The following is a 163,390-nucleotide window of genomic DNA, read 5'->3' on the forward strand; positions in this document are numbered from 1 at the left end:
AGGGCGACTTCATCTCAAGGCCCTATGTTGACATGACAGTTGATGTGATGGAGAGGTTCTCTGTTCCTGTTGATTACTCAGAAGGTATATTCAGGGTTGAACCAGCAGTTTACAGGGGATTGGACTACACGGTTGAGGGTGACTACTCATCAGCATCCTACCTTGCAGGGGCGGTGGCTGCTGCAGGTGGGGATGTCCTCATCGAAAACCTCTTCAGGGATTCGAGGCAGGGAGACCGCATCATACTGGAAATAATCAGTGATATGGGGGCCGAGGTAAGGAGGGGGGAGGACCACGTCAGGATAGCCTCCACCGGTGAGCTCTCCGGGGTCTCAGTCAACCTCCACGACGCCCCCGACCTCCTGCCAACGGTGGCTGTCCTCGGGGCCCTTGCAACTGGCCGGACCGAGATAGGGGGTGTTGAACATGCAAGGTACAAGGAAACAGACAGGATAAGCACATGCGCAGCTGAGCTCAGAAGACTTGGAGTGGATGTCACCGAACTTCCCGATGGGATGATCATAGAGGGAGGTGCCTCCGGGGGGACTGTCTGGTCCCATGGTGACCACAGACTTGCAATGGCCTTCACACTCATAGGCCTCAGGGAGGGTATAACTATAAGGGATGCAGAGGTTTTCAGCGTATCATTCCCTGATTTCCCAGAGAGGATGATGCAGATTGGTTGCAGAATGAATTTATCCTAAAATATATAAAATAGGGTTAACCCATATTCAAATGTTAGACTAACTGAATGACTGTGAGTTGATTATATGAAGAAAGCCAAGGAGACAAAGGTTGTAATCTTTGGAGATTATGATACCGGTAAAACAACAACCCTTGAACAGCTCTGTGATAAGATAACCAAGGTTGAATACAAGGGCACAACACTTGCACTTGATTATGGTAACTGCATTGTTAATGGTGAGAAGATACACCTCTTTGCAACACCCGGCCATGAGAGATTCAAGTTCATGCTTGAGATAATATCAAACGGCCTTGACGCTGCAATAATAGTTGTTGATAACTCAAGGGGCGTCACCCTGGCGGAGAAGGAGATAATGGCTGAACTTGATGAGAAAAACATACCCTACGTTGTATTCTCAAATAAACAGGACCTCGATGATTCTGAACTGGAGATAGACTCCGAAGTGGAGGTATTCCCTACAGTTGCAACGGAAGGCAGTGGGCTCATGGAGGGCCTTGAAGTTCTACTTGAAAAGCTCAACTGATTTCATCTTTTTTCTCAGGATAAGTTTTTTCTGGTGATCTCATCAAGGATATTGATGCCATAATTGGGGGTCTGAGGAGTGTATACTCCATGAGGGTCTTTGAGGACCGTGACCCCTACCGCGTACTTATAAGGACCATCCTGTCACAGAGGACAAGGGATGAGAACACCGATGAGGCCACAGCCAGTCTCTTTGAGAGGTACCCCTCCATTGAGGATGTGGCCTATGCACCCCTCGAGGAAATCGAAGCCCTCATCAGGAAGGCGGGCTTCTATCATGTGAAGGCCGGGAGGGTAAGGGAGGTTTCCAGGATAATCCTCGAGGAATATGATGGTAAGGTGCCGGATGACATCAACGAGCTTCTGAAACTCCCCGGGGTGGGCAGAAAGACAGCCAACTGTGTCCTGGTCTATGCCTTTGGCAGGCCAGCCATACCGGTGGATACCCATGTCCATAGGATATCCAACAGGATAGGACTTGTGGATACCAGGACCCCCGAGGAGACCGAGAGGGCACTGATGAAGGTGATTCCCAGAGAATACTGGATAGAGCTCAATGACCTCATGGTACAGTTCGGTCAGGACATATGCAGGCCTCTGGGTCCACGTCATGAGGAGTGCCCCATAGCAGATCACTGCGACTATTACTTCAGGATTAAGGAGGAGGGCAAAAAGAAAGTTTAGGTCATGCTCCAGAAAATTTAACGCCACTCATGGCTCCATGCCCTGTTTGCAATCTTAGTGGTCAGAGGGATCACCCTTTAAGGGCTGCAACCTTCTCTGCAAAGGCTGATAGCACCTTCTTTGAGAGTCCCTCAATATACTTGAGTGAACCGGCACATTCATGGCCACCACCATCTATCACTGCCTCGGGGATCTCCTCTGCGAGTTCCCAGACTATCTCGTTGAGGTTGAATCCAAATTTCTCATTGACAGCATCAGTGGCCCTTATAACACCGAAGTCAGGTCCGTAGGCCAGGGTGATTATGGGTGTGTCCTCACCATGCTTCTGGACCATGTAATCATGGACGAATCCACAGGTCTTCCCCGGGGCCGGGAATGTGAAGCGGTGTGAGTACTTCTCAACATCCAGGACATTGAAGAGTATCCCGTTGGGCAGCCTTGTGGATTTGAGGTTGGGTATGGCTGCCCTGAGCTGGGTGTCAACCTTCCTCTCGTATTCCCTGTAGAGCGCATCAACCAGTTTCTTGTGTTTATCAAGACTTCCAAGCCCAAGTATGGTGTCGATGATGCCCCTGCCATTCATGAACCTGAGGTAGAAGGCCTCGAAGTCTATACATGCGGCGATCTTTTCAAGGTCCTCCCTTTCATAGCCGCGCTCGGCTGCAAGTTCAATGTAGGCCTCGGCCTCAGGGGAGTTCGCATGGTCACCAACCGCAGCGATACCAGGGAGATGGAGAATCCTCTCTGCAATTTCAGGGTTTATCATCTTGGCTATCTCCACTGAAAGCGCCCCCGCAGTTATCTGGGAGTCGCCACCGACCAGATATGGATTCACGTGGGTGTCAACATATTCATCAACCTCAACACGTCCATCCCGGACCTCGCCAGGGTAGTGGTGGTCCACAACCACGATTTCAATGTCATATATCTTGGCCTTCATGAGGGCAAGTATATCCTCTTCTGTCGACCCGTTATCAAGCAGGACAAGGAGCGGCAGTTTTTGCCCGTGCCTCTCGAGGTCCTCCAGGGCATATGAGAGGTCCTTCACAACGTCCTCGAGTTCATAGAAGGGTGCCTTGCTGGGGGCCCTCTTGAAGTAGTGCCACTCAGCATCCGTGCTGGGGTTGAGATCACGGAGGAGGGGTAAAACAGCCTTTTCAATGGCAACACCGGCACAGATACCATCAGCGTCTGCATGGTGTCTCACAAGGATGGATCTTCCATCATAGACGGCCCTCCTTATTGCCTTGGCCGCCTCCACAAGTTTTGGTCTTAATTTTTCCAGGGTTTCGCTTTCAATTAACAGGTCCTTTCTTTCTGGTTCAGCCCTCCTGTCTATGGCCTCATCGATGAGGCGCCTGGCTTCAGCAGCTTCCTTACCTATAAGGCGTTCAATTGACTCGGATTCTATCTGAATCTTTCCTGTGTGCTGGTTAACCTCTCCTATAACCTCAACTATGTGGCCGATCTGTATGTGGGGGTAGACCCTTATACCTGGCTCATCGAAGGCCGCAGCCCATGTGGTCCCGGTTTCATCGGATACCGTGAATATGGTTGGACCGGATGTCTGCTGGATCTGAATGACCTCCCCCACTATCCGCACGGTTTTACCAAGGCTCTTTGTATCTATGTCTGCTATCCTCGTCCTTGGCAGGTCCTTCTTTAATTTGATAACCTCGTAGGGACCCTTTATACTGGCCGGGATCATGTCCACCTCGCCCTTGTAGGGTTTCACCTGGGATACCCTCACGAACAGTTCATCCCCTACCTTGTAGTCAGGGAACAATCCCCTCATAAGTCCCCAGACGTGGCTGTTGAGGCTCACAAAGACCCCATATTTTTCCACCCGGGTTATCTTCCCACGGTATATGCTTCCAACCTCAAGGTCGTCCATTGTGCATGCAGGGTGGAGGATGTAGACCTTCTCCTTCTTCTGACATTCCGGGCAGTACTCATCCCTACCCTTTATCATCCTTCCACATGATGGGCAGATGTTAACCTCACCCTTACCGCCACAGGTGGGGCAGGTTTCCCTCACCTCCACCTCACCCTTACCCCTGCATACCTCACAGGGGACCTCATGGGAGTCCTCGAGGTCGAACCTCTGCCTTGCACTGTTTGAAACACCCTTGAAATGATCCTTTATATCCTCTGTTGATCTGAAACCTGTTCCATGGCATGCGCTGCATATCTTGTAACTCTTAACACGGTAACCTTTACCCTTACATTCACTACATGACTGAATCATGGTATTCCTCATAGAAACGATTTATTTAAATGATAAATGTTAGGTTTATTATATTAAACTGGAATCCATATATATTTGTGTGCCCTGAGAGGGAGGTTATGAATGTTTGATCCCCCACCACTGAAAAATTCGGTCATAAGTTTTCTCAATAAAAGGAGACATTCCAGCGGCGGTTACACACTCTATGAGGGACTGCCAGATTCAAAGAACACCTACTATGCCATCAGGTCCTTCGAGGTCCTTGACCATGAGCCTCCCCGGCTTGAGGAGACCCTGGACTGGCTCGAGGATGTCCACAGGGGAGGTACCTTCGCTGCCCAGGGACTCTTCTACAGGTGCAGTATTCTCAGGGATTATGGCAGGGACTTTGAAATACCTGAGAAATTCACTGAGATGCTGAGGACATCATACAGGAAATCAAGCCTTGAGATAACCTTCTACATGGACTCCGTCCTCAGGATGCATGGGGAATACCTTGATGAAATACCAGAATGGGTCCTCTCAATTCAGAATGAGGATGGGGGATTCGGTGCCTATGGTTCAGATATAATCAACACCCGCTTTGCCCTTGAGATACTCAATGGCCATGGCATGAAAATTCCGGGCGATGATGTCCTTCAGTTCACAGACTCCTGCTTCTCGGATGGTGCCTGGAACTTCACACCCATATCATATCCACCATACATTGAAACCGTCCATTCGGGGTTCCGCATCAATGAGATCCTGAGGGGTAAGGTGAGTGATGTCACAGGGTTTATAATGAAAATAAGGAATCCCGATGGCGGGTTCAGGAGGTCCGTTTATATGGGGATATCTGAACCGGAGTACACCTACAGGGCAATTTACATGCTGGCCAGTATTCATGGATGGTGAAACACTGCTCGCATGCTGAGGAAATCATGTTCAAGGGGGTACCATCATGAGGAAATCAACGGTATTCATTGTAATCCTTGGAATCGTGAGCCTCTTCGCTGATATGACCTATGAGGGTGGTAGGGGTATAACGGGTCCATTTCTGGCTTTTCTGGGTGCAAGCGCATTCATGGTTGGATTTGCAGCCGGTTTCGGGGAGCTATCTGGATACCTTGTGAGGTTTCTCTCTGGCTACATCTCTGATAGAACCGGGAGGTACTGGCTCATAACCTTTGCCGGGTACCTCATAAACCTGCTTGCAGTTCCCCTCCTTGCATTTGCAGGTAACTGGCAGGTTGCGGTTTTGCTGATCATACTTGAGAGGCTCGGTAAGGGCCTCAGGACACCACCAAGGGATGCAATGCTATCATACGCCTCCTCTGATATGGGTCATGGAGCCGGATTTGGGTTGCATGAGGCCCTGGATCAGATAGGTGCAGTTGCAGGTCCCTTAATAGTCTTTATTGTTCTCGCATCCGGTGGAGGCTACAGGGAGGGCTTCCTGGTTCTCCTGGCACCTGCCATTATTGCCATTGCAGTACTTGTCACCGGTTACCTCCTGTTCCCGAGGCCCTCTGAACTTGAAGCATCAGGAGAAATTGATTACAGAGATTTCAGGGGGGCTTACTGGCTTTACCTTGCTTCGGTATGCTTCGTTGCCCTGGGGTATGCTGATTTCCCACTGATCGGATATCACCTTGGAGTCAGGAGTGTTCTGGATCCCTCAAACATCCCCCTTATATATGCACTCGCAATGCTCACCGATGCCCTTTCAGCCCTGGTATCTGGCAGATACTTCGACAGGTACGGTTTCAGGGTGATGGCCCTCGCGGTTCTCGTTTCAATGTTCTATGCACCCCTCTCCTTCCTTGGAGGTTCATGGGCTGCAGTTATGGGTGCTGTACTCTGGGGTGTGGGCATGGGGGCCCAGGAGTCTGTTATGAGGGCGGCTGTTTCTGTATTCTCATCTCCGGAGAGGAGGGGCTCTGCCTACGGTACATTTAACACCATCTTCGGTGTGGCATGGTTTTCAGGAAGCCTCATCATGGGTTACCTCTATGGACTCTCTGTACCGGGACTTGTGGCATTCTCGATCATCACACAGTCCGCAGCTCTGGTCATTCTTCTTGGACTTGAAGGATTCAGGTCTGCTGGTTAAATGCCTTCTCCTGGAACATGAATTCCCTGGTCCCGGAGATTTTCCACTTTCTTATACTAACTCAAAGGAACATGTTCAGTACTATCATCATAAAGTATATAATGGATAAATATGGAGATAAATTACATCCTGCAGGTGATGGAGTCCACCTTTAACCGCTTTTTCTGGCTGATGACTCCTGCATAAGAATGTGGGAGAAACTTTCCTCAAAGTGGAGGTATGAATTTGGAGTACGTTGCATTTAGCGTAGCTGTTATCATACTACTTGGTCTTCTATTCAACAGGGTTTTCACCAGGGCAAGGCTTCCGGGAATCCTTGGGATGCTGATACTGGGTATCCTTATAGGCCCCCACGGATTGAACCTCATATCAAAGAGCATAATGGATATATCCCCCGACCTCAGGGTTATAGCCCTCATAATAATCCTTCTGAGGGCAGGGTTTGGTATAAACTTCGAGAGCCTCAGGAAGGTGGGAATGACTGCAGTCAAGATGAGCTTCATCCCGGACGTCTTTGAGGGCCTTGCGGTGATGGTGGCCTCACACTACATACTTGAACTTCCCATCATTGAGGCGGGTATACTGGGTTTTGTTATAGCCGCAGTCTCACCGGCAGTCATAGTTCCCCAGATGCTCTCATTCATTGAGAGGAGGATGGGAACAGCCAAGGGCATACCCACGATTATACTGACGGGGGCATCAGTTGATGATGTTGTTTCAATAACGCTGTTCTCTGTATTCCTCGGAATATATCAGGGACAGCAGGTTAACCTCCTTGTCGAGGCCATTGGAGTTCCACTATCAATCCTGACGGGGATAACTGGAGGCCTTGCACTTGGTCTTGCCCTGGTATATCTCTTCAGGAGGTTTGAGATAAGGAACACCGAGAAAACCCTCATAATCCTGGGTGCAGCCATCCTCCTCAAGAACATGGGGGACCTTATTAGCACATATCTCCCGATAGCCGCCCTTGTGGGTGTCATGGTGGTGGGACTTGTCATCCTCGAGAGGATGCCCGAGACTGGACTCAAATTATCTGAGAAGTTCAACAAGGTCTGGATATTCGCGGAGATACTCCTCTTCGTCCTTGTAGGTGCACAGGTGGATGTGAGGCTCATATTCCATGTTGGCCTTCTGGGACTTACAGTGATCACCGTTGGACTGATGGTGAGGAGCCTCGGTGTCCTGCTCTCCCTCAGGGGAACGGATCTTAACCTGAAGGAGAAGGTGTTCTGCATAGCAGCATACATACCAAAGGCCACAGTCCAGGCAGCTATAGGAGCAATACCCCTTGCTGCTGGAGTGGATGCCGGTGAAACAATACTCGCAATGGCTGTACTTGCCATCCTCTTCACAGCACCCCTCGGATCCCTGGCTGTGAAATGGACAGGTGAGAGGTTCCTGGAGGTTGAAAGGGGGGATTAAAAATGACCTGGATGAGTCTGATCGTTTAGCTGAATTTTTCCGGATTTTTTTTCACAATTTCCATCCTTTCACTTTCAAGCTCCTTTGCTGTCCTCATGTAGCTGTTTGCCATTTCAATGTTGGAGTTACCGTTTTCCGTTTCATTGATACTGAGCATCTGGATGGCATTTTTAAGTTCAATGGTTGCATTTATCTTGGCCTCAAGTTCAGATACAAGGATTTCGAGGTAATTAACAATTACCGGGTCTGCACTGTTCCTGGCATAGCCCAGGGCCTCCGATGCAAGGTCCCTGGCGGACCTGTACTCTGAAGCTGCGACTTCACACTTTGATAGTGCCTCATCGAGTTTGAAGCTGTTGGCTGCAATGGCGGATTCATTGAAATAGGAGTCACCCTTCTTTATATGGTCGTTTATCTCGGGCACCAGCTGGTTTATGCTGCCGTTTCCCGAGTTTATACAACCACTCACAGCCACAACGAGAATTAAAAGGCTAATAAAATGGATACGCTTCATGTTGGATTTCTTTATATTCTGGAAAATAAAAGTTTTGGGGTTCAGGATGTTTCAGTGTGACGATTTATTTATTGATCAACGGTGCTCAATCAGGGCTATACGGACTCCATTCGGGTCCTCTATGAATGCCAGGAGCCCCACCGTTATTGGTGTCGGTTCCATAAGGACCCTTGCTCCCCGCGATCTCAGATCATTCAGGGTGGTTTCGAGGTCATCGACCTCCATTCCTATTGAAAAAAATCCGGGTTTATCGGTGGGGTTTTTGATCAGCTCCACCATGGCTTCTCCTTCACCCCTCAGGATTGTTATCTCTCCGCTGGCTCCAAGATCGTAATGGCTGTCTACAGTGAACCCCATCACATCCCTGTAGAACTTAACAGACTCCTCCATCTCGTCAACTATTATGGTGGCATACTTAATCTTCACACCGGGACCTCCTGGCTAAAAAGGGTAATCTGTGTCTCAGTACCAGAGACCATGTATATTGCAGTAGATCCTCACCATGAAGTCTGAAGCCATCTCAACAGGGAACTCTGCCTCTGGACTGTCTCCAGGGTTCAGGTCCTTCCTGTAGACCATGTCTCCGGCAATAAACTCTATCCACTGGATGTGGTGGTTCTCCTCCATGGGGTGTGGAACCTCACCCACCTTAACCCTGATGCCAGTACCGGTTTCTTCGACCACCGGGACATGCTTCTCTGGTCCAACATCGGTTCTTCTTGCAACCAGTAGTTCCATGGGCTGATTACAGCATACAAGCTGTCCAGCTCCGGGGTTAAGGACTTCAACGATATTTCCGCAGACGTTGCATCTGAATATCTGGTTGGTTTCTGTCATTGGTGACCCTTCAGTAGTCCTCACATTTCACCTGGAAGTACCTGGACGGATGGTCACATGATGGACACTTCTCAGGTGGTTCTGTTCCCTCATGGACGTAGCCGCATTTTCTGCAGACCCAGGTCACGGGTTCATCCTTCCTGTAAACCTTACCTGTCTCAACCAGCTTGAGGAGCTTTCTGTAGCGTTCCTCGTGGTGTTTCTCTGCCTCGGCTATTGCTCTGAGCCTCTTTGCAATTTCAGGGTATCCCTCCTCCTCTGCCACATCAGCAAATTCAGGGTACATCTCGCTGTTCTCATAGTGCTCACCCTCAATGGCTGCTATGAGGTTCTCATCTGTGGTTCCAAGTGTGAGGGGAGCCTCCGCATCTACCACGATTGAGCTGAGGTCCTCAGCGGCCTCCTTTTTGAGGTCATTTATCAGGCGGAAGAGCCACTTGGCATGCTCCCTCTCATTATCCGCCGTGGTCAGGAATATCTCGGATATCTGCTCAAATCCTTCCTTCTTGGCGATTTTGGCATAGAAGGTGTACCTGTTCCTTGCCTGGCTCTCACCAATAAAGGCCTTTGTAAGGTTTTCAAGGGTTCTTTTCATTTTCTTCACCCATCCTTTTTTACATAGGATACTATGTAGAACATCATATTAAATCCTTTCATTTTATGTCTGGCAGCTGCTGAGGCATGGATTTTGATGGTACGTGGTTGAGTGAATGAAATTTCTAAGCCCATTTTTGTTGCTGAGGCATGATTTAACGGCCGCTCTGCCCACTGAAGCTGAAGGTCCTTGCGTTCAGGGCGACTATGACGGTGCTCAGTGACATCAGGATGGCTCCCATGGCGGGACTGAGGATGATACCCTGCCCGTAGAGGACTCCTGCCGCCAGAGGGAGGGCTATGACATTGTATCCTGTGGCCCAGATGAGGTTCTCCTTCATCTTGCTGTAGGTGGCTGCTGCAAGATCCATCAGGTCCACAACGTCAAGGGGGTTGCTCCTCACAAGGACAACATCGGCACTCTCGATTGCAACATCCGTTCCGGCCCCTATTGCAACACCAATGTCTGCCTGTACAAGGGCCGGGGCATCGTTGACACCATCACCGACCATTACAACCCTCAGCCCATCCTCCTGAAGCTTCCTTATTTCATCATACTTCTCAATGGGTATGAGCTCAGCCATGTAATCGTCTATACCAACCTCTGAGGCCACCCACCCAGCCACTGCACTGCTGTCACCTGTTAACATGAGGCACCTGACACCCCTTGATCTGAGGATCCCCACAGCCTCCCGGGCCTCGGGCCTTATCATGTCTGCAAGGGCGATGCAGCCCCTTAGTTCATCATCCACAATCACAAATACGGTGGTCTTGGCCTGACCTATCAGTTCATCAACCCGGGGGTCACTGATGCTGAAACCAAGCTCCTCTGTGTAGCCGTAACTGAGTACCTTCACCACTGAGCCGTTAACATGCCCCATCACACCCCTGCCCTCAATTGAGTTGAAGTTCTCCACCGGGAGGACCTCAGCAACGGCTTCAACTATCCCCCTTGCTATGGGGTGGCTTGATCCTGATTCAACGGCCGCGGCGTAGGATAATATTTCTCCCTCATCCATTTCAGGGTCAAAGGATATAACATCGGTTATTCCAAGCTCACCCATGGTGAGTGTCCCTGTCTTGTCAAATACAACCACATCGGGGTCCCGGGCATTCTCAAAGGATTCACGGTTCCTTATGAGTATACCCCGCCCTGCGGAGATGGCTGTTGAGACGGCTATAACGAGGGGTATTGCAAGTCCCAGTGCATGGGGGCAGGCGGTGACCATGAGGGTGACGGCCCTTTCAAGGGAGAAGAATACGTCCATCCCCAGCCAGGACCAGGCGATGAAGGTTAGAAGCCCACCGAGGAGGGCGATGGAGGTTAACCAGAAGGCGGCTCTGTCCGCAAGGACCTGTGTCCTTGTCCTGCCCTCCTGGGCTCTGCCAACGAGTTCAATGATCTGGGAGATGAAGGACTCCTCACCCACACGTTCAACCTCCACCGTGAGGGACCCCCCAGTGTTTATGGAGCCCCCGATGACACCATCCCCCGGCACCTTCTTTATGGGTCTTGATTCCCCTGTCAGCAGTGATTCATTGACATGGGACTCCCCCCTGATGACGGTCCCATCTGAGGGTACCCTCTCACCGGACCTCACAACCACAATGTCACCTGGTTTGAGGGTGCTCACATCAACGTCCTCAACCTTGCCGTCAACCACCAGGTGGGCCCTCCTGGGCAGCAGTCCTGCAAGCCTCTCAACAGCCCCTGATGCACTCCTTATGGATCTCATCTCGATCCAGTGACCCAGGAGCATAACATCTATCAGTGTGACGAGTTCAACAAAGAATACCATTCCCTCGAGGCCCAGAATCACCCCGAGGCTGTAGGTGTATGCAACTGTTATTGCAACTGCAATGAGTGTCATCATACCGGGGGTGCGTGATGATAGCTCACGAAGGGACCCCCTGAGGAAGGGGTATCCCCCATACAGGAATATTGCTGATGATAGAATGAGCACCAGAAATTCGCTGCCCTCAAAACTTAACAGGACGTTGCCAGTTGGAAGCTCCCCTAAAAGGATCACGGGTATGGTCATGAGGAGGCATATGATGAACCTCCTCCGGTACTCCTCCTCGTGGTGCCTGTGGCTGTCCATCATCTTACCCTTATTCTCATGGTGCCTGTGGCTCTCCATAATTTCACCGGGACCCTTCTCATGGTCTTTCTGTCTGCCCATCTATTTCACCCCCAGGTACTCCATGACCCTTTCAGGGTCCTCTGCTGGCGGGTGGCATTTGCTGCCATCACAGAGGTAGTAGGTGCAGCCATCACCCAGGGCCACCTTCTCATTGAGGTGTGCCGGGGCAAAGGACCAGTCACCTGATCCCCCCATAACTGTGAGGGTGAAATCAGGGATCAGGGTTTTCCTGAGAACCGCAGGTATTTCTGGTTCTCCACTGCAGACAACCACCAGGGACCTTCCACCATAAACTGCCCACTCTGCAGAGGACAGGAGGAATGTGTGAGCCCCTGGAGACGATTCAACCCTCCTGGAGAAGGCTTTCAGTATCCCCCTGGCTTCCTCTATCAGTTCTTCATCCTCGAGGAGACCACCGAGCCTCAGAAGGTTCTGCATGTGAACAGAGTTACCTGATGGAATCGCCCCATCCATTGATTCCTTTGGCCTCACAATAACATCCGGATCATCTGTGAGATAAAAACCACCATCAGAGTCCCTGAAGTTATCCCTGAGGGTCTCTGTGAGTTCAAGGGCTTTTCTGATGTACCCCTCCCGGAGGGTCGCATCATACATTTCAAGGAGACCCCATATCAGGAATGCGTAGTCATCCAGTTTCCCGTTTATGGCTGCCTCGCCATCCCTGTACCTGTGAAGTAGCCTTCCATCGGACATTAACCTGTCCTCAATGAATTCAAGGCACCCTTCAGCTGCCCTGAGGGGTTCATCATGGTCAAGAACCCTGCTGCAGCGTGCAAGGGCACCGATCATCAGGCCATTCCAGTCTGTGAGCACCTTATCATCCACAGAGGGGGCCTCACGTTCAAGTCTTCTTTCAAGAAGGACCCTCCTTGCCTCCTCTATCCTCTCATTAAGTTCATCGAGGGTCAGATTGAACTCCTCTGCCACCTTCTCCGGGGAATCCACATGGAGTATGTTCTCACCCCTCACCTCGCCCCTGAAGTTGCCATCCTCAAGAACATTGAAGTAGCGCATTACAAGGTCTGCATCATCACCGAGGGCCTCCAGTATCTCTGATGCCCTCCAGAGGTAGTAACCACCCTCAACACCACCGCTTTCAGCATCCACGGCCGAGTAGAATCCACCCTCCGGGGACTTGAGGTCCCTGAGGACATACTCTGAAATCTCAAGGGCGGTCCTCTGGTGGAGCTCATCACCCGTCACCTGGAAGGCCTCAAGGTAGGCCGTCATTGTGAGGGCCTGGTCATAGAGCATCTTCTCAAAGTGGGGTATCGTCCATGTTGGTTCAACAGCGTATCTATGGAAACCGTAACCCAGCTGGTCATATATTCCACCGTACCTCATCTTCTCCAGGGTGAGTCTAACCATCTCAAGGGCCTCCCCCTCACCCCTCCGGAGGTGGTAGGTGAGCAGGAAGTGGATGTTGTGGGGAGTGGGAAATTTTTGCTGAGACCCGAAACCACCATTTTTCCTGTCAAAATTCCTCCTGAGGTACTCGTAGGCCATATCCACGGTTTCAGGTTTAATCTGGTATGAAGCAGGCTTTTCCTTCAGGGCCTCCACGACCTTCCGCGCGGTCTCAACTATCCCCTTCGGGTCATTCTTCCAGAGCATAACAACCCTCTCAAGGATCGTCTTAAGGCCCGGGACTCCACCCCTATCCTCTGGAGGGAAATAGGTCCCTGCAAAGAAGGGTTCACCCTCGGGCGTCATGATGATAGTCAGGGGCCATCCCCCGCCACCTGTCATCATCTGGCAGACCCTCATGTAGATGGCATCAATATCCGGGCGCTCCTCCCGGTCCACCTTAACAGAAACAAAGTCTCGATTGAGTATATCTGCGATTTCAGGGTCCTCAAAGGATTCCCTTGCCATCACATGGCACCAGTGACATGTGGAGTATCCTATCGATAAAAATATGGGTTTCCTCTCTGCCAGGGCCTTTCTGAAGGCATCATCACCCCATGGATACCAGTTCACAGGGTTGTGTGCATGCTGCAGTAAATAGGGACTCTTCTCCTTTATGAGAGAATTGGTGTACTCATCTTTCATTGGTTCCCCCTCGTCATTATTTATGTTGATGGCGCTTTATTAATTGAGGGGTTGACTGTACCTCATTTCTTCAGTCACATTCTGCTTCATCCCCTGTTTGATACTTCCTCTGGATTCAGCACTAAGAAGACGGCAACCACGAGCTGGCTCATCTCTGCACCTCATTCATCTGAGGATGCATGCCAGTTTTTCATGAATGGGTCCCTGCTAATAGGGGACGCGATCATAAAATTCGAATCCTTTAATTAACTGTCCCATCAAATTCATGTGTATAGATGATCGGGTGATCCACAATGAGTCTCATCATAACCTACATAAGTAGCAAGGGATGCGTCATAGCTGGAGATAAACGGAGAATAGCCTATTTTGGTGATAAATCAAGTAGAGAGGTACTTGAGGAGGAGCTGTACACAGGCAAGATAAAAAGTGATGAGGAACTCCAGAGGAGGGCGTCGGAGCTTGGCGTAAATATAAAGGTCACAGATGACACATGCAAGGTCAGAAGCCTTGGCGACGTTGTTGTGGGTGAAATAAGCCAGAAAACACCCTTTGAGACAAGAAGAAGAAGGATATATGCAACAACAGGGGCCTATCAGATAATTGAACTCACAGGTTCAAGGATAACCAGCATGGAAAAGGGTGATACTGCAATAATAGTCTTCGGGAATAAGATAGCCAAGGAGATCACAAACAGGTTCCTTAAAAAGAGGTGGAAGACAAAGACAAGCCTCAAGGATGTTGCTGACCTCTTCAGGGAACTCATGGACCATGTATCCTCACAGACACCATCTGTTGGTAGCGAATATGATCTGTTCATAAAGAGCCCCTCACTGGATAAGAAGAGCGCCCACAGGCTTCTGAGTGATACCATCGTGAGGGATGTCCGCCTCCTCCAGAAATGGAGGGCCAAACTCAAACAGGAGATGCTAGACCGGCGGGAGGAGATAAAACTGGCCTCAAGGATCCTCACAGAGGGTGAGGTCGGCAGGGTTATGAGGCAGGATGGGAGACACGTGGAGGTTAAACTTGCCGGTGACGTTGAGGCCTATGACACCCGCTGGAAGAAGGTTGCAGGTCCAGGGGACATGGTACTCATGAGGATATCAGATGGCGGCACCCTTTCACCCGGCGAGAAAATAGCTGTAAGGGATGAGAACCTCTGCGTGGAGGGGAGAGATATAAAGGTCGACTGTGACGTCATAATCTGTCGCAGGGAGGAATAAATTTTTATTGGCGGCGGAGAAAGATAGGATGGGTGATTGAATGAGGTTAACGTTTCTAGGGAGTGGTGGCGGACGATTTCGCCACCATAACACAGAAAAGGATGACCGGCGGGCTGAGGATTGATGGAATCGCCGGCATGAACATCCACATCGACCCGGGTCCAGGGGCGCTTGTGAGGTCCTATCAGTTTGACTCTGACCCCAGGAAGCTGGATGCTGTGATGGTCTCCCACTCACACACTGACCACTACACTGATGCAGAGGTACTCATAGAGGCAATGACCAGGGGCATGACGCGCCAGAGGGGCACCATCCTGGGAAGTTTAAGTGTAATGGAGGGTTACAGGGACTGGGGGCCATGCATATCAGAGTACCACATGAGAAGATCACGATGCATAACACTATCAGCCGGTGAGACAGTGGATATAGGGGATCTTGAGGTTACAGGTACAGGCACCGTCCATGGGGACCCGACAGGTGTGGGGTTCAGGTTAAGGGCTGATGATCTTTCAGTGTCCTATACCTCGGATACAGAGTACTTCGATGGACTTGCAGATTACCACCGGGGGGCGGATGTCCTCATATCAAGCGTCATAAGACCCGGGGATGAGCATATAAGGGGCCACATGTGTACGGATGATTTCATAAAACTTGTGGAGGATGTGAAACCGGGTATTGCAGTGATGACCCACCTTGGAATGAAGATGATACTCAACGACCCTGAGATGGAGGCATTCAGGGTCCAGGAGGCAACGGGTATCAGGACACTGGCAGCGAGGGATGGCATGAAACTTGACCTGGATGGAGACAGCCCGACCATTTCCTGAAGGCTCTCTTCATCCACACACAGGTTCCTTCAAAAAACCTTCAGGTTTTGAATTATACAAAAAACTCATATATACTACGGATCTGCAAAGTATTTACCTGATGGAAAGAGTGGAAAGCCAGGACAGAAATTTAAAGGGACTCCTCAAAAACAGACCAGAACTTAGAAAAAAGCCATGAAAACGTTAACGATGATGATTACCTGGTCAGAGATGAACATCCTCCGAAATTCCCATTTAGGATAGGGTTCGATCATGATAGGGCTTCATAACACATATAAACCTTAGAACAGGGACCAGATGGGAGTTTTCAAACATCAAGGCAGGGTTCAGGATCATACATGCGGACCATTAATTATTTAAGGCTTCAGTTTCAATAAGTCATAAAAAATTACTTCAGGCCTCGGTAGCTTAGGTGGGAGAGCGCGGGATTCGTAATCCCGAGGTCGCGGGTTCAATCCCCGCCCGGGGCTCTTATTTTATCACTGAATGGTTCCGTGAGCAGTGCGCCAACAAGCAGTCCAAGGGCTATTGCAACCACAGTCATTGCGAAGAGTGTTATCTCAGCCACGGATGTCAGATAGTTCCTCCCCAGGAGATTTGCGAGTCCTATGAAACCCAGGGACCCGGGAGCAAGGAACCAGAAGGCCGGGTAGAGGGTGACGAAGTGCGGAGTCTTACCTGCAAGCTCAATGCCCCTGGCAACCAGTGTCATTGACAGGGCCCCCAGAAATGCCCCGAGGAGTCCTCCTCCAGCTACATTTCCCAGCTGCTGTCCCATGAGTGCACTGTAGAGCACAAGAAGTATCCATGGAAAATCACTCCGGTAGACAGAGAGGAAGAGATATATACCAACGGCAAATATGAATGCCCCCAGATACGGGCTGTAGCTCATGGCTGATATTTTTATGGCTGCAAATTCCTCCTGCGGAAACCTGTTAAGCTGCATACCCATCAGGACACCAAACAGGAGGAGGAGAAGAACCATGCAGCCGTATATCACCCTGCTTGACCCTGAAACCAGTTCACCACTTGCAAGTTCATAGATTCCTGTGGTTAGGGTTACACCGGGGATAAAGTATATCAGCGGCGGTACAAGGAGTGTGAGGTTCCCGCTCACGGCACCCGTATTGATCAGGAAGAAGGCAACACCAGAAACCGTGAAGGATGCCAGTACAGGCATGATGAGGGAGAGCCTCCTGTTACCGTAACCCACCACTATCAGGGAGCCTGCTATAAGGCTGAGAAATGATGAGTAAACTACAAGATCAGGGTCTGGCTGTATAAGCAGTGCTATACCTATTGAGAGAATAAGATAACCCAGAAGGATCCCGTAGCGGCCGAACCTGTGGGATCCCCTCAATATCCCCCTGAGCTCACCCAGGGCCTCACCCACCTCCATCCTCCCGGCTGTCACATCATCGGTGAGTCTGTATATTTCTGTGACCTGGTGAAGGGGCATCATCCCGGGGGACTGGGCTGCAAGGCCCATCCTTGAAACCTCTCCCTCCGCCTTTATTATGATCATGGTTGGGAGGACCGAGACCTCAACCTCCACGCCCTGGGACTCGGCGACACTCCGCAGGATCCTCTCGGTATCTGTAACAGAATTCCCTGAGGCTATGAGGGCGCGGCTCAGCTCCTCAAGGAATTCGAGCAGCTCTGCTGTCATCTCTCTGGTCAGATAGGGATTCTTTCATTCTTTTCCAATGTATGTGGGGTGGATGAAGCCGGCCCTTATCATATGGTCGGCAAGGACGATTGCAACCGCAGCCTCTGCAACAGGCACAACCCTGGGGCAGATGCAGGGATCATGTCTTCCACGAACCTCAATGGTTGTTTCCTCCATCCTTTCAAGGTCAACTGTCTTCTGGGGGACTGATATGGATGGTGTGGGCTTTACTGCTATCCTTGCAGTTATTGGCATGCCGCTTGATATCCCTCCAAGTATGCCTCCAGAGGTGTTTGTTGTTGTCCTCACCTTACCATCATCATCCAGGTAGAACTCATCGTTTATCTCACTTGCACGGTGTTCTGCAACCTCGAATCCCATCCCGATCTCAACACCCTTCACAGACCCGATACCCATGAGGGCCCTGGCCATATCTGCATCGAGTTTACTGAATACCGGATCGCCGAGTCCAGCGGGCGCACCCAGGACAACAACCTCAACAACCCCACCAACGGAGTCTCCCCTGCTGCGGGCATCGAGTATAACCTCCTCCATCTGTCTGGCCGCCCTGGGATCTGCACAGCGAACAGGATTGCTCTCAGCATACTCGCCTATCCTTTTAAGGCTTACAGTGTCTGCCTTAACATCACCCACCTGCACAACGTGGCCTGTTACGGTCAAACCATATTTACCGATGAGTTTCTTTGCAACGGCCCCACCGATTACGTGCCCAATGGTAACCCTTCCACTTCCACGGCCACCGCCACGGTAGTCGTAGTTCCTGAACCTCGCCCTCCAGGTGTAGTCACCGTGCCCCGGCCTTGGTGTATTCTTAATGTTACTGTAACTTTTTGAGTCGGCGTCCAGGTTTCTGACGATTCCAGCTATTGGAGTGCCATCTGTTCTTCCCCTGAATATACCTGAGAGTATCTCGACCCTGTCGGATTCAGCCCGTGGAGTGGTCAGGGCGCCGGTTCCAGGCCTCCTCCTGTTAAGTTCCTGCTGTATGTCATCCTCACTCAGCTCGAGACCTGCGGGGCAGCCGTCGATAACGGCACCCAGTGCAGGACCATGGCTGGATCCGAAGGTCGTTACTCTGAACATTTCACCGGTACTGTTCCCGGCCACCGAATCACCACACAGTATCAATCTAACTCCTTGAGGGGAGCATGGGTGTTAACCATCCAACGAAGCTATCAATGCTCCGGCTCTGCATGTATACGGTTCCTGTACCTTCAAATTCTGCAACCAGGCCTTCGCCACTCAGAAAAGTACTTTTAAGTCCACCAACCTTTCTCACACTGAAATCAAGACCCTCTGTGAAGGCTACAATGTGGCCTGTGTCCACTATGAACCTCTCATTTACAAGTTCCCTGCTGTAAATTGCCCCGAAACTTGAAAGGAACACCGGTCCTGAGGACTGGATTTTAAGAAGGAATAATCCCTCCCTCGCAAAGAAGGTCTTGAAACCTCCCAGTTTCGTTTCTATCTCCACATCCTCCGGTCCGGCCATGAATGCGCCACTCTGGGCATAGATGGCCTCCGTGGTCTCAAGGACCTCAACATCACCAGGGTAGGCCGGTGCGAGCTGCACATCCCCCCTACCCTGTGCCCTGAAGGTGTTAAGGAAAAGGCTTTCCCCTCCAATGGATCTCTTAAAAGCCCCAAGAAGACCCCCTGTCTCCGTCTGAAGTTCTATGTTTGAGCTCATGCTCACCATTGCACCTGTCTCAGCCTTTATTGCTTCACCGCTTTCAAGCTCGATGTGAGCCATACTAAAACTTGGTCTGTGTAAAATTTCATATCTCATGGATTTACTGTGTAACTTTTAATTAATATATCATCGGGGTATTGCTGGTTTACTGATTGTGCTGCTTTTTATGTTCTGTGATCATGAGGATGGCGGTTGATGCGGATTCCTCACAATCAGGGTTTTCACGCCGGACCTAAATGTTTAACCGTGGTGTTTATTTACCTATTAAACATGAAGGTGCTCAGGCATATCTACCGTTTCCTCATGGAACTCTATGGGCCCCAGGGATGGTGGCCACTCCTTGATAGGGATACAATGACACTCAGGTACCACCCCGGCGATTACACCCCACCATCAGATGATGGGGAGGTCTTTGAGGTCATCACAGGTTCCATACTCACACAGAACACGTCCTGGGACTCTGCTGCATCTGCACTCAGAAACCTTGCGGCAATGGACGCCCTTAAACCCCAGAGGATACTCTCCCTGGACGACGCTGAACTTGAGGCGGCCATAAGGTGTGCTGGTTTCTACAGACAGAAGGCATCATACCTCCGCGAAATGGCAGGGTTCTTCATATCCCTTGAGGGCTCAACACCATCCCGGAAGGAGCTCCTGAAGGTAAGGGGTGTCGGTCCTGAAACCGCGGATTCAGTGCTGCTATATGCCTACAGAAAACCGGAGTTCGTGGTTGATGCATACACAAGGAGGATCCTGACCCATCTGGGACTCATAGCCGGTGATGAGAGCTACCACAGAATAAAGGAACTCTTCGAAAGGTCCATTGAACCCGATTTCAGGGTCTTCCAGGAGTACCATGCCCTTATAGTCAGGCACGGCAAGTCCTACTACAGAGGAAGGGTCCATGGGGAGGGCGATCCCCTCACCGAAAAACTGGGTGGTTCATGTGATTGACTTCACAGATATAAGTGTTGAGATAATAAGGAGGACATTCAGGTCCCGATTTAAACTCGCATCCCTCACAGAAAGGTCTGTGATATTCAGGAACCTCGTAAGGAGACTCTTTTTTGAGGGGGACGATATACAGGTCATACCAAGGAACTCATCCATCGAGATAAACCAGCGCATCCAGTTGCCTGAGAATGTTGCCCTCCCCTCGGAGGTCCTGAGGAGGATGATACTCCGGTCCAGGTACATCTTCCGGATGGACTTCTGCATATGCAGGGCCTCATCGGGCTGCAGCAGCTACCCCCATGACCTTGGCTGTCTCTTCCTGGGCCCCGGAGCCCTGAGGATCTCAGAGAAGGTCGGAAGACTCATATCTGCTGAGGAGGCACTTGAACACATTGAAAGATGCCAGGAGGCAGGACTGGTCCATATAATAGGGAGGAACAGGATAGACTCTGTCTGGCTTAACTCCGGGCCCCATGATGAACTCCTCTCGGTCTGTAGCTGCTGTGAATGCTGCTGTCTCTGGAAGATGACGCCACTCCTCTCTGAGGACATAGCATCCTCCATAACACCAATGGAAGGCGTGGAACTGAAAAGGGAGGAGTCCAGCTGTGTTCTATGCGGTCGCTGTGAGGAGGCCTGCTTCACTGGTGCCATAGGTGTGGGGAAGGAACTGGTGCATGACGCCAGAAAATGCCTCATATGCGGCAGGTGCGCTGAGAGGTGTCCTGAAGGTGCCATAAAGATAATTATGGACCCTGATGCTGTTGACGAGGCCATAAAACGTGTTGAGGTCCTTGTGGATGTTGAGTCATGATCTCCATACATCAACCGCGGTGTTCATGAAGGGTCCGGAATTTATCTTCTGCGCGGGACATGGTTATGTTTTTTACCCTTGAGGATGTAATAAGAAATATCACAATGAATCCAACAGTTACCTGTGAGTGATAATATGGAGTTTCCCACAAAAAGGATGCGAAGGTTACGTAAGAGTCCACAGATAAGGAATATCCTTAGAGAGACACGGCTGCACCCATCGGATCTCATATACCCCATGTTTGTGAGTGAAAAACTTGAGAGGGGTGATGTGGAGGCCATAGATACAATGCCCGGCCAGTTCAGGTACTCTGTGGATGATGCGGTTTCCGAGGCATCCAGACTTGAGGATGAGGGACTATCATCCGTACTCATATTCGGAATGCCATCAGCCAAGGATGAGCTCGCCTCAGCAGCCCATGACCCCCACGGTGTTGTGCAGAGGACTGTGAGGAGGCTCAAGGAGGAAACAGACCTTGTGGTCATGACTGATGTCTGCCTATGCCAGTACACCAGCCATGGGCACTGCGGTATCGTCGTGGATGGCGAAATCGTCAACGATGAGACCCTGGAGGTCCTTTCAAGGATAGCCCTATCCCATGCCGAGGCCGGGGCAGACGTGGTGGCCCCATCGGATATGATGGATGGTAGGGTGGCAGCCATAAGGAGGAGCCTTGATGATGCAGGCTTCCAGGACACCCTGATAATGTCCTACGCGGTTAAATATGCTTCAGCATTCTATGCACCATTCCGGGACGCCGTATCATCGGCCCCTGCCTTCGGTGACAGGAGATCCTATCAGATGGACCCTGCCAACATTGACGAGGCCCTCATTGAGGCTGAACTGGACCTCAGGGAGGGTGCTGATATACTCATGGTGAAACCGGCCCTGGCATACCTTGATGTTATAGGTAAGGTCAGGGAGAGGTTCAGGGTGCCACTTGCAGCATACAACGTCAGCGGCGAGTACTCAATGCTGAAGGCGGCCATAAAGAGCGGATACCTCACTGATGAAGCCATATATGAATCCATATTATCAATAAAACGTGCAGGTGCAGATCTTATAATATCACACTTCGCACCTGATCTCCTGGGGGTGATCTAGATGGATCCCCTCCATGTTTCAAGGATAGCAGAGCTGGCCTCTGTCCTTGAGGTTAGCGGATACCCGAAACCAGGCAATGTCCACAGGACCCGTGACTTCGATGATATGGTCTACGAGGACTTCCTTGTGAGCGGGATAGTCACAGGTGATACCATGAGACTGGCCGCAGAGAGGGGGGAGAAACTGAGGGATACTCTTGACCTTTCGACCCTCGGGCTGGGAGAGCTCATACTCAGGGCGGTTGAGGACACCAGGAGGTGGGTTTCAACCAATACGAACCTTGGTATCATAATGCTGCTCACACCCCTCTCAGCAGCCGCAGGGATGGTTGACAGCGGGGATCTCCAGGGACTCAGGGAGCAGGTAAACCGTCTTATACTTCAGACAACATCAGAGGACGCTGTTAACCTCTACAGGGCCATTTCAACTGCGGAGGCCGGTGGAATGGGTGAACATGACACCCTAGACGTTAATGACCCTGCTTCACAGCAGAGGATAATCAATGAGAACATCACCCTCTTTGACACCCTCAAGATGTCAGCTGACTGGGACCTCATTGCAAGGGAGTTAACGTCCAGCATGCCTGTCACATTCAACGTCGGCTTCCCGGTATTTAAGGGAACCGTGGAGGAGCATGGCATGAACCGGGCCGTGGTCCAGACATTCCTGACCATACTTTCAAGATTCCCCGACACACTGATATCCAGGAAGTATGGCGAGGAGATCGCCGTGGAGGTTTCAGAGGAAGCCTCAGACATCGTTGATAGGGGAGGTGTGCTCACTGCAGCGGGTCTCAGGAGGGTTGAGAAATTTGACAGGAAGCTCTACCGGATGGGATGGAACCCCGGGACAACCGCGGATCTCACAGCTTCCTCTGTCATGGTTGGATTACTTGATTACTACTCAGAACTGGCTTGAAACGCTTATTTGAGTAAACTGGAGGAGAATTATTATGATGGATCTTGACAGGATCATTGACCAGCTTCACATTTACGAGAAGAAGGTTCTGAAAGCATTCGAAGGCTCAGATAAACCATTAAAGCCTGAAGAAATAGCAGAATCCCAGAAAATTGATATAAAATCTGTCATGAGTGCGTCAGGCGCACTTGAATCAAGGGGATTTGTGAGGGTTATGAAGGACGCGGATGAGGTTGTATCCCTCACAGAGGATGGAGAGTCCTGTGCCAGGGAGGGACTTCCTGAGCGCAGACTCATTGAGGCCCTTAAAGGTGAAGAAGAGCTTGAAATGTCAGAACTTTCCAGGAGAGCGGGTCTTGATAAGAAAGAGGCAGGTATTGGTATTGGCTGGCTCATGAGGAAGGGATGGGGTAGGATAAGCCAGGGGATGGTCTCAGCGGTGAGCGATGAAGCACCTGAAAGGGGTGCGGATGAGAGGCTGCTGGAACTCTTACTTGAAAGGGGATCCGTGAGGATCAGAGAACTCCCTGATGAACTCAGGGGTGCACTGAAGGATCTTAAGGGACGAAAGGGAATAGTTGATATAAGGAAAATTAAGAGGCATACCATTGAACTCACCACAGAGGGCAGGAAACTCCTTGAAAGGGGAATCGAGATAGTTGAGGAGGCAACACAGGTCACCCATGAACACCTCAAGAGCGGGGCCTGGAGAAAACTCCACTACAGGGGATACAACATTGATGCAGAGTACCCTCTGGTCTACCCGGGAAAGATGCACCCTCTGAGGCGCATAATCGATGAGATAAGGTCAATATTCCTTAAACTTGGATTCACAGAGTCAAGGGGCCCCATCGTCGAGTCTGCCTTCTGGAACTTTGACTGCCTCTTCCAGCCCCAGGACCACGCTGCAAGGGAGATGCAGGACACCTTCTATGTTAAAAACCCCGCCGTCACGGATCTCCCCTGTGAGGACCTTGTAAGGGCTGTGCAGGACGCACATGAAACCGGCGGTTCAACAGGATCAGAGGGCTGGCAGTACGAATGGGACAGAGATGTTGCAAGACAGAGCGTGCTCAGGACCCATACGACCTGCGTCTCTGCAAGGTTCCTCAGTGAGAACAAACCGCCCCTCAAGATGTTTTCTGTTGGACGTGTTTTCAGGAGGGAGACCATCACCTACAAGCACCTCCCTGAGTTTCATCAGGTTGAGGGGATCGTTGCAGGGGATGAGGTTAACTTCAGGAATCTTCTGGGTATACTGAGGGAGTTCTACAGGAAACTTGGATTTGAGGTCAGGTTCAGACCGGCCTACTTCCCATACACATACCTATCAACCGAATGTGAAATCTATCTCCCTGAGAAAAAAAGCTGGATAGAGCTTGGTGGGGCCGGCATGTTCAGGCCCGAGGTCCTGGAACCTCTGGGAGTTGAAACACCTGTAGCCGCCTTTGGTCTCGGTATAGAGAGGCTTGCCATGATAAGATTTGATATAAAGGATATAAGGATGCTCTACCAGAGCGACCTCGGATGGCTCAGAGGTCTCCCTGTAACCGGGGACCTGGAGCTCTAGTCCCTGTTTTTACCTGGCAGGGACTTTAAATCCCTGGATCAATTTTCTGTCTTCTCCATGATTGGACGGTAGTACTCACCATCCTCAAGGAGGACCCTTTCAATGAGTCCCCTGTTTTCAAGGGAGAGGATGATGTTGTACATCCTTCTGGTCCCAAGTTTAAGAGGACCGTAGAGGAGGTGGCCCTCAAGGAGGTAGCGTGGGATTGGAGCTCCACTCCCGATTTCCCTGAGGATCCTGAGGGCCTCCTCTTCGATCTGGTTGAGTTCAGCGACCCTGACATCTTCCTGGGTCTCCATCACCCTGACCTCTTCATCGAGGTTTTCGGCCACTATACGGCCATTTTCCCGTGAAATAAGTCCCTTATTCTCAAGAGCTGTGATGGTGTCATGGTATTCGTGTTCTGGCAGGTCAAGGTTCCTTTTGAGCATATCCTCAGATACGGGGGCGTTAAGGTCAAGCTGCATGTACCTGATTTCCCTGTAGACCATGTTTTCCTTTCTGGTTATAATCTTCAATGGGGACCTCCAGTTACTTGTGGTCACTCACTCCTGGACATCAGGAGGGAACCAGTATCTCAGCTGCAACCAGCCGGCATATGTCAGTTTTTGTTATGACTCCCACTGGTCTTTCATCATCCATTACAAGGAGTCCTGATATATCAGCCCTCAGCATGAGGTTGGCGGCGTCCTCTATGTTGTCATCTGCGGAGATGGTTATCACCTCATCCACCATTATGTCCCTCACCTTAAGGTCCCTCTCAGGGTGTTCACTGTCGGGTTTTATGGTTCCAAGAACTCCTATTAGGTCAGTGTAGGATACCACACCCACAGGTTTACCATCATCTTCGAGTACGAAGAGCCTCCGGACTCCATGTTTGTACATCTTCTCGAAGGCCTCGAGGGGCCTTGTTTCGGGGCTTACAGTTATTATCTCAGGGTTCATGGCTTCTTTAACCTTCATTGAAATCCCTCAAAGTCATACTTCTAATTAATATATCACTGTATCTTTTTATGCTTTGTTATCCTGAGGGCATTGTTATTCAATTCTGCCGGTGCCGATATCACTGTATCTTTTATCCTCGGGGACAGCCATGGTGTCTGCGATGCATTTAAATAGTCGTGTTAATTATTCATGTAATAACTTGTTGTTTTCTGCAGACAATACTGCAAGGTAAAAAAAGTTTAAATATGACTTTAGAATAATAATATAATAAATTCATATCAAACCACTTGTGGGGTAATAGTTATGATGAGAATAAGCATGTCTCTGCCAAAAAAGCTCTTAAATGAATTTGATGAAGTTCTAAGGGATCGTGGCTACCAGTCAAGATCAAAGGGCATAAGAGACGCCCTTAAGGACTACATTGTAAGGTACCAGTGGATGAATGAAATGGAAGGTGAGCGAATCGGTATTATTGCTGTGATCTATGACCACCACTACACAGGGGTCATGGAGGACCTTGCAGACATACAGCACGACTACCGTGAATACATCAACGCTGTTATGCACGTACACATGACCGAAAGACACTGCCTTGAGGTCATAGTGGTTAAGGGAGATGTTGCAAAGATAAGGGAACTCACCGAGAAGATGATGAGGCTCAAGGGCGTTGAACACGTGAGGCTCACCAGCACATCAACCGAACAGAAAATAGAACATGAACACTGATCCAGCAAGGCCTTCAGTAACTAAATGAGATTCAGGGTCACACCGTATCACGGAAACCTTCTGGGGGATCATGAACGCCTCGCAGCCTTCCGTGAGGCCATATCATCCAGGGCCAGGGGCCTTACCTATGACCTCGGGGCAGGCAGTGGGATCCTCTCATTCTTTGCGTCAGAGCATGCTGATCGTGTCATTGCAATTGAAAGGGACCCAAAGATAGCTGCATGTGCAAGGGAGAACCTATCAGGTCTGGATAACGTCAGTGTTGTCAACGAGGACGCCCTGCACTATGAATTCACTCTGGCTGACACGATCATATGTGAGATGCTTGACACAGCACTCATAGATGAGGAGCAGGTCCCGGTTCTAAGGAGGGCCCTAAAGTTCCTGAGGGATGATGGGACTGTAATACCACAGGCAGTCTTCAATGCAGCAGAACCCGTCACCGTGAACTTTGAAAACATCATGTATGATGAAAATCTTTCACAACCCTCCTCAGGTCCGATGAGGGTTTATGACCGGGTCGAGTTCAGGGGGAACCTCCCTGAGATTTTCAGGGGTTCATTGAAGCTGCAGGCATCGAGTCCCTTCAACGCCATCAGAATAATATCCTTTACCCTGACGGCTCCTGGAATCATATGCGGCCCCACACCCATGATGAACCCCCCGCTCATCATACCCCTCGGGGAGACCGGAGATAAAGGTGAGGTCGAGATAAAACTTTCATACAGGATGGGTGGCGGCCTTGATTCGGTCGAAGCATCCATCATATGATTTATCTAAAATCTGATTATTTCTGGTGGTTTCTATCACGTTGAAGCGGCTTCTGAGTGATTTTCTCACTGACTGCAGAAGGCTCCTCGTCCTCACAGTCGGGAATGAATTGAGGTCCGATGATGGCCTTGGCCCATACCTGGCGTCCCTCATCCAGGAGGCAATGGAGGAGAGGGGACATCTACTTATCAATGCAGGCACGGTGCCTGAAAACTTCACAGGAAAAATACGCTCCGAAAGACCGAGCCACATACTGATTGTGGACGCTGTTGAGATGAGAGAGGAGCCGGGAACCGTAAGGCTCATTGAGAGGGATAATATATCAGAGTACAGCATATCCACCCATGCCATGCCCCTATCCTTCCTTGTGAGGTACCTTGAGGATCAGGGTGATTACAGGATTGCCCTCATGGGTGTACAGCCAGAAAACCTTGAATTTGGGACTGGACTCTCACCCCCGGTTGAAGACGCTGTACATGACCTCGCAGGGATGATAATCTCTGCCCTTGATGACTTTGGAAGCTGCGGATGATTTTTAGGGTTGAATTCAATCAGCCCTGTATTTTGGGGGTATTGAGAATTCTGGATGAATTTTACCTGAACTCAACAGGTCAAGATTAAGTTTTTATAAGATCCCACCAAAGAGTAAACCAGTCCTTGATTTTTTTGAGTGATCATCATGAGGATTCTGTTCATAGGTTCAAGACTCTTCAATGACGTTGCAGAGTACGCCTCAGCGATGGGCGTGACCACCATCCTCTCCGAGTCAAATCCGGACGCCCCAAACCTTGAACTAGCCGATTCATACCACATAGTACCCAGGGGCATGGAGGGCCCTCTGGAAATAGCGCTCAGGGAGGACGTTGATGCGGTGGTACCCCTGATAGGTGTCGACGGACCCCTCAGGGATGTGGCCTGGCTCAAGGAGAAACTTGAGGCTGACTACGGAGTGCCGGTGGTTGCATCAGGGCCGGAGGCTGCTGAGATATCCACAGATAAATTTAAAACCAAGGAGTTCTTCTCCAGAAACAGGATAAGAACGCCGGAATACGGTTTAATCGATTCACCGGAGGATGTAACTGAAATGCCGGTGGTTCTCAAGCAGAGGGAGGGACAGGGCGGTTCAGGTGTGATGGTCGCAGCCACCCCTTCTGATGTCAGGGAGTATCTCCACGCCCATGACCATGCCCTCATGGAGGAATACATACAGGGCCGTGAAATATCCGTTGAGGTACTCCGATGGAATGATGAAACCCTCCCCCTGGTGGCCGTTGATAAGGGAGACACAAGGATGGACGGACTGCACCCCCTGAAGAAGGTGAAGAGGGCCCCCGCTATTATCAGGGGATTCGATGGAATGGAGGCCCTTGCAATGGCTTCAGAAGTCACCGAACTCCTTGGTGCGGAGGGTAACACCGATGTTGACATGATAGTCTCAGAGGATGGAAAACTCTATGCCATAGAGGTCAACACACGCCCAAGCGGGACCAGGTACATCTCAGAGGCGGCAACAGGGATAAATCCCATGCACTGCCTTGTGGACATGGCAGCAGGAAACTGGAAACCGGCCGAAATCAGGAGGAAGAACCATTATGCTGTTGAGATACCCATAGGTAACCCTGTGGACCTGGAGTCCGTCATGCCAGATGGGACAAGATGGGTGCTTCACGGCCCGAGGAACCATATGAGGGTAACTGTGGGGGCCAATGATCCTGAACTGCTTGAACTGGTCATTAAAAAACTTGGTGATCTTGATGTACACAGAAGGCAGGTGATATGATGGAGTTTTTGATGGTTTTCATTATAAGCGCTGTTTCAGCTGCAGTATTCACGCTCTTTATAAGGAACATTCTGAGGAGTGCGGATATCGGTGATAAACCAATAGTCACTGAGCACAGCCACAAGGCAGGAACACCTACAATGGGGGGGCTTGGGATGCTACTGGCTCTCCTCCTTGTAACGGTACTCTATCGAAACAACCCCTACCTCGTCCTGACATCACTCATAGTCCTCACAGCAGCAATTGTAGGCCTTCTGGATGACCTTCTGGGCCTCAAGGTGAAGGAGGTCCAGAGGATAATAAGGAACGTATCTGAAGGGCCCCTGGAGGTTGGCCAGCTTGTACTGAAGCCCGGAGAGGAGGCAAGGGCGGCAACAGACAAGGCAAAGAGGGATGTTGAGGCTCTGCTCTCTGAGGGACTTGTTGAGGTGGTTGGTGAGGCTCCAATAAAGAATGAGGTGAGTGAGGGTGAGAAGATACTGGCCCAGCTACTGATAGGTGTCTTCCTTGTACTCTCAGGAGCTGTTGGTAAGCTCGGAGGGTTCTACCTGGGTCTTGCAGCCGCACCCATCGTCATAGCAGGTATGGTAGGGGCCATAAACGCAGTTAACCTCATAGATGGAATGGATGGGATGGCAGCCGGGATAATGCTCATAGCATCCTTATCCTGCGCAATTTTCCTTGGCCTAGCGGGTCAGGCCCTGCCCTTCCTGGCACTGGCCGGGATGTGTGCCGGGTTCCTCGTATTCAACAGACACCCCGCGAGCATATTCATGGGTGATACCGGTTCATTTGCCCTGGGGGCAGGCTATGCAACTGCAGTGATGCTCACAGACACGGTTTACTTCGGTGTCCTTGCAATAGCAGTGCCTGTGGTCTCGGTTATCGTGAGTCTCCTCCACCGTGCAGGGGTTATAAGACTCCCGGTTGAACCGCTGCACCACACACTCCACTACCGTGGGATGTCCGAGAGGAGGATAGTGCTCCTCTACTGGCTCATAACACTGATTGTCTGTGCACTGGGACTCTACATGACAGGGAGTATCCTCTGATGGGTGAAGGTCATGTATCTCCATGAAATCGCAGATAAGATTTCAGGAAGACTCAAAGGTCCAGATAGAGCATTTCGGGGGATATTCACGACCCTTGGAGCTGCTGAAGCAGGTGACATTGTTATAAGACACTGGATCGATGAGAAGGGCATTGAAATCGCCTCAGAAAGGGGTGTATCCGCCATCATAACCCAGGATCTCCGGGGAAAGTCTTCCAGGCTAGCCGAAGAGCACGGGCTCCCGGTTATCCTCGTTGACAGGATTGAGAATGCAAATGCCCTTGCACTCTCCTGGGCAATAGAGCGATTCGCCCCCTCCTCCAGAAGGGTTGTGGTCACGGGTACCAATGGGAAGTCCACCACAACCCACATGATCCATCATATAATAGAGACCACCGGTGCTTCATCCTACACAAACACAGATTCAAGGTCAGAGTTCAACACCCTCATAGACCCGGTGGTGTCACAGCAGATAGCCGAGGCCTCATCTGATGGGGCACCTGAATTCATGGTTATAGAGGTCTCAGAGGTGCAGGGGTGGCTTGGAAGGGTCATGAGGGACCACGCCCGCATGATGACCGCGGCCATAGGGCCTGAGGTGGTCGTCATAACAAACGTTGCAATGGACCATATAGGGCTCGTTGAATCTGTGGAAGATGTCTTCAGGGAGGTAGCAGGGGCCCTGAGGGCCATCGAATCTGGGGTGGCTGTACTCAATGCCGACGATGAACGTGTGAGGGCAATGGCCCATGTGAACCCGGGTCTCAGTGTGGTCTTTTACGGCTCGGACTCCCCTGTGAGGTATGATGGGGAGGGCATCCACATTGGAGGGGACCTCATAATCCCTGCAGAGGAACTCCCCTTCAGGAGTGAGCACTTCATACAGAACACCCTGGCTGCCGCTGCAGCATGTCTGGAACTGGGCTTCTCCCCCGAGGACATAAGGATGGGTGTTAAAACATACAGGCCCCTCAAGAGGAGGTTTTCGGTCCTCATGGCTGAGCCCCTTGTCATAGACGACTTCGCCCACAACCCCTCAGGTATCAGGTCCACCGTGAGGAGCGCTGCAGCGAATCTCAGGGGGAGGCTGTGGGTGGTGAATGCCATCAGGGGCTCCCGTGGAGAGGATATAAATGTGATGAACGCAGCCGCCCTTGCAGATTCCCTCAGGGGCCTCAATGCAGAACTCATAGTAACCTCAAGCAGTGACGTTGTTGATGAACAGAACAGGGTACTTGAAAATGAGAGAAGAGCATTCCTTGGGGTCCTTGATGAGAGGGGTGCATCCTACATCCACGTGGAGAAACTCAGGGACGCCCTGAGGATGGTGCTGGATGCCGCGAAACCCCATGATACCATCCTCCTCCTCGGAGCCCAGGGAATGGACCCGGCTGCAGGGATAATAGATGAGATCAGGATGTGACTACTGTATCGCAGCTTGTAACGGTTCCTGGTCTCAGCCGTGATCGGGAGTCCATCTCTGCGGTGGATTCAGGGGGTCCGGTTTCAGCTCTGCATTGGATGGATGTTCATTTCTGTGGTCAATCTTTATAAAGATGGAGTCAGAGAACTAACTATTCAGTAACTGTGATGAAACGCAGTTAAAGGTGAACTGTTATGCTCATAAAGATCAGAAGGGATACCCTCGTGATACTCCTGCTGGCATTCATCCTGATCCTCTCAGGTCGTGCTATGACCTATCTTGCCTACGCATCATCAATGGAGGATACAGGTGGAGTTCCAATAGCAGGTGTCATAGTTAAGGGTAACGATATAGTTCCACTGTCCTCCATAAAAGCAAATGTATATGCTGCGGGTTTCCGGCCCGGAAGCTACATAAAGGGAGAGGTGCTTGTAACCTCCAAGAGAAAGGTTCCCCTTTCAGAGGCGATGGAGAATGCCGAGAAGTTTGTTAAGATGACAACAATTCCCGGCACCCGTGTAACGCCCATAGCAGCCGCTGATGTGAAGGTGGACACCAGAACAGGCATAGTCACTGTTAATGTTATCGAGGACTTCGCCACGGTTAAAGTTACCAACAGAACAGGGGGAGTGGGCTGATGAACAGGCTCGGTAGACTGTTAGCTCTCATATTCATCTTCAACCTGCTTATAGGTCCGGTATCCGCCACAATGAACGTTATTGTAATCACAGACCCCACAGGAGCGGATCCTAATGGTGCTGCAGCCGGGAGTATGTCCTTCGCCCAGAACATGTTCCAGTCAACCTTCCTCATGTCCAAGGAGAAGAGGTTCGCTGTCCTCTCAGGTGGTGAAGGTGCATCAACACCGAGGCTCATGGCAATAATGGACGTTATAAACCGCCTGGAGAATGGTGCAACAGCGGCTGAGGCGGCATCAGCAGCCAACAGTTACCAGGGAATCAGGGTCATGTGCGGAGGTCCCAGCATAGGTGCAGCTGTGGGTGGTTCCTTCGATGCCTACGTGGTTATCGTGGAGGATGACGGTACCATAACAGTTACACCCTACTCTGGGGGTCTTGCGGTTCTTCCTCCAGGTAAGAGGGGAGCCATAATACACCTGAGGAACACGCATGGAAACCCCAAGTATGGTACAGCAACCCGTGTACGTCAGGAGACAGCCGTTAACATAGGTAAGATGATAAGGGACGGCTACTCTGCCACTTACATCGTGGGAAAGGTCTTTGAGGAGGTTTCAAAGGACGCCGGTGAAAAGTATGGTGGTGGTGCAGTTAACCTTGTCTCAGGGGTATCCACAGGGGACATGTTCACACCAGCGGACCTCAATGAGACCGGTTACCCCATGGATGAACCCTACGTCAAGGTATGCGATGAGTGTGGCTGGAGCATAGGGTACCCTGCTGCAGAGAACTACCAGACCTGTCCGGTGGATGGCAGTAAGTTAAAGGTTATCTATGCATATGAGGCTCTCAAGGACGCCATAACCGTGACCAACGGCTCTGTATCTGTCTCGGTCTACGGGACAGAGGAGGCCGGTGTTGTTCAGACAACCCAGGAGATTGTGAGGGCATCGGTGAAGAAGAACGGTTACAGTGCAGAGGCAATAGCCAGATCTATAAACAGGGCCATAAAGAACGGGTTCCTTGTGGGAGTCAACTATGTGGAGCCAAAGGACATAAATGTGAAGCCAAGTTCAAGGGCTGTAGGTGTCTACTACACACCCCTACCAGATGATAGGACAGCCCCTCCGATGGAACTGCCCGTTAGTTCAGGGCTCCTTGAGATACTTGGTAACATCCAGACGGCACTGGGATTCATCATGGTGCTCCTCGTCCTCTTCAGGAGCAGCCTTATAAGTTCATTCAGAAGGGGTTAAAACGTGTCTCTAATAATTCTGAGGGCAGATAGCAGGAAGAAGATTCTGAACGCCATAGCGGACCTTGAAAGGCATGCCGGCCTTAAGGTCCGTGGAAAACCCAGGATTCTGAGGAATGATATTGCAGACAGGATGGCATCATCCATACTCGGGGAACTCCGCATGAAGTCCTCTGTGGCGGCAGCCGTTGAGGTGGAAGATGATGACACCAGAAGCATAATGGCCATCAGAAGGATACACCCCCCAGCACATGTGATAGTGGTTAGCAGTGAATACGATGAATACAATGACCTCAGGGAGATGTTCGGCGGTCTGAGGGTCCTCAGGGGATACTACTCCCATAAGGGTAGTTGAAGAGAAAATTCGGATGAAATGGGATTCTAAAATAATTTTTAGAAATGGACTTTAATCCATTTTTATTCCTGCAATATCCTCCGTGGGTGTCTAAAATAATTTTTAGAAATAATTTTTTGGGACTTTAACCCCTCTTTATTCTTGCAATGTCACCTATCGTGGCTCCGCGGAACCCGCCACCCTCTGATTTCTCCAGATCATCGGCCTCAAATTTTTCAAGGAGTTTTATTTTGAGGAGCCTTTCAAGCTTCCTTGCGAGCTTAATATCGGGTTCCATCCTCTCGGATTCAATCCTGTTTATGACGGATACCTTCTCGTTGATCCTCTCAGCGAGATCCTCCCTTGACCAGTCCCTCTTCTCCCTTTCACTTCTTATGATCCTTCCGTAGTCCTCAACGACCTCGTACACGGTATCCATAGGTCTCCTGGACCTTTTCTGGGGCTTCCTGAAACTTTTTTTACGGGGTGTTGTGGGTTCTCTGATGATTTTACCGAACTTTGAGCATTCCCTGCATACTTCCATGACTGAACTGTCGATTTTTGTCTTTAAAGGTTTTCCAACAATCTTTTTACCGCAAATCTCGCATCTCATGAAGATCCCTTTTTATTTTATACTAGATTTATCCCACCCCAATATTTAAATATTACTAGAAACAAGATAGTATACAACAAAATTTAAATAGGAGTGTTCTAAAATCATGGAAAATAACTCCCAGAATGTATTAAAAAAGATTGAGGACCTCAAAAAAGAAGTTAGAATGCTTAAAGAGGAAAACTCCAAGACAAAAAGAAATCTGATGTGGAAAATCAGAAAACTTGAGAAGGACAAACTTTTAATTGAAAATGAGAAGACAAGGCTTGACAGGGAAGTTAAATCCCTTCGTGGTGAAATCGAAAGGTTCAGAACCCCTCCACTGGTCATAGCCACAGTAACAGAGGTTCTTGATGATCACAGGGTCGCAGTTAAGAGTACAACCGGACCCCACTTCGTAATAAATTATTCAAGATTCATAGATAGAAAGCAGCTGGAGCCCGGTGCAAGGGTTGCACTGAACCAGCAGACCTTCAGCATAGTGGATGTACTTCCATCTGAGAAGGACCCCGTTGTGACGGGCATGGAAGTCGAGGAAAAACCAGATGTCTCCTATGAGCAGATAGGTGGCCTTGAGGAACAGGTACGCGAGGTCAAGGAGACAGTTGAATTACCGCTCAAAAAACCGGAACTCTTTGAAAAGATAGGTATAGAGCCACCCAAGGGCGTACTCCTCTATGGACCACCTGGTACAGGTAAAACACTCCTGGCAAAGGCCGTCGCCCATGAGACCAATGCAACATTCATAAAGATAGTTGCATCCGAGTTCGTCAGGAAATACATAGGTGAGGGCGCAAGGCTCGTGAGGGGAGTCTTTGAGCTGGCCAAGGAGAAATCCCCGAGCATAATATTCATAGACGAAATTGACGCCGTGGCAGCCAAGAGGCTTAAGAGTTCAACAAGCGGTGACAGGGAGGTTCAGAGGACACTCATGCAGCTCCTTGCAGAGCTTGATGGATTCGAATCAAGGGGTAACGTCGGTATAGTTGCAGCAACCAACAGACCGGACATACTTGACCCGGCACTCCTCCGTCCAGGAAGATTTGACAGGTTCATTGAGGTACCTCTACCAAATGAGGATGGTAGAAGGGAGATACTCAAGATACACACCTCAGGAATGGCCCTTGCAGAGGAGGTCGATATTGAACTCCTTGCAAGGATAACCGATGGGGCATCAGGCGCAGACCTAAAGGCAATATGTACCGAGGCAGGTATGTTTGCAATCAGGGAGGAGCGTGATGAGGTCACAATGGCTGACTTCATGGATGCCGTTGATAAGATAATGGGTGTTGAGAAGGAGGAGGAATACAAACAGGAAACCGGCGTGATGTTCGGTTAATACTGATTATGGCCTGTGATGAACCCTATGAGCTCTGAGAAGTGATGACTGATGGGCGATCTGAGGCTGTAATCCTATAACCCCACTTCTTTTTAAAGTGGTTAACTAGATCGCATTAAATTCTGTCTTAGAATCAGGTGCTCTTCTAATTTTGCAGTGTTAGGGATTACTTATTTACTTATTCTGTCTGGTGTCATTGTATCTGGTTAAAGCCCTTTCAGTTATTCCTATACCTCATCCCAGAGGTCACCAAGAACAGCCTTTCTATCAGTCATTACAAGTCGAGGTATTCTGCCGACGGTACCTGCATGTTCACCCACCACAACCATAACACCCCGGAAATGCTCCCTGAAGTCATCAGCCCTTTCAAGGGCATTCTCAACGGCTGATATGTCATCAGGGCCATCAGCACTGTTTGCTATTGAGGTTGCAAGGGCGTCTGCTGTGCTGGCCTCAGATGCAAAAACTGTCACAGAATCTGCCCTCCCGAAGCTTATGGAGTGCCCCACAGTCCCCGAGGATGTGCATACACCCCTGGGACCGCCTGGCTTCAGAAGGAAGCCCACAGTCCCTGAGAGTGATGAAGATCCAGCATAGAGACCCACAGTGATTTTGCGGTTGTTAACAAGGGCGATGTCACCGCCGTTGTCGATTATGCTGCACCGCGAACCCTTACCCATGAGGTGCATGAGTGAGAGCTGGGATATTGTCCCTGCAACCGCTGCCATGGGTCCAACCTCAGCCTTCCGTGAGGCCCGGGACATCATCCTGACGATGAGAGGGCCCTCAGACACCACTATGGGTTCAAGGGATGTTAAAAACTCGGGATTTCTCCGGATATAATCCATGAGCTTCATCCTCTCTCCCAGAACGAATCCAGAGAGTCCATGGTTCCTTATTTCTGTCCTGAGATTTATGCGGGTCTCACCGATAACTATCCTTTCCATGGTTCCACACCAGCTATCTAACATACATTAAATGAGACATCAGAGGGGATCAATCTCCGACCATTACATATAAAAACATATACAACAAATTAATCCTCATTGTAGTTAACTTCTTTTAACAACTATATGTCAGTTCTGTGATAACATGTTTGGCAGGGACAGGTTACATCCAGGTGAGAGAATTTTATATGAGACAAGGCCGCGGTTCATCCTCAACTCAAAATCAACCATAATAAAGGCCCTGTCAGCCGTGATAATACTATACCTCTTCCAGGGGATAGTTGAGGGAGCCGGGGCACTTGACAATGTCCTGATTGCAAATTATGGTGTCACAGTAGCTGAGAAGGTCGCATGGCTTCTTACGGGTATAATAATCATAATCCTCCTCTCCATCCTCTGGGATGTGATCTCCTGGAGGAACAGGCGCTACATAATCACCGACCAGAGGGTCATGGTTGAGGAGGGGGTCCTCTGGAAGAGGAGGTACTACATAAACCACAGGAAGATAGTGGACGTATCCTTCTCACAGAGCATAACAGAGAGGCTCCTTGACTCTGCGGATCTGGAGATCCATGGGGGCCACGAGGGCACCAACATAATACTCAGGGATGCACCATCCCCCTCAAAGATCGAGTACCATATCAGCAGGTTCACAGAGAGGGGATATGATGATGCAGAGGAGATCCTCAGGGAACTATCATCCAGTAGAAGGAGAGAGCCAGGATTTGCAGACCCGGAATTCTGGGAGACCCCTGAGGATGAGAAGGAATCTGACGGTAAGTTTGCGGTGGATAGGTGCGGTGATGAATCCATAATGGAGAGACACTCAAGGAAATTTAAGAGATACAGAAGGGAGGGCAGGGATGACTGATTACGATGTTCTCATAATGGGGGCCGGGCCTGCCGGTTCAACACTTGCAAGGCTCACAGCCAGTAAAGGATTCAGGGTTGGTCTCTTTGAGAGGAAGAAGATAATCGGTCTGCCACTTCAGTGTGCAGGACTCGTATCACACAGAATAATGGAGGTTAACGTGCTCCCTGATGAATTTATACTGAACAGTGTGAGGGGCGCTGTTCTCCATTCACCATCAGGCATAAAACTCAGGGTTTCTAAGGACAGACCAGAGGCCCATGTAATTGACAGGACAGCCTATGACCAGCACCTGGCAGAACTCGCGAGGGAAGCAGGCGCAGAGTTGAAGAAGGGAACTGCGGTGAGGGATTTCAATGAGAAAACAGGTCATGTCAGGGTAAATGGCGATGAACTCAGTGCGGATGTTCTTGTGGATGCAAGGGGGCAGTCCGCTGCACCCAGCAGGTACCCTGCGAGACAGTACCTTGTGAGGTTCAGGGACAGTGAGATGGACACTGACTTCGTGGACCTCAAGGTTGACTCCCGCCTCTCTCCGGGCTTTATGTGGAGGATACCCATAGATGAACAGACGGCGAGGGTGGGTGTCTTCGGACCCCAGCAGAACCTGAAGGAATTCCTTAAAGGCTTCCTCTCAGACCTCAGCAGCGACTTTGAGATCCTTGAGTCCCACCATGGGTTCATCCCCAGACCAGACCTGGATTTGAGACTCGTAAGGGGGAGATGCATTCTTCTTGGAGATGCTGCCGGGCAGGTTAAACCCACAACTGGTGGGGGCATAGTCCTGGCTTCCCGTGCTGCAGGGGTGGCGGCAGAGGTCATCCAGGGGGTCCTTGAGGGAGATGCAGACGTCGAAAAATATGAGGATGCCTGCAGGAAGCTCCACATGTCAGAGATGAAGAACCAGATGAGGGTTCAGAAGACATTCAGACTACTCTCAGACAAGGACCTTGACCACATATTCCTTAAGATGAAGGAGTACGGTGCAGAGGATATAATATCAGAATACGGGGACATGGACAGACAGACACCCCTCATCAGGGAGTTCCTGAAGAGGGGAATCATGTTCAGGATAATACCATCCATCCTCACGTCTAAGGTGGCAAGAATATGGAAATGATGGTGTTACTCTCACAGGAGCACCCGGAACTCCCATCGGCGGAACTAAGATCTGTTTTGAGGTCGGAAGGGATAGATTTCAATGTTATTGAATCCGGAAGTGGATATGAGGTCATAGATGCTCCCAGGAGCACATGGAAGATCCTTAAAAAAAGGTTAGCCTATGCCCATGAGATCTCTGAGGTCATAGGATATGCGGCTGCCGATGATCTGGATGATGCTGCAGCGGAAATTGACTGGAGTAAATACGTCAGGGAAAGCTTCGCGGTGAGGATAAAAAAACTGTGCGGCGATGTGGATTCCAGGACACTCGAGAGGACCATCGGAGCGATCATAAAGGAGGATACGGGACTGAAGGTTGACCTTGAGAAGCCCTGGACCCTGATAAGACCGGTACTCATTGATGACAGGTTCATCCTCACAAGGAGGCTCGCAGTCATAAGCAAGGAACACTTCAACCAGGCCAGACCCCACAAGAGACCCTTCTTCTACCCTGGTTCAATGAGCCCCAAACTCGCAAGGTGCATGGTCAACCTCTCAGGGGTGAAGGCAGGTGACAGGCTCCTTGACCCCTTCTGCGGTACAGGCGGGATACCCATAGAGGCGGGCCTCATGGGTGTGAGGGTTGTGGGGGCCGATATAGACTGGAGGATGGTTGAGGGCACCCGTGAAAACCTTCAGCATTACGGTATAACCGACTTCGAGGTTATAAGGTCTGATGCAAGGGATCTGAGGCTCGACGAGAAGGTCGACGCCATAGTGACCGATCCCCCCTACGGTATATCAGCTTCAACTGCAGGTGAGAAGAGTGAGAAGCTTTACAGGGAATTCCTGGACTCTGCACACTCAAACCTTGCAGAGGAGGGCATGATCTGCATGGCAGCACCCCACTACCTCGACCTGGAGAGCCTCATTGATGAAAGATTCAGCATCAGGGAGAGGTACTCAATGAGGATGCACAGGAGCCTCACAAGGGTTATAAGGGTCATTGAGAGGGTTTAGTACGTCAGGTGGAGCTTGTATCTGACACCGGTACCCACAGACGATGAAATCACCAGTATCCACTGCACATAAATGGGCACTTAACCATATATACCATTTAAAACCAAACTCTACATGACTATTTTCCGAACACCTTAAAGGGGATTAAATTGCAGGTTAGAGTACTTGATACCACACTGAGGGATGGAGAACAGACACCAGGGGTTTCACTCACCCCTGAGGAAAAACTGAGAATAGCACTCAAAATCGATGCACTGGGCGCAGACATCATTGAGGCAGGCTCAGCAATCACATCAGAGGGTGAAAGGGAAGGTATCAGGAAAATCACATCCGAGGGTTTGAGGGCAGAGATCTGCAGCTTCGCAAGGGCTGTGCGGGAGGACATAGACGCTGCAATCTCATGTGACGTTGACAGTGTGCACCTGGTGGTCCCAACATCTGACCTGCACCTTGAACACAAACTCCGAAAGACAAGGGAGGAGGTCCTCGAGCAGGCGGTGGACTGCACAGAGTATGCAGTGGACCATGGTATTCTGGTCGAACTCTCAGCAGAGGACTCAACAAGAAGTGACATGGACTTCCTCCGGACCATCTTCAGGGAGGGTATAGAGGCCGGTGCAGAGAGGATATGCGCCTGTGACACTGTCGGCATACTCACACCAGAACGTTCCTATGAGTTCTACAGGGGACTCTCAGAACTCGGGGCACCACTGAGTGTGCACTGCCACAACGACTTCGGCCTGGCAGTCGCAAACTCCCTTGCAGGTCTAAGGGCGGGGGCATCGGAGGTCCATGCAACAATAAACGGTATAGGTGAAAGGGCAGGTAATGCAGCCCTTGAGGAGGTTGTCGTGGCCCTTAAATCCCTCTATGATGTGGACACCAGTATCAACATAGAGATGCTCTATGAGACATCGAGGATGGTTGCAAGGATGACCGGTGTATACCTCCAGCCAAACAAGGCCATAGTGGGAGAAAATGCCTTCGCCCATGAATCAGGGATACACGCCGACGGTGTCCTCAAGAAGGCTGAAACCTATGAGCCAATAACACCGGAGATGGTTGGTCACAGGAGAAGGTTCGTGATGGGCAAACATATAGGCACCCATGCCCTCAGGAAGCGACTTGATGAACTCGGAATGAAGGTCGCCGATGATAAACTCATGGAGATATTCAGGAGGGTCAAGACACTGGGGGATATGGGTAAATGCGTTACCGATGTGGATCTCCAGGCAATAGCCGAGGATGTCCTCGGGGTCATGGAGGACAAGGTGGTTGACCTCCAGGAGGTCACCATCGTCTCAGGTAACCGGGTGACGCCCACAGCATCCGTCAAGCTCCGGGTCGATGACAGGGAGGTACTTGAGGCAGGTACCGGTGTTGGTCCCGTGGACGCAGCCATAGTTGCCATAAAGAAGAGCCTCGAGGACTTTGCAGACATAACACTTGAGGAGTACCACGTGGATGCCATCACGGGGGGTACAGATGCCCTCATAGACGTTGTCATAAAACTCAGACACGGGGACAGGATAATAAGTGCAAGGAGCACACAGCCAGACATCATAATGGCCAGTGTCGAGGCCTTCCTCAGCGGTGTTAACAGGCTCCTGGCAAATGAAAAATCTGAAGGGACTCATTGAGGGTGCTAATATGAATTTAGACGTTAGAGGCTACCGTGGAGTTGTCAGAGACCTCACGGGGCTCCTTGATGAGATGAAAGGTTTTCCATGCACGGTTCAGCTTATGGATGCCAGGGCAGTTGCAGGCAGGGAACATGCCATCCATGGGGCAATCCATGCACTGAAGGCCTTTGAGAGGAGCCAGAACATCTCCAGTGACATGGGGATAGAGATATGCCTCCGCGTTGCAGGTATGAGGCAGATAAGCAGGGCCATTGAGCTCCTGGGCATCAAAGAGGGTGAGATGGAGATCTGTGCCGTCCTTGTTGACTGTGGGGATGAAGTGATTAAATTTCTGGATTCAATTTTTGAAAGGGATGATGGGGTCCTCGAACCTGATGAGGAATATCTGAGGAGGATCTACGACCTTGGAGGGGAGGCTGAGACAGTCGGTGTTGGAGAGGCCCTCATGGAGAGGACCACGATGCTCACCGTGGCCTAGTTGCCCATGGTTGAAGAGATTAACTCGGCCATCGCCTCAAGGTTTTCAGGGGTCAGAGAACCCACATCAAGGTTTTTAACCTCAACTGCAACTGCATTCTCAAGGACCCGGTCATAGGAGGGACAGGGAGTGAATATGCTTCTACCGTCGGCGTTTATAACCTTTCTGAGGCGCTTCACATCACCACGGGGATCACTGGATGGTATTATGACGTTTATACCCCTCTCATCGGGGTGCAGGACCCCTTCAAGGTTCTCCTTGAGGTAGCTACAGGCTCTGAGGGTCTCTGTAAGGTTCCTCTCCGCAGCTTCCAGCTCAAGGGCCACAGCCGCCCTCACGTATGGGTCAGCTTTGAGGGCGGAGAGGAGCATGTCCTGCTGCACGATTTGCGGGACTGATGTTGATATGAATCCCCCACCACCTGCGTTCACGGTCTTCGGGGCACCTGTGGATGCTATTATGATGTCACTGATTTTGCCATTGCAGAGTCTCTCAAGGGGGTCTGATACGCTCCCTGAGGCGTCCTCAACCAGAAGAGCCCCGTGGGATCTGCAGACATCTGCAAGTTCCCTGATGGGCTGTTCTGCCGTGTAACCTGCAAAGCTCGTTACAAGGAGTGCACTGGCACCTGTCTCAGTCAGTCTCGCATCGAGGACCTCCGGGTCCAGGAGCCCAAGGTCTGTCTTCACGGTCAGGACCTCCCTTCCGGTTATTTCAGGGATCCTCATGAATCCTCTCCAGCCGCCCTGGTCTGGTACAAGGAGGGGCCCCTCAAGGCGGTGGGCCAGGAGAAGTATGGCTGCATTTCCGCTGTTGAGTAATCTGGCGTATCTGTGTCCGGTCACCTTCCTGATCAGGGCCTCAGGGTCATGTTTCTCACCGTAGAGTGCAGAGCGGCACACGGCCCTCCTCGCCCCTGCAGAGGGTTCTCTGAATTTCAGCTTCATACTATCACCTGAAGAACGAGTCAAGGGTTGTCTGTCTGGATATTTCAAGTTCCTTCAGGAGGTTGCTCCTCACCCTGAAGGCCTCAAGTCCAAGTTTAAGCTTACTGTCAATGAATTCAAGTGCACCCCTCAGGTCATTGAACATGGTGGGTTCTGTATCCATGGCATTTTTCACGTTCTCCCTCACATTGAATACTCCGAGGGGCACGTAGCCAGGGTAGGCCTCCCTCAGGATGATTGCCCCGGCCTGTTTTTCCTCCCGGTCCAGGGCATCGAGGACAGCCATCTTGGCGCTGTAGTAGCAGCCACCCACCCTTGAATATTCCCTCTTACCCTTACCGGTCTCATGGTCTGAGAATATCATTGCACGGCCGTCCCTCTTCATGAAGGCCTCCATCCATTCATACTGCCACTCTGAGGGTGTCAGGAGTATCAGGTAGTGGTTTTTGAGGCTCTCAAACTCATGGACCCTGAAGGTGTCTATGGGCTCATATTCAAGGACCCTTTCGAGGAAGTGGTCGGCGAGGGTGCTGTCACAGGCTGTTATTGACCACCTTGTCGGTACAAGTTTTCTCCTTTTCCCTTCGCCGAGGGCACCGACTGAAAGTGCCTTCTGTACGGCTGAGAAGGGTGTACCCCTCCTGTGGAGCTCGACTATGGCCTCCCGTGCCCTGAGGTCAGTGTCGTGGTAGGCCCTCTCAAGTTCACGGTCCCATTTCACGTTTTCTATCTCAAAGTTCTCAAGAACTGCACTGGGACCGTGGGGTGTCTGTTCTTCGCTGAAAAAGAGTCCTCGCGGTTTCCTTCTGAACTGGGCCTCGCTTTCAATGGCCCCTGATGAGAGGGATATCTCCTGGAGTTTTTCCACGAGGTGATTGTCCAGGTCGCGGACGCCCACCAGCTGTTTTCCCCTTACAAGATTGAGACGGTAGTCTATGATCTCTTCCTGTGTCTTTCTCTCTGGTATCCATCGCTCGGGGGAGTCAAATATTTCCACTTCCTCCTGTACAGGGGCTATCATGGGGCCCGCATAAACCTTAGGGTAATTCCAGCTACCTATGAATACCGATGGGGGTGTTGCTCCCTCCAGTTCCTCTCCTATGCTTATTGATTTCATTTTGAGGTCCCTTGTGAGCCTCTGGAGGAAGGCGTACTTTGACCTTATCATCATATAAGAATTTCATCCAGGGGTTATATCTTTTTTATGAAGCAGTTCTTCTAATTGTCCCACTTCAAATCTTTTTATATGTTTTTATTCGCCGCTAAGATGATGCTATTTTTTGGTTTAGGTAATGTTAAATAATGATTTAATAATATAATTAGGTGGTGAAAATAATGTCGAGGATCTCATTTCTAGTGCTAGTTTTAGCAGTGGCGTTCCTGCTTGTAAATGGGGTATCAGCAACCGTAGTTAACTTAAATACAACTGAAGAATTCAGCACAATCCAGGCAGCCATAGATAACAGTACAGATGGACATCATTTAATCGTCAATTCAGGAACCTACAATGAAAATGTGCTCGTTAACAAAGCTTTGACATTAGAGGCTAACGGAACAGTAACTGTATCCGCAGGCAATACTACCATGCCAGTATTCAATGTCACAGCCAACAACACACAGGTCAAAGGATTCACAATAACAGGTGGCAAACCCGGAATCTACCTATCCGGATCCAACAACACCATCTGTAACAATATCATCACCAGCAACGGCGAGGAGGGAATCTTCCTAGATAGTGGATCAGGTAATAATACCATCTGTAACAATATCATCACCAGCAACGGCGAGGAGGGAATCTTCCTAGATAGTGGATCAGGTAATAATACCATCTGTAACAATACCATCACCAACAACAGCTATGGAATCGGCCTATATGGTGGATCAGATAATATTATTTGTAACAATACCATCGCCAGCAACAGCTACGAGGGAATCTACCTACTTGGATCAGATAATAATACTATTTGTAACAATACCGTCACCAACAACCAATGGGGAATCTACCTATATGAATCAAGTAATAATACTATCTGTAACAACACAATCATCAACAACAGCAATGGAATCTACCTATATGGATCCAACAACACCATCTGTAACAATACCATTACCAACAGCAGCTATGGAATCTTACTATATGGATCAGGTAATACTATTGTTGGGAATTATTTCATTAACAACACAAACCAGACAGCAGGAGATTTAAGTGGCAATTATTGGAATGGGACAGAAGTGGGTAATTACTGGTCAGATTATGCTGGAGACGATCTCGATGGTGATGGTATAGGTGACACACCATACAATTTGGATCAGAAACCATTAATCGTTGACTTAATGATTGAAAATATCAGCACAAGAGGCGGTATACAGGTAAGGGTTAAAAATAATGGGAAAGCAGATATAACAAGGATAGATCCGAACGCACAAGTCCCGATCACAATACAATATAACAGCCAGGAATTCACACGAGACATAGATCCACTACCAGGCGGAGGAACACAGACAATCACACTGAATATCGTCCCAGCAGGAAACTATCAAATCATAACAACAATACTATACAACGAAACAACACACTACCTGGAAACTACAACCATAAGAGACGCTAACACCAGCAACAACATCAAAAACATCAACATAACAGCAGGGAACCTTAAGGTGACTCCAAGGAGTGGAGTGGCGCCACTGAACATTAAAGTGTCTGCTGATTTGACAAATACTGGCGACTTGCCAGGAAATTATACAGCTGGACTTATAGTGAATGGTCGGAGAGTAGCTACAAAGACGGTGGAGGTTCCTGCTGGTGGTGTGGTGGTTGTGAGCTTCAATTACACCTTGACTTCAGCGGGTAATTATACCCTGGCAATAAATAATCTGACAGCCTTTGTGAGTGTTAAAATTAGTGTTAGACAGCTCACTGACGCTGCTTCTTGGGTTAGAGCTTATTATGGGCGTTATGGTAGATTGCCAGGTAAAGTGACAATCAGTGGGCAGGGGTATAGTATGGCGCAGTTCCTTTACCTGCTTTGCAGGGCAACGGTTAATATAAATGCTGGTAACGTGGCTCCGATTTCTGTGAAGAGTGTTGCAAGTCCGACAGCTCCTGGTGGATGGTATAGGCATGGCAGACTTTACAGGTCAAGTTATGTGGGGGTTGCAAAGAATATCCTTTCATTCATTGACAGGTATGCTCGAGCACCAAATTACACCATCACTGGCCTTGGAAGAATACCATTCCAACGTCTGGTTTACGTGTACAGTGAAATCATAAAATTTTATGGAACCAATAAGCGGCTACCAAACTACGTCACAATCTAAACCTTTTTTTAATATTTTTTTGGTTATATAGCTCCTCAGCAGAGTGTTCAGGGACATATCAGGTGAAATCCAAGGTCCGGGTTTTTTGCTGATCTTCACAATTTTGATAGTTAGAGTCGCCGGGACTACCTTGAGATCATAGGGTATTTCCTGTGATTCTATGATGATCACTTCGTTCACTCTGGGCTCATGATAAACGAGGCCAACGAGTTAATGAACCAGGCTGCTGCAATGTTTAACGGCCTCTGATCAGCCCTCACCACTGATGAAGTGGATGTAGACGAGCTCCACGAGGCGTCCGTAGATCCATGGGACCAGTATGAACATTGCAATACCGGCGATCCCTGTAAGGAGACCGAGGATCCATTCAGGATAAAAATTGGGTCTCCATGTTCCGATGATGTATGTCAGGGTGTTGATGAACCCTGTTGCAACTGCCATTATGAGTCCAGCCACCCAGTACCTTCCAAAGTCCTCAGCCATTCCAGCACCTTCCTGCATTTCACCCTATCTGATCCCTCGGGATGAACTTCAGTGCCGCTGAGTTCATGCAGTACCTCTTCCCTGTGGGCCTAGGACCATCATCGAATACATGGCCAAGGTGGGCGTCGCACCTGGCACAGAGGACCTCACAGCGTACCATCCCGAGACTGCGGTCCTCCCTCAGTTTAATGTTGTGTTCTGATACCACATCATAGAAGCTCGGCCACCCTGTCCCTGAATCGAATTTGGTTTCTGAGTCAAAGAGGTCTGTACCACAGCATATGCAGCGGTATATGCCGTCATCGTGGAGGTCATGATATTTACCTGTGAATGGTGGCTCTGTGCCGGCTTTCCTTGCAACACGAAAGGCCTCAGGGTCAAGTATCTCCCGCCACTCATCATCTGAGAGTTCAATCCTCTCAACCATTTCAACACGGTTTTTTGCAACAGAGAATATCGGGATTCTGTCTTTCATACGTCAAATTATGTGACTCATAACTTATTTAGTTAATGAGGGATTCACTTTCATAATCTCCATCTCTTGAAGGGGAACTGCTGGTGTTTTTTCAAGCATCTTAAGAAAAAAAGGGTTTTGTTTTTTTTCTGTGGTCTGATATTCAGAAAAGAGAATTTGTGGCTTTTCACTATTTTTCAGGCAAATTCAATGGTGCTTGGTGGCTTATCACTTACAGAAAGAGCCACGTGGGTTACCTCAGGTATCTCGGCGGTTATGCGCTTTGATATCCTCTTTATGAGATCCCATGGAAGTTCAGGGACACTTGCTGTCATTGCGTCAAGGGATTCAACCATCCTTATAACCACGAGGTATCCGAAGTCCCTCACGTCCCCCTTGACCCCGGTGACCATGGTGTCAGTAAGTACAGCGAAGTACTGCCAGAGACTCTCATGGAGGCCGCTTTCAACGACCTCCTCCTCGACGATGGCGTTGGCCCTTCGGCATATCTCAATCTTCTCCCGGGTTATCTCCCCGACTATCCTCACTGCAAGTCCTGGACCCGGGAAGGGCTGCCTCTGGATCATCTCACGTGGAAGGCCAAGTTCAAGGCCAATTTCACGTACCTCATCCTTGTAGAGCTCCCTTATGGGTTCAACTATCTCGAGTACAAGTCCGTGTGGGAGTGCGACGTTGTGGTGGGACTTTATCTGACCCTCACTCTCAATCCAGTCAGGGGCTATTGTGCCCTGCACCAGGTACCTGGCACCTATCTCCTCGGCTACCCTTTCAAAGACCTCAATGAACACCCTTCCGATTATCTTACGCTTCTCCTCAGGGTCTGTGACACCCTCAAGTTCCTTCAGGAACTCCTCTGAGGCGTCAATGTAGCGGAAGTTCAGGCGTTCACTGAATGTTTTTCTCACGTACTCTGCTTCCCCCTCCCTGAGGAGTCCATGGTCAACAAATACCGCTGTGAGGTTATCTCCGATGGCCCTACCGGCAAGAACAGATGCCACGGAACTGTCAACTCCTCCTGATAGTGCTATTATGGCCTTTTCGTCACCAACGGTACTTCTTATCTCTTCAACTGCTTCTTCAATAAAATCAGATGGATTCAGCATAAGCATCACCGAATAAAAATGATTGATTTATTATCTTGCGGGACATCTATTTAATGTTAAGGATGGATGGTGTTCTGACCCGTGTTAGGGTGGGTACCTTCGGGTCCCAGTTCATGACCTGCAGACATCATAGAAGTTCTCGAATACCCTGTGGCCATCCCTCGTATGGTGGACCTCTGGGTGGAACTGTATACCATACACAGGTTTATCATGGTGTTTCATGGCCTCCACTTCACATATGCTTGATGTTGCGAGGACGTCAAACTCGTCAGGTAGCTTCTTAACCTCGTCCTTGTGGGAGGCCCATACACTCATCCTTGGCCCGAGTCCCCTGAATATGTCGTCCTCGTCGAGTATCTCGAGTTCGATCTGGGCGTAGCTCTCCGCCTCTGCCGTTGCAACTTCTCCACCGTAGGCCTTTGCTATCAGCTGGTGGCCCAGGCATATGCCGAGGATGGGTATTTCAAGCTTCTGTATGTACTCCACACAGTTACCGGACCTCTCAAGTGATGGTCCACCACCGAGTATGAGGCCCTCGGGGTCCCTTGAGATGAGATCATCAAGTGGTGTGGTGTTGGGTACAAGCTCGGAGGGTATCTGAAGGTACCTGAGTGTCCTGTGTATCCTGTGATTGTACTGCCCGTGATTGTTGATGATGAGTATCATAAACATTCTCCTCTTCTGATTCTGAAAAGCTATTTATATTTCACCGGATAATTAAATATTATGGAGGCCGTGGATATAATTTACATTCTGGTTGCACTCGTCCTTGCAGTTGTCGCTTTCTATGTTCTGGTATGGCTGCTACCCGTGGTAGTGGTCCTTATAATTGCATACATCATATACATCTTCCTCCGGGGAAGGAGTGTTTGATACTCAAGCTGATGCTATTCTGAATAATCATATCTGGAGAGTAGCAGATGCGCAACCTGATTTAAACTCATTTAATAAAAAGAATTAGTAGGTAAGTGACTTTCAGTAGCTCTGTATTTCACGGTAGGCGTAGGTTGCTGCGATGGCACCCTCTGCACATGCGGTTACCCACTGGTTCAGACCCCCTGTTATATCCCCTGCGGCATAAACGAGGGGCACGTTTGTCCGCTGGGATTTGTCTGTTATGATGTAGCCTCCGTTATCCACCTCAACACCGAGGTCAACTGCAAGCTGGTTGAGGGGCTCTTCGCCGATTGATATGAACACACCGTCAACCTTGAGGGTCTCGTCCCTACCGGTTACACGGTTGTGGATGATGACCTCCTCAACCCTCTCATCACCCCCTATCTCCTTAACCACAGAGTTCCAGATCACGGGGATCTCCATCTCACGAAGCTTGTCCTGGAGGTACTTATCAGCCCTCAGCTCATCCCTCCGATGGACTATACTCACATCACAGCCTATGTTCTTTAGGAAAACGGCCTCCTGGGCTGCGCTGTTACCACCCCCAACCATCAGGACCTTTCGACCCTTGTATAGGGGGCCATCGCAGGTTGCACAGTAGCAGACACCCCGTCCCAGAAGGTCGTTCTCACCTGGGACTCCAAGCTGCCTGTGTTTGCTCCCGGTTGCAAAGATGATTGCCGAGGCGGTGTAGGTGTCCCTTGATGTCTTGACCGTGAACACATCACCTTTCACTATCTCCTTAACCTCCTCCATTTCCCTCAGCTCTGCAACAGCGGTGGCCTGTTTCTTCATCTTTGTAACGAGGCTCATTCCCGCGATCATCTCGAATCCAGGGTAGTTCTCCATCATGGGCACCTCGAGGCCCAGTCCACCGGCCGGGCCCTTATCCAGCATCAGGACGCTGCTTCCCTGCCTTCCACCATAGATACCGGCTGTGAGCCCTGCAGGGCCAGCCCCTATAACTATCATGTCATAATCAGTCATCATACCACCTTAATCATTATCTTGGTCACCGGTGGAGATAAAGATTTCACATTCAGTTAACCGGTTCATATTAAAAAGGGTGTGGAGCTTTTCAGGGTCTGCTGAGCACCCTCAATAATAAAAGGGGGCTGGTTTTTTCAGAGCCTCTCCTGGATCTTCTCCCGGAGAATTCTGTTTACAACCTTACCATCTGCCCTTCCACGGAGCCTGCCCATGGCCTGCCCCATCAGAGGACCCATGGCACCCATACCCCTCTCAGAGATCATATCAAGGTTACCCTCAACGATCTCCCGGATTATGGACTCGATCTCATCCTCAGCGAGGAGCAGTAGGTTGAGCTTACCAGCAGCATCCTCCGCTGCAAGGCTCTCATCAGCCATGCAGGCCACTATGTCCCTGAGAGCATCCTTTGATATCTTACCGGCCTCAAGGAGTTTAATGGCATCTCTCAGTTCATCAAGGCCCAGCCCGTCCACATCATGGCCCTCCCTCCTGAGCTCCCTCAGGGTGTAGGCCAGGAGTGATGCTATGACAGTGGTATCGACCCTGAATTCTGTAAGGGCCTCAAATTCATCAACAAGGTTACGCTTAACGAGCTGTGATGCCAGGTCCTCACTCAGACCGTAGTCCCTCATTATCCTCTCCTTCTTCTCTGAGGGGAGTTCAGGGAGGTTCCTCCTGATGCCCTCCAGGAGGTCATCCTCTATCCGGAATAAGGGTATGTCTGTTTCAAGGTACATCCTGCTTGAGGTTGGCAGCGGCCTGAGGTACTGTGTGTTACCGTCAGGCAGCGCCTTCCTTGTCTCCTCAGGCACACCCTGGATTGCCATCTCCGCACGCCTTATAACCTCCCTGAGGGCATTCTCGGCGGTGACCCTTTCATGGGCAACCATGACAACCGCATCACCCTGGGAGGCACCCACGGCCTCCCTGAGGCCCCGAACCTCTTCCTCTGTTATACCGTAGGCAGGGAGTTCATCGGTGTGGAATATGCCACTCACACCCCGCTTTTTAGCATAATCAGCCATCTCGGTGCCGAGACGCCTTCCTGGCTGGATTTCAACCCCTATGAGACCATCAAAGCCACTCAGTTTAACTGCGAGTACAGACTCCGCCGAGGAGATTATCCTGGATTCTGTATCTGCGAAGACCTCTGACACATCGAATATCTTATCCTCAACCACAGCACCCCTCTCCTGGAGGGTGTCCCTTATCTCAACCAGACTGAGCTGCCTCTTAACCTCCCTCTCAACTATCTCGGGTATGAGGTCAAGGTCCTGGACCCCCTTAACCTCCACCCGGGCACCATCACGTATGGATATGTTGAGGTCCTGCCTTATGGTTCCAAGGCCCCTCTTGACCCTGGTGCTCCTCAGGATCTGCCCTATCTGGTAGGCAACCTCCCTCAGCTGCTGTGGGTCGCTCATTGATGGGTCGGTGGTTATCTCAACGAGGGGTATGCCCAGGCGGTCCAGTCTGAAGACCACGCCGTCCCCTGTCTCCCTGATCCTCCTGGCGGCGTCCTCCTCAAGGCAGAGGTTCTCTATTTTAACTGTTCCCTGGGGGGTTTCGAGGTGTCCGTCGGTTGCAACAAGACCTGTCCTCTGGAATCCTCCGGTGTTACTTCCATCGATCACCTGCTTCCTCATGGTGTGGAACTCATCAACAACCTTCATATTGAGGAGGAGTGCGATTGTAACTGCGATTTCAAGTGCCTCAGGGTTCAGGGGGTGCGGTGGCTCCTCATCAGCCTCAACGAGGCATGTTTCCTCGTGGTAGTTCTCGTAGTGGAAGTGGAGCTTCCTCATGGCCTCCTCGAAGGCTGCTCTGTCGAATTTTCCGAGCTCGCTCTGGGTTGGCCTGAGGTTCCTCACAATATCATGGTCGGGTTCAGAGTCAGTGAGTTCTGTTCTGCAGGGACAGAAGAGTTTGCTCTCTGTATCAAGCTGCTGGTGTATTTCAAGGCCCATTTTGAGTCCTACTTTTTCCCAGTCCATTGTATCATCCCCTGAAGTATGCTATCGATGTCCTCTCATTGATCTCACCTGCAATGTTCTCCCTCATCATCTCACAGGCCATTTCAGGGTCATCTGTCTGTCCCAGGACCCAGCACATCTTCACGTAGGCAACCTCCGGGAGCATGTCATCGCAGGGTATGACACCTGCCTGCAGCAGTCTTCGCCCTGTACTGTAGACGTTCATGTTCACCCTTCCGTTGAGGCACTGGGACGTCATTGCCACAGGGACTCCCATATCATGGGCCTCCCTTATGACCGGTATCAGGGTGTCAGGGCAGTGACCGAGGCCTGTGCCCTCAATGACGATACCCCTGTAGCCCTCATCGAGGTGCCATTTTATGATATCAGGGGATATTCCAGGGTAGCTCTTTATGAAGGCAACCCTCTCCTCCACGCGGTCGCTGAGTTCCAGTTCATCTGAGCCCCTTTTTCTGTAGTTTTCCTCGAGGATTTTAATGCCATCGGGTGTCACCTCTGCAAGGGGAAGGGCGTTCATGCTTCTGAAGGTGTCCCTCCTGGATGTGTGCATCTTCCTCACCTTCACGCCCCGGTGGAGGTGGCAGCTGAGGTCGTCCATGGTCGCGTGCATGCAGACTGTGACCTCTGCGATTTCTGAGGTCGCTGCCCTGACAGAGCACTGTATGTTGAGGCTTGCATCTGAGGAGGGTCTGTCTGAGCTCCTCTGGGCGCCGGTGAATACCACAGGTACCGGGGTCCTGAGCATGAAACTGAGGGCGGCTGAGGTGTAGTGCATGGTGTCTGTTCCATGGGCCACCACCACCCCATCTGCACCATCCTTTATCTCACCGTAAACTGCCCTGGCTGTTTCGACCCAGTATTCTGGTTTCATGTTCTCGCTGAGTATGTTGAAAACTGCACGCCCCCTTATATTTGCAATGTCCAGGAGTTCGGGGTTTGCACGGAGAAGGTCATCTGCTGTGAATGCAGGGTGAACAGCCCCTGTGCGGTAATCTATTATGGATGCAACGGTACCACCTGTGGATATTATTGATACATCAGGTAATTCTGGATCTTCAGCGGCTTCAACTGGTGGGAGTTTTATCCTTGGCTCGGATCCCTTCTCAAGGAGCTCTATCATCGCATCGCTGATTTCAACTCCGATATTGTAACCGTTTTCAAGTTTCAGGACTATGTGTCTGTCATCTGCATCGTCTGCACGGTCAAGGACCATGCCCTCATAGGTGACGTCTGGTTTCTCAACCCTCACCATGTCCCCCACATCTATGGAGGCTGATTCCAGGAATTTCCTTGCTCTTCCCCGGTAGGACATTATAATTCCCCCTCAATGTTTTCTCTTGCCCACTCTGCACCTGCCTCAAGGATCCTCAGGTTCATATCTATGATCTTTTCCTTACCTGCGAAGGTGAATTTTATGGCCTCCCTGAATGATTCCTCATCAAGGCCTGTGAGTCCGAGGGCCATCATAACCCCCAGCATGACCGTGTTGGCGGCCCTTGCTGTTCCATGCTTCCTTGCGATCTCAAGGGCGGGCACACCCACGGCCCTCACGGCACCACCACTGAAGCTGGCTGTTGTGGAGTCATAGAGTATGATTCCCCCATCGGCCACGTCATCTGCGAATTCATCGAGTGATGGCTGGTTGAGGGCCACCAGGACGTCGGGTGTGTCAACTGCAGGTGAACCCACCCTTTCACCGGATATAACAACGCCGCAGCTTGAGGTGCCCCCCCTCTGTTCGGGGCCATAGGCAGGGTACCAGGATGTGTGTCTGCCCTCGCTGCAGGCTGCCTGGGCGAGTGTCAGTCCCATGCTCAGGACACCCTGACCTCCGAAACCTGCAATCTTCACCCTCACCTCAGGGAATTCAGGGTCATCCACAGGGTCCGGGACGGAGTCCTCCCTGATCTGGAATATCCTGTCAAGACTCTCCCCTGAGAAGTCACTCTCTGACCTTATCAGCGGCTCTGTTTCGGCTGAGCGGTCCCTGAAGTTCTTTACAGGGAATTCCTTCTCCATCTCCTCCTTGATGAACCTTTCTGCACCTTCAGCGTCCTGTCTGAGATTTGTGGGGCAGGGGGACAGTACCTCAACGAATGCGTATCCTTTACCATCTCTCTGAATCTCCAGTGCCCTCTTAATGGCCCTTCTGGCCCTTCTTATCCGCTTGGGGTCTGCCAGTGACACCCTTTCTATGAATACAGGGGCCTGAAGGTTGTCCAGAAGTTCGCACATGTGGAGGGGGTAACCTGCGTACCTGGGATCCCTGCCGGTGGGGCAGGTGACAGTCACCTCACCTACAAGGGTTGTTGGTGCCATCTGGCCTCCGGTCATACCGTAGACGGTGTTGTTTACGAAGAACACCGCCAGTTTCTCCCCACGGTTGGCTGCCTGTATGGTCTCGTTGAGGCCGATTGATGCAAGGTCCCCGTCGCCCTGGTAGAGTATGACAACCGCGTCGTCCTCTGCACGGGATATCCCTGTTCCAACGGCAGGGGCGCGGCCATGGGCCACCTGGACGTTTCCACAGTCAAAGTAGTAGTAGGCGAATACCGCGCAGCCCACCGGACTTATCATGACAGCCCTTTCCTGTATCCCGAGTTCATCCATGGCTTCCCCTATCAGCTTGTGCAGTATACCGTGCCCGCATCCTGCACAGTAGTGTGTTGCTGTGGGTGCGCTTCCACCCTTCCTCTCAAATACATCGTGGAGTGAATCCGGCTTTCTGATCACCTTCTTAGTCACTGGAATCCCCCGCAACTTCTCTGATCTTCTCAAGAACATCCCTGAGTTCTATAAGGTTTCCACCCATCCTGTTAACGAGTTCAACGTCCCTGCAGCCTGAGGCCATCCTTATATCCTCCCTCATCTGTCCGCTGCTCATCTCAACTGATATTAACCTGCAGCCACCATCTGCAAGTTCTCTGATTCTGTCTGATGGGAACGGGAAGAGTGTTATGGGTCTGAGGAGGCCCACATTTATACCCTCTGCCCTTGCAGTTTCAACGGCGCTCCTGGCCACCCTGCTGCTTATACCATAGGCCACAAGGACGATCTCTGCATCATCCACCAGATACTCCTCGTATCTCACCTCGTTCTCCTCTATCCTGGCATACTTCTCCTGGAGGTAGAAGTTGAACTCCTCAAGCTCATCAAAGTCAAGGAATATTGAGGTTACAAGGTTTTTCATTGTCTCCCTGTTACCGCAGACAGCCCATGAGGTGTCTGGTCTGTGCTCAACTGCCTCCTCGGGGAAGCGCAGTGGTTCAGCCATCTGACCGAGCACGGCATCTGTGAGGACAACCACAGGGTTCCTGTACTTATCTGCCAGTTCAAAGGCCTCCATTGTGAGGTCGCACATCTCCTGGACGCTGCTGGGTGCCAGCACTATGTTACGGTAGTTTCCGTGCCCTCCACCCCTCACAATCTGGTTGTAGTCTCCCTGCTCCGGTCCGATATTTCCGAGGCCCGGACCGGCCCTCATCACATCCACTATGACTGCAGGGAGCTCTGCACCGGCAAGGAAGGATATACCCTCCTGTTTCAGACTTATGCCGGGCCCGGATGATGCTGTCATTACCCTGTGCCCTGCTGCGGCTGCACCGTATACCATGTTTATGGCTGCCTCCTCTGATTCTGCCTGCACGAATTTCCTTCCCACCATCGGGAAGTACCTTGAGGCCTCATGGAGTATCTCGCTTGCTGGTGTTATGGGGTAGCCGAAGTAGCAGTCGCAGCCAGCATACATTGCCCCTATTATCACTGCAGTGTTTCCCTTAACCATCTGTGTTGCCATCTTCACACCTCTCTATGTGGACCTCAATGGCGTTTATCTCGGGGCAGGTGTAGTAGCAGTTTCCACATCCATTGCACCCCTCCCCCTGGTACTCAACGTAGTGGTAGCCCCTCTCATTGATTTTGCTGCTCATGTGGAGGACCTTCCTGGGGCATGCGATTATGCAGCGTTCACATGCCTTGCACTCCACACTGTTTATTACAGGATAGGCCTTCTTCATGGGTTTTCACCGTCTCCTTCGAGGTCATGTTCACGGATCTCGACACGCCTTATCTTACCGCTTATGGTCTTGGGCAGCTCATCAACGAATTCAACTATCCTCGGGTACTTGTAGGGCGCGGTCACACGCTTAACATGGTCCTGGATCTCCTTTTTCAGCTCCTCTGAGGGTTCATAGCCCCTGGCAAGGACGATGGTGGCCTTCACAACCTGTCCCCTTATGGGGTCAGGGTATCCTGTTACTGCACACTCCAGGACCGATGGGTGGGATATGATGGCACTTTCAACCTCGAAGGGCCCTATACGGTAACCGGAACTCTTTATGATGTCATCTGTTCTCCCAACGAACCACATGTAGCCGTCTTCATCCATCCAGGCGGTGTCCCCTGTGTGGTAGTATCCGTCGTGCCATACCTCTGAGGTCTTGTCAGGGTTCCTGTAGTATCCGTTGAAGAGACCGAGGGGTTTGCCCTCAGCGGTTCTTATGACTATCTCACCCTCCTCACCGACGTCCACAGGGTCGCCGTTCCTGTCCACCAGTTCAACAGGGTAGCAGGGGGATGGCTTGCCCATTGAACCAGGTTTTGGCTCCATCCACGGGAAGTTTGCTATGCACACAACGCATTCTGTCTGCCCGAATCCCTCCATTAGCTGGAGGCCGGTGTGTTCCCGGAACCTCTCAAATACCTCAGGGTTCAGGGGCTCCCCAGCTGTAACAGCATATTCGATTCCTGAGAGGTCATATCTTGACAGGTCCTCCTTTATGAGGAACCTGTATATCGTTGGAGGGGCGCAGAATGTGGTTATCTCGTATTTTTCAAGTTTCTCCAGCATCTTCTCAGGGTCAAAGCGGTCATAGTCATAGACGAAGACAGCGCTTCCAGCTATCCACTGACCGTAGATCTGGCCCCACATGGCCTTTGCCCAGCCGGTGTCTGCAACCGTGTAGTGGAGGCCGTCCTCCCTGACGTTCTGCCAGTACTTCGCTGTTATTATATGGCCCAGGGGATAGGTGTGGTCGTGTTCTATCATCTTGGGCATCCCTGTTGTGCCCGATGAGAAGTAGACGATGAGGGTGTCATCCCCACCGGCACAGTCCTCTGGCCTTTCGAAGTCGGCTGGAAGTTTCATGATTTCTTTCCTGAGATTTATCCAGCCGTCCCTATCAGTGTCACCAACCAGGACCCTCCGGGTATCTGAGCCCAGTTCAGCGATGGCTCCCTCAAATACTTCAGGGACACCGTCCTCTGCTATGCAGACAACCATCTTTATGTCCGCCTCCCTTATACGGTAGACGATGTCCTTCTCCTTGAGCATGTGTGTGGCCGGGATTGCTATGGCCCCTATCCTGTGGAGCCCCAGGAGGGCGTACCAGAAGTCATACCTTGCCTTGAGGGTCAGCATGACTGTGTCACCCTTCTGTATACCCTCCCGGGTGAAGAAATTCGCGGCCCTGCTGGATAGGTCCCGGAGTTCACCGAAGGTTATCCTTTTCTCCTCGCCATGGTCGTTGCACCAGACCAGGGCCACCTTATCAGGTTCAATTTCAGCGTATCTGTCAACCACATCGTATGCGAAGTTGAAGTTTTCGGGGACATTTATTCTGAAGTTGTCACGGAAATCCTCGTATGAATCAAATTCAACACGGTTCACGAATTCGTTGATGAGAGCAGTCATAGGTACACCTCTACATTATTATTGCCAGGAACCTTGCCTCTTTGCCGTCAAGGGCCTCCATGGCGTGTTCATAGGATGAGTCAAAGAATATGGAGTCCCCCTCGTTGAGTATTATCTCATTGTCGTGTATGTAGAACTTTATGCGCCCCTCAAGGACGTAGTTGAATTCCTGGCCAGGGTGGCTGTTGGTTTTTGGTTTCTCCTCCCGGGGTTCGACTGTGACTATGAAGGGTTCAGCCTTCTTGTGTATGAACTTCTCTGCAAGGTTCTCATAGCGGTACTGTTTTCTTCTTTCAACCTCCACACCCTTGCCCTTCCTGGTTACGGTGAAGATGTGCATGCGGGTCTCCTCTCCTGTGAGGAGCAGTCCCATGTCCACACCCAGCCTGTGGGCTATCTCGAAGAGTATGCTTGCAGGGATATCATCCTCTCCTGTCTCATAGCGGCGGTACGTTTCAACGTCGATTTTCAGGTAATCGGCCATTTCTTCTTCCGTGATTTCTGAGAGTTCCCTGAGTTCCCTTACACGGGAACCTATCTCCTTGCTTTTCTCTTTCATGATTACACCTCATCAGTGTCAGGAAAAATTAATAATGATTATTAATGATAAATGTCTCTTCCCTTAATAAAGTTTCTCATCTTAAATGTTTAAGTTCCACATAATTAAATATGTATCTAGGGAGGGTCTTTCCAATGGAGTTAAAGAAGGTTAAGATAGAGTCCCGGGAGGATATCAACCTCATACTGGGACAGAGCCACTTCATAAAGACGGTCGAGGACATCTATGAGGCAATTGTGAACACGGTTCCCCAGGCGAAATTTGGGATCGCATTTGCTGAGGCATCAGGGGACTGCCTGGTGAGGCGCGCGGGAAATGATGAGGAGCTCGAGGAACTGGCTGCAGAGACCATGCTTGAGATTGCAGCAGGACACTCCTTCATAGTGTTCCTGAAGGATGCATTCCCGATAAACGTCCTACAGCGCATAAAGGACGTCCCTGAGGTTGTCAACATCTACTGTGCAACAGCGAATCCAGTTGAGGTTATCATAGCGGAGACGGATCAGGGCAGGGGTATTCTGGGCGTCATTGATGGTAACAGTCCCGGGGAGATAGAGGGTGATGAGGATATAGCTGCAAGGAAGAAATTCCTCCGTGTTATAGGTTACAAGTTTTAGAGGGATCTTCACATTCTTTTGAAGCTGAGGGTTCGTCCTTCAGTCTCTCTTTTCAGGTGACATCACTGGCTGGGCCCTGAAGGTTCTATGTTCAGTGGGCACCGTGGACATGTGTCCTATGTTCATTGTTCTTCAGCTGTTTTTTTATCCCTGAGATACGCTGGGGTCCGGTGGACATATGTCCTATTTTCATGGGGTATTGGGTCTTCATGCCCATGACTGTCCTCCAGACACCGCAGAGTTATGTTTTATGTTCACTGAACACCACATATATTAAACAGAACAGCCAATATTATTATGGTGGTTGTATAATGTCCGACAAAGTTGTTTTTGTTAAGGAGAGCGGGAACAGGAACAGAGGGGAGAATGTTTTTGAAATAAATCAGACCCGGGTGAGGATGAAGGAGAAACAGAAGGGCACACTGTCAATAACATTTGAAAGTCCGGATAAGGGGGACATAGACGCTGCCATGGCCTTCTTTGAGTCAATGACGGATATGGAACCACTCACAATGGACATTGCAGATACTGGTGAGATAAGGGCCTACTTCAAGGGCACAGCACCCTTCAGTCAGATGGAAGAGGAAGGTATGACGGTCTACACCTACGGTGTGACCATCCAGGAACTGCAGGAATAATCCCTCATTTTTATTTTTTTGGGTGAGGGTCTCTAAATTCAGGAACCTACTGATCCTTGGGGTATGTCCACTCCTCAAATATCTTGTATATCTTCTGTGGGTCACTGAAGACCTCTGTCCTATCCATCTTTGATATCTTCTTCACGTGCTCAACATCCTCCTTTGTTATCCGCAGTTCCAGTTTTTTACCGTTGGGGAGTGTTGTTACTACCTTCCCCTCACTGTAGTCAGATGGCATGATGTAGACAGGTACTGAGGCCTTCTGTGCCATTATAACGGCGTTGGTCACGAGTGTATCCCCTATCCTCAGGGATATCTTGGCGGTGCTGTTGGATGTGCACGGCGCAACAAGTATGAAGTCATACTTTCCCAGCTGGACCTGACCTGCAAGGAATGGCGAATTTGCGTTTATTTCAACCCATTTCCTGTCAAAGCTTGTCTCCAGGTCCCTGTAGAGTCCATAGTACTTCACAACCTGGTCCCCTGCCTTCGATATGAAGACGTCTATTTTAACACGGTCCCCGTATATCTTCTTAACATCCTTCATTATGGCGTAGGTTTCCGTCAGTTTCTCCCCGGCCCCGGTTATGCACCAGGCCACGCTGAGTTTTTCTGTCATGTACAGTACTATGTTGGAAGTTATTAATCAAAATTTGGGTGTTGGTGTGATCAGCTACTGCATGAGGCCTGTTATTACAGGTGATGGGGCTTCAGAAGAAAGAGGTATCTGCCCCCTCAACAGAGGTCCAGGGCAGGTATTCAATACCCGTCGTCCACAATAACGCCATCCAGTATCCTGATGGTCCTTGAGGCCATGGCAGCCACGTCTGGTTCATGGGTCACAACAACCAGGGTCACCCCCTCGTCCTCCTGGAGCTCCCTCAGCTTTCTGAGGACTCTCTGGCTGGTCCTTGAATCAAGGGACCCTGTTGGCTCATCTGCAAGTATTATGGATGGATCATTGGCGAGGGCACGTGCAATGGCAACCCTCTGGCGTTCACCACCAGATAGTTCCGTGGGCTTCCTGTGGGCCTTATCAGCGAGATCAACATATTCAAGGAGCTCCATGGCACGTTCCTCCATGTTCTCATGTTTAACCGCAAACATGGGTATCTCCACGTTCTCAAGGGCCGTAAGGTTGGGTATGAGGTTGTGCAGCTGGAACACGAAACCTATCTCCTCGGCCCTCAGCCGGCTAAGATCCCTTTCCCTTGAGAGGTCCCTGCCGGCTACACAGATCGTGCCGGAGTCAGGAACGTCAAGGGCGCCTATCATGTTAAGGAGGGTTGATTTACCGGAACCTGATGGTCCCATTATTGATATGAACTCTCCACCATCGACCTCAAGGTTGACCCCGTTAAGGGCCCTTATCCTCCCGCTATCAAAACTCTTTCTGAGGTCCCTGACTTCTATGGCCTTCATGCTATCACCTACTCGTACCTGAGGGCCTCGGTGGGGGCAAGCCTTGAGGCCCGGTAGGCAGGGTAGAGCCCTCCTAGTATACCCACTGTGAATGCCACCGCAAAGGCCCTCATGAAGATTTCAGGACTGTAGACTGGCTCTATGAATCCCTTCATCCCGAGGGCGAGGAGGACCTGTATCGCTGCGACTCCGAGCACTGAACCAGCAGCACCCGCAATGGCGGTGAGGACCACAGATTCTCCAAGGATCATGGCGAGTATCCTCCTGTCCCTCCAGCCAACAGCCTTGAGAACTCCGATCTCCCTTGTCCTCTCAAAAACGGACATTATCATGGTATTTATTACTCCTATACCTCCTATTATTATGGCGAGGAGTGAAATGGCCCATGTAGCAGTGTCGATGGTCTGAAGTCCCTGGTCGACGCTCTGGAGGTCCTCCAGGGAGGCTATGGTTGTGAGGTCACTGTACCTCTTCTCGATTCTATCGGTGACATCCTCCACAGCTGAATTTCGGGTCATTTTCACATATATCATGGTGAGCTTGCCCTCCTTATCCTCTATCCTCTGGAGTTTCTTAAGTGAGATGAACGCACCTGAGTCCTGCTGCATATCACCTGACTCGAATATGCCCACGACCCTGTACTCACGGTTCTTTATCTTTATGGTGTCACCGACTTTCTTTCCATGGTTCTCAGATGCAACCTTGCCCATTATGACCTCATCTGCATCAGGGTCCTGGAGTGTTCTCCCCTCTGTTATCTTTATCTGGCTCATATTGATCTTCGCAGGGTCTATACCTATTAAAACGAAGTAGGGGTTGTCATCCAGCGGCTGGACCGCCATGAGGATCCCCACAGCGTCCTCCACCCCGCTCACATTCCTGACCCTATCAACGTATTCCTCATCTATCTTGCTAAAGAACATGTCCGAGACATTGGACTCCACTATGGTGAAGTCAGCGCCTCCGGCCTTCAGTGTGTCCTCTGTGGACGTCTTCAGACCCTCTGTTATAACGCCAAGGGTTACTATGGTTGCAATCCCTATTGCAATACCTGTAATTGCAAGGAGACTCCTTGCACGGCTTCTGAATGGATTCTTCAGAACGAGTGTTATGAACCTCATGGATGATTATATGATGGAGGTTCCTATTATAACTTAAGCCCTGTGGAAATCACATCTGATGGTAGCGGTTGACTTTTATGGATCTTTAACGGAATGGAGCATAAAGAGCAGAGATTGTCATTTTAACCAGCTTTTCATAGCCACTTAGAAAGGGAAGCTGAAGGACTGGAAAAGGAGAACACTTAGATTCTAATGAAGGACCTGAGAGTCATCTGGAGCTTAAAAATAATTTAATGAAAAAGGGAGTTTCAGGACATTTTACCTGCTTTGAGGACCTCAAACGCGTCAAGGTCAACTGAACCAATGGTGCTGTAGCATTCAGATTCAGGCATCTTCTCAAGGTCCTTCTGGCTTATGTACTTCATCCTGTCAAGGCCCCTGACAAAGTACCTGAACTGTGATCCGAGCCTCTCCCTGAGCCTGTAGCCCTTCCCGGTGTTTATGAACTGCCTGCGGTTCACCTCATATTCACCGGTGAGTTCATTTATTTTCCTCATCAGCTTCCTTGTGGGGTGCCTGTAGGTCCCTTCCTCCATGGCTATTACGATGTCCAGGGGGACACCGAGTTCGTCTGCAAGTTCCCTCTGGGTCTTACCGGTGTACACCCTGTAACCCAGAACCAGAAATTTGAGTTCATCTTCGATCATATGATCTCCACCTCCTTGAGGTAGAATATGGACACCACCCCTATAAATATCTTTCCAGAAAAAATTATTACAATAACTACAACAAACAGAATATAAATATTAATAAATTTATAAATTATATTACAAATTACTATATCCATGGTATCGACACATATATGATAATAACTGAGGGGAGCCATAGAAAATAATATAAACACTCAGTGAATTATGAAATGTGGTGGGTTTAATGGGACCGGAGTCATGGATAATAATAGCGGCCATATGCCTCATAGGTGAGATGCTCACAACGGGCTTCTTCCTCCTATGGTTTGCCTTTGGAGCACTGGCAGCAGCGGCCCTCGGATACCTTGGATTCGACACTACAGCGCAGTTCATAACATTCGCCGCTGTTTCAGTTGTCCTCCTTGGAGTTTCAAGGCCATTCGCAGCACGCATAACCGGCGAACCATCAAAAAAGGCAGTATCCGATAGACTGATAGGGAGAAAGGGAGTTGTGATGGAGGCAATCAGCCCCCAGAACTCTGGCCTCGTGAAGGTTGATGGTGAAACATGGAGGGCCACATCAGGCACAGTGCTTGATGTGGGTGAAGAGGTAAGTGTGAAGGCCATTGAGGGCGTTAAACTCGTTGTTGAAAAACTGGAGGAACAGAAATGATACTTGAGCTGATAATAGTACTGGTACTGCTTGTACTGGCATTCAAGAGCCTTAAGATACTCAGACCCTATGAGAAGGGTGTTGTCGAGAGGCTGGGTAAATACCAGAGGACCGTGGAGAGCGGACTCGTGGTCATAATACCATTCATAGAGGCCATAAAGAAGGTCGACATGAGGGAACAGGTGGTTGATGTCCCCCCACAGGAGGTCATAACCAAGGACAACACAGTTGTTGTGGTGGACTGCGTGATATTCTATGAGGTGGTTGACCCCTTCAACGCTGTCTACAACGTCGTTGACTTCTACCAGGCCATAACCAAACTTGCCCAGACCAACCTCAGGAACATAATAGGGGACCTTGAACTCGACCAGACCCTAACATCAAGGGAGATGATAAACACACAGCTACGTGAGGTGCTTGACGAGGCCACAGACAAGTGGGGGACCCGGGTCGTCCGTGTTGAGATACAGCGCATAGAGCCTCCGGGTGACATCGTTGAGGCCATGTCAAAGCAGATGAAGGCCGAACGTATGAAGAGGGCGGCTATCCTCGAGGCTGAGGGCTACAAGCAGTCAGAAATAAAGAGGGCTGAGGGTGATAAGCAGGCAGCCATCCTGGAGGCAGAGGGTAAGGCAGAGGCCATAAAGAAGGTCGCAGATGCCAACAAGTACAGGGAAATAGCCATAGCAGAGGGACAGGCCAAGGCCATACTGTCAGTTTTCAGGGCCATGCACGAGGGTGACCCGACAAATGATATAATAGCACTGAAGTACCTTGAGGCCCTTGAAAAGGTTGCAGATGGAAGGGCAACAAAGATTCTGCTACCCGTGGAGGCCACAGGCATACTTGGATCCATTGCAGGAATCTCAGAGATGCTCTCAGATCCCGAAGATAAAGGGGTTTCAGAGGTCGAGACAGAATCACAGCCGGCTGAAAAACCTGAAAAGCATTGATTCATTTTTAATTACATTTTTTTGCCGTTTATTCTCCTTACCTTTTCTGTAAAAAGGCGCTATATTTATCATCCTTTAATGTGTTTATTCTCTGTAAAGCACCAGATCAGGGCTCATGTTACTTATAAATATCGCCTTGAACATAATTAGAATGGAGGTGCTAAATATGAAAGAGGATGTTTTCTATGGGAAGGGCATGGTGCACGTGAAGGAGGACTACCCTGACATATATGAGGCAGTTGTTAAACTGAATGAGGCCGCCTACACAGGTAAGGTCCTTGATTACAGGACACAGAAACTCATAGCCCTCGGGATAACAGCAGCAAACTCCGATGACCGTGCAGTTAAAAAACAGATACAGAGTGCCATAAACGAGTTCGGAGTCACAAGGGATGAGATAGTTGATGTCCTGCGTGTTGTTCTCCTCACCTCAGGCAATCCACCCTTTGTCAAGGCTATGAGAATACTCTACGAGGTCCTCGAGGACTGAAACAACACCTTTGATTTTTCCATTAAACGGACCTTCACTGACATTTCATTGATGTGACTGACAGTAAACTTTTTAAGTGATCACACCAGATGTAGTAGCACCTAAACCGCTATTTTTCAGGGATACGTTCCCATGGATGTGGCGTAAAGCCGAACAGAATAGAGGTGTAAATGATGTACAGATACGTTAAAGATGCATGGAAGAATCCAAAGGACTCCTATGTAAGGGAGCTAATGTGGGAGAGGGCTCCAAAGTGGAGAAGGGATCCCGTAATCAAGAGGATAGAAAGACCAACCAGAATAGACCGTGCAAGGGCACTGGGTTACAGGGCAAAACCTGGATACATAGTTGTAAGGACACGTGTAAGACGCGGAAGCCAGAGGAAAACCAGGTTCAAGGCAGGTAGAAGGCCCAAGAGGATGGGTGTGAAGAAGATAACCACCGCAAAGAGTATCAAGAGGATCGCAGAGGAGAGGGTTGCAAGAAAATACCCGAACATGGAGGTCCTCAACTCCTACTGGGTATGGGAAGATGGAAAATACAAGTTCTATGAGGTCATCCTCGTGGATCCAAACCACCCAGCAATCAAGAACGACCCCAAGATAAACTGGATCTGTGAAAAACAGCACAGGGGACGCGTCTTCAGGGGCCTCACAAGTGAAGGTAAAAAGAACAGGGGCCTCCGAAACAGGGGTAAAGGGGCTGAGAAGGTAAGGTAAAGCCCCCCGTTAACTTTTTTTAGAGGGAAATGATACACAACATCTCCTACCGCCTCATGGTATACGGTACAGAGGACGAGGAAAAGGTCATTGAGGCCCTAAGAAACGTAATCCCGGGGGCCACACCTGAAAGGGAGAGCGCCGAGGGCTACCATGGAAACCCCATAACGGTCCTCAGGGGAAGGCTGGACCGCAGAAGGTCACTCAGGGAATTCATGGAGAAATTCACAGAGGTCTTCAGGGGCCGCATGGACGAACTTGAGGACAGATTCGATGAGAACGGCAACCTTTTCCTTCGACTGGACAAGCAGAAGGCCCTTGAGGGGGTCTGGGAACCCGTGAGGCACGGTGATGCAATCCACCTGAAGATCAAGGTGGAGGCCTACCCCGCAAAGAGGGAAGTTGCGGTAGAGAACATCAGGAAGATACTTGAATGATTGATTCTCCAAAGGATTCTGATGAAATTCTTTGACTTCCACATACAGGGCAGGGACCATGATTCCAGCCTGAGACTCCTCCTTGAGGCATCACGTCTCGGCTATCAGGGCGGAGTTCTGGTATACCCCTCTGATAGATACCCTGCCCTCAAATCAGACCTTGAATCCCTCAGGGAGAACCCTGAACTCCGGGACTTTGAGATAGCCAGGGGTGTAATGATAAATGCATCTGACCCCCGTGATATGAGGAGATCCGTGAATAAATTCAGGAAAAAGGCTGACGTGATCTATGTCTCAGGGGGCAACCTCAAGGTTAACAGGGCCGCATGTGAGAGCAGGCGGGTTGATGTCCTCTCAGCACCCTACACTTCAAGGAGGGACCCTGGCATCAACCATGTCCTCGCAAGGGAGGCTGCAAGAAACAATGTGGCTGTTGAACTCCCCCTGGCGGACGTCATCGGGTCCTGGCTCAAGGTACGGGCAAGGGTCCTTGAACAGTTCAGGGAGATCCTGAAACTCCACAGAAAGTTCGGTTTTCCACTGCTCCTCACCAGCAGGGCCTCCTCCATATATGACCTGAGGACTCCCGGCGATATCATGAACCTCGCAGAATGCTTCGGTATGGAGTCCAGTGAGGCAGAGGAATCCCTCACATCAACCCCCGCATCGATACTTGAGGACTCAGGGAACCGTCACCTCCTGATTGCAGAGGGTGTGAGGCTCCTCCCTGAGAGTTAAAGGTGAGTCCATGAGGATGAAGATACTGCCACCAACACTGAGGGTCCCCAGGAGGTACATAGCCTTTGAGGTGATCAGTGAGAGGGAGCTCTCAAGGGAGGAACTTGTCTCCCTCATATGGGATAGCTGCCTCAAGCTGCATGGGGAGTGTGAAACATCAAATTTCCGTTTATGGCTCATGAAGCTCTGGAGGTTCGATTTTCCAGACGCCGTCAGGGTGAGGGGCATACTCCAGTGCCAGAGGGGCTATGAGAGGAGGGTCATGATGGCCCTCACATGCGCCCACCACCACAGCGGGGTGAGGGTCGCCATCCACATCCTCGGCCTTTCAGGGACGATACGCTCGGCAACACAAAAGTTTATTAAACCTTCCAAGAAAGATAAATACTGATTAAAATCTTCATCACATGACTCATGATTACATAAATTATCCATCAATAAAGAGAGGTTAGAAAAATGCAACCACTTCAGAGTGCAGGATATGATAGGGCCATCACAGTATTCAGCCCGGATGGCAGACTATTCCAGGTGGAATATGCAAGGGAAGCTGTTAAAAGAGGAACCACTTCTCTTGGAGTAAAATCAAAGGAAGGAATAGTTCTTGTTGTGGACAAGAGGCCCACAAGCAAGCTGGTTGAACCGAAATCCATAGAGAAGATCTTCCAGATAGATGAACACATCGGGGCTGCAACATCCGGACTGGTGGCGGATGCACGTGCAATAATTGAGAAGGCAAGGCTTGAGGCCCAGATAAACAGGATAACCTACAACGAACCAATAAGGGTTGAAAGCCTGGCCAAGAAGATATGTGACATGAAACAGATGTACACCCAGCATGGAGGTGTCAGACCCTTTGGAACGGCCCTCATAATTGGTGGTGTCAATGGCAGGGGTTGCAGACTCTTTGAAACCGACCCGAGCGGTGCCCTCATAGAGTACAAGGCCACGGCCATAGGGGCTGGAAGGCCGGCGGCGATGGAGGAATTTGAGAAGAAGTACAGCGACGACATGAACCTCAACCAGGCCATAGAACTGGCACTTGACGCGGTTTATGAGGCCACTGAGGGTAAAACAACACCTGAAAGTGTTGAGATAGCTGTTATAGAAGCCGCAGATAAGAAATACAGAAGGCTTCCTGATGATGAGATCAGGGACCATGTTGAGGAGCTCCTGATCAGGAAGGAAAAGGAGGAAGAGGAGTAAAAAATGGTCAGCCTTGAAGATGCAGTTATCGCCCGGCTTGAATCCCATGGCGAGAGATTCGAGGTCCTTGTGGACCCTGACCTGGCAGCTGAATTCCGCAGGGAAGACTCAGATGTAAGTGTGGAGGATGTCCTCGCGGTTCAGGAGGTCTTCAGGGACGCCAGGAAGGGTGATAAGGCATCTGAGGAGGCCATGAGGAAGGTCTTTGAAACAGCGGACCCACTTGAGGTAACACCAGTAATACTAAGAAGGGGGACAATACAGCTCACCGCAGAGCAGAGAAGGCAGATGATAGAGGATAAACGCCTGAAGATCATCAATAAAATTGCACGCGAGGCCATAAACCCCCAGAACGGACTTCCTCACCCTCCAAAGAGGATTGAAAAGGCCATGGAGGAAGCCAGGGTTCATGTTGATCCATTCAAGACCGTTGATGAGCAGGTCAACATCGTCCTGAAAGCCATCAGAACCAAGATTCCCATTAAATTTGAGAAGGTCAGGGTGGCCATCAAGATACCCGGTGAAAGGGCGGGGTCAGCCTACGGTGTAATATCAAATTTCGGGAAAATAACCAACGAGGAATGGCAGAACGACGGATCATGGATAGCAGTGGTTGAAATACCCGGAGGCCTTCAGGACAGCTTCTATCAGAAGCTCAGTGAACTCACAGGCGGTAACGTTGAAACCAGGCTAATAAAATAATCCTCCTCTCCTTTTAGCCTTCAAAAAACAGGGAGGCATAACGTGCTACTTGTAAATGAAAAGGACCTGGTTGTTCCAGGTCAGGTTCTGGCAGAGAACGAATATTTCCCTGGAAGGGGAACCTTCAAAGAGGATAACAGGATATGTTCATCCTTTGTGGGACTCGTTTCTGTTAGAAACAAGAAGATAAATGTGATACCACTTCAGAGCAAGTACATCCCCAAGAGGGGGGATGTGGTGATCGGGGAGATAACTGACATCAGATTCTCAATGTGGGGACTTGACATAAACTCGCCCTACACAGGTCTCTTACCGGCCTCTGAGGTCTTTGGCAAGGATAAAAGGGAACTTGAAAGTGTCTTCGATATAGGGGACGTTCTGCTTTTGAGGGTTGTGGATGTTGATGAGGTTAAGAAGGTGAAGCTTGGCCTCAAGGGTCGTGGCCTTGGAAAGTTCAGGGACGGCATCCTGGTTTACATAACACCCACAAAGGTGCCAAGGCTGATAGGCAAAAGGGGATCAATGATAAACATGGTCAAGGAGAAGACCCACTGCGATATCGTGGTTGGCCAGAACGGTGTTGTCTGGATCAAGGGTGAACCCGACATGGAGAGGATAGCCGAGAAGGTGGTCCTCATGATAGACCGTGAGGCCCACACCTCAGGACTCACCGACCGTGTGAGGGAACTCCTCGACAGGCTTACAGGAGTGGAACCTGAGATTCAGGTTGAGGAGTCTGAAGGGACAGAAAAACCTGAAACCCCGGAGTCTGAGGATTTTGAGGAAGCATCTGATTATTCTGAGGATGTGGAGGTGTCTCCGGAGTCTGAGGACATTGAGGAAGTATCTGATGAGTCTGAAGACCTTGAAGTGGAATCTGAAGATGTGGAAGAAGGAACAGACACCCCTGCTGCTGAAGAGGATGATGGGGAAGCCGGGGATGCAGAAGTTAAGGATGAGAATAATTCCGAGAGGTGATTACTATCATCACACAGGATCAATTGAAGACCTCCCCCAGCGTCAGGGAGGATGGAAGGGCGTTTGATGAACTCAGGCCCTTAAAAATCGAGGCAGGGATACTTGAAAGGGCAGATGGTTCATCTTACCTTGAATTTGGCGGTAACAAGATACTGGTGGCTGTATACGGTCCAAGGGAGGCTCAGATAAGAAAGCTGCAGAGACCTGACAGGGCCGTCATAAGGTGCAGGTACAATATGGCACCATTCTCAGTTGAGGAGCGAAAGAGACCGGGCCCTGACAGGCGTTCCGTTGAGATCTCCAAGATAACTGCAGAGGCCCTCAGACCGGCACTGATACTTGAAAAATTCCCCAGATCAGTCATCGATGTATTCATAGAGGTGCTTGAGGCTGAGGGAGGTACGAGGTGTGCTGGCATAACAGCGGCTTCAGTCGCCCTTGCAGATGCAGGAATACCCATGAGGGACATGGTTGTTGCCTGTGCAGCAGGTAAGGTCGGTGATCAGGTGGTCCTTGACCTCTCTGAGGAGGAGGACAAGGAGGGCCAGGCAGACGTACCGGTGGCGATACTCCCGAGGACACGTGAAATCACACTGCTCCAGAGTGATGGAAACCTCACACCCGAGGAATTTGAAAGGGCACTTGACCTTGCAGTGGAGGGATGCCTCCGGATACATGAGGTGCAGAAGGAGGCCCTCAGAAAGAGGTATGGTGAATAAAATGGATATAATACCTGAAATTACAAGAAAGAGTATAACGGACCTTATAAATAATAAGGAACGCATTGATGGAAGGTCACTTCATGAGTTCAGGGACATATCCATCGAAACAGGGGTGATATCCAAGGCTGAGGGTTCCTCAAGGGTGAAACTTGGAAACACCCAGATAATTGTGGGTGTGAAGCCCCAGATAGGCGAACCCTTCCCTGACACACCTGAGATGGGTGTAATACTCACCAACTCCGAGCTCCTTCCAATGGCATCACCGACCTTTGAGCCTGGACCCCCTGATGAGAGGTCAGTGGAGCTGTCAAGGGTTGTGGACAGATGCATAAGGGAGAGCCGGATGATAGACCTTGAGAAGCTCTGCATCATAGAGGGCAGCAAGGTCTGGATGCTGTTCCTGGACCTGCACATCATAGACTATGATGGCAACCTCTTTGACGCAGCGGTCCTTGCAACCGTGGCAGCCCTGCTGGATACAAGGATACCTGCAGCCGAGGTTGAGGATGGTGAGGTCGTTATCAACAGGGAGAAGATGCAGCCACTCCCTGTCAACAGGAAGGCCCTCATGTGCACCTTCGCCAAGATAGGAAACGAGATCGTGCTCGACCCCTCCCTCGAGGAGGAGGACATACTCACAGCAAGGATATCCATAGGTGTTACTGAGGAGGGCTCCATATGCGCCATGCAGAAGGGTGGTGAGGGGCCACTCACAAGGGATGATGTCCTTAAGGCAGTCTCAATTGCAGTGGAGAAGGTGCCCCAGCTCATTGAGTACCTTGACAAGTCAATGACTCCCTAAATCTTAAATACTGACCAGACAATATCTATAACATCATATTTACTGGAGTGATAATATGGCAAGAACAAAGAAAGTAGGTATCACAGGACGTTTCGGTCCACGTTACGGTCGTAAAGCTAAAAGAGCTGTTAAAAAGATTGAAGAAGAGATGAAGAGGAAGCACGTATGCCCGAGCTGTGACCGTCCCGGTGTTAAGAGGGAGAGCAGGGGCATATGGAAGTGCAGAAAATGCGGTGCTGTGTTCACAGGTGGAGCATACCTCCCGGTGACCCCAATGGGTAAGACAGCAGCCCGTAACATCAAGAGGATAGTTGGAGGTAAGTAGATTGTACCGCTGCGCCCAGTGCGGGACACTCATAGACCCCAAGAAGTACATGGAGAACAAGTGCCCAAGGTGCAGGTACAGGATCCTCTTCAAGGAGGTGCCTCCGGTTAAGAGGACCCTGAGGGCACGGTAGGATGCTCCTCACAACATCCAGAAAGCCATCCCAGCGCACAAGGTCCTTTTCCCAGAGGCTCTCCAGGATCATGGGCTGGAGGTACATTAACAGGGGAAAGATGAGCCTGCGGGATGTGCTCATCGAGGCCAGGGGCCCGGTGGCTGTGGTCTCTGAGAGGCACGGTAACCCTGCAAGGATAACCTTCCTCGATGAAAGGGGAGGGGAGAGGGGTTACATCCTCTTCAACCCGTCCTTTGAAATGAAAAAACCTGAACTGGCAGATAAAGCGGTAAGGGTCAGTAGCTGCCCTCCCGGATCTGAGGGCCTCTGCAATCTAATGGGCCTTGAGGTGGATGAATCCTCATCCAGGGATGCCTGGAGTATAAGGACTGATGAAGAGTACGCCTGGGTGATGGAGCTCATGGATGCCAGGGGGACGCCCGCTGGTTTTAAGCTCCTGATACGTGATTTCAGGGTCGGTGAGTGAGTTGGGTCTCAGGAGAATTCAGGGCGTAATAGATATCAGGACGGACCCTGAATCAGCATCTGTGATCTACAGGGCCATCAAACCTGAGGTCATGGATTCGCCCTCCCAGAGGTCTTCCATGTCCATGGAACTTGATGATGGCAGGATAACCATTGTCATAAGCGCAGGGGATTCAGCATCCTTCAGGGCGGCTCTCAATTCGTCACTGCGCTGGGTGAAGCTTTCCATGGAGATTCTTGAATTGATGGGATCAACATAATTGGATATTTTGAAGGTGATAATATGGAACTTCCACAGAATGTACAGCACCAGTTAGCTCAGTTCCAGCAGCTGCAGCAGCAGGCACAGGCAATATCTGTGCAGAAACAGACGGTTGAAATGCAGATTAATGAGACACAGAAGGCCCTTGAAGAACTCTCAAGGGCTGCCGATGACGCTGAAGTATATAAGAGCTCAGGTAACATTCTCATCAGGGTTGCCAAGGATGAACTTACAGAGGAACTTCAGGAAAAACTTGAAACACTCCAGCTCAGGGAGAAGACAATTGAGAGACAGGAAGAACGCGTCATGAAGAAACTGCAGGAGATGCAGGTCAACATCCAGGAAGCAATGAAGGGCGCGGGTATCAATCCTGGGATGGGTAACTAATTGAGTCTCAGAAAACTCACTGAAGGGGATCTGGATGAGATATCCAGTTTCCTCCACAATACCATTTCTGATTTTATACTGAAGAGGGTGTCTGCCAAGGAAATAGTTGATATTGACATAACTGTGCTGGTGGAGTACACCGATGAACTGAAGGTTGATATCAGCGCTGAACTGTACCTTGATGAGCTTTCAGATGCAGATCCCGGGATTGTTGATGAGGCAGTGGATGCAGCCTACAGGAGCCTTGAATCCTTCCTTGATGGATTCAGGGAATAATCACTGCCGCCTCTGGATTAAAACAGATATTATGTAATTATCATCATGTATTAATACTTAACCAGTTTTCATTTAAAAGCATGTAATAACTTTTTTTCAAAAAGTATTTATATGTCGTGTGACAACCACTTTAGTGAGCATGAATTCCTCCTAGCTTAAAACGGAAGCCAGCTCAACAGGGCATCCAGCAACAATCCTTTCGCTCAAAAAAAATGTCATCTGATGCCCTGTTCCTCCTCTTTTTAATGATTCAGTTCAAATGCCATCTGATTCCTTTTTAACCAACATGGAATTAAACCTTCTGGGTCCTGGGGAGTGAATGTGAGAGTTCAGAGGTTTTCTCAGGGATCCTGGTAATTGCATTTGAATTGCATGAGAGGGTCTTCTCCATGTGGACCGTCCCGAGTTCATTCCCTGTGTCCACCGTTACACGGTATCCCCTTGAAAGCCAGAATTCGAGGGCACCACCGACGTATTTATGTGTGTGCAGGTAGATCCTCTGGTAGCCCAGTGATGCTGCTTCCTTCTCGGCGATTTCAACAAGTCTGGATGCAACACCCATCCTCCGGTGATCCTCATCTACAAAAACCCTCCACAGGCTGGCCGTTGTCTCTGGATCATAGTTCAGGCCCTCAAATTCACGGTCATAGGCACGGAGTCCCAGTGTCCCTATTACCCTACCACCCTGGGAGGCGAAGAGGAAGATGTTCCTTGGGGGTTTGAGGTAGTACTCCTCAAGGTTGATTATGTCCCTGTGGTACTCGGGTATGTATCCGAATCCAAACTCCCTCCTGATTATCCTGAAGAGGAAGTTTCTTATGGATTCAAGTTCAGATTCACTCATGGGTTCAGCCACAGTGATAATTTCCATCACCTTTTGTTTTTCAGTGTTTTTTGCCCCCTCATTCAACCAGCGATAACATCCATCACCAGTAAGTAATAATTATTCTGTGTTAAATCCAGATAAAGTAATACATGATTGTCTTCATATATGACATATGTGCTCAAGTCTTATAAAGTGTGCTGTTCAATAACATTACCATGACCTAAGGAGAACCGCTATGAGCTGCTACATCTACTGGGATAAGATAAAGAGGATAGCCTCAAGACTCGAGGGAATGAATTATCACTTCGATGAGATGGACACCAGCGGGGTCATGCCACTTCTTGATGAAATCGAGGAGATAGCCCATGACTCAACCATTGACTTTGAATCAGCAAAGCACATCCTCGATGATGCTGAAATGAATCATGCACTCAGCCTGATAAGGAAGTTCTACGTGAATCTCGGGATGAAGCTTGAAATGGAAAAGGCACAGGAGGTCATAGAGTCAGACTCACCCTGGGAGACCCTCAGGTCATTCTACTTCTACCCAAGGTACCTTGAACTACTTAAGAATGAGGCTGCCCTTGGAAGATTCAGGAGAGGGGAGAGAGCAGTTTTTATTGGAGGTGGTCCCCTACCCCTTACAGGTATTCTTCTCTCACACGTCTATGGTATGAGAGTTAATGTTGTTGAAATCGAACCAGACATCGCTGAGCTCTCAAGAAAGGTCATCGAAGGCCTTGGAGTTGATGGTGTGAATGTCATAACTGGAGATGAAACCGTCATTGATGGTCTTGAATTTGATGTGTTAATGGTGGCGGCCCTTGCAGAGCCAAAGAGAAGGGTTTTCAGGAACATACACAGATATGTTGATACAGAAACGCGGATTATCTACAGGACATACACAGGTATGAGGGCTATCCTCTACGCACCTGTCAGTGATGATGATATCACCGGATTCAGGAGGGCAGGAGTTGTCCTGCCATCAGGGAAGGTTAACAACACTTCGGTACTTGTTTTTAAATGTCCTGATTGACTTCCCATGATAAAGGAATTCACTCGCTTATACTTATTACCATCAGGGAGAATGACAGCAGATGGTTATTATTAATTTTAAAATAGAAATTGTTAAATAGTAGGGACATTCAAGAGTAACATGTAACACCAGAATGGTGTTTGATATTAAATTTTCCCTCCAGCAATCAGTTCATGGGGTTTCCCCATGAATTCCCTCTTTCTGAAAAAATTGAGTATTACATTTTTTCCAGTTTAAGGCCTTAAAGTATTAACAAAAGCATTATATATCTTATTACTCCAAGGAAGATCCGTACATTATTAACCATTAAAGAACTTAAAAGGAGGTGAAAAGGTATGGGAAGACAGTATTTCATGGTTTTCATGGTTCTTCTCGTTGCTGTGGCACTTACGGGTTCTGTGAGTGCAGCTGATACAAACTGTGAGGTGGGGGTTGACGTCAAATATGAATACGCCGACGATAACTCCCGTATAAACCCTGACATAAACTACATCACTGACAGTAACGGGACAAAGATAAACTTCACAAAGACCTTTGATCCGGCGGCAAACATAACAAAGCTCATATTCAACTACCAGAACATCACGAACACCACAAAATTCAAGATCAAGGTCACAGCACCCGGCTACAGGGATCTTCTACATGAATTCACCATCTCAACCAACCCGCTAAATCCACTGGACACAAAATACTACGCAAAACTTCAGCTCCGAATGAACGCCACAGACGCCTACAAACTGGGAAGGGAAATAACAAAGAAGGCAGACCAGATCCTCAACTTCTCAAGCGGCAACGTGCTTGTTATAACAACGGCAGGAATAGTCAAATACAGAAACGACACATCAGAGGATGTCATTGAGGGCATACTCAACCAGGCTGGTGGAAGGGTGACCTATGGTAAGGGCAACCTTCTTGTCATAAGGAAAAGCCCTGTGGATCCACTGGACACATTTTTCATAATCCAGAGAGGAGCAACGCTCCTTGGAGTCTACTTCAAGAATGCAAGCACATCACCGGTCGTCATTAAAACAGTTAACGGTAAAGCGGTATACACCATCGACCTCACAAAGAACATGACAGAGGCAAACTGGAACCTTCTGGTAAGCAAATATGGGAACCATGCTTTCCCTGTTGCAAGCCTTGCCAATGCCTGGGTCCAGGGAGCTCCATCAGACCTTCTCAGGGCAGCTGCATTCCATGGGCACATGTGCCTGGGTACCATCAGCGGATATGCAATGAGTCTGACACTCCTCAAGTACTATCCACCAGTCATGGACTTTACAAATCCAGGATCACCCGGTGAGATAACAAGCTACGTGACAGTGGGTGTACCGGGCGACTCAGATGATGATTCACTCCTAATGTTCCTCGACACAACACCGGGTAAGGGCGGATCCTACAGTGGATTCAACACAACAGCCACCGGTGCAGACACCAACCTTGTTGGCTTCATAAGATGGAACCCCAACACCCTCAAGGGTGACCTCATAGTGATGAAGTTTGACAAGGAGGCACTCAGGAGGCAGTTCCAGCAGCAGACCGGAAAGAACACAGAGCTTGAATTCAATGCATGGCTCATAGCTAAACTGAAACAGGACCCAACATCACTTATTACAATCGTCAGGGAACTTAAGGACCTCAATGTTACACACTACTACTATCTGCTGGGTACAGAAAACCCTGTGAACGCCACAGATAAGGTAAACAACATCACATACCAGATACCTGCCCAGATTGCCCATGGCCTTGACATGGCATACATAGACAGTCTTGGACTCTCCAATGCAACCCGTGAAAACAACACATTATCATGGGGTAACCTCACATACAACCAGATAAAACAGATAGGAATTGACGCTGCAAACCTCGCAAAACAGTTATTCCTCACAGAGAAGGGTATAAACCTTGAGAAGGATGACAGGGACCTTGTGGTGTTAACATCTGCTGGTTACTCAAGGGTGAATGGACAGGATATGAGCGCAGCCTGGGACGGAGTATTCGATGTCCTGGGATCAAGGCTCAGCAGGGCAACCCTCCTGCCGGTACACAGGCCACTCTGGAAGCCACTATGGTTCACATTTGCCCTCAGAGGCTACGATGGCATGACAATGGATGCAGTCTACATCTACTATGACCCGACAACAGGTCAGCTTGTTGCAAGCAATGCCTCAGACGGTAAATTCGTGAATGACATAGGCCCAAGGACCCTGAACAGCACACAGCTGAGCAACAAGATATCAAAGGTCTTTGCAAAGGATGGATGGTTCAACATACAGAGCATAGCAAATGCATGGAGGAACGACCCACCCTACGATCAGGTGCTGACATTCCTCTTCCATGACCATGCATGTCCAGGTGTATCACCAGGCTACCTGATAACAGAGTACATATTCAACAACTATCCCCTCAAGGAGGATGAGAACTACATCTACCTCGGTAACACCATCTACTGCAAGGACGACGCCATAGTCTACCGACTGGGGGTATCCCCCGGGCAGGGAACCTACTTCAACCTTCGAGTACCCGGAACAGAGAACGACCCTGAAAATGAATACGCCTATGGCGGAAACATTGAGGATATCCTTGTTATCTGGGACAACAAGAACAAGGTTGGAAGGGCTGTTGTCATTGACTTCAAATGGCCACAATTCGATACCAGTGACTGTGCGACCAATGATGCTAAAAGGGAGAAGCAGATAGCTGGCTTCATAAGCCTCTACAAGGGTGAGATACCAAGTTACATGACAGCTCCACCGGTTGTGACCTACGATGCTGAGAGGCTCATCACAGAGAGTGAACTTCAGATGATCCTCTCCGGTGCAAACGGTCAGAACCCCATTGCATACGTTAAGGGCATACCTGCAAACAGGACCCTTGCTGACCTCATTCCGGTGAACAACGGAGGATCACAGAACGGAAACCAGGGCGGTGTTCCTGGTGGTGTTCCTGGTGGTGTTCCTGGTGGTGTTCCCTCAGGTTCAGCTGATGGTATCAGCGGCGGACATGCAGGTTATTCACCGGGTGTGGATACGGCTGCTTCACCTGCAGAGGTGGGCGCTGCATCTTCAGTGTCAGAGGAGCCTGCATCAACCCCTTCAAAGGCCTATGAGGTTAAGAATGTGACCTCAGGTTCCAGTGGTGGTGACTCCTCATGGTACGTCTACGGTATCGTGGGTGTCCTTGTTGCCGCTGGTCTCGTGGCCTTCGGATTCCTCAGGGGCGGAGCAGGAAAATAAACCCCAATTTTTTCTCTTTTTATTAACATTTGGTATTACGTTTTCTTGATACACATATAAAATGAGTAATAGTTAACGGTTTATTAATACTCTATTTTTCGATTGCCTCAAAATAGTAATAACAATAATTTATATTGTCTTCACAATAAATGGATATTGAAAAATTCAAAGGAGGTGAAAAGATCATGAGAAAACATCTGATTACAGTAACAGCAGTTCTTCTCATGTTAATGTTCTGCCAGAGCGTGGCAGCAGCAGACAACAGCACGGAGGATAATTCAACTACTGTACTGGTTATAGGGTCATCTACAGCCACAAAGAGTTACAATGAAGTTGCATACACTGTAATGAACCTCACAAACAGGGATGCGAAGAGGGTGAATTTCCAGATAAGATCCACCACACAGATAGGTAACATGACAGGCGATGAGATACTGTCACTCATCAACAGTTCCAGTATTATAATTGCTGAATGGGGCACACAGCTCGCCGGTAACGGTTCCTTTGAAGCTGTTATAAGAGCCCATCCATCAATATTAGAAAACAAACTGTTTTTTGCATTTGAAAGCGGACCAACTCTCGTCAAATTGAGCAGAATAAACAATACAGAGGTCTTCACTGGTGTTAACGACAGTGATATTGGAACATACGATAGACCAGGTACTTTAATAGGCGCATGTCACGACGGAGACCTTACATCTCTTATAGCATATAAACAGAAATACCCTGGAAACACAGCACTGCATCAGTGGATAGATTGCGCCCTGTACTATGCAGCAGCGGGCAAAACAAACCTTGAAAATCAGTTCAAACTCGCACTAAAGATGTACTATAACATGCGCGGAATACCATGGAACAGCAGCTGGGAGCCTGCGACTGTTGAACCAGCTTCTCCATTGTCATCAGAATTCCTCTACCGTGATGGTCAGAGGTTTACAAAGGAGGATTACTTCACAAGATATCCTCTGGATCCAGCTAAACCCACAGTGGCTGTCCTGAGCTATGTTGGATCCACAGGGGAGGTCACCTACGCTGATGCGATGCAGCAGATAATCGATGCACTCGTCTCAAGGGGACTCAACGTCATACCAGTTATAGGTACATGGTCAAATTATGTCATCCTCAACCAGACTGGTATGCAGAACATTATCCAGACGCTATGCATGCCAAACCAGACCTACAACATAACTGCCATCAGGGGAATAGGGAACTACACTGACCTCACATCAATCCTTGGTGTTACCAGCGTCTCAAGTGCGAATGTTTATGAGGTTCAGATACTTGATAATGGTAACCTAATAAGGAGTCTCAAGATCAGCACAGTACAGCCGGTGAACGTATATTCAGCCCTAGTAAAGTTTCTCACAGATGCATCAAACGTTGTTCAGTACGAGGCCAACCCTGAAAAATACCCTGTCAAGGCAAACGTTATCATAGATATGCTGACGTTTATAACCGGGTCAACAACATCCGGTGCCAGTGTTACCAAGTTCTTTGATAGATCAAATATCCCTGTTCTGAGGGCAATGATAACCAGTTCTACATACAGAACAATTGGTCAGTGGATTGTCTCAGAGGAGGGATTCAGCTGGATGTCAGTTTACTGGCAGTGTGCACAGCCAGAGATGCAGGGTCAGATAGAACCACTTGCCATAGGTGTGGGTGAGATAGGTTCAGATCCTGAAACAGGTGCACAGTGGGACATAACAGTGACCATTCCAGAGAGGATAGAGAAACTTGTCAGCAGGGCCTTCAACTGGATCAGACTCCAGACCATGGCAAATAGTGACAAAAAGGTGGCAATTGTATACTACAACTACCCGCCGGGTAAGCAGAACATAGGTGCAAGTTACCTTAATGTCCCCGAAAGTATCATTGAGATACTCAAGCGCATGAAGGCAGAGGGCTACAGTGTTGGTGAAATACCGCAGGACGCTGATGCACTGGTTGAGATGATGATCAAAAACGGTATAAATGTTGCCAACTGGGCCCCCGGTGAACTTGAGAAACTTGCAAACAGTTCAAATGCAATACTGTGGCCATACGAGGACTACCTTGCATGGTTCAATACACTTGATCCTGTTGCCCGCAAGGAGATGGTTGAAGGTCCCGTTGGATACATAGAGGAACTCACAAGGGTTGCGGTGCAGTGTATCAATGAAGGAGACTGCAGGGTCAGGGATGAAATGCTCAAGACACTCAACCGCTGGACCCAGGAGATGATCTCAAATGCGAATACACACCCTCAGATCGCAGGAACAGCAATTGATCTTATAAACAAAATGAGCGCTGCCCTGACAGCAGTCATCTGGAACACATCCAACACAACGGCATGGGATCTCTTCTACATCTACAAAAACCAGTTCATGGCCCTCAATGTTTCAGGGATGACTGGCTGGGGTGAACCACCAGGAAACGTCATGGTTGTAACAAGAAATGGAAGGAAGTACGTAGTGATCCCGGGGCTCATGTTTGGAAATGTCTTCATAGGCCCGGAACCACAGAGGGGATGGGAAGCCGACGCTGCAAACCTCTACCACAGCACAATAGTTCCACCACCTCACTGCTACCTTGCATGGTATGCATGGGTAAACACGGTTTTCGGTGCAAATGCGCAGATACACGTTGGAAGACACGCAACCTACGAGTGGACACCAAGGAAACAGTATGCCCTCTCATCCTTTGATTACCCTGATATATGCATAGGAGATACACCATCACTATACATCTACATAATGGATGGTGTTGGAGAGGGTCTGCAAGCCAAGAGAAGAGGACTTGCAGTGATCATAGATCATTTAACACCACCGCTGACAAGAACAAAGCTCTACGGTGACCTTCAGGAACTTGCAGGGCTCGTGTCAAGTTACGAGGCTACACCAACTGGAAACCCCATGAGAGACGAATATGCAAAGCAGATCAGGGAAACCATAATCAAACTTGACCTTGCAAGGGATCTTGGGATTAACGCAACCAACATGACGGACGATGACATAGACAGGGTGCATGACTACCTTCTGAGCATTACCAGTACACTGATGCCCTATGGACTTGACACATTTGGTCTCAACTGGACTGACAGTGAAGTGGCCCTCATGGTATCAGGGATGCTCTCACCAGACAGCGACGTGGACCCATCACTACAGAGACTCATATCTATGATGAATGGATGGAATTTCAGCAACCTCACCTTTGAACAGGCTGAAGCACTTAACAATGCCACTGTAGAGATGATAATGGAACTTTTAAGGGGAACATCGATCGACACACTACTTGAAAACATCACGGATCCATCTCTCAAGGCAACACTCCACTCAAAGCTTGAGCTGGCACTCCAGTATGCATCACTCCTTAAGGACAGTCCTTCCAGTGAAATGGATGCACTTATGGAGGGTCTATCCGGACACTACATAACTCCTGCAAAGGGAGGAGATCCAGTTAAGGCCCCATACGCCCTTCCAACAGGAAGAAACTTCTATGCCCAGGACGACAACACACTACCAACAAAGGTGGCGTGGGATCTTGGTAAGAGGCTCGCAGATATGGCCCTGGCCCAGCTCGATACAATTCCTGAAAAGATGGCTGCGGTGGTCTGGTGCGTTGAGACGGCAAGAGACGACGGTGCAATGGTTTCATTCGTCCTGAGAATGCTGGGTGTGCAGCCAAAGATGGACGATAAGACCTGGCTCGGAGGCGGAAAACTATCCTACATAGTTCCAACAAATTTAACAGAGCTTCTATCAGACCTCAATAATGTGAGAAGCAGCATGGGCCTTTCAAACCTCACATCAAGGCCAAGGATTGATGTCATAGTAACCACCAGTGGCCTCTTCAGGGATCTATTCCCCAACCTTCTGGCCAAAATGGACGTAGCATACAGGGTTGCACTCGGAGCATCATACTCAAAGATCCTTCAAGCTTACCCCGAACTCAAGACACAGCTTGACCTTGCCCTAGATCCACTGCTCACAGGACAGTTCAAACAGGCTAAGACAATGGCAGATCTTCTTAAAATCATAGACAAAAATGATTCACTTAACGTCAATTACATTGCAAAGCACTGGGTAGAGCTGGTACTCGCAGGTTATGACGGTGATACTGCCATAACACGTATATTCGCTCCACCTGTCGGTGACTATGGCGCAGGGGTTAACCATGGTGTTGAAGAGGCATGGACATGGGATAACAGGTCAGAACTTGCCGATGTATACCTCAGAAGGATGAGTCACGCATACTCAAACACGCGCTGGGGAGCATCAATGGAAGGTCTCTTTGAGAATCTCCTGAAGGGTGTAACAGTGGCATACCACAGCAGGAGCACCAACCTTTATGGTGTAATTGACAACGATGACTACTACGACTACTATGGGGGCCTCTCAATGGCAATTGAGAAGGTCAACGGTGGGGTGGCACCTTCACTCAATGTGCTCTACTACGCCAACCCATCAAGGCCTGAAGTTGTCTCACTGCAGGAGTTCATGAGACGTGAAATGAGGACACGCTACTACAACCCTGAATGGATAAAGTCAATGATGAACGAGGGATATAGCGGTGCAAGGACCATCTCAAACAAGTTCGTCGCATACCTCTGGGGATGGCAGGTTACCGCACCACAGCTTGTTGATGACTATGACTGGAATGAGATCACAGACATATACATTAAAGACAAATACAATCTAGGTGTGAACAGATGGCTCTCCACAGGTAACAGGGCATATTCTATGATCAGTATAACAGGGACGCTATTAACAGCAGCACATAAGGGCTTCTGGAAGGCTGATGAGGCCACTCTGAGGCTGGTTGCAAATACATGGGCAAGCACTGTTGCTGAGTACGGTGTGGCATGCTGTGACTGCAGCTGCGGCAACCTTGCAATGATGGAGTGGGCAATGCAGTATGTTAACCCTGATCTACTTGCCAGGGTTAAGTCAAAGATATACGAAGCCACAGGGGCCGCAGCCTTTGCACCATCTGAGAACCCAAACCAGGGTGGAGAATCAGGTTCAACACCCGGAGGGCAGCCTCATGATGGAAGTAGTGGAACCTCAGGAGGATCTGAAGGTGTTTCAGCGGCAAGTCCAGGTACTCAGAGCTCCTCACAGAATGTGGGAGCAGGCTCTGAATCATCACAGGGTGCAGGAAAATCATATGAGGTTACAGCATCTGGTTCCTCCGGTTCATCAGATACTGGAATGCCTGTGTACGCCATATTGGGTGTCATAGCACTGGTTGCCCTGGTTGGAGTGGGCTACTTCATGGGACCTGGAAGGAAATAACCCCTTCCCCAATTATTTTTTCTTTTGAAAAAACTTAAATATCACATTAACTTTAATTTAAATAAAATTTATTTGAATGAATTATTATCTGGATCCGGATCTCAGTAATAAAAAATGTAGTAATAAAAATTGGCGTTTAATTTAGGGAACTGTAATAATTTAATTTATATACTAATTATCACAAAACTTGAAGGTGGAAGGTGTGGATCATGGACATTGCAAATCTACTGTGGCAGGCAGGAATCCTATCGGTTCTCCTGATATTCGGTGTGAAGATTGGACTGGCAATGGGCTTTGCAGGCCTATCAAGGAAGATGGCGGCCCTAATAACCGCAGGTTACGGTCTAGGGATTTATGCCCTTTCAGCACTGGCAAATGCCTACATGAACTCGGTTCAGGGCTTCTTCAACACCTACAGTTCGCTCATAACAATCATAATGGCAGCCATTCTCATATTCGCAGGTGTCCACACTCTCCGTGAGTGGAAAGAACACAGGCGTGACACAGCAAAGACTGCATGTGTGGCTATGGTTGCACCCTGCCCCTGCTGTTTCGGGGCGGTCATCGTCAGCATAATTCTGGTATCACCGATAATAGGAGTATCTGCGGTTACACTTGGCAAGTACTCAGGAATAATCCTTGCAGCATTCATAGGTTTCTTCTATGTATTTGCCAACGGGATCGCAGCCGCCATCAAGAAACCATACCCGGTTCTACTTGGAAACTTCATGCTCTTCGCTGGTCTATACTTCCTGACAGCTGCCATCGTGCTCCCCAACGTGAACAGCGTCATGAGCATGAAGATGACACCCCTCACGGTGCCGGGGATAGACACAATAATATACGTCGTCCTTGGAACCCTCGCGCTGATGGGGCTTGGAATATACCTTAACAAGAGAAAAAGCACATTCATAGAATAGAAAGAGGTGATATGATATGGTTGCAGTACCCGGCAGTGAGATACTGAGCGGTGCACTACACGTTGTCTCCCAGAGCCTCCTCATACCGGTTATAGCAGGTCTACTGTTATTCATGGTATACGCCATAGTGACCCTCGGAGGGCTCATATCAGAGTACTCTGGAAGGATAAGGACTGATGTTAAGGAACTTGAATCGGCAATAAAATCAATTTCAAACCCAGGAACCCCTGAAAAGATAATTGAGGTCGTCGATTCGATGGACATACCACAGAGCCAGAAGGCCGTGCTCACTGATATCGCAGGGACAGCTGAACTCGGACCAAAATCAAGGGAGGCCCTCGCAAGGAAGTTGATAGAGAATGAGGAACTCAGGGCTGCCAAGAGCCTTGAGAAGACAGACATTGTAACCAGACTCGGCCCAACCCTTGGACTGATGGGGACACTCATACCCATGGGTCCAGGACTCGCAGCCCTCGGGGCAGGTGACATCAATACACTGGCCCAGGCCATCATCATAGCCTTCGATACAACAGTTGTGGGACTTGCATCAGGGGGTATAGCATACATCATCTCCAAGGTCAGGAGAAGATGGTATGAGGAGTACCTCTCAAATCTTGAGACAATGGCCGAGGCAGTGCTGGAGGTGATGGATAATGCCACTCAGACGCCGGCGAAGGCTCCTCTCGGATCAAAATGAAGAGGACCCCATGGCTGGAAGCGCCAACCTGGTTGACGCCATGCTGGTACTCTCAGTCGGTTTCCTGATATTCCTGGTACTCTCATGGAACATGCAGAACGTTGTATTTGCAGATATGACTCCCCAGGAGAGACAGGAGACCATGGAGGCCATGAAAAAGGCTGTTGAGGTCCAGAAGGGTCAGGAACTTAACGACACTCCACAGACCACTTCGGGTTCGGGTCAGGGATACGTTGAGATGGGAACAGTCTACCGTGACCCCAAGACAGGTAAACTCATAATGGTCCAGGGATAATGGACCGCCTTTCACTTATTTCCACAGCAAGTACTGCTCTTTTTATTGTAGACCCCTATTTTTTAGATCCCTGCTATTTACATGAAGCTTTAAGTATTCCATACACATAAAATATTCAGAATTGAGCTAGTCAGGAGTTATACCGATGCTTGAGATCATACCTGTTATTGATTTAATGGATGGTATCGCGGTATCCGGCAAATCCGGTGAACGTGAAAAATACAGGCCCCTGGAGTCAGTATATTCACCGTCACCGGATCCAGTTAACATTGCACTATCCCTCAGGGCAGCAGGTGCAAGGTCAATCTACATAGCGGACCTCGATGCCATCGAGGGCACAGGATCAAACCTTGAGGCAGTGAGGAGGGTGAACCATGTCCTCCCCGTGATCCTTGATGCCGGTGTCAGGGATCTCGAAACCTTCCACTTCATGCTTGAATTCGCATCAAGGGTCGTTGTTGCAACGGAGACCCTTGAGAGCACAGAGGAGCTGGAGGAGATCCTCAGGAACTATCCTCCTGAGAGGACCGTTGTCAGCGTGGACGTTAAGGACATGAGGCTCCACTCAAGAAACCTTGAGATTGGACTTGAGGAATTAAGGGACCTCCTGATGGGATATGAAGTAGACATAATCCTCTTGGATATCGGGTCCGTCGGTACATCCTCTGGTTTCAACAGGGAACTCCTTGAACTCTTCAGACCCCTTATCGAGCGTGTAATACCCGGGGGTGGTGTTCTCCCTGAGGAGATACCTGAACTTGAGGCTATGGGTGTCAGGGCGGCTCTTGTTGGAAGGGCACTCCATGAAGGGATGGTGAGGCCCGGGTGAGCTCAGGGGAAGGTTACCTCCTTATCGGTCCGGTAAGCAGGGACCATATAGTGAGAGGGGACTCCCATGAGGTGAAGGCTGGTGGTGCGGTCTACTACTACTCAAGACTCCTGTCCCACCTTGGAGTCCGTCACACAGCCCTTGTGACCATCTCAGAGGATGACTCCGAACTTCTTGAGGAATTCCCGGATAAAACAAGGATTGTGCCTGTATACCATGACCGTACAGTTGAATTTGAAAATATCTACTCCAACGGGGATACTGCAGGAAGGACTCAGAGGTCAAACTTTGCTGAAAACCCCATAGAGGTGGAGGACCTTGAAGGCCTTGCATCACTGGACTGGACTGCAGTGCTCGCAGGACCCCTCCTCCCATCAGACATACCCCTCAGGACCCTGGAATTCCTGGGTGAAAGGTACAGGCTCTACACAGGACTCCAGGGTTACCTCAGGCACCCTCAGGGAAGGAGTGTAATACTGAAACATGCAGGGCACATATGGAGGGTCATGGAGGCAGGGGATGGTGTATTCCTTGATGTGAATGAACTCGGGACAATCTCAGATAACCCTCTGAGGGCTCTGCGTATGCTGGCTGAGCATACCCCTGAGGCGGTGGTAACATGCGGCAGGAGGGGTTCAGTCATCTGCCATGGCGGCTCCAGAACAAGGATAAGGGCTGTGAGGGCTGTGAGAGAACTTGACCCCACGGGCCTGGGGGATACCTACATGGCAGCCTATGTACATGCCAGAAGAATGGTGGGGCCGGAGGCGGCTGGAAGGTTTGCATCCCTAATGGCCACAAGAAAACTTGAGGGTGAAATCTGACTAGATTCCCAGGATGAAGGGCAGGATGATGAAGGGTAAGAGTCCGGCTGCAAAGAATATGCCCACACCTGCAAGGACCTGGTCCCGGTTATCATCCATAACACCATTACATATCAGAATCATGCTCAGGAATCCCATAAGTGCAGGTATTGCATGGGAGTAGATCACAGATCCGGTGAATGTTCCAGCAACCATTTGAATCACTAACACGCTTTTTTTAACTGTGAATTATATGGTGGGGATTCTTAAATACCTTGTGCATACCGGTGCCATGAACTGCTGCAATAGATATTTAACCCTTTATTTTCAAAGATAATAATGATCATTCTGATGGAGGAGATTTATCATGCTGCATGGTACAGAAGTACTCAAGAAGGGATTTGCAAAGATGACCAAGGGCGGCGTTATAATGGACGTTGTCAACGCTGAACAGGCAGCAATTGCAGAGGATTCAGGAGCAGTCGCTGTCATGGCCCTTGAAAAGGTACCTGCTGATATAAGGGCTTCAGGTGGAGTTGCAAGGATGGCTGATCCAAACAAGGTCCAGGAGATAATGGATGCGGTGTCCATACCGGTCATGGCCAAGGTCAGGATAGGACACTTCGTGGAGGCCCAGGTCCTCGAGGCCCTAGGAGTTGACATGATAGATGAGAGTGAGGTCCTGACACCTGCTGATGAGAGGTTCCACATAGACAAGAAGAAATTCACTGTACCATTTGTCTGCGGTGCAAGGAACCTTGGAGAGGCCCTCAGAAGGATAGATGAGGGGGCCGCCATGATAAGGACCAAGGGGGAACCAGGAACAGGCAACATCGTTGAGGCAGTTAGGCACATGAGGATAATGATGAGTGAGATCAGGGAGATCCAGAACAAGGAGGAAGAGGAGCTCTGGGAGGTTTCAAGAAAGATTGAGGCCCCCCTTGAACTTGTCAGGGAAACAGCGAAACTTGGAAAGCTTCCTGTGGTTAACTTTGCAGCCGGGGGGGTTGCAACACCTGCAGATGCGGCCCTCATGATGCAGCTTGGAGCCGACGGTGTCTTTGTTGGTTCAGGTATATTCAAATCAGACAACCCTGAGGGGTATGCCCGAGCCATAGTTGAGGCCACAGCCCACTATGATGACCCTGAGGTTATAGCAGAGGTTTCAAGGGGACTTGGAACAGCAATGAGGGGGCTGGAAATCAGCGAAATCCCTGAAGAGGGCAGAATGCAGGATAGAGGATGGTAAATCCATCCTTTATTATTTTTAATCTTTAAAGGGCCCTGTAGGTGACAGTTACCCTGTATGTTCCGGGGTCTGTATAGGGCGGCACAGTCAGATAATAATTTACAGGGATTTTTATATTAACTGAGCCTCTGTAGGTCCAGAAAGTGTAGTATCTTGTTGTGAAGCTTCTCTTTGGAACATCTATGGGCCCGTAGGGGCCATCATATTTTATGCTGTATTTGAGGTTTAAGAGTGGTATTCTGTTTGAGCTGTTGTTGATACTTATGAGGTCGCCACTGGCCCTTACAGAGACCCTCAGGATCCCGCCGCTTGTTCTTATAGATACATCTGTTATGGAGTAATATGCTCTCTCAAGACCATCGGGGTCCACGGTGCCAAGGTTGAGGGCTGTGGGTGTTACAGAAATCTGGATACCACTCGCAAGGGGTTCTACTGCAGTTGTATTCAGTGAAGTAGTAGTGTTTGTCGTGTTATTCCCTGTGTCCGCAGATACAACTCCAAGTAAAAAAACAGATGCTATTACTGTAATAAACATAACATGTCCCTTCAAATCCCCACCCCAGATCTGATACTTACTTGGGGTTTCCATGTATTTATATGTAATTAAATAGTTCTTTAATTTAAAACCTGAAAAGAAAAATAGGGTGGGATTAAGTAGTTTTTAAAAAATGAAAGCAATGAATTAAAAAATTAAACAGCTTTTTTTCCACTTTCACCGGTTCTTATTCTCACAACCTCATCTACCCCTGATATGAATATTTTTCCGTCCCCTATGTCTCCGGTCTGGGCGCTTTTAACTATTGTTTCAACCACGGTGTCCACGTCCTCATCATTCACCACTATCTCGATCTTTGTCTTGGGGAGGAGGTCTATCCTGTAGTCCCTCCCACGGTAACTTTCTGTTATACCGAGCTGTCTCCCCCGTCCTCTGACCTCTGTCACAGTCATACCGTGGCACCCTGCAGCTTCAAGGGCGTTTTTAACTTCCTCCAGTTTTTCAGGTCTTATTATGGCCACTATTTCCTTCATGAAAATCACCTCAGATCCTGTAGCCTGTCTCCTCATGCAGGTGGGTGTCAAGGCCCTCCATCTCCTCCTTACCGCTCACCCTCAGACCAACGGTGAAGTCCAGGAGTTTGCCGATGATCAGTGTCACCACGAAGGAGTAGGCAGCCACAACTGCCACGGCTATCACCTGTGCTGTCAGCTGTCCAGGGTTTCCGTATATGAGGCCTGTTCCCAGTTCGTTGATGAATGGCGCTGCAAAGAGGCCTGTTGCCACTGAGCCCCATATACCTGACATGCCGTGTATTCCGAAGACGTCCAGGGCATCGTCGTATCCAAGCCTTGGTTTGAGGTATGATACTGCAAGGTATGATATTACGCTCGTGACAAGGCCTATGATGAGGGCTGCAGGTACAGTTACGAAACCTGCTGCAGGTGTTATGGCGACGAGGCCAGCAACTGCACCGGATATTCCGCCGAGTACTGTGGGTTTACCCACCTTGAGGTAGTCCATTATAACCCATGATACCATACCAGCAGCCGCCGCAGTGTTGGTCACCAGGAAGGCTGATGCTGCAAGTCCACCTGCCGTGAGTGCTGAACCGGCGTTGAATCCAAACCAGCCGAACCAGAGCAGTGAAGCACCTATCACTGAGTATCCCAGGTTGTGTGGCAGAAGTCTCGTGTCCTTTCTCTTACCGAGGAGGTAGACGAGTGCGAGTGCTGCAACACCTGAGTTGATGTGAACCACAGTACCGCCTGCGAAGTCCAGGGCACCGAGCTGCGCCAGGAATCCTCCGCCCCATACCCAGTGGGCCACCGGCACGTAGACCAGGCTCACCCAGAGCACAATGAATGCCAGCCAGGCTGAGAACTTCATCCTTTCAACGACGGCACCGGATATGAGTGCAACCGTTATTGCTGCGAATGTTAACTGGAATGCTATGTAGAGGAAGTCTGGTATTGTTGGTGCCAGTGCAGCAGCAGTGTTAACACCGACCCCGTTCATCAGCAGGTTCACTGGACTTCCTATGAACCCCATTATGTCAGCTCCAAAGGCGAACTGATAGCCGTAGAGTACCCATATTATGCTCGTCACTGCGAAGGCTATCAGGGATAGGAACATGGTGTTCAGCACGTTTTCCTTTTTTGTTAAACCCCCGTAGAATAGTGCCACGCCTGGAACCGTCATCAGCATTACCAGGGCTGTTGATACCAGCATCCAGGCAGTGTCACCGGAGTTTAAGACCGCATCCATCAGAGTCATCTCCATATATTGTTCTTAATTATATTTTTTCTCTCCAACAATTTATATCATAGTCGGAAATAGGAAGGTAACTTCCGACAATGAGAGTAAGATGATGCTGATATATAAATCTTTCGGATATAGTTTCAGATAAATGTATGCTGAGTAAAACAAGTTTAGATAATAACCTCAATTACTGAAATATGTTAAATAAAAATAATTGTTTAATTTCCTAGATGGCATCTCTGCCGTGTTCACCTGTCCTTATCCTAACAACATCAATTACATCGGTTACAAAGATTTTTCCATCACCCACATCCCCGGTCCTGGCATTTTCAGATATCGCCTCAACAGTCCTTTCAAGGTCCTCTGAATCAACCACGATCTCAAGCTGAACCTTTGGGAGGAGATCAACACAGTAGTCCATTCCACGGTAGCTCTCCCGGATACCCATCTGCTGACCCCTTCCCTTCACATCTGAAACCGTCATCCCGTGGATTCCCATAAGCTCCAGAGCATCCTTAACATCCTCAAGTTTCTCCCTTCTGATAATTGCTGTGATTTTCCTCATGGTCTTCACCTTAAATATCCTTAACCGGATTTCTTATAAGTACTTCTGTGAACCATGTTTAAATCTGTGTTCATGTCAGTCTGTAACCTGTTTCCTCATGGAGATTTATGTCAAGTCCCTGAATTTCCTCTTCCCTTTCAACACGGAGCCCCTTAAATTTCATCAGCAGCATCGCAAGGATATATGTAACGACGAAGGTGTAGACAGTGACGGTGACAACACCAATCAGCTGACTGACAAGAAGGGATGTGCTTCCAGTTAAAAGACCTCCTGAGGTCAAAGATGGGTTTAGGGCTGGAACTGCAAATAAACCAACTCCAAGGGTTCCTATGATCCCTGAAACACCGTGAATCCCAAATACATCAAGCGCATCATCATATCCAGCAGCTGGCTTCAGCCATGAAACTGCAAGATAACATATAACAGCTGCCACAAGTCCGGTGACAATGGAGGCACCTATATCCACAAAACCTGCTGCAGGTGTTATTGATGCCAGGCCTGCAACTGCTCCAGAAAGAGCGCCAAGAAGTGTTGGTTTTCCGGTTTTAAGTCTATCCATGAGGATCCATCCTATCATACCCGCCGCTGCAGAGGTGTTTGTCACTATCATGGCGTTAGCTGCAAGGGATCCGGCAGAGAGGGCTGAACCGGCGTTGAATCCAAACCAGCCAAACCAGAGAAGACCGGTACCTATAACAGAATATCCAAGGTGATGTGGCATCAGTTTCTGGTCATATCTTGGACCAGTAACAAGGGCAAGGGCAAGGGCGGCTATGCCACTGGTGATGTGCACCACAATTCCCCCTGCGAAATCATGAACACCAAGGTTCTGCAGGAATCCTCCGCCCCATACCCAGTGGGCCACGGGTACATATACGAGTGCAAACCAGAGGGGGATGAACAGTATCCATGACGAGAATTTGATCCTTTCCACCACAGCGCCAGAAATCAGGGCAACTGTTATTGCAGCAAAGGTCATCTGAAAAATTGCAAAGAGTCCTTCGGGGATTGTTGGAGCATATTTTGAAGCAGACCCTAAATTAATAAGGCTGATGCCCACCTGATGGGATCCTATGATCCCTGAAACATCCCCGCCGAATATTAGACCATATCCAAACAGAAACCAGAGCAGACTCACAATGCCAAGGGAAACAAATGATAGAAAGATGGTGTTCAGAACATTCTCACGTTTTGTTAAACCAGAATAGAACATAGCAACCCCTGGCACCGTCATTAGTATCACGAGTGCAGTTGAGATCAACATCCATGCTGTATCACCTGAATTTAGCATCATATCACTCTCCTTTTGGATGTGCCTAACATATCTGCAATCACCAATATAAGGATGCCGGTAACCTACTTCCGAAAATCTACCAACATTATAAATATCATGAGAATAAAAAAAGTAGAGAGGTGTTACCATTGAACTCAACAAAGAAGGGAAGGCTTTTCGCGATCCTCATGATAGCTTTAATTGCCTACGGGTTTTCATCGACCATGTGTATACTTCTAAAGCCATCCTTTGCAGTTGAGCTACCCACTGACATCCTTCCCTCCGAAGAAAAGATACAGACCATGGGAAACCCTGGCTTTGAACCGGTAACCCTCAGGAAGCATGTGCTGAATAACACAACCAATATAACCAACACCAGCGATGTCACTGTCTACATTGACAATAGAACCAACCGGTCCTCCACGCCATTTAACCGTAACCAGGATTGATACGAATCCATTACCCCCTCAGATATTACATGGAATGGTTGCATCTCTGCAGGGATGTGAACATTGACATATTTTCAGATAACCGGAGATCATTTAGGAGATTACTTAACAGTTCGTCATGCATATGCTGATGCTCTGCACATTTTTAAACAGCAATTTTTTTAAACTGAGATTTTAGATAATAGATACAGCTTACCATAATGTTAAGGTGATCACGTGCCGGAAAACACAGTGGGAGAGAGAATAAAACAGCTCAGAGATAACCAGAACATAACAGTAGATGAGCTCGCAGAAAGAAGCGGGGTTAATGCGGAACTCATAAAGAAAATAGAGGAAGGGGACATTATACCATCACTCACACCCCTCATAAAGATCTCAAGAACCCTTGGTGTGAGGCTCGGCACCCTCCTTGATGACAGGGTCCAGGACGAACCGGTCATAGTGAGGAAGGGTAAAACCCAGAGGGTGATACACTTCTCAGGCTATGAGGAGAAGACAGACACCAGCAACCTCAGCTTCCACTCCCTCGGCGCAGGTAAAGGTGACAGGCACATGGAACCCTTCATAATCGACGTGGAACTCCACACCGATGACTTCAAACTATCATCCCATGAGGGTGAGGAGTTCATATACGTCCTTGAGGGTGAAATAGAGGTTATCTATGGACAGGACCGCTACCTTCTATCAGAGGGTGACAGCATCTACTATGACTCCGTGGTACCCCACCACCTCCATGCAGCCGGCGAGGAAAATGCAAGGATACTTGCAGTCGTCTACACACCATTCTAGTTGATGATAGAATGTTCAAAATCACAGTAACACCCCGCTTCGGGGATATAGACGGTCTCAGGCATGTCAACAACACAGTTCTCGCGGTCTGGTTCGAAAAGGGCAGGAACCCGATATTCAGGATGTTCACGCCCGACCTCGACCTCAGCTATGAGAAGTGGAAGCTCATACTCGTGAGGACGGAGTTCGACTTCCTGGCCCAGATGTACTATGGAAGTGACGTTGAGATAAGGAGTTACATAACCCACATCGGAAACTCCTCCTTCACAATAGGGCATGAGGCATGGCAGGATGGGGAACTCAAGGCACGGGGCAAGGCCGTCCTTGTCCACTATGACTTCATAGAGCAGAGAAAGAAGCCTATACCTCCCGAGATAAGGAAGCAGCTTGAGGAGCACCTCGTGGAGGAAGATTAACTTATAAGGGTGGATTTATGGTTTTCACTGAAGATACAATAGGGGAATTCTTCGAGAAACAGGTTGAAAGGTACGCTGATAAGGAATTCATAGTATACCCCGACAGGGACCTGCGTTTCACCTACAGAGAATTCAATGAAAGGGTCAACCTCCTTGCGAAGGGCCTCCTATCTATTGGCATCGGGAAGGGGGACCACGTTGGTATCTGGGCAACCAATGTACCTGACTGGCTCACCTTCCTGTTCGCAACTGCAAAGATAGGGGCGGTCCTTGTAACGGTCAACACAGCATATAAGAGTCATGAACTGGAATACGTCATGAAACAGTCCGATATGAAGGCCCTAGCCATAATAGACGGCTTCAGGGATGTTGACTATGTACAGACACTCTATGAACTGGTACCTGAACTCAAGACCCATGAGAGGGGCCACCTCAGGAGTGAAAGGTTCCCTGAACTTCGAAGCGTAATATACATCGGTGCTCAGAAGCACAGGGGTATGTACAACACCAATGAACTGATGCTCCTCGGAAAACACGTCCCTGACACCGAGCTAAGGACGGTGATGTCAACCCTCAAAAACACCGATGTTATCAACATGCAGTACACCTCAGGCACCACAGGATTCCCCAAGGGGGTAATGCTCACCCACAGGAACATACTCAACAACGGTTACTACATAGGGGAAAGACAGAGGTTCACAGAGGAGGACAGGCTATGCCTGCCGGTACCCCTCTTTCACTGCTTCGGCATAGTCCTGGGTGTCCTTGCCCTCCTCACCCACGGGGGCACACTGGTGATGATAGAGCTCTTCGACCCCCTCCTCGTCCTTGCAGCTGTTGAAAAGGAGAGGTGCACCGCACTCTACGGAGTTCCAACAATGTTCATAGCAGAGTTCACCCACCCAATGTTTGACATGTTCGACCTCTCCTCACTGCGCACGGGTATCATGGCAGGGTCACCCTGCCCGATAGAGGCCATGAAGCGTGTCATGAATGACATGAACATGAAGGAGGTCACAATAGCCTACGGCCTCACAGAGGCATCACCTGTCTTCACACAGACCAGTGTGGACGACCCCATCGAGAAGCGCGTCGAGACCGTTGGGACACCCCTCCCCCACATTGAGGTCAAGATAGTCGACCCTGAAACAGGAGAGGAACTCGGACCCGGAGAACCCGGTGAGATATGCTGCCGCGGCTACAACGTCATGAAGGGATACTACAAGATGCCTGAGATGACAGCAGAGGCCATCGATGAGGATGGATGGCTCCACAGCGGTGACCTGGCGGTTATGGATGAGGACGGCTACTACTCCATCGTGGGCAGAATAAAGGACATGATCATAAGGGGAGGTGAGAACATCTACCCCAGGGAGATCGAGGAGTTCCTCCACACAATGCCGGGTGTAAAGGACGTGCAGGTGGTGGGTATACCCGACGAGAAGTACGGGGAGATAGTAGGAGCCTTCATCATAAGGGAGGACGGTGCAGATATCCTGGAGGAGGACGTGAGGGACTATGCCATCCAGAGAATAGCAAGATACAAGGTTCCAAAGCACGTCTTCTTTGTGGACGAGTTCCCCCTCACTGCAAGCGGGAAGGTCCAGAAGTTCAAATTGAGGGAGATGGCGGTTGAGCTCCTCAAGAAGAAGGAGCAGCCCTGATTTTTTAATTTTTTTGAGAGATATAATGATAGTTTTAAACAGAAGGAAAAGGTCCGTTGATTTTATACCGGCAGGAAACCCAAAGAAGATCCTCAACACACGCAGAAAACCTGCTTACTGGGGCAGACTAAAAATCAGGAGCACAGAAGCAGGACCGAGGATATCAAGGTTCACGGTTGAGAAGGGTGAACGTGAAACCCTCAGGAAACCATCAGAGGCCCTTAAGATACTGAAGAAGCAGGCTGTTATTTTAACAGGACGTGACCCGGAAATTGAGGATCTACTCTCATCCTACGGCATCAGCTACAGGTATGCAAGGGTATGCCAGCACTGCCTCCATGAGGGCTATCTGACAGTTGTAAGTTCAAGGTCATCGACGGTGCACGCAGGTCAGATCATATGTTCAAGATGCGTTGATGAGCTCATAAAGAGGGAGCTTAAATTTGCAGGCATGGACGGATCAACATTCAGAAACTTCAGGAGACTTATAAGGCGTGGTGTAAGCCTTGATAAGATACTGGAGATGATGTCCCCCCGCTTTGACCCTCTCGAGAACCATGAACTGACCCGCTATGACACCGTGACATCGGAATCAGAGAGGACCCCCCGCGTCCCTCTTGATAAACTTGCAGTACCGGAAAAATTTAAGAGGATGCTTAAAAGGGAGGGTAACACGGTTCTCAGACCTGTACAGGTCCTTGCAGTGGATGCGGGGCTCCTGGAGGGGGAGGACCTCATGGTTGTATCTGCAACTGCTAGCGGAAAGACCCTCATAGCTGAACTTGCAGGCATACCCAGGGCCCTGGGTGGTGAAAAATTCATATACCTCACGCCACTGGTGGCCCTTGCGAACCAGAAGTACCGGGACTTCAGAAGGAGGTACTCACCCCTAAAACTCAAAACAGCCATAAAGGTCGGTATGAGTCGCATAAGGGCAAGAGATGAACTCAGAATTCCGGAGACAGATGTTAGCAAAGCCGATATAGTGGTCGGAACCTATGAGGGGATGGACTACATCCTGAGGGCAGGGAGGTCTGGCATCCTGGGGGATGTTGGTGTGGTTGTCATTGATGAGATCCACACCCTTGAGGATGAGGAGAGGGGTTCAAGGCTCAAGGGAATGATAAAGCGCATAAGAAGACTCTTTCCTGATGCCCAGATAATCGCACTCTCTGCAACCGTGAAGAACAACCTTGAGGTGGCCTCTGAGTTCGGGCTTAGACTGGTTGAGTATGACAGGAGACCTGTCCCCCTTGAGAGGCACCTCGTATTCTCCAGGGGGGAGGAGGATAAGAAGAACCTCATACTCAGGCTTGCTGAGAGGGAGTTCTCCACAGAATCAGAAAAGGGGTTCCGGGGCCAGACGATAGTCTTCACCAATTCCCGTAGAAAGACGAGGCTCATTGCAGATTATCTGACACGGAGGGGTGTGAGGGCGGCGGCCTACCATGCAGGTTTATCCTACAGGGAAAGGCAGCGCATAGAAAGGGCCTTCGCATCACAGGAACTCGCAGCAATAGTTACAACTGCCGCACTTGCCGCTGGAGTGGATTTCCCGGCATCACAGGTAGTCTTTGAAACGCTTCTCATGGGAAACAGGTGGCTCATGCCCAACGAATTTGCACAGATGCTTGGAAGGGCGGGCAGACCCTCCTACCATGACCGTGGCGTTGTATATGTCCTTGCAGAGGTTGGAATGGAGTTTGATGGCGAGTCAGAGGAGGCCATGGCGCTCAAACTCCTTGAAAGCGGACCTGACCCTGTGGATGTAAATTACACAGAGGAGGATGTCCTTGAGAACATCCTGGCAGATATAACCTCAGGTGCTATAAAATCTGAATCTGAAATCTCTCCAGACCCCTCATGGCCCCTGGACCCTGAAGGAGCCCTTGACATCCTTGAATCCCATGGCATGATAGTCAGGGATGGTGGACTCCGCGCCACCGGTTATGGGGTGGCAGTCTCAAAGTCATTCATAGGTGTGACCGATGCCGAGTACATAAGGGGCCACCTTAAGGGGGCTTCAAGGAGACCCCTGGACATAGCACTGGAGCTCGAACCCTTTGAGGGAGCATATCTATCAGGGAGGCTGCACCGTGCCCTCAGCAGGGCAGCTGGAGCAAGGTTCTCAATGAATCTGATGGCGGATTCAACCCTCGACATACTCTCAGATGGGGATAACCTTGTGAAGCTTGACAGTAAACTTCAGGAGGCTGTTCTCAATTTGCAGATGGATTTCCTATCCTGTGAATGCAGGGACAGACCATTCTGTGGATGCATACAGCGCAGATTATCTGAACATATTATAGCAGAGCGTATCAGTGGCAGGGACCCGGTGGAGATAAGCAGGGGACTTCTGTCCAGATACCAGATTCAGGCCTACCCAGGGGATATCTTCAGCTGGCTTGATACCACCGTCAGGGCCCTTGAATCCATAGGGAGGATCGCCAGCGCATTTAAAAGGAGGAGGTACCTGAAGGAATGTTCAGGGATTGTGCGGGCCATTGAAAAAGGTAGGGGGGCATAGAAAATCATATGTTAAGGTATATGTTGTAGATGTATATAATAAATGCACATAAAATGTAGATAACCACGAGCTGATCAAGGATTCCAGTTTCGATTGAGATGAGACAGTATGCCATCACGATTGAGTAGAGCATGATATAAAACGAATCTCGTGTTTTTTGCATTATCCTGTATCCAATTCCCAGGATAAGACCAAGGATGCTCATACCGAATGCCACTCCGATGGTACCAAACTCCACAAGCATCTGACCGAACAGGGTTGGAGTGATTGTAACACCTGTTCTCCAGAGGACCAGCTTCCCTATCAATGCTCGCGGACCACTACCTGCACCTGGAATCATGCTGAGGGTTAAATCACCATGCATAACACCTGTCATCCCTGCAAGTGCGGATAATCTGTTGAGTATGCTCATTGTAAATGATGCCCTCATTTTTAGAACTGTAAGCGGACCCAGGTTGCTTAATGAGTACTCCTCAACGGATCTGAAGTAACCTATGCCCATAATTATCATTAAGGCTACCGCGAAGGATCCCAGGACCTCCCATATTTCGAATAATCCACTGTAATAACCCATGATAAAGGTTATGAGTATTACAGCAACCAGGGGTGTCCGGTATCCCAGGAGGGCCAGCATAACAAGACAGGTCAGTGAAACAGTAATGGCCCGGAACCTTGCAGTTGATCTGTCTATAACGCTTTTTTGCATCTTATCGGTTATGTAAGCTAACATGAAAGCTGTCCCTGGAATCATAAGATAAACCGGGATAGTTAGCTTCGGATTGAGGAGGTATCTGAGGGAAGGTTTCAGGAGGGGGATGCCACCAACGTCTGTTAGTGTTATGGCCAGAAAGGCAGATCCAATAATGAATAAAGTGAAACCCATTGATCTGATGTCATCAATACTGAATCTCAGGTACCTATCACCCCTTAGAATCACCCCTGGCATAATCACTGAAAAAAGAAGAAAACATGAAAAACCGATCAGTATATTGATCTGTAATGTTTTCTGGACTGGAATGGCAGCAAGGGCCATGAACATTGAGAAGAACACGATAAATGAAGGAGGTGAAAAGATATGGTTTTTCAGTACCCTGCTCCTTTTGAGGGAGCTGAGAAAATTATGTCCAGGATACATACTCTTTATAAAGCTATTTAACCATTTCTCTTCAATACCCATGAAGAGGGCCAGGAGTAAATTGAAGATAAATGCTTCCTTAAACTTCCATTCAAAGCTTTTACACAGTCTTCTTGTTGTATCATAAATCTGGCTCATAATAATCGGTACCTTCAAAATTTTATAGGTTGTTGAGATTAACGACCTTTATGACGGAGTACTTACCTTTTATTTTCTCTATTACGTCCTCATTGGCGTTGTATACCCTTATCGTGATGAAATCTGTCTGACCATTTAGATCTCCGAGGACTTCATCAGATACCTTCAAGGCTTCGGGTGTGGCCTGAAATACTTCTATCCTGCTGTTAGGGGAATTTAATGTGATCGGCACGTATCTTTCTCTGCTGTACAGTTCCTTTGTAAGTTCCTGGAATCTGGATGCATCCACATCGCTGATGGGTATATTTGTTGTTAGCTCATATTTTAGCCCGGGAATATCCAGAATTAAATCGGACATTCTGTTAATTTTAAGGGGTTCTATAATGATGTCAGTGGCGTTCTTACTACCTGCAGCTTCCAGTGTGATGGAATCAATGTAATAATCTGCAAATTTATCATCATATCCTCCGGCAAGAATTTTCTTTCCATTAACGTCAAGGAGGACTTCCACCTTTCCGTTAACGGTTCCCACCCATATAACTTCACCATAGATTTCTTCTCTCTTCTGCTTTAAGGAATTAAATCCATGGATTTTGCTGTTTATGATTTTTCCCTTACTGTAAAGATCATTGTACTTTATCTGGACCTTAGTCATTTCAGAGGAATCGAATGTGAATGATTGAATGTTTGAATCGATGTCTGAGGTTTTGAAAAAGCCATATAAAACTAGCGAGGCCAGGAAAAGGATTATCAAAATGTCTATTATTGTTAATCGACCGATTTTCATTTCTATCTCTCCAAGTTCTTTTTCAGAACTTAATTTCAGACATGAGCAGCATCATGTTAACATTTTCTCATTTTTTAAGGAATACCAGTACTCTACATGCTCCTATCATAATGAGGTCATTAACATCATCCTATTTAATCTTATGGAGTATCTTTTATTGTTACCGTGGTAACCACGCTTTGGTTCTGCAGATGTTTTTCTGTGACTAATTTGAATGCAGAAAAAAACTTAAATTCAAGTGGAACATAGCCCTAACAAGGTGTACATGACACGATAGGAGGATGTTCCATGAAAGATCTGTATCAAAAATTTATTTACCTCATACCGTCCATTATAATATTTTTAATAACTCTTTCAGTGACTCTTAAGTATTCTTGGCCCATAGGGTGGGATATATTCTATCATATTCACCTTTCAAAGGTTTACATGGCAAATGGTTTAACATTTTTTGACCCTATATACAACGCTCCGGGAACCATTATTAATTATCCCCCAGTTTTTCACCTAGTAATTCTAGTTTTAGGTTATGTTCTCAGAATGGACCTCTTTGATGTGGCAAGGCTAATGCAACCATTTTTAGCAGCTCTGGTTGCTTTATCAGTTACTGTGGTCGCTTCAAGGTTATATGAAGATAAGTACGTTGGCATCTTTGCTGGTTTAATCCTTTTCTCTGGCTCAATTGCCATGAGGCTTGGTTCATCACTGCCTGAGAACATGGCTCTCATATTCCTTCCTCTGAGCATTTTCTTCTTCTATGAATTTTTTAAGGATGATAAAATTATAGCATCATTCATATCAGGATGTTTAACAGGTTTGGTCGCACTTATACATCCTGCCGCAACATTCTGTCTGGTTTTTGCAATCACATTCATCACCGCGGGTCTGGTGATAACTGAATTCTACTTTGAAAGGGACACTGGAGTTATAAAAAGGGCTTTGAAGGGGTATGCCATCCTTATTGGAACAGCAGGATTAATTGCATCAGTATGGTGGCTACCAGCATTTTACTTTAAGAGTCTTGGACATGGTGGTGTCGCCACATCTCTTTCTGTTTCCAGGAGTCTCAGTATCCTTAAATATCCCGATGCCCTTGGATATTTTGTTCTGGTACTGGCTGTCGCAGGCATCATACCTGCCATCAGAAGATTTGAGTTAAGGGATCGCCTCATACTTTTATGGATAATTTCAATGTTTATTCTCTCAAAGTCCTACTACTTTGGAATTAACGTCATAACCTACAGGGTACTCATATACATAATGATTCCCCTCACAATCCTGGCATCCTCAGGCTTGATATCCGTCGTGGAGGCAATCAAAAATAAAAATAAGGATATTGCAAGAATTCTCCTGATAGCCCTCTTCATATTTGCCGTTTTCCAGGCCTTCAACAACCTTTCAAGCTCAAAGGTAGCCGATTACGGTGCAATGACTGCTTATGGAAGGATAAACATTGCTCCTCCTACTGATTCAGAATTTGAACTTGCAAAATGGTTCAACAGTCAAAATGAAGATGGTAAGATCTCCCTATCAAATTACTTCACTGGGGGATTTGTAATGGCATATACAAACAGACCTGTGGATTCCCTGTTATATGAGAAATCTGAGATCCCTTCAAGGGATGAGCTGACTGAAAGGGAAATCAGTTATCTTGTATTTGATAAAAGACTTAAAGCGAGTGGAGATTTTAAATTCAACGCCTCCAGCAGTTTCCTATTCTACAACCCAAACCGCATCAATATAAGCGATCTGGAGTATCCCTACCTTCAGAAAATCTATGAGAATCAGGACTTCGTTGTATACAGGGTATTGTAGGGGGTGTTGAATATTCCAAAGAGAAGTACAGCATCGATAAGATCGATGTTTCAAGCCAGGGAAAAGATTAGCATGCATGCTGCTCTACAGGAGATTTTGATAAAGCTTTAAATAAGGCGAATGCAAAACATGAAAAATGTGCCCATATTATGATGGGTAACATTTTGAGCTTCATGAGACAACGTACAGCGTCCTTATGAAGCTCCTTAGAAGATTTAAAGGTCTGGTGTCCATTTTATCACCTTTAAATCTTCTATTAATTTAATTAGAAATGCTCTTGAAAAAACTGGTGATCATGAAGGACCTGCTTTAAATCTTCTATTAATTAGGACAGGTCATATCACGGCATGAACCCGCATATTCAGGGAACCTCAGGACCTCATCCACCTTACTGCCATACCTGTAAACAGTAACACCTTTGCAGCCAAGCTCATGGGCGGCCCTGAACACCCTTTCAACGTCAGCAGGTGATGAATCAGCTGGCAGATTCACTGTTTTTGATACAGCATTGTCCACGTACCGCTGGAAGGCGGCCTGCATTTTAACATGGAATACAGGGTCTATTTCATGTGCAGTCACAAAGAGCCTCCTTATCCTCGCAGGCACCCCGGGGACACCCCTCAGACTCCCCCGGGATTCTATGGCCTCAAGGGATCTCTTATCAAGTCTTCCCGCCATCGTCTTAAAGAGGGGGTGCAGCTCATGGAAGCTCCTTCCCAGGATGTTCCTTGTGAAGGACACGGCAAATAGGGGCTCAATTCCACTGCTGGTGCCTGCTATTATACTCAGGGAACCAGTTGGGGCTATGGTGGTTAATGTGGCGTTCCTCATGCACTCAAATCCCTGGATATCCCATATGCTGCCCTTAAATTCAGGGAATGATCCCCTCTCTCTGGCAAGTTCCATGGAGGCCCTCCTGGCCTCAGATGATATGAATGACATTACCCTTCCGGCCACCTCAAGGGCAGCCACTGAATTGTAGGGTATTCCAAGTTTTATCAGCATATCAGCAAAGCCCATGACACCCAGCCCTATCTTACGGGTTCTCAGTGTCATCTCCTCCACGGGACGGAGGGGGTAGCTGTTAACGTCTATCACATTGTCAAGGAAGTGCACTGCCACATGGATGGTCCTCCGGAGCTTCTCCCAGTTAATACCGGAGGGGCCTACCATGAGGCTGAGATTAACTGACCCCAGATTGCATGATTCATGGGGGAGGAGTGGCTGCTCCCCACAGTTGTGGACTATGAATCCATTGGCTGTGAATGCACTGGCACCGTAGACAGTGGCGTCATAGACATCCTGGCGGCCGGCGCCCCTGAGGCCTCTGAAGGTTGCAAGTGCCGGAAACTCCCCTGCAGCATCATCCATCACAAGGCGGTCTCCCCTTTCAAGTTCACCGGCGGCACGCCATTCCAGACCACCATCCATTACAAGGACCCTGTGATCATGGGTCAACCTTAAGCAATGACCCTCCCTGGTTCTAAGATCATATACGTCCCGTTCACAGGTCCTGAAGAAACCTGAGGGGCAGGGGTACCCTGAGCCCCTGATAAGTGCGGTGAAGGGCTTGCCCTCCAGTTCAGCCACTGTCCGCGGACCCCCGGATGTCATTACAATGGTGTCACCGGATACACAGGGGTTGGTTGCCTCTATCCTCCCGAGTTGTGGAGTGGGGTTGTAGCGGTTTATACGGTCCTCAAAGAGGATCCCGGGATCTCCAGACCTCCAGGCTGCCTCCACGATCCTCTTAAGTATCACCCTGGATTCTACCGAGTCAACCACCTCACCGTTCCTGGGGTTTATCAGATCCACCGGGCGGTCATCCATGAACTCATCAGGTACGGCGACTGAGAGGTTGAAGTTCCGCAGGGGACCCTCCCTTGACTTGGCGTCTATGAAGCTGAATATGTCGGGGTGGCTCACATGGAGGACACCCATATTGGCGCCCCTTCTTCGCCCGCCCTGCTTTATAACGTCAACCGCAACATCGAATATCCTCATGAAGGACACCGGCCCCGAGGCAACACCCATTGTGGACGCGACGATGTCCCCTCTGGGTCTTAACCTTGAAAATGAGAAGCCAACACCCCCACCGGATTTGTGGATGATGGCCATATCCCTCAGGGAGCTGAATATACTATCAATTGAGTCCTCAACAGGGAGTACAAAACAGGCGGAGAGCTGGTTGATGGGCGTGCCTGCATTCATGAGGGTCGGGGAATTTGGGAGGAACTCAAGGTTACCCATAACCGAGTAGAAGGCCTCCTCCGCAACTGCAGGGTCATCACCGTAGGCCTCATCTGCAGATGCAACGGCCCGCGCAACCCTCCTGAACATCTCCTCTGGTGTCTCTACAACCTCACCACCCTCACCCCTGAGAAGGTATCTCTCCTCAAGCACCTTCAGGGCTGTTGTGCTTAAACTGATCATCTTTATGCTAAAATTCCTGTATAATCTTCAGGAGCTCTTTCACATCTGATATAACACTTTCAACGGCATCATCAAGTATTCTCTGGCCCAGAACAGGGTCGGGGTTCACACCATCCCTTTCACATATCCTTGCAGCCTTATCTATTTCTCTGTTGGCTTCACGGGCCTCCTTCAGACCTATCATTCCAATTTCAGGGTAGAGTTCAGGTATGCATTCATCAAGGCGCCTCAGATCCGCGATACCGAGTATGAGACCTGCGGATAGTTCACCGCTACCTGCGTGCGGTCCCTCAATCTCAACTATCCGGTTGTTCCAGGCGATTTCAAGGCCCAGTTCCTCTTCGAGGTCGTCCATACAGTCCTCCAGTTTGTTCCCTCCGTGACCGTTTACAATTACAGCGGCCTCAAGGTTTAGAAGCCTTCTGGCCTTCCTCAGGACAGGTTTCAGTTCCCTCTCAACAAGTTCATCCCTGTCCATGTGTATGCCGTGTTTAACGTAGGGAAACTCTGAGGCGGCATAGAGCACCCCCAGGAACCTGGCCCCGGTCCTCAGGGCTGCCTCAAGGGCCACGTAGGATGCTATCTTTGCATCGGTGTCGATGGGGAGTGCCGGGCCATGGTTCTCGAGGTGTGACCCCACTGCCAGTATCCCGATCCTGTGGACATCCTCTGAGATTATGTTCCCGGCGTCGAGGTTCAGCTCAACCAACACTAGACCTCCAGTTCCCAGATGGCATCTCCGATGTGGTGGATGGTCTTAACAGCCTTTCCTGAATCTCTTTCAACCATTTCAGGTCCACTTATGAGGCTTATACCCACTGCAAGGGGTCTGCGGTTTCTCTCATCCACCACAACGACGGTGTCGTTCTCAGATATCTCAGGGTCGGCGTCAACTATACCGGGGCTCATGACATCGGCCCCGTTTGCAAGGAACCTGACGGCCCCCATGTCAACGACCACATATCCCCTATCTATTTCCATCTTCAGGGCGCCCCTCAGGGTCGGGACAACCCTGTCGTCAATGAACATGAGGAGTGGCTCCCCATTAACCAGTATGATGTTGTTATCATCAGTCTCAATGATTTCAACCGTGGCCTTTTCAGGTATCAGGGAGGAGTAGTCTCCAATCTGCCCCCGTATCTCCCTGAGCTTCTTCTTCTTTATATGGTACCTCTTCCTGATCTTCACAGTCACACCCTGTTCATTTTATGAATGGTCTGCAGTCTGTTCCTTAATCTGCTTTACCATCATTGACTCATTTAAACTCTTCTGCAAGTATATCTATAGCTCATTTCTAAACTACTTTACGTGCACCACATGCATCTCTCATGGATGGGGGGATCCCAGGGCGGACCCTGGAATGGATTTGAAGAGGTACTGCAGTGCAAGAAAACTTATATATTAGTAGAATAGAAAAATGAAGTATCTGATTGGAAGATTTTCAGCTCGTTAGTTAGATTTAAATATAATCCGGCTAAATTTTAATCTAGGATAGGTGATAGATGTGAGTTCACAGAGAGTTAACGTACAGAGACCACTCGATGCCCTTGGAAATTCACTGAATTCCCCTGTGATCATAAAACTCAAGGGTGACAGGGAGTTCAGGGGAGTTCTAAAGAGCTTCGATCTCCACATGAACCTCGTGCTGAATGATGCAGAGGAGCTGGAGGATGGAGAGGTCACAAGAAGACTTGGAACCGTCCTTATACGTGGAGATAACATAGTGTACATATCCCCGTAGATTTAATTGTAAGGGGAAGGGTGGATCAACTTTACAGATTAACTGATTTTAAGGAGGATTAGAACATGAAAGGTACTCCATCATTTGGTAAGCGTAACAAGAATCTCCATATAAGATGCAGGAGATGCGGTAAAAACTCGTATCATGTACGTAAAAAGGTCTGCGCTGCATGCGGTTTCGGCAGATCCCGCAGAATAAGGCGCTACAGCTGGCAGAACAAAAAAATTACAGGCCAAAGGTTGAAATAAATGGATAATAAAGGCCCTGTTGATGTGCGGATAATTGTTGAGGGAGCCTCTGATGTTGAAAGCGTCTCGAGGGCGCTTCAGAGGGTGTCCCTCGGCGCCAAATACCACATAACCATATCATCCATAGTCCCAACAACAAGCCTTGAGATCGCCCTCAGGGCCGTTGAGGGTGCTGACATTGTCCTGATAGCAACGGATGTTGACCAGACAGGCAGGGAACTTGCAGATAAGTTCAGGGAAGCACTCAGGGGCCATGTTGGGCACATTGAACGGATGAAACTCCCCTATGGTCATGACGTGGAATACCTTGACCCGGACCTCATAAGGGAGGAAATAGAAAACGCCATCATAAGGGCCGGACTCCAGACACTCACAGGCATAAGGAGCCTCAGTGACATGAAGGAGAGGCTTGAAGAGTGCCGGGAGAAGCTGGATGAGACAGTTGCCGAAAACACTGCACTGAGGGATGAGAATACCCGGCTGCAGGGTGAAGTTGAGGCAGGTAATGAAAGGATAGAATCCCTCAGGGGGGAGCTGAGTCAGCTTGAGGAGAAATTCCGCCTCCTGGAGGGAGAGTACTCCAAACTCGAAACTCGTTTTTCTGAACTTGAAGATAAGGAACTTCTTGAGACCTTCTCAATCACGGACCTCTGGAGGGAAACCTTTGGAGAGGAACCCGATGACCTTGAGAGGATTTATTTTGTAACCGATCACATTAAACCCGAGGGTATAATCCTTGGACAGGGCTCAATAGCGGCGCCTTCACGGGAAGATGCGGTGGAGTGGCTCCGGATAATAAAATCGGCCCTGGTATTCACTGAAAAAGATGAAGAATCGTCCTAACGTGGATAAACCTTCTTGTTGGGAGAATCTGAAGTGAGAGATAAATGCGGTATTGTAGGGATTTACTCACAGGATAAGAAAACCGGTGTGGCCTCCCAGATATATTATGCGCTCTACGCACTGCAGCACAGGGGACAGGAGTCTGCAGGGATCTCAACATTCAATGGGAACGATATACTGACACACAGGGGAATGGGGCTGGTCTGCGACGTCTTCAATCCTGAGAAGCTAGAGGAACTTAAGGGGAACGTCGGGATAGGACACGTGCGCTACTCAACCACAGGCGAATCAAGGATTGAGAATTCTCAGCCATTCTGGAGCGAATTTCAGGGAGGTAAAATTGCAATAGCCCACAATGGAGACATCATAAACTCCATGGAACTCCGGGAGGAACTCGAGGAGGAGGGTCACAACTTTGTCTCAACGACGGACTCAGAGGTCATCTGCCACCTCCTCAGCAGGGAATACGATGAGAAACCGAACATGATATACTCCATAAAGAGGGTTTCAGAGCAGCTGGTGGGATCATATTCCCTGGTGGTGCTTCTGAACCAGGACCTCTATGTCGTCAGGGACCCTGTGGGTATAAAACCACTGGCCTTTGCAAGGAAGGGCAGCACCCAGATCGTGGCCTCGGAGACCGTGGCCTTTGATGTCATAGGTGCCGAGCATGTAAGGGACGTCCAGCCCGGTGAGATACTCCACCTGAACCGGGGCAAATCCTACTGGGTTGCAAACGCCCCCAACACCAGGAGGGCCCACTGCATGTTTGAGTACGTCTACTTCGCAAGGCCGGACAGTGTAATCGACGGGCGCAACGTATACAGGGTCCGCCTCAATATTGGGGAGGCCCTCTACAGGGAGCACCCGGCCAACGCAGACGTGGTTGTACCCGTACCTGACTCATCCATCCCGGCGGCCATAGGATACTCAAGGGCCTCAGGGATACCCTACGGTGAGGGCCTGATAAAGAACAGGTACGTGGGTCGTACATTTATAATGCCGACCCAGGAGGAACGTGAAACAGCGGTTAAACTCAAGATGAACCCCATAAGGTCCGAACTTGAGGGTAAACGCATAGTACTCATCGATGACAGTATAGTGAGGGGGACAACCTCAAGGGCACTCATTGACATCATAAGGGATGCCGGGGCAGAGGAGATACATCTGAGGATAGGCTGCCCACCCATAAAGTCCCCGTGCTACTATGGCATAGCAATGGCAACGAAGAAGGAGCTCATAGCATCCACCAGGAACGTTGAGGAGATAAGGAGGATAATAGGTGTTGATTCCCTGGGCTACCTCAGCATCGAGTCCCTGGTGGAGTGCATAGGTATAAAGAAGGGATTCCTGTGCACGGGATGCCTTGACGGGGACTACCCCACACCCCTACCATCTGACATAAGTGAATATGAGGCCATGAGGTCCTGCTCCAGATGATGGGACCCTGACTGCTGATTTTCATTGTTGTATAAAATTAAGGATTGTTTTTCAGTGATTGAGATGCCTGAACTCCTATCACCGGCCGGAGACTTTTCTTCCCTCATGGCAGCCCTCAGGTCAGGGGCGGATGCAGTCTACATTGGACTCGAGGGCTGCAACATGAGGGCCCGGGCAGATAACTTTAGGGTAAGTGAGGTTGCAGAGGCGGTGGAGAGGGCCCACGACCACGGCTCAAGACTATATGTCTGCACCAACACGGCCCTCAGGGATGATGATGTTGAGAGGCTCAAGAATATCTTTCCAGAACTCCACTCCGCAGGTGTTGATGCTGTCATAGCCTCTGACCTTGCAGCGGTGGACCTTGCAGCTGAATGCGGGCTGGATGTCCATGTAAGTGTACAGGCAAACATTACAAACACCCGTACACTCACCATACTCAGGGACATGGGGGTCTCAAGGGCTATACTCTCAAGGGAACTGTCCCTCAGAGAAATCGCAGGGATTGCGTCGGCTTCACCGGTTGAGGTTGAGGTCTTTGTTCACGGAGCCCTCTGCACCGCCATCTCAGGGAGGTGCTACCTGAGTTCCTACCTCTATGGCAGAAGTGCAAACTGTGGTGACTGCCTGCAGCCCTGCAGGAAGAGCTGGAGACTGGTATCCGAGGACGGTGAATTCGACCTTGAGGTGTCAGCTTCAGAGGCTGTAAGGAGCTACCTCCTGAGTCCCGCGGATCTCTGCATGATCGAGCACATACCTGAACTTATTGATGCGGGGGTCCATGCATTTAAAATTGAGGGTCGAGGGCGCCCCGCTGATTACGTTGCAACGGTGACAGGTGTCTACAGGGAGGCAATGGACAGATACCTCAGTGGTGAGTGGAGATTTGAGGAGCGCTGGCTCAGTGAACTTCGAAAGGTCTTCAACAGGGGCTTCAGCACAGGATTCTATTTCAGTGAACCCGAGAATGGTAGCAGCGGAAACATATCTGAATACATCAAGGAGGACATTGGGGAGGTAGTAAATTACTACAGGAAGGCCGGTGCAGCAAGGATACGACTATGGAGACCCCTCAAGGTGGGTGATGAGGTTATAATCCAGGGAAAAACCACCGGGGCCCTCATACAGCGTGTTAGGTCCCTCCAGATAGATGGATCACCTGTGGAGATGGCCGAAGGTGGGGAGGTCGGGCTCCTTGTTGAGGACAGGGTGCGGCCAGGAGATCTTGTCTACAGGAGGCTTAAGAGGACTGATTCCTGAGAACCCGGTTTCTGAAAACCCACCCTCGATGTTTCAGTTATTCCTTTTTTTCTGGCCTCCTATTACTGGCTGGTATGTGGTGGGGGACTGTTATTTTTAAAAGTGATGGTCCACATATTAAAGATGGGTGAATAGATGATAAGGGTAAAGGATGCTATGCAGAGCGATGTTATAACCGTTAAGAGAAACAGCAGTATACATGACGCGGCAAGGGTACTCAGGGAGAACAGGATAAGCGGTGCCCCGGTTGTGGACGAGGATGGGAACCTTGTGGGTATCATCAGTGAGGGGGATATAATGAGGCTCATAGAGGTCCACTCCCCAAGCCTTAACCTCCTCATGCCATCACCACTGGACCTCCTTGAACTCCCCCTCCGCATGAAACACGAATATGATGAGATAGCCAGGGGTATAAGGAAGGCCGCTGTCATGCTCGTGGAGGAGATAATGACCCGTAAGGTTATAACCGTGCCCCCGGACGCTTCGGTCTCAGATGCAGCTGAGCTCATGGAGAGGCATGACATCAAGAGGCTCCCGGTTGTTGATGAGGATGGCAGGCTGGTCGGGATAATAACAAGGGGCGACATAATAGGGGCCTTTGTTAAGTGAGCGCTCAGTGGTGTCTCAATGAAGAGGATAGCCATCTATGGGAAGGGAGGTATAGGTAAATCCACCATCGTCTCAAACATGGCGGCAGCTTACTCATCGGAACACAGGGTCCTTGTGATAGGCTGTGACCCCAAGGCAGATACCACAAGGACACTCTACGGTGAGAGGCTCCCTGCGGTTCTGGATGTACTGAAGGAGAACAGAAAACCCGATGTTTCTGAGGTAATACACACCGGATTTGGTGGTGTAAGGTGCGTTGAATCAGGTGGCCCTGAACCAGGTGTGGGGTGTGCCGGGAGGGGCGTCATAGTTGCAATGAACCTCCTGGAAAGGCTTGGAGTATTCAGGGAGGATATTGATGTCATAATCTATGATGTCCTTGGTGACGTTGTCTGTGGAGGCTTTGCAGTTCCCCTGAGGGAGGACTTTGCAGATGAGATCTACATAGTTACATCCGGGGAGTACATGTCCCTTTACGCGGCCAACAACATTGCACGGGGCATAAGGAAGCTCAAGGGTAAACTTGGAGGTGTCATATGTAACTGCAGGGGCATCCGGGACGAGGTGGAGATCGTATCTGAATTTGCTTCAAGGATAGGTTCAAGGCTGATTGGAGCTGTTCCAAGAAGCCATCTTGTCCAGGAGAGTGAGCTTGAGGCCAGGACTGTCATAGAACGGTTTCCTGAGTCTGAACAGGCCTCTGTTTACAGGAAACTCGCGGAGGATATCTACAGGAACACAGAATTCACGGTACCAGAGCCAATGGATCAGGAGGAGTTTGAGGAATTCTTCAGAAAATTCAGGGTTGAGGGTAATGATGGTGCCTCCTGAGATTCATCCTTGATCCCAGGTGGTCTTTCATGGGTTTTTGATGGAGGATATGGTTATGGAGAGGTTTGAGCAGCTTGGAGCATTCCATCTTGCAGCTGGATTTCTGATAGTGATTATGGCGGTATGGGCATTCGACCCATCAGGTGCCCTTGGAACTGAGCCCCAATGGCATGCAGCCCTTAAGTTAATCTTCGGGGCTCTGATGATGGGTGCTGGGGTTAAACTACTGAGGGGATAGTCATATCACCCATTCATGGACCTCAGCTCCCAGTTCCATGAAGGCCCTCCTTACAGATTCGGTGGCATCATTTTTATTTTTGAAGTGGTGCAGGTGGGAGGTGCAACTGCAGTCTGAACAGCCGAATTTATCAATGGATCCATCTCCATGGAGCTTCTCTGAAACTTTACATTCGAGTTTTCTTTTGTCTGTTGTGTAGAGGACACATTCAACGTCCGCCTCGTCTAGGAAGTGGTCTATGTGCCACCTCCTCCTTTTCTCGGAGCTGAGATGTCTTTTTATCCTTGCCTCAAGGGAGTTGAATCCTGAACCCACATAGACATAGAATCCCGGAGGGAAACTTACGGTTCCAAGGCTTCCGATCCTCCTCTCAGTCCCTCTGCAGTTTATAATGAGACAGTATGTTCCCTTCATAGCATCATCCCCTGGATTTAACTGGGCGTTTTCATAGGTGCATTCCTTCCGTATATACATTAAGGGGACACCCCTTTATATAATAATCTTAGCTGAACATTTACTAATTTAAGAGGATGTACACTCATTTCAGGTAATAAATTGAATGGTTATTATCACAGCAAGAAACTTTTAGTAAAATTTATATCCATCACAATTTTAATATAATTCTGGTTTCTGCAGGGCACCATTACCAGTGGGGGTGATACCATGGCAGTGGCAAAATGGTTGCTTTACATAAATAGGTATAATACTGGTACTGATGGGTATACTGGGTTACCTTGGGATTCCGTATCCGGCTCTCAAGGACCCGGCATGGCACGCTGCCCTTAAAATAATTATCGGGCTTGTAGCCCTCTGGGGAGGTACGAAGGCAGAGTAGATTTTTTGCCAGTTGAACTCTTTTTTCTGGGCCCTGCAGAAACCCAATTTTTCCATGGTGATCCAATGGGAGTGTTGAGATATACTCTGAGGGCAAGGGGACATCCCAATGTCACAGCAGGCCACAGGACAACCTTTGAGGTCACTGTGGACCCGGAGATAGGTGAAACAGCAGACTGCATAATAGGCGTTTCATCGTCTGATTCCATATCAACACTTCCCGATGAGATGAAGAGGGCCATAGCAGGGGAATCATCACGGGTGAGGGTTATACTGAGGACAGAGAATGGCTATGATGAGATAAGGGGCTACGGGCACCCTGAACTTACCCTTGACCATCCAACTGATATAGTGTGCAGGAAGAGTGATTACATCTGCAGCAGGACGCTGATGATAGGGGCTGATAAGGCTGCCTGTGATCTTGATGAGAATCTTGTGAGGGATCTGAGGGAGGGCAGGGAACTCACGGTTGAGATAATAGTCGAATATTAATTCTGTGCTATATATACTTGGAAGCCATTGAGAACCTGAGATTCAGTACTCTTTCTGGAGTTCTTACTATTAAAAAAATTTTGAAGTCCAGTATTGCCTACTGAAAATTGATGAAATAGAAGTGCAGGGGACGGGATTCGAACCCGCGAAGGGACTCCCCCACTAGGCCCTCAACCTAGCGCCTTTGACCGCTCGACCACCCCTGCATGGGAAAAATCAGTGCTGATCGGGGAGTGAAACAAAGTATCTACATTTTACTATTTAAAGTTTGCGGTGGTTCAGACTTCTGCAATGAAACAGAACATGCTGGTGCCATCATATTTATGCAGATGAAAGGATATACTGATAGGCTGAAAGCTGCATTCTCAGTTATTATTGACTTAATGACCTGACGGGTGATCACTATGGACTGTCTTAGGGAGGTGGGTGATGACCTTCTTGTGAACATTGAGGTATCACCTGCATCAGGAAAATTTAGGATCTCAACCTACAATGAATGGAGGAAGAGGATTGAGGTGAAGATCCGTTCACCCCCACAGAAGGGGAAGGCAAACAGGGAGATAATAAGGGAATTCTCAGAAACCTTTGGAAGGGATGTTGAGATAGTGTCAGGGCAGAAGAGCCGTCAGAAGACAATCAGGATTCAGGGCATGGGAAGGGATCTCTTCCTGAAGCTAGTCTCAGAAAAATTTGGCCTTGAGATTCCATGAATATGTTAAGCTCTGTTATTAAATGTATAGAAAAGTTTATTAGTCATCAAGATTAGAAAAAACAACTGGAGGTTAGAAATGATTTCGACAGTCACAACAACAACTACCACCACGGTGACAACTGCGGATGTCATGACATACAGCATAATAGCAGTGATTGCACTTATTGGTTTCCTGGCGGTGAAGGAGGTGCTCAGCTCTGATGAAACAGGAAACGAAACATTAAAGGCACTGGTATCCGGTTCCAACGTGGCAATTCTACCGCTACTGATAGTGTTTGCAGCGATAGTGATATACAGGGTCCTTACAATTGTCTGAAGGGGGTAAAGGATGAACAGAAATGCTTTAATACTGGCCATAGTGGTTATAATCATCATAGCGGGGGCTCTGGCCCTCATGATGGGGAAACAGACAGTTACACCCCCTGCAGCAGGCACAACACTCCTTGCATTGGACAACCATGCTGCTGACCATCAGGTGCATGCGGTTGCGGTTATAGAGAACGTATCAAAGGCTGATGGCTCACTAACGAACATATACATGGATTCATGGGAACAGCCAAATGGAAGGGTTACAGTGGACCTCTCAAAGGAACTCGGCTACAATGGATCATTACCTGCCGGAACAACCTTTACACTGAAGATGTGGATTGATCCACATGCTAACAAAACAGGAAACGCAACCATCAACATGACTGTACATGGAGGTAACCAGGATAAAATCGATGACGAGGCAAATGCATACATTCTTACAGCCTCACACGCATTTTACCCCGCATCTACCATAACTTCAAACCAGATCAACATTACACAGGACCCCAGTAGGGGAGCTGAGTTCCTCAAGGGTATAAAATCAGTATATGTTGAGCTTCTTATAACCGTGAATGCAGATGGGACGGTTACCATAACACAGCTCGCACCTCCAGTTCTATGTACTCTCGCAGCGGGTGGTTAAACTTTTTTTATTTTTTAAGTTAATGGAGGTTTTTCATGAAGGCAGTTATACCAGCAGCTGGCCTTGGGACCCGTTTCCTGCCTGCAACCAAGGCACAGCCCAAAGAGATGTTACCGGTCTTTGACAAGCCAACAATACAGTACGTTGTTGAGGAGGCAGTGGCCTCGGGCATAGATGATATACTCATAATAACAGGTAAGGGTAAGAGGTCAATTGAGGACCACTTTGACCGTTCCTTTGAACTTGAATACTTCCTGAGGAAGAACAACAAGATGGATTACCTTGACGAGGTTGAGGCCATATCAGACCTTGCCGACATCTACTTCGTGAGGCAGAAGGAACAGAAGGGCCTCGGGGATGCAATATACTGTGCAAGAAAGCACATAGACGGTGAGGACGCCTTCGCTGTTCTCCTGGGGGATACCATAACCTCATCAGAGGTCCCATGCACGCGCCAGTTAATGGATATATATGAGAGGTACGGGGCATCTGCAATTGCAGTGGAGGAGGTCCCCCTGGATAAGGTGGAACGATACGGTATCATAGATGGCGAAGAGGTCTCAGAGGGAATCTACAGCATAAAGGATATGGTTGAGAAGCCACCTGTAACTGAGGCGCCTTCAAACCTTGCCATAATGGGCAGGTACGTCCTTGAGAGTGAAATATTTGACCACATAAGGGAGGTGCCACCTGGATTCGGTGGTGAGATACAGCTCACAGATGCCATGAGGTGCCTTGAGGAGGTCTATGGTTGCGTTTTCAGGGGAAGAACCTATGATATTGGCAACCGGCTTGACTGGCTTAAAACATCCCTTGAATTTGCAATGAATGATGATGAGATAAGGCCCGAATTAATTGAATATCTCAAGAATCTCATCGATAATTACTGATAACCCTCTTGGCATTCAATGGTTCCCTCTGATTAATCTCTATTTTTTTAAATAAATTAGAGGAAGGGCATTACCAGGAAGAGAATGGAATTTGATATCCCGTGGGATATGGTTATACCTGAAATGCTCCTTGTTCTCTGAAACGCCAGACCATAGATCATGGCGACACTGAAAACAAATATAAGGTCGTAACCAGATTTCCAGCCAACGTGAAGGGCTGTAAAGAGGAGTGAAGCATACAGAAGTCCTGGAAGTTTTCCCATAACGTCCTCCGCATTTCTCTGAAGGATCCCCCTGAAGAGGAGCTCCTCTGCCAATCCAGTCCCTACAAGCATGACCAGAAAGCCCACCAGTAGATTTGAAACTGAGGGTGAGGGTATCAGTGCTTCAGGTCGGAGTATCTGGTACTCGATGTAACCCATGGGGAAACCGGTAAGTGCAACAGCCACCTGCCACTTCAGATTTTTAAGGTTCAGTCCAACAGCATCCCATCCAAGTTTCTGGATCCGCATGAGGGCAGCGGATGCAGCAAAGAGGGGCAGGGCTATTATAACATACCAGTAAAGGTGTTTTATAACAGCAAGGGGCATTGAGAGCCCCACGATCCTTATGAGTGGCAGCATCATCATGGCAGCGAGGAGGACCTTCATCTTCTTCTTTGATAGGGCCGAATGGATAAAGAGGGCGAAAAGGAGAGACGCATGAATCACGAGGCCAAGCTTCATGCTTATGAATGTCGTCGAATACTCGGCGATGATGAGAATTGCAAGGTAAAGGAGCAGCACGGAGGCGTTGTACCTTAAAATTTCTTCCCTGAGTTCCGCCTCCAGTTCCTTCATCTTTGAATATGCGACAAGGACCTTGATCTTATCCTGGTTCTTCATGCAGATCTCATTGTACTTTCTGTATGCCTCAAGGGCCTCATCGTGTTTCCCCATCTTCTCAAGGATCCTTGCACTGTAGAGAACGGCATCTGATTCCCTTTTAAGATTCCCTGTTTTACGGAAACCCGATGCCGCAAGGTTGTAGAACCATGCGGCCCTCTTCAGTTTGCCCTTACCCTCATAGGCCCTCCCCATGCAGAGTGATACATCGGCCTCATGGGGGTCATCCACCTCCCTGTAGAGTTCGAGGGCGTTCCTGTAACTCTCAATGGCAAGTTCGGTCCTGTTGATCTTGTGGTACTCTCTTCCGATTCTGAAGAGTGTGTCAGCGGTCTTCTTCAGATCACCTGACTCGGCGTATTCATCAGCAACCCTGTTAAGATATTTAAGTCTGTCAATGTAGTCCTCTGGTCTTAGTATTCTTCTTCTCTCCAATATATCACCTAATCCATTAATGGATGGTTTCGTTGAAGCTGACCAGTGCGGTAGCCTCTCAGCACTCACCTAATCCATTGCCATCCTGTGGAATAGCTCACCATCCACGTGGAGGTCAAGCTGACCTGCAGAGGGAAGTGACGCCTTCTCAAACTTCTTGACGTCCTGCAGGATGCTCATATCAAGTATGGCCTCCATTGACCTCACTCCATGCCTGTATTCAGGTATCATGAGGAAGGCATTGAGCACTCCCTCATCGATTCTGAGGCGTCCGCTGGTATCAAAGAGGTGGGGAGTCTTCCTCTCAAACATGGACCTGAGGAGTATTGCCCTGCGTAGCATGAAAAACTTATCCCGTCTGTGCTGTGGGTCCGGACCTATGATGTTCACGTATCCCCTGAGGCGGCTTATGAAGTCCCTGACCTTGGCCTCCCTCAGAACTTCAGGGTCCTGTGACTCAAACTCCTGGAATGTGCTGCTCGTACCCCCTGCAAATACCAGGATGGATTTGCCCAGGGGATGCATGCTGTCACCTTCCCTGAACTCACCGTCCTGCATCGGTGCAAGGAAGTACTTAACCCAGCCAAGTCTCTTCTCTCCGAGGGGGGAGTCAAATTCATCAAAGAATGCCTGGGGAACCATACCCTCAAGTACAGCGTCTCTTATCTGGTGGAAGGCGTCTATAAGATCATCCTCGCACCTGAACTGGGATATGTTGAAGTTGAGGGGCTTTATTCTCTCAGGGTCAACACTTGCAGCAAGCTGGCTCACTGCAAAGGATTTGCCGGCACCGGGGGGCCCGAACACCCCGATGCACAGGGGCCTCTCAGGATTATCATTTTTCATGTACTCCACCATCAGGTTCCTTATGCTCTGATAACCCTCAATCTCCCTTCGGTCTGCTGTTATGAGTTTACCGAAGTGGGCAACAGGTAGCGGACATTTCCGTCTGCTGTAACCGTTTATCACAATGTACCTTGAAACCGCCTCTATGTCGAATATTGGGGGTGAGTCGGCGATTGTCCAGAGCCCCCGAGGGTGCTTGGGTATTTCAACAGCCCCTATCTCCTCACCGGCACTCTGGAATATCTCATCTACAGGGTAGTCTGGCGCGGATGAGAACCCCCTTTCAAGGAGTCTGGCAGCGGCTGCCATACCCCTTCTTATGCATTCATCCATCCCATGACCCTCTGAAAGGGCCGCAGTGAATCCTGCAGTGAATGCAGAGCCACATCCCTGCATTTTCCCCGGTGCTCTCTCTGTAAGGTTGCCCTCAAAGAGCTTCGGGTGGTAGAACAGCCTGGCATCCCCCCTGTTGTAATGTATGGCGCCCTCGAGGCCTATGCGGACCACCACGTTGAGGTCCCTGAGATCTTCGAGTGATCTGTTGTTCTCCATCTGCCAGATGAAGTCCTCTGCGGTCCTCTCCCATGAAAGCCTCCTTGTTATGCTGGCACCGTGCTCCCTGAGGTCATCTGCGGTTATTATGACTATTAGCTTCTCTGGATGTTCTTCCAGGAGGTGCTCCCAGAGGCTGCCTCTGAATAGTGGTGATGACATCTTAAGCACAATGAGGGGGTCTCCACCCATGAGCTGGGACGGCCACCGATCCTCCATCTCCCTGAACCCGTTCCCAGCGTCATCGATCACTATGATGGGGGATTCATGTTCCTTTAAACTGAATGGCATTGATGGAAGACCGCTGTCCGGGCCGGTGTAACCCATGAACTTCTTGACGTGATAACCATCGCCTGTGGCTTTGAGTTCCGCGAAGGAGTGTATGAACTCTGAGGGGTCAGTGTTACCTGGCTCATCCCCTATTGATGGGTGATTAACCTCCGTAAAGTTCTTCAGCATCCTTGCTGTGAGGAGTGCGCCGCCCTCAAGGGCCTTCCTCTTGAATCCAAGGTGGTTCTTCCAGTTGAACTCTGAGACCTCGGAATCTCCCTTGACAGGCCACTGTATCCAGTCAACGGTTATATCTCCAGTGACGGTTATCATGAAACCCCCCCTTTGATCCTTGAATGCCAGTTCCATGCGGTTTCTATTATATCCTCGAGTTCTGTGAATTCCGGCCTCCAGCCAAGGACCTTCCTGGCCCTACCGGCACTGCCCACGAGTTCCGGCGGATCACCTGGTCTTCTGTCATCCTCAACAGCATTTATACTGGCACCTGTGACCTCCCTGCAGGTCTCTATAACCTCTCTGACTGAGAAGCCGTTCCCGTTTCCAAGGTTGAAAACCCCGCTTTCTCCACCCTCAAGGTATCTGAGCGCCCTCCAGTGGGCATCTGCCAGGTCCATAACGTGGATGTAGTCCCTCACACATGTTCCGTCGGGTGTGGGGTAATCTGTGCCGAATATCCGCACGGCGTCCCGCAGACCCAGGGCAACATCCAGAATGATGGGTATAAGGTGCGTTTCAGGGTTATGAAGCTCTCCCACCTCCCCTTCAGGGTCTGCTCCGGCTGCATTGAAGTAGCGGAGCGAGACATAGTTGAGGCCATAGGCATCCCTGTAGTCCTTCAGTATCTCCTCAACCATGAGCTTGGATCTGCCATAGGGGCTTATGGGGTTGAGGGGGTGTTCCTCGCTTATTGGTATCTCCATGGGGTTCCCGTAGACTGCACAGGTGGATGAAAATATGAATTCCCTGACGCCATGGTCCACCATGGAATCCAGGAGGTTTATGGTGTTCACGACGTTGTTATGGTAGTACCTTCCTGGTTTGAGGACCGATTCACCGACATCTGTGAATGCTGCGAAGTGCATGACCGCATCCACGTCATGGGTTTCAAAGGTCCTGTCAAGGAGTCTCCTATCACCCAGGTTACCCTCTATGAATTCACCCCACTTAACAAAATCCCTGTGGCCCCTTGTGAGGTTATCAAGGATGAGGGTTTCGTATCCCCTCTCTGATAGAAATTTATTGACATGTGACCCGATGTATCCTGCTCCGCCAACGATGAGTATCATTTTATCACACAGATATGATTCTGTCTATATTTCTGTTAACATGTAAATAAGGTTTGGTGGCCTGTTTTTGTGGGTATGTCTTTGTGGTCTGCCTTTGCATAGATTTAATGGTCTGATTTCATATATTAATCTGAGGTGATGTTTTGAACTACTTTGTCTTCGCGCTACTTGCAGCTCTCATGTTCGGTCTTGCCCCGGTCTTCAGCAAGATTGGTCTTGAGGGGCTTAACCCCGGTGTTGCCCTAACCATAAGGAGTTCGGTGATAACCATGATCATGCTCATATGGGTCATGTTCAATGGGGGTGCGGAGGCGCTTTCAGAGGCAGGTCCCAGGGGATGGTTCTTTCTGGCTCTTGATGGGATATCAGCGGCCCTCCTGGGACAGCTATTCTACTACTACGCCCTCAAATCGGGGGATGCCTCTGTGGTTGTCCCGGTGGTTGCAGCCTTCCCCATCTTCACGGTGATGGTTGCGGCACTACTTCTGGATGAGAGCATAACGGCGACAAGGCTTGTCGGCCTTATGATGGTTGTTGCTGGTGTGATCCTTGTTAGAATGTGATCTAACACAGTTTTTTGCGAAATTTAGATAAATTTTTATCACTTGAGGTTGATAAGATTAATGGGGAGGTTTTTATGGAGATAACTGAGAAGATGGTTGAAGGGATTCGTGTGGCCTACATTGAGTGCAGGGGAAGCTATGAACGTATACCGGAGTACATCTCTGAGGTTGCGGGATGGGTGATTAAGAACGGTCTGCAGATGACAGGTCGTGTATATGGGACATACTACAACACTCCAGAGGAGGTTGATGAGGAGGAACTCCTCTACGAGATAGGTGTTTCCATTGCAGGTGAGGCCGAAGCGGATGAAAGGGTTAAGATAAAGAACCTACCATCCCACAGGGTCATTGCAGCGTTACATGAGGGACCATACACTGAGGTGGGACCGGTTATACATGCCCTCATCGAATATGCGATGGAGAATGGCTATGAGATTACAGGGCCCATAACAGAGGTTTACCTCAACAGTCCACTGGAAGTTGACGAATCTGAGCTCCTTACAGAGGTCCAGATCCCTGTTAAAAGGTTAGAATAATAATTTTGAGGGATCTAAAGATCCCCCTCAAACTTTAAAACCATTTTTAGCACAATCAGTGTTTTTTGTCTTAGGTTTTCAGAGGTATTTCCAGGTTATTTGAGTTTGTGCTGTGTTTTCCGGTCATATCCGTGTAGGTTACACCGAAGCCCCCTATAAAGTAGGGGTTTGACAGCGTTGCGTCATCTCCGAATTCCCTCTTGACCTCCTCCTCTGTGGGTATGTAAATCTGGACCTGGAATTCCACCTGTTCACCGGGTCCTATAACAGAGAAGCTCCTTTCGAAGTCCTGTGAAGAAACCTTAACGTTTTTGGCGGGACCCTCACCATCATTTCTCAGTTTACACTTCAGCGTGATATTTGTGCCTGGTTTTGCAGTTTCAGGTCCTGCCTGAGTTGCGACAATCCTGGCTGAGCCTGATTTATGGTTTTCTGTTTTATTGGTTCCCAGAGTTTCCGGGCTGGTGTTACCATCTGCACTGCCATTTCCATTTAGGATGTAGACTCCAGCGGCGCCTGCAATAAGAAGCACCACAATTAAAGAAACCAGTTTTAAATTCATGGTTACCGCCTCCAGATTTAATAGAGGATATGGGTCCTTTCATTATAAATGTTTTTGGATGTTTAATGGGAAAGTGCATATACCTGAACGATCACATAATATCAATGTGGTTTAAATGAAAATTGAAGAGCCGATTAAAACGACCGTTGAGGAGCTTCGCAAACTCCTCGACGTGAAGAACCTTGTAGGTGAGGCCATTGAAAGCGAGGACAAAATACTGATACCCCTGATGAAGATGGGGGTTGGATTCGGGGCCGGTATGGGTGAAGGAAGGGCTTCAACATCGGATACTGGCGCCGGAAGCGGCGCAGCTGCCGGGGCAGGAGTTGAACCCGTGGCGGTCATCGTTCTGCTGAAGGGCGTTGAGGGACCCGGGGGTGTCAGGGTCATAGATTTAACTTCAGGCAGGGGGAGAGTTATAGGGGAACTTGGATCCGCAGTCACCGATATAATAAGGGAGATCTCAGATAAGGGTGATTCTGAGGTAAAGCGGGGAGAATAAAGGTTTCATGAAATTCCTCATCCTGGCGGTTCCAGCGGGGCTGCTGGCTGTGCTGCTCATCTCACCCTACACCCTGGTCATCAGGGGTACTAAGAAGGGGCAGAATATGGATTTCAGGCTTCAGATCCTGCTCTGGAGACTTGGAATATTCAGAAAAAGATTTAAAGGTGCTGATAAAGAAAAGGGTGAGGAATTTGAGTTTAAAAGGCTGATTGAACTGGCACGCAGGGCTATAATTGCCAGAAGGGATATTATGGATCTTGCAGGGAGCGTTCTATCTTCAATTAACCTTCAGAGACTGGAACTGACTGTTGATGTGGGCTCGGATGACGTGGCAGGGACCGCAGAGCTATCAGGTTACCTCTGGACCATTTCAGCATTGACTGCAGGGGTGAGGAATGTTGAAATAATGGTCAGACCTGACTTTTCAGGTGATGAGGTGAATGGGGTCCTTGAACTCAGCTTAAGGGTGACACCCCTCAAGCCACTTCTAACATTTCTCATGCTTCTCAGGAGGAGAACCTTCAGGGAATTCATCTCAGGTCTCCGGAGTTTCTCATGACTCTTATGATGCTGGTGTGTTTTAATGAGGATAATTGAGGGGGCATGTCCCGCTGCAGCTGTGGATGCCGGTGGCAGGCTTTTAATACCCGTCTTCAGGGTCAGCTTCATCCTCACAGAAAAGGGTATAAATGCAGTCTCACTGAAACCTATACTGTGTATCGTGATGGAGGGTGAGATGAGGTACATCGTATCCCTTCAGGGTCCCTGTGACCCTCATACCCTCTAAGTTGCACTGATAGGATTCTGGTGGTTATGATGGAGAATGATCGCATATCAGACTTTTTCATTGTGGCATTCATATTTTCATGGGTACTCTGGATACCTGTAGCAATGGTCTCTGCGGGCTTCAGTTTCCCCCAGCCCCTGCAGGCATTCCTTGAAAGCCCCTACAACCCTGCAGCCTTCGGCCCAACACTTGCAGCTGTTCTCCTGAGCTACAGGTATGGCGGCCGGGATGAACTGCTGGCACTCCTCAGGAAAGGTGTTAATTACGACTTTCACAGGCTCTGGTGGCCTGTAATCCTCTTATTCTTTCCTGTGCTAACTGCAGTGGCACTCTACCTGGGTGTCCTGTGGGGTGACCCCCAGCCGTACCTCTACTGGACCTCCCAGCCCCTCATGGTCATAATGGTGTTCATTTACATATTCTTCCTCGGAGGGCCACTGCAGGAGGAATTCGGGTGGAGGGGCTATGCCCTTCCACGGCTTCAGAGGAGGTACTCGCCAATCTACGCGACTCTGATAATAGGGTTCATATGGGGGCTCTGGCACATACCCCTATTCTTCATTGGGGGTAGTATACAGTCCCAGGTTCCCTTCTGGAGTTTCATGATCCTTATAATCTCTGCCTCGGTGATATATACCTGGGTCTACAACTCCACAGGCAGTATACTGGCCACCATGATAATCCACACAACAGGAAACCTCTCATACTTCCTCTTCCCGGTCCAGGGCACCCTTGCTGGAGGAATATTCCTGATGATTCTGAACGTGGCTGCAGCCCTTGCTGTGATGTTATTTGCGGGATCAGAACTTAAAACAGACTTCGGTGGTCAGGGGCACTGAATTTTCATGGATAAAAAAATAATTTGAGGGTTCATCAGCGTGGGTCAGGACCCGTGACTGTGGGGTTGTCCTCCACCTGGGTCCACTCGGTGAATGATCCCTCATATATCCTGACATCAGGGTACCCAAGGTACCACTTGAAGAGGAGGAACTCGTTCGTCGCCTCCCTGCCGGTGCCGCAGCTGCAGATTATCTTTCTGTCGGGTGTTGCACCCACTGAATTTACGAGTTCAAGTATCTCATCCTCTGGCTTCAGCAGGGTCTTGTTTTCCGGGTCCATGAGGTCAGCCCAGGGGAGGTTAACTGCGCCCGGTATGTGCCCGGGTTTTATCCAGGGGCCCTGCCCCTCATAGACCTCGGCCGGTCTTGCATCGAGGAGCAGAACGTCTTCATCGTCCTTTATCCTTTTGAATTCAGGGTACTCTATATAGAAGTCCTCCTTTGTCACAGCAGAGAAACCGGATTCCTCAACCTCAGGGAATACCTTTGTTAATTCTCCACCGGCCCTCTTCCACTCTGCGAGTCCGCCATTGAGTACGAGGATGTTCTCATGGCCAAACCTTGCAAGGGTGTAGGCCACCATGGTCTGCTCGAGACCATCACCCCAGCCCTTGACTCCGCCGGTACCTGTGTATACAACGGTGGGCCTGTTTTCGATCCCTGCCTGCTGGAATATCAGCTCGACTGCTCCCTCAGGGATGTACATCGCAGGCGCCTTCCCACGGGGCTCCCTGAAGAGGCCCTCGTTGAGGTAAACTGCTCCGGGTATGTGTTCAAGTATGTAGTCGTGGATGTTTGGCTGACAGTCTATTATGGCAACATCCTCCATATTCTCCATCAGCCATGCAGGCGTCACCCACCTGACACGGCCGTCCCCCTTACCATATGGTTCCATGGAATCACTCCTAACATATTATGTAATAAGTATGTCATCGATAGATATACATTTTTCGATGGAAGCATGAAAATAAGAAATAATTAAAGAGATCGGTTGAAAATGTTATAAATTGTTGAACCTGCTATCCCTGAACCTTTCTCTGTAGTGTATGAGGGCATCGGGTTTCTTTCCTGTGATCCTTTCAGGCAGGCTCTGGTTCAGGAACCCCTCCACCACACCCTCAAGTATCTCGAGCCTCTCCCTTGCCTCATCGAGGAGGTCCTTGGTTATCTCTATGCGGTGCTTCAGGCGGTTATTTTCATCCTCCAGTTCCTGGAAGTCCCTTAGCTTGAGGTCAAGTCTCATAACCTGCAGTCTGTTAACCTCCTCCTGCAGCCCGGATTTTTCGGATCTGATCTCATCGACCCGTCCCATGCAATCGGCGAGCTTGAGTTCAAGTTCCCTGATCTTCCTGTCCCTTTCAGCTATCTGGTTCTCAAGTTCCTCAATTTTCTCTTCAGGATCCATGTGTCTGTCTCCTTACATTAAATATGAAATCATGGGTCTTCAAAGGAGTGACGAGGCGACGGTAAGGTATATCAGCGTGGTTGTGAAGTCACTGAGTATGGTTGCCAGGGGTCCGGTTGCAACCGCAGGGTCATAGCCTATCCTCCTGAAGAGGAGGGGTGAGACCGTGGATATTAAAACCGCTGCTATTATGCTGAAGAACATGGATACAAAGACTATCAGTCCAAGTAAAGGGTTCATGCGGGTGACCCCGGCCATCAGCCCGGCGAAGGCAGAGGATAGGGCGCCTATTGCAGCTGCGACCAGGACCTCTCCCTTTATGTACTTGAGGTGATTCATTGATGGATCAACAGCTATCTTCCTTATTATGAGGGCCTCCGACTGGGTCCCCACGGCGTCGCTCATGTAGACCATCACGGGTATGAATGATGCCAGGGCTATGAACCCTGAGAGCAGGTCCTCAAATCTGCCTATCATTGAGGCGGTAACGGTACCACCCACCACCCCTATGATGAGCCAGGGAACCCTTGACTTCACCATGGACCCGGGGCTTCTCTTCTCATCAACCACGCGGTGGAAGACACCACCAAAGTGCAGCATGTTCCTGTCAGCCTCAACCTTCAGTATCCTTATGATTTCATCATAGGGCACAACACCCCTGAATCTGCCCCCACTGTCAACAACCGGAATGGCCTTAATTCCATGTGAAAGTGCCAGGTAGGGTATATCAAATGGCTCATCTTCGGGGGTGAAGCATATTATGTCGCGGTGCATGAAGTCCCCGAGGATTTCATGGTGGGATAGGATCTCACGGATTGATACGACACCGGCCAGAGTATCACTGTCAAGGATGTAAACATAGTCTATGCTGTCATATTCGCCCATCTTCCTTCTTATCATCTCGAGGGCATCCTGGCTGGACATTCCAGGCGATGCAGTCGGTACTCGCTCTGTTATCCGGAACTCCATAACCATCCCCTCAGTACCTTTCTCTGTATCCAAGTTCCCTGAACCTTAAACTTACAGATAGGCCATCCTCTGTTTCTATTTTCAGTTCACCATCAAGCTGGTCTGTCAGGGCCCGTATAAGGTACCAGCCCATGCTTCCGGATTTCTCCAGGACCTTCGGTGATTCAAGGCCTATCCCATCATCCTTCACGGTAAGTTCAAGGGTCCCGTTGAGGGATCTGAGCTCAACGGTTATGTTATCTGCCCCTGAGTGCTTGAGGGAGTTACTCACAAGTTCATTGACCATGAGACCAATGGGGAGACTTGTCTCAAGGTTGAATTCAAGGTCCTCTATGCTGGAGCTGATCCTCACATCCTTCCCATGGGTCTGTCCCTGGCTCAGCTTTGAGAGGATGTTGTTGAGGTAATCCCTGATCCTTATTGTTCTGAGGTCTGTTGATCTGTAGAGGTGCTCATGGACAAGGGCTATGGACCTTATACGCTCACGGCTCTCTCTCAGGACCTCTGAAAGTTCCTCTGACTCCAGCTGACGCTCCTGTATGCTCAGCAAGCTCGATATTATCTGGAGGTTGTTCTTGACCCGGTGGTGTATCTCCCTCAGGAGGAGTTCCTTCTCCTGGAGGGACCTGCGTATCTCTGTCTGGTCCTCGATTATGATTATACGTTCATCCCCAACCTGGGTGACTCCTATATCTGCGTATATGACATCTCCATTTGATCTCAGGAGCCTTCTTTCCCCTTCAAAGTCCTCTCCTGCATCCTCGGGGTGTATGAGGTCCATCAGGTTCCTTCCAATCAGCTCCCCTCTCTGGTAGCCCAGAACGGATTCGGCCCTCCTGTTACAGTCCCTTATGAGCAGGTCATCACCAACCGATATTATCGGGCTAGGGGCGAGTTCAAATATCTCCCTGTACCTCATCTCACTCATTTCGAGGGCCCTTGTGGCTCTCTGGAGTTCTGTGATGTCGTCCCCTGAGATTATGCTGCCCCTGAATTCACCATCCTCCCTGAGGAATACAACGTGCCATGCGACGGTTTTTCTGTTACCATTACATGTTAGTATCTCACCGGTCAGATGATAACCCTTACTCCCGGAGCTGATCTTTTCGGTGTATAACTTTTCCCGCCATCCCCTGTCTTCAGGGGGTACGAAGGTCATGAACCAGTTTTTCCCTGCGACTTCCCCTGCGTCACATTCAAGGATTTCAAGGCCCCTCCTATTTATGAGCTTCACACGGGTTTTCTCATCGAGAACCATTATGAGGGACCCCGCCACCTCCAGGTAATTTTCAGCCCTTCTCCTTTCATTCTCAACATCATTGAGGAGGGCCATGTTTTCCTTCAGGGAAAGTTGCTGCCTCAGGATGAAGAGGACTATTATGAATCCAAGGGACACTAAGAGCACGGCGGATTTTTCAGCACCACCCTTAATCACGCTGTAGGCCGTTAAGAGATAGAACAGTATTATAAAGATATACGGGGTGTATGTGACAGCTGTGACCTTTTTTTCAACATATAAGGGCTTTGACCAGTCCTCCTTAAAGAATTCATTCACTGCAATGAGGAGGAGAATGTAACTGAATGCCCAGAGGAGGTCCTGTGGTGTTCCTTCAGCATAAATTCCGGTAAGGCTCTGGTATGTGAAGGATATATCTGCTGCAAGGAGGATGATTATGCTTGCAAGGAACACGTGGAGGGTCCTTGATCTGAGGTGCCCCAGCTTGTTTATTATGAGGTCCATTATCATGAAGACTATGAGGAGATCGCCCAGCACATACAGTGTTGATACCAGGACCTCTGTGAAATCTCCTCCTGCAAAAACCGTGGGCTCAAAGAGGAAGACCCAGGCGGCAGATGCAGAGGCCACGAGGATTATCAGGAGGTCTGTGATGGATCTAAGATCAGAGTATCTCCTGATGGGTATTGTGAATATGCCGGCCGCGAAGATGGGGTAATAGAGGAGGTAGAACAGGTCAGCAACTGATGGGAAGGGATTCAGGGACAGTATGCTCTCAAGTATGAACCAGGTGAAGTCTCCGAGGAATGAAAAGAACTGGGCAGCGGATAGAAGGAGCAACGTGAGGTAAAGGTGCGGGTAAACCTTCCTGGAGTATATGCAGGCATATGAAAGTCCCATGAAGGCTGCAAGGTTTGTTATGACGTTTATAAGTGAGATAGCATCATTTTTAAAGGGCAGGAACTGGGATATGACTGAAAGAATTAACATCACCGTTATGAATATCTTGAGGTTCCTATCCATCATGACTCCCCATTTAATAATTCATGAAACAATTTGAGTGTATGAACACCTTCATTAATATATTCATGAAGCTGAAACATTTAAGTGTATGTACACCTTGATGCATCCTCTGACAGATATCGGTGTTGTATGGGGCGATGATGGTGTAACTGCCATAATCTTTCTTGAGGGGGTTAAGAAGTATTCAAATGACCCTTATCCTCCAGGGGCCATTAAAAAACTCCTGGATTCAATTAGAATGTTCCTGGATGGATGTGAAGTGGACTTTGATTTATCAGTCCTTGATTTTGGGGGCTGCACAGAATATCAGCGGCGGGTCCTTGATGTGGTCTCATCAATTCCCAGGGGCTCGACCCTCACCTACTCTGAGGTCGCAGCGAGGGCAGGTGGGAGTCCACGCAGCGCTGCCGGCGCACTTTCAAGAAACCCATTCCCGCTTGTAATACCATGTCACCGTGTCATAAGAAGCGATGGGAACGCCGGGGGTTATCAGGGAGGTATTAAACTCAAAAAGAGGCTTCTTGAGATGGAAGGAGTTTCTTTAGATGGCCAATAGAATGGAAAGATTATCATGGAGAGTATTGCTGGTGTCCTTGGTGTCCTGGTCAGAACAGGAAGATTATCATGTAGAACAGGAACATGACGGCAGCTATGGTTATGGATTGTTTTGCCTTCCTTGGTTTTTCACCGTGCCAGATAAGGAACCCTATTACACCGGCAAGTGGAGAGAAAAGGAGGATCAGAATGAACTCAGGGGCGCTGAGACCCTCTCTACCTGTGGATGGTACATGGTCCGAGGTTTTGACATTTTGCTCTTTTCCTCTGATAGTATCGGGCCTTTCAGGGTCCATGCGGGTTCTCAGCTTTCTTTTGGGCATCTGGACCACCTGGCACAATTATTTATATTAACAGGTCCCTAAAATACCTTTTCGTAGTGGGTAGCGCGGTACTGCATGGTCCACAGCACTCCTCCGGGGAACCTTTGCAGCTGATAACTTCGTAATATGGAAGTTTAACGCAGTTAATTTTCAGCAGTCACCTCCGCCTGCACCCGCTGACCATAGGGACCAAAACTTAAGTTATCCAACCTATTATATTATCCAAGAGACAGATTTCTATGTGAGGAGTGGTTGAATGGATTACTATCATGATGAGAAAATGCAGGACCTCTTTGAGCTGCTAAAACAGCCAAAGACACTCGATGAGATAGACCTATCTGCAAACTTTATAAAAAATCTGCTTCTGAAGATCATAGCAACCTATGGGAGCATACAGGTCAACAGGATCCATGAGATAACAGGGCTCCATGTAGACATACTGGAGGAATGCCTCAAGGACATGGAGAAGGATGAACTCTGCGCACCAACAGGTGGAGGATTCCTCTTCCCGAGCGTAACCTACACAATCAAGAAACAGGGCCAGAAACAGGCCGATAAACTCATGAAGGAGAACCCCTACATCGGCATGGCCCCTGTGAGCTATAACTCCTACTTTGAGATCATGGGACGACAGCTTGAGGGCAGGTTCCCCATAAAGATCCCCCAGGAGGTTATAGATAAGGCATTCAGGGATGTGGTCGGCAATGAGAGTGCAAAGAGGACCCTCATAGAGGGCGCCATAGGAGGCAAGGGGCTCTTCATCTATGGACCCCCAGGTACAGGTAAGACCTTCATAACAAGCAGGATGTCGGATCTCCTGCCACCGGTGGTCATCCCCAGATACGTTGAGTTCAGTGAACAGGTAATACAGTTCTATGACCCTGACTTCCACAGGATGTGCCCTGAACAGCCAGAGGACCCAAGATGGGTTAAGATATACGCACCATTCGTATTCACAGGTTCCGAACTCACCAGCGATAAACTTGAGAGCAGATACGACCCCAACAAGGGCGTCTACGAAACATCACCCATAATAAAGGCCAACGGGGGAGTGCTCCTCATCGACGACCTTGGGAGACAGAAGGAGGACCATAACGCCCTCCTGAACCGTCTGATAGTCCCCCTCGAGAACAAGAAGGACATGATCTACGTTAAGGGGTCACCCATAGTCGTCCACACCCACTTCATACCCGCATTCTCAACAAACCTTGACATAACCATAATGGATGAGGCCCACCTGAGGAGGGCACCACTCCATGTGCAGCTGGAAAAGCCGACTGTTGAGGAAATCGTCGAGGTCTTCAGGCGCAACCTCGAATCAATGGGAGAGGAATATGAACCTGAGGTACTTGAGAGGTTTGCACACGTATACAGACCCATAGGTGAGGGGGGAGAGGGTATGCAGCCAACCTTCGCCCATGCAAGGGACCTCGCCCAGATAGCCCAGGCAGTGAGAATAAGGAAGGGTGAGGACAGGATAACCGTCCAGACCATGGAGGAGGCACTGCAGCAGCACGTACTGATAGCGCTCCAGAGGAAACTGACTCCCATGCTATTTGATCGCATAATAAGGAAGAAGACATGACCTCTTCATCGGAGAATTCATGGAGGAAGATGTGGCCTCTTCATCGGAGAATTCATGGAGGAAGATGTGGCCTCTTCATCAAATGCTAGAAAACTCAGAGGGATAATTAAAAGTGGCTGAGTCCATTCATGAGGTGGGAAAAACTTTTATTGGATACCCCTTAATATATGAGAGGCAGAAATTTTAGGGAGAATCACCATGACATGCACCGTTTTAGTTGGAGGAGGATGGGGTGACGAAGGTAAAGGCAAATGTATCACATATCTCTGTTACAATGACAAACCATCAATAATCGCAAGGGCCGGTGTGGGGCCAAACGCTGGCCACTCCGTTGAGTTCAGGGGAGATAAGTACGGGCTCAGGTTAACCCCATCAGGCTTCTTCCATGAGGATGCAAGGCTCCTCATAGGGGCCGGGGTCCTGGTCGACCCGGAGGTCTTCCTCCATGAGATGGAGTACCTCTCAAAGTACAGCGTAGCTGACAGGACAGGGGTTGACTACAGGTGCGCCATAATAGAGAGGAAGCACAAGGAGCAGGACCAGTCCTCCAGTTACCTCTCAAAGAAGATAGGGAGCACAGGGACCGGATGCGGCCCGGCCAATGCTGAGCGCGTGATGCGGACTGCGAAGCTCGCCCGTGAAGTGGAGGAACTTGGGGACTTCCTGACTGACGTCCCCCTTGAGGTCAATGAGGCACTCGATGAGGGCGAGGACGTATTTGTTGAGGGCTCACAGGGCTTCGGCCTCTCCCTCTACTACGGGACCTACCCCTACGTTACGAGTAAGGACACAACTGCAAGCACCGCGGCTGCAGATGTCGGCATAGGACCCACAAGGGTTGATGAGGTCATAGCCGTCTTCAAATCCTACATCACAAGGGTGGGTGAGGGTCCATTCCCAACCGAGATCAGCCAGGAGGAGGCTGAGGAGATGGGCCTTGAGGAGTACGGTACCGTCACAGGTAGAAGGAGGAGGATAGGCCTCTTTGACATGGAGATGGCCCGTGAATCATGCATGATCAATGGAGCCACGCAGATCGCTGTAACCTGTGTCGACAGGCTTTACCCTGAATGTGAACGTGTCAGGGAGTATTCGGACCTTTCCGCTGAGGTTAAACGTTTCATTGAGGATATAGAATCCGCAACAGGGGTCCCGGTTACTATAATATCCACGGGACCATCACTTGAGGATACGATCGACCTCCGGGATGAACTCCTCTAGACGATATAATTTTTTTATTCCACTGACTGAAGTTTTTGTTTAAGCTTTCCAGATCCCAGTGAACCTTTTATCAAACTATCAATTCTGCAGACCATACTGGTTAAGATGTATGCAATGAATCAAATTCAAACATCTGACTCTTACAGCTACAAAACCATAGGGGTTAAGCTGTATGCAATGAATCAAATTCAAACATCTGACTCTTACAGCTACAAAAAAACTCATCAGGATATGATCCGGTAAGGCCGGAATAAAATCAGAATTTTTTCAGTTAATGGATTAGTCAGGGTACCGGCTGTGCATCCAGAACTGATTGAGGGTACCGTGGTGCCCGTGCCTTATGGCCTCCCTCACAAAGCTGTCGGCCATCCTCAGGGCCTCCCCCAGGTCAAGTCCCCTCTCAAGGTAGGCTGCCGTTGCAGCTGAGAAGGAGCAGCCACTCCCATGGGTGTTCCGGCTATCAAGAAGTTCCCCCTCAAGAACCTCCACATCACCGTCGATCTGGATCACACTCCTCCCGCCAAGGTGGCCCCCCGTGATTATGACATCGCAGAGTTCACCTATGACCCTGGCAGCCCTAATTGCATCATCCACGGTCCCTATGGGGACATCTGAGAGCCTCTCCGCCTCAGCGACATTGGGTGTCACGATAAGGGCCTCAGGGAGGAGGTGCCTCCTCAGTGCCCTCACAAAGTTCCCCTCTGAGAGTTCACCCCCGGATGCAGCCACCATGACCGGGTCAACAATCACCCTCAGACCGTACTCACGCACCTTCTCTGCAACGGCCTCGACTATCTCTGCACTGTAGAGCATTCCTGTCTTTGCATGAACAACTGGAAGGTCCTCCATCACAAGGTCGAGCTGTTCCTTCACAAATCCGGGGGGTACCGGCATTATGCCGGAGACCCTCCCCACGTTCTGGGCTGTCAGGGCGGTTATGACGCCTGCACCGTACACCCCCAGGGCAGAGAAGGTCTTTATATCTGCAAGTATACCCGCCCCTCCTGATGGGTCGAAGCCTGCGATTGAGAGTGCCAGCATGATTTCACCTCCTTCAGGGTGACCTTGAAACCTCCAGCCTGTCCGAACCCCGGGAGGGTTTAACTGTGAAGCGGAGTTTTCTGAGGTACTCCCTTGCGTGGGTCCCCTCACCGTGGAGTATTATCTCACCGAGGTCCTCCGCAGTGTTTACATCGAGGGATAGGTAGAATGAGTCATACACCGATACGCTGAGTCCCCGCTCCCTGGCCTCACGTATGTGTTCAAAGAAGCTGCAGTCACCGAACCTGAGACTCATTGCAGAGGGCCTTAATATGAGGGTGTTTGTCCCGCCACCCTTCGCCGGCGCTATAACAACATCTGAACGGGATGCATGGTCCAGGAGGTTGCTGACGTCTGCTTTCCCTATCAGTGGTATGTCTGAGGGGGTTATGATCACCCTGTCAAATTCCGGGGCGCAGAAGTCCATTGCCTGTTCAAGGGCACCGTTGAGGTCCCTCTCACCCTCCTCCTCAAGTATTTTAAGTCCAAGGCTGTAGGCGTATTCCAGGACATCCTCATCTGCACTTATAACCAGGACCCTGTCCACGTGTCTGGCGAGGGCCCCCGATACATCCATGAGCATGGCCTTCAGCAGTCCCTCCCTCTCTGATGGTGAAAGGGTGGGTGAGAGCCTGGTCTTTGCATGTGTGAATCGTGAGACAGGTATTATGGCGCATGTCTTCATGGTATCGCTCCAAACCTGTTTTTAAGGCCCTCGAGCATGGAGAAAATCTTGAATGGGCTCTGGCTCCTGTTAAGAAGTGAACTGTTGAGGTTCACCTCATTTAACTGGTCCTCTGTGAGCCCATATTCTGATGCAAGTTCAGATTTAACAGCTGTTATGTTGTCCCTGAGCTGGTAGAACCTCATATCCCTCCCCTTCACCGTGGCGTAGACCTCTCCCCGGTATATGTTGAGGTCGTCTCCCCTTGCAAGGACCCAGATCATTAGCTGTGTCCTGAAGGCCTCCTGGGGGTTTTCAGGGTTTGATGATGAGATCACATCCTGCATGAGTGAAGGTACCGTCCCTGCCGGTTCAAGGTCAAAACCTTTCATGGTCCTCCTCTCGGGTTCCAGGGAGTATGCGAGGACCTCTGCAGATGACTCCGGTGCCACCTCAGCGTCTTCTGCTGTCACCAGGTCTCCTGATGTTTCAGATCTGAGGATGGTCCCTGTTTTAACCCGTACCGGCCTCTGACCGGGGTTCTTAACCTCAATGGTGTGGGGCACCTCACCGGCGCTGCTCTTCTGGGTGATCTCCACGTTGCCCTCATGGTAGGCTGTTTCAAGGTCGGGGCCGCCCATGGTGACGTACCCAAGAAGTCCGCTGAGGAATGCGAACAGGAATATTGTTCCGATGACCAGGATTATTCTTCCTTTCATTCAATCTCCCATCTCATATGATGTACCGTGACCCGGAATTATTTTATTCATCCTCTAATATGTTCTGGCAAGGTAAGCCCTGTAGGGGGCCTCGCGGCCACAGTTTATGCAGGTTCCGCTTCCTCCCTCCTGTATTCCCAGGATGTCCACGCGGACCTTCTCCTCAACGTCCATACCGCATTCCTCTTCACCGCACCACATGAATGATATGATACCCCTCTTTTCATCTATTATCCTTGAGGCCTCCTCGAGGGTCTCAGCCTCCCGGATCTCTGACTCCATCCTCTCCCATGCCCCTGTTCTGAGGTTTTCCAGGATGTCGTCCATGAGTTCCCTGAGGGTTTCCTCAATGCCCTGGAGGTCGGCGGTTACCTTCTCACCTGTATCCCTCCGCGATATCACGGCCGCGCCCTTCTCAAGGTCCCTTGGCCCGATCTCGACCCTCAGAGGTACTCCGCGCATCTCCCACTCATAGTACTTCCTTCCTGCCCTGATGTCACGGTCATCAAGGTGCACCCTGAAGCCGGCCGCCTCAAGCCTGGATCTGAGATCCCTGCAGGCCTCCATAACCTCCTCCGCGGCCTTCTTGAATATTATGGGCACTATCACCACCTGGTGGGCTGCCACCTCAGGGGGGAGGCAGAGCCCGGATTCGTCACCGTGGATGGCTATCACCGAGGCTATGACCCTGTCGGATAGTCCGTAGCATGTCTGGTGGACGTATTCATGGTCCCCATCAGGGGTTTCAAATTTTATCTCGAAGGTCCTCGCGAAGGTCTGGCCGAGGTTGTGGACGGTTCCTATCTGGAGGGTCTTACCATCGGGCATGAGGGTGTCGAAGGCAACAGTGTACTCTGACCCCGGGAATTTGTCCCATGGCGGTCTCCTGGTTATCAGGTAGGGGATCCCAAGGGAGTCAAAGAATTCTTTATAGATCTCCACGGCCCTTTCAACCTGCTCCTCTGCTTCAGAGGCAGTCGCATGTATGGTATGGGCCTCCTTGAAGGTTGTTATCTCACGGACCCTTATCAGGGGCCTCGTGTGTTTTGTTTCATACCTGAAGGTGTTGACCACCTGGTAGAACCTCATGGGGAGGTCCGTGTGTGACCTGACCCAGAGGGCGAACATGGGGTACATCACGGTTTCACTTGTGGGCCTCAGGGCAAGTTTTCTCTGGAGCTGGCTGAGGCCACCGTGGGTCACCCAGTAGACCTCGTCCTCGAATCCCTTTACGTGTATGGCCTCCTTTGCCAGTTCATCCTCCGGTACGAGAAGCGGGAACAGTACCTCTTCATGGTCCCTGTCAAGTATCCTCCTGAGGATTTTCAGGGTATTCTTCCTTATCATGAATCCGTGGGGCATCCAGACGTGCATGCCCTTAACGGGGTACCTCTGATCGATAATTTCGGCTTCCTCTAAAATGTTATGGAACCATTCACTGAACTCTGTCATTTTTTCACCATGATAACGGTTAGGCTCTTTTTTGATAGGTTTCTGCAAAAATATATTTTTCCCTGGAGATAAACACTAATCAAAAATTATTTTATTACTCCTACTTAAAATATACTCCATTAGAGGGTTAACATGGATCCAAGGAAAATTCAGCTACCAAGGGAGATATACACAGGGCCAGGTGTTATCGAGGACACAGGGAGGATATGCAGGGACCTGAGATTTGAGGGCAGGGCCATGGTTGTAACCGGACCAAGGACCCTTCAGATCGCAGGGGAGGCTGCCATTGAGAGCCTCCAGGCCGAGGGATTTGAGGTTGACCAGGTAACCGTCGATGATGCCACCATGGCATCTGTGAGGAATGTCCAGGATGGCCTTGACGGCGTTTCGGTTGTCCTTGGGGTTGGGGGAGGTAAGGTCATAGATGTTGCGAAGATGTCCGCCACCCTTGAGGGCCTCCATTTCATAAGTGTCCCGACTGCAGCATCCCATGATGGCATAGCATCTCCACGGGCATCCATAAGGAATGGCGAGGGTACAGCATCCCTTGAGGCTTCATCACCAATAGGTGTAATAGCTGATACCGAGATAATAAGCAGGGCACCATTCAGGCTCCTGGCATCTGGCTGCGCCGACATAATATCGAATTACACGGCCATAATGGACTGGAAACTTGCCCACAGGCTCCTCAATGAGAGGTACAGTGAATCTGCAGCGGCCCTTTCCCTGATGACAGCCAAGATGATAATAAAGTCTGCCGACGCAATAAAGGAGGGCCTTGAGGAGAGCGCCAGGCTGGCAGTCAAATCCCTCATAAGCAGCGGCATAGCCATAAGTATAGCCGGGAGCAGCCGACCCGCCAGTGGCTCTGAGCACAAGTTCAGCCACGCCCTTGACATGATAGCACCCAAACCGGCCCTTCACGGTGAACAGTGCGGTGTGGGAACCATAATGATGATGCACCTCCATGGTGGGGACTGGCAGTTCATAAGGGACGCCCTTGCCCGTATAAACGCCCCCACGACTGCAGCTGAGCTTGGTATAGATCCTGAGTACATCATTGAGGCCCTCACGATGGCCCACACCATCCGGAAGGAACGCTACACCATCCTTGGAGACAGGGGTTTAACCCGTGAAGCCGCCGAAAGGCTTGCAAAGATAACGGAAGTGATATGATTGATAACTCTTATCGGTGAAAAACTTGCCAGGAAGGGGTCAACGTTCCTCTTCTGCGGACCGGCTGAGGAGTGCAGAGACTGCAGGTTCCAGCCGACATGTATAGCACCCCTTGAGGAGGGGAGAGTCTACCGCATCAATGAGGTTAAGGACAGGTACCAGAGGTGCCCCATACACCTCGGTGAGAGGGTACGCGTAGTTGATGTTGAGAAGGCCAATATAGAGGCCCTCATAGACTCCAAGAGGGCCTTTGAGGGTTCAGTGATCTCCTTTGAGTTCCCTGACTGTGATGTTGAGTGCAGTATGAGGGACCTCTGCTTCCCGGAGGGTGTCATGGAGGGTGACAGGTGCAGGATTGTAAAAAATCTGGGAAAACCTGGAAAACAGTGCCCTGCAGGGAATGAACTGAGAAAGGTCCTTTTAAGACCTCTGGATAAAAAATGAGATGGAGGTATTTATGAATCTCAAGAAGATGGCTGCTTTGAGGGCGGTTGACGAAATAGGTGATGGGGATGTTGTAGGTCTTGGAACAGGTTCAACAACCCATTACTTCATAGAGGAGCTTGGAAGACGTGTCAGGGAGGAGGGACTGGAGGTTATGGGTGTACCTACATCCTACCAGTCAATGTTCCTTGCAGCGGAGTCAGGAATAAAGGTTACAAGTCTTGCTGAGCATGATGTTGATGTGGCTGTTGACGGTGCAGATGAGGTTGACCCGGACCTCAACCTTATAAAGGGTGGTGGGGCTGCCCACACCCTTGAGAAGATAGTTGACTCATCCGCCGGGAGTTTCATAGTTATTGTGGACGAATCAAAGCTTGTTGAAAGACTGGGTGCCTTCCCACTACCTGTTGAGGTCATACCTGCAGCCTGCAGACCTGTGAAGCTCAAACTCGAGTCAATGGGGGCTTCAGTGGATATAAGGTCCTCTGAGGGCAAGGACGGTCCCGTTGTTACTGATAATGGTAACTTTGTCCTTGACGCATCCTTTGGTGTTATTGATGATCCCGGAGCCATGGAGTCCCGGCTGAATAACATACCGGGTGTTGTTGAGAACGGCATATTCGCTGGAATTGCGGATATGGTTATAGCAGGTACCTCTGAGGGTCTTAAGATTCTCAGGTGACCTTTACTGGTTTTAAGGCTGTGGTGGGAAGGCAGTGGATACTACCATATCTTTCACTGTTTTTAAGGTGATCAGAGGGTTATGGTCACGATATGTGCAAGTGGTATTATGACAGTGGTGGTGGTTTTACCACCCCTTAATTTTAATTCAAGGCTAATGTAATCTGTTTCCACCCTTTTGACCTCACCATAATATGTTTTACCGGTTATGAGGGTTATGCTGAGGTAATCACCGATCGCCGATTTAAGTGTATCCCTGAGGTCAGATCCGCACTTCATGTTCTAGTGTTCTGCACCATCTTTAATGTATTTATTGGCTTGTCTGAAATCATGTTCTTTTCATGAATTAAGGAGAGGGGTGTTCTCTGGTTTCCTTATTCAGTACTTGCCGCTTCAAGTCTATGGGAAATGGCATAATTTGTAGATGTTATGAAGTGGTGAGGCCTTTACATAGTATTACTGATTGGGGGGACTCATCCATGGACCTTCAATTTAAATTCATCAGGTTCGCTCAAAAAACAAATTTAAAAGCTTATTATGTTGAATAACATGACCAGTTTACTAATAAACAATATAAAAGGTACATAGACTAATTTTTAATATCCTATCACACTAAAAAATCTTAAAATTCAATTTAAGTTCATTAAATAATTTATAGGCTCAATCGGAGCCCTCTGGTAGAGTCGTTTATGAGCCATTTTTCAGCCTCTTATTATAATAACCTAATGTTATTTTAAGCTTCTTTAAGGATTAGAGGTTTTAATATCAACTTAAAAATCTTTTATCTTGCTAAAATTCTTTTTAGATTACTTTAAATAGTTTAAATCTCTTATTCATGGATTTTAAGGCCTTCTGTTAAGTCGTCTATCCATATAAATGGAGTGCATTATCAGGGATCGACAAATTTATATGTCTGAAAGGAGAAATTTCAGAGCGATAGAGGCCAAATAAAGAAAAAATCCGCCATGTTAAAATCAGACCAAAATGGGATTGAAATAAAAATTCTCTAATTCAAAAAAAAGATAGCTAATCGGGTTAAAATCAGACCAAAATGGGATTGAAATTGATCCTGTTGTATTCTGTCCTGCTCAGACCGTACCGGTTAAAATCAGACCAAAATGGGATTGAAATGAAGATCGCTCTGAGCCTTTCGGGTTTCATGGCGTAGTTAAAATCAGACCAAAATGGGATTGAAATCTCCGTGGATTCTCCCTGGATGAGGAGGGCCAAGTTAAAATCAGACCAAAATGGGATTGAAATGCAACCTCACAGAGTACATCCGTGGAGTCTACGTGAAGGGTTAAAATCAGACCAAAATGGGATTGAAATCCCTCCTAATTTTCAATCTCATTTTTCCACCTCAGGGTTAAAATCAGACCAAAATGGGATTGAAATGTGGGGTCGTTCTGGTACTCCCTGTTGAACATCACAGTTAAAATCAGACCAAAATGGGATTGAAATCTTATACGTGCAATCTGGATTCCCCACTGTTTATCCCAGTGTTAAAATCAGACCAAAATGGGATTGAAATCACGAAGAGGCTCTTGACCAGGGCGAGGAGATACTCGTTAAAATCAGACCAAAATGGGATTGAAATCTTGGGGACTGCTGCAGATATCATCGCTACATCGTCGGTTAAAATCAGACCAAAATGGGATTGAAATTCATCACTACTTGTTGATGATGACTGTATGGTGTAAGTTAAAATCAGACCAAAATGGGATTGAAATTGACTATCACTTACCCAGCCAGAAGTCATTAAATTGCGTTAAAATCAGACCAAAATGGGATTGAAATCTGTCTCGTTGTCTGCAAGATCTCCGATGGACCAGATGGTTAAAATCAGACCAAAATGGGATTGAAATTAGCCCTAGCATCTTTGCTATGGCTATTACCCTGTTGTTAAAATCAGACCAAAATGGGATTGAAATGTACCTAATTGGCGTAGGTACTTTTTCATTCTTTGTTAAAATCAGACCAAAATGGGATTGAAATTATTCTGAACAACTTACAATTATCACAGTAGCGACGAGTTAAAATCAGACCAAAATGGGATTGAAATCAGGTCTTATAAATAGACCTTTTATTTTGGCCACGAGGTTAAAATCAGACCAAAATGGGATTGAAATACCTGAAGGTTTTGAAACAGAGCGGACTTCAGGTTAAAATCAGACCAAAATGGGATTGAAATCTTGTCTGTAGAACTCCATTCATTCGAAGTTCCACAGAGTTAAAATCAGACCAAAATGGGATTGAAATTCATCTAAGACGAACACTTTGACCTTCTTATTTTTGTTAAAATCAGACCAAAATGGGATTGAAATATCATTTAACCACCGTTCAAAGTCATTCAATAGAATGTTAAAATCAGACCAAAATGGGATTGAAATAGATCCTGGCACGAACTCCCAGTCCCAGGTCAAGTCGTTAAAATCAGACCAAAATGGGATTGAAATAATCATTTATAGAATCAGAACCCACTGCAGCTAACTGTTAAAATCAGACCAAAATGGGATTGAAATTACTGAAAAGAATCTGTCAAGCATTAAAGCTTTAAGGGGTTAAAATCAGACCAAAATGGGATTGAAATAAAAGGATTCGCAGCATACCGTACCAGTACAACCAGGTTAAAATCAGACCAAAATGGGATTGAAATTATTTTCACGTCTCTCACCTTCCTTTTTTCCTTCTATAGAGTTAAAATCAGACCAAAATGGGATTGAAATAAAGCTATTTTAGATAACTCTTTTGAGAAACTCTTTTCGGTTAAAATCAGACCAAAATGGGATTGAAATGGATCTCGGTTAGGTATGGCGGTTAGGTATGGGTTAAAATCAGACCAAAATGGGATTGAAATGAAATAGCGGCCATATCGTCCCAGAATTGGGAGTTAAAATCAGACCAAAATGGGATTGAAATGTCATAGTCAGTATCCCATTCAATCTTACCGATTCCTGAGTTAAAATCAGACCAAAATGGGATTGAAATTAGCGGTCGATTACGTCGGCTACTTTGTGCCACGCCGGTTAAAATCAGACCAAAATGGGATTGAAATCAGCAAAACCTGACAGGCAGGGGAGGATATCAATCCGTTAAAATCAGACCAAAATGGGATTGAAATGTGATGCTCCCCAGGAGGCCACAAGCCTCGATCGTCGGTTAAAATCAGACCAAAATGGGATTGAAATATTGAGGCGTCCTGGAAGTTATCCGCCACGACGGGGGTTAAAATCAGACCAAAATGGGATTGAAATTATAGGGGGGAGGGAGAATGACAAGGGAAACACAAGGGTTAAAATCAGACCAAAATGGGATTGAAATACATGGATATGTAGGCCGCACGTCTCGTTATCGCCGCGTTAAAATCAGACCAAAATGGGATTGAAATTTTATGTACAACGTTACTGACATATTTCTGTTCTTTTGTTAAAATCAGACCAAAATGGGATTGAAATCGGATCATATTCGTCCGTGGGTATGTCGGAGATATAGTTAAAATCAGACCAAAATGGGATTGAAATATAAGGATAGAAGAATCTGAATATATGGGGATAAAAGTTAAAATCAGACCAAAATGGGATTGAAATGGGATTTCACTCCCAGACCCCCCGTAGTTCTTCCGTTAAAATCAGACCAAAATGGGATTGAAATTGGAAGTCACCCTGGAAGTCACCCTGGAATAACTGGTTAAAATCAGACCAAAATGGGATTGAAATACGGCATAGAGGTAGAATATGATTTTTTAGGCGGAGATGTTAAAATCAGACCAAAATGGGATTGAAATTATACTTACACTTATCCAAAACGGAATAATAGCCTTTTGTTAAAATCAGACCAAAATGGGATTGAAATTGTAAACGTATTGTGGTGCGTTTAAAGGTGCCAGGTTAAAATCAGACCAAAATGGGATTGAAATTGGTATGGTGCCAGGCTATGCCACGCCCCGGATAGGGTTAAAATCAGACCAAAATGGGATTGAAATTTTTCATCACCTACTCAATCCAGATTTTTAGAAGCTTTGTTAAAATCAGACCAAAATGGGATTGAAATCCCATAGCGGCCGCAGCAGCCGCTAATTCACGGTACCGTTAAAATCAGACCAAAATGGGATTGAAATATTTTCTGTTTATTCTCCACCACTTCGATCACCTCTAGTTAAAATCAGACCAAAATGGGATTGAAATTTATAGTAGTGCTCATACACTACAAGACTTTTTTCTTTGTTAAAATCAGACCAAAATGGGATTGAAATCACTAAAAAGTACTGATGTAGCTCATCATGATACCTTTGGTTAAAATCAGACCAAAATGGGATTGAAATTCATATATATAATTTTCTATTATTTCCACCAATGCGTTAAAATCAGACCAAAATGGGATTGAAATCCTTCTGGCAGGAACGGAGTCCTGAACCAGTAATCCGTTAAAATCAGACCAAAATGGGATTGAAATTTGGGTGTTTTGAGGTGGTATAGTCCTCCTATGATGGTTAAAATCAGACCAAAATGGGATTGAAATTTGGGTGTTTTGAGGTGGTATAGTCCTCCTATGATGGTTAAAATCAGACCAAAATGAGATTGAAGTTATTGAGTATTTGATCATAGGTGGGTTGAATGTTAGAAATTTTAGTTGCTTTCCTGTTTATCATAGCTTACGTCTTAATTATTTCTTGCATAATGGGTATGATGATTGAATACATCAAGAAAAAAAGAGGTCTTAGATGATCATCCCCTTAAGGCCGATCAGTTCATGTAATCAAAAACGTCTTTTTATGAGCTGAACAGCACCAAAGAGGGCTGTGAGGACCAGCACTATAACTGCACCTGAAGATACGTTGAATATATATGAGATCCAGAGGCCTGCAAGGGCCGTGATTATACCTATAGCCGATGCCTTAACCATTATATCAGCCATATCTGAACTGAAATCCTTTGCAAGTGCTGCAGGGATCGTTAGGAGGGCCATCACAAGTATTATCCCGGCGGCCTTTATGAGAACCACAACGCTTATGGCAACAAGGACAAGGAGGTACAGGTAGAAGGCGTCGACAGGGACACCCAGAACCTCGGCGTACTCCTCATCAAAGCAGATGGCAACGAACTCCCTGTTGAACAGGAGGGCACTTGATATTATGATGAGGTCAAGCACCAGCATGGTCCAGAGGTCCCCGTTATCTACCATGAGTATGTTACCGAAGAGGTAGCTGAAGAGGTCCGGTGCATAGCCCGGGCTGAGGTTTATGAACAGTATACCCAGGGCCATCCCTGCGGACCAGAGCACCCCTATTGCAGTGTCCTCACTTATACGGGTCCTCCGTGTCACTGCACCCATCGTAAGGGCTGCAGCCACCGTGAAGGGTATGGCTGATGTGACCGGGTTCACCCCGAGGAGGTAGCCGAGGCCCACGCCACCAAAGGCTGCATGGGATATGCCGCCGCTTATTGACACTATCCTCTTTGTTACAACGTAGCTCCCAACTGTACCGCAGGCTATACTTACAAGTATGGCTGCGACGGCCGCGTTCCTCATGAACTGGTACTGCAGCAACTCCAGCAAGCCCATCACTCCTTTATTGGATCGTTCACGTCATAAGGATTCAGTATCTGTGATTCAGCTGATGTTGTCATCTTCTCATTGTACTCACAGATGCCGGGGATTATTCATCTGGATGTTCTTCAAGAACTCTATGGGGTATTCCATGTGCAAGTAACTCCACGGGACATCCGTAAGCATCATCAATGCATTTAAGGGCCTCCTCAACGGTTCCATGCACGAAAAGCCGGTGGTTGAGGCAGGCAACACTGTCCACATGCCGGGCCACGGTTCCTATGTCATGGGACACTATAACTATGGTCATTTCACCCCTCAGCTCATCGATTATCCTGTAGAACGAACCCCTGAATGCAGGGTCTACGCTTGCTGTTGGTTCATCAAGCAGCAGGAGGTCCGGTTCCCTTACGAGGGCCCTTGCAAGGAATACCCTCTGGAGTTCCCCGCCTGAGAGTTCGCCTATCTTCCGGTCCCTGTATTCCAGCATTCCGACCATTTCAAGGGCCCTGAGGGCCTTTTTTCTGTCATCATCTGTGGGTGCCTCGAATCTCCTGTAGGTTCCAATCAGAACCGTCTGGAGGACGTCGATGGGGAAGTCGGTTTCAAAGTGGCTCCTCTGGGGGAGGTAGCCAATCCTTGACCTCGCCTCCTCTGGCTTCATTCCAAGAACCCTGACTCTCCCTCTGCTTGGTTTGATCTGTCCTGTTACGAGTTTGAGGAGGGTTGTTTTACCGCCACCGTTTGGTCCGATAACTGCAAGTAGTTCACCCACTGGTACCCTGAAGTTTATGTTCCTGAGTATCTCCCTGCCATTGATACAGTAGCTCAGATCCTCCATTTCAATGGCGAACACCTTCATCTCCTCCAGTTAAGCCCTTTGCCCCATGTGAACATCTCATTCCCTCCTGAGGGCCTCTGCTATCGCCTCAATGTTTTTCATGTAGTTTCCACCGAGGGGATCCACCACAACGACCTCTGCGTCTATCTCACTGGCAATCAGCTCGGCGTTCTTTCTGCTGAACTGGGGTGATACCAGTATGACACTCACACCACCTTTTCTGGCCTCCTGGATTATCATGGAGAGTGTTCCTGGTCCCGGTTCCTTCCCCTCTCTCTCAATCGCCACCTGTTTTAATCCGTAGTCCCTGCAGAAGTAACCCCATGCGGGATGGTAAACAAGGATGCTCTCTCCTCTCCTCTTTTCAAGGGCCTTCCTGATCCTGAAGTCGAGGCCCCTGAGCTTTTCAGTGTAGAGGCCTGCGTTTTCCTGGTAGTATCTGCTGCCAGGGGGGTCGATTTCCTGCAGGCCCCTCAGGGTGTTGTTAACCATTATCATGGCGTTCCTGGGGGATGTCCATACGTGGGGGTCATAGGGGCTTTCGGCTGCATGATGGTTTTCTCCCTGGTTTGGGATTAATTCTATACCCCGTGAGGTGTTTATTATCCTCATCCGGGGGTTCATGCTCATTATCTTGTTGAGGTAGTGGTTTTCGAACTCGATTCCTGATCCCACTATGAAGTAGGCCCTGGCCTCTGAAACCTTCCTGAGGGTTTCGGGTTCTGGCTCATAGGTGTGTGGGTCGGCCCCCTCAGGTACGAGTACAACCACCTCTGCACGGTCACCGGCGATGGCCTCCACGAATTCCTTCTGGGGCATTATGGTCACAGCGACTGTGATGTTATCTCCACTGCTCCAGGGTGATGTTGTGGAGGTTATGAGGTACATGGCGGCCACCGAGACGACGGTTATAACTGCGATTAGACCTGGCTTCCACCTCTCCATCCAACCACCCTGTTAAGTTATGTCCACGCCACCATATAATAATTGTTAATATAGACGATAAAATTTAATAAATTTTAACATAAAATATATAAACATTTATTAAGATAGGATCTTCCATGGTGGTTGTCAGTGTTTCACTCAGTGAAAAGCTCCTGGAGGAGATAGACGCCCTGAGGGATGAGCTGGGATTTTCAGGGAGGTCAGACGTAATAAGGGTAGCTGCAAGGATGCTTATAGATGAGAAAAGGAATCTACGTGAATTTAATGGTGAAATAAATGCTGTGCTATTCCTCATCCACCCGAGGAGGGTGGAGGATCTGGTCACTAAAATAAAGCACGACTATGAGGATATAATAGGCACCCAGCTCCACAGCCACCTCAAGGATGGGAACTGCCTCGAGCTCTTCATAATTGAGGGTGAATCCGTAAGGGTCAGGGAACTTGCAGAGAGATTCCTTGCCTGCGGTAAAATGAAACACATAAAGCTTGTTACCTTCTGATGTGATCTGTCCGGATTATTCAGCTTTTTTGAGCATATAAGGCCTTCAACTTCTGATCTAAAGGGAGATTTCAGGGCCGGTATTCATGGCTGAATCCGGCATCATAGAGCTTCGATGCTTTGAAGTCTCCTGGTTCAAGCACCCTTCCTACAATGATCATGGCTGTCTTGCTTATACCCGCAGCCCTCACCCTTTCAGCTATATCAGAGAGTGTACCCCTCACAACCTCCTCATCCGGCCAGGATGCCCTCTTCACAACGGCCACGGGAGTATCCGGCGGGTAGTGGGTCATGAGTTTTTCTGCAACATCCCCTATCATATGAACACCCAGGAAGATGCACATGGTTGACCCGTGGACTGCAAGCTCCTCAAGATCCTCACCTGGAGGTACCGGTGTCCTTCCAGCGGGCCTTGTGATTATGACAGTCTGGGAGACCTCAGGGAGGGTCAGCTCAGTGTTCAGTGCGGCTGCAGCTGCAAAGACAGAACTCACACCAGGTATGATGGTGTAGGGTATGCTGTTTTTTTCAAGAACCCTTATCTGTTCCTTTATGGCCCCGTAGATTGAGGGGTCACCGGTGTGAACCCTTGCAACGGTCTTACCGGCCCTGCAGGCCTCCACCATTATATCTGTTATCTCCTCCAGGTCCATGTGTGCGCTGTTGTGGACCTCCGCATCTTCAGGCGCATATTCAAGTATATCCCTGTTTACAAGTGAACCTGCGTATATTACAACATCAGCCCTTCTGAGGGCGCGCACAGCCTTCAGTGTTATGAGTTCAGGGTCGCCTGGCCCTGCCCCCATGAATATGACACTTCCTGTTTTATCTGGAGTTCCCTTTCCACTCAGATTATCATCTCCTGATTATCTTTTTCCAGGGCCCATCATTTTTTTGGCCCCTGAGGGGCATTCCCTCATGCACTTCTCACAGGCACCGCAGGAGAATGGGTCAACCTCTGCAGTCACACCCCTCCTTATCGTCCCCATGGATAACCTCACGAGGGGGCAGACATCCATGCATATGAATCCGCATTCAGCTCCCCTGCAGACCTCCGGATCAACCTCTGCATGGGCACCCGGCACCCCCGCGGCCCTCTTGAAGGCCTCCCTTGTGAGGTAACCTGCCACATGCAGATGTGTATCCCCGAAGCGTGGATCCACCTCCATGGATGCCAGGCAGGGGTAGTTGTGGAATTTCTCTCCTGCAGCCACGTCCACCTCATCCAGGGGGACCCCCCTTATGTTCTCTGCGACATAGAAGGTGGAGCCACAGGGTGCGCTTCTTTTAACCTTCACCGACACCACCCTCTCATTTCCCTCCATTTCAACTTCAGGTTTACCGAACCTGGATGCGAAGGCATCGATGTGTGGGTCCCCGACGGGTTCAAGGGAACAGAAGGGTGTGGGAAAGATCGCACAATCCACCAGGGAGTCTATCTCTGATCTCAGACCATCAGGTAGCTGGCCGGGGGCATGTGATTCCACTATGATACCTCCTGACCCTGATTCAGCTGCTATCTCAGCTGCAACAAGGTTCAGGTCACCCCCAAGTCCAGCTGCAACTGTTAGATCTGCATCAGGGGTCCTGGACGGTAGGAGGGATGATGGGTCATCGAGGAAATCCCCGCCCTCCCCTGTGTAGTCGAAGACGGCCACAATCTGCGGGGCGAGGCCGTGAACTGCCATGGTGTTGACCACCCTGGCACCGTAATTCCCTGCGGTTACCATTATGATCCTCATCATGATACCTCTACCTGTAGAAGAGGAGATAGGCCACGACCATGAGGATCAGTGCCAGGACCACGCCGGTTATTGCCATGTTCCTGTCGCTTCCAAAGATTATGGGTATGGGGCCTATCATGACAACGCCGGCGGTCTTCACCTCACCCTTATCCTTTGACTGGGAGCCAGCTGTTATGGCCCCTCCGATGAAGGTTAAAAGTATACCCGCTACTATCAGAATTACTCCGGCTGTTATGAAGACTTCTCCTCTCATCTTATCCTCCACAGCATTATCTGTGGGAGGTTGTATTTATTGCTGATGTGTTCACCCACCTTTCAACCTATCAGTCTTCAGTGACTGGAATCCGGTATTCATATTCTCCTTCATGTCTTCTTTCGAGCAGTTCCATTTCAACCATCGTATCGAGGATTCCATCAGCAGGGATTCCTGTGAGGCTTTCTATTTCATCAGCGGATTTCCAGTCACTCCCTGCAAGCATATGGTGTATCCTGAAGCAGGATAGTATTCTCTCCCCTGCATCCGCCGCAACCACGGGTATCTCAATTTCACCCTTTATCCTTGAGGCCTCACGGGTGACGTTCTCCACTTCATCTTCAGGAACTACGCAGAGGGCTCTCAGCTCATTTCTGAGGAAAAATATTCCTCTTCTAATTGTTAAACTGTCTCTGCGGATCACAAGACCACCAATGTCTTCAATGTACTCCCTGAACTCATCGAACCTGTAATACCCTCCACAGAATACTATTATGCTGTACATGGATCCATGAGTTGTTCATACTTTTATTTAAATTTTTCCTATGATCTTGACTTGTGTGCTGCAGTTCCGGGGGCCTATCTGTTTATGCATCACCAATTCCGCGGCACAGGCGACAGGTATCAGGTAAGGAGATTAAATCAGGGATCTGAAGATGAGAATAGCAGGATATCATGTGCAAAATAAAAAAAGAATTAAATTTATGGGGTTAGAATCATGGCTTAACGTATTCCAGGGATACGCATTCCCAGGGCTGGGTTTCGGTGTTGATGGTGGCGTAGAGTTCCATATCAGGGTTCCTGAAGAGGTCCTCACAGCTGAAATCAAGGTCATCCGACACCTTAACAGGGTATATACGGCCCCGGTTGCTCCTTACAATTATTTCTCCTTCCCTGCTTATACCTATCACGAGCTGTTTTATTTCATCTGTCATTTCAAGTCCTCCACTATAAGGGTATGGTGAATCCTCTGGATAAGGTTCATGGAGGGGCACTTCATCTTCCTGGTTAGCCTGTTTTAGTCAGTTCATTTCTGTACTGAAAGACGGTACTCGTTCACCCCGTTCCTGCTTCTTACCTCCAGAAGCTCCATCTCCACCATCTCATGGAGAAGTCCCCCATCCACTCCAATTTCATCTTCAGCTGTCCAGGATGCTTCACCTGCAAGCTGGTCATAGACCCCCATGAGGGACTCAATCATATCTCTGGTTTCATCATCGGCATCAAGACCCTCCACCTCACCCTTTATTCTGCGGGCTGTTTCAGTGAGGGCATCCTCATCGCAGCGGGGAATTATGCAGAGAACCCTGACCTCGTTCCTCAGGAAATACTGACCGCGGTGGACACTGAATGTGTCCCTCTGTATTATGATACCGCCTGCATCCTCAATGAACTCCTCAAGTTCATGGAAGTTGTGGGGGCCTCCAGTGAAGACCACGAGGGAGTACATGTTACACTCTATGTAGATCAACCTATAATACACCAGCGTTAGTAATATTTATATAATAAAACTTATTAATAATTTCCATGGATTCAGAAGGTGTTGTGACAGCAGATACAGTAACCTGGCTCTTCTTCACACTCCTGCTGGCATCCGTGATGGTATCGATTGCCGGTGCAAGGCTTGAAGGTGTTTACTCAGATGAGAGGCTCCTTGAGATGAGGATACTCCTGGACGATGTGGCAGAGGCCGTTAACCTTGCCACTGCAGGCGGACCGGGTCATGAGGTGGTGGTGGAACTGCCAGAGCGCCTCAACCACACTGATGACTACAGGGTGCTGGTCAACTCAAGCGGGGTCTATGGCTGGGCAGACGGCCAGAGGGCCTTCTCCAGCATTTACCCGGTGCTTGTTGCTGATGGTTATGGCAGGACCCTGGTTTACCTTGAACCCGGTGGGAGGTACTCCATCAGGAACACGCCCCGGAATAACCGGACGGTTATCATGGTCTCAGGAGCGAGCTGAGGAGGGTGCCAGGTGCATACTTTCATATTTAATGATCCGGGGTCCGGCAGGGGTCAGGCTGCAGCAGAGTATATGATGCTGGCCGGCTTCTCACTGCTCCTGGCACTGATATTCGCAGGACAGATACAGTTACAGCTTGAACTGCTGGAGGCACACTCAGCTGCAAGGACCGGGGCATCTGAGGGTGCCTTCACCGACACCATCGCTGTGTACCCGGGTGTCACCTTTGATGAGTACCAGTCCCTGAAGCCGGAACTCCTTGAACCATCCAGTGTGAGGGTTGTGAGGGTTGAACTGATTGAAGATGGCTACAGCAGCACCTATGGGAGGAGAAAATTCCGTTTAAGGGCCTGGCTATCGGGTCCACCCATGAAACCATCACTGAGGGAGTCCATCTCTGACCGTGTTAACTTCTGCATCAGGAGATCCATTTCAAGGACCTTCGGCACAGAGAACCTCACAAACACCTACCATAACCCTGCCTTTTCAGATCACTATGTGTTCACAACATCAGAGGCCATCTGGGTGTAGTGAGATGACTGAATAGGATATAAGTGGTCAGTAACTGAGAGGACAAATCTAAAGGGATATAAGTGGCCAGTAACATAATTAATCTGTAATACTCCTCACCGGGGTTGCGGCTTATGATAACCGGTCACAGGGTTACTGGGGTGTATTGATGACCAAGACAAAGAAGGAAAAGCTGGATGATGTTCTATCTGCCTTTATGCAGGTGGGTCAGATAAGGGCTGCGGGTATTGTTTCAAAGGAGGGGCTGCTCATAAATGCAAGGACACCTCCGGATGTTGATGCAAGGATATTCTCAGCCCTCTGTTCAACGATAATGGGTGCTGCAGAGGCAGCTTCAGGTCAGATGAACACAGGAACTGTTTCTGAGATAACCGTGAGGACCGAGAAGGGGATAATCATACTCAAACCTGCAGGGGAGAAGGCCATATTCACGGCCCTGGCAGAACCAGAGGCCCAGCTCGGGCTTCTGCTATTTGAGATGGATTCACGTGCAGCACAGGTGGATGAAATCCTCAGGGAGATGTGAACATGCATAAGACATACATTCCGAAGCTCGACGACCTTCTGGGCGGCGGGGTGAAGGAGGGAGCCTCCATCATGTTCTCAGCATCCCCGGGTGTTGACTATGAGGCATTCGGTTACCAGATGCTAAACGGCCGCCTGGATGAGGGGACCAGCGGTTTCATATTCACAAATGTTGAGGAACCTGAGAGTATAATATATGAATTCAGATCCTATGGCTGGGATATAGAGTCACATATTGAAAATGGGAACCTTTTCTTTGTAGATGGTAGCTCACCATTCCTCGGGATGCCATCAGATCAGCGTTATACTGTTAATGACTACTCTGAGATAAAGGATGTTGTTCTTAACGCCATAAATGATATACCTGGCGGTGTTGGGATAATAAACAATCTCTCAGTCATTATAGACTACCTTGGCAACGGTGACACCCTTGAGATAGTTGAAGCCTGGAACAGGAAGGCCTCTGAACTGGATGTGAACCTCGTCTACCTCTTCACTGAGTGGGACTATGAACCTGAACTCATTGATAACCTCAGGGAGAGCATGGACTGTGTCGTGAATCTCAGGACCATCGAGGAGAGGGTCATCATCGGGCAGGGCTTCATGGTGGCCAATTCAGCGTGGTCAGAGCCCCCATCAACCATGGTACTCTTCTTTGTTGTCCAGCCAGGAGGCGTTAAGGTCTATGTACCGAAGATACTTGTAACAGGCCCCTACAACTCCGGGAAATCAAGCTTCGTCAGGGCAATAGCCACGAAGTCGGTCTCGGTGGACAGGAAGGCCCTCTCGGCATTTCCCACAACCATTGCAATGGACATAGGCCACCTTGAATATAAGGGCTTCATGGCGGATATCTTCGGGACCCCGGGCCAGGAGAGATTTGACATGATACTTGACGTACTCTCAAGGGAGGCTGTGGGCGCATTCATACTCATTGATTCAACTGCACCAGAGAGCTTCGCAAGGGCCAAGGAGATGATAAGGAAGACAAGGGCCGAAGCCATACCCAAGGTCGTTGTTGCAAACAAGCAGGACCTTCCGGGAGCCCTTTCACCTGAGGAGATAAGGGCGAGGATGAAACTCGGAGAGGACGTCCCCATAGTACCCGCCTCGGTGACAGAGGGGTGGGGTGTAAGGGAGGCCCTCGACACTCTCCTAGGACTTCTATATGGTGGTTGAATGATTGTCAGAATTCCTTCCGGGATAAGGGGCCTCGATGAACTCATGGGGGGCGCTTCAATACCTGAGAACACGGTTACCATGGTTTACGGTCCACCGAAGGTAGGTAAATCAATATTCGCCTACGGGTTTGCAGCCGGCGGGGCTGAGATGGATGAACCGTGCCTCTACATATCTGCAGATTACGGATTATCCGACCTGAAAAGGAATATGGCTGTACTTGGCATGGACCCTGAATCATACATGGAGAAGGAACTCCTCTATGTGATAGACGCCATATCCAGCATATCAGGTCCTTCAGCTGATGAGGGCAGCACATACTTCTCCTCATCGGTCCACAACCCCACAGATATTATGGTGAAGCTCGGGGTTGCCATAAGGAACATCACGAACCGTTACAGCATGTTCAGGTCGGTCCTTGACTCCCTCACAACCCTCATGGCCTTCAATGATGAGATGCTAATAGTCCGTGTTCTTACAGCCTACATAATGAGGATCAAGGAAGCCGGTGGAACAGCTGTGGTGACCTACACCGAGGGTTCGGCTGATCCGAAGGTGGAGACCATGCTCAAGGCTGTTGTTGATAACATAATACACCTCGATGGATCCGAACTTACAGTTGAGGCGATGGTGGGAACAGGCAGGGTCAGCGCCCCCTACACCATAGACGATTCAGGCATTAAGGTGGTCCACGAGGGATAACATGAGCGAAAACTACAGCACAGGTATAGTGGGTCTTGACGCTGTTCTCGGCGAACTTGAGCCAGGGCACCTGATGCTGTTAACAGGCCCCCCCAAGGTTGGTAAGACAGTACTTGCAACAGAGTTCACCTACCGGGCACTCCAGAGAGGGAACCCCTGCCTTTTCATAGCGGCTGAATACGGTTACAGGGATCTTCAGAGGAACACCATGGCCTTCAACTGGTTCATCCAGTCCCTCGCAGATAAACTTCATGTGATAGACCTCCCGACAGGTCTTGCAGGTGGTAAACCCCAGGACTCTGGAAACGTGAGGTACTCAGCCCTCCAGAACACAACTGACCTCATGGTGAAGGTGGGGATATCGACGAGGAGCCTCTACCAGGAGGAGGGCACCATGGTATCTGTGTTTGACTCAGCATCCATTCTACTGGCATTCAACCCCCCAAAACTTGTTCTGAGGGTCCTGAAGGCCTACAATGACCGTGTGAGGGACGCGGGCGGCATCGCACTTGTGACATACACAGAGGGTGTTGCTGATGAGGATATAGAGGAGGAGATACCCGGCCTCTTTGATGTGCACATCCAGATGGATGGATCCGTGATATCCGCTGTAATGGATGGTGAAAGGATGGAGGCACCCTACAGGATAACGGATCAGGGCATTACAGTGGGCTGATCACATGAAGGGCAACTGAACCCATCTTTATAATCACCCATATCAGGAAATACCGGGGTTTTCTGTCTCCCGGGGAGTATTTAAATCTGGACTGGCTATTACATCCGCCGGGAAATAGGTATTTAAATCTGGACCGAAATAATACTATTATATAAATCTCCGGGGCTATGATGATGATATTTGCTGTTCTGGGAATCTTTGATTTTCTCAGGGGTGAAGATGAGGGCGAATCACTTGAGAAGTATCTTCGAAAACTTGAGGATCTTCTGGAGGAAGAATTTGACACCCTTGTAAGGATAGCAGGATTCTACGCCGAGGAGGGTGATACCCGCGAGGCCCTTGATTACCTTGAAAGGGCCTACAGGGTGGCCTCTGAAATGAATGACGAGGAACTCATGGCCTTTGCCCTTGACTCCATGGGTGATGTCTACCTCAGTGATAGAAAGGTTAAGACCGCCATGGAATACTTCATGGAGGCCCTCAGAATCTACACATCAGTTAACTCACCTCTAAGGGCAGATCTAAGGGAGAAGATCAAGGAGGTTGAAAAGATCAGGGAGGCCATGGATATAGCCAGCATCAACAGGCTCCAGGAGGAGTCCGAATCCGGGATGCCGGAGGTTGACCTTGAGGTCATTGAACCCCTGCTTAACAGGCTGGTTGACAGTGTCCAGTCCCTAACACTCTATGAGTCAGGTTCCTATGAGGACTCAATCTCACAGATAAGGGAGGCCTACCAGATTGCCAGGGATATAGGTGACACATCCACTGAGGCATCACTCCAGCTAGTCCTTGGCCTTTATTCCCTTAAAAATGAGGACTTTGATGAGTCCCGGAGATACCTTAAAAAGGCTGAGGCGCTCTTCAGGAAAACAAATAATGAGCTTGGCCTTGCAGTAACCCTGGTACTCCTTGGAACCCTTGACTTCATAGGGAATAATGCTGATGGTGTTGCATCCAGTTTCAGGGCCGCAGTTGAGATACTCCAGAAGCTCGATGAGAAGGAACTGGAGTCAGTTACCCTTGAACTTCTGAACACATTATACAGTTTTTAGTGGCCCTGATGTTAGAAGGGGTCAAGTGGAAGTATAAATGCCAGGAGGACTCCAAGGAACCCGAAGAACATCCCTATGGACCACACTATCATGACGACCTTCTTCTCGGTCATCGGCCTTCTCAGTATCCACCTTATAAGTGAGTTGAAGCCCTCCGGGGGTGCTATGAGTTTACCATCCTCTGCAATTTCTGTGGGCCTGTGTCTGTGCCTCTCAACGACACCGGCACTGTAGAATTTCAGAATCCCATCTATGATGTTCGGCAGAAGGACTATGAGGGCTATTATCTTAACCCTCCCTATGAATGCAACCGATGCTATGCAGGCACCTATTATCAGTGTTCCAACATCACCAGGGAACACCCTTGAGGGGTACCTGTTGTACATGAGGAATGCCAGGAGGGCCCCCAGCATGGCCATGGTTATTATTGAGACATCATACTTGCCCATTATTATACATGAGGCTGTGAGGGCTGTCATTGCAATTGAACCGAGCCCTGATTCGATACCATTCAGCCCCGCCAGCATGTTGGTCAGGTTTGAAGCTATTGAAACGGCTACCGGCATCATGATCATGTAGAGTATCCCGACCTTCGGAGGGGCAACCCAGATTATGGGAAGACCCGCAAGGAAGAGCAGGAAGAGTTTTTCACGTGACGAGAGCCTCACAAGGTCGTCCACCATTCCAACAACGCCGACAAGGAGTATGACAAGGAGTGTCACCATGAGCTCGTACTGGAGTTCAGGGAAGCAGCACATACCTATGAACATCCCTATCGTGAAGCCGAAGAGTATCCCGATACCACCCATCTCAGCCACTATGGGCTTTGAGATTTTGTGTATGTCATTACCGACAACATTGGCCTCCTTCAGCTTATTTATGAGGCGTGGCATCACCGTGTAGGTGGATGTGAAGGCTATTATGCAGCATATCAGTGACACGAGTAGCACAGATGAATATTCAAGGGTAAGTTTCAGAACCATGGAAATCACCATAAACATAATCTGGCATGTGATGTGGCGGATTATAGTTTTTCATTAAAACCATATGGTTTATACATTTTTGGTTTTCATCAGCCGTTCTTCAGAGGATCATAAGGTGATCCATTTTAACGTAACATTTGCTCTTTAGTCAGCCGTTCTTCAGAATGTAGTAGACTGTTCTGAGGGGTATACCAAGGTCCTTTGAGATCTTCCTTGCAGGCATACCATTCCTGGCCATCTCACGGACCCTGAGACGGGTGTTCCTGTCATACTTCCTCTTCTTACCCCTCTTGAGTTTGATGTCACCCTTGAGGTAGTATACCGTTTTGAGGGGTATGTTCGTAATCCCGGAAATCTGCTTTGGAGTTTTACCCTCCTTCAGGAGGCTCTGAACCAGCTTAACATCCTTATCTGTGTACTTCCGCGGTCTTCCTATTCTCTTCACAGGTCTCACATTAACTCCAAGTTCCTCAAGGGCATCAAGGTACCTTCTTGAGGTCCGGTGATAGATACTTATTGGGCAGGTGATCTCCTTGAGGTCAGAGTTCTTCTCAAGGAGTTCTATTATCCTCCTTGAGGTCAGCGGCTGATTCACGTGAATTTTCTCTGCCATGTGATCAATCACCTTTTATGAGATTTAGGAACATCTTTGCACGGTCCGTTGAGGGTTTACCAAGGTTCTCTATGTTCCTCTTCTCCTCAACAACCTCATCCACACTGACATGGAAGATCTCAGCGCAGGTTTCAATGTCAGCTTCACCCTCCATGTGGAGCACAGCGGCACCGAAGGCGAGTGGGTTCGGTTTCATGTGCAGCCCCTTCATCTTATCCTCGATCTCAAACTTCTTAAGGAGAACATCCCCGAGTTTATCGATGTAGACCATTCCCCCCTCCCAGCATGTATTGAGCAGATCCACAGCGTCCCTGCTGAGCTCATCGAAGGTCCTCACCTGGCTCCTGTCAAGGACCGGCCGCAGGTTCGGGAAGGGTCCTGAGTGCTTTGACCTTCTGTCCAGTGATGTGCCTAGGTAGTAGAGGGCAACGTCCCAGAGGACGAGGTTCACGGGAACATCCCTGAAGAGCTCCCGCTTAACCTCCTCCATCACCTCAAGGTCCTCCCTGAGTTCCCGGTTCAACCTGCCCCTGGCGTCCCCGAGACCTGCCTCATGAAGCAGAGCGTGCATCTTCTGGACCCTCACCTCCTGCAGTTCCTCCTCTGAGAGCCTCAGATCAGGTGAATAGGTCCTGGCCTCGAAAAGTATCCTCCTGTATCTCTTCACGGCATCATAGTCCCGCAGCTTCTCAGTGTAGACCCTCTCCTTTATATCCATTATTATGTCATGTGACAGGCCGGCGTATCCCAGGGCCAGGGCAGTCCTGGTGTAGCGATCATTTATTATGCTGGATTTCTTCCTGTGGAACTGTATCAGTTCTATCCTCACGTTTGGACCGTACCTCTGCCTCAGCATCCTCTCATAGTCGTCATCGTCACTGTCAATGGTTATGCGCCTTCTTATCCACCTCCCATCCTCAAGGACCTTTATCACGAGGGTGGCTGATCTCACAGCCCCCTTCTTCTCGTTCTTGAAGAGCCTCATTATCTTCTTGAAGGCCTTCCTGGCCCAGAGGCTCAGCTCTGACATCTTGACCATGTAGTCACCTGAGAGGGGGAGGTGGGGTATTATTTCAGGCCTGCAGATGGCAGATCCGCTGAATTCAATCTCCATCATACCTGAGCCACAGGGGCACATCACACCATCCAGGACGTCCTGGTATTCAACCTCAGAAAGCCGGAGGGACCTTGAGCAGTCAGGGCACCGCAGGAGGGCGTACTCCTCAAGGTTTCCGAGGGCTATCCTGTGAGATGAGATGGCGGAGTTCACCCTGTCAAGGAGGTTCTTCTTTGTAGAGGCCTTCATCCGGAAGTACTGGGCGTGCCTTTTAATATCATGGACGTCCTCAGCGATTTCAGGGGAGTACTGACTGCTGTACCCTGATATTGACCTGAAGGGATACTTAAATCCCCTCAGCTCCATGGCCTCCTTGAGATCCTGAAGTTCCTCGAGGTTCCCTCTCAGGTAGGTGTACAGGTCAATGAATCCTTCCACGGACTTTAAATCATCCAGTGAAACCTTCCTGTCCTTTATGCTCTCAAGGAACCTCTCTGACCTTGCAATGAGACCTGATTCATTCATTTATCATTCTCCAGACACAGGGTACAGGGCCTTCCACTCACCTTATCCTTTCCCCGACTTCGGCGTCCCCGGGGTCGAGCAGGTTGAGGGATTCTCCTGTTGCAAGGACCATGCCCTCTGACTTCACACCGAAGAGTTTCGCAGGTTTGAGGTTCACAAGCACTGTAACCTTCCTCTCAACAAGGTCTTCAGGGCTGTATTTCTCTGCAAGTCCTGCAACAACCTGCATCTCCCTCTCACCCACGTCTATCATGAGCTTCAGGAGTTTGTCTGATCCCTCTATTCGTTCGGCTGACCTTACCACGCCAACCCTTATGTCCATACTTGCGAAGTCGTCGATTGTCACGGTTTCCACTTCATCATCCTCCTCAATGAGTTTTGCTTTCTCATCCTCAATTGCCTCATCAGGTATCTTGGAGAAGAGGGGCTTCGCCCTCTCTATCACCTGTCCCTCTTCGAGTTCATGGAATCCCCAGGGTTCATCCTCCAGGTTCATGATGGAGAGTATCCTGCCTGCTGCTGATGGCATGAAGGGCCTCAGGAGTTTCCCGAGGTTGGCTGCCAGGAGATTGCAGAGGTGGAGGCAGGTTGAGGCCCTGGCGGGTGACTCCTTAACGGCCTTCCAGGGTTCCTGGTCATTGAAGTACTTGTTACCCATCTTGGCAAGTTTGATTATGTGCATCAGGGCATCCCTGAACTGGAATTTATCCAGGAGTTCACCGACGGTGTCATGGGCGGTCCTGATTGATTCAAGGAATTCACGGTCCTCAGCTGTAAGTTCACATGCAGCCGGGACCCTCCCGTCAAAGAACCTACCCGTGAATGAGAAGGTCCTGTGGAGGAAGTTCCCGAGGACATCGGCCAGTTCATCGTTGACCCTCCTCTGGAAGTCATCCCATGAGAAGTCAGTGTCCCTGGTGAGTGGTGCGTTGACGGTGAGGTAGTACCTGAGGAGGTCCCTGTCAAACCTTTCAAGGAAGTCTGATGTCCAGACCACCCAGTTTTTACTGGTGGACATCTTCTGGCCCTCAAGTGAGAGGTATTCACCGGCTATTATGTTTTCAGGGGTCCTGCAGCCATAGGCCATGAGGAGGGCTGGCCAGAATATGGCGTGGTGGTATATTATGTCCTTTCCGATGAAGTGGAGGGCGCCGGAGTCCCAGTATTCCCTCCAGTCCCTCCCGGTTTTTTTGCTCCAGGCGGCTGCAGATGAGATGTAGCCAAGGAAGGCCTCACCCCACACGTATATGATCTTACCATCGTTCCCCTCCAGGGGTACCGGGACACCCCAATCCATGTCCCTTGTGAGTATCCAGTCCTTCAGGCCCTCGCGGAGCCACTGGATGGCGTAGTTCCTCACATTTGATGGCATCTCTGAGCCCTCGATCCACTCCCTGATTTCATCCTGGAACTGGCTCAGGCGGAAGAAATAGTGCCGGGAGTCCCTGACCTCTGGCTCTGACCCGCAGACCATGCAGCGCGGATCCTCAAGCTGGAGCGGCTCAAGGTGCCTTCCGCAGCCCTCGCAGTGGTCTCCACGTGCGCCCTCACTTCCACAGTAGGGGCATGTGCCCTCAACGTACCTGTCCGGGAGGAATCGCTGGCAGTCCCCACAGTAGAGCTGTTTTATGTCCTTCTCATATATGAAGCCCTTCTCGTAGAGTTTAAGGAAGAATTTCTGGGCTATCTCGTGGTGGAGCTCATCTGTGGTCCTGGTGAAGCTGTCAAAGGATATGTCACACCTCTCAAGGTCCCCCCTTATCATCTCATGGTAGCGGGTGGCGACCTCCAGGGGGGTCCTGCCCTCGGCCTCTGCCTTCACGGCTATGGGAGTCCCGTGTTCATCGGTGGCGCAGACGAAGAGGACGTCATCGCCCCTGAGTCTCCGGTACCTCGCATATATGTCTGCAGGTATGTAGGTTGACCTCAGATGACCGAGATGCGTGGGGCCGTTGGCATATGGAAGTGCGCAGGTGATAAATACTTTACTCAACTCAAACTCCTCCTTGAATCATGAACCAGATCAGAATAAGACGGGTCGATTTAAGGCAATTAAATCCAGTTTAATTTACGGTTTACTTCTATATAAATTTATTTGAGTCCATGTCTTGCGGTCATAATCAGGGCAACATGCCCCTGAGGTACTGGATTCAGGGGAACTGCAACCTCAAGGCCAGATCAGCATGCCCAAAACTGCGCTTCGATGTGATGGGACACTTCGATACCTTTATGGGTCAACCGGTATAAGATTTAAACATGGTATCTTCACTCTTCATAAACCCCTTCTCAGAGGATGCCAGGGAAATCGTGAGGAAATACGGATCACTGGACACCATAGCCGATACAAGGGATGAGCTCCTTGAGATAGGGAGGCGCACACGCGGACAGAACCTTGCAGACAATTCTCTCCTCCCGGGCAGCATAGCTGAACTTGCAGTTAAACGCCTGGAATGGTACCTCAGGAGACAGAGGAAGGACTTCAACCACAGGGACTACGCCTACCTGATGAACCCTGAGATTGAGGAGTACGATGTGCTGGCCTTCTATATCCTTGCCCAGGCAGCAGGTGCTGGATTCATGAAGGCCTCAAGGGAGGCGAGGCTGGTGGTTGAGTCTGCAGGGGCCATGGTGGAGGACCGCCTCAACGTCCTCGGGAGTGAAAGGGAGGATATCATAGCTGATGTTCTCTATGAACTGGGCTCAGAGGGCCTCAGGTGGACGGAGCTGGCCGACCTCCTGGGTTCAGGGAAACTGAAGCTCACAGACCTCATCCTCAACAGGGGGAGGGTCATAATAGACCGGGACGAATTCATAACGAGCTTCCAGGACATTATAAGGGACAGGAGTCCTGACAGGCTCTACGACATCCTCGTAGGTCTTGAGGTCAGGGAGACGATGATATCCCGCATGATAATGCAGAGGACAGAGGAGTACATAGGGAGGGTCAGGGAGATGAGTTCAACGGTGGAGGTCCACCCCATCATACTTGAAACAGCAGAAAGGATAAGGGAGACCGTTGAGAGGATAATGTCATTCACAGGGGGTCCTGTTAAATCTGCAAGACCCGGTAAGCTTGTCCCGGAGGCCTTCCCGCCATGCATAAGGGGGACACTGGATGGGGTTAAGTCCGGTAACAGGAACGACGCCATAGTGCTCCTTCTAACTTCCTTCATATCCTATGCACGCCTATACCCATCGGTCTTCAGGGACAGGACCCCCATGAAGGTCTCTGACCTTGACCCCGACCTCAGGATAACCCTGGGGGAGATCCTGCCGGTGATCTATGATGCTGCTGATAGATGCGAACCACCCCTCTTTGAGGACGATCCACAGGAGAAACTGAACATAACTGCAAAGCTGGGCTTCGGTGTCCATGACATGCCTGAACTGGAAAATGAGGGCGAAAGCAAATGGTACACACCCATGAGCTGTGAGAAGATCAAAATACACCTCCCGGACCTCTGCAGACCTGATAAACTCTGCAGCAGCATCTCCAATCCACTGACCTACTACAACAGGAAGAGGTGGAAGCTCAGATCAAGGGGGGAGAAGGAGGAATGATGCATGTTCGAACCGGCAACACCCCTTGAGAGGAAGAGGTACTACCGTGAGGAATGGAATGTCAGGGACCTCCCTGACTTCATAGCTGATAACCTCCATATGAGGGAATTCGGGTTCGACCACAATGGAAGGGGACCCAGTGACAGGTACAGGACCTTCAGGGATGAGAGGAGCCTGTCAAGGTTCATGAGGGTCCGTTACCCATTCGCAGCCTACTCCTCGGTGGCGTTCTACAGGGAACCTGGAAAGAGGAAGGGGTGGCAGCGGTCCGAACTCATATTCGATGTTGATGCCAAGGACCTTCCTGTGAGGTCATGTGACTGTGAGGGGGTATGCCCCACATGCCTTGATGAGGCAAGGGAACTGGTCCTCATGATGGTTGACACCCTGAGGGGGGACCTGGGCCTGGACGACATCCATGTCATATACTCTGGGAGGGGCTACCATGTTAGGGTCCTCGACCCTGAGGTCATGGAACTCGGCTCGGAGGTGAGGGCTGAGATACTGAGGTACACCGCGGGTGCAAGGGAGCCGCGGAGGAAGTTTACCGATGGGGTATCATCCTATGAAATGGAGCACTTCTCCATACCACTGGGATATCACAGGGTATTCACGGAGAGGGCAAGACATGTGCTTCTTCACCTGAGGGGTGATGAGGATATCGAGGATGTCACCGCGAGGACAGTTAAGACTGCAGTCAGGAACAGGGACCTCATCCTTGAGGACAGGTGGGGGGAGTTCAGGTCAGTGATCGGTCCCAGGGTTTACCCGAGACTTGTTAAGGGGATATCGAAGATTAACATGAGGATGCTTGATGCCAAGGTGACCATTGACCTCAAGAGGATACTGAGACTCCCAACATCACTGCACTCAAAGGTCAGCATGATCTGCATGGAGGTTAAAAATCCCGAGACCTTTGACCCCCTTAAGAGCGCTGTCCCAAGGTTTGTGGAGGAGAGGGGATAGGTCAGTAGATAATAGGTGGTTAAGGGATCATCTTTCAAGGGCCTTCCAGGGGTTCAGGAATGCATCCATGAACTCCAGAAATTCCTTTTCAGCTTCTCCGATTAAATCATCAAGGAGATCAACACTGAAGCCCCTCCTGATCTCCACCCCTATGTGTTTACCCATCCTCAGCCTGTCCGGATTTGAAAGCAGGTCCCTCAGATATGAAACTGCGGATCTGTGCCTCCTGGGGGATTCGATGGTGAGCCTGGATCCCTCAACCCAGACCCTCTCATGCTTCCTGAGGAATCTTTCCCTGTGGCGCCGGGACCATACAGGGGGACCATACCTCTTCCGGTAGGAGGGGAGCTCCCATACATCCATCTCAAGGACCATAAATGCCGACCTGCTCTCATCACTCCAGTAGTCAGCTCCCAGGACAGAGAAACCCTCCGCCTCAAGGTTCTTAACCACAGAATCAAGGGTCTTCCTCAGCTGGGGGTAGAGGGCATCTGAGGGTACATCCGGGACTCCCGTTGAGATGACGATGACCCTGGAACCCCTGCATCTGAGGGTCCCGGTTATTTCAGCGGCATCTGTGGAGTAGCTGGGGGGTTGAAAATACTCTGGGCCCGGGTTTCCCAGGAAGTTCAGGGATGCGGTTACAAATTCAGCCATCCTCTGGAGTGTCAGGGCCGCTGCAACGTTTCTTTTTTTATCAACAGGGTCAACCACCACCAGGGGATCCTCGAATCCCTTGCCTGTCCCGTGGCCCTCAAGGTCTATTATGTATCCGGGTCTCCACTGAAGGGCGCCCTCGAGGACTCCCTCAAAGTCGCCGTAGCAGAGCACCAGCAGCTCGGCAAGGTAGCCTGCGAAGCCACCAACACGGAACTCTGAACCATAGGTCCCTGTTGACTTCATGAACTGCTTAAGGAGGAGCACATCATCCTTCTGCTCATCCCTGAGGTTCTCCTGTATGTACCTTGTGTGGAGTATGGTCCGATCAACGGCCGACCTTAGCATGGATGCATCATCTATCCGGTAGCAGGGGACAAAGTCCACCTCATAGCCGTCAATGTAACCTGTTACATAGGGGTGGGATGCGTATCTCTCCTCGGCTTCCCCACCGAACCTCTCTATGCATCCATAGCCGAGTCTGAGGCCCTTCTCCTTGAGCTCATCCTCGGAGGTCGTGAGGGGAAAGTGTATGAATATGTCAATGTCTGCAGCACCTGAAAGCCAGGTCCCCTTGGCAACTGAACCCACGAGGACGGCCTCGGCGTCTATTCCCTGTTCCTCTGCGAGTCCATTCAGGCACTCAACGAGACTATCTGATAGTTCCATGACCCTCCGGTATTCATCACCGTCGGGTTTTATGGTTTTGAGTATGTTGCTGTAGTCTGTGGTCATAAATCATCATCACCGTCGGGTTTTATGGTTTTGAGTATGTTGCTGCAG

The 163,390-nt window shown here is 49.3% G+C and carries 174 protein-coding genes, 2 tRNA genes, 1 CRISPR repeat array and 1 riboswitch (1 of these 178 cut by a window edge); of the genes, 102 read left to right on the forward strand and 74 right to left on the reverse strand.

The window, feature by feature from the left end:
• From aroA to C7452_RS03075, 3 genes are all read left to right on the forward strand, one after another.
• On the forward strand, window positions 1-704 hold the 3' portion of the coding sequence (gene aroA, locus C7452_RS03065; RefSeq protein WP_115892191.1) for a 3-phosphoshikimate 1-carboxyvinyltransferase. Its footprint begins 556 nt before the window's first position; the window shows 704 of its 1,260 coding nt (coding positions 557-1,260); its start codon lies off the left edge, out of view; its stop codon occupies window positions 702-704.
• Window positions 705-770: 66 nt separating this feature from the next.
• Entirely contained in the window at window positions 771-1,229 is a 459-nt protein-coding gene (locus C7452_RS03070) for a GTP-binding protein (protein ID WP_010876403.1), read from the forward strand.
• 89 nt (window positions 1,230-1,318) lie between these two features.
• On the forward strand, window positions 1,319-1,912 hold the full coding sequence (locus C7452_RS03075) for an endonuclease III domain-containing protein (protein ID WP_115892192.1): 594 nt from the start codon (window positions 1,319-1,321) through the stop codon (window positions 1,910-1,912).
• 70 nt (window positions 1,913-1,982) lie between these two features.
• Here C7452_RS03075 and C7452_RS03080 read toward each other — a convergent pair whose 3' ends face one another.
• Window positions 1,983-4,160 (reverse strand): DHH family phosphoesterase, encoded by a 2,178-nt coding sequence (locus C7452_RS03080; protein ID WP_115892193.1) that lies wholly within the window; start codon window positions 4,158-4,160, stop codon window positions 1,983-1,985.
• A 102-nt stretch (window positions 4,161-4,262) separates the two neighbouring features.
• On the opposite strand from C7452_RS03080, the gene C7452_RS03085 reads away from it, so the two are divergent.
• From C7452_RS03085 to C7452_RS03095, 3 genes are all read left to right on the forward strand, one after another.
• Window positions 4,263-5,033 (forward strand): prenyltransferase/squalene oxidase repeat-containing protein, encoded by a 771-nt coding sequence (locus C7452_RS03085; RefSeq protein WP_115892194.1) that lies wholly within the window; start codon window positions 4,263-4,265, stop codon window positions 5,031-5,033.
• A 46-nt stretch (window positions 5,034-5,079) separates the two neighbouring features.
• Complete coding sequence (locus tag C7452_RS03090; RefSeq protein ID WP_115892195.1) at window positions 5,080-6,231, forward strand: MFS transporter; 1,152 nt, start codon at window positions 5,080-5,082, stop codon at window positions 6,229-6,231.
• A 125-nt stretch (window positions 6,232-6,356) separates the two neighbouring features.
• A riboswitch (Fluoride riboswitch) is annotated at window positions 6,357-6,419 on the forward strand.
• 31 nt (window positions 6,420-6,450) lie between these two features.
• A complete protein-coding gene (locus C7452_RS03095) occupies window positions 6,451-7,656 on the forward strand; it encodes a cation:proton antiporter (RefSeq protein ID WP_048175480.1) in 1,206 nt (401 codons plus the stop codon).
• 25 nt (window positions 7,657-7,681) lie between these two features.
• On the opposite strand, the gene C7452_RS03100 is transcribed toward C7452_RS03095, so the two are convergent.
• The 6 genes from C7452_RS03100 to C7452_RS03125 all read right to left on the reverse strand — a co-directional run bounded on the left by C7452_RS03100 (window position 7,682) and on the right by C7452_RS03125 (window position 13,818).
• Complete coding sequence (locus C7452_RS03100; protein ID WP_048175479.1) at window positions 7,682-8,170, reverse strand: hypothetical protein; 489 nt, start codon at window positions 8,168-8,170, stop codon at window positions 7,682-7,684.
• A 75-nt stretch (window positions 8,171-8,245) separates the two neighbouring features.
• Window positions 8,246-8,596, reverse strand: coding sequence for a VOC family protein (locus C7452_RS03105; RefSeq protein WP_048175478.1), 351 nt, complete (start codon window positions 8,594-8,596; stop codon window positions 8,246-8,248).
• A gap of 36 nt (window positions 8,597-8,632) precedes the next feature.
• The gene (locus C7452_RS03110) at window positions 8,633-9,007 is read right to left on the reverse strand and encodes a desulfoferrodoxin (RefSeq protein WP_115892196.1); all 375 of its coding nucleotides are present in this window, start codon (window positions 9,005-9,007) and stop codon (window positions 8,633-8,635) included.
• Between the two features lie 10 nt (window positions 9,008-9,017).
• Entirely contained in the window at window positions 9,018-9,602 is a 585-nt protein-coding gene (rbr, locus tag C7452_RS03115; protein WP_048175476.1) for a rubrerythrin, read from the reverse strand.
• A gap of 154 nt (window positions 9,603-9,756) precedes the next feature.
• On the reverse strand, window positions 9,757-11,784 hold the full coding sequence (locus C7452_RS03120; RefSeq protein ID WP_052457326.1) for a heavy metal translocating P-type ATPase: 2,028 nt from the start codon (window positions 11,782-11,784) through the stop codon (window positions 9,757-9,759).
• On the reverse strand, window positions 11,785-13,818 hold the full coding sequence (locus tag C7452_RS03125) for a thioredoxin domain-containing protein (protein WP_115892197.1): 2,034 nt from the start codon (window positions 13,816-13,818) through the stop codon (window positions 11,785-11,787).
• Window positions 13,819-14,111: 293 nt separating this feature from the next.
• Between C7452_RS03125 and C7452_RS03130 the strand changes: the two genes are divergently transcribed.
• The 3 genes from C7452_RS03130 (at window position 14,112) to C7452_RS03140 (ending at window position 16,338) form a co-directional block, all read left to right on the forward strand.
• A complete protein-coding gene (locus tag C7452_RS03130) occupies window positions 14,112-15,041 on the forward strand; it encodes a DUF2121 family protein (protein ID WP_115892198.1) in 930 nt (309 codons plus the stop codon).
• A 62-nt stretch (window positions 15,042-15,103) separates the two neighbouring features.
• Window positions 15,104-15,868 (forward strand): MBL fold metallo-hydrolase, encoded by a 765-nt coding sequence (locus C7452_RS03135; RefSeq protein WP_342769714.1) that lies wholly within the window; start codon window positions 15,104-15,106, stop codon window positions 15,866-15,868.
• A gap of 397 nt (window positions 15,869-16,265) precedes the next feature.
• Window positions 16,266-16,338, forward strand: a tRNA-Thr gene (locus C7452_RS03140).
• Here C7452_RS03140 and C7452_RS03145 read toward each other — a convergent pair.
• From C7452_RS03145 to C7452_RS03155, 3 genes are read right to left on the reverse strand one after another with little or no spacing between them, the layout of a single operon-like run.
• On the reverse strand, window positions 16,320-17,537 hold the full coding sequence (locus tag C7452_RS03145; RefSeq protein WP_115892199.1) for a threonine/serine exporter family protein: 1,218 nt from the start codon (window positions 17,535-17,537) through the stop codon (window positions 16,320-16,322). The two genes, C7452_RS03140 and C7452_RS03145, sit on opposite strands and share 19 nt — an antisense overlap.
• Window positions 17,538-17,561: 24 nt before the next feature.
• The gene (aroC, locus tag C7452_RS03150) at window positions 17,562-18,641 is read right to left on the reverse strand and encodes a chorismate synthase (RefSeq protein ID WP_115892515.1); all 1,080 of its coding nucleotides are present in this window, start codon (window positions 18,639-18,641) and stop codon (window positions 17,562-17,564) included.
• A gap of 46 nt (window positions 18,642-18,687) precedes the next feature.
• Complete coding sequence (locus C7452_RS03155; RefSeq protein WP_115892200.1) at window positions 18,688-19,347, reverse strand: TIGR00266 family protein; 660 nt, start codon at window positions 19,345-19,347, stop codon at window positions 18,688-18,690.
• Between the two features lie 174 nt (window positions 19,348-19,521).
• Here C7452_RS03155 and C7452_RS03160 point away from each other — a divergent pair, with 174 nt between their 5' ends.
• From C7452_RS03160 to pheS, 5 genes are all read left to right on the forward strand, one after another.
• Window positions 19,522-20,205, forward strand: coding sequence for an endonuclease III domain-containing protein (locus C7452_RS03160; RefSeq protein WP_170130276.1), 684 nt, complete (start codon window positions 19,522-19,524; stop codon window positions 20,203-20,205).
• Window positions 20,198-21,019, forward strand: a complete 822-nt coding sequence (locus tag C7452_RS03165; RefSeq protein WP_115892202.1) for a 4Fe-4S binding protein — start codon at window positions 20,198-20,200, stop codon at window positions 21,017-21,019. The genes C7452_RS03160 and C7452_RS03165 overlap by 8 nt, the downstream gene beginning before the upstream one ends.
• Window positions 21,020-21,154: 135 nt before the next feature.
• A complete protein-coding gene (gene hemB, locus C7452_RS03170; RefSeq protein ID WP_115892203.1) occupies window positions 21,155-22,123 on the forward strand; it encodes a porphobilinogen synthase in 969 nt (322 codons plus the stop codon).
• Entirely contained in the window at window positions 22,124-23,041 is a 918-nt protein-coding gene (locus C7452_RS03175) for a triphosphoribosyl-dephospho-CoA synthase (protein ID WP_115892204.1), read from the forward strand.
• A 34-nt stretch (window positions 23,042-23,075) separates the two neighbouring features.
• Entirely contained in the window at window positions 23,076-24,611 is a 1,536-nt protein-coding gene (gene pheS / locus C7452_RS03180; protein WP_115892205.1) for a phenylalanine--tRNA ligase subunit alpha, read from the forward strand.
• A gap of 38 nt (window positions 24,612-24,649) precedes the next feature.
• Here the strand turns inward: pheS and C7452_RS03185 are convergent, their stop codons facing one another.
• Window positions 24,650-25,129: a hypothetical protein gene (locus C7452_RS03185; protein WP_231855359.1), complete on the reverse strand. Its 480-nt coding sequence runs from the start codon at window positions 25,127-25,129 to the stop codon at window positions 24,650-24,652.
• Between the two features lie 40 nt (window positions 25,130-25,169).
• Window positions 25,170-25,574 carry a CBS domain-containing protein gene (locus tag C7452_RS03190; RefSeq protein WP_010876379.1) on the reverse strand — a complete coding sequence of 135 codons (405 nt, stop codon included), beginning with the start codon at window positions 25,572-25,574 and terminating at the stop codon, window positions 25,170-25,172.
• Between the two features lie 285 nt (window positions 25,575-25,859).
• On the opposite strand from C7452_RS03190, the gene nikR reads away from it, so the two are divergent.
• The 9 genes from nikR to C7452_RS03235 all read left to right on the forward strand — a co-directional run bounded on the left by nikR (window position 25,860) and on the right by C7452_RS03235 (window position 33,555).
• On the forward strand, window positions 25,860-26,282 hold the full coding sequence (gene nikR / locus C7452_RS03195) for a nickel-responsive transcriptional regulator NikR (protein WP_010876378.1): 423 nt from the start codon (window positions 25,860-25,862) through the stop codon (window positions 26,280-26,282).
• 24 nt (window positions 26,283-26,306) lie between these two features.
• Window positions 26,307-27,053, forward strand: a complete 747-nt coding sequence (locus C7452_RS03200) for a methyltransferase domain-containing protein (RefSeq protein WP_115892206.1) — start codon at window positions 26,307-26,309, stop codon at window positions 27,051-27,053.
• A 40-nt stretch (window positions 27,054-27,093) separates the two neighbouring features.
• Window positions 27,094-27,585 (forward strand): hydrogenase maturation peptidase HycI, encoded by a 492-nt coding sequence (gene hycI, locus C7452_RS03205; protein ID WP_245942811.1) that lies wholly within the window; start codon window positions 27,094-27,096, stop codon window positions 27,583-27,585.
• Window positions 27,586-27,732: 147 nt separating this feature from the next.
• On the forward strand, window positions 27,733-28,833 hold the full coding sequence (locus C7452_RS03210) for an ATP-grasp domain-containing protein (protein WP_115892208.1): 1,101 nt from the start codon (window positions 27,733-27,735) through the stop codon (window positions 28,831-28,833).
• On the forward strand, window positions 28,830-29,885 hold the full coding sequence (locus C7452_RS03215) for an MraY family glycosyltransferase (protein WP_115892209.1): 1,056 nt from the start codon (window positions 28,830-28,832) through the stop codon (window positions 29,883-29,885). Before C7452_RS03210 ends, C7452_RS03215 begins: the two co-directional genes overlap by 4 nt.
• Before the next feature lie 12 nt (window positions 29,886-29,897).
• Window positions 29,898-31,307, forward strand: coding sequence for a Mur ligase family protein (locus C7452_RS03220; protein ID WP_115892210.1), 1,410 nt, complete (start codon window positions 29,898-29,900; stop codon window positions 31,305-31,307).
• 194 nt (window positions 31,308-31,501) lie between these two features.
• Complete coding sequence (locus C7452_RS03225) at window positions 31,502-31,945, forward strand: hypothetical protein (RefSeq protein WP_010876372.1); 444 nt, start codon at window positions 31,502-31,504, stop codon at window positions 31,943-31,945.
• A complete protein-coding gene (locus C7452_RS03230; protein ID WP_048175465.1) occupies window positions 31,945-33,201 on the forward strand; it encodes a hypothetical protein in 1,257 nt (418 codons plus the stop codon). Before C7452_RS03225 ends, C7452_RS03230 begins: the two co-directional genes overlap by 1 nt.
• A 3-nt stretch (window positions 33,202-33,204) precedes the next feature.
• Complete coding sequence (locus tag C7452_RS03235) at window positions 33,205-33,555, forward strand: DUF356 domain-containing protein (RefSeq protein ID WP_115892211.1); 351 nt, start codon at window positions 33,205-33,207, stop codon at window positions 33,553-33,555.
• A 124-nt stretch (window positions 33,556-33,679) separates the two neighbouring features.
• Here C7452_RS03235 and C7452_RS03240 read toward each other — a convergent pair whose 3' ends face one another.
• Window positions 33,680-34,147, reverse strand: coding sequence for a multiprotein bridging factor aMBF1 (locus C7452_RS03240; protein WP_115892212.1), 468 nt, complete (start codon window positions 34,145-34,147; stop codon window positions 33,680-33,682).
• Between the two features lie 106 nt (window positions 34,148-34,253).
• Here C7452_RS03240 and C7452_RS03245 point away from each other — a divergent pair, with 106 nt between their 5' ends.
• Window positions 34,254-35,486 (forward strand): proteasome-activating nucleotidase, encoded by a 1,233-nt coding sequence (locus C7452_RS03245; RefSeq protein ID WP_048175462.1) that lies wholly within the window; start codon window positions 34,254-34,256, stop codon window positions 35,484-35,486.
• A 227-nt stretch (window positions 35,487-35,713) separates the two neighbouring features.
• On the opposite strand, the gene C7452_RS03250 is transcribed toward C7452_RS03245, so the two are convergent.
• Window positions 35,714-36,433, reverse strand: coding sequence for a UPF0280 family protein (locus C7452_RS03250; protein WP_115892213.1), 720 nt, complete (start codon window positions 36,431-36,433; stop codon window positions 35,714-35,716).
• A gap of 145 nt (window positions 36,434-36,578) precedes the next feature.
• On the opposite strand from C7452_RS03250, the gene C7452_RS03255 reads away from it, so the two are divergent.
• From C7452_RS03255 to cgi121, 5 genes are all read left to right on the forward strand, one after another.
• Window positions 36,579-37,304, forward strand: coding sequence for a PH domain-containing protein (locus C7452_RS03255; RefSeq protein WP_115892214.1), 726 nt, complete (start codon window positions 36,579-36,581; stop codon window positions 37,302-37,304).
• Window positions 37,297-38,424: a geranylgeranyl reductase family protein gene (locus C7452_RS03260; RefSeq protein ID WP_115892215.1), complete on the forward strand. Its 1,128-nt coding sequence runs from the start codon at window positions 37,297-37,299 to the stop codon at window positions 38,422-38,424. The genes C7452_RS03255 and C7452_RS03260 overlap by 8 nt, the downstream gene beginning before the upstream one ends.
• The gene (locus C7452_RS03265; RefSeq protein WP_245942812.1) at window positions 38,421-39,425 is read left to right on the forward strand and encodes a TIGR01177 family methyltransferase; all 1,005 of its coding nucleotides are present in this window, start codon (window positions 38,421-38,423) and stop codon (window positions 39,423-39,425) included. Before C7452_RS03260 ends, C7452_RS03265 begins: the two co-directional genes overlap by 4 nt.
• Before the next feature lie 149 nt (window positions 39,426-39,574).
• Entirely contained in the window at window positions 39,575-41,065 is a 1,491-nt protein-coding gene (locus tag C7452_RS03270; RefSeq protein WP_115892217.1) for a 2-isopropylmalate synthase, read from the forward strand.
• Between the two features lie 10 nt (window positions 41,066-41,075).
• Window positions 41,076-41,546 (forward strand): KEOPS complex subunit Cgi121, encoded by a 471-nt coding sequence (gene cgi121 / locus C7452_RS03275; RefSeq protein ID WP_115892516.1) that lies wholly within the window; start codon window positions 41,076-41,078, stop codon window positions 41,544-41,546.
• On the opposite strand, the gene C7452_RS03280 is transcribed toward cgi121, so the two are convergent.
• Both C7452_RS03280 and C7452_RS03285 read right to left on the reverse strand, forming a co-directional pair.
• Window positions 41,543-42,493, reverse strand: coding sequence for a DegT/DnrJ/EryC1/StrS family aminotransferase (locus tag C7452_RS03280; RefSeq protein WP_115892218.1), 951 nt, complete (start codon window positions 42,491-42,493; stop codon window positions 41,543-41,545). The two genes, cgi121 and C7452_RS03280, sit on opposite strands and share 4 nt — an antisense overlap.
• Window positions 42,494-42,497: 4 nt before the next feature.
• The gene (locus C7452_RS03285) at window positions 42,498-43,661 is read right to left on the reverse strand and encodes an Nre family DNA repair protein (RefSeq protein WP_048176563.1); all 1,164 of its coding nucleotides are present in this window, start codon (window positions 43,659-43,661) and stop codon (window positions 42,498-42,500) included.
• A 167-nt stretch (window positions 43,662-43,828) separates the two neighbouring features.
• Between C7452_RS03285 and C7452_RS03290 the strand changes: the two genes are divergently transcribed.
• Window positions 43,829-45,811 carry a NosD domain-containing protein gene (locus C7452_RS03290; protein ID WP_115892219.1) on the forward strand — a complete coding sequence of 661 codons (1,983 nt, stop codon included), beginning with the start codon at window positions 43,829-43,831 and terminating at the stop codon, window positions 45,809-45,811.
• Window positions 45,812-46,060: 249 nt separating this feature from the next.
• Here C7452_RS03290 and C7452_RS03295 read toward each other — a convergent pair whose 3' ends face one another.
• The 4 genes from C7452_RS03295 to C7452_RS03310 all read right to left on the reverse strand — a co-directional run bounded on the left by C7452_RS03295 (window position 46,061) and on the right by C7452_RS03310 (window position 48,538).
• Complete coding sequence (locus C7452_RS03295; RefSeq protein ID WP_048175454.1) at window positions 46,061-46,312, reverse strand: hypothetical protein; 252 nt, start codon at window positions 46,310-46,312, stop codon at window positions 46,061-46,063.
• A 1-nt stretch (window position 46,313) separates the two neighbouring features.
• Entirely contained in the window at window positions 46,314-46,769 is a 456-nt protein-coding gene (msrB, locus tag C7452_RS03300; protein WP_010876350.1) for a peptide-methionine (R)-S-oxide reductase MsrB, read from the reverse strand.
• Between the two features lie 176 nt (window positions 46,770-46,945).
• The gene (gene guaA / locus C7452_RS03305) at window positions 46,946-47,872 is read right to left on the reverse strand and encodes a glutamine-hydrolyzing GMP synthase (RefSeq protein ID WP_048175453.1); all 927 of its coding nucleotides are present in this window, start codon (window positions 47,870-47,872) and stop codon (window positions 46,946-46,948) included.
• Window positions 47,873-47,983: 111 nt separating this feature from the next.
• Window positions 47,984-48,538: a GMP synthase subunit A gene (locus tag C7452_RS03310; protein WP_048175452.1), complete on the reverse strand. Its 555-nt coding sequence runs from the start codon at window positions 48,536-48,538 to the stop codon at window positions 47,984-47,986.
• Between the two features lie 60 nt (window positions 48,539-48,598).
• Between C7452_RS03310 and C7452_RS09065 the strand changes: the two genes are divergently transcribed.
• Window positions 48,599-48,745 carry a hypothetical protein gene (locus C7452_RS09065; RefSeq protein WP_170130277.1) on the forward strand — a complete coding sequence of 49 codons (147 nt, stop codon included), beginning with the start codon at window positions 48,599-48,601 and terminating at the stop codon, window positions 48,743-48,745.
• Between the two features lie 102 nt (window positions 48,746-48,847).
• Here C7452_RS09065 and trxB read toward each other — a convergent pair whose 3' ends face one another.
• The 8 genes from trxB to C7452_RS03350 all read right to left on the reverse strand — a co-directional run bounded on the left by trxB (window position 48,848) and on the right by C7452_RS03350 (window position 58,004).
• A complete protein-coding gene (gene trxB, locus C7452_RS03315; RefSeq protein ID WP_048175451.1) occupies window positions 48,848-49,756 on the reverse strand; it encodes a thioredoxin-disulfide reductase in 909 nt (302 codons plus the stop codon).
• A gap of 137 nt (window positions 49,757-49,893) precedes the next feature.
• Window positions 49,894-51,753: a Glu-tRNA(Gln) amidotransferase subunit GatE gene (gatE, locus tag C7452_RS03320; protein ID WP_048175450.1), complete on the reverse strand. Its 1,860-nt coding sequence runs from the start codon at window positions 51,751-51,753 to the stop codon at window positions 49,894-49,896.
• A 4-nt stretch (window positions 51,754-51,757) separates the two neighbouring features.
• The gene (gene gatD / locus C7452_RS03325; RefSeq protein WP_115892220.1) at window positions 51,758-53,065 is read right to left on the reverse strand and encodes a Glu-tRNA(Gln) amidotransferase subunit GatD; all 1,308 of its coding nucleotides are present in this window, start codon (window positions 53,063-53,065) and stop codon (window positions 51,758-51,760) included.
• Window positions 53,065-54,537: a 2-oxoacid:acceptor oxidoreductase family protein gene (locus C7452_RS03330; RefSeq protein WP_048175448.1), complete on the reverse strand. Its 1,473-nt coding sequence runs from the start codon at window positions 54,535-54,537 to the stop codon at window positions 53,065-53,067. The genes gatD and C7452_RS03330 overlap by 1 nt, the downstream gene beginning before the upstream one ends.
• Window positions 54,491-55,549 (reverse strand): 3-methyl-2-oxobutanoate dehydrogenase subunit VorB, encoded by a 1,059-nt coding sequence (gene vorB / locus C7452_RS03335; protein WP_048175447.1) that lies wholly within the window; start codon window positions 55,547-55,549, stop codon window positions 54,491-54,493. The genes C7452_RS03330 and vorB overlap by 47 nt, the downstream gene beginning before the upstream one ends.
• Complete coding sequence (gene vorC, locus C7452_RS03340) at window positions 55,530-55,769, reverse strand: 3-methyl-2-oxobutanoate dehydrogenase subunit VorC (RefSeq protein WP_048175446.1); 240 nt, start codon at window positions 55,767-55,769, stop codon at window positions 55,530-55,532. The genes vorB and vorC overlap by 20 nt, the downstream gene beginning before the upstream one ends.
• Window positions 55,766-57,445 (reverse strand): AMP-binding protein, encoded by a 1,680-nt coding sequence (locus C7452_RS03345; protein WP_115892221.1) that lies wholly within the window; start codon window positions 57,443-57,445, stop codon window positions 55,766-55,768. Before C7452_RS03345 ends, vorC begins: the two co-directional genes overlap by 4 nt.
• 10 nt (window positions 57,446-57,455) lie before the next feature.
• Window positions 57,456-58,004 (reverse strand): helix-turn-helix domain-containing protein, encoded by a 549-nt coding sequence (locus C7452_RS03350; protein ID WP_115892222.1) that lies wholly within the window; start codon window positions 58,002-58,004, stop codon window positions 57,456-57,458.
• 134 nt (window positions 58,005-58,138) lie between these two features.
• Here C7452_RS03350 and C7452_RS03355 point away from each other — a divergent pair, with 134 nt between their 5' ends.
• Entirely contained in the window at window positions 58,139-58,621 is a 483-nt protein-coding gene (locus C7452_RS03355) for an adenosine-specific kinase (protein ID WP_115892223.1), read from the forward strand.
• Between the two features lie 311 nt (window positions 58,622-58,932).
• A complete protein-coding gene (locus C7452_RS03360; RefSeq protein WP_048060881.1) occupies window positions 58,933-59,259 on the forward strand; it encodes a hypothetical protein in 327 nt (108 codons plus the stop codon).
• A 46-nt stretch (window positions 59,260-59,305) separates the two neighbouring features.
• On the opposite strand, the gene afpA is transcribed toward C7452_RS03360, so the two are convergent.
• The 4 genes from afpA to C7452_RS03380 form a co-directional block, all read right to left on the reverse strand.
• Entirely contained in the window at window positions 59,306-59,878 is a 573-nt protein-coding gene (gene afpA / locus C7452_RS03365) for an archaeoflavoprotein AfpA (protein WP_010876336.1), read from the reverse strand.
• A 140-nt stretch (window positions 59,879-60,018) separates the two neighbouring features.
• Window positions 60,019-60,681 carry an ABC transporter ATP-binding protein gene (locus C7452_RS03370; RefSeq protein WP_010876335.1) on the reverse strand — a complete coding sequence of 221 codons (663 nt, stop codon included), beginning with the start codon at window positions 60,679-60,681 and terminating at the stop codon, window positions 60,019-60,021.
• An 8-nt stretch (window positions 60,682-60,689) separates the two neighbouring features.
• A complete protein-coding gene (locus tag C7452_RS03375; RefSeq protein ID WP_010876334.1) occupies window positions 60,690-61,802 on the reverse strand; it encodes an ABC transporter permease in 1,113 nt (370 codons plus the stop codon).
• Window positions 61,803-62,050: 248 nt separating this feature from the next.
• On the reverse strand, window positions 62,051-62,449 hold the full coding sequence (locus tag C7452_RS03380; RefSeq protein WP_231855353.1) for a hypothetical protein: 399 nt from the start codon (window positions 62,447-62,449) through the stop codon (window positions 62,051-62,053).
• Window positions 62,450-62,675: 226 nt separating this feature from the next.
• Here C7452_RS03380 and C7452_RS03390 point away from each other — a divergent pair, with 226 nt between their 5' ends.
• The 18 genes from C7452_RS03390 to C7452_RS03475 all read left to right on the forward strand — a co-directional run bounded on the left by C7452_RS03390 (window position 62,676) and on the right by C7452_RS03475 (window position 72,699).
• Complete coding sequence (locus C7452_RS03390; protein ID WP_048060880.1) at window positions 62,676-63,104, forward strand: NfeD family protein; 429 nt, start codon at window positions 62,676-62,678, stop codon at window positions 63,102-63,104.
• Window positions 63,101-64,057, forward strand: coding sequence for an SPFH domain-containing protein (locus tag C7452_RS03395; protein WP_010876331.1), 957 nt, complete (start codon window positions 63,101-63,103; stop codon window positions 64,055-64,057). The genes C7452_RS03390 and C7452_RS03395 overlap by 4 nt, the downstream gene beginning before the upstream one ends.
• A gap of 166 nt (window positions 64,058-64,223) precedes the next feature.
• Window positions 64,224-64,547: a carboxymuconolactone decarboxylase family protein gene (locus tag C7452_RS03400; RefSeq protein ID WP_048060879.1), complete on the forward strand. Its 324-nt coding sequence runs from the start codon at window positions 64,224-64,226 to the stop codon at window positions 64,545-64,547.
• A 173-nt stretch (window positions 64,548-64,720) separates the two neighbouring features.
• Window positions 64,721-65,266, forward strand: a complete 546-nt coding sequence (locus C7452_RS03405) for a 50S ribosomal protein L15e (protein ID WP_115892517.1) — start codon at window positions 64,721-64,723, stop codon at window positions 65,264-65,266.
• A gap of 29 nt (window positions 65,267-65,295) precedes the next feature.
• Window positions 65,296-65,703 carry an RNA-binding protein gene (locus C7452_RS03410; protein ID WP_048175441.1) on the forward strand — a complete coding sequence of 136 codons (408 nt, stop codon included), beginning with the start codon at window positions 65,296-65,298 and terminating at the stop codon, window positions 65,701-65,703.
• Window positions 65,704-65,724: 21 nt separating this feature from the next.
• A complete protein-coding gene (gene rnp3, locus C7452_RS03415; protein WP_245942813.1) occupies window positions 65,725-66,441 on the forward strand; it encodes a ribonuclease P protein component 3 in 717 nt (238 codons plus the stop codon).
• 16 nt (window positions 66,442-66,457) lie between these two features.
• On the forward strand, window positions 66,458-66,832 hold the full coding sequence (gene rnp2 / locus C7452_RS03420) for a ribonuclease P protein component 2 (protein ID WP_010876326.1): 375 nt from the start codon (window positions 66,458-66,460) through the stop codon (window positions 66,830-66,832).
• A gap of 65 nt (window positions 66,833-66,897) precedes the next feature.
• The gene (gene psmA / locus C7452_RS03425) at window positions 66,898-67,644 is read left to right on the forward strand and encodes an archaeal proteasome endopeptidase complex subunit alpha (RefSeq protein ID WP_010876325.1); all 747 of its coding nucleotides are present in this window, start codon (window positions 66,898-66,900) and stop codon (window positions 67,642-67,644) included.
• A 3-nt stretch (window positions 67,645-67,647) separates the two neighbouring features.
• A complete protein-coding gene (locus C7452_RS03430; RefSeq protein ID WP_010876324.1) occupies window positions 67,648-68,346 on the forward strand; it encodes a ribosome assembly factor SBDS in 699 nt (232 codons plus the stop codon).
• Between the two features lie 42 nt (window positions 68,347-68,388).
• Window positions 68,389-69,324, forward strand: coding sequence for an exosome complex RNA-binding protein Rrp4 (gene rrp4, locus C7452_RS03435; protein ID WP_048175439.1), 936 nt, complete (start codon window positions 68,389-68,391; stop codon window positions 69,322-69,324).
• Window positions 69,321-70,043, forward strand: coding sequence for an exosome complex exonuclease Rrp41 (rrp41, locus tag C7452_RS03440; RefSeq protein ID WP_010876322.1), 723 nt, complete (start codon window positions 69,321-69,323; stop codon window positions 70,041-70,043). Before rrp4 ends, rrp41 begins: the two co-directional genes overlap by 4 nt.
• A complete protein-coding gene (gene rrp42 / locus C7452_RS03445) occupies window positions 70,033-70,848 on the forward strand; it encodes an exosome complex protein Rrp42 (protein ID WP_010876321.1) in 816 nt (271 codons plus the stop codon). The genes rrp41 and rrp42 overlap by 11 nt, the downstream gene beginning before the upstream one ends.
• 55 nt (window positions 70,849-70,903) lie before the next feature.
• Window positions 70,904-71,173 (forward strand): 50S ribosomal protein L37Ae, encoded by a 270-nt coding sequence (gene rpl37A / locus C7452_RS03450; protein ID WP_010876320.1) that lies wholly within the window; start codon window positions 70,904-70,906, stop codon window positions 71,171-71,173.
• Window position 71,174: 1 nt separating this feature from the next.
• Window positions 71,175-71,306 (forward strand): DNA-directed RNA polymerase subunit P, encoded by a 132-nt coding sequence (locus C7452_RS03455; protein WP_048175438.1) that lies wholly within the window; start codon window positions 71,175-71,177, stop codon window positions 71,304-71,306.
• 1 nt (window position 71,307) lies between these two features.
• Window positions 71,308-71,775, forward strand: coding sequence for a Brix domain-containing protein (locus C7452_RS03460; RefSeq protein WP_010876318.1), 468 nt, complete (start codon window positions 71,308-71,310; stop codon window positions 71,773-71,775).
• Window positions 71,768-72,034, forward strand: a complete 267-nt coding sequence (locus C7452_RS03465) for a KEOPS complex subunit Pcc1 (protein WP_010876317.1) — start codon at window positions 71,768-71,770, stop codon at window positions 72,032-72,034. The genes C7452_RS03460 and C7452_RS03465 overlap by 8 nt, the downstream gene beginning before the upstream one ends.
• A gap of 23 nt (window positions 72,035-72,057) precedes the next feature.
• Window positions 72,058-72,423 carry a prefoldin subunit beta gene (locus C7452_RS03470; protein ID WP_010876316.1) on the forward strand — a complete coding sequence of 122 codons (366 nt, stop codon included), beginning with the start codon at window positions 72,058-72,060 and terminating at the stop codon, window positions 72,421-72,423.
• The gene (locus tag C7452_RS03475; RefSeq protein WP_010876315.1) at window positions 72,424-72,699 is read left to right on the forward strand and encodes a DUF3194 domain-containing protein; all 276 of its coding nucleotides are present in this window, start codon (window positions 72,424-72,426) and stop codon (window positions 72,697-72,699) included.
• A 292-nt stretch (window positions 72,700-72,991) separates the two neighbouring features.
• Here C7452_RS03475 and C7452_RS03480 read toward each other — a convergent pair whose 3' ends face one another.
• On the reverse strand, window positions 72,992-73,570 hold the full coding sequence (locus C7452_RS03480) for a GNAT family N-acetyltransferase (RefSeq protein WP_048061236.1): 579 nt from the start codon (window positions 73,568-73,570) through the stop codon (window positions 72,992-72,994).
• Between the two features lie 190 nt (window positions 73,571-73,760).
• On the opposite strand from C7452_RS03480, the gene C7452_RS03485 reads away from it, so the two are divergent.
• From C7452_RS03485 to C7452_RS03520, 8 genes are all read left to right on the forward strand, one after another.
• Window positions 73,761-74,561 (forward strand): nicotianamine synthase family protein, encoded by an 801-nt coding sequence (locus tag C7452_RS03485; RefSeq protein WP_010876313.1) that lies wholly within the window; start codon window positions 73,761-73,763, stop codon window positions 74,559-74,561.
• Window positions 74,562-74,896: 335 nt separating this feature from the next.
• Complete coding sequence (locus C7452_RS03490; protein WP_115892225.1) at window positions 74,897-77,797, forward strand: FmdE family protein; 2,901 nt, start codon at window positions 74,897-74,899, stop codon at window positions 77,795-77,797.
• 185 nt (window positions 77,798-77,982) lie between these two features.
• A complete protein-coding gene (locus C7452_RS03495; RefSeq protein WP_115892226.1) occupies window positions 77,983-83,073 on the forward strand; it encodes a cobaltochelatase subunit CobN in 5,091 nt (1,696 codons plus the stop codon).
• Window positions 83,074-83,282: 209 nt separating this feature from the next.
• Window positions 83,283-83,993, forward strand: coding sequence for a DUF2162 domain-containing protein (locus C7452_RS03500; protein ID WP_052261160.1), 711 nt, complete (start codon window positions 83,283-83,285; stop codon window positions 83,991-83,993).
• A 16-nt stretch (window positions 83,994-84,009) separates the two neighbouring features.
• Complete coding sequence (locus tag C7452_RS03505) at window positions 84,010-84,690, forward strand: MotA/TolQ/ExbB proton channel family protein (RefSeq protein WP_010876309.1); 681 nt, start codon at window positions 84,010-84,012, stop codon at window positions 84,688-84,690.
• On the forward strand, window positions 84,647-84,985 hold the full coding sequence (locus C7452_RS03510; RefSeq protein ID WP_048060878.1) for a DUF2149 domain-containing protein: 339 nt from the start codon (window positions 84,647-84,649) through the stop codon (window positions 84,983-84,985). Before C7452_RS03505 ends, C7452_RS03510 begins: the two co-directional genes overlap by 44 nt.
• Before the next feature lie 145 nt (window positions 84,986-85,130).
• Window positions 85,131-85,814: a HisA/HisF family protein gene (locus C7452_RS03515; RefSeq protein ID WP_010876307.1), complete on the forward strand. Its 684-nt coding sequence runs from the start codon at window positions 85,131-85,133 to the stop codon at window positions 85,812-85,814.
• Window positions 85,811-86,638, forward strand: coding sequence for a PfkB family carbohydrate kinase (locus C7452_RS03520; protein ID WP_115892227.1), 828 nt, complete (start codon window positions 85,811-85,813; stop codon window positions 86,636-86,638). The genes C7452_RS03515 and C7452_RS03520 overlap by 4 nt, the downstream gene beginning before the upstream one ends.
• On the opposite strand, the gene C7452_RS03525 is transcribed toward C7452_RS03520, so the two are convergent.
• Window positions 86,639-86,833 carry a hypothetical protein gene (locus tag C7452_RS03525; protein WP_048060877.1) on the reverse strand — a complete coding sequence of 65 codons (195 nt, stop codon included), beginning with the start codon at window positions 86,831-86,833 and terminating at the stop codon, window positions 86,639-86,641. It abuts the gene before it with no gap.
• 151 nt (window positions 86,834-86,984) lie between these two features.
• Here C7452_RS03525 and pdxS point away from each other — a divergent pair, with 151 nt between their 5' ends.
• Window positions 86,985-87,866, forward strand: a complete 882-nt coding sequence (gene pdxS / locus C7452_RS03530) for a pyridoxal 5'-phosphate synthase lyase subunit PdxS (RefSeq protein ID WP_010876304.1) — start codon at window positions 86,985-86,987, stop codon at window positions 87,864-87,866.
• Window positions 87,867-87,891: 25 nt separating this feature from the next.
• Here the strand turns inward: pdxS and C7452_RS03535 are convergent, their stop codons facing one another.
• From C7452_RS03535 to C7452_RS03555, 5 genes are all read right to left on the reverse strand, one after another.
• Window positions 87,892-88,416, reverse strand: coding sequence for a hypothetical protein (locus C7452_RS03535; protein ID WP_048175433.1), 525 nt, complete (start codon window positions 88,414-88,416; stop codon window positions 87,892-87,894).
• Window positions 88,417-88,556: 140 nt separating this feature from the next.
• Window positions 88,557-88,895: a P-II family nitrogen regulator gene (locus C7452_RS03540; RefSeq protein ID WP_048060875.1), complete on the reverse strand. Its 339-nt coding sequence runs from the start codon at window positions 88,893-88,895 to the stop codon at window positions 88,557-88,559.
• A gap of 10 nt (window positions 88,896-88,905) precedes the next feature.
• Complete coding sequence (locus tag C7452_RS03545; RefSeq protein ID WP_048060874.1) at window positions 88,906-90,129, reverse strand: ammonium transporter; 1,224 nt, start codon at window positions 90,127-90,129, stop codon at window positions 88,906-88,908.
• Between the two features lie 220 nt (window positions 90,130-90,349).
• A complete protein-coding gene (locus C7452_RS03550; RefSeq protein WP_048060873.1) occupies window positions 90,350-90,688 on the reverse strand; it encodes a P-II family nitrogen regulator in 339 nt (112 codons plus the stop codon).
• 70 nt (window positions 90,689-90,758) lie between these two features.
• The gene (locus C7452_RS03555; RefSeq protein WP_010876299.1) at window positions 90,759-91,982 is read right to left on the reverse strand and encodes an ammonium transporter; all 1,224 of its coding nucleotides are present in this window, start codon (window positions 91,980-91,982) and stop codon (window positions 90,759-90,761) included.
• A 119-nt stretch (window positions 91,983-92,101) separates the two neighbouring features.
• Here C7452_RS03555 and C7452_RS03560 point away from each other — a divergent pair, with 119 nt between their 5' ends.
• The 5 genes from C7452_RS03560 (at window position 92,102) to C7452_RS03580 (ending at window position 97,806) form a co-directional block, all read left to right on the forward strand.
• The gene (locus tag C7452_RS03560) at window positions 92,102-92,410 is read left to right on the forward strand and encodes a hypothetical protein (RefSeq protein WP_010876298.1); all 309 of its coding nucleotides are present in this window, start codon (window positions 92,102-92,104) and stop codon (window positions 92,408-92,410) included.
• A 216-nt stretch (window positions 92,411-92,626) separates the two neighbouring features.
• The gene (locus C7452_RS03565) at window positions 92,627-93,199 is read left to right on the forward strand and encodes a helix-turn-helix domain-containing protein (protein ID WP_010876297.1); all 573 of its coding nucleotides are present in this window, start codon (window positions 92,627-92,629) and stop codon (window positions 93,197-93,199) included.
• 11 nt (window positions 93,200-93,210) lie between these two features.
• The gene (locus tag C7452_RS03570) at window positions 93,211-93,615 is read left to right on the forward strand and encodes an acyl-CoA thioesterase (RefSeq protein ID WP_048175432.1); all 405 of its coding nucleotides are present in this window, start codon (window positions 93,211-93,213) and stop codon (window positions 93,613-93,615) included.
• Between the two features lie 17 nt (window positions 93,616-93,632).
• Entirely contained in the window at window positions 93,633-95,279 is a 1,647-nt protein-coding gene (locus C7452_RS03575; protein WP_010876295.1) for an AMP-binding protein, read from the forward strand.
• A 25-nt stretch (window positions 95,280-95,304) separates the two neighbouring features.
• On the forward strand, window positions 95,305-97,806 hold the full coding sequence (locus C7452_RS03580) for a DUF5814 domain-containing protein (RefSeq protein ID WP_048060872.1): 2,502 nt from the start codon (window positions 95,305-95,307) through the stop codon (window positions 97,804-97,806).
• Window positions 97,807-97,810: 4 nt separating this feature from the next.
• Here C7452_RS03580 and C7452_RS03585 read toward each other — a convergent pair whose 3' ends face one another.
• A complete protein-coding gene (locus C7452_RS03585) occupies window positions 97,811-99,079 on the reverse strand; it encodes an oligosaccharide repeat unit polymerase family protein (RefSeq protein WP_048060871.1) in 1,269 nt (422 codons plus the stop codon).
• Between the two features lie 22 nt (window positions 99,080-99,101).
• The gene (locus C7452_RS03590; protein WP_010876292.1) at window positions 99,102-99,866 is read right to left on the reverse strand and encodes a hypothetical protein; all 765 of its coding nucleotides are present in this window, start codon (window positions 99,864-99,866) and stop codon (window positions 99,102-99,104) included.
• Window positions 99,867-100,154: 288 nt separating this feature from the next.
• Here C7452_RS03590 and C7452_RS03595 point away from each other — a divergent pair, with 288 nt between their 5' ends.
• On the forward strand, window positions 100,155-101,678 hold the full coding sequence (locus C7452_RS03595) for a hypothetical protein (protein ID WP_010876291.1): 1,524 nt from the start codon (window positions 100,155-100,157) through the stop codon (window positions 101,676-101,678).
• Window positions 101,679-101,999: 321 nt separating this feature from the next.
• Here C7452_RS03595 and C7452_RS03600 read toward each other — a convergent pair whose 3' ends face one another.
• The 3 genes from C7452_RS03600 to C7452_RS03610 are packed head-to-tail and all read right to left on the reverse strand — an operon-like array spanning window position 102,000 to window position 105,305.
• Window positions 102,000-104,111 (reverse strand): ribonucleotide reductase N-terminal alpha domain-containing protein, encoded by a 2,112-nt coding sequence (locus C7452_RS03600; protein WP_115892229.1) that lies wholly within the window; start codon window positions 104,109-104,111, stop codon window positions 102,000-102,002.
• A gap of 7 nt (window positions 104,112-104,118) precedes the next feature.
• Window positions 104,119-104,823 (reverse strand): 2-amino-5-formylamino-6-ribosylaminopyrimidin-4(3H)-one 5'-monophosphate deformylase, encoded by a 705-nt coding sequence (gene arfB, locus C7452_RS03605; RefSeq protein ID WP_010876289.1) that lies wholly within the window; start codon window positions 104,821-104,823, stop codon window positions 104,119-104,121.
• Window positions 104,823-105,305 carry a DUF1947 domain-containing protein gene (locus tag C7452_RS03610; RefSeq protein ID WP_010876288.1) on the reverse strand — a complete coding sequence of 161 codons (483 nt, stop codon included), beginning with the start codon at window positions 105,303-105,305 and terminating at the stop codon, window positions 104,823-104,825. Before C7452_RS03610 ends, arfB begins: the two co-directional genes overlap by 1 nt.
• A 310-nt stretch (window positions 105,306-105,615) precedes the next feature.
• Here C7452_RS03610 and C7452_RS03615 point away from each other — a divergent pair, with 310 nt between their 5' ends.
• From C7452_RS03615 to C7452_RS03650, 8 genes are all read left to right on the forward strand, one after another.
• Window positions 105,616-105,852, forward strand: a complete 237-nt coding sequence (locus tag C7452_RS03615; protein WP_013295846.1) for an LSm family protein — start codon at window positions 105,616-105,618, stop codon at window positions 105,850-105,852.
• Between the two features lie 65 nt (window positions 105,853-105,917).
• A complete protein-coding gene (locus tag C7452_RS03620; RefSeq protein WP_010876286.1) occupies window positions 105,918-106,100 on the forward strand; it encodes a 50S ribosomal protein L37e in 183 nt (60 codons plus the stop codon).
• The gene (locus tag C7452_RS03625; RefSeq protein WP_010876285.1) at window positions 106,101-106,943 is read left to right on the forward strand and encodes a toprim domain-containing protein; all 843 of its coding nucleotides are present in this window, start codon (window positions 106,101-106,103) and stop codon (window positions 106,941-106,943) included. It abuts the gene before it with no gap.
• A 33-nt stretch (window positions 106,944-106,976) separates the two neighbouring features.
• Window positions 106,977-108,383, forward strand: coding sequence for an amidophosphoribosyltransferase (gene purF / locus C7452_RS03630; RefSeq protein ID WP_048060868.1), 1,407 nt, complete (start codon window positions 106,977-106,979; stop codon window positions 108,381-108,383).
• A gap of 63 nt (window positions 108,384-108,446) precedes the next feature.
• A complete protein-coding gene (locus C7452_RS03635) occupies window positions 108,447-109,643 on the forward strand; it encodes a U32 family peptidase (protein ID WP_115892230.1) in 1,197 nt (398 codons plus the stop codon).
• A gap of 135 nt (window positions 109,644-109,778) precedes the next feature.
• Window positions 109,779-110,252, forward strand: a complete 474-nt coding sequence (locus C7452_RS03640; RefSeq protein WP_115892231.1) for a CBS domain-containing protein — start codon at window positions 109,779-109,781, stop codon at window positions 110,250-110,252.
• 18 nt (window positions 110,253-110,270) lie between these two features.
• Window positions 110,271-111,083 carry a Ni-sirohydrochlorin a,c-diamide reductive cyclase ATP-dependent reductase subunit gene (gene cfbC / locus C7452_RS03645; RefSeq protein WP_115892232.1) on the forward strand — a complete coding sequence of 271 codons (813 nt, stop codon included), beginning with the start codon at window positions 110,271-110,273 and terminating at the stop codon, window positions 111,081-111,083.
• Window positions 111,084-111,138: 55 nt separating this feature from the next.
• Window positions 111,139-111,321 (forward strand): hypothetical protein, encoded by a 183-nt coding sequence (locus tag C7452_RS03650; protein ID WP_147299759.1) that lies wholly within the window; start codon window positions 111,139-111,141, stop codon window positions 111,319-111,321.
• Here C7452_RS03650 and C7452_RS03655 read toward each other — a convergent pair whose 3' ends face one another.
• Window positions 111,322-111,795 (reverse strand): GIY-YIG nuclease family protein, encoded by a 474-nt coding sequence (locus tag C7452_RS03655; RefSeq protein WP_245942814.1) that lies wholly within the window; start codon window positions 111,793-111,795, stop codon window positions 111,322-111,324.
• A gap of 435 nt (window positions 111,796-112,230) precedes the next feature.
• On the opposite strand from C7452_RS03655, the gene C7452_RS03660 reads away from it, so the two are divergent.
• Window positions 112,231-112,647, forward strand: coding sequence for a DUF371 domain-containing protein (locus C7452_RS03660; protein ID WP_115892519.1), 417 nt, complete (start codon window positions 112,231-112,233; stop codon window positions 112,645-112,647).
• A 122-nt stretch (window positions 112,648-112,769) separates the two neighbouring features.
• On the opposite strand, the gene C7452_RS03665 is transcribed toward C7452_RS03660, so the two are convergent.
• Window positions 112,770-112,853 (reverse strand) — tRNA-Leu (locus C7452_RS03665).
• Window positions 112,854-113,051: 198 nt separating this feature from the next.
• Between C7452_RS03665 and C7452_RS03670 the strand changes: the two genes are divergently transcribed.
• The 4 genes from C7452_RS03670 to galU all read left to right on the forward strand — a co-directional run bounded on the left by C7452_RS03670 (window position 113,052) and on the right by galU (window position 115,201).
• Entirely contained in the window at window positions 113,052-113,357 is a 306-nt protein-coding gene (locus tag C7452_RS03670) for a DUF167 domain-containing protein (RefSeq protein WP_170130278.1), read from the forward strand.
• A gap of 78 nt (window positions 113,358-113,435) precedes the next feature.
• Window positions 113,436-113,675, forward strand: coding sequence for a hypothetical protein (locus C7452_RS03675; RefSeq protein WP_048060862.1), 240 nt, complete (start codon window positions 113,436-113,438; stop codon window positions 113,673-113,675).
• Between the two features lie 12 nt (window positions 113,676-113,687).
• Window positions 113,688-114,311 (forward strand): hypothetical protein, encoded by a 624-nt coding sequence (locus tag C7452_RS03680; RefSeq protein WP_115892236.1) that lies wholly within the window; start codon window positions 113,688-113,690, stop codon window positions 114,309-114,311.
• 35 nt (window positions 114,312-114,346) lie between these two features.
• A complete protein-coding gene (gene galU / locus C7452_RS03685) occupies window positions 114,347-115,201 on the forward strand; it encodes a UTP--glucose-1-phosphate uridylyltransferase GalU (RefSeq protein WP_115892237.1) in 855 nt (284 codons plus the stop codon).
• Window positions 115,202-115,257: 56 nt separating this feature from the next.
• Here the strand turns inward: galU and C7452_RS03690 are convergent, their stop codons facing one another.
• From C7452_RS03690 to galE, 3 genes are all read right to left on the reverse strand, one after another.
• Window positions 115,258-116,520, reverse strand: a complete 1,263-nt coding sequence (locus C7452_RS03690) for a CPBP family intramembrane glutamic endopeptidase (protein WP_115892238.1) — start codon at window positions 116,518-116,520, stop codon at window positions 115,258-115,260.
• Window positions 116,521-116,589: 69 nt separating this feature from the next.
• The gene (locus C7452_RS03695; protein ID WP_115892239.1) at window positions 116,590-118,521 is read right to left on the reverse strand and encodes a hypothetical protein; all 1,932 of its coding nucleotides are present in this window, start codon (window positions 118,519-118,521) and stop codon (window positions 116,590-116,592) included.
• Window positions 118,518-119,495: a UDP-glucose 4-epimerase GalE gene (gene galE / locus C7452_RS03700; protein ID WP_115892240.1), complete on the reverse strand. Its 978-nt coding sequence runs from the start codon at window positions 119,493-119,495 to the stop codon at window positions 118,518-118,520. Before galE ends, C7452_RS03695 begins: the two co-directional genes overlap by 4 nt.
• Before the next feature lie 143 nt (window positions 119,496-119,638).
• Here galE and C7452_RS03705 point away from each other — a divergent pair, with 143 nt between their 5' ends.
• Together C7452_RS03705 and C7452_RS03710 are read left to right on the forward strand one after the other, a co-directional pair.
• Complete coding sequence (locus tag C7452_RS03705) at window positions 119,639-120,058, forward strand: EamA family transporter (protein ID WP_115892241.1); 420 nt, start codon at window positions 119,639-119,641, stop codon at window positions 120,056-120,058.
• A 74-nt stretch (window positions 120,059-120,132) separates the two neighbouring features.
• Complete coding sequence (locus C7452_RS03710; protein ID WP_170130279.1) at window positions 120,133-120,594, forward strand: AraC family transcriptional regulator; 462 nt, start codon at window positions 120,133-120,135, stop codon at window positions 120,592-120,594.
• Between the two features lie 70 nt (window positions 120,595-120,664).
• On the opposite strand, the gene C7452_RS03715 is transcribed toward C7452_RS03710, so the two are convergent.
• A complete protein-coding gene (locus C7452_RS03715) occupies window positions 120,665-121,156 on the reverse strand; it encodes a hypothetical protein (protein WP_115892243.1) in 492 nt (163 codons plus the stop codon).
• A 115-nt stretch (window positions 121,157-121,271) separates the two neighbouring features.
• On the opposite strand from C7452_RS03715, the gene C7452_RS03720 reads away from it, so the two are divergent.
• Genes C7452_RS03720 through C7452_RS03735 form a run of 4 tightly spaced genes read left to right on the forward strand, consistent with a single transcriptional unit; the run spans window position 121,272 to window position 123,287 of the window.
• Entirely contained in the window at window positions 121,272-121,658 is a 387-nt protein-coding gene (locus C7452_RS03720; RefSeq protein ID WP_010876265.1) for a GerW family sporulation protein, read from the forward strand.
• A 7-nt stretch (window positions 121,659-121,665) separates the two neighbouring features.
• Window positions 121,666-122,220 carry a DUF2953 domain-containing protein gene (locus C7452_RS03725; protein WP_115892244.1) on the forward strand — a complete coding sequence of 185 codons (555 nt, stop codon included), beginning with the start codon at window positions 121,666-121,668 and terminating at the stop codon, window positions 122,218-122,220.
• 24 nt (window positions 122,221-122,244) lie between these two features.
• Window positions 122,245-122,448, forward strand: coding sequence for a hypothetical protein (locus tag C7452_RS03730; RefSeq protein WP_048175416.1), 204 nt, complete (start codon window positions 122,245-122,247; stop codon window positions 122,446-122,448).
• A gap of 29 nt (window positions 122,449-122,477) precedes the next feature.
• A complete protein-coding gene (locus tag C7452_RS03735) occupies window positions 122,478-123,287 on the forward strand; it encodes a type II CAAX endopeptidase family protein (protein WP_170130280.1) in 810 nt (269 codons plus the stop codon).
• Between the two features lie 34 nt (window positions 123,288-123,321).
• Here the strand turns inward: C7452_RS03735 and C7452_RS03740 are convergent, their stop codons facing one another.
• The 4 genes from C7452_RS03740 to C7452_RS03755 all read right to left on the reverse strand — a co-directional run bounded on the left by C7452_RS03740 (window position 123,322) and on the right by C7452_RS03755 (window position 127,921).
• The gene (locus tag C7452_RS03740; protein WP_115892246.1) at window positions 123,322-124,182 is read right to left on the reverse strand and encodes a sulfurtransferase; all 861 of its coding nucleotides are present in this window, start codon (window positions 124,180-124,182) and stop codon (window positions 123,322-123,324) included.
• A gap of 105 nt (window positions 124,183-124,287) precedes the next feature.
• Window positions 124,288-124,692 carry a hypothetical protein gene (locus C7452_RS03745; RefSeq protein ID WP_115892247.1) on the reverse strand — a complete coding sequence of 135 codons (405 nt, stop codon included), beginning with the start codon at window positions 124,690-124,692 and terminating at the stop codon, window positions 124,288-124,290.
• A gap of 39 nt (window positions 124,693-124,731) precedes the next feature.
• Window positions 124,732-125,661, reverse strand: a complete 930-nt coding sequence (locus tag C7452_RS03750; RefSeq protein WP_245942815.1) for a magnesium transporter — start codon at window positions 125,659-125,661, stop codon at window positions 124,732-124,734.
• Between the two features lie 10 nt (window positions 125,662-125,671).
• A complete protein-coding gene (locus C7452_RS03755; protein ID WP_115892248.1) occupies window positions 125,672-127,921 on the reverse strand; it encodes a histidine kinase dimerization/phosphoacceptor domain -containing protein in 2,250 nt (749 codons plus the stop codon).
• A gap of 100 nt (window positions 127,922-128,021) precedes the next feature.
• Between C7452_RS03755 and C7452_RS03760 the strand changes: the two genes are divergently transcribed.
• Window positions 128,022-128,477 (forward strand): methylated-DNA--[protein]-cysteine S-methyltransferase, encoded by a 456-nt coding sequence (locus tag C7452_RS03760; RefSeq protein ID WP_245942864.1) that lies wholly within the window; start codon window positions 128,022-128,024, stop codon window positions 128,475-128,477.
• A gap of 49 nt (window positions 128,478-128,526) precedes the next feature.
• On the opposite strand, the gene C7452_RS03765 is transcribed toward C7452_RS03760, so the two are convergent.
• On the reverse strand, window positions 128,527-128,799 hold the full coding sequence (locus C7452_RS03765; RefSeq protein WP_115892249.1) for a hypothetical protein: 273 nt from the start codon (window positions 128,797-128,799) through the stop codon (window positions 128,527-128,529).
• A gap of 256 nt (window positions 128,800-129,055) precedes the next feature.
• Between C7452_RS03765 and C7452_RS03770 the strand changes: the two genes are divergently transcribed.
• Together C7452_RS03770 and C7452_RS03775 are read left to right on the forward strand one after the other, a co-directional pair.
• A complete protein-coding gene (locus tag C7452_RS03770; protein ID WP_115892250.1) occupies window positions 129,056-130,384 on the forward strand; it encodes a YifB family Mg chelatase-like AAA ATPase in 1,329 nt (442 codons plus the stop codon).
• A 198-nt stretch (window positions 130,385-130,582) separates the two neighbouring features.
• A complete protein-coding gene (locus C7452_RS03775; RefSeq protein WP_010876254.1) occupies window positions 130,583-131,605 on the forward strand; it encodes an adenylosuccinate synthetase in 1,023 nt (340 codons plus the stop codon).
• 279 nt (window positions 131,606-131,884) lie between these two features.
• Here the strand turns inward: C7452_RS03775 and thiD are convergent, their stop codons facing one another.
• Genes thiD through proS form a run of 4 tightly spaced genes read right to left on the reverse strand, consistent with a single transcriptional unit; the run spans window position 131,885 to window position 135,481 of the window.
• Complete coding sequence (gene thiD, locus C7452_RS03780; RefSeq protein ID WP_115892251.1) at window positions 131,885-132,646, reverse strand: bifunctional hydroxymethylpyrimidine kinase/phosphomethylpyrimidine kinase; 762 nt, start codon at window positions 132,644-132,646, stop codon at window positions 131,885-131,887.
• 13 nt (window positions 132,647-132,659) lie between these two features.
• Window positions 132,660-133,331: a 2-phospho-L-lactate guanylyltransferase gene (gene cofC / locus C7452_RS03785; RefSeq protein WP_115892252.1), complete on the reverse strand. Its 672-nt coding sequence runs from the start codon at window positions 133,329-133,331 to the stop codon at window positions 132,660-132,662.
• Window positions 133,328-134,029: a hypothetical protein gene (locus tag C7452_RS03790; RefSeq protein WP_048175403.1), complete on the reverse strand. Its 702-nt coding sequence runs from the start codon at window positions 134,027-134,029 to the stop codon at window positions 133,328-133,330. The genes cofC and C7452_RS03790 overlap by 4 nt, the downstream gene beginning before the upstream one ends.
• A gap of 54 nt (window positions 134,030-134,083) precedes the next feature.
• Complete coding sequence (proS, locus tag C7452_RS03795) at window positions 134,084-135,481, reverse strand: proline--tRNA ligase (RefSeq protein ID WP_048175402.1); 1,398 nt, start codon at window positions 135,479-135,481, stop codon at window positions 134,084-134,086.
• Between the two features lie 132 nt (window positions 135,482-135,613).
• Between proS and C7452_RS03800 the strand changes: the two genes are divergently transcribed.
• Genes C7452_RS03800 through rpiA form a run of 3 tightly spaced genes read left to right on the forward strand, consistent with a single transcriptional unit; the run spans window position 135,614 to window position 137,783 of the window.
• Window positions 135,614-136,657 (forward strand): NAD(P)-dependent glycerol-1-phosphate dehydrogenase, encoded by a 1,044-nt coding sequence (locus C7452_RS03800; protein WP_048175401.1) that lies wholly within the window; start codon window positions 135,614-135,616, stop codon window positions 136,655-136,657.
• Complete coding sequence (locus C7452_RS03805) at window positions 136,658-137,101, forward strand: UPF0179 family protein (RefSeq protein WP_048175400.1); 444 nt, start codon at window positions 136,658-136,660, stop codon at window positions 137,099-137,101.
• A gap of 13 nt (window positions 137,102-137,114) precedes the next feature.
• A complete protein-coding gene (rpiA, locus tag C7452_RS03810) occupies window positions 137,115-137,783 on the forward strand; it encodes a ribose-5-phosphate isomerase RpiA (protein WP_115892253.1) in 669 nt (222 codons plus the stop codon).
• Between the two features lie 71 nt (window positions 137,784-137,854).
• Here rpiA and C7452_RS03815 read toward each other — a convergent pair whose 3' ends face one another.
• The 4 genes from C7452_RS03815 to C7452_RS03830 all read right to left on the reverse strand — a co-directional run bounded on the left by C7452_RS03815 (window position 137,855) and on the right by C7452_RS03830 (window position 145,115).
• Complete coding sequence (locus tag C7452_RS03815; protein ID WP_048175398.1) at window positions 137,855-138,061, reverse strand: hypothetical protein; 207 nt, start codon at window positions 138,059-138,061, stop codon at window positions 137,855-137,857.
• Window positions 138,062-138,749: 688 nt separating this feature from the next.
• Window positions 138,750-142,366: direct repeats of the CRISPR family, unit length 30 nt; unit sequence GTTAAAATCAGACCAAAATGGGATTGAAAT.
• Between the two features lie 171 nt (window positions 142,367-142,537).
• Window positions 142,538-143,344, reverse strand: a complete 807-nt coding sequence (locus tag C7452_RS03820; protein ID WP_048175397.1) for a metal ABC transporter permease — start codon at window positions 143,342-143,344, stop codon at window positions 142,538-142,540.
• Window positions 143,345-143,438: 94 nt separating this feature from the next.
• Entirely contained in the window at window positions 143,439-144,191 is a 753-nt protein-coding gene (locus tag C7452_RS03825) for a metal ABC transporter ATP-binding protein (protein WP_084126138.1), read from the reverse strand.
• Window positions 144,192-144,227: 36 nt separating this feature from the next.
• Window positions 144,228-145,115, reverse strand: coding sequence for a metal ABC transporter solute-binding protein, Zn/Mn family (locus C7452_RS03830; RefSeq protein ID WP_115892255.1), 888 nt, complete (start codon window positions 145,113-145,115; stop codon window positions 144,228-144,230).
• A gap of 116 nt (window positions 145,116-145,231) precedes the next feature.
• On the opposite strand from C7452_RS03830, the gene C7452_RS03835 reads away from it, so the two are divergent.
• A complete protein-coding gene (locus C7452_RS03835) occupies window positions 145,232-145,615 on the forward strand; it encodes a CopG family ribbon-helix-helix protein (protein WP_115892256.1) in 384 nt (127 codons plus the stop codon).
• 70 nt (window positions 145,616-145,685) lie between these two features.
• Here C7452_RS03835 and cobM read toward each other — a convergent pair whose 3' ends face one another.
• From cobM to C7452_RS03865, 6 genes are all read right to left on the reverse strand, one after another.
• Complete coding sequence (gene cobM / locus C7452_RS03840) at window positions 145,686-146,420, reverse strand: precorrin-4 C(11)-methyltransferase (RefSeq protein WP_048175394.1); 735 nt, start codon at window positions 146,418-146,420, stop codon at window positions 145,686-145,688.
• A gap of 60 nt (window positions 146,421-146,480) precedes the next feature.
• Window positions 146,481-147,359, reverse strand: a complete 879-nt coding sequence (locus C7452_RS03845; protein WP_115892257.1) for a DUF166 domain-containing protein — start codon at window positions 147,357-147,359, stop codon at window positions 146,481-146,483.
• Between the two features lie 7 nt (window positions 147,360-147,366).
• Window positions 147,367-147,612, reverse strand: coding sequence for a TIGR00304 family membrane protein (locus tag C7452_RS03850; RefSeq protein ID WP_048175393.1), 246 nt, complete (start codon window positions 147,610-147,612; stop codon window positions 147,367-147,369).
• Between the two features lie 70 nt (window positions 147,613-147,682).
• Window positions 147,683-148,117 carry a methyl-coenzyme M reductase family protein gene (locus tag C7452_RS03855; protein WP_115892258.1) on the reverse strand — a complete coding sequence of 145 codons (435 nt, stop codon included), beginning with the start codon at window positions 148,115-148,117 and terminating at the stop codon, window positions 147,683-147,685.
• 211 nt (window positions 148,118-148,328) lie between these two features.
• On the reverse strand, window positions 148,329-148,547 hold the full coding sequence (locus C7452_RS03860) for a hypothetical protein (RefSeq protein WP_048175391.1): 219 nt from the start codon (window positions 148,545-148,547) through the stop codon (window positions 148,329-148,331).
• Between the two features lie 92 nt (window positions 148,548-148,639).
• A complete protein-coding gene (locus C7452_RS03865; protein ID WP_245942816.1) occupies window positions 148,640-149,083 on the reverse strand; it encodes a methyl-coenzyme M reductase family protein in 444 nt (147 codons plus the stop codon).
• A gap of 56 nt (window positions 149,084-149,139) precedes the next feature.
• On the opposite strand from C7452_RS03865, the gene C7452_RS03870 reads away from it, so the two are divergent.
• The 7 genes from C7452_RS03870 (at window position 149,140) to C7452_RS03900 (ending at window position 154,245) form a co-directional block, all read left to right on the forward strand.
• Entirely contained in the window at window positions 149,140-149,577 is a 438-nt protein-coding gene (locus C7452_RS03870) for a hypothetical protein (protein ID WP_115892260.1), read from the forward strand.
• A gap of 12 nt (window positions 149,578-149,589) precedes the next feature.
• Entirely contained in the window at window positions 149,590-150,108 is a 519-nt protein-coding gene (locus tag C7452_RS03875; RefSeq protein WP_245942817.1) for a hypothetical protein, read from the forward strand.
• A 148-nt stretch (window positions 150,109-150,256) separates the two neighbouring features.
• The gene (locus C7452_RS03880; RefSeq protein WP_048060853.1) at window positions 150,257-150,634 is read left to right on the forward strand and encodes a roadblock/LC7 domain-containing protein; all 378 of its coding nucleotides are present in this window, start codon (window positions 150,257-150,259) and stop codon (window positions 150,632-150,634) included.
• A gap of 2 nt (window positions 150,635-150,636) precedes the next feature.
• Window positions 150,637-151,812, forward strand: coding sequence for an ATPase domain-containing protein (locus tag C7452_RS03885; protein WP_115892261.1), 1,176 nt, complete (start codon window positions 150,637-150,639; stop codon window positions 151,810-151,812).
• Window positions 151,813-152,514, forward strand: a complete 702-nt coding sequence (locus C7452_RS03890; RefSeq protein WP_115892262.1) for an RAD55 family ATPase — start codon at window positions 151,813-151,815, stop codon at window positions 152,512-152,514.
• 1 nt (window position 152,515) lies between these two features.
• Window positions 152,516-153,190 carry an RAD55 family ATPase gene (locus tag C7452_RS03895; RefSeq protein WP_115892263.1) on the forward strand — a complete coding sequence of 225 codons (675 nt, stop codon included), beginning with the start codon at window positions 152,516-152,518 and terminating at the stop codon, window positions 153,188-153,190.
• A gap of 170 nt (window positions 153,191-153,360) precedes the next feature.
• A complete protein-coding gene (locus C7452_RS03900) occupies window positions 153,361-154,245 on the forward strand; it encodes a tetratricopeptide repeat protein (protein WP_245942818.1) in 885 nt (294 codons plus the stop codon).
• 11 nt (window positions 154,246-154,256) lie between these two features.
• Here the strand turns inward: C7452_RS03900 and C7452_RS03905 are convergent, their stop codons facing one another.
• From C7452_RS03905 to metG, 4 genes are all read right to left on the reverse strand, one after another.
• Window positions 154,257-155,228 carry an MraY family glycosyltransferase gene (locus tag C7452_RS03905; protein WP_115892265.1) on the reverse strand — a complete coding sequence of 324 codons (972 nt, stop codon included), beginning with the start codon at window positions 155,226-155,228 and terminating at the stop codon, window positions 154,257-154,259.
• A 148-nt stretch (window positions 155,229-155,376) separates the two neighbouring features.
• A complete protein-coding gene (locus C7452_RS03910) occupies window positions 155,377-155,841 on the reverse strand; it encodes a DUF1699 family protein (protein WP_115892266.1) in 465 nt (154 codons plus the stop codon).
• Between the two features lie 4 nt (window positions 155,842-155,845).
• Window positions 155,846-157,423: a DUF530 domain-containing protein gene (locus C7452_RS03915; protein ID WP_115892267.1), complete on the reverse strand. Its 1,578-nt coding sequence runs from the start codon at window positions 157,421-157,423 to the stop codon at window positions 155,846-155,848.
• Window positions 157,424-157,460: 37 nt separating this feature from the next.
• Window positions 157,461-159,416 carry a methionine--tRNA ligase gene (metG, locus tag C7452_RS03920; protein ID WP_115892268.1) on the reverse strand — a complete coding sequence of 652 codons (1,956 nt, stop codon included), beginning with the start codon at window positions 159,414-159,416 and terminating at the stop codon, window positions 157,461-157,463.
• Window positions 159,417-159,526: 110 nt separating this feature from the next.
• On the opposite strand from metG, the gene C7452_RS09070 reads away from it, so the two are divergent.
• Genes C7452_RS09070 through priS form a run of 3 tightly spaced genes read left to right on the forward strand, consistent with a single transcriptional unit; the run spans window position 159,527 to window position 161,950 of the window.
• On the forward strand, window positions 159,527-159,670 hold the full coding sequence (locus C7452_RS09070) for a hypothetical protein (protein WP_170130281.1): 144 nt from the start codon (window positions 159,527-159,529) through the stop codon (window positions 159,668-159,670).
• Window positions 159,671-159,679: 9 nt separating this feature from the next.
• Window positions 159,680-160,984 (forward strand): DNA primase, encoded by a 1,305-nt coding sequence (locus C7452_RS03925; protein WP_115892269.1) that lies wholly within the window; start codon window positions 159,680-159,682, stop codon window positions 160,982-160,984.
• A 3-nt stretch (window positions 160,985-160,987) separates the two neighbouring features.
• Window positions 160,988-161,950: a DNA primase catalytic subunit PriS gene (gene priS / locus C7452_RS03930; protein WP_048175379.1), complete on the forward strand. Its 963-nt coding sequence runs from the start codon at window positions 160,988-160,990 to the stop codon at window positions 161,948-161,950.
• 27 nt (window positions 161,951-161,977) lie between these two features.
• Here the strand turns inward: priS and cca are convergent, their stop codons facing one another.
• On the reverse strand, window positions 161,978-163,342 hold the full coding sequence (gene cca / locus C7452_RS03935) for a CCA tRNA nucleotidyltransferase (RefSeq protein ID WP_115892270.1): 1,365 nt from the start codon (window positions 163,340-163,342) through the stop codon (window positions 161,978-161,980).
• Window positions 163,343-163,390 lie beyond the last annotated feature (48 nt).

It is taken from the genome of Methanothermobacter defluvii (assembly GCF_003385755.1).
Classification (GTDB): domain Archaea; phylum Methanobacteriota; class Methanobacteria; order Methanobacteriales; family Methanothermobacteraceae; genus Methanothermobacter; species Methanothermobacter thermautotrophicus.

Excerpts from the sequence above, each read along its gene's own strand:
- msrB (WP_010876350.1), bottom strand. The coding sequence starts at position 46,769 with ATGAAAGACAGAATCCCGATATTCTCTGTTGCAAAAAACCGTGTTGAA.
- vorC (WP_048175446.1), bottom strand. The coding sequence starts at position 55,769 with ATGAAGAAGGCCTATCCTGTAATAAACAGTGTGGAGTGCAAGGCATGT.
- C7452_RS03830 (WP_115892255.1), bottom strand. The coding sequence starts at position 145,115 with ATGGAGAGGTGGAAGCCAGGTCTAATCGCAGTTATAACCGTCGTCTCG.
- C7452_RS03110 (WP_115892196.1), bottom strand. The coding sequence starts at position 9,007 with ATGACAGAAACCAACCAGATATTCAGATGCAACGTCTGCGGAAATATC.
- C7452_RS03695 (WP_115892239.1), bottom strand. The coding sequence starts at position 118,521 with ATGATAACCGTCACTGGAGATATAACCGTTGACTGGATACAGTGGCCT.
- C7452_RS03240 (WP_115892212.1), bottom strand. The coding sequence starts at position 34,147 with ATGAGATGCGAGATTTGCGGTAAAAAGATTGTTGGAAAACCTTTAAAG.
- C7452_RS03790 (WP_048175403.1), bottom strand. The coding sequence starts at position 134,029 with ATGAAAGGAAGAATAATCCTGGTCATCGGAACAATATTCCTGTTCGCA.
- C7452_RS03755 (WP_115892248.1), bottom strand. The coding sequence starts at position 127,921 with ATGGATAGGAACCTCAAGATATTCATAACGGTGATGTTAATTCTTTCA.
- gatE (WP_048175450.1), bottom strand. The coding sequence starts at position 51,753 with ATGGACTGGGAAAAAGTAGGACTCAAAATGGGCCTTGAAATACACCAG.
- C7452_RS03130 (WP_115892198.1), top strand. The coding sequence starts at position 14,112 with ATGAGTCTCATCATAACCTACATAAGTAGCAAGGGATGCGTCATAGCT.
- rnp2 (WP_010876326.1), top strand. The coding sequence starts at position 66,458 with ATGAAGATACTGCCACCAACACTGAGGGTCCCCAGGAGGTACATAGCC.
- C7452_RS03590 (WP_010876292.1), bottom strand. The coding sequence starts at position 99,866 with ATGAAAATCGGTCGATTAACAATAATAGACATTTTGATAATCCTTTTC.
- C7452_RS03570 (WP_048175432.1), top strand. The coding sequence starts at position 93,211 with ATGTTCAAAATCACAGTAACACCCCGCTTCGGGGATATAGACGGTCTC.
- C7452_RS03350 (WP_115892222.1), bottom strand. The coding sequence starts at position 58,004 with ATGAAAGAGAAAAGCAAGGAGATAGGTTCCCGTGTAAGGGAACTCAGG.
- C7452_RS03345 (WP_115892221.1), bottom strand. The coding sequence starts at position 57,445 with ATGACTGCTCTCATCAACGAATTCGTGAACCGTGTTGAATTTGATTCA.
- C7452_RS03735 (WP_170130280.1), top strand. The coding sequence starts at position 122,478 with ATGGAGAATGATCGCATATCAGACTTTTTCATTGTGGCATTCATATTT.
- C7452_RS03075 (WP_115892192.1), top strand. The coding sequence starts at position 1,319 with ATGAGGGTCTTTGAGGACCGTGACCCCTACCGCGTACTTATAAGGACC.
- C7452_RS03230 (WP_048175465.1), top strand. The coding sequence starts at position 31,945 with ATGAACAGGCTCGGTAGACTGTTAGCTCTCATATTCATCTTCAACCTG.
- C7452_RS03845 (WP_115892257.1), bottom strand. The coding sequence starts at position 147,359 with ATGATGAGGATCATAATGGTAACCGCAGGGAATTACGGTGCCAGGGTG.
- C7452_RS03430 (WP_010876324.1), top strand. The coding sequence starts at position 67,648 with ATGGTCAGCCTTGAAGATGCAGTTATCGCCCGGCTTGAATCCCATGGC.
- C7452_RS03380 (WP_231855353.1), bottom strand. The coding sequence starts at position 62,449 with ATGATCGAAGATGAACTCAAATTTCTGGTTCTGGGTTACAGGGTGTAC.
- C7452_RS03495 (WP_115892226.1), top strand. The coding sequence starts at position 77,983 with ATGAGAAAACATCTGATTACAGTAACAGCAGTTCTTCTCATGTTAATG.
- C7452_RS03470 (WP_010876316.1), top strand. The coding sequence starts at position 72,058 with ATGGAACTTCCACAGAATGTACAGCACCAGTTAGCTCAGTTCCAGCAG.
- C7452_RS09065 (WP_170130277.1), top strand. The coding sequence starts at position 48,599 with ATGGAGGCCGTGGATATAATTTACATTCTGGTTGCACTCGTCCTTGCA.
- C7452_RS03820 (WP_048175397.1), bottom strand. The coding sequence starts at position 143,344 with ATGGGCTTGCTGGAGTTGCTGCAGTACCAGTTCATGAGGAACGCGGCC.
- C7452_RS03260 (WP_115892215.1), top strand. The coding sequence starts at position 37,297 with ATGACTGATTACGATGTTCTCATAATGGGGGCCGGGCCTGCCGGTTCA.
- cgi121 (WP_115892516.1), top strand. The coding sequence starts at position 41,076 with ATGAATTTAGACGTTAGAGGCTACCGTGGAGTTGTCAGAGACCTCACG.
- C7452_RS03750 (WP_245942815.1), bottom strand. The coding sequence starts at position 125,661 with ATGGAGTTCCGGATAACAGAGCGAGTACCGACTGCATCGCCTGGAATG.
- rpiA (WP_115892253.1), top strand. The coding sequence starts at position 137,115 with ATGAATCTCAAGAAGATGGCTGCTTTGAGGGCGGTTGACGAAATAGGT.
- C7452_RS03925 (WP_115892269.1), top strand. The coding sequence starts at position 159,680 with ATGGTATCTTCACTCTTCATAAACCCCTTCTCAGAGGATGCCAGGGAA.
- C7452_RS03595 (WP_010876291.1), top strand. The coding sequence starts at position 100,155 with ATGAAAGATCTGTATCAAAAATTTATTTACCTCATACCGTCCATTATA.
- C7452_RS03710 (WP_170130279.1), top strand. The coding sequence starts at position 120,133 with ATGGAGATAACTGAGAAGATGGTTGAAGGGATTCGTGTGGCCTACATT.
- C7452_RS03490 (WP_115892225.1), top strand. The coding sequence starts at position 74,897 with ATGGGAAGACAGTATTTCATGGTTTTCATGGTTCTTCTCGTTGCTGTG.
- C7452_RS03760 (WP_245942864.1), top strand. The coding sequence starts at position 128,022 with ATGCATCCTCTGACAGATATCGGTGTTGTATGGGGCGATGATGGTGTA.
- galU (WP_115892237.1), top strand. The coding sequence starts at position 114,347 with ATGAAGGCAGTTATACCAGCAGCTGGCCTTGGGACCCGTTTCCTGCCT.
- C7452_RS03145 (WP_115892199.1), bottom strand. The coding sequence starts at position 17,537 with ATGACAGCAGAGCTGCTCGAATTCCTTGAGGAGCTGAGCCGCGCCCTC.
- rnp3 (WP_245942813.1), top strand. The coding sequence starts at position 65,725 with ATGAAATTCTTTGACTTCCACATACAGGGCAGGGACCATGATTCCAGC.
- C7452_RS03095 (WP_048175480.1), top strand. The coding sequence starts at position 6,451 with ATGAATTTGGAGTACGTTGCATTTAGCGTAGCTGTTATCATACTACTT.
- C7452_RS03625 (WP_010876285.1), top strand. The coding sequence starts at position 106,101 with ATGGATAATAAAGGCCCTGTTGATGTGCGGATAATTGTTGAGGGAGCC.
- priS (WP_048175379.1), top strand. The coding sequence starts at position 160,988 with ATGTTCGAACCGGCAACACCCCTTGAGAGGAAGAGGTACTACCGTGAG.
- C7452_RS03720 (WP_010876265.1), top strand. The coding sequence starts at position 121,272 with ATGAAAATTGAAGAGCCGATTAAAACGACCGTTGAGGAGCTTCGCAAA.
- C7452_RS03265 (WP_245942812.1), top strand. The coding sequence starts at position 38,421 with ATGATGGTGTTACTCTCACAGGAGCACCCGGAACTCCCATCGGCGGAA.
- C7452_RS03765 (WP_115892249.1), bottom strand. The coding sequence starts at position 128,799 with ATGCCCAAAAGAAAGCTGAGAACCCGCATGGACCCTGAAAGGCCCGAT.
- vorB (WP_048175447.1), bottom strand. The coding sequence starts at position 55,549 with ATGGCAACACAGATGGTTAAGGGAAACACTGCAGTGATAATAGGGGCA.
- C7452_RS03905 (WP_115892265.1), bottom strand. The coding sequence starts at position 155,228 with ATGGTTCTGAAACTTACCCTTGAATATTCATCTGTGCTACTCGTGTCA.
- C7452_RS03515 (WP_010876307.1), top strand. The coding sequence starts at position 85,131 with ATGCTTGAGATCATACCTGTTATTGATTTAATGGATGGTATCGCGGTA.
- C7452_RS03160 (WP_170130276.1), top strand. The coding sequence starts at position 19,522 with ATGAAGGTGCTCAGGCATATCTACCGTTTCCTCATGGAACTCTATGGG.
- psmA (WP_010876325.1), top strand. The coding sequence starts at position 66,898 with ATGCAACCACTTCAGAGTGCAGGATATGATAGGGCCATCACAGTATTC.
- C7452_RS03600 (WP_115892229.1), bottom strand. The coding sequence starts at position 104,111 with ATGATCAGTTTAAGCACAACAGCCCTGAAGGTGCTTGAGGAGAGATAC.
- cca (WP_115892270.1), bottom strand. The coding sequence starts at position 163,342 with ATGACCACAGACTACAGCAACATACTCAAAACCATAAAACCCGACGGT.
- C7452_RS03620 (WP_010876286.1), top strand. The coding sequence starts at position 105,918 with ATGAAAGGTACTCCATCATTTGGTAAGCGTAACAAGAATCTCCATATA.
- C7452_RS03555 (WP_010876299.1), bottom strand. The coding sequence starts at position 91,982 with ATGATGCTAAATTCAGGTGATACAGCATGGATGTTGATCTCAACTGCA.
- nikR (WP_010876378.1), top strand. The coding sequence starts at position 25,860 with ATGATGAGAATAAGCATGTCTCTGCCAAAAAAGCTCTTAAATGAATTT.
- guaA (WP_048175453.1), bottom strand. The coding sequence starts at position 47,872 with ATGCTGAATCCATCTGATTTTATTGAAGAAGCAGTTGAAGAGATAAGA.
- C7452_RS03580 (WP_048060872.1), top strand. The coding sequence starts at position 95,305 with ATGATAGTTTTAAACAGAAGGAAAAGGTCCGTTGATTTTATACCGGCA.
- afpA (WP_010876336.1), bottom strand. The coding sequence starts at position 59,878 with ATGACAGAAAAACTCAGCGTGGCCTGGTGCATAACCGGGGCCGGGGAG.
- C7452_RS03225 (WP_010876372.1), top strand. The coding sequence starts at position 31,502 with ATGCTCATAAAGATCAGAAGGGATACCCTCGTGATACTCCTGCTGGCA.
- C7452_RS03770 (WP_115892250.1), top strand. The coding sequence starts at position 129,056 with ATGGATTACTATCATGATGAGAAAATGCAGGACCTCTTTGAGCTGCTA.
- C7452_RS03295 (WP_048175454.1), bottom strand. The coding sequence starts at position 46,312 with ATGCAGGAAGGTGCTGGAATGGCTGAGGACTTTGGAAGGTACTGGGTG.
- C7452_RS03550 (WP_048060873.1), bottom strand. The coding sequence starts at position 90,688 with ATGAGGAAAATCACAGCAATTATCAGAAGGGAGAAACTTGAGGATGTT.
- C7452_RS03870 (WP_115892260.1), top strand. The coding sequence starts at position 149,140 with ATGGATTCAGAAGGTGTTGTGACAGCAGATACAGTAACCTGGCTCTTC.
- C7452_RS03650 (WP_147299759.1), top strand. The coding sequence starts at position 111,139 with ATGGAGAGGTTTGAGCAGCTTGGAGCATTCCATCTTGCAGCTGGATTT.
- C7452_RS03745 (WP_115892247.1), bottom strand. The coding sequence starts at position 124,692 with ATGGATCCTGAAGAGAAAATTGAGGAACTTGAGAACCAGATAGCTGAA.
- cobM (WP_048175394.1), bottom strand. The coding sequence starts at position 146,420 with ATGGGGGCAGGGCCAGGCGACCCTGAACTCATAACACTGAAGGCTGTG.
- C7452_RS03575 (WP_010876295.1), top strand. The coding sequence starts at position 93,633 with ATGGTTTTCACTGAAGATACAATAGGGGAATTCTTCGAGAAACAGGTT.
- C7452_RS03405 (WP_115892517.1), top strand. The coding sequence starts at position 64,721 with ATGTACAGATACGTTAAAGATGCATGGAAGAATCCAAAGGACTCCTAT.
- C7452_RS03070 (WP_010876403.1), top strand. The coding sequence starts at position 771 with ATGAAGAAAGCCAAGGAGACAAAGGTTGTAATCTTTGGAGATTATGAT.
- C7452_RS03655 (WP_245942814.1), bottom strand. The coding sequence starts at position 111,795 with ATGTATATACGGAAGGAATGCACCTATGAAAACGCCCAGTTAAATCCA.
- C7452_RS03375 (WP_010876334.1), bottom strand. The coding sequence starts at position 61,802 with ATGAGGTTCATAACACTCGTTCTGAAGAATCCATTCAGAAGCCGTGCA.
- C7452_RS03900 (WP_245942818.1), top strand. The coding sequence starts at position 153,361 with ATGATGATATTTGCTGTTCTGGGAATCTTTGATTTTCTCAGGGGTGAA.
- C7452_RS03125 (WP_115892197.1), bottom strand. The coding sequence starts at position 13,818 with ATGAAAGATGAGTACACCAATTCTCTCATAAAGGAGAAGAGTCCCTAT.
- C7452_RS03715 (WP_115892243.1), bottom strand. The coding sequence starts at position 121,156 with ATGAATTTAAAACTGGTTTCTTTAATTGTGGTGCTTCTTATTGCAGGC.
- C7452_RS03675 (WP_048060862.1), top strand. The coding sequence starts at position 113,436 with ATGATTTCGACAGTCACAACAACAACTACCACCACGGTGACAACTGCG.
- C7452_RS03370 (WP_010876335.1), bottom strand. The coding sequence starts at position 60,681 with ATGAAGGCCATAGAAGTCAGGGACCTCAGAAAGAGTTTTGATAGCGGG.
- C7452_RS03815 (WP_048175398.1), bottom strand. The coding sequence starts at position 138,061 with ATGAAGTGCGGATCTGACCTCAGGGATACACTTAAATCGGCGATCGGT.
- C7452_RS03090 (WP_115892195.1), top strand. The coding sequence starts at position 5,080 with ATGAGGAAATCAACGGTATTCATTGTAATCCTTGGAATCGTGAGCCTC.
- C7452_RS03355 (WP_115892223.1), top strand. The coding sequence starts at position 58,139 with ATGGAGTTAAAGAAGGTTAAGATAGAGTCCCGGGAGGATATCAACCTC.
- C7452_RS03880 (WP_048060853.1), top strand. The coding sequence starts at position 150,257 with ATGACCAAGACAAAGAAGGAAAAGCTGGATGATGTTCTATCTGCCTTT.
- C7452_RS03155 (WP_115892200.1), bottom strand. The coding sequence starts at position 19,347 with ATGAGATATGAAATTTTACACAGACCAAGTTTTAGTATGGCTCACATC.
- C7452_RS03280 (WP_115892218.1), bottom strand. The coding sequence starts at position 42,493 with ATGAAGCTGAAATTCAGAGAACCCTCTGCAGGGGCGAGGAGGGCCGTG.
- C7452_RS03910 (WP_115892266.1), bottom strand. The coding sequence starts at position 155,841 with ATGGCAGAGAAAATTCACGTGAATCAGCCGCTGACCTCAAGGAGGATA.
- C7452_RS03510 (WP_048060878.1), top strand. The coding sequence starts at position 84,647 with ATGCCACTCAGACGCCGGCGAAGGCTCCTCTCGGATCAAAATGAAGAG.
- C7452_RS03545 (WP_048060874.1), bottom strand. The coding sequence starts at position 90,129 with ATGGATGCGGTCTTAAACTCCGGTGACACTGCCTGGATGCTGGTATCA.
- C7452_RS03190 (WP_010876379.1), bottom strand. The coding sequence starts at position 25,574 with ATGAAGGTTAAAGAAGCCATGAACCCTGAGATAATAACTGTAAGCCCC.
- thiD (WP_115892251.1), bottom strand. The coding sequence starts at position 132,646 with ATGCTGGCACTCTCAATCGCAGGCTTCGACCCATCAGGAGGGGCGGGT.
- C7452_RS03855 (WP_115892258.1), bottom strand. The coding sequence starts at position 148,117 with ATGTACAGCATAATAGTATTCTGTGGAGGGTATTACAGGTTCGATGAG.
- pheS (WP_115892205.1), top strand. The coding sequence starts at position 23,076 with ATGATGGATCTTGACAGGATCATTGACCAGCTTCACATTTACGAGAAG.
- C7452_RS03080 (WP_115892193.1), bottom strand. The coding sequence starts at position 4,160 with ATGATTCAGTCATGTAGTGAATGTAAGGGTAAAGGTTACCGTGTTAAG.
- C7452_RS03310 (WP_048175452.1), bottom strand. The coding sequence starts at position 48,538 with ATGATACTCATCATCAACAATCACGGGCAGTACAATCACAGGATACAC.
- cfbC (WP_115892232.1), top strand. The coding sequence starts at position 110,271 with ATGAAGAGGATAGCCATCTATGGGAAGGGAGGTATAGGTAAATCCACC.
- C7452_RS03525 (WP_048060877.1), bottom strand. The coding sequence starts at position 86,833 with ATGGTTGCTGGAACATTCACCGGATCTGTGATCTACTCCCATGCAATA.
- C7452_RS03640 (WP_115892231.1), top strand. The coding sequence starts at position 109,779 with ATGATAAGGGTAAAGGATGCTATGCAGAGCGATGTTATAACCGTTAAG.
- C7452_RS03505 (WP_010876309.1), top strand. The coding sequence starts at position 84,010 with ATGGTTGCAGTACCCGGCAGTGAGATACTGAGCGGTGCACTACACGTT.
- C7452_RS03730 (WP_048175416.1), top strand. The coding sequence starts at position 122,245 with ATGAGGATAATTGAGGGGGCATGTCCCGCTGCAGCTGTGGATGCCGGT.
- C7452_RS03860 (WP_048175391.1), bottom strand. The coding sequence starts at position 148,547 with ATGACAGATGAAATAAAACAGCTCGTGATAGGTATAAGCAGGGAAGGA.
- gatD (WP_115892220.1), bottom strand. The coding sequence starts at position 53,065 with ATGTCCTACCGGGGAAGAGCAAGGAAATTCCTGGAATCAGCCTCCATA.
- C7452_RS03330 (WP_048175448.1), bottom strand. The coding sequence starts at position 54,537 with ATGTTCTTGAGAAGATCAGAGAAGTTGCGGGGGATTCCAGTGACTAAG.
- C7452_RS03915 (WP_115892267.1), bottom strand. The coding sequence starts at position 157,423 with ATGAATGAATCAGGTCTCATTGCAAGGTCAGAGAGGTTCCTTGAGAGC.
- pdxS (WP_010876304.1), top strand. The coding sequence starts at position 86,985 with ATGCTGCATGGTACAGAAGTACTCAAGAAGGGATTTGCAAAGATGACC.
- C7452_RS03500 (WP_052261160.1), top strand. The coding sequence starts at position 83,283 with ATGGACATTGCAAATCTACTGTGGCAGGCAGGAATCCTATCGGTTCTC.
- C7452_RS03175 (WP_115892204.1), top strand. The coding sequence starts at position 22,124 with ATGGATCCCCTCCATGTTTCAAGGATAGCAGAGCTGGCCTCTGTCCTT.
- C7452_RS03410 (WP_048175441.1), top strand. The coding sequence starts at position 65,296 with ATGATACACAACATCTCCTACCGCCTCATGGTATACGGTACAGAGGAC.
- C7452_RS03290 (WP_115892219.1), top strand. The coding sequence starts at position 43,829 with ATGTCGAGGATCTCATTTCTAGTGCTAGTTTTAGCAGTGGCGTTCCTG.
- C7452_RS03085 (WP_115892194.1), top strand. The coding sequence starts at position 4,263 with ATGTTTGATCCCCCACCACTGAAAAATTCGGTCATAAGTTTTCTCAAT.
- C7452_RS03835 (WP_115892256.1), top strand. The coding sequence starts at position 145,232 with ATGGTGGTTGTCAGTGTTTCACTCAGTGAAAAGCTCCTGGAGGAGATA.
- rpl37A (WP_010876320.1), top strand. The coding sequence starts at position 70,904 with ATGGCAAGAACAAAGAAAGTAGGTATCACAGGACGTTTCGGTCCACGT.
- cofC (WP_115892252.1), bottom strand. The coding sequence starts at position 133,331 with ATGAAGACATGCGCCATAATACCTGTCTCACGATTCACACATGCAAAG.
- C7452_RS03100 (WP_048175479.1), bottom strand. The coding sequence starts at position 8,170 with ATGAAGCGTATCCATTTTATTAGCCTTTTAATTCTCGTTGTGGCTGTG.
- C7452_RS03400 (WP_048060879.1), top strand. The coding sequence starts at position 64,224 with ATGAAAGAGGATGTTTTCTATGGGAAGGGCATGGTGCACGTGAAGGAG.
- trxB (WP_048175451.1), bottom strand. The coding sequence starts at position 49,756 with ATGACTGATTATGACATGATAGTTATAGGGGCTGGCCCTGCAGGGCTC.
- C7452_RS03895 (WP_115892263.1), top strand. The coding sequence starts at position 152,516 with ATGAGCGAAAACTACAGCACAGGTATAGTGGGTCTTGACGCTGTTCTC.
- galE (WP_115892240.1), bottom strand. The coding sequence starts at position 119,495 with ATGATACTCATCGTTGGCGGAGCAGGATACATCGGGTCACATGTCAAT.
- C7452_RS03885 (WP_115892261.1), top strand. The coding sequence starts at position 150,637 with ATGCATAAGACATACATTCCGAAGCTCGACGACCTTCTGGGCGGCGGG.
- aroC (WP_115892515.1), bottom strand. The coding sequence starts at position 18,641 with ATGTTCAGAGTAACGACCTTCGGATCCAGCCATGGTCCTGCACTGGGT.
- C7452_RS03850 (WP_048175393.1), bottom strand. The coding sequence starts at position 147,612 with ATGAGAGGAGAAGTCTTCATAACAGCCGGAGTAATTCTGATAGTAGCG.
- C7452_RS03200 (WP_115892206.1), top strand. The coding sequence starts at position 26,307 with ATGAGATTCAGGGTCACACCGTATCACGGAAACCTTCTGGGGGATCAT.
- C7452_RS03245 (WP_048175462.1), top strand. The coding sequence starts at position 34,254 with ATGGAAAATAACTCCCAGAATGTATTAAAAAAGATTGAGGACCTCAAA.
- C7452_RS03360 (WP_048060881.1), top strand. The coding sequence starts at position 58,933 with ATGTCCGACAAAGTTGTTTTTGTTAAGGAGAGCGGGAACAGGAACAGA.
- C7452_RS03120 (WP_052457326.1), bottom strand. The coding sequence starts at position 11,784 with ATGGGCAGACAGAAAGACCATGAGAAGGGTCCCGGTGAAATTATGGAG.
- C7452_RS03540 (WP_048060875.1), bottom strand. The coding sequence starts at position 88,895 with ATGAAGGAAATAGTGGCCATAATAAGACCTGAAAAACTGGAGGAAGTT.
- C7452_RS03215 (WP_115892209.1), top strand. The coding sequence starts at position 28,830 with ATGATGGAGTTTTTGATGGTTTTCATTATAAGCGCTGTTTCAGCTGCA.
- C7452_RS03890 (WP_115892262.1), top strand. The coding sequence starts at position 151,813 with ATGATTGTCAGAATTCCTTCCGGGATAAGGGGCCTCGATGAACTCATG.
- C7452_RS03680 (WP_115892236.1), top strand. The coding sequence starts at position 113,688 with ATGAACAGAAATGCTTTAATACTGGCCATAGTGGTTATAATCATCATA.
- C7452_RS03210 (WP_115892208.1), top strand. The coding sequence starts at position 27,733 with ATGAGGATTCTGTTCATAGGTTCAAGACTCTTCAATGACGTTGCAGAG.
- rbr (WP_048175476.1), bottom strand. The coding sequence starts at position 9,602 with ATGAAAAGAACCCTTGAAAACCTTACAAAGGCCTTTATTGGTGAGAGC.
- C7452_RS03480 (WP_048061236.1), bottom strand. The coding sequence starts at position 73,570 with ATGGAAATTATCACTGTGGCTGAACCCATGAGTGAATCTGAACTTGAA.
- proS (WP_048175402.1), bottom strand. The coding sequence starts at position 135,481 with ATGACAGAGTTCAGTGAATGGTTCCATAACATTTTAGAGGAAGCCGAA.
- C7452_RS03460 (WP_010876318.1), top strand. The coding sequence starts at position 71,308 with ATGCTCCTCACAACATCCAGAAAGCCATCCCAGCGCACAAGGTCCTTT.
- C7452_RS03485 (WP_010876313.1), top strand. The coding sequence starts at position 73,761 with ATGAGCTGCTACATCTACTGGGATAAGATAAAGAGGATAGCCTCAAGA.
- C7452_RS03285 (WP_048176563.1), bottom strand. The coding sequence starts at position 43,661 with ATGATAAGGTCAAAGTACGCCTTCCTCCAGAGGCTCACAAGGGACCTC.
- C7452_RS03725 (WP_115892244.1), top strand. The coding sequence starts at position 121,666 with ATGAAATTCCTCATCCTGGCGGTTCCAGCGGGGCTGCTGGCTGTGCTG.
- C7452_RS03255 (WP_115892214.1), top strand. The coding sequence starts at position 36,579 with ATGTTTGGCAGGGACAGGTTACATCCAGGTGAGAGAATTTTATATGAG.
- hemB (WP_115892203.1), top strand. The coding sequence starts at position 21,155 with ATGGAGTTTCCCACAAAAAGGATGCGAAGGTTACGTAAGAGTCCACAG.
- C7452_RS03740 (WP_115892246.1), bottom strand. The coding sequence starts at position 124,182 with ATGGAACCATATGGTAAGGGGGACGGCCGTGTCAGGTGGGTGACGCCT.
- C7452_RS03395 (WP_010876331.1), top strand. The coding sequence starts at position 63,101 with ATGATACTTGAGCTGATAATAGTACTGGTACTGCTTGTACTGGCATTC.
- C7452_RS03825 (WP_084126138.1), bottom strand. The coding sequence starts at position 144,191 with ATGAAGGTGTTCGCCATTGAAATGGAGGATCTGAGCTACTGTATCAAT.
- C7452_RS03220 (WP_115892210.1), top strand. The coding sequence starts at position 29,898 with ATGTATCTCCATGAAATCGCAGATAAGATTTCAGGAAGACTCAAAGGT.
- C7452_RS03670 (WP_170130278.1), top strand. The coding sequence starts at position 113,052 with ATGGACTGTCTTAGGGAGGTGGGTGATGACCTTCTTGTGAACATTGAG.
- C7452_RS03250 (WP_115892213.1), bottom strand. The coding sequence starts at position 36,433 with ATGGAAAGGATAGTTATCGGTGAGACCCGCATAAATCTCAGGACAGAA.
- C7452_RS03800 (WP_048175401.1), top strand. The coding sequence starts at position 135,614 with ATGGATCCAAGGAAAATTCAGCTACCAAGGGAGATATACACAGGGCCA.
- C7452_RS03585 (WP_048060871.1), bottom strand. The coding sequence starts at position 99,079 with ATGAGCCAGATTTATGATACAACAAGAAGACTGTGTAAAAGCTTTGAA.
- C7452_RS03390 (WP_048060880.1), top strand. The coding sequence starts at position 62,676 with ATGGGACCGGAGTCATGGATAATAATAGCGGCCATATGCCTCATAGGT.
- rrp42 (WP_010876321.1), top strand. The coding sequence starts at position 70,033 with ATGGTGAATAAAATGGATATAATACCTGAAATTACAAGAAAGAGTATA.
- C7452_RS03635 (WP_115892230.1), top strand. The coding sequence starts at position 108,447 with ATGCCTGAACTCCTATCACCGGCCGGAGACTTTTCTTCCCTCATGGCA.
- C7452_RS03775 (WP_010876254.1), top strand. The coding sequence starts at position 130,583 with ATGACATGCACCGTTTTAGTTGGAGGAGGATGGGGTGACGAAGGTAAA.
- C7452_RS09070 (WP_170130281.1), top strand. The coding sequence starts at position 159,527 with ATGTCTTGCGGTCATAATCAGGGCAACATGCCCCTGAGGTACTGGATT.